This window comes from Pseudomonas koreensis, assembly GCF_012986595.1.
GTDB lineage: Bacteria > Pseudomonadota > Gammaproteobacteria > Pseudomonadales > Pseudomonadaceae > Aquipseudomonas > Aquipseudomonas koreensis.
In genome coordinates this window covers 170,557-390,157 of record NZ_JAAQYM010000008.1, presented here as the reverse complement: position 1 = coordinate 390,157, position 219,601 = coordinate 170,557, and the positions used below count along the sequence as shown (strand labels likewise).

Sequence of the window (219,601 nt, the reverse complement as noted above, 5' to 3'; positions counted from 1 at the left end):
CAGCCGGCCACTGGACAACACCACCCGTTGCGCCAGCCGCGCCGCCACGCGCGGGCTGTGGGTGACCATCAACAGCGTGGTCGGCGTGTCGTCGAGCAGTTCGAGCAACAGGCGCAGCACTTCATCACTGGTGGCTTCGTCGAGGCTGCCGGTCGGCTCGTCAGCCAGCAGCAGTTTCGGCCGCGACGCCAAGGCTCGGGCCAAAGCCACCCGCTGCTGCTGGCCGCCCGACAACTGTTCGGGATAACGCTTGAGCAACTCGCCCAACCCCAAACGCTGCACCAGATGCGCCTGCCAGCGCGGCTCATGGCGCCCGGCCAGACGCGCCTGAAACGCCAGATTGTCCTCGACCCGCAGGCTGCCGATCAGGTTGAACTGCTGGAACACCAGACCGATTTCAGTGCGCCGCCAGTCGGCCAGTTGAGCTTCGTTCATGCTTTCCAGCCGATGCTCGCCGCTGCGGATGCTGCCGCGATCAACCTTGTCGAGGCCGGCGATCAGGTGCAGCAAGGTGCTTTTGCCGCTGCCGGATTCGCCCATCAGCGCCAGACTGCTGCCGGGCTCGAGGGTCAGGTCGATGCCTTGCAGCACCGGTAACGGGCCTTGGGGGGTGAGGTAACTTTTGAACACGCCTTGAACCTGAAGCATGCCGCCATCCGTTGGGTCAGTGTGGGGCAAGGATAGCGGATTGCGGCCTCTTCAGATCAGTGGTGTTTGCACGGGCCTCATCGCTGGCAAGCCAGCGATGAGGCCCGTTGGCCCGACACAAATCTCACTGCCCGGTTGCCACACGGGTCGCCGCCTCACCCGGCGTGACAATGGTGTTCAGGTCAATGTGCTTCCATTCAGGCTTGGCCCCCAAACGCGCATTGAAGCGGTAGTTGAAGGTGAAATCATCCGCCGTCGGCACCGTCAGCGGCTTGCCATACACCGCCTCGATTCCCGCCAGGTCGTAGCCCATGACCTGCAGCAGGGTCGGAAAGATGTTGTAGTGGCTGGAGCGATCCTTGTTCGCCGCCAGTGATTGCGCCCAGTCCGGCCCGTGCAACTGATCGCCCTGGATCACCACCAGCGGCACCAGCCCTTCTTCCTCCACCGGGTCACCGCCGCAGTGCGTATTCAGCCCAGGATTGCCGCGTTCATGCAGGTCCTGACCGTGATCGGAGGTGTAGATCAACAGCGCATTATTCAGCTTGGCCTGGGCAAAGACCCGGGCGAAGAACTCGCCGACGTTCCACAGCACGGTGTTCTTGTAGGCGTTGCGGTACAACACCCAGTCGTCCGGCTGGCCGTTGAAACCGTCACGCTTGCCGGTATCGGCCACTTCGGTGAACTGCCCCCGCGGCAGCGTCGGACGATACGCCATGAACGCATCGGGGTATTTGTCGTGCACCGGGAAATGCGCGCCGACCTTGTTGATCACCACCAGCTCCGGCTGATCGTCGTTGAGCAATTCGATCAGCTTCGCGGCGGCGGCCATGTCGCGGTCACGCACGCTGGTCTGGTCAAACTGGACGAATTGGTCGATGTCCTTTTTCTCGGTGTCGGTCATCAGGTTCTGCAAATTGCCGCCGGTGCGCTGGGCGTCGATGTACACGGTGCGCAACCCGGCCTTCTTCGCGTACTGCCAGATCGACGGCAGGGTGCTGTTGATCCGCGTGTAATCGGCGCGGGTCCCGCCGTAGCGCAGGGTGACGTTGGTGTCGGCGCTGCAGTTGGCGATGGACGCGGCGTAGCCGTAGTTGAAGATGTCGACGCCGGGGTGCGCCTGCTTGAGGTTGCTGTGCACCCCGAACGGCGCATTGATGTCCAGGTAATTGCCGGAGATGCTTTCGTCGATGATCAGCACGATGTCGTGATTGATCGCCGCGGTGTTGCGCGCCAACGTCACCGGCTCACGCGGGCCGACCGTGTTGTGCAGTGCTTCATAGGCGAACAGGTTCAGATAGGCCAGCGGCGTGTACATGATCGGCAAACCGCGCGCGCCCTCGCCCGCCCGCAGGAATAACACCGTACTCAACAGCAACACGCCACATACCGGCGCTGCCACGCGCAACGCGTTGGGCACCACCAGTGCATGACGCGGCTTGAGACCGATGCCGAACAGCAACAGCAGGCCACTGAGCGCGCCGTGAATGATCGCGTCGCGATATTGGTAGGCGGCCTCCTGGATGAAGCCACCGGAGTACACCAGCGACACAAAGCTGCTGTAGCTCAGGTAATCCGCGGTGACCCGGGTATAGACATCAAAAAACACCGCCGAGACAAACAGTGTTATTGCGAACAGGTGGCGAATGAGCGCCTGGCGAATATAAGCCGTTAGATATAACGCTAAAGTAAGCGCCAAAAACATCGCGCCAAAAAGAAGTACAGCAAAACTGACGCCGATAGCATTTAACCGTTCAATGTAATATTCGGAATAAAGGAGTAAATAAACAATTAAAAGTAATTCTTTGGCATATCTGAACATGGCGACACCGGACGTGCAAAATGGCAGAGAGTCAAAGGTTTGTCGGTCAGAACCTGACACTAGCACCCGGCCATCAAAGCGCAAGAATTGACTGTTTCTTTTAGAAAGCGTCAAAAAAACGGTGACTCAAATCTGACACACACGAGACGCTACAAGCCTTTAAATTAGTGACTTACAACCGTCCATCGCTTATTTGAATTCTGAACAAATCTGCAAAAAAACAACAAATCCAATCGCAGCAATGACTTGATGGCCAATCGCCAAAAAGCGCTCAAGTGTTATACAGGTGCAACATGTCATTTTGCTGACACGCTTTCCAAACCCTGCGCTATACCCCTTTTACAGTCTTCTTCCGAACTTATTCTTTTCGCTCTATCGAGGGTGCGCAGATGGACGTGAGCGTATTTGGCACAGGCTATGTCGGATTAATTCAAGCCGCCGCACTTGCAGATGTAGGGCATCGGGTTTTATGTGTTGATATCGACCCCAATAAAATTAAACAACTGCAACAAGCCGTGCCGCCTATTAGTGAGCCTGGACTCTCCACCACCCTTGAAGAAAACATCAAGGCCGGGCGTTTGTTGTTCAGCACCCAGGCCAGTGACGCGGTGGAGCATGCCGAGCTGATTTTCATCGCCGTGGGCACCCCCGCCGATGAGGACGGCTCCGCCGACCTGAGCCACGTGCTCAATGTGGCCCGGCAGATCGCCTCGTACATGGAGGCCGATCGCACCCTGATCATCAAGTCGACAGTGCCGGTCGGCACGGCGGACCAGGTCGCGGCCAAGGCCAACGAAGAACTGCTGCGCCGAGACCGGAGCAGCCTCAAGGTCCGGGTGGTGTCCAACCCTGAGTTCCTCAAGGAAGGCAGCGCCCTCGCCGATTGCATGCGCCCGGACCGGATCATCGTCGGTACCCGTGACGAAGCGGCTCGCGAGCAGATGAGCGAGCTGTACGCGCCGTTCTGCCGCAACCACGAAAAACTGATGTTCATGGACAACCGCAGCGCCGAGCTGACCAAGTACGCGGCCAATGCGATGCTCGCCACACGCATCAGTTTCATGAACGAACTGGCCAACCTCACCGAACTGCTGGGCGCCGACATCGAAGCCGTGCGCAAAGGCATCGGCTCCGATCCGCGCATCGGCTACCACTTTATCTACCCCGGTTGCGGCTTCGGCGGCTCGTGCTTCCCCAAGGATCTGCGTGCCCTGCTGCACACCGCCGAACACAACGGCATGCCGCTGAAACTGCTGCGCAGCGTGACCGACGTCAACGACAGCCAGCGCCACATCCTCTTCATCAAACTCAAGGCGCAGTTTCCGCAAGGCCTGGCCGGCAAGTCGATCGCGATCTGGGGCCTGGCGTTCAAACCCAATACCGATGACATGCGCGAAGCCCCCAGCCGCTACCTGATGGACGCGTTGTGGGCCGAGGGCGCCAGCGTGCAGGCCTACGATCCGGAAGCCATGTCCGAATGCCGGCGCCTGTACGGCTATCGCAACGACCTGCACCTGTGCGCCACCCGCGACGACACCCTGGAAGACGCTGACGCGCTGGTGATTTGCACCGAGTGGAAGAATTTTCGCGTGGTCGATTTCGAGCTGCTGGCAAGCAAGCTGCGCTCGAAGGTGATTGTCGACGGTCGCAACCTCTACAACCCGGAACACGTGGCTGCCGCCGGCTTGCACTACAGCGGCATCGGCCTGCGCCACATCGCTCCAGAAGGACTGCGCCCATGAAAATCCTGGTCACCGGCGCAGCCGGCTTCATTGGCGCCCATTGCGTGTTGCGGCTGATGCGCGACGGGCATGCGGTGGTCGGCCTGGATAACTTCAACGGCTATTACGATCCGCAACTCAAACACGATCGCGTGCAATGGGTACGCGATCAGGTCGGGCATTTCCCGCTGGCGCGGATTGATCTGGCCGATGCCGCCGCGATCGAGGCGCTGTTTGTCCGCGAGCAGCCGCAAGTGGTGATCCACCTCGCGGCGCAGGCCGGGGTGCGCTACTCGCTGGAAAACCCGAAGGCCTATCTGGACAGCAACCTCTGCGGTTTCCTGAATATTCTTGAAGGCTGCCGGCATCATCCGGTCGAGCACCTGATCTACGCCTCGTCGAGTTCGGTATACGGCGCCAACCAGCACACCCCGTATTCGGTGCACGACGGCGTCAATCACCCGCTGTCGCTGTACGCCGCGACCAAAAAAGCCAACGAGCTGATGGCCCACAGCTACAGCCACCTGTTCGGCATTCCCAGCACCGGCCTGCGCTTTTTCACCGTGTACGGTCCCTGGGGTCGGCCCGACATGTCGCCGATCCAGTTCGCCCGGGCGATCACCGAAGGCACGCCGCTGAAACTGTTCAACTACGGCGAACACCAGCGCGACTTCACCTACATCGACGACATCGTCGAAAGCATCGCGCGCCTCACCGACCATCCGCCGCACAACCACCCGGAGTGGGACCGCGAACACCCCGACGCGGGCAGCAGCATGGCGCCGTGGTGCCTGTTCAACATCGGCGGCCACCACCCGGTGGAGCTGAAAACCTATCTGGCGCTGATGGAAAAACACCTCGGCCAGAAAGCCATTGTCGAGCTCTTGCCCCTGCAACCGGGCGATGTGCTCAACACCTGTGCCGAGACCGATGATCTGGCCCAGGCCACCGGGTTCCAGCCCCGGATCGAGCTGGATGAAGGACTGGGGCGTTTCATCGCCTGGTTTCGCGACTACTACCCCACTGCCTATCGCCCACGCGCCGCTCGCGGCTGAACATCAGCGGAGGACCCCATGACTGGACATGAGCAAGGTGTACCGATCCATCAGATGCGCCGCGACAAGCGCATGGATCCCGAGCACCGAATGCGCCTCGATACCGCCATCCACATGCAGGGCCGTGGCTGGTTGACCGGCCGCGACGGTGGCCGGCCGTGGACGCTGTCGCGCACCAACCGCGTGCTGGCCTGCTTCGGTGCGCTGGTGATTCTGGTGGTGTGCTCGCCGCTGCTGCTGGGGCTGGCGCTGGCCATCAAGTTCACCAGCCCGGGACCGGTGATGTTCGTGCAGAAACGCACCGGCTATCGCGGCCGCAAATTCGGCATGTACAAGTTCCGCACCATGGTGTGCAACGCCGAAGAGCTGAAGGAATCGCTGCGCCACCTCAACAAGCACGGGGTCGACGCCATTGATTTCAAGATCGACAAGGACCCACGCATCACCGGGATCGGCGGTTTCCTGCGGCGCACCAGCCTCGACGAACTGCCCAACCTGATCAACGTGGTGACCGGTGACATGCGCCTGGTCGGCCCCCGTCCGACCTCGTTCAACGCTTACCGCTACAAGGACAGCCATCTCGCGCGCCTGAGCATCTACCCCGGCATGACCGGCCTGTGGCAGATCTCCGGGCGCAGCAACATCGACTTCGACCAGCGCGTTGAGTTGGACCTCAGCTATATCGCCGAGCAAAGCCTTTTGCTTGATCTGAAGATCCTGTTGAAAACCCCCTTCAAAGTATTCAGCGGCCACGGAGCAAGCTAATGGACGGTTCAACCAACAAAAGCCTGAGCATTGCCAACCCCAGCGAATCGAACCTGATCTCGACCGTGCTGGACCTGGATCTGCGGATCCTCTTTCTGACCGCCGCCAACCCCGGCGCCGGCACCACCACCAGTGCCCTGGCGCTGGCCAGCCAACTGGCGCAGATGAGCAGCGGCCAGGTGCTGCTGGTGGATGCCAGTCAGTCGGCGGGCAACCTCACCCAGCAACTGAATCTGGGCAAGGAGCGCGGCCTGCGCGACCTGCTGTTCAACCCGGACAACCCGCCGCTGTTGCAGGACTGCGTGGTGCAGGTGTCGAGCCTGCCGTTCCATGTGCTGCCCAACGGCCGGCCGATCCGCACCCTGGAACATTTGACCGCCGAACGCCTGAGCCCGCTGCTCGACCGCTTGGGCGCCCAGTACCGCTTCGTGGTGATCGACGGTGACGCGGTGTATTCGGCCGCCGACACGCTGGTGCTCAGCACTCAGGTCGATGGCGTGGTGTTTGTGGTGCGCGCCGAAGACACCCGCTGGGAAGTCGCCCAGGCCGCCGTACAACGCCTCACCCAGGCCGGGGCAAAAGTGGTCGGCAGCGTGTTCAACCGCCGCAAGTACTACATGCCCAAGTGGCTCTACAAAAACCTGTAAGCAAACGCGAAGGATGACGCCATGAACGCCAAGATACTTGTTCTGCTGATGCTGCCGCTTGCAGGCTGCTCCAGCACTTCCGAAACCCAGAACATGCCGGTGAATATCCTCACCGCCACGCCGGCCAACGCCCAGGCGACCGACATGCCCAAGGTCGAACAGACCCTGCGCCCGCAAGACGTGCTGGATGTGATCTTCCACATCAGCACCAGCGGCTCGGACGCCTACCGCGTGCAGTCGGGTGACCAGATCGGCCTGAACTTCACCGCCGCCAGCCAGCTCAACGGCAACCAACTGGTACTGCCCGACGGCACCATCAACCTGCCGGGGGCCAACACCTCGGTGAAAATCGCCGGGCTGACCAGCGATGAGGCACGCAATGAAATCCAGCGCGCCTATCAGCGCAAGCAGCTGTTCCAGCCCAACCGCAATCAGCTGACGGTACAGATCATCAGCCCGCTGACCAATGAGCAGAACCTGAAAAGCGCCCTCAATCACCCGGCCACCGGCATGAGCCGCGAGATCACCGTGGGCACCGACGGCTATGCAAGCTTCCCGGAAATCGGCGCCGTGCCGCTGCAAGGCATGACCGTCAATCAACTGGAAACCTTCCTCAACCAGAAGTACGCGCAATTGCCGGGACGGATGAGCGTCGATGTGTTGCTCAAATCCACCGCCGGCAACGAGATCTACGTGCTGGGCGAAGTCGGCCAGCCGGGGTCCTATCCGATCCGCCGTCCGGTGTCGGTGCTTGAAGCGCTGACCCTGGCGCGCGGCACCAACGTCAAGGCGCGTCTGGACTCGGTGGTGATCATGCGCCGCAACGGCAATCAGGTGCAGGCGGTGCACTACGACGTGGAAAAAGCCCTGGCGGGCGACGCGTCGCAGATCGCCTACCTGCAACCCGACGACATGCTGTTCGTGCCGAAAACCAAACTGGCGAGTGCCGGCGATCTGGCTCGGCAACTGGCAGACGTAGTGTTGTTCCAGGGCGTGGGCTTCAGCTTCGGCTACCGCGTCGACAACAAAAGCAGCAGCAGTAACTGACTCCCAGGTGAACGATCATGAATCCAAAGGAAAACTACCTGCATGAGTTCTTCAGGATCTTCTTCGCCAACAAGCAACTGGTGAAACGGGTCTTCCTGATCTTTGCAGTCATCGCCCTGCTGCTGCCATTGGTGCTCAAACAGAGCTTCGATATCACCGCCCAGGTGATCGTGCAGTCGAAAAAACTCTCCCAGGGTGACGCCACCACGTCCCTCACGGTCGATAACGCCACCTTCATTCCGCCATCGCTGGCGGACATGGAAACCGAAAGCAATATCCTGCGGTCACCGGCGCTGATCCGCCAGACCATCAGCGAGCTGCGCGACAAGGGCGAGTACAACCCGCCGGTGGGCATGTTCGCCAAACTGGTGAGCGACCCGTTCCGGCGCTACGTCTCCTCGCCGCTGCGTGAGTATGTGATCAACCCGCTGCGCAACATGCTCGGGCTGCAAACCGACCCGGTGCGCGACACCGTGCTCGACGGCCTCACTCAACAGGCCCTCGACAGCCTGAAGATCGAGACCCTGCCCGGCTCCAACGTGATCTCGATCGTCTACAGCTTCCCGGATCCGCATCAGGGCACGACGTTCGTCGCCACCCTGCTGCAAAACTATCTGGGCAGCCGTCAGGCGCTGCAATCGATCGACCTGCCGCAATCCTTCTACGAAACCAAGAAGCACCTGTATCAGGTGCGTCTCGACGGCCTGGAAGGCAATCGCCAGGCGCTGCTGGAAAGTGTCGGCTCGTCCGATCCGAAGGAAGAAATCACCTTCCGCCTGAACGCGATCAACACCGAAGAGCAAGCCCTGAACCTGTACCAGGACCGCCTGTTGCAGAGCCAGCGCTGGCTCGAATACCTGAAAACCGCGCTGGCCGCCGCCAGCACCAACAAGCTCAACGACTACACCTTCCCCTATACCTTCACCACCACCGTCGACAACGTGGCGTTCGAGGATCGCGAAGTCAAACAACTGGGCGAGCAACTGACCACCCAGGTCAGCCGCTACATGAATGACCTTGCGGTGTTCCAGCCCGGCAGCGAGCCGATGCTGCTGACCCGCGAGCAGATCGCCCGCACCCGCCAGCAGTTCCTCAAAGTGGTGAGCAACCGCATTCAGGAACGCACCAACGACCTGGCCGTGGTGCAACAGGTGATCAATCAGAAAACCGCGCGCATCGCCGACTTCAAGAACCGCATCCACACGTTGCAGCAGACCCAGAGCAAGCTGCGGCAGATGGACACTGAAATCGACGCGCTGCACACGGCGTTCTCGACCTACGCGCAGCGCTTTGCCGAAAGCAGCACGGCCGGTGCGCTCAACGACGACCTGTCGAACGCCAAGGTCCTCAGCCCGCCGTTCGAACCGACGGAGCCGGCCTTCCCCAAACCGCTGCTGATCATCCCGTTCGGGCTGTTCACCGGTCTGCTGCTGGCGATTGCCCTGGTCTATGTGCGTGAGTTCTTCGATCACCGTTTCAAACACCCTGCGCAAATCACCCACGAACTGGGCCTGCCGGTGTTGCTGGTGATCAACGACGAGAACGTGCTGCCGAGCAATCCGCACAAAAACTGGACCGTGCCAAGCTTCGTGCACTGGGTGCGCAATTGAACACGCTGTCCACCCCGAACGCCGCGCTGCCGATCATTCATTTGCTCAGCAGCGGCGGCTTCTATGGGGCCGAGCGCATGTTGCTCGATCACTGTCTGGCGACCCCGGGGCAGCACCAGGTGCTGTTTCTCGATGCACCGCCAGCGTTGATCGCGCGCTTTCGCGAGGCCGGGGTGGACTGCCGTGGCTGTGCCGGGCTCGGTGAGTTGTTGCGTCACCTGCGCGCCCGGCGCAGCGAACAGCCGCTGATCAACACCCACAACTTCAAGGGGCTGCTGTTCGGTTGGGTCGGCGCGACGCTGTTGCGGTTGCCGCTGGTCATCACCCAGCACGGCTTCACCCCGCGCAGCCACAAGCAGAAGTTCTACACCTGGCTGAGTCTGCAGCTGTGCCGCACCGCGTCGGTGGACCGTGTGGTGTGCGTGGCCGAGAGCATCGCCGTGCTGCATCGTCAGGCCAGCGTGCAGGCGGAAAAGCTGCAGGTGATCCCCAACGGATTGCCGGCCGCTGCCGCGCTGATCAGCACCGTTGACCGCCAGCGCTGGCTGGCCGGTTACGTCGGGCGCCTGAGCAGCGAGAAAGGCCCGGACCTGTTTCTCGATGCGCTGATTCCGCTGTGTCACCAGCATCCGCAACTGGATGCGGTGATGCTCGGCGACGGCCCGGAACGCGACAGGCTGCAAGCGCGAATCGACGCCGCCGGACTGTCGCAACGGATTCGCCTGCCCGGCTACCAGACCGCCATGCAACCGTGGTGGCAGCGCCTGGATGCCCTGGTGATCAGCTCGCGCACCGAAGGCACGCCAATGATTCTGCTCGAAGCCATGCAGGCCGGCGTGCCGGTGGTGGCATTCGCCGTCGGCGGTATTCCGGATGTGCTGGAACATCGACATAACGGCCTGCTGGCGACACCCGCCGACAGCGCCGCCCTCGCCCGCCAGCTCGACAACCTGCTGATCGAGCCGGATCTGGCCCGGCAGTTGTGCGACAACGCAAAGCGTACGCAACAGGATCGCTACGACCTCAAGGCCCTGGCCGAACGCTGGTCGCAGCTGTACATCCGCACGGCACGGGAGGCACGCGCATGATTTTCCCGCTCTCGATCGTCACTCTGCTCGGCCTGGTGTGCATCGGTCTGCTCGCCAGCCCTTATCCGTTTCTGGCGCCGGGCGCAGTCTTTGCCCTGGTGGGTTTCACCGTGTTGTATCGCAAGCCGACCTGGGGCCTGCTGGGGATTGCCGCGCTGGTGCCGTTCGAAGGCTTCTTCAAGGACAGTGCGCTGTCCGGGAGCAAACTGATCGGCGCGTCACTGGCGGTGATCCTGATGCTGCAACTGGCCATGCACCAGATTCCCTCCGAGCGCCTGCGTAGCAATATCTGGCGGTTTCTGCTGTGGTTTCTGGTCCTGTATTTCCTCAGCCTGCTCAACACCGATGACCTGGGCATGTCGCTGGGGCATCTGCGCGAGCTGAGCGTGGGCCTGATCCTGTTTGTCATCACCCTGCTGATCGGTCGCGAATTGAACCTCGACCTGTTCGCCAGACTGGTGACCCTGAGTGTCAGCGCCACCTGCGCCATGGCCATGTTCTCGACCAAATTCCAGGACCAGGGCCGCGCCGCCGGGTTGCTCGAAGATCCCAACGCCTTCGCCCTGCTGATCGCCTTCGCCATTCCGCTGGCGCTGCTGCTGGTGATTCGCGGGCCGAACCTGCTGCACCGGTTGTTCTGGGGCGCCTGCTGCCTGCTGCTGCTCGGTGGCATGACCAAGACCGAGTCGCGCTCCGGGCTGGTGGTGGTGGCCTTGAGTCTGTTGATCGGCGGCTGGCACTACCGCACCCAACTGACCCGGATCCGCCCACGGCACCTGGGTTTCGCCATGCTCGGCGCGGCCATCGTGATTCCGCTGGCGATCTACGCGATGCCCGCCGGTTACATCGCGCGCATTCAGTCCCTGAGCGTGCTCAGTGCCGGGGCCAAGGGCCACGACGACGAATCCCTCGGCCGCCGCGCCTCGTACATCGTGGTCGGTGGGCAGATGATCCGCGAGAACCCGCTGCTCGGCTCCGGCCCCGGCACCTTCCCGCTGCACTACGCGACCACCGGCTACGCCAAGGCGTTTTCCGCCAACCGCAAGATCGGCGACCTGTACCGCCGTGCGCACAACACCTACCTGGAAATCTTCAGTGAACTGGGGATTCCTGCCGGCCTGCTGTTCGTCGGCATGCTCGGCCTTGGCCTGTACAACCTGATCCGCGCCCGCGCCGCGTGGCTGCAACGACGTGACTGGCAACAGGCGGACCTGATGACCCACCTCGGCGTGAGCTTCCTGTCGCTGACCCTGTTCCTGATGTTCCTCAGCGCACCGAACCAGAAATACGTGTGGATCATGCTCGCGCTGACCAGCGTCCTGCGCCTCAAAGCCGAAAAAGCCCCCCTGAGCGAGGCCCGCGCATGAGCCGGATCAGCATCATCATCCCGATGTACAACGAGGCCCGGCACATCGGTCGCACGCTGCTGGCTGCGCAAAAAGCCGCGCATGCGGCCAATCTCGAGTGCGAGTTGATCGTGATCGACAACGGTTCGGACGACGACGGTCCGCACATCGCCCGCGCATTTGGCGCGCAGGTGCTGGTGCTGCCGGGGCTGCTGATCGGCGCCCTGCGCAATCGCGGCGCACTGCTGGCGAGCGGCGAGTGGATCGCGTTCATCGACGCCGACGTCGAGATGCCCGAGGACTGGCTCCAGTCGTTGTTCGAACTGCAAGCCGAGGGTCAGGCCGACGTCTTCGGTCTCGACCTGCATACTCCCGCCGCCGCGCCGTGGTACGCCGCCGCCTGGCAACGGCGCACGCTACGCCCGTCGAGTCAGGGGTCGCACGCGGTGGATTGGTTGCCCAGTTCCAACCTGCTGATGCGCCGGCGCTGGTTCGACAAGGTCGGCGGGTTCAATGAACACCTGCGCACCGGCGAGGACAAGGAATTCACCCTGCGCCTGCACGAACAAGGCGCGCGGCTGCTGTCGGTGAACAGCAGCGTGGCCCTGCATTGGGGCTACGAGATGAACTGGCGCGAGTGGATGGGCAAGGAAATGTGGCGTCAGGGCAGTCATCTGCAACTGCTGCGCACCCACGGTTTCAGCTTGCGGCTGCTGCGCTTTCCGCTGCTCTCGCTCGGCGCCTGGCTGCTCGACCTGCTGGCGATTTCCGCGCTGCTCAACGGCTTCCCGCATCACGCCGCCGTCATGGTGCTGCTGACCACGATACCGGCACTGGTGCTGAGCATTCGCCAGAGTTCACGCCATCACGACGTGGGCCTGACCCTGCAACTGTGGGGCCTGCACTGGTTGCGCCTGCATCTGGCGGGCGCGGCGTTGCTACTCAGTCTGTGTCATTGGAACGCCAGGAGGCCTGCCCGTGGCTGAATTCATTTTCTGGCTGTGCCTGCTGCTGCCGGTGTACGCCTACCTCGGCTATCCGCTGCTGCTGACCGTGCTGGCGCCGCTGTTCCCGGCCTGGCGCCACACCCCGGTGCCACCGCTGAACATCAGCATCGTGATTGCCGCGCACAACGAGGCGCGGCACATCGAGCACAAGTTGCGCACGTTGCTGGCGCAGGATTACCAACCGGCCACGTTGCAGATCATTCTCGCCAGCGACGGCTCCACCGATGACACCGTGGCCTGCGCGCACAGGGTGGTTGATTCGCGCATCACAGTGCTCGACCTGCCGCGCCAGGGCAAAGCGGCGACGCTGAATGCCGGCGTGGCGCTGGCGACCGGCGACATCCTGGTGTTCACCGATGCCGACAACCAATGGTCGCGGGAAACCCTCGGCTACCTGCTCGCACCACTGAATGACCCCAACGTCGGCGCCTGCGCCGGGCACATGGTGATTCCGGTGACCGGCGGCGGCCTGAGCGTCGGCGACAGCCTGTATCGGCATTACGAAGGCTGGCTGCGCCGGGTCGAGAATCGCACCGGCTGCATGGTCTCGGCCGACGGCGCCCTGCTCGCCCTGCGTCGCGAGCTGTTCCAGAGCGTGCCGGCGGAGGTCAATGACGACTTCTTTCTCAGCACCTGTGCACCGGTGGCGTTCAAGCGCATTGTGTACGTGCCTGAGGCGCAAGTGATCGACCACGGCGTGGACGAAGCGGACAAGCAGTTCCGCCGCCGTCAGCGCGTCACCGTCGGTGGCCTGCAAAGCCTCGCCCAGCGCAGTGAGCTGCTCAACCCACTCAAACATGGCCTGTATTCGCTGGCGCTGATCAGCCACAAGTTGATCCGCCGCCTGGCGCCGATCCTCCTGCTGCCGTTGCTGCTGAGCAACTTCTGGCTGTGGGACGACCACGGTTTCTATCGACTGGCCCTGATCGCCCAACTGCTCGGCTACGCCATTGCGCTGGCCGGGTTGCTGGACTCGCAACATCGCTTGCCCAAACCGTTTCGTCTGGCCGCGTTCCTGCTGGTCACCCTCGCCGGGATGAGTCTCGGCCTGTGGCAGTTCCTGCGTGGCCACCGATATGCCCAGTGGAATCCCGAACAGAACCGTTAGAGGACTCAAGCCATGGCGATCAAACAATTAATAAAACGCACCAGTGGCTGGCTTTACCTCAATTCGCCCGTCGGACGAAACCAATTGCACGGCGCCGGGGTGATCCTGATGTTGCACCGGGTGTTGTCCAACGACCGCGCCGCCGACCTGCCGCACCGCAATGAGCTGTGCGTCGGGCCGAAAGCCTTCGAGCACCTGTTGGTGTGGCTGCGCCGGCATTTCGATTGCGTGCCGCTGATGGACATCCTCGCGCCGAACGCTCTGCGCAGCGAACGCCCACGGGTAGCGCTGACCTTCGACGACGGCTGGCGCGACAACGCGGTCAACGCCTTCCCGCTGCTGCAAAAGCATCAGGTGCCGGCGAGCATCTTTCTCTCCACCGATTTCATCGGCAGCCGCCAGCGCTTCTGGTGGGAAAGCCTCGGTGAAACCCTGTGGGGCAGCCACGGCGAAAAGGCGCGCATGCACCTGATCGAGTGCCTGCACTCCATCGGGCATCCGTTGCCGGTGCTGGTCGATGACATCGACGTCGATCGACGCAGCCTGTCGCTGCTGCATTACCTGCAAAGCCTGAAGACCGTCGAACCGCAGATGCTCGAACGCCTGACCGACGAATGTCCGCCGGAGTCATTGCCGCAAGCACTGGACTGGCATCAAGTGCGCGCGCTGGAGGCCTCGGGGCTGGTGCGTTTCGGCCCGCACGGCGCCAGCCACGCGATCCTCACCGAACTGGACGACGTGCGCCTGAACGAAGAAATCAGCCGCAGCCGTGACGCCTTGAACAACGGCTGCAACCGGCCCCTGCCGGTTTATTGCTACCCCAACGGCAACAACGACGAACGCGTGCGCAAGCAGATTGCCGCGCACGACTACGCGTTTGCCCTGGGCACCGGCACCGGCATCTATCGCGGCGAAGGCGATCCGCTGAACTTGCCACGTTTTGGCGTCAGCCAGCGCACCGCACGCAATCCGGAATTGCTGTCGTGGCGCATCTTTCGCGGCAACCGGCCATGAGTCGCAGCCACTACCTCAAGCATCTGGCGCTGAGCATGGGCACCAAACTGGCGATGATCGCCCTGCGTCTGCTGCGCAACGTGCTGCTGGCGCGGATCCTCGGGCCCAGTGAACGCGGGCTGTTTGCCGTGCTCAGCACCTTGCCGGACTTGATCAGCGCCGCCACCAGTGGCGGGCTGAACTCGGCCGTCGGCTATCAGGCGGCCAAGCAACGGCCGATGGGCCTGCTGCTGAGTCAGGTGCTGGTGTTCGGATGTCTGCTTGCCGCTTTGCTGACCCTGTTGGTGGTGGCGCTGGCGCGTGAGTTTGGCAGTGAACTGGATGTGACGATGCAACTCGGTCTGCTCGCCTGGCTGTTGCTGCTGGCGGTGCCGCTGACTGTTCTGAAAAGCGGCCTGCTGACGTTGCACAACGCATCCGGTGGCGTGGTCGCGTTCAACGCCTTGCGTCTGGTGGAATCGCTGGCGCCGTTGCTGCTGTTTCTCGCACTGTTCTGGATGTGGAAAAGCGCGGCGCTGGAAGCCGCGCTGATCAGTTGGCTGGCCGGGATCAGCCTGGTGGTGCTGGCCGGTTGGGTCTGGCTCAAACGCGCGCAACCGTTGCAGCTGCAATGGGATCGCGCCAGCCAGAACGAACTGCTGCGCTACAGCGCGCGCAGCCATCCGGACTTACTGTTTCAGCAGGTGATTCTGCGTTCGGATTACCTGTTCATCGGCGCCCTGCTCGGCAGCACCTCGCTGGGTCATTACGCGATGGCCAGCGCCGCTGCCGAACTGCTGCTGATCGTTCCGGAAGCAGTGACCACGCCGCTGATGAAGCGCCTGCTGCAACAGGACGAAGGCATGGACAAGGTCACCCCGCTGGCCCTGCGCCTGACCGCCACGGTGATGCTCGGCGCGTGCCTGTGCATGGCGGTGATCGGCAACTGGCTGATCGTCACCCTGTTCGGCATGGCCTACCAACCGGCGTATCCGGCACTGCTGGCGTTGCTGCCGGGGCTGCTCGGGTTGTGCTATGCGAGCATCCTGCGTCTGGACCTGCTGGGTAAAAACCGTCCCGGCACGGTGTCACTGCTGATGGGCCTGGGCGCCCTGCTCAATCTGGCGCTGAACCTGATCATGATCCCGGCCTACGGCATCGTCGGCGCGGCGGCGGCATCGTCGATTGCCTATCTGGCGGTGACCGTGGCGATGCTGGTGTTGTACTGCCGTTTGAGTGGCGTGCCGTTCTGGCAAACCCTGATCATCCTGCCCAGCGACGTCGCGCCGATGTGGCAGATGTTGCACCGGAAGGCCGTATGAAAGCCCTGGCCCTGCTGCTCGGTCTCGGCCTGTCGCTGGACGCCTTTGCCGCGTCGATGCGTTGGGGCGAAATTCGTGACGGCAGCCTGTACCTGCAGACCGATCGCCCCGACACCGTGACCGTGCGCTGGACCCCGGCCTGGCAGGCCGACGCCAACGAAGAGCACCTGTACCTGCTCGACGGCCAGGGTAAATTGCACGGCGAACGCCTGATCAAGGCCAGCGAAACCCGTGGCACCCAGAGCTGGCCGTTGCTGCCGGGCGCCGCCAGTTATCGCCTGGAAATCCCCGGCTACAGCTTCCGTAATTACCGGGTCGAACATGACGAGCACACCGTAGCGCAGTTCGAACCGGCCAAGGTGCACTTCAGCGCGCAGACGCAGAACGGCGACGAGCTGTATTTCAAAGTCGCGCCGGGGGAACACGCGGTGCTCGCCGGCAAGTTCCATGGTGGGGTCAACGCCTTGCAGGCGCAGCGGGTGGGCGATGACCAATCACTGACGCTGGCGCTCAAACCCTATCGCGCCTATTGGCAGTTCGATCAAGTGGCGCTGCCGGTCAGCGCGCGCGAGCAAGTCTGGCGCCTGCGCCTGCAAGGCAGCGGCAAAGCGGCGTTCTGGCTCGACGGCACGGCCAACCGGTTTGCGCAGACGGCGCAGCAACTCCAACCGGTGCGCGAAGAGACCGGCCAGATCCACCTGACCCTGCACGAGAAAGTCCTCGGACGCACGCCGGATCTGGGCATCGCCCTGCCCTACGTGCTGCCGCCCGCCGCCAGCCATGCCGCACTGGATGCACTGAAACCCACCGCCGGCAGTTACTACAGCTTTGTCGATGTCACGGCGAAGAATCCGCATTTCGAAGACGCGTTCCGCCAGGTCTATCAGGATCGCTTCGGCATCCGCCAGGACATCACCCTGCTTGCCGGCAGTCAGCGCCAGGCTGACTTGCGCGCCGACGTGCAAAGCAACAGCGGCCTCGATGCCTGGCTGGCCGGCACCCGCGCGCTAGGCGGTAAAGGCACGCACTACATCGGTTTTGCCGACGAGCCGAACCTCAACTATTCGAGCTTCGAGCAATACCGGGCAATTTTCACCAGCATGGCCCGGCAGGTGCGCAGCGATCCGGCGAACGCCAAGGCCGGGGTGCGCATCGCCATGCCGGCCAGTTCGCGGCTGGTCAACGGGCCGTTCGCCGACAACGCGGCAGACAAGCGCGGCATCGATTGGGCGCGACGTTTGCTGAGCGAATCCGCCGATCAGGTGGATGCGCTGGCATGGCACGAATGGATGATCCGCGACCTGCTCGCCACCCGCATCTACCGCGACAGCGTGCGCCGCGCCGCGGAACTGGTGGGCCTCGACGCCCAGGGCCACCCGCGCAAAGCCTTGCTGCTGGACCAGACGAACCTGTCCAGCGGCTCCAGCCTCAGTCCTTACGATCAAGAAACCCACTACGCCTCGCTGTGGTGGGCGTCGGTGGTGATCAACGCGTCGCAGGACGGCTTGCTGAGCATGCTCAACTGGTTTCAGGCCGCCGACGAGCCGCAGTACCCCAAGGGCATGCTGCGGGTGTTGGGCGATGATCGCTTCGAACTGAAACCGGTCGGCTTCGCCCAGCAGTTCATCGCCCGGCACTGGCTGCATCAAGTGCTGTGGCTGGAGAACGATGGCTTTGAAGTCGATGTGCTGGCGATGGCCGGTGACGACCAGCGCGGGCTGCTCGGCGTGAACAAAGGCACGCGCTTGCAGCGTGTCGACCTGAGCGGCGCCAAGTGCCCGCTGAACAATGGCGCCTTGCGTTACTTCGGCGCGGACAACCGCAGCCGCGACGCGCCCTTTGCCTGCCGCGACGGACGCGTCAGCTTCGAGTTGCCGGGGGAAACCCTGTTCGCCCTGAGCTGGAGCGCGTCATGAAGCCAATTCCGAATATTAGAAAAGGTAAGCGAACAAAGATTTGTGGGTAGGGAGTTTTTGTGGCGAGGGGATTTATCCCCGATCGGCTGCGCAGCAGTCGTCGCTTTTAGCCTGTAAATGCGGGGCCGCTTCGCAGCCCATCGGGGATAAATCCCCTCGCCACAGAGCCCCTCGCCACAGTCGTTCGCCCTGCCGGAACGCCGGAGTACAGAACATGGGTATCGTCAGCAAACTCAGCCAGCACATCAAACAAAAAGGCATGCGCGCCACCCTCGGCAAAGCGTGGAAACATTACGTGTTTTTCCATCAGGAACTGCTGTGGATGGAGCGCGATCTGGTCAGCCCGGTGCCGCCGCACAGCCTCAAACCCTATGCGCCGCTGCGGGTGGTGAAGATCACCGCCGACAACGCCAGCGCCTTCGCCCGCTACTTCGGCGACCGCGTCGGGACCATGGCCGAGCTGGCCAACGAAGGCCACACCGGGCACATGCACCTGGACGATCAGGGCGATGCCGTGGCGTTCATCTGGGGCTGTGCGCGGGATTATTTCGACCGGCATTACTACGGCTGCCTGTTCCCGGTGAAACCCGGCGAGTTCTTCGAATTCGGCGGTGAACTGACCCGTGCCTACTGGGGCACCGAACTCTCGGTAGATCTGCAACTGCAGCTGTGGAAAGCCATGGCGGAACAGGGCTGCGACAAGGTGGTGGACGTCTGCGAGTTCCACAACATCCCGGCGCTCAAACTGCACCTGCGCATGGGCTACACCGAGCAAGGCCGGATCATGAACGTCTACACCCTGTTCGGTCGCTGGCACTTCTACCGCGAAACCCGCTACAGCGGCTCGCGGCTCGATGCGCTTCGCAAACCGTCCCGTCCACCTGTCCAAGCAACGGCGGCCTGAGCCCATGACGGCGCGATTCGAATGGCGCACCTCGCTGTGCGCCGCCGACTTCCCGGCAGCCGCCTATGAAGCGCTGCGTCTGCGGGTGACAGACTCCACACCGTTCAACCACCTCGGCTGGTTGCGTGCCGCGCAGTTGACCCTGGGCGAGGGTCAACGGTTGCACGTTCTGCTGGGTTGGGAAGCCGACGAATTGCGCCTGTGCCTGCCGCTGGTGGCCGGTCGTGAGCGCTTTGCCGGGGTGCCGTTCCGGGTCCTGCATCATCTGGGCTATCCACTGGCCGATCGTCTGGCGTTGCTGTCGCTGCTCGATGACCAAGGCATGCGCCAGGCCTTGCGGCTGATCCGCCAACGGCTGCCCCACGCGCTGCTGCAACTCAACGAATTGTCCGAACCGGCCGGGGAAGAAAGCGCCCTCACCCCATGGATGGCCGCCAGTTCCACTGGCGAGCGACGCCTGAGCTGTCGGGTGCCGGTGCACCTGATCAGCGAGGCCGATCATCAGGAAGTCTCCGGCGACCCGCGCTACAAGCTGCGCCGCGCACGCAAACGGATCGCCGCGTGTGGCGCCGAAGTGCGGCGCATCACCCCCGACGCATTGAGCATGCCGCCGTTGCTGAAGGTGCTCGGCGACGTCGAAGCGGTGAGCTGGAAAGGTGGCGAAGGCGTGGGGATTTTTGCCAGCGAACGCAGCCGGCAATGCATCGAAAATGCCTTCACCGCCCTCGCCGCCCAAGGCCTTGTGCGCGTGGTCACCCTGGAACTCAACGGGCGCTGCATCAGCTATCGCCTCGGCCTGCTCGAACACGGCCGACTGTACGACTACAACCTCGCGTTCCTGCCGCAATACGCCGACCTGGGCAGCGGCCGCGTGCTGCTGGAGGAATGGATTCGCTGGGGGCTGGACGAGCACTGGCGCTGGATCGATGCCTCGCGGGTCAGCCTGGAAAACTCCAGCCACCAATTGCACGAACGCATGACCGGGCAACTGGAGCACTGGCGCTGGAGCTTCTATTCCTGGCGGCCCAGCGGCCTGCTGCTGGGGCTGGGGCTGCGCCTCTGGCATCGCTTGAAACCGACGGTGCAGCAATGGCGAGCCAGACGCGCTGCCAGACCTGCGCCGGTCGTTCAACCTGTCACGATCACCACGGAGGGCGAACATGCCTCGCCAAGTCATAGTCAACGCTGACGACTTCGGTCTCAGCCCGAACGAAAACGCAGTGATCTTCGCGGCGTTTCAGGCCGGTGTCATCAGCTCTGCGACAGCGATGGCCAACATGCCGGCGTTCGAAGCGGCCTGCGCCCTGGCTCGGCACGCTTCGCTGCAAGGTCGCGTCGGTCTGCATTTCAACCTGACGTACGGCCGGCCGCTGAGTGCGGCGATCCTGCGCAGTCGCACCTTCTGCGATGGCCACGGGGTGTTTGATCTGAGCTTGCCGCGTCACAGCTTGTGGCTTGGGCGTGAGGATCGCGACGCGGTGCGCGAAGAGCTGCAGGCGCAGTGGCAGCGCTGCGTCGAGCACGGCGTGCGGCCGAGCCACATCGACTCGCACCAGCACGTGCACAACATCTGGCCGATCGGCGAAATCGTCGCGCGGTTTGCCGCCCATCAAGGGGTGCCGGTTCGCTTGGCGCGCAACCTGGGGCATAACCTCAGCCTGCCCAAACGGATATTCAAAGGTTTGCTCAACTGGCGTTTGCAACGCCTGGCCGGGGCCACGGCGGACTACGTGTGTACGCCAGTCGACCTGCGCAACGCCCCGGCGCCGAGTGACGGCGTGCTGGAAATCGTCGCCCACCCGAATCAGCTCGGGAGCGATTTCGGCGATGCCTACCTCAACCCCGACGAGTCCCTGAGTCGCGTGCTGGAGCAGCGCCTGACGGGGGTGCCACGGGTGTCCTACGCCGATCTGAACAAGGATTTTTTACGGGGTGCCACGGCACTCGATTGATTCATCCCCACAACAGCCACAACCACCACACCGGGCCCAGGCCACGGAGGGCAACATGAACGTCATCGAAAAACTGCGTGATCGTATCCGGCAAAAAGGCTTTCGCCATTTCTTCGCCAGTCTGTGGAAGCGCTACGTGTTCTTCCATTGGGAGTTGCTGTGGATGCAGCGCGATCTGGAGACGCCGGTGCCGCCGCACAAACTGCGTCCGTATGAAGGTTTGCGCAAAGTCGATATCACGCCGCACAACACCGGGGCGTTCGCCAAACATTTCGGTGACCGCGTCGAGACCATGGCCGAACTCGCCGCCGAAGGCCACACCGGGCACATGTACCTCGATGCCGACGGCCACGCGGTGGCGTTCATCTGGGGCAGCATTCGCGACTACCACGACCGCCACTATTACGGTTGCTGGTTCCCGGTCAAACCCGGTGAGTTCTTCGAATTCGGCGGCGAAATGGCCCGGCCGTATTTCGGCACCAGCCTGTCGGTGGACGTGCAAGTCGCCCTCTGGGAAGCCATGGCCGCCCAGGGCTGCCACACCATCGTGGACACTTGCGAAACCCGCAACATCCCAGCGATGAAACTGCACCTGCGCATGGGCTACCACGAACAGGGACGCATCACCCACGTCTACGGCCTGTTCGGCCGCTGGCGCTTCTACCGCGAAAGCCGCTACGAAGGCTCACGCCTGGAACAGCTGCGCAAACCGGAGCGGTCGGTGGTGAGTGCGGTGACGCAGGCTTGAGCCGACCTTGAGATCTGCGGCGGCAGTGAGGCCGCATTCGCGAGCAGGCTCGCTCCCACAGGGATCTTGTGTACGACACCGATCAACTGTAGGAGTGAGCCTGCTCGCGATGGGGCCAGACGGGGCAACGAACTCTCAGGTCTTGCTGGCGACCAAGGTGAAGCACAACGGCATCTGCGCCTCGCGATTCAGGTACTGGTCATACACTTCTTCCCGATTCGAATGCGGGTATTCCTTGAAGTGCGCGATGTTCAGCCCGGCCGCGATGGCACCGCTGAAGATGGCGCCGAGGGTGTGCACGAACCAGTAGGACTTGGCGGCCTGCTGCTCGACCTTGCCGACGTAGACGATCGGCTCTTGCTGCACGAATGGCTCGGCGCGGAAGTAGGAGCTGGCGAGGCGGTACGGGTCTTCGGCGTCGGGGTCGACCATTTCCAGAAACGGATGGGTTTCGTAGATCACCAGTTTGCCGCCCGGCTTCAGGGTCAACGCCACGTGGCGAAAGAACTCGCCGATGTCGGGCATCCAGTTGAGGACGCCGATGGTGATCAGCGCCACATCAAAACGGTTCTGCAAAGACGTCGGCAAATGATGGATATCGCTTTCGATGAACTCGGCGTTGTGCGGTGAACGCTGGTTCAGCTCGCGGGCCTGTTCGAGAAATGCCGCCGATTGATCGACACCGACCACGCTTCTGGCACCGAGCGCAAACAGAGAGAGACTCTCACGGCCGTTGTTGCAGCCCAGTTGAATCACCTCTTTACCGTCAACCTCCAGCAACCCGCTCAGGGTCTCATCAAGACAAGAGAAATCCGCCTGCGCGACTTCGCTGAGCAGCGCCCGCCAGTCAGGCGAATCCTGATGATGGCGGGCGGAATCGTTCCACGCCTGTCGATTGCTCTCGATAGCGGTTTTATTATTGGGCACTTCCATGGCGCACTCCGGACGAGGCTCGTGATTGAGCGGCCCCGAGTCTAGATCAGCCCGGCAATTGCGGTTGTTGCAAACTTGTAAGCCACCCCATATCCATTGTGGCGAGGGAGCTTGCTCCCGCTGGGCTGCGAGCGGCCCCAAACCCAGGAAACGAGTTGTTGATGTCACACCGCGCGAACCAGTCTTACGACGGCTGCGCCGCCGAGCGGGAGCAAGCTCCCTCGCCACAGATTCGGTGGTCCCTATAAGACGCTATAGTTAATAGCCTTGGGGAAAACCGCACTCGCAGGTGCCGCCATGCAAATGCTCGACCGGCTGTTGTTGACCGGCTGTCTGCTCGCTGCCACACAGGCGCAAGCGCTGGACAGCAATTTTGTTTACTACGGGCCCAACCAGCCCTTCGCCCACCCTGCTCCGTATTCACTGCAGGCCACGCCGCCGAGGCCTTACGAGGATACGGCGCCACAGGATTTCGTGGTGATCCCGGGCGGCAAAGAGTTCTCCGACTCGCAATTGCCGACGGTGGCGGATGCGACGGTACGGGTGTTTATCCGCACTTACGATGCCGAGCGCGGGATCTATGTGAATGACGAGGTGCTGGATCCGACTTGCGTGCTGGAGTGCCTGAGCCGGCAGCAGCATTGATTACATCTGCTGTCTGGGTTACCACTGGCGTTTGTCCGGGCGCGCGAGGCCGAGTTTTTCGATGCGGTAGCGCAGCATGTCGCGGCTCAGGCCCAGCAGGCGCGCGGACTTGGTGACATTCCAGTCGGTCTTGTCGAGCATCTTGCGCACCATGTCGCGTTCGACTTCCGGCAGGTTCATAGATTCGGTGTTGCTCGCCGGCCGGGGTTCGTAGTGCATCGGGGTTTCATGAATATGCAGCGGCGGTTCGTCGACCAGGCTCATGCATACGTTGAGTTGATGCGCGGCAATCGTGTCGCTCGGTGCCAGCAGCACGGTTTGCTCGAGCATGTTGCGCAGCTCGCGCACATTGCCCGGCCAGGTGTAACTGAGCAGCAGCTCTTCGGCCTGCTGACTGAAATGCAGGTTCGGTTTGCCATAGCGTTTGCCGTGGCTGGCGAGAAAGTGCCGCGCCAGCAGTAAGATATCGTCGCCACGGGCATACAACCGCGGCACTTTGATCGAGATGATTCGCAGACGGAAAAACAGATCACGACGGAATTTGCCCTGCTGGACCATCTGCTCAAGGTTGCAGTTGGTCGCACTGATCACCCGCAGATTGACCTTGCGCTCCTTCACCGAACCGACCCGGCGAATCGTCCGGTCTTCCAGAAGCTTCAAAAGCTTGGCCTGCAAAAGCAGATCCATTTCGCCGATCTCATCGAGAAACAGCGTGCCGCCGTCCGCCGCTTCCACCAGCCCGACACGACGATCCTTGGCATCGGTAAACGCACCTTTCTCATGCCCGAACAGCTCTGACTCGACCAAGTTCGACGGGATCGACGCGCAGTTGAATTCAATAAACGGGCCTTTGCTCCGTGGCCCGTCGAAATGCAGCGCGCGCGCCACCAGTTCCTTGCCGGTGCCGGTCTCGCCTTCGACTAAAACCGGCGGCAGATCGGTGTTGGCCATGCGTCGCTCGGCGTCGAGCAACTGGCCGATGGTATTTTTCAGGTACTGCATCGGCGCCGAGTCGCCGATCAGCGCCTGCACCCCGGATTTCTGCGCCTCGCGGTCCTGATAGAACGACAGCGTGCGTTCCATACGTTCGGTGGCCAGGGCCTTGTCGAGCAGCAGTTTCAGCTCCGGCAGCGCCACCGGTTTGGTGACGTAATGAAAGGCGCCCTCCTTCATCGCCACTACGGCATCTTCGACGTTGCCGTAGCCGGTCATCATGATCACTTTCAGATCCGGCGCGCTGATGCGCAGCTTCTGGATCAGGTCGTGACCACTCATGCCCGGCAGCGAGTTGTCAGTCAGCACAATGTCGGGCATGAAGGTTTCCAGTTGCCCCAACGCGTCTTCGGCCGAATGGCAGACCGTCACCTCGAAGTCCTTGCGCTCCAGGTAGGTCTGAATATTTTCGGCCAGCAGTTCGTCATCCTCGACCAGCAGAATGCTGTGTTCCATATTCCCCTCCCGATGCCACTTTGAAGTTGAGACTGACGCGGGTTCCTTCCTGCTCGCGGCTGGTCAGCACGACCGAACCTTCGAAACGCTCCATGATGCGTTTGACCAACGCCAGGCCAACCCCGAGGCCGCCCTGTTTGGTGGTGAAAAACGGTTTGAACACCAACAGTTGCTGCTGCGCGCTCATGCCCTTGCCGGTGTCACTCACGGTCAGGCGCACGCTGTCAGGCTGCGGCGATTCGAATTCGACGCTGAGCACACCGCCCTTGGGCATGGCTTCCAGGGCATTGGCAAACAGGCTATTGAGGATTTGTGTGAGCAACACCTTCTGGCTGACCACCAGCGCGCAATTCTGCGGTGTGAAGCGCACTTCGACGTTGCAGCGTTTGATCAATGCTTCGAAGGCGCCAACGGTGTCTTCGACCGCCATCACCAGGTCCACCGCCTCGCCGTCGTCGTTCATCGGCCGCAGCGACACCAGCAACTCGCGGACCCAGCGCGACATGCGATCAACCTGGCTGATGATGTCGCCGATGTTGCGTTGCGCGCCGGGGCTGGCGACTTCCTGGGCCAGTTCGGCGCTGGAACGGATGGTCGCCAGCGGATTGCGCAGGCTGTGCGCCACCGCCGAGGACATTTCGCCGAGGGCGACAAAGGTTTCATTGCTGATCAACTGTTGCTGTTGGCTCTGCAGCAGCTTCGCCGCGCGGCGGACGATCCAGAACAACGCCAGAAAAATCGCCGCACCGCCGAAACACGTGGCGGCCCAGATCGAGGCGAATCCACGGTCGATGCGGTCGACCAGATCCGCCGGCTCTTTGTAGATTTCGACCATGGCAACGACTTTACTTTTGTCGGCGTTGAACATCGGGATGTAGTTCTCGATGAACAAATACTTTGGTTCGCGCAGTAACTGCTGCTCGGGTTTCTCATCGTCAATCTTGTGATAACTGGAGGACACCGCGACTTTCATCTCGAACGATTCGTCGAGTTCGTCGTCATCCTCGAATTTGATCCCGATCAGTTCGGGATTGGTCGACCAGATCACCGTGCGGTCCAGTGCATACACCGTGGCCAGGAGAACGTCGGGCAGATGTTCGACATGGTCAAGAAACTCGGCGCGGGCCGCTGCATGGGCAACGGGATCGACATCTGGAAAGTTGTCGTCCTGACGCGGATCGAGCATTTCGCCCATGGTCCGCGCCGGGGTGATGCCGGCGTGGCGTATTTCCGCCGAGCCGATGGCTTGAACGAATTGTGCGGTCAGCAAGGCGTCGCGCTCGACACTTTCGGTGACGACAAAGCGCGTCGAGATGTACCCCAGCCCCACTGCCACGGCGGCGATGATGAAAAAGCTCGCGAGCGAGAACCAGCGCAGCAGATTGAACTGTTCGCGCCAACTTTTGCCCATTGCTGCCGGCGTGTCCGGCGCAGAGGATTTTTGTGCTTCCAGTCGCTGCATGGGAGTGCCCTGGAGGTTTTGTATCGAGCCAGTTACAGCCATCAGTGTAGGTGGCTCTGACCGCGACACACGGTTCAATGATGCTATTTCGCCGCTACCGCATCTGACTCACCGTCGCGGCTGGATCGCCCGGTTTTACTGGCGTCAATGCACCGTCGGCCATGGCATTGGCGGACGGTTGCTGGCGCTCGGTTTCGTCGCTGAGGAAGTCGATGATTGACTGCGCAGACTGTTCGTCGAGGCGCAGATTAGGCATCGGGATTCGCTCGAATTGTTCATAGAGTTGCAAGGCAATCGGGTCTTTTTCCGCGAGCAGGCGATCCGGTTCGCGGATCCAGCGATTCAGCCACTTGGGATCGCGGTTGCGGGTCACGCCGATCAGGTCCGGGCCGATGCTGCGCATGCCTAGGCCCTGGCCATCCTGCGGACCTAGGCTGTGGCACGAGGCGCAGCGCGTGCGGAACAATTCTTCGCCATTGCTCGGCGGACGAATGTCCGGTGCGTTGGCGTAACTTTCTTCGATGCTCGGCTGTTTCCAGTTCTGCAAAGTGTTGGCCAGTTGGTCGGCGAGGATCCACGGATTCTCGAATGGCGAGGCTTTCATCCAGCGCCCGGTGGTCTGGTTGCCGACGATCAGGCTGAGGTTGTGATCCTTGCTGCGACCGTTGTCGACGCCTTCAATGAACAGCCCGAGTTTCTTGCGCAAATCGGTGACATCGGCGAATTCGCCAGTGAGAAACTTCCAGCCGGGGCCGACCTTGAAGCGCTGCGCATAGGCCTTGAGCACTTCGGGGGTGTCGCTGAGCGGGTCGATGCTGATCGAGTAGAAGAAAATGTCCTGGCCGACCCGATCTCCGAGCAGTTTTTGCACTTGGCGCAGGCGCGCGGTTTCCAAGGGGCAGGAATCGCTGCACGAAGTGAAGATGAAGTTGATCACCACCACCTTGTCTTTAATCAGATCATCGAAGAAATGCACCTGCCGACCGTCCTGATCGGTCAGCACGGTGTTGGGGAAATAGTCGCCACCCCACGGGGTGGCGGATTCGCTGGTCGCTGCTGCTGCGTCGACGCTGGCCTGGTGCGCCAGCAGCACACGGCTGCCGAGCACGCAGACCACCAGCACCAGCACCAGGTGCATACCCAGCGCCCGGGAGCGCGGGGTATGCACGGGTTGGCTGTCACCGTGGCGGCGGTTCATGGCTTGACCACCACTTGCGGGCCGTAACCGTCGCCATTGCGGAAGGTTGGCAGCGCGGCCGAGTTGACATAGCGCACACCGTCCCAGCTCGGCAGAGGCGTCGGCATCAACTGCAGTTGCCCGGGTTTCTCAAGGTCCCAACGCAGCAGCATCGAGTTGTCTTCATGCTGGGTGTTGTGACAGTGCTCCATGTACGTCCCGGCGAACTCGCGGAAGTTGATCGCCATTTCGACGTTGTCCAGGCCATCGGCTTCGGAACCGATCCGGTAGACGTCCTTGCGCGCCCATTTCTCCCATTCCGGTGGTGCCTTGCCGCCGCGACTGAGGATGATCCCTTCTTCGAAGTGCACGTGCACCGGATGGCTCCAGCCCTTGCCGCCGGCCTTGATGTTCCACACCTCCAGCGTGCCGAACCCGGTGACACCGGCATCGGTCGGGCCGCTGGACAGCTGGGTCGAGGCGTTCAGGCGCCGTGGATCCATGTGGTAGCCAAAACCACCATCGGTCTTGACCGTCCACGGTGCTTCATCGGTGCCGTCGGCGCGGCCAAAGGTGAAGGTGCGGTGACGAGCCTTGGCCAGCAGCGCTTTATCGGCAGCGTTGTCGCGGTGAATTTTCAGCGGGATCATCACCAGCCCTTCAGCCTTGCCCGGTTTGGCCGGTTCGTAGGCCGCCGGGTTCATCGCCAGATCCTGGCCGGTGTAGGCCTTGACGTTGAGCTGCAAGACCTTGCCCACCGCCGGATCGCCCTTGTCCCACTGCGGGCCCTTGCTGGTTTGCTTGATCACCGGCAGGTATTTCTCCGAGAGCACGTCCGCCAGCGGGATCACTTCTTTCGGGCCTTTGCCGTCGTCCTGCGCCTGCAGGTTGAGGAAGAACAGCTTGTCGCCAGGCTTGATGCCGTTTTTCGAGAAGTTGACGATGATGTCGAAGCGCTCGGCGATGCCTTGGGTCGGCAGGATCGCGTTGTGGTTCTGTTTATCGCCGTCGGCGTCGAGGTCCATGCTGCCGTCGAACGGTACGCTGTGTTCCATGATGTTGCCGTCGTTGGCGATCATGTGGAACGGCACGCGGCTGTAGGTCACGCCCGAGTTTTTCGGCCCCTGGAACTCTCCGCCACTGCCTTTGATTTCCCGTACCAGCGCCAGTTTGAAGTAGCGCGACACCGAGCCGTTGAGAATGCGGAAGCGATAGCTGCGTGCGCGCACGTCGAGGGTCGGTTTCCACTGCCAGTTGACCAGCACCTGATCGCCAATAAAGCCATCGGTGTTGAACGGGTTGAACCACAACTGACCTTCCTGATCCCACGCTTTGTCGGCGAACACCAGGTTGACGTCGTAGTCACGGTTGCCCCACGGCAAGGCGCTGCCGCTGGGGAAGCGCAGGTTGACGCCGTCGTTGACCGACTCGTTGCCGCGATCCAGCGCGCTGTAGTAGTTCATCATCGCCGCGTTGCCCTTGTAGACATTCTGCGCGGTGAAATCGAGCATGTGGTCGTGGAACCAGTGGGTGCTCATGGTTTCGCGCCAGTCGCCCCGGATCTTGATGGTGCCGTTATTACAGGTCTTCTTCGCCGGGGTCAGATCGTTGACCCACAGGGTCTCGCCCGGTGCGCAGGGGAACGCGGCGCGCGGGTCTTCGGCCTTGGTGTTGATGCTGTCGTAACCGGCGAGCTGGATCGGCCAGCGGTAATCGTAGTACTGGCCAGGAAAGAAGAACGCGTTGGCATAGCCATCGCTTTCTGCCGGCGCGTGACCGTTATGCTCGTGGGTGCTGATGGTGTGCAGGCCGAAACCGCGGTTGGCCGACGGGTCGATCGGCAAGCCGTTGTAGTGGCGCATCATCACCGGTTGGCCGTAGCGCACCATCAACAGTTTCGGCGGCAGCGTGCCGTCGAAGGTCCATACCGCGTTGTGGTTCTGCACGGGCATGTTCGGGTGGAAGCGCGGGTCGACGCCTTTGGCGGTGCCATCGGTCGCCGGTACACCGGCGACGTTGTGGTACAGACCGCCGGGGCCGAACTCGCCCATGGCGTAGCCGTGCATTTGCCGACTGTCACGCAGGCCGCCGTTGAGGCGCGCGCCGGTCTGCACGGTTTTGTAGGCGACTTGTGGGTAGAACTCGTTCCAGCGCTGGTGCGACCAGCCTTTTCCTGGCGGCCGTCCTTCAGCGGAGGAGCCAATGTGGCGGTTGAGGAACACTTCGATCTGCGCCTGCCACGGGTTGCGATCGACCACGTTTGAGAACTGACTGGGAAACGGCGTCAGCCCCGGTTGACGCAAGAACGCGTCGAGCGCCGTGCCGGGTGGCGCACTGCGAGCGATGTTGTTCGGGTCCTGCGCGGGTGCCGGGCCAATCGCAACCGGCGGAAAGGGCAACGGCGCGGCCGGGGTGGTCGGGTCGAGTTTTTCCGGGCCGAATTCCTCGAACAGCAGCAACTGCTGGCTGAACGGCTGTGCGCCATAGAGCGGGCTGGGTTTGCCGTTGGTGGGGTAGTTGAAACTGGTCTGCACGGTGGGCGGCAGAACGTTTTCGGTGCGGGTCGAGTCCCGCGTGCCTTTGACCCCGTCGGGCAAATCGAAGGAATCTTCGTTGGCCTCGGGCATGGTCAGGATGGCGTTGAGTGCGCTCGGTTCATCCGCCGGCTCGTCGTAGTACGCCGACGGGTCGGAGTTTTCCGGCTGTCGCTCGTCATCGATCGGACTGGCATGAACGCCGGCCATGGTGCCGAGGGTCAACATCAGAAACACGCTCAGTGGCGTCAACCGGAAGGTATTGCTTGGGTCACGCGTTGCTCTGTCCATCACCAGCCGCCTCATCAAGGAAGGGGTGATGGTGTTTTGCAACTAGTGCGCCAAGAATTTATTTCCAGTGGTTACAGGGGCTTGGGGACGCTGTGGGTTCCCCCACTCCCCGGTGACCGGGGCTTGACACCCATTGGTGGGGGAAGTTCATAAAATTATCGAGCGTATGAATTCTTGTGGCGAGGGAGCTTGCTCCCGCTCGACTGCGCAGCAGTCGTAAACCCGGCTTACCCTTTTGTACTGACACACTGCGGTGGATGGTTTTGGGGCCGCTTCGCAGCCCAGCGGGAGCAAGCTCCCTCGCCACAGGGGAAGGTGTAAATCAGGGGACGCGTTGAAAGGCCAGGCGCACGGTGGTGCCCTCGCCTTCGCGGCTGTCGAGGGTCACGCCGCCGCCAAAGCGTTCCATGATGCGTTTGACCAGCACCAGACCAACGCCCAAGCCACCTGATTTGGTGGTGAAAAACGGCCGGAACGCCATGGTCCGTTGTTCCTCGTTCATGCCTTTACCGGTGTCGCTGAGCACCACACACACGCCGCGGTCGTCGCTCGGTTCCAGGCTGACGGTCAACGTGCCGCCCTTGTCCATCGCCTCCAGTGCATTGGCCAGCAGGCTGTTGAGGATCTGCGTCAGTTGCACCGGCTGACTGAGCACCATCGGCGTGTGCTGCGGATGAAACACCACTGTCACCCCGGCCCTGGCGATCTGTTGTTCGAAGGCGACGAGGCTTTCGTGCAACGCGGCCACCAGGTTCACCGGTTCCGGGTCATCGTTGAGCGGACGCAACGACTGCAGCAGTTCGCGCACCCATTTCGACATGCGGTCAACCTGACCGATGATGTCCTTGATGTTCTTTTCGGCCGGGCCGGCATCGAACTCCAGCGCCAGTTCGGCACTGGAGCGGATGGTCGCCAACGGGTTGCGCAGGCTATGCGCGACAGCTGAGGACATCTCGCCCAGCGCAACAAAGGTTTCATTGGCGATCAGTTGTTTTTGCTGGGCGGCGAGCAGGATCGCCGCGCGCCGCACGATCCAGTACAGGCCCAGATAAATCAGTCCGCCGCCGAGCGCAGTGGCCAGCCAGATCAAGGCCAAACCGCGCTCCATGCGCGCGATCAGGTCTTTGGGTTCCTTGTAGATCTCGACCATCGCTGTGACGTTCTTGCCCTCGGCGTCGAACAGCGGAATGTAATTTTCGATAAAGATGTAATCCGGCGGGATGACGAACTTCTGCTCTTCCCGGGCCTTGTCGACGTCGTGGTAGCTGGCCGACACGGGAATCTTTTCATTGAAGGCGCGATCGAGGTCTTCGTCGGCGTGAATGCTGGTACCGACCAGCGCCGGATTGGTTGACCAGATCACCTGCCGGTCCGGCGCGTAAATATTGGCGAGGATCACGTCCGGCAGGTGTTCGATGTGGTCGAGAAATTCACCGCGCGCCCCTGCCCTGGCCTGTGGGTCGACATCGGGAAAGTCCTTGTCCTGACGCGGGTCGAGCAGTTCGCCCATCGTGCGGATATTGGGAATCGACACGTGGCGCACTTCGGCGGACGCGATGGCCTGGATGAACTGCGCGGTGAGCAAGGCATCGCGCTGCACGCTCTCATCGATCACGAAACGCGTTGAAACAGAGCCAAGTGCGATGGCCACGGTGCCGATCACCACCATGCTGATCAGCGAAAACCAGCGCAGCAGGTTGAACGGTTGCTTATGCGAGCCCAACCGTAGATTGCCCTCCTCGACCGGTAGCGATTTCGACTGCATGTTCATGGCGGCGACTTCCCGATACGTCCCTATACGGTTATAGCCCACGGGTGGGGGTTTGCCCGGATGCGGGGAAATCGACCCGATAGCACACCTCCCAAACCCACCCCAGATACCTGTAGGAGCTGTCGAGTGAAACGAGGCTGCGATCTTTTGATCCTGCTTTTGTGAATCAAGATCAAAATATCGCAGCCTGCGGCAGCTCCTATAGGGGTTCTGCGTACGACGGGCCATTAAGAGCATCCCCACCGTCCCCGATTCTGGGGAATGACGCCCTTTCCCCGCAGGCCACAACCTTCGCCAAAACGCCCGCCAAACCCTCTAAACCGGCCCTCTCCCGCCCATTCACCACACCTTGGCATGGAAGGTGTACAGGCCCTCTGCAACTGACCCACCCCCAAGGGGCAGGTACTTTGATAGAGGGATTAACTCATGCACCCTTTACTGTCCAAAACCGCGACCGTCCTGGTCGTGAGCGCCCTAGCCCAGGGCATTGCCCAGGCCGCTTTGTTCGCTGTTGATCCGGGGCCTTACGTACCGGCCAATGGCGGTTTCGCCAGTTGGTATCAGGACACCCACGGCCGCACCCTGGACCTTTGCCTGTCCAAAGCGCTCAGTTCGCGAGTGCCCAGCACACCGGGCGCGCCTTCGTATATGTGCTCGCTGTTGCCGGCGCCCGGCATATTCGATGACACCCAACCGCTGGCTTTCCCCAGCAACTTCCCCGACGAGGCATTCTGGTTTACCGCTGACGGCGCGATTGTCGACGCCGCGCGCGGCATCAACCTTTCCTACGGCTCGGCGATCGAAGCCGCGTTCAGTGGCGGTGACCCGGCGGAAGGCGATCAGATCAGCTTCGCGCGGATCCGCATCCGGGTCGATATTCCTACAGCCGGCACCTACGTCATCACCCACCCGTATGGCGTCGAAGTGTTCAACATCGACACTCCCGGCCGCCGCGCAATCAACATGACCCGCGACATCGGCATCGGCACACCGAAAACCTACGACGGTGCGCTCAAGGGTGACGTCGGACCGTTCCTGCGCAGTCTCAACGGGCCCTATACCGAAACCAATCCGGTGACTGGCTCGGCAGAACAATTTGTTGGTGATCCGAACCTGGAAGAAGCCGTGACCGGCAGCCCGTTCAACACCAACTTCATTCGTATCGAAGGTCCCAATGGTCTGGATCTGCGGACCACGACATTCGCCGTCTCCGGCAAGTTGTCGACGGTAGTTCGCCCAACGCCGATGATCACCCAGCGCAGCACTTACTCGCGCAAAGCGGGGACCAGCGCGCCGGTGGCTCAGCAGGACGTATTCGTCCTCGCACCACCAGCCCCCGGCACCGTCGCGGTGACCAGTTTCACCCCGGTGCTGAACATGACCGAAGCCAACTCCACCGGTGCCTGGTACGCGCAATCGTCGGCCAACCCGAGTGTGCCGAGCGTCCTGCAAGTGACCGCCGACAACCACCTGGCCATCGCCAGCAGCACGCCGACCACCCTGCCCATGACCCTGACCGACCTGGTGGTGATCCAGAGCGCCCAATACAGCTTGAGCTCCGGACAACTGACCGTAGTGGCCTCGACCAGTGACGAAACCTCGCCCCCCGTACTCACCGCCACCTCCGGCAGCGGCGCCACCATCGGTGCCCTGAGCGGCGACGGCGCGCTGAAAAGCCTGGCCACCGGGATCTCGCCGATACCACCAGCCAAGGTTCGCGTGACGTCGTCCAACGGCGGCAGCGATACCGAAGAAGTGGTCATCGTGCAATGAACGCTCACATGCCCAGATCCGCATCAGGAGGCATCATGAACAAGTGGCCACGCTTTGCGCTCAACGCGCTCGGGCTCGCTCTCTCGCTGAACGGCAGTGCCTATGCGCAACTCGCCGCCGTCGACCCCGGCCCCTACACCTTCGCCACCGGGAAATTCCCGATGTGGTATCAGGACAGCAATCAACTGTCGATGGAACTCTGCCAGTCGCGCGCCGCCAGCTCGCGGGTAGCGGCCAGCACGCCACCGGCCTACATGTGCACCCTGCTGCCGGAACCGGGCATCTTCGATGACAGCCTGCCCATGGTGTTCCCGGACAACTGGCCGCCAGAAGCCTTCTGGTTTCTCGCCGAAACCACTATTCCCAACAACGGCGCCGGCTATGGCATGGACGCTTATGTGGCCGGGATAGAAGCCGCGTTTGCCTCGGGAAACCCGGCTGACGGCGATCAACAAAGCTTCGCGCGCATTCGTATCCGGGTGAACGTTCCCGTGGCCGGTACCTACACCATCACTCACCCGTATGGTGTGGAAACGGTCAACGTCACCACCCCCGGGCGGCGCGCGATCAACATCACCAAAGACATCGGCATCGGTGCGCCGGGCGATTTCAGCGGCACGCTCAACGGCGCCATCGGGCCGTTCCTGCGCAGCATCAATGGTCCATACACCGAAGTGAACCCCGATACCGGCGGCGTCGAAACTTTCGTCGGCGACCCGAACCTCACCGAAGCGGTGACCGGCAGCCCGTTCGACACCAACTTTGTACGCATCGTCGGGCCGTCCGGCGCCGGTACGATCCAGACCAACCTGTTCACTGTCGCCGGCAAGGTGCTCGACAGCCGTCAGCAAACCCACGTCGACATCGACCGCGCCACCTATCGTCGCACCTCGGCCGGGGTGCGTGCCGAAGTGTTCGCCAAGGCTGACAGCAGCTCGACCCTGTGTTTCCGTGAAACCGTGGCGCTGCTCCCCGGCCCACCGCCAACGCCTTGCCAGACCAGCCTGACCGGTGACAACACCGGCCTGTTCTTCGGCCAGCGCCTGGGCAGCGGTGCCGTGCCGCCCGTCGTGGTGGTGACTGCGACCAACCCGGCCGGCACCACACGTCCGACCTCTGTGTCGGCCAGGCTCACCGACGTGGTGAAAGTGCAGACCGCGCGTTACAGCTGGGCCAATCACAGCCTGCTGATCGAAGCGACATCGACCGATGAAGTGGCAGTTCCGGACATGGTTGCCCAAGGCTACGGACGTCTGTCGAAGACCGGCACGCTGCAGCGCATTACCGTCGCCGACCTGACTCAGCCACCGGCCACCATCACCGTGAAATCCGCCGCCGGCGGCAGCGACACGGAAGCAGTCGTGGTGGTCGGCACTGCGCCAGACACCGGTGAAAACCAGGCGCCGATCGCCAACGCCGACACCGGCAGCACCAGCTTCGGCGTGCCGATCACCCTCAGCCTGTTGACCAACGACAGCGACCCCGACGGTAATAATCCGCTGAGCATTACCGCGTTGACCCAACCTGCTGCGAACCAAGGCACCGTGGCTCTCAGCGGCACCGCCGCCGTGGTCTATACCCCGCCAGCCGTGGTCAACACCCCGCTGACCACGACCTTCACCTACAAGGCGCAAGACGCCAAAGGCCTGGCCTCGGCCAACCCGGCCACCGTGACGATTACCGTCGCGCCAAACCGGGCACCGACTGCCGTCGCCGACAGCGTTGCCACCCTGGGTGTGGCGATCCCGATCAACGTGCTGGCCAACGACACCGATCCGGAAGGCAACGTGCCACTCGGCGTCGCCAGCCTGACCCAACCGGCCGCAGGCCGTGGCACGGTCAGCACTGACGGCAGCGTGATCACCTACACGCCACCGGCCACCGTAACCACGGCGTTCACCACGACCTTCACCTACATCGCCCGGGACAGCTTCGGCGCCCTGTCGACGCCGGCCACGGTCACTGTGCAAGTGTCGCCACGGCCAGCAGCGGAAACGTTCACCGTCACCGCGTCCACGGTGCAGGCACGCTCCGGCGGTCGCTTCAACTGGGACTTCACCGGCACCTCGTCGGTGACTACCGGCAACACCATCACCGTGCAGGTCACCACCCCGACCGGGCTGGTCACTCTCGGCACCACCACCGTACCGGTGACCGGACGCTGGCGGCTGACGCTCAACAACACGACGGTGGTGCCATCGGCCAACCCGACCGCAACGATCCGCTCTTCCCAGGGCACCGTGCGCACGGTCTCGGTGACCACACTGTAAGCCAGATCCCCAGCCACTCTCGGGTGGCTGGGGTCGATTGCGAACCGGTTAACGCCTGACAGGATGTGTGCCATGAACACGCCGACCGCCACCCTGCTTTGCCTGCTTGTGCTATGCAGCAGTGCAGGCGTGCGCGCCGACGACCTGATGGACAACGACGACCTGGCCCCGACCAGCAGCGACCTCGGCGAACTGCCCCCACCGGTGGGTCAGCAAGCCCTGATCGACCAGCTCGGCCAAGCCAACGTCGCCCTGCTGCAACAGAACGGTCAGTCGCTGCTCGGGCAGATCGTGCAGTCGGGCAGCAATCAGGAGGCGTACATCCTGCAACAGGGCAGCGACCTGATGGCGCTGATCAACCAGAACGGTTCCGGCAACGCCGCCTCGATCACCCAGAACGGCAGCCACAACCGCGCGCAGATTTCGCAAAACGGCAACAACAACGACGCCAGCATCGAGCAGGCCGGCACGGGGCTGCAAAGCGCCGTGACCCAGTCGGGCAACGGCATGAGCGTTTCGGTCAAGCAATACCGCTAAGCACTGCAAATCATCGGAGAGTTCAATCATGTTCAAACTGACGCCCCTCACCGCCGCCCTCCTGGTCATGATCAGTGCCCAGGCCATGGCCGACGACAGCTTGTCCAACCAAAGCCAGGCCGGTACCGCCAACATCGCGGATGTGAAACAGACTCAGGCCCCGTTCAGCACCGCCACCCAGACCCAACTGGGCCAAGGCAACGACGCCGCCGCCGTGCAAGACCACGCCACCAGCGTGATCACCCAGGACGCGGTCGGCGACTACAACGCCGGCTACGCCGAACAACTTTACGAAGACAACGCCACCATCACCCAGCAACAGGTCGGCGCCTTCAACACCGCCCACGCCAGCCAGTCACTGGGCTTCGGCTCACCCAACAATGCGCTGCAACAGCAGCAAGGCACTGGCAACTTCTCGTTCGTCTATCAGGACTCGCAAAACGGCAGCGAAGGCAAAACCTTCCAGTACGGCGACAGCAACGAAGCCAATATCGAACAACTCTATGAAGGCAGCGGCAACAGCTCGGTGATCACTCAATTCGGCACCGCCAACTACGGCACCGCCGAACAGGTCACCCATAACGGCGGCCAGATCGGCATCAACCAGGCTGGCGAAAGCAACTACGCCTACGGCGACCAACGCAACGGCACCGGCGGCAACATCACCATCAACCAGTTCGGCAACCTCAACGGCACCGAAATCTGGCAAGACTCGCAACTGGCCAGCCAAGCCACCATCAACCAATACGGCGACAGCAACGAAACCGTGGTCGACCAAAGCTTCGGCGAAAACAACAGCGCCGCCGTCACCCAGGTCGGCAACACCAACGCGATCTACGCCGACCAGTTCGAATCGGTCAATTCAACACTGGCGCTCTATCAAGTCGGCAACGGCAACGTGCACTTCACCTACCAGAACGGCGAGGGCCACGTGCTCAGCGCCACCTCCGTGGGCAACGACAACAAGGTCTACGCCAGCAACTGGAAAGGCCCGCAATCGGGTGGGCAGTTCGGCAGCAACCAACGCGCCACCGTCAATCAGGCCGGCAACGGCAACATCGCCAGCTTCACCCAGGATGGTGTCGGCCACGTCATGACCACCCACCAGACCGGGACCGGTAACAAGACCACGGTCAGTCAGGCTGAGTCGTATAACGAGCTGTATTTTGATCAGAATGGTAGCGACAACATTTTGATCTCGGATCAGCGCGGGACCGGCAACCTGGTGCAGGGTTCTTCGAATGGCACGGGGAACAGCGCCGAATTTGATCAGTCCGGATTCGGGAACCAGGCGTATACCGCGCAGTTGTATGGCAGTGACAACCAGATCACTGTGACGCAGGCTGACACCATGAACGTAGCGTATGTGACCCAGGGCGGGACGGGGAACATTGCCAATGTCGATCAGAGTGGAGTTACGCAGACGGCGAATATTCAGCAGTTCGGGTCGGCTAACCAGGCGACGGTTTTGCAGCAGTAGGGGTTGGGTGTTGATGGGCCGCGATTCTCTGGTGAGGGGGATCGCGGCTTTTTTGTAGGCAGACCTAACCACACGCGAGGCTTGTCAGATCAGTCGAGTCCTACAGAAAAGAGAAAGCTTTTAGTAAATCGGTGGTGTTTTCCTACCACTTCTGGCGGTTGGCCTTCGGAAGCACGGCGTCTAGGATTCTTTGGGACAAATGATCCTCATGGAGCTTGACCAACGTGCTATTCATCCAGCCAGCGACGACAGCAAATGCTTTACCGAATAGACTTCGAGGCATTAAACCCGGAGGTGCCATGATCGACCCGTCTTTAATCGACCCACTGTGCCCAGTTGTTTCAGATCTTGATCCTGAAGAGCAGGCCGCGAGCTATGACCGTTGGTTAATCGCTAAAGTGCAGGCTTCGATGAGTGATACAAGACCGAGCATTCCCAATGATCAGGTTATGGCCGAGATGCGTGCCTTGATGGAAGCAAAGCGTAAAAAATACGATGCAGGTTGAGTGGCAGCCCGAAGCTCGGGCTGAACTCCTGAAAATCCTTGATTACATCAGTGACCGGAACTTAGTAGCGGCTGACAGACTTTCCCAAGCTATCGAAGGCGCGACGGTTACCCTTGCTCAACATCCACACCTCTATCGAATAGGTCGAGCGCCCGGTACTCGCGAGATGGTTGTGCACCCCAATTACCTGATCATTTATCAAGTGGTGGGTCGGATAAATATTCTGAGCGTTTTGCATGCGCGGCAGGAATATCCATAACGCAGACCGAAAAATGCCGGCAGATCAAACGCAATTATTTTGCTAACAAAAACGCGACCTTTTCGAGGGTCGCGTTTTTTCTTGATCGTTCCCACGCTCTGCGTGGGAATGCCTCTCGGGACGCTCCGCGTTCCAAATTGCGAGCTACATTCCTTTGCTGCGCGTGGGAGCGATCTAATTAGCCATCCTTCAACTCGACGTGATCCAGCGCTTGATTGACGGCCAGTTCACCCAGCATGACGACCTGTGCGATGCCCAGTGCTGTCTTACGGTGTGAGGTTTCCAGCAAAGCGGCGAAGTTGTTGAGCATTTCGCTGGCCGAGCCGAGGGTTTCGCTGGCGTTGGCCAGCAGGGATTCGGTGTTGTACCTGGGGTTGGCGAGGTACATGGGTTCCGGCTCGTTGGCGCTGGACATGATGTGGGCGGTGGGCTTGAGGTAGAAATCGAGGGCGCGGTCGGCGGCGTCGTGGAGTTTTTTGCTGTCGACTGAGGCGTAGGGGGATGTGGTGTAGTTGTCTGGTTCTGGGGGGTTGGGTGTTGGTTTTTTCATGATTATTTACCCTGTATGACGGTTATAGCTGGCCCCCCATTCGGTTTCCAAGCGAATAGGTGGCAGCTGTACGCAGGTTGGAAACCCGGGACAGAGGCAACCCGGCAGACACAAGGTCTCCCACGCACAGCCGCCATAACAAAGTGCACACAGTGAAGGTGCGCAAGGATACGTTATGAATGGCGCTAGTGCGCTCTGTAGTTACCGGGTTTCCACGCCCGGTCGCTGAATTGGCAGCGACGAACACAGGCTAGAGACCGGACGTCCGACGGACAACCTGAAAACATTGTGGGAAGGTTCCGCAAAATCGAAACAACCTTTAAACATTCCGAATTGAAATACGCATGTGTAGGAGCTGCCGCAGGCTGCGATCTTTGATCTTGATCTTGATCTTGATATTCATCTTAAAAAATCAGAGTCAAAAGATCGCAGCCTTCGGCAGCTCCTACAGTGAATGTGTGCAACCGGCGGGAATTGCTCGGCTCGTAGATCGCCATCGCTGGCAAGCCAGCTCCCACAAGGATTTGGGTACATCCGCAATGGCAACTGAGTCTGAGAGATAGCTATCGCGAGCAGGCTCACTCCTACAATTGAATAGCGCTCTGTCAGCAAGAGATTGGTCGGCTGTCAGGCCGCCTTCGCGAGCAAGCTCAGCGCCTACGAAGATCAAAAGCCGAGCACGCTGTGCTCCTCACCACTCAACAGGATGAGCGTTAGCTCGGCTGCAGCTCTTGATCTTGATCCACGGGCGACGTCGGAAGGCTGAGCGGAGGGATTGATCCGGGCGTGGGAGCGCAGCGACCGTTTGGCGCAGCCAAACACAGCGAGAGGAGGTGCAGCGAAGCAAACCGTAGGCGCTGCGCCCGGATCGATCCCGGAGTGAAGGAACCCCGAGCCTCAGCGAGCGGGCCGCACGTAGGAGCAAGCCTTTTTGGTTACTTTTTCGGCGTCTGGAAAAAGTGACCCGCCGTAAGGGCGGAACCCTAAGCAGCCATTACCGCAGCAACGGATATGTACCCCGTCAAACAGAACTCACCGCCCAACCAGAACCTGGTCGGCCCGAAGGCCGCCACGTTCACTCGGCATCCGGATCAACCTTGTTCTGACTCAAATACCGATTCAACACATCATCCTGCCCAGGCGTAGAAGCGTCCCCCGCAACCTGCCACAACCGCCGCTCAATCCCCTGCGCCACCATATGCCCCACCGCCGCCTCAATCGCCGACAACACACACAACTGCGCCGGCTCGTTAGTCGTATAACCCACTTCAGCTTCGAGCAACTTCTTGAACTCGATAAACTTGAAAATCCCGGCACTGCGCGCCACCGAATAAATCGTCTTGCTGGTCATCACATTCGCCAACACCTGCCCACTGCGCACATCCACCGCACGCAAGTTGACGGTCACCTGATCCACCCGATACTCACGCTGCAAATCAATCCCCAGATACCGCGCCCCTTCTCCACCGCTACGCACATTCGTGTCATAAGCGATGATCCCGCCCTCGAGCATCATGTTCGCCGCCTGCAACGGTGGCAGCTCACCCTGAATATTCACCGGGGTATTCGGCTTCTTCTGCGACGCGCGAATGATCTTGCGTTCAGTCAACAGGTTCTGCAGCCCTTCCCGCTCCAACACCACAAACCAGCCACTGGCCTGCATCGCGTCCATCAACATCGACGCCGCGCCCTGGGTCACGCTGGTGGAAAACGAACTCGCGGGCGTCGGCTTGTACTGCCCGGTCTGATCACGGAAGCCGTACACCACCGCCATCAGCCGCCCCTTGGGGCGCGGCATCTTCAGCAAGTCGTAATAAGTCGAGGCCCTTGGAGTCAGGGTCGGGGTTTCAGTGTCCTGCTCGGCCGGCATCGGCTCGCGCAGACTGCACCCTTGTAATGTCGCCAACATCAGCCCTAGCGCGATTAATTTTTTCATGTCCATCACTCCCCGGAACCGTCAGCCCGTCATGGGTTGAGGCCGTTCACCTGAATTTCCGAAACCTCACCGGTCGCTCGATCGGTCACTTCAATGCTCAGTGCCCCGGAGTCGTCGATGACGTTGACGATAAAAGAGTCGGTGGACAGGCTCCCCGTGTTGCCAGTGGAGATGTTGTCCAGCAACTGCCCTAGCAGCCGCGATTGCAATTGACTGGTGAAGCGCTCCAGCGCCGAGGTGCCGGCCACGCTCGAACGGCTTTTCAGGTCCGGATCGTCGTGATCGTTTTGTGCCTGGGCGTTGTTGAGCAGCCAGGTGCCGTTGAGCGGGTTGCCGCCAAACGATGGATTGACCGGCGTGTAGACCAGTTCAGTGGCCTGGACAGCCGCGGCGCTGGCGAGCCCGATCAACAACCCCGAGATCCAGAATCCGCTGCGCCGTGAGAACGTTGTGCTGTTCATAGTTCGTCCTTCTCGAGGTCGGTGGTGTCCTGCAACAGAGCCTCCAGCTTGCGCTGGACAACCTGGCGTCGAACCCAGTCGGCGGCCGCATAGGCCTCGTCCTTCAGTTCCACGGTGTTCGGCGGCAGGAAGCGCCGATACACCAGGCGTTGCTGATATTCCACGGTCACCAGGCTGCCCCAGCGCGCGTCGGGGCGCTCGCGCACCACCAGGTTGAAATCCATCGGGCTGGTGTCACGCAGGCGTTCACTGAACGAGTAGTAGAAGTCGTGGCCGATATGCGAGATCGTGTCGTCGACGATGAAGCCCATCATTTCGTCTTCTTCACCGGCGTGGGCGCAGAGCGCCGCCACAGCGAGGACCAGCGCGCAGAGCCATTGGCGAATCATGGCTGCAATGCCTGTGGCAGAACCGATTGCCCTTTGGCCGGGCCATTGGTGCCCTCAAGGAAGGCCTTTTCGGCAACAAACTGCCAATCCGAATAACGCTGCATGCCTTCGAAATCCGACCACTGCGTCGGGAAGTCCGCCTGCTTCAATGGCAGCTCGGTCGACGGGCTGTTGAGGCCGGTGATGCGTCCGTCGAAACCGCGTTGCAGCGCCCATTCGCCCTGACCAATCGGGTCCGGATAGAGCTGACGCAAGTGATGTTTGGCCTCGGGAAAACGCTGATCGTCGAGCAGGTCGACCAGTTCTTTCGGGTACTGCGCCAGCCCCGGCGAACTGCGGTAGTAGCTGCGCAACGCTTGTGCGTATTGAGTACCGACCCAGAGCAACTGGCGCTCCCGGTCACGGCGCGACGCGGTCGACCACAATTCACCAGCACTGGCCAGGCCCATGCCCATCACCACTATCAGGAACAGCACGCCCAAGTAGGTGAAGCCACCCTGCTGCGCGCGGTTACCACTCGGCATACTGACTGCCATCTCGCGCCCTCCCGGTAGCACCGCTTTTGATGTCGGCCACGCCACCGGCGACGCCGTCCGGTGGCGCGATCAGCACCCACTGGTCTTTGCGTTCGGTGATTGGGTCCAGTGGTGCGCTGCGCAAGTAACGTTGTTCGATCAGTTGTTCAATGGAATCGGGGTAGCGGCCGGTGTCGCCGTAAAAGTGATCCAGCGCCTCACGCATCGCCGACAGGCTTTGGCGCAGCGTGGTTTCCTTCGACGCTTCAAGGCTGTTGAAGTAGCGCGGCAGCGCGATGGTCATCAGCGTGGCGATGATCGCCATCACCACCATCAGCTCCAGCAAGGTAAAACCTTTTTCCCGGCGCATGAGGTTCACCACTCGCGGTAAGCGACACCGTTGAGGCCCTTGCCGCGGGCGTGGGAGTAGACGTCGAACACGTCCTCGCCATCGCGCGGATTCTGAGCCGAACTGTTGTAGGCGCGTACGCCCCAACCCCCTTCATCGTCACGTTTGGCCGGCACCAGCGGATCGCGCGGGATGCGGCGTAAAAAGTAGAACTTGGCGCCCTTCGCGCTGCGCACATCGCGCACGCCTTCGACCAGCACTTTCAGGTTCGGCGGGTAGCCGCTGCTGTTCAGCGACTTCTCGATGTAGCCGGCATCGAACGCGCGTTTATAGGCGTCGATGCCATCGCGAATCTGGTACAGCGCGTTGCGCAATTCCTGCTCCTTGCCACGCCGCACCAGGGTTTCGGTCAGGGGCGCGGCCATGCTCGCCAACAGGCCGATCAGGGCCAGCGTCACCACGACTTCGATCAGGGTGAAACCGCGTTGGGAGGCGTTCATGATCAAGGCTTCTCGACAGTGACGCGGGTGGTGGCCACGGCCGCTTCACCGACTGCACGCGGCTGCGCGGCAGGCGATGGCATCACGTAACTCTGCGAGCGATCCGGTGCCTGGATGTGCATGCTGGTTTCGGTGCCGGTGGAGAACTCCATGTCCGACGGGCTCTGGTATGGCAGGTTGCGCACGATCCGTGGAGTGATCGACAGCACCAGTTCCGATTTGCCGATGGTGTCTTTGTTGCTGCCGAACAAGCGGCCGAGTCCGGGAATGTCCCCCAGGCCGGGAATCTTGTTGCCGGTGGCGCCATGATCGTTGCGCACCAGCCCGGCGAGGATCTGCGTTTCACCGTCGTGCAGGCGCAGCGAGGTTTGCGCATTGCGGGTGTCGACCTGTACCGGGATCGTGCCCTGGCGGGTCGGCTCCAGCGGCGTGGCGTTACTCACCTCCAGGGCAATCTTGATCGCCACTTCGTTGTTCAGGTGCACGGTGGGCGTCACTTCGAGCTTCAGACCGACATCCAGATAGGTCACGCTTTCGGTGATCACCGGCCCCTGTGTCGACGGCACCGAGGTCGCGCTGATGATCGGCACGCGCTGACCAATGTGAATGCGCGCCTGCTCACGGTTGCTGACGCGAATCACCGGACTGGCGAGGGTGTTGATGTCGTTGTCCTGCGCGTTGATCTTGGCCTGCGGCGATGGGCCGATGGAGATGCGGTCTGAGTTGATACCCTTGAGTTGCCCGAGCAGCGTGACCGGCGAACCATCGGAGTTGACCACACCGAAGGTGCTCGGCCATTGCAGGCCGAGGTCGAGAATGCGCTGAGTGGCGACCTCCATCACCTCGACTTCGAGCACCACTTCCGGATTGGACTGGTCTTGCGATTGCAAAAGCTTTTCCGCCATGCGGATCGCGTCTTCGGTATCGCGCATGGTCAGGGTGTTGAGGCGTTCGTCGACGAATACATCGCGGGTCTTGAGCATGGTTTTCACCATGTTCAGCGCGGTGTTGGCGTCGATGCTGGTCAGGTAAAAGGTGCGCATCACCAGTTCCTGGTAATCCTTCACTTTCTGCGGCGAATCCGGGTAGATCAGCAAGGTGTTTTCGTTCACCACTTTCTGGTGCAACTGGTTCTGTTGCAGCAGCAGGGTCACGGCGTCTTCGATGCGCACGTCACGCACGAAAATCGTCGCTTTCATGTCCGGGCGCAGGTCTTTGTCGAAGATGAAATTCAGCCCGGCGACTTGCGACAGCACTTCAAAAATGGTCTTCAGGTTGGCGTCACGAAATTCCAGGGTCACCGGACGATCGAGCTTGGTGCGCAGTTGCGGATAAGCGATCACGTTGCGGCTCTGCACCAGGCGGATGTTGCCTTGCAGCTCCAGCGCGCCTGCGTTGGCCGGGTCGAGTTCGAGGATCTGCTTGACCTGACGATCAGCGCCGTAGATGTCGCCGCGACGCAGATCGCCACGGGCCAGCTCGAGTTTTTCGTCCATGGTGCGCAGGTATTCCAGCTGCTTCAGGGCATCCTGGGCGCGGCGGTTGTTCGGTTCGATGGTCAGCACGCGCATGTAGGCGGTGCGCGCCGAAGCAAAGTCGCGGCGCGAACGGTCAGTGTCGCCGGCCGTCAGCAATGCCGTGATCGCTTTGGCGCGGCCGCTGTTGAGCAGCAGGTGCAATTCGGTGTCGCGAGGATTTTCACGCAGACCTTCCTCGATCCGGGCCAGCCCCGCCTCGTACTGTCCCTGATCAATCAGGTCGGCGGCTTCCTTGTTGGCCACCTGCGCGGAACTGCACGCGGCCAGCCCGGCACAGAGGCCCAGGCTCATCAGCAAACGGGAACGGTTCATTGCGTACTCCCCACAGACAAGGTCTGCGACAAATGCAAAGGCAGGTAAACCAGGCTCAATTCCAGATCGGAAATGCCGGTGATCTTCCAGGTGTCGTCGATCACATCCCCGTTGCGCACGACGTAGATCTTTTCGCCGTTCTGCAAAAACACTTGCAGGTCGCTGCGGTCATGCAGCCTGCCGACGAACTGAAACGGCACCGGTGGCAGGCTCGGGGCTTGCACCACTGGGGCCGGGTTGATCGCTTGTTCGGTAACCGTGGCCAGGGTCGGCGCGGCCTTCCAGGATTTCGCGGCGAACAGGTCGCCGGCCGGGCTCAGGTCCTTGATCGGCGCGTCTTTGGCCTTGGCGTTGCTCGCCGGCAGCGCGCCACGGCTGGCGGTTGTGGCCGGGGCGGCCACCGCCACTTCGTTGGCGTCGGCGTCATCACTTGGCGAGAAATACTCCGGCAACCATGCCAGCGCCGCCGCCACGCCGAAGAACGCCAGCCACCCTGTCACGCGCTTGGTATTCATCACGACCTCGACAGGTAAAGGGTCATACGGATCCGGCCATTGAGGTCGGTGTCGCCAATCTTCTTGCGTTGCAACTCCAGGTCTTCTACCACCACCGCCGGCAACTGGCCGAGCAAGGCGTGCAGAAAGCGGCGCAATTGCGGGTAGCTGCCGCGCACTGGCAGGAGAATCTGATAGCGCGCCAGGTGGGTTTTCGGGTCGACGCCGAGGGCATATTCGCCGCGCGCCAAGGTGATGTGCTCCTGGGCTGCGAGAGCGTAGATGCGGTCGATGGCGACGGTGGCTTGCGGTTGCGCCGGCAGTTTGTTGCGGAAGTCATCGAGTTGCCGTTGTGGGACCACCGGCGGCGCGATGCTGCCGTCTTCAACCTTGGCCAGGTACGCGGTGGCTTCCTGAGTCTGCTGGCTCAAGTGCTGCAACGATTGCCAGCCCGGCAGCAAACCACCGAGTGCCCAAGCGGCTGCGACCAGCAGCAATGCCAGCCCGGCGAGGCCAGGAACGCCGAGGCCTTGCAGGTATTCGTGGACGATCAGCCTAGGGATTCGCATCGCCAATCTCCCAAGTCGCCGACAGGTTGAATTGCACCGGTTGCTCCGGCGATTTGACGACGATCTCGTGGCTCAGCAGCGAGACGTCCGACAGCTCGTCGCTGGCTTCCAGACGCTTGTGGAAGTCGAGCATCGCTTGCAGATCACGTGCTTCAGCGCTGATGCGTACCTGGCCTTTGCGCGCATCCGGGGTCAGGGTCAGTAGCGCGACGTCATCGCGCGGCATCGCTTCGAGCATTACGAACAGGCGTTCCCACGGCCGGCGCAACTGCTGCGAGACCTTGCGCATCTCAGCGAGGTTTTGCGCCTGTTCGCGGGTTTCCGCCGGGCTCAGGGTGGACTTGCCACCGCTGTCGCCGGTGAGCTGACGCTGGGTAATTTGCAGGTGACCTTGTTGCTGTTCGGTGTGCGCGTCGAGGTGCTGTTGCACGCTGAAGCACAGCAGCGCCAGCAGCACACCGCCGCCGAGCAGGCTCCAGCCCAACGGGCCGGAACGTGGGCGTGGCTGAAAATCGAGATTGAGCGCGCGCATGTCAGGCCACCGCCCGGGACATGACGTACAAGCCGTCACGCACGGTCATCGCGTCGTCTTCAAGGGTGCGCAGTTGCACCCCCGCCACGTCCGGATGCCCATCCAGGCGCGCCGGTGCATGCAGATAAACGTTGAAGGCGCGTTCGCTGGTCGAAGCTTGCAGCTGCCGTTCGCGACCGATCAATGCGCTGAGTGCCACATCGCTGTCGCTGCCACCCACCGAACGCACGCCGGCCCAGCGCCCTTCCCTTGCCAGCAACAACACACTGCGTTGCGGCTCGGCGACGACGAACAGGAAGTCGCCGGCGTCGAGGCTTTTGTCGAAGCGGTTGAACGCCGCCATCAGATACGGCTGTACTGAGCGCAGAAGCAAACCGCGACCGCTCACCAGCGTGCGCAGGCGTTCGAGCAAGTCTTGCGGCAAGGCGCTGGCGATGCGGTCGTAACCGCCAGGCTCAGCGGACAACACCAGACTCCACGGCTGGGTCGGTGCACCAAACAGGTCTTCAAAACACAGCTGAGCAAAGCCGCGCAGTTCTTCAGGACTGCTGATCTGCGCGCTCCACGGCACCAGGCAGAAGCGGCTGAAATGCCCGGAGATGACCACGCTCAATTCGGCACCGGCACGGGCATGTTCACCGAGCAGGCGATCGAGGGTGTCCAGCGCCACCGCGTAGCTCTGGAAGCCTTCGTCGATGTAACCGACGCTGCCCAGCCACAAGGTGTCGCTGCCGCGCCGCTGACCAAGGCCGACACCGCTGGCGCCGAGCACGGCGACAAAACGCTCACGAGATAAAAGTGACACGATTGATCTCCTCCAACGTGGTGCGACCTTGTTCCACCAGCTCCAGCGCCGATTCGCGCAGCAGGCGCAAACCACGGGCACAGGCCAGGGCTTTGATCTGGGTGATCGGTTGGCGCTCGACGATCATCTGGCGCAACTCGTCATCGAGGTGCAGCAGCTCGGCAATCGCCGTGCGCCCGCGATAACCGCTGCCCCGGCAGTGGCCGCAGCCCTTGCCGTGGACGAAGTGGTAGTGATCGACTTTCTGTGGATCGAGGCCCGAGGCGCGCAGTTCTTCATCGCTCGGATTGACCGGTGCGCTGCAACTGCTGCATACCAAACGAATCAGGCGCTGAGCGAGAATCGCGTTGAGCGCCGAGACCAGGCTGTAGGGGTCGATTTCCATTTGGGTGAAGCGGCCGATCACGTCGAAGACGTTGTTGGCGTGGATGGTGGTGAACACCAAATGGCCGGTGAGCGCCGATTGCACGGCGATCTGCGCGGTGTCCGGGTCACGGATTTCGCCGACCATGATCTTGTCCGGGTCGTGGCGCAGGATCGAGCGCAGGCCGCGGGCGAAGGTCAGGCCTTTTTTCTCATTGACCGGGATTTGCAGGACCCCCGGCAGTTGATATTCAACCGGGTCTTCGATGGTGATGATCTTGTCCACGCCGTGGTTGATCTCGGTGATCATCGCGTACAGCGTGGTGGTTTTGCCGCTGCCTGTCGGGCCGGTCACCAGCACCATGCCGTAGGGTTCGGCGGCAAGGCGGCGCAACTGGCGCAGGGTTTCGTCTTCAAAGCCCAGCGCCTGCAATTGCACGCCGCAGACCTTGTCGGCCAGATCCTGTTTGTCGAGCACACGGAGTACCGCGTCTTCGCCGAAGATGCTCGGCATGATCGATACGCGAAAATCGATCTGACGACCGCTGATGCCAATCTTGAAGCGCCCGTCCTGCGGCACGCGTTTCTCGCCGATATCCAGTTCAGCCATGACCTTGACCCGCGAAATCACCTGCTCGGCGAACTCGTTGCCCTGGACTTTGCTGATGTTGTTGAGTACGCCGTCGATGCGGTACTTGATCACCAGACCGTGGCCGGTGGTGCCGAGGTGGATGTCGCTGGCGTGCATTTTCAGCGCGTCATACAAGGTCGAGTTGACCAGTTTCACCACGCTGCTGGCGTCTTCGCTGATGCTGGTCAGCGACAGGCTTTGCAGGGTGTCGATTTCGTTGTGGGTGTCGCCCTGGGCGTTCAGTGATTCAACGGCGTGGAAGCTTTCTTCGTGGCGGGCCAGATAGGCCTTGAGGTCATCGGCATGGACCAGATGTAGCGGTGCACCGTGCAGGCAATCGTCGATCCAGGCCAGGCGCGCCGGGTCGAAGGGGTCGGCGAATACTCCGATGACCTCGTCATTGTGGCGCAGCAGGATGAATTCACGTTTCAGGCATTGTGCGAGGGTGACCCGGTCGAATACCGGCGTCGCTTGAAACAGGCTGTCGGTGTCGAGCACCGGGTAATGCAGGGTGGCGCCGAGGGTGTGAATGAACGGCATCGGCGCCAGTTCACAGAGCACGCCGAGGGCTTCAAGTACGCGTTCGCCAGAAGTGGCGGCCCGCGCCCGGGCCTGGGCCAGCTGCTCACTGGAAAAGCGCTCGGGGGCACTTGCGGCCGGCAGCGGTTCGACGACAACGGACAGACGTTCCATGGCTTGCTCTCCAACCGGGGCTCAGAGCCCTGTCGGCGCGGCAAACCTTGGCGGCAAGTGCCGGAACGTCTGATCGCGCCATTACTCCCCGGTGAGCATTTGATCGTCGTCCGGTGCCATGGCGTGCGACTGTCGTCGCCGATCCGCCAACACCCAACTGCCATCGTACAACTGCAACGGGAAGCTCTCGGTCCTGCTCTGGCGTCGTTCGACAAACCCTTCGGAAGGGCTCGCACCGGGTTTCGCTTCGCGCTTGATGCCCAGAAGGTCGCAGACCGCCCGCGCCAGTTCCGCCAAGGGAAACGGTTTGAACAGGATGTGGCTGACCCCCAGTTGCCGCGCCCGCTCACAGACTTCGGCGGTCGGGTGACCCGTTATCAGCACAAAATGGCACGTCCTGTTCTGGCGGACCGCGTCGAGCACCTCAAAGCCTTCCATATCAGGCAAGCGGTAATCGAACACCAGCACGTCGGGGGCAAAGGTTTCGGCCAAACCGATAGCCGTCGCTCCGTCATGTGCAATCGTGACGTCCAGCGCCTGCGCCGACAGATAATTCTGAAGGTTTTGCGCGAGCAGCTGTTCGTCTTCGACAACCAGTACTTTGTTAACCAAGGTCGACTCCTTGAAACAGCAGGTCCGATGACCCCGCCCTGAGAGTGCGCCTTACCAGGGGTAACGCACACTTCATGCCAGGCTGAGCGCCGGTAATTTTATGTCTTCATGTCCTTGAATTTAATGACAATGCCCGCTCGTCCCGGCACCCCGTTCCCCAGAAACGGGGAAGCACCTGAATGGGCATCGAAGCCATTCCCCACTATTGGGGGGGAACCTTCAGTCGTCGTCAATTCGTTCGATCCTGTTCTGCACCCGTAATTGCGCGAGTACCTGACGACGAGCCTGGGTCTGTTGCTGTCGGGCGAGCTGCGCCCTGACTGTGTCCAGCCCCTGCAAATCTGGGACATCGGCAGCCTCCAAGTGGTTCGGCAAATAAATCACATGCCAGCCGAACGGTGAACGCACCGGAGCGCTGGCAAACGTCGCCCCGCTGACAATCGCGGCGCGCATTTGCATCAAGCGTAGACGCGCTGCAGCAACTGTGACTGCATCCGCTTGCGCGGGCACGCGCATCAACAGGTGCCGAGGCTGCAAGGTGTTGGCGCGGATCAGTTCGGCGAACATCTGCTGCGCCGCCAGTTCGCGGCGGGTGTACTCGGTGAACGACGCCTCATCGAAACCGGCATCCTGCAATCGACGAAGGAATTTATCCGCGCCGCCGATGGCCATGCGGGTTTGCTCGATCTGCTGACGCAGCGCTTGTTCGTCGATCTGCCGACCGCGCTTCTGCGATTCCTGCCACAGCAATTCTTTGTCGATCAGCATTTGCAGCGCCGCCTGCCGCAGTTCCTTGTAGGCCTTGGGACTGCGAATGCTCGCCACCGCGCGGCCCTGATCTTCCAGGTATTCGGCGAAGAAGCGCTCGAAGCGAAATCCGGAAATCTCCTTGCCATTGACCCGCGCCACGGCCGGTTCGTTATTCGCCCACGCCAGCGGCAGCCAGCAAGTCAGCAGCAAGATCAGCGTTATGCGTTTCATGATCGGGCCCTCCGTTCAGGGGCTGGCAAAAATCGGTTTATAGGGTGCGACCAGATAGAAACGCTGATCGGGCAAATCCACGGTAACCACATGCGCGCCGCTCAAACCCAGGCGTCGGCCGGGGCCGAAACTCAGGCGCGGGGTCAAGCCGGTGTCGAAGTCGTGCAGGCCTTCCAGCGCCGCCACCAGTTTCTCGCGGCTAGCGTCGCGGCCGGCCTGCTTCATGCCTTCGCTGAGCAGCAACATCGAGGCGTAGGCGCCGACTTGCAGCACCGCGTGCTGAGCACCGAGACCTTGACCTTCGCGCAACAAGGTCAGGGCCATGCGCCCGGCCTGGGTCCAGTCGCTGGGCACGAACGGATAGGCGAGGAACACCCTTCGGGTGAAGCCGTCGGGAACTTGCAGCAGATCGCCGGCCACCTGGCTGGAGGCGGCAAACAGGTAAGGCACTTGCCCGGCGCTTTGCAGCCGCGTCGCCAGCCGACTGAAGCCGCCGCCATTGCCCAGATAGAACACCGATCGCGAGCCTAACGGCAACCCATCCGCCGTAGAGTCGTAGGCTTGCAGATGGACTTTTTGCCAGCCGTGATCCTGCAAGTACTGGCCGAGGTTTTGCGCGGCCAGCGTTTGTGCCGGGTCATCGGGATAGGCAATCAGCGTCGGCCCTTGCAGCACGCGCAAACTCGCCGTGGCGTAATCGGCCAGCGCGATCAACTGCTCACGCAAGCCGGGCAATGGCTCGAAGATCTGCGGACTGGCTTGCAGGCTGCCGAGGATCGACATCGGTCCTATCAGCGGCACACCGGCCTTTTCCAGGCGCGACCCGAGTTCGCTGTCGAGAGCTGGTGCCAGCGGTGCGATCAGGGCGAACACCTGCTCCTGCTCGATCAACTGCTGCAAGGCTTGCTCGGCACTGGCGCGGTCCGGGCCGGGATCGATCACCGTCAGGCGCAGTTGCCGGCCATGTATGCCGCCGGCCTGATTGATCCGCGCCACACTGCCGTTGAGTACCGCCGCCACCGTCGCGCCCTCCTCGGCCAGCGGACCTTGGCTGGGCAGCAAGGTGCCGAGGTGCAAAGTCTCGGCGTCAAGGCCGGGGTCGCGCTCATCGGCGAGGCGTTTGAGATAGGCGGTGAGGTTGCGCTGATCTTTCATCGACAGCAGAAAGCGCGGCATGCTCGGGTCGAGGCGATTGTGGCCGGGGTCGCGGCCCTGCTCGATAGCCGTGGCCAGACTGCTCTCGCTGTAGGCCGGATAGCTGCGGCCGTTGACCTGTTGCTGGCCGTAGGTGCTGGTCAGTCGCGCCCAGTTCAATTCAGGGGGACGCACGCCACCTTCAGGTCGGCCGAGACCATCGGCGCCATGGCAATTGGCACACGGCAGACGGGTCGCCGGCAGCAACACATCCGCCGCGCCAACTCGCGCCATGATCGCTTCGCCACTGGCCGACAAGCCTTGGCGGTACAAGCGTTTTCCCGCCGCCTCTTCAGGGGTCAGCGGTGCAGCGCCCGCACCCAGGCTGACGCCGGCGAGCAGGATCAGGGCGAGGACGCGGCTCAGGTTCATGGCGCGGACTCAACGGCCAGCCACGGGCATTGTCAGCAACTGCAGGCGCTGGGCAATAGCGGCGGCCGGGGCGTCGGGACGGATTTTGCTCCAGCGTTTATTGGCGACATCGCCGACGATCAACTGCGTGGAGTGTTGCTCGGGCGTCGGCACGATCTGGCCAATGCGGCTCAATACCAGGTCCATCTGCGCTTTGTCGCCGGTAAGAAAAAGCCAATGAGGGTCATCGGAACCCTGCTTCAAGGTGTAAGCCTTGAGCACCGCTGGCGTGTCGCGCAGCGGGTCACTGGTAAGGGAAATGAAGGTGATGTCCTGCGCCTTGTCGCCCAGCAGTTCGCGGACTTCCTTGAGCTTGCGGGTGATCAGCGGGCAGGCATCGTTGCAACTGGTGAAAATCACGTTGAGCAGCACTATGCGATTTTGCAGTGCGTCGCTGTAGAAGCGCAGGGTTTCACCGTTTTGATCCTGCAACGGCGTGTCGGTGAACCAGGTTTTCGCGTCGTGAGTGCCTTTGGCCGGAGCAGCGGCAACCACGGTGGGCGGCTCAGAGACATGGCCTTCGTGAGCGAACGCGACGTTACCGAGAAGCCAGAAACACACGGTCAGGGAGATCCAGTCGAGCAGTCTCATGGCTGTTGCTCCATGGCGATGGCGGTATGTTTGGCGTGGGTGCGCAGGCCGCTGAGTTTTTCCACTTCCTTGGCCAGCAGTGCCGGATCGGTGAAGCCGTAGTAGCGCATCCAGTGCCGGCTATCGCCGTCGCCGACGAGGATCAGCGGCTGATGATTCTTCAGGTCGCCACTGAAACTGCCGAGGCCCTTGAGGGTTTCATTGATCGACTGCGGCGAGCCGGTCAGCCAGCTCCAGCCCGGGCCGCGCTGGAACGTGCGCGCGTAATCCTGCAGACGTTTCGGGTCGTCGCGCTGCGGGTCGATGCTGATCGACACCAGTTGCACTTCTTCGCCGACCCGCGCGCCGAGCTGCTTCTGCACCTTGCCCATGATCGACGAGACCACCGGGCACACCGTGGTGCAACTGGTGTAGATAAAGCTCATGACGACGATTTTGCCCTGCACCAGGTCTTGTTCAAGGCGCACGGTTTTGCCGTTCTGATCGAGCAGTGGCACGTTGGCGAACTTCACCTGAGCGTGTTCCTGAGTATTGCTGGCCGGGGCTTTGTGCCCGGCGTGTTCGTCCGCCGAATGGGCGTGGGCTTGTTGGAGGCCGAGGCTCAACAGACACAGGGTCAGCAGGCCACTGGATGCAAATCGGTTCATGTCGAAACTCCTCTTCAACGGGCCAGGCCGGGGGTTACCCGAACACTGGCAAAGGTCTTGTCATCGAAACCGGCGCCCAGCGATGCCGCACGCACATGCAGGTACCAGGCGCCGCCGCGGTCGAGGGTGATCGGCGCTTCGTACACGCCGTCGGCGACTTCCAGCGCCGCCACTTCACGCGGATGCGAGGTGGGCGCGAGGTAGTAGCGCAATTGCACGTCTTTGACGCCGCTGCGCTGGGTTTTGTCTTTGCCTTGAACGATGCGGAAACGCACGACGTAGGGGTCGTTGAGCGCCACGGCAGTCTTGTCGAGGAGGAACTCGACTTTCGGCTGGCCGAGGTGTTTTTGCTGTTTGCCGTCAGGCTCAATCTGCGCGGTAAAGCAATGAATGATGTTCGGCTGATTGAGCAGAAACGCCACGTCAAACCGCCCTGCCGTCGGCAGCCTCACCCGCGCGCTGTACAGCCCCGGCGAAACCTCGCGCAGGCTGCGGTCGATGACCATGGCGGCACGGGCGATCTGGCCACGGTTGGGGTAACCGGACATCGGTGCGTTCATGCCTTCGGCGTAGAAGTAGGTGGTGTTGTCGACCGGGTTGACCACGAACACCGCGTTGTCGTCCCGTGACACCGCCAGGCTTGAGGCCAGCGGTAAATCCCCGGCCATACGCGGTGGTTGCGGGCCGGCTTCGAAGCCCTGACTGATTGGCTGGCGGCCTTCGCCGAGGGAGGACAGGTTGATCATGGTGACTTTCGGTGAAGCCAGTCCGCGGATGTAGGCGTAGGCCTGGCTGAACACCACTTGGTAGGGCTCGGCGGAAACGTCCAGATCATGGATCGCGCTGTTGGTCGCGGCATCAATGATGCTGGCGCGGTTTTCCACGGTGTTGAGCACCACACCGAAGCGGCCGTCGGCGCTGAAGCCCATGGGGCCCAGGCCTTGTTGCAACTGGATAACCCGGCGGATGGCGTGGGTGCTGGCGTCGATCACGCTCACGGTGCCGTCCTTGCCGTCGGCCACATACACCGCGCCGGACAGTGGCGAATAGGCGACCGACAACGGATGCGAGCCGGTTTTGATCTGCTGGACGATGTTCAGGCTGGCGATGTCGACCACGCTGACGGTGCCGTCGTCGCGGTTGCTGACAAAGGCGAAGCGGCTGTCCTTGCTGAAGCTGATTTCGTGGTGGCCGCGCCCGGTCTGCAAGTGTTTGAGGGTTTTGAGGCTTTGGCTATCGATCACCGAGACGCCGGAGTCTTCGGTTTTGCTGGCGTTGTTGCCAACCCACAGCAGACGCTCATCCGGTTGCAGCGCCACGCGCACTGGCTGGCTACCAGCGGCGATGACATCGATGACTTTGAATTGCTCGCTGTCGATGACCGCCACTTCGCCGGCCGTCGGCATCGAGACGAATACGCGTTTGTTGTCTTTGGGGGTGACCCAGTCCATCGGCGGTTGCTTGAGTTCGATCCGCGCCAGGGTGCTGGTGATACCGCCCACTGATACCGATGGATCGACCACGGCGATGCTGGCGTCGCGGTTCATCACCAGCAGGAAATAGCTGTTGAGGTCGAGCAACGGTCGCGCGCCGATGTTGGATTTGAGAAACACCCCGACCCGGGCCTTGCAGCTCTGGTCACGGCCCTGGGCTTGATCGGCGGCGAGGGTTTGCGGATCCACCCAGGCACCCGGCGCCACCCCGGACAACGGCTGGCCGGAGGCGCTGTCAGTGACGCGAAACTGCACATCGGCGAATTCGCCTTCGCGCAGCTTGCCGTCGACGGCCAGTGGCTTGAGGTTGAAATCCACCGCCACACCGTCACGGTTCAGCGTCTGACCCGTACCGGTTTGCGCCAGCGCAATCTCACTCAGCGTCAGCAACGCCCCGGCCAGGGCCAGCGTGCAAATACCGATGATGTTGGTGATCCTGTTCATACCATCCTCCCCTCATTTGCAAACCCATTCCCTGTAGGCCTTCGCCTGCTCGCGATGGCGTCATCTGCCTCACCATCCGAAACCGAGTTGCCCCAATCGCGAGCAGGCGAAGGCCTACACGGGATTTGCATTCATCCCACCAACCTCACTGCCAACCACCATCCCCTGTGGGAGCGAGCCTGCTCGCGAAGGCGTCATCTGCCGCACCGTCCAGAATCGAGTCGGGCCCATTCGCGAGCAGGCTCGCTCCCACAAGGTTCTTCGTTGTGCCTACTGCCCCTGCGGCGCCGGTTCCGGTTCGTTGGTCACGCGCAGCAATCCCCACAAACCGGAGGTGTTGCCGTAAGCGGCGTAATCGCGGAACAGGTAATCCCCCGGGATCGCATTGCTGCCGCCGGCGCTAGGGATCATGAAGCTGAAGTGCGCGGCCGGCAGGATGCTTTCGTGGGCACCGATGTACATCGACATCGGGTTGTAGCCGAAGCGCACCGAGCCGACACCCGGCGAGCCCATCGGATAACCCCCGGTGTCGCTCTTCTCGGCCTGGAACGGGTTCACCGACCAGACATGCCCGTCGAGCTGGAACGTGGTGCCGCGACTGCCACCGCTTGGCATCAGAATGTGCGTACGCAATGGCTGCCCGGGTTTGGCATACAGCACCGGCGTCTGCGGATCGCCGCCCACCAACGCGTTGCTGTAGGCCATGTGCGCATTGCTCATGTCGCCGTAACCCGCGCCGTCGGCATGCCCGAACGGTGCGTCCGGAGCGCGGCCAAAGCGATACCACAGCGGCTCGGTCTTGTAGTTGATCGCCATGCTCGAGTTGTCCTGCGGATCAGTCGGCACGCCGAAGCCCTCAGCAGCAATCCCCTCCACCGGCCGGCCATTGGCCCAACGGGTGTTCAACGCCTTGTGCCAGACCATCGCGAAGTCGCGGTAGCTGGTTTGCCCAGGCGCGGTGACCGTGGCGTTGACCTTGCGCGCATCGTCAACCCAGGTCGCGCCGATCGGCAGGATGCTCATCGCTCCGCCAAGACCTTTTTGCGGCTGTTTGATCACGTCCGCCGGGGTGATGTTCAAGCCGCCGAACTCGACCGCCGTGGCGTTGATGTTGTCGACACTGCGGCCCAGTTGCGTCACCGGTTTGCCTTCACGCTCCAGGTGCCCGGCGTAGTACTGATAGGTCCGGGTCGGATACGCGCCGCTGTTGCCAACACGCGGTGGCACGGTCTGGATCGGGTTGGCGCCGACGTTGGCGCCGTCGGATTTGGTGATGTCGTAGGCCAGCAGTTGCGCGTGCAGACCGACATGGCTGGACGGCCGCATCAGGTTGTTACTGAACGTGGTCGAGCCCAGACCGCTGTTGCGATCACGCTTGACCATGCCTTGCATCACGGCAGTCTGGGTCAGGTCAGGCATCACGCTCGGCAGACGGTTTTCCAGGGTGATGTTGATGCAGTCCCCTGCCGCTGCACGCAATACCAGTGGTTCTACCGGGATGCCGGGTTTGAGCTTGCCGCTGAGCGGATCCAGATCGGATTTACGCACGTACAGGATCGCAGTCGGATCATGCAACGGCCCACTCTGCCCGCCGATGGTGATGGTTTCGCCATCTTCCGGGTCGGTCACGGTAACTTGTGGAATGCTCACCGTGCGCGAGTTCAGCACCAGGGTGCCGCCCGCCGGATTGAGCGGCCCGCCGACATGCTGACCGAGCCCTTGCGGATCGCCGATGGTCAGGCCCAGCGCATTGCCGAGGATGTCGTTGGCCAGCGCCGCGACCACTTCATAGTTGCGCTGCACCGTTGGCCGGGTACCGATGCCATTGGGATTGGCACTGATCCGTGGGCAACTGCCCTCGAACGCCACGGTGTTGCGCATGCCCGCCGGGCTTGGGTTGTTGGGGATGGCGAACAGATCACTGCGCTTGGCGGTGTAGTTGCGCATCACGCCCCAGATACCGCTCCAGTAGCCTTCGATCGAAGCGTCCATCGAGTAGAGATAGTCGCCCGTGGTCGCGGCGGCGCTGGAGAGCATCGACACCGGCGCAATAAAGCCCATCTGCTCGGAGATGCCGATCATCTGCGATGCGCGCCAGCCGGAGTTGGAGCTATTGCCGAAACCGGAACCGCTCTGCAGCCATTTCACGCCGTGCAGGGTGACGTTGTGCTCTTCCTCATGGCCGCCGGCATGCACCCGCAGCCGCACGTTGTCGCCGGTATAGGTGCGCAGCATCGGCGTGAACGGATCACCGGGTTCGGCGCCGCCCTTGTTGATGTGCGGCGGAAACAGCGTGGTGCCGCCGGTGGGGCCGGTCGCCGAGGTGAGCAGATTCGGCGCCAGGTTCATCGCCGGAATCGCCCGGTCGGTACGGCTTTGCATGGCGAACGCCAGATCACCGCCGAGGCCGTCGGCCTGCATGCCGCGCTTGCCGTCCGGGCCGACCTTGTTCGGGTCGTACACGCGCAGGGCCAGCGGTTCGTTGCGATAGTTGACGACGAACATGCCCGGATCATCCACCGAAATCGCCTGCGGACATGGCCGGCTCGGGCAGCCCGGGACCTGACCGCCCTGCACTTCCAACACCCCTTCAAGCAGATTGCTGGCGTTGTTGCGCACTGGCGGATTGATCGCGTAGCGGAAGCTGTCGGCGGTGGCCGGGAACGCTTGCGCATTCGGCACGCCGTTAGGGCCGGCCCCCACATAGACGCCGGCTTCATAGGCGTGCTGGAAGTCGCTGTATTCGAGGAAGAACTCGCGGAAGCTGTCGTTCTTGCCATCGCCATCGAGGTCGCCGGTGTTGATCACCGCCTGCCATGACGTCGGCCCACCGTCCTGGCGCGCGCCGCTATAGAGAGGCTCGCCGGTTTCGGCGTGGAACCAGGTGGAACCGGCCGGTTCGGCCAACACGGTGGCGTACAGACCAATCTGCTGGTGCGTCGATGGGCCTAAGTGGTCGTGGGTGAAGATGGTGCCGAGGCCGCGATCGACGCCTTTGGCGTTGACCACCGGATCGACGAACCAACGCTGCATCGCCGTGCGCGCACCCAGCCAGTCGGCCCGGCCGTACTGGCCGAAGAACGGATGGTTCCTGGCTTTCGGGCAGGCCTGAGTGCCGTCACGCGGATCAGTGCTGGCGCATTGGTTGAACTCACGAATCGCGTGAATGCGTTCCTGCACGGCGCCGGGCGAGAGCACGCCGTCCTCGTAATTCCAGCCGTTGGACGAGCCGTCCGCCGAGGTCAGATCCCACTTCGGCAAATGAATGTGCTGGCCGATCACGTCGGTCGGCGTGCGCACCTGATAGTCGTCCATCTCGTAGGTGGCCGGCACCAGGTTGGTTTGCTGGTATTGCACGCAATCGAAGGTATTCATGCGCATCACCAGCGGCTCTGGCGGACGCTGTTTGGTGATCACCGGCCAGGCGTCTTCCCACAGCGCGAGAATGCGCGCCTGCGGAAAGTGATAACCGACTTTGTTGTACACCGCGTCGAACTGGATGTTGGCGGCTTTGTAGATCCGTGGGCGGTCGGCGGTGAAGCTCGAGGCGCCGACAAAGGACATGCCGTCGATGCGCTCACCGCTGGCGAACTCGCCGCTGCCGGCGTTGCTGGTCAGACGTTTTTGCCGATCGTCCATGCACGGCTCGTAGTACGGCGCGCCCGCCATCGGCAAGGCACCGTTGGTGCGGAACGCCTTGGCCACCACTTGATTGCCGGGCAGCAAGGCATAGCTTGGGTGATCCTTTTTCGCGTGGAAGGCCATCGCGGCCTGTTCGACTTCGGTGCCTTCTTCCGGCAGGTAAATCGGTTTGGCGCGGGTGACTTCCTTGGAGAAGTCCAGCGAAGTGGTCACGGTGTGTGCCTCGCCACCGGCCGCGACGCCGTCGAGTGCATGCCGCTGCAAGCCGCCATCCCAACCGCCGGACTGTGCCGGGTCGAGGTTGGCCCACAGCGCTTTGCCGCTGGCCTTGAGCGATTGCGCGGTGGCGGCGTCGAGCATATCCAGTGGCGGCGTTGGCGGACGCTGGCCCACGGAGCTTTCCATGCCGCCGATCCAGAATGGGTAGCCAGGGTTTTTCAGGCTGCCGTCGGCATTGCGGTTGGCTTCACTGCGATCGACCAGCGCCAGCGAGCCGATGGCTTGACCGCCAGCGTTGCCGCCATGGTGTTCACCGTCGTCACCGCCCTCTTCTTCGTCATCGTCGTCAGCAGGACCGGCGACCAGGGTTTCACCGATTTTCGGCACCACCACCACTTTGCCGGGCATCGGCGCCATGGCTTTGCCCGGAAGCGGCACGATGGCCGGAATGGGCGTACCGGCGACGATTTCGCCATCGGGCAAGGCCCGTGCACCCGCCGCCGGTTTGCCGCTGCGCAAGGCAAACGGTTCGCTGTGATAGCCATCGGCGCCCTGCTGCGAAACATCGAGGCGGGTGCCTTCCTCGAACACATCGTGCACCCGCCACATGGCCCACATGCCCTGGGCGAAGTGCGGATAGAAATGACAGTGATAGATCGCGTCACCGGCCACGCGATTGCGGTTGCCCGAACCACCGTTGGCGATTTCATAGGTATAACCGGCACCCGGCCCGATGCCTTGGGCATCGACGTAATCGGAGTTGTCGTCGTTGGGATTGAACAGCCACTGATGGCCGTGCAGGTGGAAGATGTGCTGTTCGTGGCCATTGTGGGTATTGCGGAATTTGACGAAGTCACCGATGTAGCTGTGGTTGACGTTCGACGGCTCCGACGGATACAGGGCCATGGTCGCTTTCACACCGATCTGATCGGCGCGCGCTGTCTGGCCCGGGGCGATGTTCTCAAGCCCGGTGTTGGCCGGCACATCCACCAGCATCGCCACATCACCGACGGTGTGCGAGCTGAGGAAGAATTCTTCGTAGGCACACGACAGGCAGTCGTGCATCGGCCCAACGCCCAAACGGTTGGCGACCACTTCGGCACCCATGCCGCCGGAGCCATAGTTGATCATGAACGAGTCGCGGGTCGGCTCCAGCACATGGGCCATCACCGGATCGGCCCAGTACGCGGGGAATGCTTGGGTGGCGGCGGTTTCGTCCTGGAACTGCGAGGCAAAATCGCGGAACGGTTCCAACCGGTTGGGGATCGCCGGGTTACGTTTGCCCATCGACTCCAGCGGATAGGTGCTGGACGGGAAACTGCCGTCGGCGTTGCTGCCCATGACGATCGCATCGCTTTCGCTGGAAATGATTTCACTGCCATCGACCATGTTGATGATCGGCGTGCCGGCCTTGCCTTCGCGCAGCCACGGTTCGCGCTGCGGGTAGCGCGCCTGGTAATCGACGATGGGTTGGCCGGTGGGTGCGCGGCCGGTGGTGGCCAGACGCATTTCTTCTTCGGTGAGGGTGTTGCGATAGCTGCGACCGCCCTTGGGCACGACGACGACCTGGCCGAACAGTCCGTTGGCAACGTTGCCAGCCGCGCCCTCGCCGCCAAACGTCGCGCCACGGCTGCTGACGGCAAACGCGCCTTCACGCTCGGCGAACAAGGTGTAGGAACGGCTCGCGCCCGGTGGCACCAGACTGTTGGCGTTACGCCCGGTGAACGAGGAAATGTCATCGATGCTGTTCACCGCTTGCAGGCCGTTGACCTGGAAACCGACGTGCCGATCAGCCACCTGCTCGTCGACTTTGAAATCCTCCGCGCCGTTGGCGTTGGCGCCCTCCTCCTCGCCCTCGTTTTCAAAGTGCTTGTTCGGGTTGGCCTGATAGTCGAGCAGGTTCTGCAGATTGATCGTCAGGCAATCGCCGGCGGCCACGCGCAACACCAACGGCCGTGGACGCTTGTCCGGGCGCAGCGAGACTTTGCCCGGCACCGCAGCGCCACCGTAAGCCAGCGACTGCTCATGTTCATCGACCACATCGCGGCGCAGGGCGTACATCATGCCGTTGATGTTCTGCGCACCGAGGCGGTTGAACATCAGCGGTTGATCGAAGGCGACGACGTTGGCCACCAGGTTGCGCTCGCAACGTACGGCTGCGCCGGCCAGCTCGACGCTGAGCATCGAGGCCAGAATCAGCAGCCAGTTGAACAGAGACGGAGCGTGATGAATGCCAACCATGATCAGTAACCTCGTAGTGGGTGCTCTTGCGAACACTTCTCGACAAATGCCCTGGAGCAATCCGCGTGCCACAAAAAATCTCATTAGTGTTCAATCAGTTACCGCGAGCACTTGAGAATCCGGGGGATATTCCCCACCCGTTTCCCCCACTTTTCGGGCCTCTGCGGCTTGCCCCGAATGTGGGGAAAACCGGGTTGAGCTCACAACGGCGCATCCATGGCCAGGCCCTGCAAACGCCGGTACTGACGCAATACGTTCGGCACATACCGCTGGGTTTCAGCGAACGGCGGAATCACCCGGCCACGGCTGAGCACTGCGTCGGGGCCGGCGTTGTAAGCCGCCACGGCGAGGGCGATGTCGTTGTCGAACAGGGTCATCAGGCGCTTGAGGTATTTGGCCCCGCCCTGGATGTTGGCCTTGGGGTCGTAGACGTCGGTCACGCCCATTTCCCGCGCGGTGTCGGGCATCAACTGCATGAGCCCGCCCGCGCCTTTGGCTGAGGTCGCGCCGGGGTTGTAGTGGGATTCTGCGTTGATCACCGCGTGCAACAGCGCTTCAGGTAATTGATTGACCTTGGCCGCCGCCGACACCAGTTCCGCGTAAGGCTGGTTGGCGATCATTTGCGGCTGCTGATCAAGGCTGGCCACTGCGGCGTCAGCCTCGTGAATTACCCGTTCGTAGGTGCGTCCGGGTCGGTGAACGTTGGACAGCACATAGCTGCCCTTGGCGTCCACCGAGATGAATACATCGGCCTGCGCGGCGCCGCTGAGCAGCACACAACCGAGCAATCCGCTGGTAAGGAATTTCATGTCGGGCCTCCCCGGATCGACCCCGATAAATTGGGGGAAATGCCCCAATGGCCGATCACGCTTGAGCCATACGCAAGCACTGTGCCGACTCTCGAAACGCCCGGATTACAAGGGTTGCAGCCTAGTCGGTAGTTTTCAGTGGGGACTGAGCATGGCAATTGCATAAGCCCTCCTGGCGACACGGCTGCCACTCACGGGAGGTCATCATGAAGCTGCAATTTCGTCCGCGTGGCCAACGCGGTTTTACCCTGCTCGAATTGCTCGTGGTGCTGGTGGTACTCGGCCTGTTGGCCGGGATCGTCGCGCCGAAATACTTCGCCCAACTCGGTCGCTCCGAAGTGAAAGTGGCCAAGGCGCAGATCGAAGGGTTGAGCAAGGCGCTGGATATCTATCGACTGGAGGTCGGTCACTACCCGTCCACCGAGCAGGGCTTGCAGGCCTTGGTCACCGCACCGAGTGACGAAGCGAAATGGACCGGCCCGTACTTGCAGAAAAAGCTGCCGCAGGATCCGTGGGGACGTAATTACACCTACCGCTATCCCGGTGAAAACAGCGAGTACGACTTGCTCTCGATGGGCAAGGACGGCCAGCCCGGCGGCGAAGGTGAAAACGCCGAAGTGACCAATTGGCAGTGAACGGAGCGCGGTCCATGCGATTTCATTTGAAGGCAGTCGGCAAAGCGGGCGTGGTGTCCTTGAGCGTGGAAGCACCAGGCGACAGCGAAGCGCGGCGCATTGCCGAGGATCAGGGTTTGCGTGTGCTCAGCTCGCACGCCGACAAGCATTGGCGTTCGCTGAAACTGCGTCAGCGCGAGACCTTCAATCTGGTGTTGTTCAGCCAGGAACTGACCACCTTGCTCAATGCCGGCCTGCCGTTGATCGATGCGCTGGAAAGCCTCGCCGAGAAAGAAACCGCCCCCGCTGCCCGCAAAACCTTGAGCGAGCTGGTGCGCCTGCTGTACGAGGGCAAATCCTTCTCTCAGGCGTTGGGCCAGTTGTCGGCAGTGTTCCCGCCGCTGTACGTGGCACTGGTACAGTCCAGCGAGAAGACCGGCGCGGTCGGCGATGCACTGGGCCGCTATGTCAGTTATCGCCAGCGCATGGACGAGGTGCGGCAGAAGATCATCAGTGCCTCGATCTATCCCATGCTGTTGCTGATCGTCGGCGGTGGCGTGGTGCTGTTCTTGATGGGTTACGTGGTGCCGCGCTTCAGCCTGGTGTTCGAAGGGCTGGGAAATAACCTGCCGTGGCTGTCGCAGGTGCTGATGAGCAGCGGCATGTTTTTGCATGCGCATCAGGCTGAGTTTTTCGGCGGGCTGGCGGCGCTGGTCATTGCCCTCGCCGTGCTGCAGAAGCAACCGGCGTTTCGCCGTGGGCTGGATCGGCTGGTGGAGAAACTGCCAGCCGTGCATCAACGGATTTTCATGTATGAACTGGCGCGGTTTTATCGCTCGCTGGGGATCCTGCTGCAAGGCGGGATTCCGCTGGTGACCGCCATGAGCATGGTACGCGGCTTGCTCACCGTGGCGTCGCGGGTGCGCCTGGATCAGGCTTGCGAGCGGGTGCGTGAGGGGCAGTCATTGTCTACCGCGCTGGAACTCAATCACCTGGTGACGCCGGTGTCCTTGCGCCTGCTGCGCGCGGGCGAGCAGTCCGGCAACCTCGGGCAGATGATGGAGCGCAGCGCCGATTTCTACGACGAGGAAATCAGCCGCTGGCTGGAGTGGTTCGTGAAGTTGTTCGAACCGCTGCTGATGACCTTCATCGGCCTGCTCATCGGGGTCATCGTGATCCTGATGTACATCCCGATTTTCGAACTCGCTTCGAGTATTCACTGACCACGGGAACGGGTCGGCGCCCTGCAACCACGCACTTGTACGTTCCCAAACACAACCACAAAGACGGAGAACGATATGCACATTAAAAAGCTCGTGCTCGCAATGGCCATCGGCGCAGTTCTGTCAGCGTCTACGGTGCTGATTCCGGACAGTTTGTCCGGGGTATCCAGTGCTCATGCCAAGGATGGGGGAAGCGGTGGTGGTAGCGGCGGTGGCGGAAGTGGCGGTGGAGGTGGTGGAGGTGGTGGTGGTCATGGCGGCAACGGCGGCGGGGGTGGCGGTGGTGGCGGTGGCGGTGGTGGAAGCGGCGGCGGTGGTAGCGGCGGTGGCAACGGTGGCGGTGGCAGTCATGGCGGTGGCAACGGTGGCGGTGGCAGTCATGGCGGCGGCAACAGTGGCCACAGCGGCAGCGACCACGGCTCCGGACACTCGGGCGACAGCGCCTCATCCGGCCGCAATGGCACGCACGCCGAAGCGGGGGATGACCATGGCGTCCATCGCGCTGGCGAAGTCGGTGATGACCACGGAGTCCACCGTGCCGGTGAAGTCGGTGATGATCGTGGCGCGCATGCAGCGGCTGAAGCCGGCGATGATCGCGGCGTTCATGTCGGCGGTGAGCCGGGCGATGACAAACGCGCCAACTGATCCATCCTGAAACACCACAATCCTTGTGGGAGCTGGCTTGCCAGCGATGAGGCCCGGTCAGGCAAAGCTGTATTGCCTGACACACCGCCATCGCTGGCAAGCCAGCCACAGGGTTTTGTGGCATACGCAGATTACGCAGACGACCACCATCAATTGTAGGAGTGAGCCTGCTCGCGATAGCGGTTATTCAGACACTGAAACTTTGACAGACGAAACGCTATCGCGAGCAGGCTCACTCCTACAGCTTTGATGTGCGTAAGGCTCAGAGGGCGACGTGGCTCTCGTTCAACCGTTCACGCAAAAACTCGACCAACGCCTGCACCGGACGCGAAGCCTGGCGATGCTGCGGGTAAACCGCCGACAAGGTCAGCGGCTCGGTGCGGTAGTCGTCGAGCACCGGCACCAGTCGCCCATCCTGCAGCGCCGCGCCGACAATGAACGTCGGCAGATAGGTAATCCCCATCCCCTGCACCGCCGCGTCCCTGAGCAACTCGCCGTTGTTCACGCGCATGCGCCCGGTGACATTCACCAACAGCGGCTTGCCCTGCCCGGCATTGAAGCGCCATTGCACCGAACGACCGTGGCCGTACGGCAGGCAGTCGTGGCCGTGCAGGTCTTCGGGGTTGAGCGGCGTACCGCGTTCGGCCAGATACGCCGGGCTGGCGCAGTACACCCGTTCGATGGAGGCAATGCGCCGGGCGATCAGCGTCGAGTCTTCCAGCACGCCGATGCGCAGCGCCAGGTCGTAGCCTTCGCCAAGCAGGTCCACCGGGCGGTCGCTCAAGTCCACTTCCACGGTGACCTCGCGATAGCGCTGCAGGAACAGCGGCAGCAGACAGCCCAGATGCGCCACAGCAAACGACAACGGCGCACTGATGCGAATCGTCCCGCGCGGCTCGGCGGTCTGCCCGGCGATGCCCTGCTCGACCTGTTCGACTTCGCCCAGCAGGCGCAGCGCCGACTCGTAATAACTCTGGCCCAGTGGCGTGACATCGAGGCGCCGGGTCGAACGATTCAACAGCCGCACGCCGAGGCGCTCTTCGAGCTGCATCAAACGACGGCTGACGAACTGCTTGGACAGGCCCAACTGATCGGCCGCGGCGGTGAAGCTGCCGGAGTCCATGACCTGACAAAAAATACGCATGTCTTCGAACGGGTTCATTGTCACTCTCTGGTGGACAGTTAAACGCTTTATAGCCGCTTTTTCACTTTCAGGCAGCTCATTAATCTGTGCTCACGGTTTGAAAACACCACACCCCGTGTAGGAGCTGCCGAAGGCTGCGATCTTTTAAAGATCAAAAGATCGCAGCCTTCGGCAGCTCCTACAGGGCACACAACTCATCAAAAAAAGGAATTAAGCATGAACATCAAAAAGACCCTGACCGCGTCCCTCCTCGCCCTGTCCATCGGCAACGCGTTTGCCGCTGGCAGCCCGGGTGTCGAACACAACACTCAGGCCTTCCTCGAAGCACTCGCTGCCGGCGGTGGCAAACCGCTGGAGCAACTGAGCCCGAAAGACGCGCGTGCGGTGCTGACCGGTGCTCAGGCTTCGGTGAAAGTCGACCTCTCCGGGGTGGAAGTCAGCGACAAGGCGATCACCGTCGATGGCCAGACGATCAACCTGAAAGTGGTGCGCCCGGCCAAGGTCAAGGGTGAGTTGCCGGTGTTCATGTTTTTCCACGGTGGCGGTTGGGTATTGGGCGATTACCCGACCCACCAGCGCCTGATTCGTGATCTGGTGGTCGGCTCTGGCGCCGTGGCGGTGTACGTCGATTACACGCCGTCGCCGGAGGCGCAGTACCCGACCGCAATCAACCAGGCCTACGCCGCGACGAAATGGGTGGCTGAAAACGGCAAGCAGATCGGCGTCGATGGCAAGCGTCTGGCGGTGGCCGGTAATAGTGTCGGCGGCAACATGGCGGCGGTCGTGGCGCTGATGGCCAAGGAACAGAAAACCCCAGCGCTGCGCTTCCAGCTGCTGATGTGGCCGGTGACCAACGCGCAGTTCGACGACGGCTCGTACCAGCAATTTGCCGAGGGCCATTTCCTCACCAAAGGCATGATGCAGTGGTTCTGGGACAACTACACCACCAACCCGGCCGAGCGCAGCCAGATCCACGCTTCGCCGCTGAACGCCAGCAGCGACCAGCTCAAAGGCCTGCCCGCCGCGCTGGTGCAGACCGCCGAGTTCGACGTGCTGCGTGATGAAGGCGAAGGCTACGCACGGCATCTGGATGCAGCGGGCGTGGCGGTGACCTCGGTGCGCTACAACGGGATGATTCATGACTTTGGCCTGCTCAATCCGCTGAGCCAGATTCCGGAAGTGAAAGCGGCCGTGCGGCAAGCGGCGGCTGAGTTGAAGACGCATCTGAACTGAGCCCAATGTCTCGCTACACCTCACGGGGTGGCGAGATTTTTTGTTTAACCCTTCTGTGTGGCCAGGGAGCTTGCTCCCGCTTGAGTGCGCAGCACTCACAAAATCTCTGCCTGGCAGAGTTTCTTGGGGCTGCTGCGCAACCCAGCGGGAGCAAGCTCCCTCGCCACAGCAGCGCTCATCATCGTGGAACCTGTCATGTCCTTCCTCCTCGCCCACCCGCTGTCCTGGAGCGCCGCCCTGCTGCTGCTCGACGCCCTGCTCTGGCACCTCGCTCCGTTCAAACATCGCGCTCCGCGAGTCGGTATTCGGCTGGCGCTGTTTCTCGGCTTCAGTGCGCTGATCATCAACGCCGGCATCAGCCCGTTGCTCGCGCCGGTGTTTGCCGATGACCCAGTGGCGCAACTGGGTGCAACGGCGCTGGGCATTCTCTGGTGGTTGTACGCGGCACGTGTGCTCACCGAGATCATCGGCCTGATCCTGATGCGGCGCATCGGTCACAGCGGTCGGCTGTTGCAGGACGTGATCGGCGCGCTGGTGTTTCTGGCGGCGATCGTCGCGGCCGCCGGTTATGTGCTGGAGTTGCCGGTCAAAGGTTTGCTGGCGACGTCCGGGGTGGTGGCGATCGTGGTCGGTCTGGCGTTGCAGAGCACCTTGAGCGACGTGTTCTCCGGGATCGTGCTCAACACCACCAAGCCGTATCAGGTGGACGACTTCGTGGTAATCGACGGCGTCGAGGGCAAGGTGCTCGACATCGACTGGCGCGCCACGCACCTGCTGACCAGCACCGGCACCCTGGCCGTGGTGCCGAATTCGGTGGCGGCCAAGGCGAAGATCGTCAATCTCAGTCGCCCGACCAACCTGCATGGTGTGTCGATCAGCATCAAGGTGCCGAACCATATCCGCCCACGGCGGGTGCTCGACGCCCTCGACCGCACCCTGCAAGGCAGCAGCAGCCTGCTGTTGAATCCGCCGCCCAAAGCCGTGTTGAAAGAGGCCGGTGAGGAGATGTCGGAGTACGTCGCCAGTGGCTTCATCAGTGAGTTGGGCAACAAGAGCGAGGTGCGCAATCAACTGTTCGACCTCGCCCACCGGCATCTCGAAGCGGCGGGTATTTCCCGGCATCCCGATGGCGTGATCGAGCCTTCGACCCGCGCCCGGGCGCTGCTCGATGAAGTGAAAGTCTTCCGTTCGCTGAGCCATGAGGAACGCGATCGCCTCGCCGAATCGATGGTCGCGCAGCAGTATGCGGCCGGTCAGGTGGTGCTGGGGCTGGATGAAGTGCCCGACAGTCTGTTCGTGATCGCCACTGGCGTGGTCAGTGCGACCGTGCCCGATGGCAACGGCCAGACCGAAGCCGGGCGCATGGGGCCGAGTGAAGTCATGGGCGAACAGAGCATGCTCGCCGATACGCCGTCGCAAGCCACGTTCACCGCGTTGACCTCGAGCATCATCTACCGCCTCGACAAGACCCTGACCCGCCAATGCATGGCGCAGCGCAGCGAAGTCGGTCAGGCACTGAACAAACTGCAGGCCGTGCGGCAGCAGAACAGCCGCCTCGCGCTGATGGCGAAACCGGTGGCGATGCGCAAGGGTGGGTTTTTGGGTTGGCTGCAGAAACGTTAAAAGCAAAAGATCGCAGCCACACGGCAGCTCCTACAGGGGAACGCGTCCCAATGTAGGAGCTGCCGCAGGCTGCGATCTTTTGATCTTCTTACTTGGCAGTGAACTTGGTGTAGCTGTTGATCAGGTTGCGGTAGTTCGGCAGGCGTTCGGACAGCAGGTGCGCCAGGCCTTCCATGTCGTTGCGCCAGTCGCCCTGCAGCTCGCAGGCCACGGCGAACCAGTTCAGCAGGTGTGCACCGGCCGCCGACATCCGCGCCCACGCGGCTTGTTGCACGGTGGTGTTGAAGGTGCCGGACGAGTCGGTCACCACGAACACTTCGTAGCCTTCAGCGATGGCCGACAGGGTCGGGAACGCCACGCAGACGTCCGTCACCACACCGGCGATGATCAGTTGCTTGCGGCCGGTGGCCTTGATCGCCTTGACGAAGTCTTCGTTGTCCCAGGCGTTGATCTGGCCCGGACGCTGAATGAACGGCGCATCCGGAAACTGTTCGCGCAGCTCAGGCACGATCGGGCCGTTGGGGCCGGCGTCGAAGCTGGTGGTGAGGATGGTCGGCAGCTTGAAGAACTTGGCGATGTCGCCCAGCGCCAGCACGTTGTTCTTGAACTCGTTGGGGGTGAAGTCCTGCACCAGCGAGATCAGACCGGTCTGGTGATCGACCAGCAGCACGACCGCATCATCTTTGTTCAGACGCTTGTAGGGAACGCTCATGGGAAACTCCTTGGGATGGATGTTGCAGGAAGCGCCGTGCCGGTTGGCCGGCGCTTTTTTTGTACGTTTCAGAAGGCGAAACAGGAACAGCCGAACGCGCCCCAGAACCCGGCGAAGTCGCTGACCGGTGCGTTCGACAGACGCGCTTTTTCATGGCTGTGCGAGTGCACTGCACAGGCACCGACGCACTGGTGCACTTGCGCCTGCAACGGTGAAGTCGGCCGCCAGTGACCGGGCACCTTGACCACCGGCGACCAGTCCGGCAGCACGGGGATCGAGCGTGGACCGAGGTCTTCGAAATCGCCGGCGGCGTAGACGATCTTGCCGCCGACCACGGTCAGCACCGACTCGATCCACTTGATCGCTTCTTCCTCGACATGGAAGAAGTCCGCGCTCAGCGCTGCCAGGTCCGCCAGTTGCCCGACCTTGATCTGGCCCTTCTTGCCCTGTTCGGAGGAGAACCAGGCGCTGCCGTGGGTGAACAGTTCCAGCGCGGTGGTGCGCGGCAGACCTTCTTCGTACAAGGCCAGACCGCCGACGGTGCGACCGCTGACCATCCAGTACAGCGAGGTCCACGGGTTGTAGCTGGAGACCCGCGTGGCGTCGGTGCCGGCGCCCACCGGTACACCTTCGGCGAGCATGCGTTTGATCGGCGGCGTGGCTTCGGCGGCCTGCTTGCCGTAGCGATCGACGAAGTACTCGCCCTGGAACGCCATGCGGTCCTGAATCGCGATACCACCGCCCAGCGCCCTCACCCGCTCGATGTTCTGCGGGGTGATGGTTTCGGCGTGGTCGAAGAACCACGGCAGACCGTTGAACGGAATATCGCGATTGACCTTCTCGAACACGTCGAGCATGCGGCTGATCGATTCGTTGTACGTGGCGTGCAGACGGAACGGCCAACGTTGCTCGACCAGGTGGCGCACCACCGGTTCCAGCTCCTGTTCCATGGTCTGCGGCAAATCCGGGCGCGGTTCGAGGAAGTCTTCGAAGTCGGCGGCGGAGAACACCAGCATCTCGCCGGCGCCGTTGTGCCGCAGGTAGTCGTCGCCCTGGTGCAAGGTGACGCTGCCGGTCCAGTTCTGGAAGTCGCTGAGCTCTTCCTTGGGCTTCTGGGTAAACAGGTTGTAGGCGATGCGCACGGTCAACTGGTCGTCCTTGGCCAGTTGTTCGATCACCTGATAGTCGTCCGGATAGTTCTGGAAACCACCGCCGGCATCAATCGCGCTGGTCAGGCCGAGGCGATTGAGTTCGCGCATGAACTGGCGGGTCGAGTTGACCTGATACTCCAGCGGCAGCTTCGGCCCCTTGGCCAGCGTCGAGTACAGAATCATCGCGTTCGGCCGTGCCACCAGCATCCCGGTCGGGTTGCCGTTGGCATCCCGAACGATCTCGCCACCCGGCGGGTTCGGCGTGTCGCGGGTGTAGCCGGCCACGCGCAGTGCGGCGCGGTTAAGCAGCGCGCGGTCATACAGGTGCAGCACGAACACCGGGGTGTCCGGCGCGGCCTGGTTGAGTTCTTCGAGGGTCGGCATGCGTTTTTCGGCGAACTGGAATTCGTTCCAGCCACCGACCACGCGCACCCATTGCGGGGTCGGCGTGCGGTCGGCCTGTTCCTTGAGCATGCGCAGGGCATCGGCCAGCGACGGCACACCTTCCCAGCGCAGTTCGAGGTTGTAATTGAGGCCGCCACGGATCAGGTGCAGGTGCGAGTCGTTGAGGCCGGGGATCACGCAGCGCCCGTGCAGGTCGACCACTTGCGTGGCCGGACCGCGCAGGGCCATGGCCTGGGTGTCGTTACCGACGACGACAAAGCGGCCGTCCTTGATCGCCACCGCACTGGCCAACGGTTTGCTGCGGTCGACGGTATGAAATTGGCCATTGAACAGAATCAGATCGGCGTTCATCGCAGTTCCTTTCGAGTAGATGAATGGGGTTCAGCGTGACGGCTGTTTGCCGGGTTCGAGGTGGGCATGGGGCTGCCCCGCCTCCAGCCACGGCGCAAACAATCGGGTCACGCGGGGCATGAACACGTACACCACCGACAGCACGATGGTCAGGGTGATCAGGAACGTGGCGACCACGTAATTGGAAAGCAGCGGATGCCACTTCAGCAGCGGCCCCCATATCAGCGGCACCAGCAGCGTGTGCGGAAAAATCACCAGCAAGGTGATCAGCGCTTGCTTCCAGCGCGGCGGTGGACGAGCGGCATCGGCCAGCGGGGCAAACCAGAATTCATTGATTGGCGCGACTTCGGTCTGGTCGCCATCGGCGAGCATCGGCGCCGCTTCGTCGACCAGCGCCTGACGCTGTGGCGACTCCAGCCACAGCTGCATGGCCTCGGTGGAGCGAAAGCGCAGCACGCAGGTGTAGGTGTCGAGGCCGGCAAGCTTGCCGCGCACCACGTCCACCCCCAAGTGACCTTCGCGCAGCCCGGCGACCCGGACGATGTTGCGCAGCCACGCCTCGTAAGGCTGTTCAAATCCGGCCTTGACCCGGTGCTTGACGATCAGGGTGACGATTTCCTCGGCCCCCGGTGTTTTTTGACTCAGGGCTTCAGGCATAACGCAGTACTCCGGGCAGGCGAACATTGAGCGCCAGCCGTCCCGGCCCGGCGATGAACACAGTGGCGAACAGGATCAACAGCAGCCAGCCGAACTGCCCCTCGGCCACACTCCATTGCGGATGCACGACCAGCAGCGCCACCAGCAGCACAAACAGAATAGGCAAGCAGGCCAATCGCGCCAGCACCCCGCCGACGATCAGTAGTGGACAGAGGACTTCGGCGAAGATCGCCAGACACAAGGTCAGGTGGGCACCGAGGTGGAACGGGTCTTCGATCAGTTGCAATTGCGCGTTGAAGTTCAGCAGCTTGGGCAAGCCGTGAACCCACAGCAGAAACAATCCGCCGCTGCCCCGTAGAAACAGCAGACCGATGTTCTGTGCCCGTTCATCGCGTTGTGATGCGGTCATGACCCCCACCCTTTAATTTTTATCGGGTTGAATCATGCTCGGTGCGGGCGGGGGAAAATTGAATGGATGTGCTCAGTTAGCAACAGACGCGATAGCGTTGTGTAGGCGCTGCCGAAGGCTGCGATCTTTTGATTCTGTTGTTGAAGATCAAAAGATCGCAGCCTTCGGCAGCTCCTACACGGAGAAGGTGTCAGGCAGACGGGATATCCAGCGGCGCCGCCATGAACTGGCTGATCCGCGAACGCAGCCAGCGCTCGGCCGGGTCGTTGTCGTGCACCCCGCTCCAGGCCATCGACAGTTGCGCCGCATCGATCGGGAACGGCGGGTCTTCGGCGCGTAACGTGCAGCCTTCAACCAGCGCACAGGCGGCGTAGTCCGGCACGGTGGCAATCATTTCGGTGCCGGCGAGCAAGGCGCGCAAGCCGCTGAACTGCGGCACACCGAGCACCACCCGGCGCCGGCGGCCGAGCTTGGCCAGGTCGAGGTCGATGTTGCCGCTCAAGTCACCGGAAAACGACACCATCGCGTGCGGGCGCTCGCAGTATTCGTCGAGGGTCAGCGGCCCCGGCCGGTCGTCACCGCGCAACACTTTGCAGGGGATGTCACGCAGCTTTTTGCGCTTGGCGTTGGCCGGCAGATCGGTGGTGTAGCTCACGCCGACGGAGATTTCCCCGGACGCCAGCAGTGCCGGCATCAGCAGGTAGTTGGCGCGCCGCACCACGACGACGATGCCCGGCGCTTCCTGCTGAAGTTGTCGCAGCAGCGGTGGAAACAGGCCGAACTCGGCGTCGTCCGACAGGCCGATGCGGAACACATCGCAACTGCTCGCCGGGTCGAACTCCTTGGCCCGGCTGACCGCGCCGGAAATCACGTCCATCGCCGGTTGCAGCTCCTGCAGGATCGCCAGCGCGCGGGCGGTCGGCTCCATGCTGCGGCCGTTGCGCAGCAGCAACGGATCATCGAACAGGTCGCGCAACCGCCCCAACGCGGCACTGACCGCCGGTTGGCCCATGAACAGTTTTTCGGCGACGCGGGTCAGGTTCTTTTCGAACATCAGCGCTTCGAAAATCACCAGCAGGTTCATGTCGACGCGGCGCAGATCGTTACGGTTCATGGGTGGCACTTCCTTTTAAAGCCAGTCGCAAGTGCTGAGCACTTTAGCCGATCAACGGCAGTTTGCGCCCGGGTCAGGCCTGCGAATTAACAACGATTAACTCGTCAGCCGACGCCTTGCGTCTTAACAATGAAAGCCTCTGCGCAGCGTTGTTTTTGCCCTCACGACACGGACTTTGGCCATGGCTCATTTACAGCAAACCGTCGCCCTCGCCCCTGCCAGCGAACCCCGCAAGCCATCCGTCGGCGGCCTCAGCCCGCAGCGGGAGCGGCAGGTCAAACAACTGATCCTCGAACGCCTCGGAGAAAGCCTGGAAGTGGCCGAGCTGGCACGCGCCTGCTCGTTGTCGCGCAGCCATTTCTCCCGGGCGTTCAAGGCCAGCACCGGCCAGGCGCCGCAGGACTGGATCCGCGAACAGCGGATCGCCCGCGCCAAGCTGCTGATCCGCCACACCGGCCTGAGCCTGACGCAGATCAGCCTGGAATGCGGCTTCTGCGATCAGGCGCATTTCTGTCACATGTTCACTCGCAGCGAAGGCATCAATCCGTTCGCCTGGCGCTGTCAGGTCATGCGTGAAAACCAAGACCCCCGGACCCGGCCCATGACCTTTTGAGCGTGACCCAAGCGCCTGCCGTTGCACTGATGGCCAAACCTGAGGAATATGCTCCGATACCTTGCACCAGACGGTCTGCGTCTTCACGCAGCAGCTCTGTGCCGGGATCGTCGCATCACCGCAGGAGTGTGCTGTTGAGTCTTTCCCCGAATCAGGCCATTGGCTTCGGCCCCTACCGGATCTACACCGGGCAACGGCTGGTCATGGAAGGTGACCAGCCGCTGCGTCTGGGGCGTCGGGCCATGGACATTCTGCTGATGCTGCTGGCGCATGCCGGTGAAGTGGTGAGCAAACAGCAGTTGCTCGCCGGCGTGTGGCCGGACAGCGTGGTCGAAGACATCAATCTGCGGGTGCACATGGCGGCCCTGCGCAAAGCGCTGGGCGACGGTCAGTCGGGCCAGCGCTACATCGTCACCGTGGCCCAGCGCGGCTACAGCTTCGTCGCCCCGCTGACCGTGCAGGCCGCTGATCAACGTCTGCGCGAAGCGGCTCCGGCGCGGCACAATCTGCCGTTGCGCCACACGCGGATGATCGGCCGCCAGCCGCTGGTCGACAGCCTGATGCAGCAACTGCCGCTGCAACGCTGCATCACCCTGGTCGGCCCCGGCGGGATCGGCAAGACCACCGTCGCCTTGCGCGTCGCCGAACAATTGATCGGACGCTATCGCGACGGGATCCGCCTGCTGGATCTGGCGCCGCTCAACGATCCGGCGCTGATCGCCTCGCAACTGGCGACCCTGCTCAATCTGTCGGTGCACGACGGCGAGCCCCTGGCGGCGGTGATCAACGATTTGCGCGCGCGGCAGATGCTGCTGGTGATCGACAATTGCGAGCACCTGATCGATGCCGTCGCGCAGCTCGCCGAAAACCTTCTGCGCGGTGCGCCACAGGTGCACATTCTGGCCACCAGCCGTGAAAGCCTGCGCGCCGAAGGCGAGTTCGTGCAGCGTCTGGACTCGCTCGACTGCCCTTCCACCGACCTTGATCGCGAGCAGGCAATGGCCTTCGCCGCCCTGCAGTTGTTCGTCGAACGAGCCATGGTCGCCCACGAACACTTTGAACTGAGCGACGCCGAGTTGCCGCTGGCGATTGAAATCTGCCGGCGCCTGGACGGTATTCCTTTGGCGCTGGAGCTGGCCGCGGCGCAGGTCGAGAGCCTGGGCCTGAGCGGCTTGCTGCAGCAATGGCAGGATCAGTTGCATCCACTGGCGGCGGGCAACCCCCAACGGCATGCGCGGCATCAGACATTGCATGCCACGCTGGACTGGAGTTTCAACCTGCTGACCCCCTGCGAGCAGACTTGCCTGCGCCGCCTCGGGGTATTTAGAGGCAGCTTCAGCCTGGCATCGGCCGCGGCCGTGGTTGTCGGCCAGCACATCGAGCCCACCGAGGTGCTCGCGGCGGTCACGCAACTGGTGGCCAAATCGCTGCTCAATGTGGATGTCGGCGATGAAGAGGTGTTCTACCGCTTGCTCGACACCACGCGCCATTACGCGCTGGAAAAACTCGAGCTCAGCGGCGAACGCGACACCCTGCACGAGCGCCACGCCGAACGCTGTCTGACCTTGATGGAGCAGGCGCAAACCGAGTGGGAGCACACCCCGACCACGCAATGGATCGAGCGCTACGCCCGAGGGCTGGAAGACCTGCGCGCCGCCCTCGACTGGAGTTTGCACGGCGCCGGTACGCGCCCTCTCGGTATCCGCCTGACGGCCACTTCCGCCGCGCTGTGGCAGGAGCTGTCATTGCTCAAGGAATATGGCGCTCATGTGCGTCAGGCCCTGACCTTGCTCGCCGGCGCCGAGCAGCCCTGCCCTCGGCTGGAAATTGCCCTGCAACTGGCACTCGGCAGCGCCGGCTATCACACCTGGGGCGGCGCGCCGGAAACCATCGAGGCATTCACCCAGGCCAACGCGCTGGCGCAGCAACATGGTGATGTCGCCGGGCAGTTGCGCGCGATATCCGGACACCTCGCGGTCAACCTGAGTTGCGGCCATTACCAGGCAGCATTGCAGCAAAGCGAACAGTTCGATCGTCTGCGCGGTCACGACGATCCGCTGCTGTCGTTGAGCACTCACCGCCTGCGGGTGCTGGCCCTGCACTTTGCCGGCGACCAGCCACAGGCCCGGCTCAGCGCCGAGCAAGTGATCCAGCGCGTGGCCCACAGCGGCCATCGCAACCGCTTCACCCACGGTTTTGGCGTGCAGTACGACCAGAGCGTGGCGTCGCTGACCATTCTCGCCCGGGTACTGTGGCTGCAAGGATTTCCCGAACAGGCGTGGCGCAGCGCCCGGCAGGCGCTGGACATCGCCGTGCAGATCAACCACGGCACCTCGATCTGCTACACCCTGGCCCTGGCCAGTTGCCTGATCGCGCATTACAACGGCGACGCCACCACCGCCCGCGCGCTGTTGCAGCTGTTGCTGGAGCAGGCGCAGAAGCACTCGGTGCTGCTGTTCCACACGTGGGGACGACACTATGCGCAGGTCATCGATGACGGCCTGGCACAGCCGGTTCCACCGGCGGACGGGTTGATCAAGGAGTTGATGGTCACGCTCGATGCGCGCTACATCGATGACGCGCTGCTGCAGCGGGCACACAGTGGCGCGGCGGGCTGGAGCACCGCAGAAGTGTTGCGGGCCGAAGCTGAGCGATTGTTGGCTGAGGAGGCGGGTTGTCCGCAGGGACGCCTGCGCGAGCAGGCTGAAGCCCTGCTGCAAAACGCCCTCGCCATCGCCCGATCCCAGGGTGCCCTGGCCTGGGAGCTGCGCAGCGCAACGTCGCTGGCCCAGCTGTGGCAGCGCCAATCACGCTACCGTGAAGCGCTGGATCTGCTAACGCCGATCTACCAACGCTTCAGTGAAGGCTATGCCACCCCGGACTTGCGCAAGGTGCGCTTACTGCTCGACGCGTTGCGCGGCCAGTTGCACGCCCGCGCCTGATCGGTTGACTCCCTGATACAGGGCATGACGCTGCACGATAGCGCTCAGTTCATCACTGGTTTGCAGCTGTTCACGCACATAGCAGCGAACGGTGTTGAGCATCCGATAGCGCAGCGGATCGCTGCCCCGCTCCACCATCAGCCACGACTTGGCGGCCAGGCGCTCGATGGTTGCGGTCAGATGCGCACCGTCAAGCACCCGCAGCGCGGCCTCTTCGGTGAACGCCATCTTGAACACCGACAGCCGCTGCAAGACCCGTTGCTCGCTGGCCCGCAGATCCTGATAGCTCCAGCCCAGCGCGGCGCTCATGGACTGCAGCCTTGGCACCGCGGTGCGTCGGCCATGACTGAGCAGGCGCAGACCGTTGTCCAGTTGCGTCTGCAGTCCCACCAGCGCCAGCGCATCGACCTGTGCGGCTGCCAATTCAATAGCCAGCGGCAAGCCGTCGAGCCGCCGACAGATGTCGCCCACGATGGGCAGATCCTGCTCACGCAGGCTGAAATCGTGCTGACGGGCGCGGGCGCGGCTGACCAGCAGTTGCACCGCCGAATAGCCCATGATTTCGTCGACAGTGCCTAGGGTCGACGCTTTGGGAACGGTCAATGGTGCAATCGGTTGCACGGTCTCGAGATCGGCCTGCAACGGTTCGCGACTGGTGACCAGCAGCGCCAGACGCGGCGCCGCCAAGAGCAGTCGCTCCACCAGTGCCCGGCAGGCTTCGCGACGCCGCTCGCCGTTATCCAGCACCAGCAAGGCATGGCGCGAGGCTAGCGATTCGAACGAGGTGTCGAGGGTCTGCAGCAGGTGGTCGAGCAGCGACGGGACATCCTCGGTAGCCGACAGATCGAGGTACCAGACACCATCGCGATAATGCTGCAGCAGCAGCTCGGCGACCCGCAGCGCCACCGTGGACTTGCCGACACCGGCGGGACCGGTCAGCGTCATCAGCCGGCACAGCGGCATTTGCCGCACCAGACCGCCGACCAGCGAATCGCGACCGATGACCGGGGTCAGGCGCGCGGGCAAATTATGCTGCGGCGCCTGCAGGGTTGCGAACACACCTTGCGCGACGCTCTGGCCGTGCACCGGGGCAATGAAGCTGTAGCCGCATTGCGGCACATTGACGATGTAGCGCTGACCGTTCTCGCCGTCGCCCAGCGCCCGGCGCAACGCCGCGATGTGCACCCGCAGATTGATCTCCTCGACCACACTGTCCGGCCACACCAAGGCAATCAGTTGTTCCTTGCGCACCACCCGCCCGGCGCGCTCGACCAGCACCTGCAAGATATCAAGGGCCCGCCCGCCCATGCGCAACTGCCGATCACCGTCGAGGACCAGCCGTTGGCGTAGATGAAAAGCGTATGGCCCGAAATGCAGGACCGATGCAGCGGGCAAATCGTTGTGGCTGTTCATGCCGTTTTCCAGCGCCAGCGGCCGCGAGCATGATGCTCTCGGCGTCCGGTGCCTCTCCCTTCCAAGCGTTAGCTTTATCTTGGCAGGCGCAGGTGACGGCACAACCTCCGGACGGGGCGCAGCACGGACATCCGGGTGCCCCGCACGGACAAAACCGCTCTAGCTGAACTGTTCGCGGTACTGCGTCGGGGTCAGGCCGAGCTTTTCAACGAACAGAAAGCGCATGTGGCGCACGCTGCCGAAACCACTTTTATAGGCCACGGTCTTCAGCGGTAGCTCACTGGTTTCCAGAAGATTGCGCGCGCAATCGATACGGGCGTTTTGCAGAAACTCCATCGGCGTCATGTTCACATCGCGGGCGAACACCCGGGCAAAGTGCCGGGTACTCATGTTCGCCAGAGCGGCCATGCGCTCGACCGTGAACGCTTGATCGAGGTGTTCCAGCACATGATTCTGGACCCGGGTGATGACGGTTTCCTGCGGGGCCACCGCCGCCATCAGCGGACTGAACTGCGCCTGCCCGCCCTGACGCTTCATCACCACCAGCAAGACCTTGGCCACGTCCTGGGCGACTTTTTTCCCGTGGTCCCGGGCGACCACGGCCAACGCCAGATCGATGCCGGCGGTCACGCCGCCGGAGGTGATCAGATGGCGGTCTTCGGTGTAGATCTGGTCGGTCTCCACGTGCGCCTTGGGGAACGCCTTGATCAACCGTTCGGTGTAGTTCCAGTGGGTGGTCACGCGATAGCCATCGAGCAGACCGGCATGCCCGAGCACAAAAGCCCCGGTGCAGATCGAACCGTAACAGCCGGACTGGCCCACCGCCCGTTGCAGCCAGGCGAGCAGCGCCGGGTGTCTTTCGTTGTAGGCACCCGGGCCGCCCGGCACCAGCAGCAGGTCGCAGGCCGGGTACGGGTCGTCAATATGGAGGTCCGTCTGCACATGCACGCCATTGGAGGCGCGCAGCATCCCGCGCTCGGTCCCCAGGGTGAGCAACTGGTAGTGATCTTCGGGTTTGAGGTAGCGATTGGCGACGGAAAACACCTCCATGGGACCGGCCATGTCGAGCAGAAGAAAGTCGGGGAACAGCACCATTGCCACGGTTTTCATGGGTGAACATCACTGCCATCTAGGAAGGGAACCAGACCTCGCATTATGGCCAAGTGCGTGGCACGCGGCGAAAAGAATGCGTGATCGACTCCGCAAAACTGTCAACCTGAGCAGGACAGTGTTTCAGATTCCACCTACTTATTGCGCGGATCGGTTAACAGTAACCTTCTCCTCACTCGGACGAATCAACGTCCCGCAAGGAGAATCATCATGCTGACGCTTCGTAAAGCTTCCGATCGCGGCCTCGCCAATCATGGCTGGTTGAAGTCCTTCCACACCTTTTCCTTCGCCAGCTACCGTAACCCGCGTGAGCAGGGTTTTTCCGACCTGCTGGTGATTAACGACGACCGCGTCGCGGCCGGCAAGGGCTTCGGCCAGCACCCGCACCGCGACATGGAAATTTTCTCCTACGTGCTGGAAGGCGCGCTGGAGCACAAGGACACCCTCGGCACCGGTTCGGTGATTCGCCCCGGTGACGTGCAACTGATGAGTGCCGGCAGCGGCGTGGCCCACAGCGAGTTCAACCATTCGGCGACCCGGCCGGTGCACTTTCTGCAGATCTGGATCGTGCCGGAAGTGGCCGGCGCCAAGCCGCGCTACCAGCAGGAGCACTTCAGCGCGCAGAAAAAACGCGGTCGCCTGCAACTGATCATCTCGCCAGATGGTGCTGATGGCTCACTGAAGGTACGTCAGGACGCACGGGTCTTCGCCGGCCTGTTCGACGGCAAGGAAAGCGCGACGCTGCAACTGCAAGCCAATCGCTACGCCTACGTGCATGTGGCGCGGGGCAGCGTTGAACTCAACGGCGTACAGTTGCAGGAAGGCGACGGCGTGCGGGTTCGTGAAGAACAGGCACTGACCTTGAGCAACGGCGTGAATGCCGAGGTACTGGTGTTTGATCTGCGGCCGCAGGAATTGCCGCAAATGCCATGACGCAGGGTGGTAACGCCTACCAAAACGGCCTTCTTTTGAAGGCCGTTTTTTATTGTGGAGGCAGTGGCGTTGGCAGCACCGACGGTTTTGGTGCGTGAGCGTCCTTGCCTGCTTGAACCGCCGCGAAGGTCGTTTGTATGGCGACATACATATTCGCTTGATTGGCGTAATAAGCACCGACGACGATGGCGACTATCCCCAGTAACTGGACAGCCGTTGCTGCCCAGACATTGGCTTTGACGGTCGCCCCTTGCCTTGCTGCGTCCTGCGCGCCGTCAGCAATCCTGCGCATTTCTTGCGTAATCAGGTCGTAGCGTTTGTCTCGTTCGACTTGAGTTTTGTCCCGCTCTCCCTGAACAGATAAAAACCCGTCGATTTTCATTGATACCGCGTCCAGCCGAGCATCCATTCGTGTCTCGATGGTCTCGATCCTGGCATTGAATTCTTCGCGACTGATGGCGCCCATGACTTGCGTTCCCTGGCCTTTACTCGTTGTGTCACTGCTTTGAACGTGACTGAATTCCCTGGCTTCCAATTCGACACCTTTATCGGGCTACCGATACCGTCCGTGGTATGTCACGCCAGTGCAAGCGTGCTGCCTTGCACCAGCCTTTGAAACGATAGCCCTCGGTCCTTCGGCCTACAAGCCAGCGGTTTCTGCTATCGGCGTAGGCCGTTTCGTCAGGCTCTGTGAGTTCGCCGATGCCAGTGTGCGCTACTCATTTTCCGAGGCAAACACCTCGACGATCTGTTCAATCACCGCCCTCACCCGCGCGGTGTGGCGCAGATCCGCATGGGTCACCAACCACACTTCATAGGGCTGCGGCCGGGTACGCTGCGGCCAGAGCCTGACCAGCCCGTCGCGCTCGCCCATGTACACCGGGATTTCTCCTACACCAATGCCCGCCGCAATCGCACGACGTATCAACAGGCTGGAGCCGAGACTGGCCACAATACGCCCGCGACTGATCGACTCCCCCACCAGCGTCAGGTCTTTATTGCTCTGCAGATATGGCTGATAGACCACCAGATCATGCCCCGCGAAGGCACTGCCCGGCTCAGGGCTACCGTGAGCATCGACGTAAGCCTGCGCGGCGAACAGCCCGGTGGGCCAGCGCGCGATTCGCCGGGCAATCAGGTCCGGGTTGTCGGGGCGGGCGTTGCGCACGGCAATGTCCGCTTCGCGCTTGGCCAGGCTGAGGATCTGTGTGGAGGCGTCCAGTTGCACACGTACGTCCGAATGTAGTGCATGCAGGCGGGCGATGGCCGGGATCAGGAAATCGATGGCCAGCGAATCGGTGGTGCTGACCCGCACGGTGCCGGTCAGGCGATCATCCAGGCCCTGGATCTGCCGCTCGAGTTCTAGCGCCGAATGCTCCATTTTCTCGACGGACCTGAGCGCTGCCTCACCGACCGCCGTCAGCGCGTAGCCGTCGGAGGTACGCAGGAACAACGTCGCGCTCAAGGACTTTTCCAGCGCGGTAATCCGTCGTCCGACCGTTGCCTGATCCACGCCCAGCACTCGCGCCGCCCCGCGCAGCGTCGACTCACGACAGACTGCGAGAAACACCCGCGCATCATCCCAATTCATCTCAACTCCTGTTGATGCAGATTTGCATCACTGTGCCGCCAAATCGCTGCGCCAAAGCAGCAACAATAGCCGATATCCTCACCTCAATGCTCAAGGCTGATTGCTTTTACAGGGAATCATTACCGCCCCCATGAACTCCCACCTACAGACTTCCTACGTAACAGGACCGGATATGACACTGCCCAATGAAATGACCCGCATCGAAATCACTCAACCCGGTGGTCCCGAGGTCTTGCAACCCAAGCGTGTGTCGCTGCCCGTGGCCGCGGACGGCGAGGTGCTGATCCGCGTGCGGGCTGCCGGGATCAATCGCCCGGACGCCCTGCAACGTGCAGGCAAATACCCAATGAAACCTGGTATGAACCCGATCCCCGGCCTGGAAGTGGCCGGCGAAGTCGTGGCGCTGGGTGCCGGTGTCAGTCAGTTTGCCGTGGGTGACAAGGTCTGCGCGCTGACCAACGGTGGCGGTTATGCCGAATATTGCACGGTGCCCGCCGGGCAGACCCTGCCGATGCCCGAGGGGCTGGATTGGATTCAGGCCGCCGCCATCCCGGAAACCTTCTTTACCGTGTGGGCCAACCTGTTCGGCCTCGGTGATGCCCAGCATGGTCAGCGAGTGCTGATTCACGGCGGCACCAGCGGCATCGGAACGACCGCGCTGATGCTGTGCCGCGAGTTCGGCATCGAGGCGTTCGCCACCGCCGGCAGCGCGGAAAAATGCGCGGCGATCAGCGAACTGGGTGGGCAGCCGATCAATTATCGCGAGCAGGATTTCGCCACCGTCATCGCAGAGAAAACCGCCGGCAAGGGCGTAAACGCGATCCTCGACATCATGGGCGCCTCGTACCTCAACGGTAATGTCAGTGCCTTGGCGATGGATGGCCGGCTGGTGATGCTGGGCTTTCTCGGTGGCGGCAAGGCCAACGATGTCGACCTGCTGGGGATCATGGCCAAGCGCGCGGTGATCACTGGTTCGCTGCTGCGTGCGCGAACCGCAGCGGAAAAAGCCGAAATCGCCGAAAACCTGCGCCAACACGTGTGGCCGGTGCTGGCGGCCGGGCGCTGCCTGCCGATCATCGACAAGGTCTATTCGCTGCAGGATGCCGCGCAGGCGCACGCGCGCATGGAAGGCGGCGACCACATCGGCAAAATCGTGCTGCGGGTGGATTGAGCCGCAGCATTTTGTAATCGTTAAGGGCGCACGGCGGTCGAAAAAGTCACGCGCAGACCAAGCCTTCTGGTAAAAAGCCTTCTTTGTCTGCGCTGTGGTGAACCGTTTAATGTTCCTGTCCTTCATGACTCGTCTGCGTCGCCGCCGTCTGGCGTTCGCCTGTATGGCTGCGCTGATCATTGGCGTGCCGACGAGTTGTGCCGTCCTCGAACACACCGAGCGCAAGCTGCTGTTTCGCATCGAACCGGGCACCGCCGGCTGGTATCACGGCTTGCCGGGCAGCGTGCAGGAGCTCGACTTGCAGCCCAAGAGCTTCAAGGCCGGGCAAAACATTCATGCCTGGTGGTGGCCGGCGGAGCGGCCGAACGCTCCGGCCATCCTCTATCTGCATGGCGTGCGCTGGAACCTCACCGGGCAGTTGTTCCGCATCGAGCAATTGCGCGCGGCGGGCTACTCGGTGCTGGCCATCGACTATCGCGGTTTCGGTCAGAGCAAGGGTGATCTGCCCTCGGAAAGCAGCGTGTACGAAGACGCCCGGGTGGCGTGGGAACGCTTCAAACTGCTGCAACCCGACCCGAGCAAACGCCTGATCTACGGCCACTCCCTGGGTGGCGCGGTGGCCATTGATCTGGCGGCCGAACTCGGCCAGGACGCGGCCCGGGACCATACGCCGCTGCCGGTCAAAGGCCTGGTGATCGAATCGACCTTCACTTCCCTCGCCGATGTGGCTGCCGCCGTGGCAAACACTTCGCTGCCGGTGCGCTGGCTGCTGTCGCAGAAGTTCGACTCCATCGACAAGATCGCCGAGATCCACATGCCGCTGCTGGTGGTGCACGGCATGGCCGACGCGTTCGTGCCGCCGCGCTTCAGCGAGCAACTGTTCAACGCCGCCCGACAACCCAAGCGACTGCTGCTGGTGCCAGGTGCCACGCACAACAACAGCATGGCGCTCGGCGGGCAGAATTACCGCAAGGCGATCGATGCACTGATGCAGTCCAGACCCGTGCCCCACGTAGCCGGGCCGGCGGTGGCGCGCAGCGCGCAGGACTCCTAGCGATAGCCACGGGCCTGCAAGTCGAACAGGCTGGCGTAGTGTCCGTTGGCGGCGATCAGACTGTCGTGATCGCCCTGCTCCAGTATCCGCCCACCCTCCAGCACCAAAATCTGGTCGGCGTTGCGCACACTGGAAAATCGGTGGGAGATCAACAAGGTCATGCGACCTTCGGTGTGCTGGCTGAAATGCTCGAACACCGCCGCTTCCGCCGCCGGGTCCAGCGCCGAGGTCGGTTCGTCGAGGATCAGGATGTCGGCGTCACGGCGCATGTACGCCCGGGACAAGGCAATCTTCTGCCATTGCCCACCGGACAATTCCTGGCCACCGGCAAACCAGCGGCCCAACTGCGTGGCATAGCCGCGGTCGAGGCCCTCAATGAACGGCGCCGCCATGCCTTCGATAGCCGCGGCCTTCCAGCGTGACTCTTCATCGAACGCCGAAGTATCGCCGACACCGATGTTTTCACCCACGGTGAACTGGTAACGGATGTAGTCCTGAAAAATCACGCCGATACGCCGGCGCAATGTGGTCTCCTCCCAATCCTGCAAGTCGCTGCCATCAAGCAGGATACGGCCTTGATCGGGCCGGTAAAGACGGGTCAGCAGTTTGATCAATGTGGTCTTGCCTGAGCCGTTCTCCCCCACCAGCGCGATGCTTTTGCCCGGCACCAGATGCAGATCGATGCCTTCGAGCGCCGCACGGTTGGCGCCGGGATATCGGAAACCGACATTTTCAAAGCGCAGGCCATCGCCCGGCTGCGCGCCGACAGTGAGGTGACCGGAGTCGGCCAGCACCGGTTCAGCCAGGTATTCGTACAGGTTCGACAGGTACAGACCGTCCTCATACAAGCCGCTGATTGCACTCAAGCTGCTGCTGACTGCGCTCTGCCCCTGCTTGAACAGCACCAGGTACATGGTCATCTGGCCCAGACTGATGTTGCCGTGCACCGCGTCGATCACCACCCAGGCATAGGCCAGATAGAACGCGCCAGTGCCGAGCAAGCCGAGACCGAAACCCCAGCCATCGCGACGCAAAGTCAGGCGTCGGTCTTCGGCATAGAGCTTGGCAAACGTGTCCCGATAGCGTTGCAACAGCAACGGGGCGAAGCCAAACAGCTTGACCTCTTTGATGTAGGCCTCATGGGACAGCAAGGTTTCGATGTAATTTTGCTGCCGACTTTCTGGGGCGCGACGGGTGAACAAGCGGAAAGCGTCGCCGGAAAAATGCGCTTCGGCGAAGAACACCGGTAATGCGCCGACCACCAGCAACACCAGCGCCCACGGCGAAAAATGCACCAGCAGCACACCAAAGCTGATCAGCATGATCAGGTTCTGGATCAGGCCCAGCGACTTCATCACCAACGCCAGGGGCCGGGTCGAAGCTTCGCGGCGCACGCGAACCAGCTTGTCGTAGAACTCGGAGTTCTCGAACTGCACCAGCGACAGGGTCTGCGCCTTTTCCAGAATCAGCGTGTTGACCTTCTGCCCCAATTGCACGCGCAACAGCGACTGCTGGACCGACAACGCCCGTTGCGTGCCGGACAACAGCGCCAACACCCCCGCCTCCATCAGCACGTAACGCAACACCGGCCACAGCGGCGCATCGCCCTGCTGCGCATGCAACTGCATCGCCGCCACCACCGCGTCGACAATGCGCTGGCCAAGCCAAGCGGCCAATGCCGGCAATACACCGGCAACCAACGTCGCCAGCACCAGGCCCAGAAACAACCCGCGTGATGTCGCCCAGACCAGAAGCAAGGCGCGCCGGGCCTGATCGAACAGGGCGTTGAAGCGGGAAATCAAAGGCATGGCAGATCAAGCTCGATAGGTCGTACAGGGTGTCATGGTACTCCGCAGGTTTTATCCGTGCTGAAGCGCGGCGTTTTCAGAAGAAAAACATCTGGAAAAACGCTGACCATTGCGGCGTCCAATGCTTTGCTATGGTTTAACCGCCTTTCGCGGAACCTGGCGAAAATCGCCTCTCTCCGCGCCTACTGCCAGGAACGCCACCATGAGAATCAATCCCTATCTGATCTTCAACGGCAACTGCCGCGAGGCCTTCACCTTTTACGAACAAGCCTTGCAAGGCAAACTCGAAGCGATGATGACCTTCGGCGAAACACCCGCCGCCGAACACGTGCCGAAAGAGCACCACCACCTGGTGATCCACACCTGCCTGAAAGTCGGCGACCAGATGATCATGGCCTCCGACACCACGCCCGACCGGCCAACCGGAGGCATGAGCGGTTGCTCGATCTCGCTCAATGTTGACAGCATTGCCGAAGCCGAGCGGGTGTTTAATGCGCTGGCCAAGGACGGTCGGGTCGACATGCCGCTGGAAACGACATTCTGGGCCGTGCGTTTTGGCATGCTGGTCGATCGTTTTGGCGTGGCGTGGATGGTCAATTGCGAAAGCGACCAGTAACGCTAACGTCTCGTCAGGCATGAAAAAGCCCAACCTCTTCAGGTTGGGCTTTTTTGATTAGCGCTGGGCCAGCTCATGCCGCACGCATTGTTCGTAATAGGTCTGCTTGACCGCCGCAGGTTTGAGCTTCGACGTGCTGTTATACGTCTGCTCGGTAATTCCCATCGCCGTCATGCGCATCCACGGTTGCTGGAACTTGCGCACCTGCAGTTGTTTACGCGCGCCGTACAACGAGATCCCCGACAGCTTCGACTGCTGGGCACCGGCGGCAATGTCCGAACCCCACGTACAGGCAAAACGATGACTCTTGCTCAACTCTTTCGCCTGAACTCCCGAGGCGAACGCAGCCAGGGAAAGCGTTGCAACGGTTATGAAAATCGTCCGCATATAGCCAACCTAACCTTTTGAAAAAAGGCGAGTTTGCCGGGGATGCTCAAGCCTGGGGGCCAGCAAATTGCCGCTTTTCCGAGATTGACCTGGACCTGCGACGTGATCAGCGACCGCCGCGGACCTCAACCCGCAGACGCTCGGCGCCCGCTTCCGAGTATTCGATGTTCACTGGCAAGAAGCGCTCGATCACCGCGATATTGCTGTGCAGATGTTCGGTCATTCTTGGGGTAGTAAATGATCCGCCGCCCGCCAGCGCCATCGGCAGCAGCAACTGGTCGGCGAGGTGTTCCGCCACCGCAGCGTCACTGCGTAACCAGTCTGCCGCCTGATTGATTGCGGTATCAGCGACCTTCTCCGCCCGTAACAACACCTGGCCAAAGGCACTGAAGACTTCGGTGACCTGCTCGAACACGTACTCCAGCAACAACACATTACCGGGGCCACGCGCCGGATCGAGCGTGATCGGATGCAGCATTTCCGGTGACCAGCGCAGGCGTTTCGCCACCTGACTCAGTTCACGCTCGGCGACGCTCGGTGCGAGACCGGCCGTCAGCGCCAAGGCTTCATGCGACAGCAGCGCCCCGCGCTCACATAGGTCCAGCGGCGTCAGTTGCGACGGCTGCACCGTGACATCGATTTCACCACCACCGGCCGGGACAAAGCCGTGACGCAACAGATCCAGCTCAATACCGGCCCCCATGCGCCGCATTAACGGCAACCAACTGCGGGTGAGGAAATCGGCAGGCGGCGCCAATGGGTTATGCGTACCGCCGCTGATCCGTACGCGACTTGTGCCCGGCGCCTGCAACAGCGCAGGGAGCAATGTTTGCAACACCAACGTGCAACTACCGGCCGTGCCAATCGCAAACCGGTAATCACCCGAACGAATCGCTCCCGGCTCGAAATGCAGCTCCTGCGAGCCCAACTCCGCTCCCGCGATCCGCGCACCACAGACTTCGGCGGCGGCCATCACGGCCGTCAAATGCTGACGCAACAATCCCGGTCGACTGCGGCGAGCGCGAATCTGTTTAATGCGAAACGCCTGGCCCGTCACCATCGACAGGCTCAGCGCGCTGCGCAACACCTGACCGCCGCCAATCGCGCCGTCCAGTTCAATCACTTGCTGTTCCATTTCAATCCTTACGCGTACAACCCGACAGTGTCCCTGAGGTAGTCATCCAGTCGTCGCGAGTCTTCCTGTGTTCTGGGTAATGTGGGCACATCGCGTTCGAGTTCGGCAGTGATGAACCTGTGCAGCGCCGGGCGGCGCGGACCGTAGGTGCTCTCGTCGGCATTGCGTTTAAGTGCCAGTAACTCGTCGACTTCAGCGAGCAATGCGCGGTCATCGACCGTGGTCAGCAGGTCGGCGAAGGTCATCGGTGGACGCCCGCGCCCCTGATCGATCCAGCGCACCGCCAGCAATGGCCGCAGCACGTAGAAGTACTTCTTGAACCGCACACTGTCGCCTTGCAGGTACTGGCGAAAGTTGTTTTTCGCCATCGACAGATAGTGATTGCGGGCTGCCGGCGGGCTGTAGAATGCTTCGGCCAGCTCACGCAGTTGTGCAACCTGTGCGCTTTCGCTGCGGTACACCAATGGCGAGTCGAGCCACTCCAGCAACGTCGGGTTGGACTTGCGCAACAACCCGAGGGTCTTGCGCAGTTCCCAGCCGCTGACATCCAGTTCATCGTCCAATGGCCGCTCGATCACATCGCGCGGTGTATCGACCTGAACGAACCACTGCGGTTTTTCCACATACACAAACCTTACGTCGTAGTCGCTGTCGGTCGAGGCAAAGCCCCAGGCCCGACTGCCAGACTCACAGGCGTATAACACCGTGACGTTGCGCTCGCGCTCTATACGCGCCAACTCTTCCAGCACCCGCGCACGCATCGTGTCGCACAGCGGGTGGCGTTCTGCAAATTCCATGACTGCTGACCCTTTTATCCTTTGACGCACACCACTTGCCGCAGGGTGTGCAGCACTTCCACCAACTCGCGCTGGGCGTGCATGACTTTGTCGATGTCCTTGTAGGCCATCGGAATTTCGTCGATCACCGCTTCGTCCTTGCGGCACTCGACATGCGCCGTGGCGCGGATCTGGTCTTCGACGGTGAAGGTGTTCCTGGCCTTGGTGCGGCTCATGGTCCGCCCGGCGCCGTGGCTGCAGGAGCTGAACGACTCTTCGTTGCCCAGACCGCGCACAATGAAACTTTTGGCGCCCATCGAACCCGGAATGATCCCCAGCTCACCTTTCTTCGCCGACACCGCGCCTTTGCGGGTGACCAAGACTTCTTCGCCGAAATGCCGCTCTTTCTGCACATAGTTGTGGTGGCAGTTGACCGCTTCCAGCGCCACCTCGAACGGCTTGCGAATGATCTGGCGCGTGGCCTGAATCACCGCGCGCATCATCAGTTCGCGGTTCTGTCTGGCGAAGTCCTGCGCCCAGCTCACCGCTTCCACGTAATCATCGAAGTGCTGGCTGCCTTCTTCGAAATACGCCAGGTCACGATCCGGCAGGTTGGCAATGTGTTGCCGCATATCCGCCTGAGCCATCTGAATGAACAGGTTGCCAATGGCGTTACCGACGCCGCGAGAACCACTGTGCAACATGAACCAGACCCGGTTGGCTTCATCCAGGCACACTTCGATGAAGTGATTACCGCTGCCGAGCGTGCCCAGATGCCCACGGTTGTTGGTGTTGGCCAGTTTCGGGTACTTGTCGGTGATCAGCTTGAATCGAGGCTGAAGCCCCGCCCAGGCCTGATCGGCTTGCTGCGGAACCTCGTCCCATGCGCCCTTGTCGCGCCGCGAACGGGTCGAACTGCGGCCATGGGGCACCGCTTGCTCGATGGCGCTGCGCAGCCCCTGCAGGTTGTCCGGCAGGTCGGCAGCGGTCAGCGACGTGCGTGCGGCGATCATGCCGCAACCGATGTCCACGCCGACGGCCGCTGGAATGATCGCGCCCACCGTCGGAATCACGCTGCCAATGGTCGAGCCCTTGCCCAGATGCACATCCGGCATCACCGCCAGATGCTTGAAGATGAACGGCATCTTTGCCGTGTTCATCAGTTGCTCACGGGCCTCGGTTTCTACCGGGACACCTTCGGTCCAGAGTTTGATCGGCTTGCCGTTGGCGACTTCGAGCAGTTGGTACGTGTGTTTTTTCATTTCTCTATTCTTTATTCGTTGGCCAATGAGTCGGCGTTGTTCCGTCATGTGCAGCGACAAAAAAACAGACACTGTGGCTCTGCCAGTCGAGCCCCCGTTGCCGGGGAGGGATTCGAACCCGCGTTCCGATGGAGTACCTGTTGCATTCGCTGCCTTCTTTTTCAGTAAGGTGGCACGACAAAGGTTGATGACTGTTGCGCGTTGCCGCGCACCGGGATTAACCGGCCTCAGATGTACAGCCATCAGGCATTCGTGCCGTCACACACGCTGACAAGGGTTTGATGAGACGTCTTGGATGTAGTCCCACCGGCATTCAGCGCCTGTGACAAATCAATTCATTGCATGTTCTCGATCGCTTCGACCCAGTGCTGCGCGCCGTAACGACCGCAGGTGAACTGCTCGACGACATCGAATACTGCATCGCAGAAACCGCCGACATTCAGAATGTCATCGCGGTCCGCTGCCTGCGTTGCGTAACCCGGCTGGATATCGATACACACCAGACGCGCCTGCGGGTTGATCCGCTTGATGCGCTCCCACTGCAGCAGGGTCTCACTGGCACCACGGCGCCGCGTGTCGATCCAGGACTCGTTGTCCGATACCAGAATCAGCGTATCGACCTTGGCCTTGCTGTCCGCCAGTTTCTTCAGCGGCGCCGAGCAGTTGGTGCCGCCGCCAAAGGCCGCGGCCAGTTTCTCCGCATTGCTGATTACGCTGTCCCGTGGGTTGAGCTTGATATCCACCACGTTCACTTCGAACGGCATCACCCGCGCCGCCGGCTGTTTGCGCAACACCGCTGCCGCGACCAGCGCCGCCACATCGATGCAACGCACCGCCGTGGTCGCGCCCTGACGATAGCCGGTGGCCGGGCTGCCCATCGAACCCGAAACATCCGGGCAAACCACCACTGCGCCTTCCAGCTTCGGCACGTTTGCCAGCGATAACTCAAGTGCGTCCTGCAATGCCTCGCGGATCTGCAGCGGTACGTTATCGCCAACCATCCGGTAGGCCGCCAGCAACTGGTACGGATAAACCCGCGCGTTGGCCACTTCTTGCGGATCTGCCAGTCGCGCCGCCACGTACTCGACGCAACCCGGCACCTCGAACGCGCCATGCCGGGCCAGGGTGTTGAGGTTGATGCGCAATCCCTGCCAGCCCATGTTGTAAGCCTGCGCAGCCCATTGCTCTTTGCTCAGGGTTTCGTTGCCGAGCAGTTGGAACGGTACCGCGGGTACTTGGTGACTCGCACCGCTGCGAAATGCCAGCAGATCGCGGGTCAACTCAGGCAATGCCTGCACATCCACCGGTTTACCGATCAACCACGCGAAGAACGCTTCGCGCCAGGCCTCAGCCGGTTTCGGATGAACCATCTTCACCACATCCGCCAGCGATGGCTGGTTGCCAATCGACGCTTGCAGCAGTTGACGTTCGGTCGCGCCGTTCAGCCAGTTCTGCACCAGACGCTTGGGTTGCGAACCAAGGGATTTGCGCCCGGTGGCGCCACTGCGCAGGATCTGCACGTAGTTGCGCAACATCTTGCCGCTGTCGATCACTTGTTCAAACACCTCCGGTACCAACGTCGACCGATTCGCCGTCAGCGCCGCCAGCAGCAACGCCGGCATGTCCTTCATGTGGCCCTTTTGGCGAGCGTAAATAGCAGCCTTCGCCACGAACCGGCTGTCGAGCTCGCCCACCAGCTTCAACACTTGATCCAGCTGACTTTCAGCGCTGGCGTAAAAGGTCTGGTTCAGGCAACCGGTGACAGCCAGTTGAGCCAGTTGATGCTTCGGGGTGTAGGCATATGCCGAGGCGCCGGAGGCATTCAACGTGTCGCAGGCTGGCAGCTGTTTCGATTGCGTGTTGAAGAGTTTGAAGTTGGCCATCGTGGCATCTCGCTCTGTTGTCCTGTTCGTTGCAACAAACATTGCAGTGGCTGTGCCAATTTTTGAAAAGCGCGAAATTTATTTTTTATATTATTGATTTATAACGGTTTTTTTAATTCTATCGGTTTATTCGAGCTGTACAGAAGACAAACCCGGCGTGAAAAATCTATCATTTGATATCGTCATTTATCTTCTGAGATAGCCATGCCAAACAAACGTACTGTCGCCATCGGTTTTATCGGCGCCACGCTGGATCGCGTTGGCAAGGGCGCCAATCGCTGGAGCCACTGGCGACCGAGCGTTGGCTTGTGCCAGCAACCGGACGTACTGATCCATCGCCTGGAACTGATTCACGGTATCGACGCGCGCGACATCAGCCTCGCTGAACGGGTTCGCGCTGATATCCAGCAGGTCTCGCCGGAAACCGAGGTCCAGCTGCACCCCATGGCACTGCGCAATCCGTGGGATTTCGAAGAGGTCTACGGCGCGTTGCATGACTTCACGACGGCCTACAGCTTCGATACCGAGCACGAGGACTATCTGGTTCACATCACCACCGGCACCCACGTCGCGCAGATTTGCTGGTTCCTGCTGACCGAAGCACGCTATCTGCCAGCGCGCCTGATCCAGACCTCCCCCGCCCGACGCAAAAGTGAAGATGAACAAGCCACCGGCACACACGCCCTGATCGACCTCGACCTGTCACGCTATGACCGCATCGCCTCGCGCTTCGCCAACAAACGCCTCGAAGGCCTGGAGTTCTTGAAGTCCGGCATCGCCACCCGCAATGCGGCGTTCAACCGCTCCATCGAACAGATTGAACGCGTGGCTGTGCGCTCCAAGGCGCCCATGCTGCTGATCGGCCCGACCGGCGCCGGCAAATCGTTCCTCGCCCGACGCATCTACGAACTCAAGCGCAGTCGCCATCAAATGCAGGGGCGGTTTGTTGAGGTCAATTGCGCCACCTTACGTGGCGACGGCGCGATGTCGACTCTGTTTGGTCATGTAAAAGGCGCTTTCACCGGCGCACAAAACGCCCGCGACGGCCTGTTGCGCGCAGCTGACGGCGGCATGTTGTTTCTCGATGAAATCGGTGAGCTGGGCGCGGACGAACAAGCGATGCTGCTCAAGGCTATCGAAGAAAAGCGCTTCTTTCCGCTCGGCTCCGACAAGGAAGTCGATAGCGACTTCCTGATCATCGCCGGCACCCACCGTGACCTGCGCAGCCGCGTCGCCGAAGGCCTGTTCCGCGAGGATCTGTACGCGCGCATCAACCTCTGGACATTTGATTTGCCAGGCCTGGCCGGCCGCCGCGAAGACATCGAGCCCAACATCGACTTCGAGCTCGAACGTCACGCTCGCGATCACGGCCAGCTAGTGCGCTTCAACCTTGAAGCGCGGCGGCGCTACCTCGCCTTCGCCAGCTCTCGCGAAGCGGCATGGCTGGGCAACTTTCGCGAACTGTCAGCGTCGATTACCCGGATGGCCACTCTGGCGGACAGCGGGCGAATTGATGAGGCCCAAGTGCAGGAAGAAATTGATCGGCTGCGTTATGCGTGGGGGCTGACGCAAGCGGACAGGATGGCAGATGATCTCCCGGGAGACGCCGATAGCCTGGACCTCTTCGATCGACTGCAATTGAAGGCGGTACTTGAAGTATGCCGGCAAGCGGACAGCATTTCGGATGCAGGGCGCAGATTGTTTGGTGTATCGCGCCAAGCCAAGGCGCAACCCAATGATGCAGATCGGTTGAGAAAATACCTAGGCCGGTTCGGGATTGAGTGGGCCAACTTGCAAGCCGGCAGAGTCACTACCACATGAGCGAGCTTTTTGATTTTTTGGTAGCGCTCTCGGCTTACGATGACTTCAGATCGAGGCGGCGCAGCAATCGTGTGTTTTCGCGCCGTTTTGTCGCGGTCATGTTGGTGGTCGGCTTTGTAGAAATCCTTCTACTTTCACATTGGGCCGGGTATATATGACTCTACCGCTCGTCCAACGGCCAGCACCTTGGTGTGAGTTCCTGCCTCCAATGGTTTACCCCCATCGCGAGGAAGACTCAGATCATGAACAAGTCGCTTACAACCCTGACGCTCGCAAGCCTGCTGTTGACTGGCTCGCTCTTCACGCAGACCAGTTCGGCAGCAACACCGGCGGCCTCATCCGGCACAAAGCAGGCGCAAAGCTCCGAGTCCAACGAGGAAAAAGCCAATAAAAAAGGCGAAGAAGCGTCAGGCTCAAACTCCGGCGCCGAACCGCAAGAAACGCAGAAAGACGCCGCAACCTCCAGCGACTCGGAGGACATTCAGCAAGGCTCGAAACAATAATACTTGCGCGACCGCCACCAGCTCATTTGACTCACCTGCTCGTCTGGCCAATCCACAGCATCGGCCAGACGAGCGGGTGATAAGCCTCACCTAAACACGAATCACAATGGTCGAAGCCAGCATGTCGCCCAGGCGTTTGCGCGAGCCAAAGAAAATGAATATCCAGTCGAGAATATTCAGAAACGGCGTTGTGATATTGCGTATGAACGATTGATACAGATTGCAACTCAAGTAGCTTCGCTCATCAATCACCGACATCCCCAGCAGTTTTTTACCCAGGCTTTGCCCGTTGGGCATTGCATCAGAAAACAGGTAATACGACACACCCGCACCAAAAGCCAGGACAGCCACAACATTTGGTGGCAAACCAATAAACTCCGCCAGCCGGCCTATGAAGAGGATAAAAAAGTAGGTGATCAACGTATCGATGATCTGCCCACCCCAACGACGGCCCAGCCCTGCGAGATTTTTGGGCTTTTGATATTCACTACTGGTATTGCTGATTTCCATGCGCCTTCGCTCGATCGGAATTTAGATAACGGAGTATCGGCACCCGACGACCAATATTTAATGGCGCTTCAGGGGCGAGCGCACTGAAAGTGCGATCAATCAAAACCCGCAAGATTGCTCCGAATGAATAGGCTCACTGAAGGTAAAGAAGTAGAACGATATTTTCTCGCCCTCTACGTCTTTTAATTCATATCTGATCCTGTCGAGCCCACGATCGATTCGGGTAACGACGAGCTCCATGAATTGAGTCAACCCGCCGCCAAAGCCACTTAGATCAAGCGCACTGACATCCTGAAAATTTATAGTGATAGCGCTTTCTGCTGCGTCAGCGAGCGACGACATCGTCAAGGCCAGATTGTACTTGAAGTCTTGAATTTCGATATTCAGCGAAACGACCGCATTGTGCTGAATCAAAAGCGAGTTCAAGCGAGATAACTTATCCATTTTCGTATGAACCAATGACGGAAAAGATGTGGCCTGCACTTCATTCGTGTATCTAAGCGAGCATCTTCAGTCCTGGCAGGCAGAGTATCAACCCGACATCAGATTGGCTGCGCAGAACCATTGCCGAGCTTGCGTGCCAACTCGACATTCATTTCGAACTGTTCGCTAACATCAATCGCCGTACGGCGACTCTTTTCGACTGAGCCTTCCCGAGCCCAGAGAAACGGGAAAAACGAAAAGCACTGACCCGCTTCCAGCGCCTGCAGGTCGCGAATCCAGCCGTTCCAGCGCAAACCGTCGTAGAAGGTCGCGAGCCGATCGCTCAACGCCCAACCCAGAAAGTCGGTGTAAGCAATGTGCAATGGCTCCCACAACAGCGTGTCAGGCGCCCAGTAATACATCGCCCCAACTTCTTCACCCAAACCACCGCCATCGAGAGCAAAGAAACCTCCAGCTGCATCGTCGGCAACCAACAAAAAGGCATCAGCACGGCCGTTATTCCAATCCAGAAGATTTCGCGGTAATTGCTGATGCCCGGAGCCGAGCACACGTAACCAGCCGTGATCAATCAGCAGCCCACCCGTTTCGAAGGCAATCGCACCCAAAGTCGATTTAGTCGTGACCTGAAGACCTGAAAGAACTCTGCCATTTTCGGCGGAGGGAGGAAGTAACTGAAAGTTGAGTACGGCTTCCTCCAGCATTTTTTCAATGATGGGCAGCGCTGGATCCCGCTTGTCTATCAAGTGATCCAAACTTTTCATCCAGCAACCTTTTTTGCGCGGGTTTTGCGCAGGCACAAAAAAGCCGATCCAGCTGATCGGCTTAAGTGTCTGATTTTCTCAGGAATAATGGTCGGGACGGAGTGATTCGAACACTCGCCCCCTAGCACCCCATCTTCTTTTTTACACTTCTTGATAGCTTCGAAAATTCTGCTCTGGATTTTTCCAAGCGAGTATTTACTTGAGCTCCAGCGGTGTTCTGCTCTAAGTGAGTCCAGTAACGTCCATCAAGAGCCGGCGTTTTTGTGGGGGGGGAAAAGTAGGGGGAGTCCGTTTCATCGCCAAAATCACCATAAAGAACTCGAGTCGCTGACCGCCAATGATGCCGGCCGGGATCCTCAGGAAGGATGGCAATCAGAGCCGTTCTTTTTCATACCAGTCGAATGAGCAGCAATACCAAGAGCACGTTCAATACGGCAAGCACACTCAGTCCCGCAAGCACACCGCCAGCGCCCCAGGCCTGCAACAGGTAACCGCCTGCAAGGGGGGTCAAGGCTTGTCCTATGAGCGAAGGCCGAGCCATGCGCCCCATCAGCAAAACATAATGGGTAGGCGACATGAGGGCCAATGGCAGCAGTCCTCGAACGATCGCCCGCAAACCATTACCCGCGCCATAGATCACCAGCCCCATGGCAGTCATTGCCGGTGCGATGGTCACAATCAGCAGACCAATTGCCACGAATATCACGGAGATCAACGTCGTCCAGATCGGGTGTCGCGTACGCGAAAACACCTGTAGAACACGTGATCCTACCTGGCTCGGCCCCAGCAATGCGCTCAGTCCAACGGCGGCTGCAAGCGAGTAACCCTGCCCCTGCAACAATGAAATCAGCTGGACCGACATCGCCGTCATGATCACTGCACCCAAAGCAAAAATCAGCGTAAGCAACAAGTAGATCCGCCGGTCGATTGAGAAACTTTCGCCACCCGCTACCTGACTTTTTATGAGTGGTCCCGTGCCCCTCGCCAGAACCCAGAGATAAAGCGGCGCCACGACAATGACCAATAACACTCCATAAGCCACGCACGTCGTGCGCCAACCAACGTGTTCGATGACCAGCGCAACCGCGGGCCATGACAGTGTTGTAGCAAAACCGGACACAAGCGTGATACCCGTAATCGCACTGCCCGCTCGCTCCCCATAGAGAGAGCCTAAAGCGGCGAATAGCGCTTCATACAACCCCAGCGCCATACCGACACCTATTACAGCCCAAGACAAAAAAAACATCGGCAACGAGGTCGAACTGGCCATCAGAAACAACCCGATGGCGACGCCCAGACCGCTACTGGCCAGAATAGGGCGACCGCCATACTGGGCAATAAGCCGGCTGGTCAACGGCGCCAGCATCGCGGAAACCAGAATGCTCAGAGACAGTGCGCCATACACCCATTGGCTGGCCCAGCCGGTTTCTTTCATGATCGAGTCGGCCATGACGGCCATCAGGAAGAACGAGCCTCCCCAGACCAGAACCTGCAGCATCCCCAAAATGAAAATGCCGAATACGCCAGGCAGTCGTGTTTGTTGATTCAAGACAATGTCATCAGTGGTGAGAAAGGCGGATAGCGTGAGTGCTGAGCAATTACGTTTAAACGAACGATTCACCTGGCCAACGAATCCGTTGGCTCAAAGCATGTGCCCAGCCCAAATCTTACGATTGACCAGGTCGGCAGCAATTTCGATGAAGGCATCCCCGACGAATTTGGCAGCCGGACTGACACGCCTGTCGGCAGGAAAAACCTGAACAAGTTTGCGCATGGGAATAGGGTCAACCAAGGGGGCGGCACTGAGCACACCAGCTTCGATTTGGGCGTAAATCGATGCCAGTGGCAAAGCTGTCAAACCGAAGCCATTACGAACCAGGTCAATCATCGCGCCGAAGGAGTCAGCTTCAACGCTGGTTTTGAGCTTGATGCCGACTTCTCGCGCACAATTATCCAGAATCACGCGAAGACTGTGGCGGGCGCTTGGCAACACCAACTGCTGCTCGGCCAAAGACTCGAATGACACCGGCACATCCAGGCGCAGCTTGGCACTGGCAGGTCCGACCAGCAGCAAGTTTTCCATCATCACCGGCACGATACGCAGCGTATGCAGGGGTTGGGGATCGTAAGAAATCGCCAGTTCCAATTCGCCACGCTGAACCCAATCCAGCAGATAACCGCTGAAGGCCGAGGAAAACCTGACGGCAAGATTCGGATGCGCCTCTTTGATTTTGCGCACTAAAGGAACGGTGACAATTTCCGCTACCGTCGGCGTCGTACCGATGACGACCGTTCCCCGAAAAGAGGTCTTTCCGCCCACCACTGAACTTCGAATGGATTCCATTTCTTCCATGATTCGAGTGGCATGCGCCAGCACCTCGCGACCAGCATCGGTAATCTCCATGCCTCGTCCATGTCGATCAAACAGGTAGGTGCCGAGTTCTTTTTCCAGCATTCGAATTTGTCGGCTGAGTGCCGGTTGTGCGATGTGAAGCCGGTCTGAGGCCTTGCTGAGACTGCCTAGCTCGGCCACATGAATCAAGGTTTTGAGTTGAACGACATCCATTACCAGGCCAGTCAAAGTCGGGCTCGGCGCGAAATGCGTCGAAGTAGTATGAGTGTAAACGCATTAGCGTTTCCTGAAATGCCACAGGGCCCGCGTCGCATGGGACCTAATGGCTTTATAGCCGGCTGTATCCCCCAGCCCGCAGGGGCTGCAAGACAAGCTATAGAATTTCGGTATATCAGTTAGACCTGGCTGACGGCTTATTACCCTCGTCACTCTGCGGTAGCGTGCAATCAACGTCGACGCCAAGAGCGATCGACTGACTACAAGAATAAGATTCGAGGGCTTGCCGCCATGATTTACTACCTTTCCCGTTACCTGACCGACCCGCCTTATACAGTCAGCGAACAGCTGACCTCTCATATACGCCCCCCCGCTTCATGTGCCTTGGTCGTCGAAGGGTCACAGCACTTGCGTTAAGCACATCAACACATCGAGCTAGCAACGTCGGACACGCATCAGCGTGGGCCTCGTATCGTCTCGCCTTGAAACAAGGGTGAACAAAATGTCTGCATCAACCAGCGACTCAACACGCCACACTGAAAAGTCCGATCAGATGAAAAGTCCGAATCGTGTCAGAGCCATCATGGGTGCCTGCTCGGGCAATCTGGTGGAGTGGTACGACTTTTTCATTTACGCCTATACCGCCATCTATTTTGCGAGCTCGTTTTTCCCCAAAGGCGACACCACCAGTCAGTTGCTCGCAACCGCCGGCGTCTTCGCCGTCGGCTTTTTCATGCGGCCGCTCGGCGGTTGGATTTTTGGCTGGATTGCTGATACCCGCGGCCGCAAGGTATCGATGATTATCTCGGTGTTCATGATGTGCGCCGGTTCCTTGTTGATTGCCGTCATGCCGACCTATGAAACCATCGGTGTGGCGGCGCCAGTTTTGCTTGTCGTTGCCAGGCTGATTCAGGGTCTGTCAGTGGGCGCGGAGTACGGCACCGGCGCCACCTACATCAGTGAAATCGCGACACCTGGGCGTCGCTGTTTCTATGGATCATTCCAGTACTTCACCATCATCGCAGGCCAACTCCTCGCCCTTATGACCGTGGTCATACTTCAACAAACCCTTACCGGCGAGGAATTGCGGGAATGGGGCTGGAGAATTCCTTTTTTCATCGGCGCCTTTAGTTCTATCGTAGTCGTGTATTTGCGTCGCGCGATGCATGAAACCGCCACAAAAAAAGAAATGAACCGCAAAGATGCCGGCTCGCTACGTGGCATGTTCAAACACAAACGCGCAGTGGCACTGGTGGTCGCGTTTACCATTGGCGGTTCACTTTACTTCTACACCTTCACCACATACATGCAGAAATTTCTGGTGATCTCTGCGGGGTTTAGTGCGGAAACGGTGAGCTTCATCATGACGGCCGCCCTGGTCGGTTTCATGTTTTGTCAGCCACTCTTTGGTCTGCTCGCCGACCGAATCGGAATCAAGGTCCATATGTTGTTGTTTTCCGGGTTGGCCATGCTACTGGTGATCCCTCTGCTCTATTCGCTGCAATCAGTCAGCAGTCCATTTACAGCGTTCCTGCTGGTATTTGGCGGCCTGGCAATCGCGTCGCTCTACACGCCGATTGCCGGTATCGTCAAAGCTGAACTGTTCCCGCCAGCGGTACGTGCATTGGGTGTGGGCTTTCCTTATGCCGTCGGCAACGCGGCATTCGGTGGCACCGCCGAATACGTCGCCTTGTCGCTTCGGTCGCAGGGTATTGAGGAGTACTTCTTCTTCTACGTCGCGGCCGTAGTAACCATCACGTTCATCGCAGCGACGCTAATGCCCAACCTGTCCCGCTATGGTTACATCAGCGGCTCGGGTGAGATCGAAGAACGCACCGGACTGAGGGGCTTCATCAAATCGCAGGCTGCCAGGATCTGAGGCACTGACGATTACCGTGGTTTTTTGAAAGGGCCCATGATGATCCATGGGCCCTTTTAAAATCACTGGATAGCGGATACCGATGCTACTTGTGATGAATGCGCTTGATGAACCTTGGTTACCTTTCCCGGTTTGGCCATGCCTGCAATCCAGATCAAGATCCTTGAACTGACTTGAGTCAAAGACGGGCCTCTTGATACCGGCCGAGTACTGCACACCGACAAAGATGTCGCGCAGTCGCTGCTCGACGACGCGGATGTGGCAGTGGTGCATGGAAACACTTTTGGCCTTCCCTTACATTCGCATTGCCTACGCTATGGATGACGCTTCATTGCGTAGGGGGCGCGAGGCGATTCCGTACGTCCTGCCCCTCTCTGCGTTAATCATTTCCCTTCCCATAATGCGTGGCTATCGCCGTTGCCCAACAGGCCACGCATTCCCCCCTAGCTATACAAAATGGGCATATCTCAAAGACAAAAACGGTAGTCGTCCTTCTCCTCCATCACTCCCAGAATGGGTGAAAACACAAAAGCAGCACTGCTTGGGAGATTGGCATGTCAACAGAAGCTGAACACACCGTGGGACAGAATTGGCAAGAGGACGTGTTCCGCGTGCTCAAGGCCCACGACGTCAAACACGTGGTCTTCGTACCGGATGCAGGCCACTCGGCGGCGATCCGAATGTCGTATGCGGACCCGGACATCAAGGCCGTTGTCCTCACCACCGAGGAAGAAGGCATCGGCTATCTCGCCGGCGCATGGCTTGGTGGAGAGCGTGGTGCCCTCCTGATGCAATCCAGCGGAGTCGGTAACTGCATCAACACTCTCGCTCTGCAAGTCTGCGCAGGCTTTCCGCTGTTGATGGTGGTCACAATGCGCGGCGACTGGGCCGAATTCAACGCATGGCAGAACCCGATGGGCCAGGCCACAGAAGCCTCCCTGAATCTGATGAAAGTGATGACCTGGCGCGCGGACGTCCCTGAAGACGTCGCCCCGTTGCTGCACGGTGCCGCGACCATGGCCTTCAACGGTGATTCGTCCACTGCCCTGCTGCTCGGCCAGCGCCTGATTGGAGAAAAGAAATGGGTCAAGTAAGCGCAAACCACACTCTGTGCCGCCGCGAAGTGGTCAAGGCCTTACTGGCCGACCGCAAAGACGTGCTGGTCGTGACGGGGCTGGGCTCCGCGTCCTATGACGTGATGGCCGCCGGTGACAACGATCTGAATTATTACCTCTGGGCCGCCATGGGCAGCGCAATCACTGTGGGCCTGGGCCTGGCGAATGCGCAGCCAGACAAGTCGGTGGTGGTGGTCACCGGTGACGGCGAGTTGCTCATGGGATTCGGCGCACTGGCCACGGTGGCACTGCAGAAGCCTGCCAACCTGACCATCGCTGTGCTGGATAACGGTCACTTTGGTGAAACCGGCATGCAAGTCAGCCACGCCGGCTTTGGTATTTCCCTGGACCAGGTGGCGAAAACTTGCGGCTTCAGTTGGACCGATGAGATCCGCGACATGGAAGGCGTACATAACTTGCGCGAGCGCTTTGCGAGCCGCGACGGCGTCAAGCTCGCGACGATAAAGATCAAAGCGGAGAACCCGCCCCGGGTGCTGCCGCCGCGCGATGGTCATTACGTCAAGAATCGCTTTCGTGCTGCCTTGGGTTTCAACCCGATCTGATTGCTCTTTGCCCGGCCCCGGTCACGCAGGGCAGTTGCCGTGCGTGACGCGTTGAGGAGAATAAAAATGACTGACCGTAACTCTGAAGAACTCAATGCCATCCGCGAGGGCGTACGCGCTCTGTGCGCTGAATTCGATGCGGCTTACTGGCGCAAAGTCGACGAAGAAAAAGGCTTTCCGGAAACCTTCGTCAAGGCGCTGACCGACGCAGGTTGGCTGGCAGCGATGATCCCTGTCGAATATGGTGGCTCCGGCCTCGGGTTGGCTGAGGCCTCGGTAATCCTGGAAGAAGTGAACCGCTGCGGCGGTAATTCCGGCACCGTGCACGGCCAGATGTACAACATGTTCACCCTGCTACGACACGGCAGCGAGGCGCAGAAAAGCTACTACCTGCCGAAACTGGCCAGCGGCGAATTGCGCCTGCAATCGATGGGCGTCACCGAACCCACTACCGGTACCGACACTACAAAGATAAAGACCACCGCCGTGCGCAAAGGTGACAAGTATGTGATCAACGGGCAGAAGGTCTGGATCTCGCGCGTCCAGCACTCCGATCTGATGATCTTGCTGGCGCGTACCACGCCTTTGACCGCCGTGAAGAAAAAGTCCGAAGGTATGTCGATCTTTCTCGTCGATCTACGCGAGGCCATTGGCAACGGCATGACCGTGCAGCCGATCGCCAACATGGTCAATCACGAAACCAACGAGCTGTTCTTCGACAACCTGGAAATTCCTGCCGATAGCCTCATCGGCGAGGAAGGCAAAGGTTTCCGCTACATTCTGGACGGACTGAACGCCGAGCGCACACTGATCGCAGCCGAATGCATTGGTGACGGTCGCTGGTTTATCGAAAAAGCCAGCGCCTATGCGCGTGATCGCGTCGTGTTCGGACGCCCTATCGGGCAGAACCAGGGCGTTCAGTTCCCCATCGCTGAAGCACACATTGAAATCGAAGCGGCTGACCTGATGCGCTGGCGTGCTTGCGAGGAATACGACAGCGGTATCAACGCCGGGGCCAGTGCCAATATGGCCAAGTACCTGGCGGCGAAAGCCTCTTGGGAAGCCGCCAATGCGTGCTTGCAGACCCACGGCGGTTTTGGTTTTGCCTGCGAGTACGACGTCGAGCGCAAATTCCGTGAAACCCGTCTGTATCAGGTTGCTCCCATCTCCACCAATCTGATCCTGTCGTACGTTGCCGAACATCTGCTCGAACTGCCGCGCTCCTTTTAAGGAATAAGCGTATAGCCCAGTGCGTCGGCCCAAGCAGACGCGACTGGGGAGCCATGACAAGAGAGATAATAATCATGAGCCAACCCAAAGGCATCCGTCCGCTCGATGGCGTTACCGTCGTCAGCCTTGAGCATGCGATTGCAGCGCCCTTCTGCACCCGACAATTGGCCGATCTTGGCGCGCGTGTGATCAAGGTCGAACGCCCAGGCACCGGTGACTTCGCCAGAGGGTACGACCAACGCGTCAACGGTCTCGCCTCGCACTTCGTCTGGACCAATCGCTCGAAAGAAAGCCTGACCCTCGATCTGAAACAAGATTCGGCCACCGAGGTGCTGGACAGCTTGCTGGCCACTGCCGATGTCCTGGTGCAGAACCTGGCGCCGGGTGCCGCAGCACGAATGGGACTTTCATTTGAGGCTTTGCATCAGCGGTTTCCGCGCCTGATCGTTTGTGACATTTCAGGCTACGGCGCAGGCGGCCCGTATGAAAAGAAAAAAGCCTATGACCTGTTGATCCAGAGCGAAGGCGGTTTCCTGTCGGTCACCGGCGGACCAGGTGAGGAAGAAATGGCCAAGGCAGGTTGCTCGATTGCTGACATCGCGGCCGGCATGTACGCCTACACCGGGATTCTGTCTGCCTTGCTGTTGCGTGGACGCACTGGCGAAGGTAGCCACCTTGATGTGTCCATGCTGGAAAGCCTGGTCGAGTGGATGAACTACCCGATGTACTACGCCTACGACGGCGCTCCCCCTCCCCCTCGCGCCGGCGCCGCGCACGCCACGATTTACCCCTATGGCCCCTTCCCTGTCGGTGACGGCACCACAGTCATGCTGGGGTTGCAGAACGAACGAGAGTGGCAGCTGTTTTGCGACAAGGTACTGCTTACTCCTGAACTGGCGAAAGACGAACGCTTCTCTGCCAACTTCAAGCGCGTCGAAAACCGCCAGGCGCTGCGGGCACTCATCGTTGAATCGTTCTCCACACTCAATTTCGATGCCGTGTTTGACCGGTTGGAGCATGCGCAAATTGCTAATGCTCGGGTCAATGACATGCAAGGTGTTTGGGACCATCCGCAACTTCAGGCGCGTGATCGCTGGCGAGAAGTCGAAACCTCCGCCGGTACCGTCCCGAGCTTGATACCTCCCGGCAGCAACAGCGCGTTCGAGCCACGTATGGATGCCGTACCGGGTCTCGGTCAGCACACCGAACAGGTGCTCAGGGAACTGGGGCTGGATACAGACCGTATTGAACAAATGCGCGCAGCCGGGGCGATTTAGCCTTGAGCTGAAAATAAAAAGCCTGCCTGCAACGATCAAAGTTTTTCGAGAGAACACTGCCCAATGAAAATGCTGGTAGCTGTGAAACGAGTGGTCGACTACAACGTCAAGGTTCGCGTCAAGGCGGACAATTCCGGCGTAGACCTCGCCAACGTCAAGATGTCGATGAACCCGTTCTGCGAAATCGCAGTGGAAGAAGCCGTACGCCTGAAAGAACTCTCTATAAAAGAAGGGCGCGTTGCGACTGAAATCGTCGTCGTCTCCATCGGCCCGTCCACCGCTCAGGAACAGCTGCGTACCGCACTGGCTCTGGGTGCCGACCGCGCCATCCTCGTCGAATCCGCTGAAGACCTGACTTCCCTGGCCGTGGCCAAGCTGCTCAAGGCCGTGGTCGACAAGGAACAGCCTCAGCTGGTGATCCTGGGCAAACAGGCCATCGACAGCGACAACAACCAGACCGGCCAGATGCTCGCTGCATTGAGCGGCTACGGTCAGGGCACTTTCGCTTCGAAAGTCGAAGTTTCCGGCGATAGCGTTGCCGTGACCCGCGAAATCGACGGCGGCGCGCAGACCGTTTCCCTGAAACTGCCGGCCATCGTCACCACCGACCTGCGTTTGAACGAGCCGCGCTACGCGTCCCTGCCAAACATCATGAAAGCCAAGAAGAAGCCTCTCGAAGTGCTGACTCCGGACGCTTTGGGCGTTTCCACCGCCTCCACCAACAAGACCCTGAAAGTCGAAGCGCCGGCTGCACGCAGCGCAGGCATCAAGGTCAAGTCGGTGGCTGAACTGGTCGAGAAACTGAAAAACGAAGCGAAGGTAATCTAAATGACTATCTTGGTTATTGCTGAACACGACAACAAAGTGCTGGCCCCGGCCACGCTGAACACCGTGGCTGCGGCTGCGAAAATCGGCGGCGACATTCACGTGCTGGTTGCAGGTCAGGGCGCTGGCGCCGTGGCTGAGGCCGCGGCGAAAATCGCTGGCGTGAGCAAAGTCCTCAACGCTGACAATGCCGCTTACGCGCATCAGCTGCCGGAAAACGTTGCTCCACTGGTCGCTGAGCTGGGCAAGGGTTACAGCCACATCCTGGCTGCCGCTACGTCCAACGGCAAAAACATCCTGCCGCGCGTTGCTGCCCAGCTGGACGTTGACCAGATCTCCGAGATCATCTCGGTCGAAAGCGCCGACACCTTCAAGCGCCCGATCTACGCCGGTAACGCCATCGCTACCGTGCAGTCGACCGCGCCAATCAAAGTGATCACCGTACGTGCTACCGGTTTCGACCCGGTTGCCGCTGAAGGCGGTTCGGCTGCCGTTGAAGCGGTTGCTGCTGCTCACAACGCCGGCACTTCCAGCTTCGTCAGCGAAGAACTGGCCAAGTCCGATCGTCCTGAGCTGACCGCTGCCAAAATCGTCGTTTCCGGCGGCCGCGGCATGCAGAACGGCGATAACTTCAAACACCTCTACGCGCTCGCCGACAAGCTGGGCGCTGCTGTGGGTGCTTCGCGCGCCGCGGTCGACGCAGGTTTCGTACCGAACGACATGCAGGTCGGTCAGACCGGCAAGATCGTTGCGCCACAGCTGTACATCGCCGTCGGTATCTCCGGCGCGATCCAGCACCTGGCCGGCATGAAAGACTCCAAAGTGATCGTTGCGATCAACAAGGACGAAGAAGCACCGATCTTCCAGGTGGCCGATTACGGCCTGGTGGCGGATCTTTTTGAAGCGATTCCAGAAATGGCCACCCTGGCTTGATCACTGACCGACTGGAGCAAAGAATATGAGCAACAGTTCCGATTTTTCCGCCTGGATTGGACGACGTCAGGAAAGCCAGGACCGGATCAGTTTCACTCTGGTCAGACGCATTGCCGCGACATTGGGCGAGTCGGCACCACAACCCGGTGAGCCGCTGCCGCCCCTGTGGCACTGGGCATTTTTTCAGGAGCCGGTGGGTGCCAGCGAACTGGGGCCGGACGGCCATCCAGCGCTTGGGGGATTTTTGCCGCCGGCCCATAACCGCAATCGCATGTGGGCGGGAAGCCGAATTGAGTTTTTCCAGCCATTAAGAGTGGATGCTGAAGTGACCTGTGTATCGACCATCCTCAACGTCGAGGAGAAGCACGGTCGCACGGGTTCCTTATTGTTCGTCACAGTACGCCATGAGTTTTTCCAGGACGGCAAACGCGCCCTTCAAGACGATCAGGACATTGTTTACCGTGAAGCTTCCCCGCCCAAACTGAACGGTACCGAAACGTTACCTGAAGGCCAATGGCAGGAACGGATAGAAGCCACTCCAACCCTGCTGTTTCGCTATTCCGCAGTGACCTTCAATGGTCATCGTATTCACTATGACTGGCCGTATGTAACAGAGACCGAAGGTTATCCGGGGCTGGTGGTACATGGTCCATTGATCGCCACGTTGAACTTGCGTGCCTTTACCAAAGCGCATCCAACTGCGCGTCTGGAGCGTTTCGCATTCCGCGGAGTACGACCTCTGATTTCGCCTAAGCCTTTCGAGGTGGGCGGACGTCTAATCGAAAACGGCAAGGCACAGGTCTGGGCTGGCAATCAGGACGGCACAGCACAGATTGGAGAGATCGAGTTCAGCAATGGAGCAACGCCATGAGCAAATCACTTGTTCGCTCCGCCCTGTTTGTGCCGGCCACTCGACCAGAGCGCATCTCAAAAGCTATTGCCACCGGGGCGGATCGGGTCATCGTTGACTTGGAAGATGCCGTGCAAGAAAACCTCAAGGAGCAGGCGAGGGATAACCTCGACGCATTTCTGAGCGAAGCCCCGGATGCACGAATTCTGGTCCGAGTGAATGCCCCGGATCACTGGGCGCATGCTGCGGATCTGGATCTTTGCCGACGCCACGCTGGCGTTATCGGAATTCTGCTGCCCAAAGCAGAAAGCGCGAAACAGGTCACCACAGCTGCCGGTACCGAAAAACCGATTTGGCCAATCATCGAGAGCGCGAAGGGCCTGTCAGCACTCAACGAAATTGCCGGCACTCAAGGCGTTGAGCGTTTGTCGTTCGGTAGTCTGGATCTGGGTCTGGACCTGAACCTGACTACTGGCAGCCCTGCCGCCGAAGAAATCCTTAGCCATGCGCGCTACGCAGTTTTGCTCGCCACCCGGGTTGCAGCGCTCGCTCCAGCGTTGGATGGGGTATTTCCGTCAATCCAGGACACCGCTGGGCTACTACGCGCGGTTCATTTTGCACGCGACATGGGCTTTGGTGGCGCGCTGTGTATCCATCCAACCCAAGTCGCAATCATTCATCAGGCGCTAAAACCAAGCCAGGAAGAATTGCATTGGGCGCAACGCATTATCGAAGCCGCTCGTTCAGGTGAAGGCGTTTTCGTGCTGGATGGGCAAATGGTCGATGCGCCGGTCATTGGTCGCGCGCAATCCATTTTGGCTCGCGCGATCTGATTCAAAACCGGCGCTGTTGCTTAGAAGCTATGCATCCATTCCCATCCTGCAGGACGGTGTCATGACTAACGTTTCCAGCCTTAGACCCGTGGCATCGATCACAACTGCGCGGGGCGCCGCACATGCTCTGGAACTGGCCCAGAAGCTGGCCGGCGAACTGGAAACCGGCGGCGTATTCATCAATGGCTATTGCGCAACCGATCCACGCGTCACTTTCGGCGGCGTAAAGAAAAGCGGTTTTGGCCGTGAACTGTCGCATTTCGGTGTGCACGAATTCTGTAATGCACAGACCGTCTGGCTGGACCGTCACTAACAACAAGCGAGTCGCCAAGCCCCGCGAGACCTCTCGCCTCACCCTAATGAGGAGCTTTTGATGCGTACCTTCCCTGCAATCCTGGGCGTTACCCTGACTGTGGCCTTAAGTAGTACTGCCCTCATGGCTGCCGAACCCACCGGCACGCTTAAGAAAATCAAGACCTCGGGGACCATCACCCTGGGTCACCGAGACTCTTCCATTCCCTTCTCTTATATGGCCGACGGATCCGGTCAGCCGATGGGCTACTCCCATGACATTCAATTAAAGATTGTCGAGGCTATCAAGCAAGAACTCGGTATGCCCAAGCTGAACGTACGGTACAACCTGGTGACATCACAGACGCGTATCCCACTGGTGCAAAACGGCACTGTGGACCTGGAGTGCGGCTCCACAACCAATACCGCCGAGAGAGCTCGGCAGGTCGACTTCTCGGTCGGCATTTTTGAAGCCAGCACCCGTCTGTTGGTCAGGAAGGATTCGGTTTACAAGGACTTTCAAGATCTCAATGGCAAGAACGTAGTGACTACTGCTGGCAGCACTGCCGAGCGGATGCTCAAGGTCATGAATGCCGAGAAAAAGATGAACATGAACGTAATCTCTGCCAAAGACATTGGCGAGTCTTACCAAATGCTCGAGTCCGGCCGCGCCATTGCGTTTATGCAGGACGACGCATTGCTAGCGGGCGAAATGGCAAAGGCAAAGAAACCGGAAGATTGGGTAGTGACTGGCACCCCGCAATCCAACGAAATCTATGGTTGCACAATGCGTCGGGGTGATCCGGATCTCAAAAAAGTCGTGGATGACTCGATCAAGTCACTTTTTGTCTCCGGTGAAATCAACGCCATCTACGATAAATGGTTTACTCAGCCCATCCCTCCCAAAGGCTTGAATCTCAAATTCCCCATGAGCGCAGAGCTCAAAACAATCATCGCCCAACCCAACGACCAACCGGCACCGGAAAAGGCTCTTTAACGGCCGTCCCCTTCTGCTCGAGCGACCAGCACACAGCGAAGCACTCTTCTCGCGCCGTGAACTTTGTAGCTGCTGAAGATTCAACCAAGAGCCAGAGTTTTTGTAGGGGTAAAAACGCTTAAAAACAAAAAAGGGTCGCGAGATAAAATCTCGCAACCCTTTGAATTATATGGTCGGGACGGAGTGATTCGAACACTCGACCCCTAGCACCCCATGCTTGCAGGGGAGCAAAAAAGCTATACGGAACAGTCCTTTGGAACGGCGCCCACTGCAATCGATGCCTAACGGTGACTGACCGTATATTACGAATCCCCGCAAAAGTCCCTACAGGCTTTCGACCGGAAAGTCCCTGCGCTACGGCGTTCTGCCGACAGTCACCAATCCAAAATCCTACAGCTCGTCGCTTCACCCTCGCCCACCTGCCGCGCCTCGATTACTGTATATGCAACCAGTAATCAGCAAGGCATGCCCGTGGACCCCCTCTATATAGAAGACACCGACGATTGGCTCGGTAACCCGACTTCGCTCGAAACCTGCCGGCATCAACTCCGGATGTACGAAAATGAATTCGAAGCGCTCACTCTCAAGCTGGAACGAGCAGTGGGAAATATCCAGGGATTGGTGCGTGACAACGACGCTCTCACGGCGGAAAGGAACTCTCTAAGGGATGAGCTGATCGCGGCCAAGGCTAAAGCTGCCGAGGCTGACCGGCGAGCGAACGACATCACGATCAAAACTAACTGGGAGGTGATGGCGAAGGACAGGCACATCTCTCACCTGGCAACAGAGCTTCAAACCCTGAAAGGAGAAACACCCTTCTCGCCAAGCATCCCCTATCGACGGGACGACTCCTGAGCAGGCGTTTCAAGGCTACCGCAAAGTGAACGGTTTTGTGGGGAATGCCCGCAATCAAGGTCCGGAGCTGATCAAGCCAGTCGATTGATCAGCCCTTCGTCAGCGTTTTCAGGCGCTCCATCAGCGCGGCTTCAAAAATAATGTACAGCCTTTCAGCATCGCCGGCGCGCAAAGCACCGCCGGTTTCCAAGCCAAGCACGAAGCCATCTGCCCGTGCTCCCGCCTTCACAGCGATGATCATCGAATCAGCCCGGACAATCTGCGCCAGCAGGCGATCCGCCTCTCGCTGCATCTTCTCGCTCAGCACCACGCCTTCCAAGTCAGCCCCCCATCACATTCACTACGACATCCAATAAATGACAGAAAGAACGACTGAAACCCAGATAATCGTCATCACGATTGAGTAACCAGCCAATTGTTTGTCCATTGCACCAGTCATCCAGTTCGAATCTAAATGATGGTTCACGAATGGTGGTATCGCAAGAATGGCGCAGCGCTACCCCCCCCCCCCCCGATAAAGGCACAGGTAAGGCTGCTTTAAGGGATTAGGATGAGCATGTGCGGAGTCGCTGGCGTTTTTGGTCTGGGGGCTTTAAAGGGCTTCAGGGGGCATTCCACCCCCTAAACCCCCCTAAAAAACGTAGGATTGGTACAAAAAGTGGTACGAGGATTACCGAGCTTTGGTTGTTTTCCAGCCTGCTATCTCTAATAGAACAGCGGCATCACCGCCGTCATTCCAAATAGGACTTTTGAAGTCCCAATAAATGTGATGCCATAGAACTCCACTTTGCACTTGATCATTATCTACTCCAACCCTTGTATGTAGAGAGATACGCTCGCCCTTCTTCACTTGCTTATCGTGAAACCATTTCGTATGACGGTTTTTGTTAGAAAGCATCCCATCATTAGTGAAGGTTGCGTCACACACCATGTAGCTGCTCAAGTTACAGTCTTCCAGAACAGTTAATACAACTCGTTCCTCGCTGGCATCCCCGTGTCCGTAAACAAAATCGATTTTCAGTTTCATATCAGCTTCCATGTCGTAGACGTGTCTGTTGGACAGCTGAATGTATTAGATAAAGTGGCTTTTTGCCACGCAGATCCGTATCGGTCGATACCGGGTTCAATTACGTCATTCGAACCGAGCAGGTGCAAGCGCCTTGACGTAGGCCTGACACGCCTGCAGCGCGATCAGCCCCCGGTCGCCGGTGTCGGTGATGGCGATAATTCGTTGAGCATGCGCCGGGTCAAGTCTGGCGCGTACGGCTGCATGATCCACGCCGCCGGCGCCGGCGGTGGCTGGCACCCCACAGCCTTTGGCAGCGTCGTTTGCGTCGAGGAGGACTGACAGCCGCAGATCAGAAGTGGCAAGGCGATCGCGCAGGCGATCCTGGTTCTTTTGAGCATCGGTCATTTTCTCGAAGTGGGTTTGCTCGCTGGCCGCCAGCCGCTGCTCGAGCGCCAGACGCTTGTCCTGCTCGGCTTGTTGCGCGTTGACGGCGGCTTGGGTCAGTTGATTGAGGGTTTCGGCGTGCTGCTGGGCCTGCTCGGCAAGCTTCTCGCCGTATCGCCAGTCCTGAAACTGCCAGGCGCTGCCGGCGCCGATCAGCACCAGCGCCAGCGCGCCCACCGCTTTCCACGGCACGACCATCACGGCACATCCTTGAAGAAGACGTGCCCGCCCAGTTTCAGCGTCTGCTTGGCCTTAGCAGCCCAGGCCGGCGCCTTGATGCTGGTAGCGTAATAATGCGTGGCCCCGCCGGTAGGATCAGACACCTTCCCGTCGATCACTTGGTCAGCAGCGATCCGGCATTGCGCCAGCTCTCGGGACGGGATCACCTTCACGCCGATCAGGAACTGATAGTTCGGGTCGGTCTTGTTCCAGCAGCTGAACTGGTACGGCTTCTGGCACACGCCGGCGTAGCCCTCGCCCCACCACGAATTGGTCTTGCCATCGAATACTCGGTTGCGGATCGTCCACGCCACCGCGATCTGGCCGGCAGTGCCCTCGCCGCGAGCTTCGCCCCAAAGGGTGCGAGCGAGGATATCTCGATCTTTTTCGGTTACAGGCATCAGTTTTCTCCAGGCAAAAAAATACCCGCTCGATGGCGGAGTTCCAGGTGCTTACCGGTCAGATCTCGTCTGCAGGTCGAGCCATGGGCGAGGCTTCGATTTCAGGAATAGGCGGCTCGGCTGGCCATGCCGGCGCGGTGGGCCAGGCTGGTTGGCTGGTGACCTTGCCCAGCGAAAATTTGTAGGCCTTCCAGGATTTCAGGCTAACCAGCAGCGCGGCCTGCTCGGCTTCATCAGCCTCTGTTGCCTCGCCCGCGTCGATGCCATAACCCAGCGTGTCGACGCGATCCTGAATACGCAGGATCTGCGCGTTGGCCGACGCGTTTTTGCTGGCCAGAACAGCCTTCATCTGCGTGAGCTGCGCCGCGGCGGCGGTGGCCGCCTTCATCTGTGCCGTGACCAGCTGGCTCCAATCGATGGCGCCAACGACCTGCTGAAACTCCGGCATAGCACGCGGTTCAGCCGGTTCCCCTTCCACCGGGAGCGGCGCCGGAAACTGCACTGCGCCATCCGGAACATTCAGCAGCGGTACCGGGAAAGCCTGCTCTGGGCTGTAATTCGCGGGAATTGGCAGCAGCAGCGTGACCACCAGCTGCCCATTCACGCGCTCAACGTCGGCGTCAAACCACGGGGATTTGATCGCTTGGCGCGGCAGTGTGTCGCCCTGGCCCACTTGCGAAAAATCAAAAGCCTGGCCATTCACGGTCAGAACGTCACCGGCAACCACCACAGCCAGGGACTCATCGTTTCGAACGGACGTCAGTTTAATGATCATCAGAACCACCTCCCAATGGCAAAACAGTTCAGGATAATGGTCACCGAGGTACTGGTCGGCGAGATGATGAAAATAGACCCGAACTGGAGGGTTGTCGGGTCGGCAGCTACAGTGCTCCAGCACAAGCCCGAAGAGCTCTGCACCACAACCTCGGTTGTCGGCAGCCCGACAAATGTTGCGGCGAATGCGCCAGGGAGCCTGCGGAACATTCAGGCTCGGCATCCGGCTTCCTCGCATTGATCACTTGAACAGTTACAGCCGTCGGGACAGTGGGTTCGTCTTCGGCGTCGGCCTTCTTCTGCCGGTTCACGTAGACGTCGCCGACTTCCTTCGCGGCCTGCTCCAGGATCTGCATGGCCAAGCCGATGTTCTTCATCGTCTCCGCCTTCTCCACGAACCGGTTCATTGCACGAAGGCGGAATGCTCGGTTAGCGATCGGGATCTCGGCTGTCTCCTCGCGGAAGCGTTTGCGGGTATCTTCAAACACCGCTTTCCACTTCACGCCAAGGTCACGGCCAGCGTGTTTCGTTGGGTCGTACTGCTCGCACTGCTGGCGAGACACCTCGACGCCAAATGTTTCCTTGACCGCCTGCACTACCTGAGTCGGCGTGTCAAAGCAGGCCAACGCCTGCACAATGAAGCGCTTCACCTCATCTTTCAGGGCTGCCATATGGGTTTATTCCGTCAAGGTCCTGTCAAGGATCAGGCCGACTTGAGCAGACAGGTTCCGCAGGCCCTCGATATGTTCAATTTCCCCACCTCAGCAGGATTGTTTGCGGCGTCCACTAGCTCTTGAACTGCTGAGCTTGCACCGTAGCGGCGGACAACACCGACGAACTCTTCAACGTCGTGTCCGCGCATCTCAAGCTTGGGCAAGCCGTCTTGGGTGAACTTGGGTGCGCCGTATTTATCCTTCGCCTGAGCAATGTGATACAGCTCATGCTCGACCAGTGCGCAGAAGTCAGCGTCGGAACAGTCAGCGCAGTAATCGGCAGCCAAGGTGATGATGTAGGCCGGCACTTCGCCGAACCAATCCAGCATCTGCTGTTCCATCCGGGCTTTCTGCCAGCCACCGGCGCGGAACGCTACCTGCTCGGCTTGGCCCACGACAGTGCGCCCCTTCTTCGTGAAGGCAGAAGACGCCCACATCACACGAATGTCCGCATCGATCAGATGAGCATGATCCTCGTTGTGGATGCTGCCGTTGTCGGCAAGGATCTCGGCTTGGAGCCATTCCCATACTTCGGGGGCAGGCATCAAGCGGGTGCCGAAATCCGAAAGATCGGATAGCTCGACCAATGACGCAGGAGGACGCGGCCGATTCATACCAGAAGAACCTTCTCAATTCAGAGTTCGCCCCCAAAAGAGGGACAGATTGCCCGCCTATTCACGAGCCAGCCCGGCCTAATGAGCGCTCATTAACCAACGAGGCTCGAAGGATGAAAAACACAATTTACTTAGTGCTTGCAGTAGCAGTCGTCATTTTCATGATCGCTCCGGAATGTTTGAAGCCCGGGATCGTTGCTTGCCTGCTCAGTAAGCCCTGAAGTTTGCAATCTCGGCTGGGTAGGCATGCGAGATCGCCTCCCAGTCGGGTTGCTAGGTTGTCATAAATTGGCTCAAGTAGTACCAAAGTAGGTATTGAGTTAGTGGCGTAATGCCGCTATTGATATGGATCCAATCCAGAGAGTTCCACAATGAAAAAAGTGCTAGACCATGCCACAGAGCTGCTGAAAGACGATCAGCTTCGATTCTATAACCTACAGTCAGGTAGTCAGGCTGACATCTCGAAAATGATTGAGTTGGTTCGAGACGTAGCTCAGACCCGCTACCGCGCCACGTTACCGTCGACTGAGCAACTAACGTTGACGGAAAATGATGGATTCTCCATCGAAAACCCTGGAGACCTAATTGCACTGTTGTTTGAAACGGTGGTGCGAATTAATCGTAATGTTGACCTCTGGTACACCCCTGGTGCTGGCGGAGCGCGGGGAGAAATCAACACCACATTGAACAACTTTAGCCATGGTCCGAGTTCAATGGGCGGCTCACCTGACGAAGGTGTAAAGGCGGCAAAGTATTCGGAGGCCCTGCAGAAGTTGACTCACATCGTGACAAACCGGCGCCCATTCTAGATTCTTGATGCCGCTGAGCGGCAACGTGGGTGCTTTTGTGTCGCGACACAATTTGCTGATTCGCGAAACGTGTCGCGACTTACTTGGATCGACGCTCGATACCGCCCGGTGCTTTGTCACAGCGCAGGCAGTGCTCACAGTTCAGCGTTCGGCACAGCCAGGCTTTCACCCGCTGCCACCAGATGACCATGAAGATGTGGCGCATACCGGCAAGAGCCAGCGAGACGTGCAGCGTGATGCCGGCAGTGGTCGGGCCCATCATGAAGATGTTCTGCTCCCGGCTCATCACAACGAAACCGCTGATGGCGATCGCCGAGTAGATCAGCTTGCCGATGACGCCATCCCGCACTCGGCCGCTCAGAACACACCAAGTCGCCCACAAGGCAATCAAGCCGCAGCCGATGGAGTTGATCAGTTCGTAGTTCATGGGTTGCCTCCCCCGAACCGCTGGCGAATGAGTGCCCAGAGATCAGCGGCTTTGATGGCTCGGTTGATGGCCGCGAGCAGCGATCCGCCGAAGGTGCCCAGCAAGAACCCGACACCGATGACGATGTTCGGCTCAGTCACGCCAAGGTAAGCGCTCACCATCCCGGTCAGATACACGGAACAGGCCAGGCCTGTAGTGAGAAAAATAAGCCACGCTCGCCAATCGGTCAGATCGTCCTTGTGCCACCAGCTGGCGACAATGACGCCAAACAGGCCGGCAATCAGCAGATCCAATCTGTCGAGCAGGCGGTGTAATGAATCCATGCGCTCGACTCCGTGGGCATGTGAATAGGTCGGCATCCGCTGCACTCCCAGCTCGGAGCAATGGGTGTGGGGAGCCGAAAACGAAAAAGCCCCGATCAATATCGAGGCCCCGAAATAGGTGCGAGATATCTCGCTTTTAAGAAGGTCGCCCATACAGGCGCGACCCTTTTTGCTACTCCCGCCTCATCTGCGCGGGCTGAGCCTGGGTACTACGCCGCAAGTTCATGCGGGTAACGATCAGAACTCCCAACCGATATGGCCGTAGGTTGGGTATGGCGCGGTACCGTTATGTTCAGGACTGGTGGTGTCGGGGTAGTAGATCTTGCGTCGACGCACAGTCGGCGTGTAGCCGAAACGAGCCCATACCGGGCTTTCCTGAATAATCGACAAATTGCCATTTGGCTGTAGACGCAGAGTAGCGCCAGGATGGCCGCCGGTACCTGCCTGCCAGAGCGGTACGTCATTCGCCGCGTACACCACGAAATTACCATCCGCCTGAAAAACGGCCTTAACTGCACCCTTATTTTGGGTGTAGCTAGCCCAGCGAACACTCCAGTTCGGCCCGTAGTTCACAACGTTGCCGTCACCTTGAAAGATCAGTGCACCATCGCCACAGAAGTAAGGCATTCCCATCTGCAGCTCGGCTGGGCCCCCGAACAGAACTGCACCGGAAGTCGGATCAAGCGGAATGGATGGAGTGCCATTCCAAATCGCCTGAGAATCGATCAGCACGATGTTACCGTCGTCCTGCAACGACATATGAGTTCGGTTCCACTGATCCTCGCTGGTGAACGTCGAGTTGTTTGTCAGCCAGGTACGCCCCCGAGTCGGATCATCGAGAAACGCGCCATATTGAACGTAGAGTTGCACCGGCACCTTGTATCGTAATGGTACGGTGGAGGAGTAAGGCGTAGCTTCGTTGGCGACCCAAACCACTACACCATTGTCCTGCAACGCCAGGTTACCGTCTGTTTGAAGCAACAGCTTGAATCGGCCGTTTGGCGAAAGTAGGAACTGCCCTGCGGACATTGTTTGGTAAGCAGGGAGAATCGAAGTACCGCTTCGTTGAAACGGAGTACGTGTACGTCCAGCCATGTTGTTCACCTATTGAGTCGAATGATTTTTGAGCGGAGGATTCCGCTTTCATGTCGCTCAAAGGCGATGGTGAGAGGTTCTTGACCTTCTGGTTGCACTTTGAAGAGTCGAGCGAGCTCAATTACGACTTCGGCAACAGGTCGTAGGTCAAGCTCACGCGAATATTGCCATTCACCGCAATAGCCCACAGCCCAAAACCGGCCGGAAGTTGAACAGGATACGGCAGCTGGATAGTGTCGCTTCCCAAAGTGAGCAGGGCAGGCTTTGTGTAAAAGTCATTGGCATCCGTCGGTTTAGTGGTGCCGGTGATAAGCGCGGCGTTGAAAGGACCGAAGGCTGTACACGTGCGGATCACGACACCTGCAACGTTATCTTCAGGCTTGATGATCACGGTCGGACTCAATGACGAACTGTTATAGAAATTTTTGCCTAGAGTTACTGGTTCCATTTTTTCACCTTTTAAGTCGAATGATTGTTCGCGGAGATTTCCGCTTTCATGTCGCTCAAAGGCGATCGCTCGAGGCTCGTGGCCTTCTCATGATTCAACGTCCCGCATCGGGAACATTTGATCTGGAGCTCGGTAAACTCACCCACCCGGGCGAGAAGTCTGTTGCATTTTCCACATCTGCATTCTTTCAACATCTGCAAGTCCGTTTGATTTTCTGCTAGGCTCCGTCCCGCTCGCGCGAGCAGTGAGGGCCTTGGCTGGCTTGCAGGCACTATCTGCGATCTGGCGTCTCCCTTGGGTGTTACCGCACCCTTTGGAGTCGCCCTCTCTTTTTCTCCGCGCTAATGAAAAAGCCCCGATCATGTCGGGGCTTTTTGCATTCTGTCGGTTACAAAAAAAGCCCCTGCGAATGCAGAGGCCCTGAATAGGTGCGCTCGTCTTTCCGAGCTGTCGGCCAAAGTCCTTCTCAACGTCGACACCCCATTGCATCGATCTCGCTGATCCAGTCCGCGCCACCCCGAAAGCAAGTTTGAGGTCAGGGTGCGCGGGCTGCCGGTGTTGGTTCCGTAGGTCGCACTTTCCGGCTATCGACGTCCAGGCCTTCCCGAGGGCTGTCCTGGCTACAGGTAAATTCGAGGCATAAAAAAGCCCCGCTCGGTGGCGGGGCCAAAAACTAAAGCTGTCTCACCAGTGCCAACGCTCAGGCACGAATCGCGAGCCGATCAGGCCTGCGATTGAACCGATCAGTACTCCCCAGAAATCTGCTTTAAACAACGCAGTCGCAGGAATCATCTGACGCGCCTCCAAGAGCAATGCAAAATCTCGCGGATCAGTTCCGAAAACCACGCGCCAGCCATTAGGCACGACTAACAGGAACAGTGCGAAGCCACCCGCAACCCAGTACGGCCAGTTGCCCTCAAGCCCGAAATGCCGCTTTGCTGCGAACATCCCTCCGACTAGCAGAAAGGCCCAGAATCCGGTGCATACGATCTGCCCAAAAAGGTTAGCACCATCTATTAGTTCAGAAACCATTGAATCCCCGTCAATTTATTGAACACGAACTAAGAACAATAAATTGACGGATATGGTAATGGCAATACGCCACAAACAAAAAACCCGGCTTGTCGGCCGGGTTTCGCTTGACACTCCTGAATACGCGCAGGAATGACAGGATGGGATTAATTTCGCTCATCCGATCACTGATGTCAACAGGTAATCACGCAGCTTGTTCAATCAGCAAACCCTCAGCCTCAAGAATGTCAGCGGCATGAGCCAGCGCCTCATTCACCAGATCGTCAGCTGCGCGGCCGATATCGAGCCGCCAACGGCGGCGAGTCGACTCCGGGGTGCCATCGTTGTCCCAGGTGTTCATGTCGTAGAAGCTGTCCTTCAGCACAATCATGTCGGCCGATCGTGATTCGTCTCTCTTCGCCTTGGCTTGGCCTGCTGCCAGCGCAGCCTTCACCACTGCTTCGCGGCGCCACTCGGGCGCATCGAGCGGGATCTCGACGGATACGGACGTGGCCACCTTCGGCCGCGCGCCCTTCAACTGCGGGATAGCCCAAGCAGTGGTCGCCTTGAACAGGAACAGCTTCGGGGCCGGGGTGTAGATGAGGGTCTGCAACGCAGAGATGGCCTGCACCTTGCGCCCCTTGTGGGTGCTGTACTTCGCCACCAGCGCATCCCAGTGCTTCTGCTCGAGCGCACTGTGCAAACGAGCAGACACCCAGCAGTCCACCTGCGTGCGGTCGATGGTGTCGGCACCACGGGAGCGAACCAGTGTCGCCAGATCACCGCCCTCCTCCTCGTCGGCAGAGTTGTACAGCTTCTGCCATGCCTGTTTGCTGGTGTTGTCGATCGCCTCGGCCGCGAGGGCGGAGACAACTGCGTTCAGAACGCCTGGATAGATCATGCTACAGCCCTCTTCAGTTCGCGGGTCTTGGCCCGATATTCAGCGGTGATCGCCTTGAGTTCTTCTACGGTGTGTTTGCGTGGTTCGTGGTCGGCTTCAAGCGCTTCGACTTCCGCAAGGCCGATGCGGGCGATCAAGCCGGCGCGGAAGCTTTGCGAAACCGTCTGGCCCTTTCGGGCGTACTTGGATGAGCCGGCATTGCAGCTCTTGCACTGCAGCCAGATGTTGTTCGGCACCAGCCGCAGCTCCGGTCGGGCGCCCTTGCCGAGAAAGTGGCCGGCGTCAAACGCGCCGCCAGTCTTCCAGCCCTGCGCCGCCAGAATCGATTCCTGCGATTCGCCGCAGCTGATGCAGCCACTACCGATGCTCAACTCGTAGGTTCGCCGGTAGTCGCGCACAGCCTTCTCGGCATCCTTGAGGTGATCGGCGCGACTTTTCAGGGCCTCTTTGCGGACTTTGATCTCGCGGCGACCGAGCTGGGCGATGGCCTTGCGGGCTTTCTCGCTGTTCGCCGGCGCCATCGCGAGCGCGCACTTCGGACTGCACACCGCCTGCCCCAAGCGCTGCGGTGGGAAGCTGATGCCGCATGCCGGGTTCTTACACTTCTTCGGCTTCGGGGCCTTCATCTCCTTGAGGGCTACGCGCATGGTTCCGCCTCCTTGGGAACAATGGTGGCCGATGCCCAGCGATAGGAGTACGGACCACAAACCGCGATCACCGTGTAGTCCTTGAAGCCGAGTCGGAATGTTTCACCACATTTTGGCGGCGTGTCCTCGGCAGTCTCGATGACGGCCGTACCCTCCAGATACCAGGTGGTGAGGCACTTCGAAAGCGCGTCGGCAATAGTGAAAGACTTGGCTTCTCGCATCAGTACCGCCCTCCCCACTTGTCCTGCTCAGTCCAGCGCACGCCATGCTCGGCGCCGAAGGCATGAATCAGCTCGAACAGATCGCTGAACCACTTCTGCGACTGCTTGCGGGTCGATACGGCCATCACCACAAAGCCACCGTCGAGGCCGGGCTCTGCACGCTGCTTCTCCAGCGAGGCACTGAAAAGGCACTTCCAGTCCTCGCTGGTCAGCTTCTTGCCGTGCCAGATGACCTGCTCGGACACGTCCTTGAGCATTGCCCACATCTTGCGGTTGCAGACGTCAGGGCGTTTCTCGTCGCGGATCACCACCACCTTCGGCTTGCTCAGGTCGATGGCGTGCAGCACACCGGCGAGGCGATTGATGTCTCGCTGATCGCGGATCGTGTATTCGGGATTCATGGTGCCACCTTCACGCCCAGAGCCTCGATTTGCTCTTGGAGCTGGCCAGCAGCGCGCTGCAACGCCTTGACCTGCCCACGCAGCGCCGCGTTTTCCGCATTGACGTGGCTGAATTGAGTGGCAATGTGTTCTTCCAGCGAAACCTGGTCACGCTGCCAGTCGATCTCGTCGTGGTAGTAACCGAAGCGCTCGCAAAGGCTGCGGTGGAAGTTTTTGAAGCCGGCCTCAGCCTGCTTTTTCTGGTCAGTGGTATCGGTCATTGAGCCGCGCTCCCTGCTTTCAATTGTTCGGCCTGCCGAATCAGCAGCGCCCGGCGATCGGCCAGCTTGTTGGCTGCCAAAATTCGCAGTTCTGTTTTTTCCTCGTCCGAGGCTTTGCGCATGGCCAGCATTGAGTCCTTCACCGCGGCGAGCTTCTCGCGCACTTTTGGGGAAGGCCGCGCGACCTCACCGGTGAGCAGCGCAACCACGGCCCGTCCGTCTTCAGTGACCGGCGCGACACTCAAGTCGGCCAGGTACTGCTGAGCGCGCTCCTGTGGGATTCGCTGCATTTGCAAGGCCTTGGTGATTGCCTGCGTGCGGCGATTTGCGTCGAAGCCGACAGACACATGCCAGTTCACCTCCTTGCTGTCCTCCCGAGCCTGCCCCACCAGACGCTCGTAAGCGCTGTTGAACGCCATGCGCGCACCGACCTTGTCGCCGGCATCGAGGACAGGTTTTGCAGCAGCCAGTGCGAGCTGGATTTCGTCGGTCAGCACCACGGTTTCGAACTCGTCGTTCGTGGTCATGGCGATCGCCCATGCTTCGTCCTTGCCCGGGCGGCCGTCAGCGGCCTGCACTCGCTGGAGGATGTCGGCCATCGCAAGCTTGCCCTTCACCTCAAAGCGGCAGGCCTTCAGTGCGGCTTTCACGGAGGGCACCGAGTAAGCACAGAGGTCTTCGGCCATCATCGCCGCGGTGCCTGGATTCATTTCCTGACCCATGGCCTCAGCGGTGGCGCAGATCGCTGCAGCGAGGCTGGCAACCTGCTGATCATCCATCTCAAATGTACTCATTGCGCTCCCCTGCTTTGCGCTTGGCCAAGACCATTTGTGCGGCCTGTTCGGCGGCGGAGACGTTCGCCTCGGTGCGTTCCATTTGGCGTGCGGTAGTCCCGTTGATGCGCTGACCGGTCACCCACTGCGTGTGGTAGCTCTCAGCGTTGGCCAGCAGCTCGTTGAGGCTGTGGCACTTGCGCAGGACGGCGGCATCGCTGGTTTTCAGGTAGTGAGCGGCGACGTGGTGGGCGACATCGGCGCCGAGCCGGTCGACCAGTTGACCAAGCTGGCCACCGACCTTGGCGTTCCACACCGGCCAAGTGCAGTAGCGTTTGCGGTAGGCCATGGCGTAGTTCGCCCAGACCTTGAAGGTTTTGCAGGATTGGTCTTTGGGACCCGGCATATCGGCGGGAATTTCAACACGTGGCGCATCGGTGCGATCAACCACCAGCACCAGGTTGCGGGCCGGCTTGTCCGGACTGCCCTGCAAGTCCTGATGGGTATCCTGATTGGTACCCTGATGATTGGTATCCTGATTTGTCGGAGATTTTTCCGACCCTGGCTCGGATTTATCTCCGACCTTGCTCGGATTTTTTTCCGATGTAGATCGGATTTTTTTCCGACCTTCGTTCTTCGGAGGGGTCGGATATTTTTCCGACCCATCCAGTTTCTGGTTCCACTCAATCGCCTTCTTGGTCAGGCGGAACAGCGTGATGTTCGAGGTGCTGGAAAGCTCAATCAAACCCGCCTCTTCCAGGGCCTTCAGCATGCGGTAAGCAGTGTCTGGCTTGTCAGTGAGCAGCGGCAGCTCCTCGATGATCTTGGCCTTGCTCAACGCGAAGAAGATCCCGTCATCAGTCTTGATTGGCTTGGTCCAGCTCGGGCAGCCGTAGACGAAGGCGAACAGCAGGGCCTGCTGAGAATTCAGCCCCCACTCCAGAGCCTTCACCTGATTGATCGTGACGGTGAATTGCATATCAGGCCTTCCCGACCAGTTTGGCCAGCTCAGGGAAGCGCTCGACATACCAGTGAGGCTGTGTTTCGCGGGGGCATTGAGGACTGGTGAGGTTCTTGCCGTAGGCCAGCCCCTTCTCAGTCACCGACCAGAAGTCGACTGTTTCCTGTTTGGAGTTCTTGCGCTGGAGCTGCTTGAGGAAACCATGGGCTTCAAGTGCAAGGTTGAACGCTCGCGTGGTGCAGGCGAAGCCGTTGTCCTTGATCAAAAAGGTAACGGCCTTGGTCGGCATCGAGCTGCCGCCTGAGGCATCTGGCGCGGCATCAATCGCGTAGGCCGGCAGAAAGCTCGACTCCAGACCGTTGTTGGTGGCGATCTTCGCCAACATCATCACCTGGCTTGATGGCGACGGCTTCAGGAGGCGCGTGTAGCACTCCATAAGCGCCAGTTCCCCGACAACCTTCGAACTGCCCTGGGCGACTGCCTCGAACTTCCCGCTTTTGCGAATGCTCGGCAGCACCTCACCCACTACCCACTCTTCGAAGCGCTCGGCCCCGGTCAGCTTGGAGCGCATCACCAGTCGGTATACATCGCGCTCAGGAATGACCGTCATAAAGCCACCACCCTGTTTCGGGGTAGTGGTTGCGGCCTTGCAGTGACGGGAGATCGCGTTCTCTGGCTTTGCATAACCCAAGGCGTCGGCCACGTCACGGGCAACGAACCACGGATCACCGAGCTCGTCGGTGATGACACGAATGGCGCCACCATCGAAGTCGAAAGGAATTACTGAGGTGGCACGCGACACGTTTTGCAATTTGTTAAAACGTGTCGCGACATTGTTCGGGGTATTGCTGGAATTTGGCTGGCTCTGCATAATTGGTCCTCGCAAAGTGTTATCGAATCAGCCGACCTCGACCGTCGGCTTTTTCATGCCTGTGTTTTCGGGTCTGCTTACTATCTAGTGCTGGCCCGTAGCCCCCTTTTTTTGGGGTGATCGAAAAATGGAGATCGCAAAATGGAGATCGAATAAAACCCGCGCATGCGCGGGAATTAGGCGACTTTCAAATTTGGTTGGTGTTTTGCGATCAGTGCTTCAGCCTTCCGGCCAAGCTCCCCTGCCCGCGCCTCAACTTGGCGGCACTGTTCGGCGAACGCCGGCAGGTGCGGCAAGTCCTCTTCGCACATCACCTGGTCATCAAAGACTTCGCTGCCGGTATCGATCACATCGCCCAAGGCGCGGATCAGCGCACCGAAGCTTTTGTTGGTGCACTGATCGCTTTGCATCTGGCGGGCACCGGTCAGCCCGTGGCGACCGGCAAGTTCGTTGATGCAGTGGTCGCGATACTCGGGCTCCAGAGCATTCACCCAAGACTCTTCCAGCCACGACGGCATTTCCTGTTCGCCGGACAGCCAGCGCTGCACACGCTTCAGCCAGCGGCCTGTAGCCTTCATGAATTCGCCGACGTCGTTCAGGCGCGCCAACTCAGCGAAGTCTGGAACCTTGGTGTCCTTGATCTTCGCCTCCGGCACGCGCACGTAGATCTCCCGGCTCAAGGCTTGGGCAAAGTCATCCTGGCTCAGGCTGGTTCGGGCGATCTGGTTGGCGGCATGCGCCACCAAGACCTGATCTCGGGTTTGTGCGGTGTGTCTTGGACTGGACGTTTCCATGTGGACTGCTCTCTTCTAATCTGGCTTCAACGAATGGCGACGCGTTGATCGTCAGGCGGCTACTTGGGATTTTGATTCGGTGAGAAGCTCATAAAGATCAGGTCGCAAGCCGGACATGGTCAGCTCCCCTTCTGTTGCGGCCTGAAGCTTTTTCGAGAGCTCAAGTGAAGGCTTCCGATGACCACCTGCAATTTGGTAGAGGTAGCCGACGCTGGTGCCTGCCGCTGCCGCAACTCGATCGCGCTCAGGTGCGGTCGCCTTCTTGAGCCACTCTTGCATTTGGGTGGTCATGGGTATTCTCCGTTTGTCTCGCACAGAGTTTAGCCTCTAGCTAAATTGTTTAGCAAGCAAGAGTTTAGCTCGGAGAATATTTATCATTTAGCTAAGAGCTGCAATCATTAGCGCATGGATATTTACGCGATCAGAAAGCGCAACCTGGAAGCCCTTGCAGGCGACAGAAAGCGAAAAGAATGTGCAGAGAAATGGGGAACATCGTCGTCGGTGCTCAGCCAGATTCTGTCGAAGAACCCTGTCAGAAACTTGGGGGATGAGCTCGCGCGCAGGATTGAGGCAGCGGAGGATTTGCCGAAGGGGTATTTGGATAACGTGCGTGACGATGCGATCCAGGCAGAGTCAGTCCATCGTCAGCCTCACTCAGAATTACGCGACATTCACCTTTGGGATGACGCCACGCCCGTAGAGGACGATGAGATTTGCGTTCCGTTTCTGAGGGAGGTTGAGCTGGCAGCGGGCTCAGGTCGATTTACTGTTGAGGAAAGCCCAAATTCATTCTTGCGCTTCGGCAAGCGCAGTCTTCGTCAAAATGGTGTTCAGTTTTCAAATGCCAAGTGCGTGACAGTTCGGGGAAACAGCATGCTCCCGGTTCTACGTGACGGAGCAACGGTTGGCGTAAACACCGGCGTGACCAGCGTCAGCGAAATTACTGATGGTGATCTCTATGCGATCAACCACAATGGCCAGTTGAGGGTGAAACAGCTTTACCGCATACCGACCGGAATACGCTTGCGAAGCTTCAATCGCGACGAACATCCGGATGAGGACTACACCTTCCAAGATATTCAGGAAGAGCAGATCGTCATCATTGGTCACGTTTTTTGGTGGGGCATGTACGCTAGGTAGCGTCGGTTTTGTCATTAATTGACATTGTTCGCCATGCGCACCAAGGCGAACAATTTCAATGAATTGACTATCATCGACAGCATATTTACCACTGATCGATTTTCAGCTTAATTGGGCTAAATTGCCGGATAGCCCCTAACTCTTTCTCCAGACTTAAACCGATTGGTATCGTGGACCCGTTGAGAGAGTGCGCGCTTGAATCACTACTGCTCAACTCTAACCACGAATCCCTTCAGAAGCTGCTGTGTCCGAATCAGCTCAGCTTGACGTTCTGCTTTTGCGCGATCCGCGAAAGGACCAACAAAGACTCGCGTTTTTCCGTCCTTCGTTACCGAGTAGGAGGAGAAACCGTCTCCCGTTATTTTCTTCTGCAGACTTGCGGCTTGTGTCGCATCATTCATCGAGGCAACCTGGACAGCCCATTTAGGGCCCTCTGGCACGGCAGCTGGCGCGGTCTTCGCGGCGCTTGGCTTGGTAGTTTTCTTTGACTCCACGGCTGCCGTTGTCGTGGTTGGCAGCTCTCCGCTTATCTGCTCTATCTTTTTCGGCGCAGGTTTTGGCTCGCACTTCCCTAGCCAGTAAATATCTTGAAAGTACGAAACCCCGTTGCTATTGATCTTGGCATTCACACCCTCTTCAAGCGTGACGTAGCCAACCTCGAAAATTCCCTGCTTTGAGTAGTTGAAATTCGCCACAAATCGACGGAATCCGGTGTATCCGCCGAAAGAATTCCTAGAATTGACCTCCCCACAAAGAAGGCCGTAGTGCGTATCACCAATGGCTTGGTTCTCTACCATGAAAACCCCTTGAAACTTCGCGGAGTCGGGGTCCTTCAGGGCGGAGGCAACCATATCCTTGCCCTTCTCTACGGCCATTTCTTTAGTAACGTCGCATCCGGCCATTGCAGCTACCGCCGTACCAATAGTGAAAACCCTGATCCACACAGAAAAGTCCATTTAAACCGCTCGCAAAGCCCGTAATTGGTGACCCTGAAGGATACCAGCCTGCACCCTGCCCAGCCCGCTAAGAGCGGGCTTTTTTGCGCCTGAAATCTTCCAATCACCACGCACCCAACGGCCTTTCCGCTAAACGAAATATGCACACGCTAACTTTTTTAGCAGAAAGCTATTGACCAAATGTTTAGCTTTGAGCTAAATTTACTCCATCGCAGCGACACACAGCTACTGCGAAGGGCCTCAAGAGATCCGCCGCTCTTTAACAGTCAGGAATCTTCGCGGATCGATCCCCGGAAACGGGCATAGCGCGAAACACAAACTTCGATCCCCATGCAGGCTCTGGAACCTGCCGGACTCCCCATATGGGAGGACGCCAAACCATGCAAGCCAGCCGGCGAAGAACACCGAACACGAAATGTGTGACGCCGGCCAGGTGGGGAAACCGCGGCGCCGAGCATGGGGCGGATAGAAACACGGAATTTTTCACTGATGCACCTGGTGACGGGTGCATTGGGAAAACAACCGGAGGGATTCACGATGTTCAACATGGCAACCATGGCGGCTGATGAATGCCGCGCCGACGCTGAAGAGCGCACCTACTACCGCTGGATCAACAAGGCATCCCAACTGCTCGGCCACCAAGTCGCCTTGGGCTCGCAGGAAGAAAGCGACCTACATGACTTCTACGCCGACGGCTGCACCCCGGACGAGGCTGTGACTGAGCTGTTGGCTCAGCAAGCTTTGGAGGCGGCATGAACAAGGTCCTTCGAATCACTCTTCGCGGCGAGCGGCACGTATTCACCGACAAAGACCTGGGCAAATGCATCCGCGAGGCCAACCGGATCAACGCGGAACGTGGCTACACCAACGGCGTGTGCGTGGTTGAGCTGGAAGACGGGCACCGCATGACTGCGGCTGACTGCAAGGCTGCTGCATGACGATTTCACTGGCTGGCCTTGGCGACAGGGCCAGACGGGAAATCAACCGAGGGTAGGACGATGCAAATCGAATTTAACCTGGCCGAAAAGGCAGTGCCACATCCGGCAATTGCACAGTGGCTAAAGGTAGCGGAGGAAGCTGAGCGCGCCGGCGTTTCCGGAGATGCCTATCGTAGAGCTGCACGCAGCATCGAAATTGAGCAAGAGACAGGCGTCGCAGTTTGCGCCTGCTGCTTCAAACCTTTCGGGCGCGGCACGCTTAAGCACTAAACAACCAGCGCCACGACAGCCTGTCGTTAACTGCCCGATCCTCTCTATGAGAGCGTATCGGGGTGTGATCTGGCGGCAACTGCCGTCGGCGTCCCGACCTGTCAGCGACGGGGAGGCTGTGAGGCCTGTGAAGCGTAGAGCCACAGCAAGGGCAAGCGGGCACCGATGCCGCCAGATCACACCCCGATGCGGACGAAACTGCGGCCTATAACCGCCCACCTGCATCAACGCGGGGTAGCTTGCGCGCAATCAAGCCAGCAACAAGCACCACGGCGGTAAAGCCCGCGCCGGAGACGTAACCGGCAAGCAGATGCGGCGTTGAAAGCTGGGTTGAACGCTTCGGCGGCCCTAGAGAAACGCAGGTTAATAGGCGCCAGATAATGCTGGTTGCTCCTCCGAGCGGTCGTCCCGAAAGGGTCCGCTCTCGCCGGTCTCGCGCCTGGCCATCTGCACCATTTGATGACTGAGAACGGCGAGCGCCCGCCAAGATGCCAACGGCGCGCATTGGAGGATGACCATCATGAAATAGTTGAACTGATCCGCCTCGCGCGGCGCGGCAAGCCTGAAGGCCGGCGCCCATCACACATACAGGCAGCGGATAGTAGGCCGTCGATGTCACCGCGCATCGGCCGAAAGCGGTAGGCCACCTTTATGCACGTCGACAATTTGATGCTACAACCCAGGCTGTCGCCAGTAGCGGGCCTGGGCAACTACTTGGCTACCGGTGCATAGCTTGGGCATATGTTCCTGATCGCCAACTCATCCCCTGTGCCCCGCATCTGAATCTCCCTGATTTCATCTTGAAAGGCTGGGTTATTTTCGACCTCAGCAATTTCTTTCTTCAGATCGGCGTTAGGCGCGAACTCAGGCAGGCTCATCAGGTTCTGCAAAGAGTAATTCATCTCGGGCTTCCATTCGGCGCACATGCGCTCCATCGCAACTGCAGTGATAGCAACATCGCGGGTGGTATAGGCCGCTAAGGCTTGTCCAAAATTACTGAGCGCAAAGCAAGCAACCAGACAGGCGCTTTTCGAAATCAAACGCATAGATGAATCATCCTTAAATAATCTCAGTGCCTTATCGGCAGCCGATACAAAAAGATCAGCTTCCCCCACCTAATCAACACCACTCGGATGCACTCCCCTCCGCGCCCAACGGCAACCAGCGGAGCGGATGAGTGCATCCGAGTTTTGTTGGATCAACACCCCGCCACCCTGGAGACGACCATGTCAGCTCTACGCAAGCCCATCCCGGAAGACGACTTTCTCGAAACAGAGGCAGGTCAGGAATGGCTGGCCGAATCGGTCGACGATCTGCTTTATCGGCGCCACGTCGAGGCACCAAATCCGGTAGGCCGAAGCAAGGTCCTGGTCAGCGCCGACCACTTACCGCAGGCGCTGGCGGATCACATGGCCGCGAACCCGGATCCTGATCGGTACATCGAGAAGATTTTGATCGAGCTGATCAGGCGGAAAGACGGCGGGATTCTGCACACCTGGGCCATCGAAGCCGTCGGCGGTGATCCGCAGATCGTTCGGTCGCTCGCCGGCGACCTGGTCGCGGTGCACGCCAACGAGTACCGAGATGCCAAGCGCGAAAGCGATCGCGTTGAGCGGGAGTGTGGGTTTTGAGCCCTCACATCCTGATTGATCAAGCGCTTGATGGAGTGTCGGCACCCGCCGGCGAAGAAGACATCAGCTTGCTGGTACAGGCGCTGATCACCCGCCTCTTCACTGACGGAGCGATCACCACTGACGAGTTCAACCACTACTGCAAACGCCTGCGTGACACCTGTCAGCGGCGCAAGGAGGATGCATGAGTACGGCACCGGTTAAATCGCTGATCGACGAGCAACTCGAGGACATCGAAAACAAGATCGCCCTGCTCGGCTTCGGCCTTCCCTTCAACGAGGTGATCGGTCGCAAGCGAGAGGACCTGGTCGCCAGCCTGCCACAGCGCTTGGCGCCTTCCATGAAGGGCAAGCGGATCGCGGTGAGGGTTCGGTCGTGACCGGTCGCCAATTGGCGCGCCGCCTGATCATCTGGCGCGGCGCGTTCTCTTCCCTCGGCGTCTTCACCTTCCTGATGCTGCTCAGCGCCCTCGCCGATCACATCACTCAATAAACCCCATCTTTCAAAGCCGCGCACACGCGCGGCGGGAGATCGTCATGCCTGCACCAAACCTCGCACTCTGGGAGGAGGTCGAAAAGACCGACCCTAAGTTCACCAAGGAATACACCGGCCCCGGCGGTTTTACAGGTACCGCGGTGAACGCCCAATACCTGGCTAAGCGTGCCACTGAGCAGTTCGGGCCTTGCGGTACCGGCTGGGGGTATGACGTGATCGAAGAGCGCTTTGATATCGGCGGACCGCTGCTGAGCAAGGACGGAGCAGTTTTGGCCAACGCCCAGGTTCACACACTCAAAGTCGCGCTGTGGTACCTCGGCGGCGACGGTGAGCGCAAGACGATCACGCACTATGGACACACGCCTTTCATCACACAGAACCGGTTTGGTATCAGTACTGACTTCGACGCACCAAAGAAATCTCTCACAGATGCGATCGGCAAATGCCTGAGCCAGCTCGGCTTCTCCGCCGACGTTCGCCTGGGTCTTTACGACGACATTCACTACGTCAACGAACGCCTGGGTGAAGCCGAAATCGAGCGCGCCGAGGACAAGATCGAAGCGAAGGAGCGTCTGGCAGCTGAATACCGCGAATGGCTGGCTGAAACACTCCACTTGATCGGTACCGCGCAATCACTCAACGAGTTGGAGCAGCTCTACAAATCGGCGATGCGCAAGATGGCACTGCGCCAGAGCGACCCAGAACGCGAAGCCCACAAACTTAAATTCACCCGCGCCAAGGACGCCCGCAAAGCGGACCTTGAGGACGCTATGGAGGGTGTAGTATGACTGATCTCTACAAGCTGAATAGGCAGATGGCCGAACTCGCGGCACTGGCTGACACTGACGACGAAGGGCTGCGCCAAGCCATCCAAGACACTATGGACGGCATAAAAGGTGAGCTTGAAGTAAAGGCCGAAAGCGTCGTCATGCTGCGCCGGAACATCGAAGGTGACATTGACGCAATCGACAAGGAAGTCGACCGCCTCAACGAACTCAAACGCATCAAGAAAAACACCGTGGGCCAGCTCAGCGATTACCTGCGTCGAAACATGGAAGCCGCAAACATCAAGTCGATCAAACGGCCGCTGTTCACGATCTCTCTCGCTCTCTCGCCCGAGAAAGTCATTGTCGACAACGAACAAGCTGTGCCCGATGAGTTTGTCTCGGTGAATAGCGTGATCACACCCGACAAAAAAGTCATCGCCGTCCGGCTCAAGGAAATACGCGATCACAACGACGCTGTGCGCAAGCGCATCGACGCCGGCGAAGACGCGGAACACGAGCTGCTACCGGAACCGGTCTGGGCTCACCTTGAGCGCGGCGAAAGCTCGATACGGATCAAGTGAGGCCAGCATGATCAGCAACCACCTCAACGACGTCGAGCGGCGGCGTCAGGACGCAAAAGATCTTTCCGCTCAGATTGCCCAGTACCTGGCCGCCGGCGGAAAGATTCATGAGCCGGAACCGGCGCCGATCAAGTTCACCAGCACCTCCGAGCGGAAGTACCCGCCAAGCTTTCAGCGACCAAAGGTGAAGGACGAAACGACCGCTCGCGTTGCGCGAATCCGAGAAATGGCAAAAACGCTGACCCGGAACGAGATCTGCGAGCGGGAAGGAATAGCTTTGGCCACACTGAAGGCGATCGCCTCCAAGCACGCCATCAAGTTCCAAGTTCGGCAAAAAATCGGAACGGCGCCGAACAAGGTGCCGCCAAATGTGGAAGCGCGATTAGTCGATCAGATCAAGGACTGCATCGCCGGCGGCATGAACCGGAGCCAATGCTGCAAAGCTCTGGCGATCAGTTACAACATGCTTGACCGGATTGTCCGCGACCACAAGATCGACTATCCAAAGCTGAAGTCCGCATTTCGATGAAACGAACCATCAACCGGGCTGCCACGCGCCGCCGACAGACCTGGCTGGACTTGCCGGCCAGCGGAATTGAAGAGGTAGGCCATGGCCGAAGAACAGGAACTGACGGTGGAAGAACCCCAGCCGACAGCGGAAGCCATCAAGCAGCGCAAGAAGCGCGAGAAGTCAGCAGCGAAGGACGCCGCATTGGGCGTCGAGAAGTTTACGGTTGAGGTTGCCGGCGTGTTCAAGCCAGACCTCAAGCGGGTCATGGCCGCCCACGGCTTCAACAACCAGCAGGAGGTGTATCAGAACCTGCTGCGGAACCTGATCACCGCTGACTTCGAAACTCAGGCCCAGATGCTCGAGTGTGTCACGACACCTTTTGTTGTTTCTTAAAAGGTGTCACGACAATTGAGAGACGCCGGATTGCAGCACTTGGCGAAACATCCCGGCGAGGAAGGCGACGAAGTTATTGATCCTTTTCGGGGAGAACGTCCATCTGTAAATGGAACTCCAGAACTTCAGGAGAATTCTTTCCGTCCGGCGTAGTTCGCGGAATGGTGTGTAAAACCCGTCCTGAATGATGGGCGCCGTTCTCAAGCTCGATTGTGTATTCACCATCACCAGTTGCATTGCCTGAGTGGTGGAACTGCCCCTCTCGAAGGGTGATCTTGTACCGGCCCGGGGCCTCATCAAGAGCTTCGAGAAAAACCGGATCGCTTCCAAGTTTGAAGTCGTAACGAAGAAGCGCTGGTGGTGCAGATACGGTAAACGATTCGACTTTCAGCTTTTGCACAGTTTTCTCCTTGATCCGGCTCCATGCCGGCCATCCGCAATACCCTAACCCAAACCAAATTGCCATCGTCGACTTATGGCGGCTAATTCAACAGGAGCTGATTGAATGGGCCATCATCAGCTGAGGATTGGATTTCATATACGTCAGCCACTTGTCCTCAATGCCAGCCTGGACAAAATGATCAACGACCTGAGGTAGTAACCAGCATACCGTTTGGAGCAGAAGATTGTCTGACCCCCGCGGCGCTCTTTCTTCATAAATGTAGCGAAGGCTCTTGAATACGTCTTTCTTTCTTTCCAGCAGGTCGACTTGAGATGCCAGTCCTACCTTTTTCGCGATATCAGTAGGAACCTGATTGTAGAGACCGATCAAATCGTGCCCATCTTTTAATTTGATGTGCCTTGAGCTGTACTGCTCAAGCACAGTTCCTTTTCTCGGATTATCCACCGCTTCGACCAGCAAGCTCTTTATTAGAAGCTCCATCGCCAAGGCAGCGTTGACCTCACTCTCGTAAGAGAGGTGCGCGTTAAGTAATACCGCTGAGGCCTTCGCATACCTGTATGCGGACTCCAAAACCCAAATCGCCATGTCCACCCCTCAAGCGCTACGAACACACTTACAAATAACCCACTTCTACGAATCACGCCAGCCTGTGGGAATCTTCAGTCATCGCGTCCGGTCTGGTCGCGGATGTGTGTAGGCAATCGTGGATCACTCGGATTATATCGGTAGCGCCCTTCACCCTTTTGAAAGTCTTTCAGGTCCTGAAGAACATATTGAAGCTCTGACAGATTGGTCTGGATGCTTTCAATTTGCTTTGCTTGAGCGCCTTCGAGCCTGGACCTCTCTAGCTCGACATCATCGAATCTTTGCGCCATCCGCTCAATCTGCCGTTGGCTCTTGCTCACCATCCAAAACGTCATCGCACTTAAATAGATCACAAGGCAGATAACTGCAGTGCCCAATGACTTTGACGTCAACTCGTTCCAAATATCGTCCACTTTGTCCACTCCTTACTGGTTGCGCAAATTTAGCGCAGAGGGATCCCCTATGTCCGCACAACAGATCGACGAAAAGAAACTCGAGCGCGCGATCCGCAAGATTAAGCACTGTCTGGCACTGGCCCAAAGCGCGAACGAGAACGAAGCCGCCACGGCGTTGCGCCAGGCCCAGGCATTGATGCGTGAGTACCGGCTGACCGAAATGGATGTGAAGTTGAGCGACGTCGGCGAAGTTGAGTCGGATTTGTACCGCGCCAAGCGTCGGCCGGCATGGGATCAGCAATTGAGCATCGCCGTAGCAGATGCATTCAACTGCACGACCCTGCGGCGCAGGAAGTGGAGCTCTGCGAAAGGGCAAGTCATCGAGTGCGCGACATTTGTTGGCGTTTCTCCCGCTCAGAACATCGCCCTGTATGCGTATGAGTCACTGCACACCAAGCTCACCCAGGCGCGCAAAGAGTACTGCTCTGCCGTCAGGTCTGGCATTCGCCGCAGTGACTACTCGCCCGAAACCGCTGGCGACCATTTCGCGCTGGCGTGGGTATGGGAGGTCCAGTCGAAGCTGAAAGCGCTTGTGCCTCAGGCCGATGATGATCCGGCTGGCCAGTCCGCCACCGGCCAAGACCTTGTCGCAATTCAGGCGCAGGACAAGGCATTGATCAGCGAATACCTCGCCACTCAGGACATCAGAGAGTCACGGAAAAGCAAGGGCGTCGAGTTGGATATGAACGCCCAGATCGCTGGGATGCTCGCCGGCCAAAAGGTAGAACTGCATGCCGGCATTGCACGCGCTGGCGAAGACGTTCTGGCCCTATCCGCAACCGCCTGACCTCATCTCAATTCGCTACCCGGCACTTGCCGGTAAGGACTCCGCATGCTCACAGCAATTGACTTGTTTTCTGGTTTCGGTGGTTGGACGCGTGGCGGCAAGGACGCCGGACTCAATGTCCTCTGGGCGGCGAACCACTGGCCCGAGGCGGTCGAGTGGCACACCCGCAATAACCCGGACACGATCCACGCCTGTCAAGATCTGCACCAGGCGAACTGGGCGGACGTGCCGAAGCACGATGTCATGCTCGCCTCGCCGTGCTGCCAAGGGCACACCAAGGCTCGCGGCAAGGCTGCCGGCAACCCTCAGCACGACAACTCGCGATCGACAGCATGGGCGCCAGTCGGCAACGCCGAAGTCAACCGGCCAGAGTTCGCCGTGATCGAGAACGTGCCGGAGTTCATGGACTGGATTCTGTACCCGGCGTGGGCTGATGCGATGCAGCGCTTGGGTTACGCGCTGGCTCCGCACATCGTGGACTGCGCCGACCTCGGTGTCCCACAGCACCGTGTGCGCCTGTTCATGGTCTGTTCGCGCAGCAAGGCGCCATTGCACTTGCAGCTCCCCCGCTACCAGCACGTGCCCGCCCGCGACATTATCGACTTCGACTCCGGCAAGTGGTCGCCGATCAATAAGCCTGGCCGCGCCGCGTCGACACTGATCCGCGTGAAGAATGGGCGCGAGCGTTTCGGGGATCGTTTCGTGATGCCCTATTACGGATCAGGGTCCGGGCTGACCGGTCGCAGCCTTGACCGTCCGATCGGCACCATCACCACACTGGATCGCTGGGCAGTCGTCGACGGCGACATGATGCGCATGATCACCGCCGACGAAGCGATGGCCGCTCAGTCCTTCCCGAAGGACACGCTGCGCCCGGACAACCACCGGCTGACCATGCACATGACCGGAAACGCGGTACCGCCACTTGCAGGTAAGCGAATCATCGAAGCATTGAAAGCTGCTGCATGATGCGCATACTTAAATCACTTCCACAAAGACTCATTCTCGTTTCGGACCATGTGGAAAGATCCAAATGCAGGCCGAACCCTGAAGCAGGAGACAGTGCCGGACAGTGCGCCTAGTTTCTCTGAAAGCTCCGCACGAGTTATTTCACTATGAAAACCCACTTGAACTTCTTTCAAAACAATATCGCTATCAAATTCTTTAAAGTAGTACTCGCCTGTTTTAGTTTCAAGATTGAAGAAGCACCTCGACTCATCCTCATATGCCCATTGCGAGTATTTTGTAGAAAGAATTTGGCGCATCCACTCCTCGGCATGGTCTGGGTGCTTAGGAAAACTGGCCTCGTTAACTCTCTCATCGATGTACTTTATATCTATGAGCGAATCAGAACGGACATCGAAACCAAGGCATACACCTCTATTCCTATCAGCGTAGTGCGCCCACTGTACGGGGCTTTGACTCGAATTACTGAAACAGATGATACCAAATCTTTTGTCAAAAATACTTTTTGCGATATTGAATAGAGAACGGACTTTCTTGTTTCGGATATTGTTACTAAGAAGTTCAAACGGGTCGTTAAGACCGAGAAGAGTTGAGATTTTCAATCGCCGCATCTGTACATTCTGCAATCCGTATTCACTGTTAACGAAGTGGTAGACGCGCCGCATTTTTGTTTCAGACATCTCAGCCTCCGAGCCAATTGAAGTTCAGCTTGGAAGATAGCATCCAAGCTGGCAAGTGATCACCATTCTCCACCGCCCGGGCATGCCCCGGCATAGGACGCCCCATGCCCACAGAAAACAAACCGGTCGAGCCGCTGAAAGTTGAGCGCTAGACAGTCACCAAGCTGGTGATCCCCGGCGCGCCGCGGCTCGATGCCTCTAGTCGCGACTTCAGGCTGCGGTGCACTATGCGGTGACAATTCGCACAAAGGCATCGCAGTTGATCGAGAGTCGTCTTGTGGTTCTCACCCATATCGGCGACATGGATGGCATCATGGTGGACTTCAATACAGGCCTCACCAAAATCACCATAGGTTTTGATAGGATCTGTACCGCACTCCTCGCAGAACAGTCGGCCATATTTTTTGATGAATGAAGCCTTCTTAGCTTTAGATAGACCTGGTGAGCGTTCCCGTTTCAGGTGGTACACTAATTTGACCTGGCCCTCCGCCCAGTCTTTCTCCTCAGTGTCAGTGGGTATTTCGACCGGCTCAATTTGCTCATCTTTTAGAACAATCTTGTAGCCTGCTGCCTCCAACAGTTCAAAGCAGACAGTACCCACACCACCAGTGAAGTGGACTGGCTTAATGTCCAATCCCAGCGCAGCTGAGGCGGCAAGACCAAACACTTGCTTCGGCGCCAACCTCATACCGTTGTCGGCCAACAAGTCGTAATCAACCGAAGGTTTGTACCCATCTGCAGGCATACCTTCAATTAGAGCCTGTACCGCCTCCCAGATATACTCGGGGGTAACCTTTCGCAGCTGCTCCGCCGGTAAACGGCTCTGGAATTCGTCCAAAACCATCCCACTTGGAGTAGCAACAACATTTTTTGCATTCAACGCTTCGAAATCACGGTCAGCCACCGGGTGTGCGAACCCGTGGACCAAGGTCAAACGCTGCCCTTTATATGAGACTACGCTTAAGGCGCTGTTGCTTTTTGAATGTTGACCATCAGCCGGGAGCATTCTAATTCTACCTCTAACGTCAAAAGCCCCTGACTCAATCAGTTTTATTAATTCTTCCGCGGTAGCTGATTGAAAATCTTTGTTGTCTTCAGTTTTAAGTGTGTAGCTGAATTTACCTTTTTTAGGGCCTACTAGACCTTTGTATGGGTGGCATTTAACTCCGCTTTTATTGAGCCCAACGACATCTTCCAAAAACTCAAGCCTACTCATTCAGCGTGCCCTCACAGATCCCTATTGTTCGAATGATGAAGCACGCACCTCGAAATTGAAATCCGTCTTTTACCGCTAAGCGTTAACCCTCCTCCCCCTTCAAAGTCAGCCGCTATAGCGGCAAGGACGAAGTCATGCCTGAACAAAAGCCAATCATCATGTTCGACGCTCCGGAAGCGGCCAGCCTCAAAACGGTAACCGGTTGGGTTTCCGCCGATGGTCGATTTTTCGGCGCGGACGAAAACCTTGCCCGCTACTGCGGTGCCACCCATCGCCGCTGCGAAGCGAACCCTGATCACGATATCTACGAAGTGAACAGCTACTGTAAAGCGTGCCACCACGCCCGCCGCCAAGCGAAATTCGCGGCGATGCCAGTCAAGGAATGGGCCGGCGAACCTCTGGTCATTTTTGATGGTGATCGTTACTTCTTTGATGAAGACGATCTGCGCGACTACCTGGTCGAGAGCGAAATCGATCTGGCCGACCTGCAACTCTGTATCTGCGAACCGAACTACCCCAGCCAAATCGACCCGGCAGGTCACTTCATCGATGACCTGCCAGAGGACGGCGAGATCCGCGACGATCAGTTGCTTGCGGCATTCGAATTGCTGAACGAGATGATCCGCAAGTCCGAGCCGCTTTCTTGGTCAGAAGGCGAATTCGCCGCGCAACTCCCGCAGGCGCTCATTGATGAGGTCACCATCGCGAGGGCCGCAGCATGATCCTCAAATGCATGGCCGGCTGCACCCTCTTCTTCTGGCTTCCACTGACCCTGACCATTAAGGCGGTGATCGGATGAGCAAAGAACTGCGTGAGGACATCATCGCGTACATGCGAAAGCAGAACATGTCCGTTCGGGGTTGGTTCTGCACCTGGTGGTTTCGATTCCATATCCAACACGGCGCGCTGGGGACGCGCGTCATCAGGAAGGAGCTCGAGCGGATGGAAAAGGAAGGACTTGTTCGATCCGATCGCTCGCAAACCAACAACACCAAGTGGCAACTTACTGAGGTGACGCCATGATCATCATTCCAATTGCCGCCCCGCTCTACATGGCCTACCTCATCTACAAGGGGCCGTGGCGATGAATATGATCGAAGTGAAAACGCAGGATCTGGCAGGCCTGGCGCTGAACTGGTCTGTGGCAACCGCAGTCGGCTGCGGAGATATCGTCGTGAAGAACGATGCCATTTCCTGTATCTACGAAATGTCAGACGGCAGCGGCTGCTGGACTAATCTGTACGAGCCGTCCACTGACTGGAGCCAGTGCGGCCCCCTGATCGAGAAAAACAAAATCGGCTTTGGTCCCGTCCGTCGCGTGGGATGGGTGGCACACCCACATCGCCCAAATGCGCCAACCGAATGGCTCGAAGCTGAAGAGCCGCTGGTTGCAATCTGTCGCGCCATCGTCGCGGACAGGCTCGGCATGGTGTTGAGCATTCCCGCCGAACTTGTCCCATGAGGCGCTTGGTCAGCGTCCGCACCGAAGAACTGACCGGCCCGGCGCTGGACTGGGCAATCGACGCGATCGAGGATAATCAGCAGCCCGTGGCCGGCCAGCTGGATCTCTTCGCCATGCCCGACGCCGAGCAACTGATCACAAAGTACGGCGTCTGGGTCGATGTCGGCCACCGGCACCAGTGGCTGGCCGACGCGACGTACGATCCATTCAACCGCCAGTCCGGCGAAACCCGAGCAATCGCCGTATTCCGCGCCGTGGTCTTCGCCAAGCGCGGTGCCACGGTCAAGGTCCCCGCCGAACTCATCCAGCAGTAACCCCTCCCCCAACTCAACAGCCTGCCGGTGTACGGCGGGCGAGGAATTCGTATGCCTGATCAAAAACACCAACTGCGCGAAGTGGCTATCGAATCGATCTCGGATATCGCCCAACACCTGCCGCTCGATTGCCAGATGTTTGTGATCGTCTGCCGGCCGGGCAAAGCTGACTTTGACCTGGTGCTGCCTTCGCCCGAGGCGAACTTGAATAACGCGCTCGACGCGCTGCGCCGCCAAGGCCTGAGCATCGACGGCGACAACGCCTATAAGCGTGACCTGCTGGACGCAGTGGTCGGCGCACTGGCACTCGGCGCGCAGAACAGTAATCCGCCACCGGCTGGACACTGGGGCCAGCGCTTCTGGGATATCGGACGCGAAGAGCGCGGACTGCACGAAGAGCTGGTCACAGCCCTGAGCCTTGCCGTCGAGCGCTGGACGCTCCTGGCAAATGAGTTCAAGTACACCACTCCGGAACATCAGCAAGAGCTCGCCGAGATCTCGAAGGCCCGAGCCGCTATCGCCAAAGCCACCCTATAACCACCTTCTGCCGCCACGCGCGGCATGGAGCAATACCTCATGGCAAATCGAAGCGCGGCCCAGGTCGCGCCAATCCTCCCGCGCTTCATTCGCGCCGGCGAGGCATACGGCTACCTCGGCATGTGCCGGGACGAATTCAACAAAACAGTCCGGCCGAACGTTCGTGAATTCCCGATCGGGAAACAGGGCGTCGGCTTCGACCGAATCGAGCTTGACCAGTGGGCTGACGCCTACATCGAGTCCATGGCAATTGAAAAAGCGGCCAATCAGGACAACAATCAGCCCCGCAGTGGGCGCCAAGGAGCAAGTAAATGGCGCGAAAAACAATCTCCGGCCTCTACGAGAGGAACGGAATTTGGCACATCGACAAAGTCGTCAGAGGTCAGCGACTTCAGGAAAGCACTGGATCAAGCGAAAGGCAGGAAGCGGAGCAGTACCTGATCCACCGCTTGGAAAAACTCCGGCAGGAAAAGGTTTACGGTGTACGCGAGGTGCGAACCTGGCGCGAGGCTGCCACCAGATTCCTGGTGGAATTCAAGGATCAAGCCTCTATTGCCCTGTCCGCTTCTCACATCGAACAGCTCGATCCGTACATTGGCGACCTACCAATCACGCATATTGATGACGGCACTCTGGCCGCCTTCAAGCGAGATAGGCAGAAGCCAACCAAAACAGCGAATGGGAAAGTAAAGCCAGGCGTGTCGAACAGGACGGTGAACATTGCCCTGCAGCGAGTCGTCAGGATCCTGAACCTGTGCCACAGGAAGTGGCGAGACGCTGAGAAGCGGCCGTGGCTGGACAGCGTGCCGATGATATCGATGCTTGAGGAAAAGAGATCGAGCCGAAAGCCCTACCCGCTTTCATGGGAAGAACAGTCGATGTTGTTCGCCGAGATACCGGATCACCTGTTGAGGATGGCCCTCTACAAAGTGAATTCAGGATCTCGGGAACAGGAAGTCTGCAAACTTGAGTGGGATTGGGAGATACGGGTGCCGGAACTTGGAACGAGCGTGTTCCTGATCCCACCGGAGTTTGGTGGACGGCACGAAAAGGCGGGGGTGAAAAACAGGGATGAAAGGTTGGTCGTACTGAATCGGGTAGCGATGTCGATTATCGACGGCCAGCGCGGACTTCACAAAAAGTATGTTTTCCCATACGGGCAGCCGGACGAGTACGGCCCAACCGCGATGCACAGGATGAACGACACGGCATGGAAGAAGGCAAGAATCAGGGCGGCGGCTAGATGGGAAAAGGAACACAAGTCGCCAGCACACCCTGGGTTCCGCTCGATCAGGGTTCACGATCTGAAGCACACCTTTGGCAGAAGGCTCCGTGCGGCGAACGTGACAGAGGAAGATCGAAAGGCACTACTTGGGCACAAGAACGGCAGCATTACGAGCCACTATTCTACCGCAGAGCTTGAGCATTTGATTGAGGCGGCGAACAAAGTGTCGGCAACCGATTCGCGAGGACCGGCGCTGACCATCTTGAGGAGAAAAACGGGATGAACCCCCGCAAAAGTCCCTACGCATGAAAAAGCCCAACTCGCTAAAGTTGGGCTAAGTCATTGAAATATATGGTCGGGACGGAGTGATTCGAACACTCGACCCCTAGCACCCCATGCTGGGAGCAGAAGCTACCTAACCTACTGTTTTATAAAGAAAAGACCGTCTTTTTTGACCGACAAAACATAAGCATTTTTGTGTTTATGCAAACGGAAAGACGCGGTCTCCAAAGGAGGTTTTGCGCAAGTTTGATCCTGTTGGGAGGTGACGAGAGCAGAAGCATGTACCATCCTCAATTGCCGATGCAAAAAAACACAAACAATGGAATGTCAGCATGAAAAAGCTAGCCCTGTCTCTGATCGTTATCTCTCTTGCCGGCTGCTCTACGCCACCAAGACCAGCGCCTGCAAAGCCTCTGATTCTTTACCGATATCCGATGAACGAAAACACAGTTCTGCTTGCTCACACGATGGCGAGTTACGACCTGAAGGATCCGGATAGTGCAAAGTTTCGTGATACGTTTTTCGTAACCTCAGACGGCCGAGGGGAAGCACGAGACAAATCGAAAGACTCCTGGTGTATCGAGATCAACGGAAAAAATAGCTACGGTGCCTATACTGGGTTCAGTTGGGCTCTTCTTCCGGCAGGTGGAAGGTCGGTCATCATGGGCAACTCACCGGCCGGTGCAGTAGCGAGTCAGCTCTGCGCATCTGCGATTTATCCGCCAGCGGGATAAGTTTACGACCCACCATGTCAAGGTGACCTCGAAACCAATGCAAGCTATTGATCCAAAAGGAAAAATTAGTGGTTTTTACGAGGTGCAAAATCAACATTTCACCCTATAAGAATCAATAACTTAGCGTTGTATATTCTTACAGTAGTGCCACCCCTTCTCCGGCGTTCTGCCGACCTGAAATCCAAGCCAATTGTTCGCCCCTGCTACGCTGAAAACTCCACGAAGGATTCGCGATGCCAAATTCTGACCTACTCCCTTCCCTGCTATTCAAGCTCAACGAAAACCAGCTCGCGTTGGAAGCCGCCATCTTGGAGCTTTCAAACTGGGTCGAGCAACGCGGGTCAGCCGACGTCGCCGACAATGTGCGCGGTGCCCTGGAGGCCATCGACAGGAATGAGGAATTTATCAAGATGGCGCTAGCGGTGCTGATGACGACGGAGTGATTAGCTAGCTGGACCCGGAGCGCGCCGAGCGTATGGTGGTTGATCAGGGCGATCCTGATTGAGTTGTTTGAATGGTTCCGTGTCAGCTCTGACGTTGGTAATGTGAGGTGCCAAGAGACACACTTGATAAACCCGTTAGATAATGCTGAAAGCAAAAAACTGCCACACTCAGGATCATATAAAGAGGGTACCAACCTTGAAGAAAATATTGTCATTCGACCCTAACACCAGCTTCTTCGAACTCACGATTGTAAGGCTAGCGGCTTCTATCATTATAATTCTCGCAATATCTTCCGCCCTAGTCATATTTTATGACCCCGCATTAAAACTCACACTCAACCTCAGCCACGAAGGCTTCAACAACGCGTTAACAATTTTCAGATTCCCGATTGGGCTAACGGCAATTCTAATTCCTGTCATAGCCGTTCTTGTTGCCAACCACAGGTCCGAGCAAACAAAAGCACAAATGATGTTAACTCAGAACCAAATTGCGCTTTCAGAGAGCCAGCTCAAAGCTGCGCACAGCAACAACAATTTCACAAACTATTTCAAACACGTTGACGAGTTCGAGAAAAGCATAACAAAACATCAAGAGCAAGATGTCGGATTCGAAAACAATACTGGCATGATAGAATTCCGAAATCCGCGAAGACTGCACAAAATGGCCTTCCCAAACGTCAAGTCCGGAAACCTCAAGGTAGACCAAGCCTTTGCCGACGCCATAGAGCAGGACATAAACAAACTACTTGAAACCGCAAGTAAACTAAAAAACCAGAATGACATACCCGCAACGATCTACAAGCTATACCACAACTACAACGAAATCGCGCAAAAGTATCAAATCAAACCATTCTTTGAAATCGTTACTGAAGGTGGCGACCCCGTACCCCCAAACCCACTAAAAGAACTAGTTTATCCAATTGGATATTTATCTAGAGCATTTGTAAATATTCTAACGTTCGACGAAAACTACAAGCCAACAAAACTACTTGATGCCACCGAAAATTTTGACTACAAAGGCATATCTGGAGCACGCCCACAGCAGGCAGATCAAACCATGCCATTTGATATTGAACAATTGATCAAAGGAAGGATTGAAACTCCAGCGACTTAAATCAAAATAGTTATTGAATGACCATCATCTAATAAACAGCACGTTCTTTACATATGATTGGCACGCGCGTAGAGCAATTAGTCCTTGATCTCCATGATCGGTAATGCTGACAATTCGTTGAGCATGCGCTGGGTCAAGTCGGGCGCGCGCTCCTCCATGAACCACGCCGCCGGCGCCGGTACCGGCTGGCACTGAACAGCCACTGGCTGAATCCGTGGCGTCGAGAAGGACTGACAGCCGCAAATCAGAAGTGGCAAGGCGATCGCGCAGGCGCGCCTGGTTCGTTTGAGCATCGCTCAGTTCCTTGTAGTAGGTTTGTTCACTGGCCGACAGGCGTTGCTCGAGCGCCAGGCGTTTATCCTGGTCAGTCTTCTGCGCGGCGGCGCCGACTATAGCCAGCTGATTGAGGGTTTCGGTGTGCAGCCGTCCCTGTTCTGCCAACTGCGCCCCATACCGCCAGTCCTGAAGCTGCCAGGCGCTGCCGGCGCCGAGCAGAACCAGAGCCAGCGCGCCGACCGCCTTCCACACCGCCGGGCTCACAGCACATCCTTGAAGAAGACATGGCCGCCGAGCTTGAGGGTCTGCTTCGCTTTCGCGTCCCAGGCCGGCGCCTTGATGCTGGTGGCGTAGTAATGCGTGGCGCCGCCGGTAGGATCGGGCACCTTGCCGTCGATCACCTGGTCAGCAGCGATTCGGCATTGCGCAAGCTCACGGAACGGGATTTCCTTCACGCCGATCAGGAACTGATAGTTCGGATCAGTCTTGTTCCAGCAGCTGAACTGGTACGGCTTCTGGCAGACGCCGGCGTAGCCCTCCCCCCACCACGAATTGGTCTTGCCATCGAACACGCGGTTTTTGATCGCCCAGGCCACCGCAACCTGGCCGGCAGCCCCTTCGCCGCGCGCCTCACCCCACAACGTGCGGGCAAGGATGTCGCGGTCTTTCTCAGTTACAGGCATCATTTTTCTCCAGGCAAAAAAATACCCGCACGTCGGCGGGTGGACGGGTTGTGCAAAAACTCAGGCGGCGTCAGGCGTTCGCGCCATCGGAGACGCTTCGATTTCAGGAATAGGCGGTTCGGCTGGCCATGCCGGCGCGGTGGGCCAGGCTGGTTGGCTGGTGACCTTGCCCAGCGAAAATTTGTAGGCCTTCCAGGATTTCAGGCTAACCAGCAGCGCGGCCTGCTCGGCTTCATCAGCCTCTGTTGCCTCGCCCGCGTCGATGCCATAACCCAGCGTGTCGACGCGATCCTGAATACGCAGGATCTGCGCGTTGGCCGACGCGTTTTTGCTGGCCAGAACAGCCTTCATCTGCATGAGCTGCGCCGCGGCGGCGGTGGCCGCCTTCATCTGTGCCGTGACCAGCTGGCTCCAATCGATGGCGCCAACGACCTGCTGAAACTCCGGCATAGCACGCGGTTCAGCCGGTTCCCCTTCCACCGGGAGCGGCGCCGGAAACTGCACTGCGCCATCCGGAACATTCAGCAGCGGTACCGGGAAAGCCTGCTCTGGGCTGTAATTCGCGGGAATTGGCAGCAGCAGCGTGACCACCAGCTGCCCATTCACGCGCTTAACGTCTGCGTCAAACCATGGGGAGTTGATCGCCAGGCGCGGCAGTGTGTCGCCCTGGCCCACTTGCGAAAAATCAAAAGCCTGGCCATTCACGGTCAGAACGTCACCGGCAACCACCACAGCCAGGGACTCATCGTTTCGAACGGACATCAGTTTAATGATCATCAGAACCACCTCCCGATGGCAAAACAGTTCAGGATAATGGTCACCGAGGTACTGGTCGGCGAGATGATGAAAATAGACCCGAACTGGAGGGTTGTCGGGTCGGCAGCTACAGTGCTCCAGCACAAGCCCGAAGAGCTCTGCACCACAACCTCGGTTGTCGGCAGCCCGACAAATGTTGCGGCGAATGCGCCAGGGTTCACAACGGTGCTGTAGAAAACGGAACCGGCCGGACTGCCGATTGCCACCCCACCGAGCGAAACGCGCTTGTGGCAAATTTGCGTGCCATCGGCGTAGCGGATGTAGGAGCCTGCAGCGTTGGTGCCGGACTCCATGACCGCGCCTGTGGCAACGCCCCCGGACTGCGAAACGGCGCCAACCATTCCAGCGCCGAAAAGCTTCTGAGCAGTGCCGGTGGAGTTCCCTGTGCCGCCTAGGGCGACTGGCAGTGCAGCCGGCAGGGCCTGCGGTGAACCAGTGGCGCCGAACGCTGCATAGAGTTCGTCGATGTTCGACTGAGTTTTGGTGAAGGCGCTGCGAGGCGTATCGCCGCCCGCCCCCGTAGGCACAGTGCCGAGGTTAATCGTCTGTTTTGACATGGTTTTTCCCGTGATGAAGCGGTGCGCCTGAGCTGAAATCGCTAGGCAATGGGTTTGGCGAAGACGGCAGGCAATGAAAAGTTGAACGGATTGTTCAGCGCGGTAGTGGTGAACCAGAGCTGAGAAGCGGCAAAGTCGTAGGTGATCCCCGTTCCTCTTCCCACGTTGTCACCGGACAACATCCGCATCCCTGCGTTGTTGATCATCAAATACTCATCAGCCGAAGTGCTGAATGGTGATGAATACCAGTTCGTGTAGAAGCCTTGCGCGTCTTGGGTCGACTTCACATACGTCCAGTTCTGATAAAACCGAGTGAACACAGCGGCCTGCTTTCCGCTGTCGAACAGGAGCTTCGAGGCGCCATCCCACAATCGAAGCCCGAACGAAGCGGTTGGAGTTGGTGCAAACCCGCCGATAAAGTATTTGCCGTTCGGGGCATAGTTGGTTGGGCCAGTGATATTGATCCCTGTCCAATTTCCCGCAGAACCGAGGGTGCCGCACCCAATTGTGACCAGGCCGCCGTTGTTATTCGGCCGGAGAAAGATCAGCGGCGGTTCCTGCGTGGTAATTACAGGATTGAAGCTGATCGTCGCGTTGCCGGCGCCGCCTGAGTAGGTCCCTATCTGGAGAACGCACAACCTGGAGTACTCCGAGTCGATGCTGATGACCCCGGCATCATTTACGACTGAAAGACCAAATCCCGGCATCAATACCACCTCATTACAATCAATCGCATGGTGCTGTGGGAGAACATCGCTCCCGCGTAACCGTTGATGTAGTTCCTGACATTGACCACGCCGTCCGATAATTCCGTCTCAAGTTGACGATCATCAGCCGCTGCCGCGCCTACTGGGATAACCATTGCGACAGCGTTATTTGCGTTGCATCCGGGCACAGAGAATTGCTGAGTACTCTTTCCTGCTGCGCCCGCGAATGACACCAGAGAGGACAGGACGATTCGCCAGGTCGCTGTGTCCGTGTTGAATTGGAGAGTCCCATCGCCCCCCCAGATCCTCAGTCCATGGCTCATGCGTCGAGATCTCCCAATTGCACACGTTTCACCCCGTTCGAGTCGTACACCTTGATCGCCCGGTTGGTCATTGTCAGTCGCCCGCCACCCGGCGCTGGCCCATTGAACTCAAGGTTGCCAGCCTTATCGAGCCTCCAGCCTTGGACGTTCGCGACGTAGTTGTCCGATTGCAGGTACTGACCAATCTTCAGCATGGTGATGCTGCCATCCTGGATGAAGGCGGAATTCATGAACACCTGCCCGCCCGTCACCGCGAACGGAACCGACACAGCTCCACCGGCTATCGAGTTCACTATGGCGAAGCGGTCAGCCGAGACCAGGAACTGGCTCTGCAAGCCGGCGCCGGTGTTCTCGATGCCCAGGCCAATGCCGGCGGTGACGTACTGTCCGCTTGCCGTAACCTGCATCTTCACCGACCACATCGTTGAGGCCTTGCCATCCAGCGTGGCCACTGCTTGGCTGGTCGTTTGCACGACCGCGTTGGTCTGGTTTACCTGAGCCTCGACCGTGTCGAATTTCTTGGCCGTCGCGACGCCTTCTTCAAACCGCGCCGACTGCTCGGACCACACGCCGGCGTAGACCTGATCTGAACCCGCGTACCCGCCTGTGTCGCCCGCCAGCGCGGGATTCACCTGCACGTATACGCCGTCGAGCTTGATAGCCTGTGCGGTCAGTTGGTCGCCCTGATGCTCAATATCCAGCGTGTTTTTCGAGACCTGCGCGGCCAGCGCGTTTGCCTCCTGGATCGCCTGACCGATGTCCTCCCAGTAGGTGAGATTTGGTGGTGGCGTGTTTGTTGGCACAGCCTGCAAAGCCAAGTACAGGCGCCGCCCAACGCGCACTGTCTCCCCTTTCAGATAGGTCGACGACGGTTTGTACTCCTGCGCATCGGCGATGTTGTCGATCTGCTCCTGGAGCCCCGGGATCTTTTCGATCTCGGTCAACAGGTCCTCACCGAGCTCAGTCTCAGTGATCTGCCCCTTGATCAGTTGAAGGATCGGGCCAGCGTCGGAACTGGCTTGGCCCAATACGCCAATCCCCTCTGGGTACCATGGTCCGACGTTACCCGTACGATCCACCAACCGAGCCCAAAAGAAGAAGGTGGCTCCCGCCAGCAGGCTTTGCATGCTGTAGTCGTTCTGCGGATAAGCCAAATCAGCCAGCTTAATGGCGTCTTCTCGGGACGGTGACGAGCCATACCAAATCTCGGTGCGCTGAGTGTCCTCTGCTCCAGCCGGAAAACCCCACTTGAGTTCAATCCCGAAGAGCAAGGATGTCGCGGCGAGATGCGTGACCGCCGGCGGCAAGCCGGTTTTGCCAAGCAAGTCAGTCAATACCGAGTTGGTTGGCACCGATGAGACATTCATGGCGCTGACCGCGCGCACACGCGCCAAGTACTGACCCGAATATATCCCGCGAACGTCGACCATCAGCTCGCCGGTGCGCGGAACCTTGATCCACTCCCGAGCCCCCCAGCGCCATTCGACGTCGTACCCGACTACGCCAGGCGCAGCGTCCCAGGCGATCGACATACTGGTGACTGCAATACCCTGCTCAATCACAACGTTCTGACTGATCAGCACTCTAGCCGGCGCAGCCTGGGTTCCGATGGGTATCCCCGTAATCGGGCGCGTATCAACCACGGCGCCGAAGTCGATCGCGTCAAACTTACTGGGTTCGTGCTGAATCATTTCCAGTTGAAACTGGTGCCACTCGGGGCGCGTAACGTTGCGCACGTAGAACTGCATCAGCTTCAGGTCGTCGTAATCGAGCGCCCACCCGCATTCGGCTACCGGCGCTTCGCTGTAGTCCGCCATGACAGTGATCGCCCGGCCGACAGCAGACCGGACTACGCGGGCCTCCGATTTGCCACTTGGCAGGTTTACGAGGAGTCGAGCGCCTGCTGGAACCGGAGTGTCCCGGTCAAGCGTGATGACCCGGCCGGCGACCGCCGAGATACGTCCGCCATTCGCCCGCCCGGCCAGTGATGGATCGGCTATCGCGATAACTTGGCCAGGCTTCGGAATTTGTCCATCCAAACCCACTCGCATGGTGGCGCCGCGGGTCTGCAACTGCTCGGTCAGCAGCGCCCACTGGCCGGCGCGCTGAGCCTGCCCCAGCGATGTGCAGCCGATGGCATCTACTGAGAGCTCGCGCACCATGCCTAGCTCGGTCATGGCCTCATCATCAAATACCGGCTCCTTGTCGGTCTCAAAACCCTGGTCCGGATTGTCCCAGGACACCATGGCCAGCGTATGCCGATCTCGCGCGCGAGTGCCCTCGTATTTGATTTCACCGTTGTTCAGGATCTGGGCGGGACTGTAGGTGTACACCGGATCACCAGGCATATCGGCATTGACGACGATCTGGCTCCCATCCCAATAGGCCATGCCGTGGAAGATCGAGGCCAGATCCTGCAGCACTGCGTACGCCTCGGCTTGCTTCTGGAAATACAGGTTGCAGGTGAACCGCGGAACCTGGCCACCCTTGCCGTCCGGCACCATCTGGTCGCAGTACTGGGCAATTCGGTACAACGACCAGCGATCAACCATTGTGGCGTCGATGCGCTCGCCTAGCCCGTAATACGGATGCAGCACCAGGTCGTAAAAGATCCACGCCGGGTTGTTGGTGTAAGCCTCCTTGAAGGTGCCGTCCCAAACACCGTTACTAGTACCGGGCCCACCTGTGGAATAGGTGCGCGTCTCGGCGTTGTAGTTGGCCGGTACCCGAATAATGCGGCCGCGCATCAGGGCGGCGACCTTGGCGATATCGCCGCCGAATTGCTGGGCGTCATACTCGAGGCAACCCACGGCGGTCAGCGGATATTCCTGATCGCTATCGACAACCTCGGCAATAGCCTCGACCAGCATCCCGTCTTGCACCAGTGAGCTGTTCGCCTCTGGCGTCAGGCGCCGGGCGCGGATCGTCCAGCGACTGCCGGCAGGCAAGTCGATCCGATGCGATCGCTCGTACTTGGTGACGTTTTTCCGGTCAACAAACGAACTCAGGACTTGCAAATATGGGCCGCTGTCCGTCGAGACCTCAACGACATATTCGATCCGAACACCGTTGATGTTGCCGCTGGCATCCTGGCTCTGCAGCTGTGGCCAACCGAAGCGAATCCGCACAGCATCGATCTGCGCATTGGTGATGCTGTGGAGCCAAGGGCTGGTGCTGCGCAGCTCTTGGTTGACCTGAATTTCATTGCTGGCTTCCGAGATGCCCTCAAGCCGCGGCTGGTTCAGCTCACCAGTGCGAAACTGCCATTTCACGCCAGGATAGTTGAACGTGCCGTCTTCGGCCTGCACCGGGGTACCATCGAGCTTGATTGAGCGTAGCCCGTTCACCGGACCAACAATTGGCCCCCAGCTCCAGAGGTAAACAATGCGCGCGGTAGCGATCGATGGCACGCTATTGGTGGCGATGCTCGGCTGCTTCTGCTTGGCCTGCCCGCCCTTGCTGCCAGTGACTGCTCGGCGTTTCCTCGGCGCCGCGCGCGAAGCCTTCTTTGCTGCTGCGCTCATGCGCCCTCCTGAATGCAAAAACCCGCCGAGGCGGGTTGGGGAAATAGCAATTTAGATTGGTAAAAAATCGGTGCAGGACTGTGAACATTTCCGTCAGCTTGCTATAAGCATCGGTCTTAATACAGGGAGTTCAATCATGACTGTTTTTACATTATTTCCAACGAATGCTAATGGGGAACCGCTTGAAGATGCGCCGAATGGAGTCTGGTACGTACTGGAAGGGGACTACGTTCATTTCAAATGCACTGACCCAAAACAAGCATTAGCGATACTCGAATACATAAAAAACACAACAATTCCCGCAAAAAGTCGATGCACCGAGCTGGCACATGAGTTTTATGAGCTGGGAGGAGCCAGAGCCGAAGCCACGTCTCTATTTGCAAAGGTGACTCTGCGCGAGATGGAATGGTTAAAGTCTGAAACGCTCAGAACCCCCCTTCCAGATCGAGCCCAGCAAGCTCCAGAAAAACAGCAAAATGCGAGTTCCAATGACTCGCGAAACAACAATCCGACCTCGCCCAACAGCAGCAAAAACAAGATCTAATATCAGGCATCCACAATGCGAGTTAAATGTTGTCTTGGGTGTAGATGCCGCCGGACTCGATAGCCCCGCCTATTTCTCGCTCGCCATAGAGCAGCGGATATGGGTTGCCTTGAGCGATGGTGGTCACCGCGCCGCCGAATCCGTAGCTGGGGTTGTTGCCGTCTTCGTTGCGGTCGCTGGTGTTAGCCTTGGTGGTTGGCGAAAGCATCTGCACCACGCCGCCCAATCCGACAGCTGCGCCGGTGGCGAGCAATCCCATGCCCAGCGCCGAGGTGGTGCCGCCGGTGAACATGCCCGCGACGATCAGCGCCACGCCAAGCAGGGTCTGAAACATGCCAGCCTGCTTGCTGCCCTGAATGATCGGCATGATGCGGATAGCGCCGGCGCCGGAGTCTTTCATGCCCAGTTCTTCCTGGGCGATATTGCGTTCGTCGACGAACACAGCGAAGACCAGGCCCCGCTCCTCTGCGGTGCGCATGAACCGCTCGAATCCCGGTTTCAGGTTGCACAGGGCGCTCATGGCATCCAGCACGCCGTTGACATCGAGGACGTACTCGCGCCCGAAGCGCTTGCCCAGCACACCGCCGAGCTTGATGGTGCGTTTCATGGTCGATAGTCCTTGTGCCGCAGAATCAGCTTTACCCGGTTGGCCATCGACCAGCCGTAAATCTCACGACCGGCAAGGCGCCCGGCCATGTGGTGGTAAATGAACGGTCCAGCGCCCCCCAGGGTGGCCGCAGGCTCACTGACCAGTGCCGGCTCGTCGCCCAGATAGATCGCGGCGTGGTTCGGGTGGAAACAGTTGCGGCCCGGCGTCGGGATCTGCAACACCAGCATGTCGCCGCGGCGCGCCTCGCTCACCTGGTAAAAGCCCGCGGCCTTGAAGTTGTCCTCATAGAGGCTCGGGCCGGCTTCGTCTTCCCACCACAGATCGTGTCGCTCGAAGTTCGGCAACAGCAGCCCTGCCTCGCGTGCGTACCAGTCGCGGCACGCCGCCCAGCAATCGAGCAGGCCATGGGAGAAGTCGCGGCCCAACAGCGGGGCCTGAAAACCCGACGGCTTGAACCATTCGAACTCGCCACCGGGCCATCCAACGATACCCCAGGGCAATTCGTGCAACTCGCAGCTGACCCGGTCGGCCATGCTCGGTATCGGCGCTTTGTCAGGATGGCTGTGGATGATGGCCAGCACCTCGCCGCGATCCTCTGCCGCGGCCTGGTCGCGCTCGCAGATTTGGAAGTTTTCGCGATCGGTCTTTGCCCGGTTGACACATGGCACGTACTCACGACCGCAGGCGGTGCTGATCAGCAGGCCGCAGGCTTCTGCCGGATACGCCTGCGCCGCGTGGGCGCGAATCGCGTCCTGCAGCTGTTTATTGATGCGCATGGATTACCTCGAACTGGTGATCAGGCTCGCGCCCATTGAGCCGCCGAACCGGCGAGTGTTGCCGCGTAGCTTGCAGCTGCTCCACCAGCCGCCACAGCGATCAAGCGCAGGGTTGTCGGTGGGTTCGTTCTTTTTGGTGAACATCGCGCCGCCCATGTAGGCGCAGGCCTCGCCGCGGTAACCACCCCGGCAGGCCCACCGGCAGAGCTTGGTGATCTGCTGGGATGGCAGTTGCTGCCCCTCCATGTCCGTGGGGCTCGACAACGAGAACACCACCGCGGCGCGCGTTTCTTCCGTCTTCTGCTCGATGTACCAGAGGTTGACTTTGCTCTGGTCGCTGGCGTCCGGGTTGCCCTCGGGGAAGTTGGCCGCGTCGAGGAAATGCCTGAACGTCTCGATGACTCGAACCTTGGCGCCAGCAAGGTCGCGGAACTGCAAACACAGCGCCGTGATGGCTCCAGGGACACCGTCCAGCTCGTTGACTACTTGGAGTGTCGGCGTTGCCGGCCGGCCATCACCACGAATATCGAAGCCCTTCGCGGTGATCTGGATCGGGGAGTAAACCTGCCCCTGCCAAATGATGTCTCCCTCTTGGGCGTGGCCATGGAAGCGCCAGATATTTGCGCCCAGGCGCGTGGCATCGAGCTCGAACAGTCGGATTTGGTTGCCCGGCTCGAGCTTCTGAATATCAGTGTTGTAATTCATAGGGCTCCAGAAACAACAAACCCCGCACTTGGCGGGGTCGGTGATCGCATTCGATCAGGGGGTGTAGACCTGCTTGAACGAGAACGTCAGCGTGAAAAGGCCGGGGCCGACGGATTTCGGTTTGTAGCCGTTGCACCGGTATCTTCCTCGGGCGCCGTCCGGGGGAGTCCAAAGAAAAGATTTATAGCCCTCGTGCCGATCGAGGAACGCCCAGATCAGCGGCAGCTCCTCTCCTGGCTCCATCGAGCCGGTGTGCGTGAGGTTCCAAACCTGACTTTTCGTGTTGATCCCGATTCCGCCAGCCTGAACGTAACCGTCGCCGAATTCGTTCTCCCAGGTTCGCTGGGACACATCGCCATCGGCGCCAACCTCGACGTCGTAGATAAATTCCTCGGCCATCAGACCCTCCTCCAGAGTCGCCCGCCTTGGCCCATCTCCCGATCGAGGAACCGACCGAACTGCGCTTCCAAACCGGCACTGATGGATTCACCCTGCATCTGCGCCTGCTGATCAGTCATGCCGGGCTGGGCCTGCACGCTAACGGGGGCGTTGAACACGATCTGCGTTGATCCACCTTGAGCCGGCTGGGCGCCAGCGCCAACCATTGCCACTCGACCATTGCCGACCGCCTCCAGGCTTCCTACGCCGATCTGCGCTTGCGGCTCAGAGCCGCCCAGCTTGTTGTCGATCCGTGACAGCATGGCATCGAGTTTTGCACTGGTCTGAGCGGTCGTGACTCGCTCGCCTTTTTGCAGAAACCAGCTGCCGTCCTCTGGCACCGAGTCGATACCGTCGTGCGCCATACCCGCCAACGCGGTCATGCCAACAGCCGAGGCCAGAGGCCCGGTAACGGCCATCGCGGTCGCCATTGCCGCCGGCGCCGCTGCTGGGCCGATGATCGGAATAGCCGCAGTAGAGGCAAAGGCGTTGAGGCCCGCCGTTAACGACATGGCTTGAGCGTTCGCCCCCATCGCGCCCGCGGCGCTCGCTTGAGTGGTCTTGCCCACCAACAGCTGCACACCCTGGTAAATCAGCCACTGTGCCGCCATATCGCCCAAAGCCTTCAACATCGATTTGGCGAAGTTTCCGACCATATCCCCCAGCGCGTCACTGGCATCCTCCGCGCCGCTGGCCACATCCGAGAAGAACGTGCCCAGCCCACCGGTGGCCTCGCTCAACGCGGTGTTGGTGACGTCAGCAGCTTGGGCCGAGTAGTCCCGCGCGGCATCCGCGTAGCTGGCCCATGCCTCGTTGACGCCATTCATCCAGTTGGCTTGCTGCTCATCGGTCGCCGCGTAGAAGCTCTCCTGCGCCAGCAGCCGCTTGTTCAGTTCGTCCTGTAATACCTGGGTCTCTTTGGCGTAGAGCTCCGGTGTGATCTGGTCGGTGTTGCGCTGCTCGTTGAGGGCGGCGACGTCAGCGGCGTATTTCTGACGCATCGCCAGATCAGCGCGCATTCGGTCGCGGGTTTTGTCGCCCATACCAACGCCGGCAAGCTCTTGGTCGAAGCCATCCTTTGTGGTTTGGGTGCTCAGTGCCTGGGCGTTCTTGAACGCCGTCAGCTTCAGGTCATCCTCGTTCGCCTTCTTCAGCTTGTTCAGTGCATCCAGCTCAGCGGCCATACCCATCAGCCGTTTTTTCTGCGCCTCGCTGAGCTTCCCAAGCTTCCCTTCTTGAAGCTCGAACGACAGTTTCTGAACCTCGGTGGCGTCCTTCTGCTTGTCACCGGTGGTGTTGATCAGCTCGATCTGGCGCTTGTAGCTCTCCTCGGTGGATTCGAAGTCTTTGAGCTGCTTCTTCGCGGCTGACTCTGTTTCGCTGGAGTTTTTCTTCAATGCCTTGGCAGCAGCATCGTCTGAGGCTTTCTGCGCGTCCTTGGCGGCAGCTGCCGAGCGAATGGCAACGATCATCCCTTCAGTGAGATCTGTATTCTCGGCAATGAACCGGTTGGCAGCCTCGAGGGCTGTTTTGTCTTGTGCGGCACCTAGCTGCTTTTGCAACTGCTCAAGGTATTTTTTGCCAACCTGATCGGCTGCAGCGATAGCGGCATTGTTCTTGCCGCGAGCTGCGGTGTTGGCATCGGTCTCTCCGGTAAGCTCAGCCAACGTTTTCCGCTGTTTATCGAGAATTTCCGTCAGATCGGAAACCTTGATCTGCCCGGTCTCGATGGACTGAGCCATTTCTTCAGTAACGCCAGGAATCTGCCTAACCTGATCCGCCACTACTTTCCAATCTACGGCCTGCCCTTTAGACGAATCGGAGACAGCCTTGTTGACGATATCCATCGCCGACTGAAACTCGGCAGGCAGCGGAGCAATGCCACCCATAAAGCCAGATGCGCCAGCTAGGCCGGCATTAGTCAGACTGGCTTGGAATTCAAACGCTATGGAGCCGGCGGCTGCTGAAAGGTCTTTCTCCGTATCCGCAATCGATGAGCGGAGTTCGCGCAAGGTAACGGATTGAGTCGCCCGATTAAGCTTGTTGAACCGCTCTGTCAGTTTGTCGAGCGGGTCATTTAGATTACCAAGTTTCTCCTCAAGGACGCTTGTGTTGTCACGAAGAGTCAGAAAAGCGATCGCGGCGCCGACCGCAAGCGATGCAATACCAAGCGGCCCACCCAGAACTCCCATGATCACACCGCCGGCCTTACTGACTCCAAGCTGTGCTGCCGTCACCGCGTTCGTTGCCCGCGCCTCGACCATCCTGGCCTCCGCCAGCTGGATCGACATTTGGGCCTGCACCGCAGTACCGCGCGCAGCTAAGGCTTCCTTCTCGGCGAGAAAAACAGAGGTCTGTGCCTTCTGCTGTTCGGCTTGGGCAGCGAGCAGAACGGAGGCAGCCTGGGCCTTGCGTGCAGCAGCATCCTTGACCGCTGAATACACAGCCACCGCTGCGGAGTCAGCAGCGGTAACGCCGTATCGGGTTAGGGCGGCAATCGCGGCGACAAGGGCCACATCGGCCAAGGTCTGGAAGTTATCGCCCAGAACGCTGATTCCACTAGCCAAGACGCCCGTAAAATCAGTCGTTTCATTCAGCCGACCCACGTAAACCGTGAAGGCGTTCGACAAATTCTGCACTGCGTCGCGCACCGCTACGCTCATGCTGTCGGCCAGAATACCGTTGGCTTCGGAGGATTTCTGTAGGCCTTCGGTCAGCACGTCCAAGCTGAGCTTGCCTTCTGCGCCGAGACTACGGATCTCTTCGGCCGTCTTGCCAGTAGACTTCGCGATCGTGTCGACTACTGTCGGCATCGCGGCGAGGATCGACTGCCAACCATCTGCCTCGACCTTTCCGGTCTGCAGCGCCTTCGAATAGGCATCGATAGCAGCGCTGGCCTTATCGGCTGATGCGGAGTTTGTCACCAACAGGAAGCTGAAACTGTCCATCACGTCCAGCGCCTGGCTGGTGTTGTAACCCATTGACTTCAAGCTGTCCGCTGTGCGGATGTAAAGCTCCTGAGCCTCACTCAGGGGGCGGTAGGTGCGCTTCGCAGTCTCCAGCAGGCGCCCCTGCACTAGGTCGTACTCACCAACACTTGCCGTAGCCATGCCGATACGGTCAGACATCTGGCCATACGAGTCGGCAGCCTCAATGATTTTACCGACCGAGGCAGCGCCAACTGCTGCCGCAAGCGCGCTTTTGATCAGTCCGGAAGCATGCGCTGCCTGCTCGCCAGCACGGTCAAAAGCCTCATCAATCCGCCCAAGGCTTTTATCAATCTTCCCAGACGCTTGGGCCACAGTGGAATCTGCGCGCGCCATTTCCTGACGGAGCTGCGCAGTGGTCGCCTCGATGCGGACCAGCATCCCCTGAACGTCTGTGTCAGCCATACTTTTCTCCGGGCAATAAAAAACCCGCCGGAGCGGGTCTTACAAGTTCAAAGTCCGTATTTCCTACAGACTTGCTCTACTGAATCATCAACTCCTAAAACGACATAGGAGATCTTCCCATCGGTTCCTTTCAGCTTCATCCCCATAAATGGAGTGAATCCAGAATAAGCGCCATAAGAATTTTTAGCGTTCACGCTACCGCAGAATTGCCAGCCTGACTTTTCATCGCCAGTTAGGCGCACATCCTTTATTTTGGCACTGTCGGAATCTTTCAGGCGATCCTCCATTGCCTCTTTAATACCTGCAATGTCAGACGCCGTGGCAGGCTTTCCGCCCGCAAAACAAACAGCAGAACTAAAGATCAACGGGATAGTTAGAAAGACACTCCGTTTCATGCGCGACGCTCCATTCATTCTTTAGAAAAACGGAGCATATCAAAAATCACTGAACAACCTGCCGCCCCGTCAGCGCCTGCCGGAGCTTGTCAGCAACAGTGGAAGGTGATGGCCTGCCCTCCTTGGGTTTCGCCTTGCCACAGCCGAAGGGGTTGGTCATCTTTGCCCACTCGATCTTGGCGTCCATCGCCAGAAAGAGCTCAGGCATCGGTGTATGCCAGGCCGCGTCGGGAGGCCAACCAAGCCAGCCCGTGGCCACCGCGTAAAGCCGGTCGACGTAGCTGCCGTCTTCGACAGCACTCACGCCGCCGCCGGCTTTTCCTTTCCCGCGTCGGGGCCTTTCGGGTTGTACAGCGCCACCAGGTAGGCGTTCAGCTGCACCGACACTTCCAGCACGCCGGTCTGCCAAACTTGCTCAGCGACAGCCTCTGCAGCTTTGCCTTTCAGGCCTGCGCCGCCGGCGATGATCACCGCGCAACCGTCGATGCTCAGCGCGTTGAGCGCTTGGGACGCGCCGCGCAGCCCGCCGAAGTGAGCTTCAATCGCACGCACGGCACCGAGCGTTGGGGTCAGGGTGTAAGTCTCGTCGCCAAGCTTGATCTCGACGGTACCGTAAAGGGTTTTGCTCATATCGCGAATCCTTGGGTTTCGGGGCCGAAGCCCCGCAGGTTAGGCGGCGGCAGCCGGGAGAATTTCCAGGATGTCGGAGTTGATGCCGATCGTGACGTTGCGGCGAACCACGTTGTCAGCGGCGCCGGCGGCGACTGTGTTGTTCATCACCTTGCCGCGCAGGTAGAACGTGGTCGGCAGGAGCGCCGGGATAGCATCCGGATCGCCATCGTTCAGGGTGATCTTGATGTTGTAGTCGCCCTTGCTGCGGTCCTTGTGCGCGACCTTCAGCTTCGCCTGGCCCAGATCGCCGTTGTCCAGACCTACGGTCAGGGTCAGGTCGCCGGCGTCAGCGGTGCCCTTGTACTTGCGCACGCGGCCATCGCGCAGAGAGGTGAAGGTCACGGAGCTGAACGTATCGCCGAACTCGCCCAGGTCTTCCACCTCGCCGATATCGACGTAGGTGTCTGCCTTGTAGAGCGCTTCGGTATCAGCACCGTTCTTGCTACCGATGCCGATCCGGCAGCCGGCGGCGGTGTTGAGGTTGTCTTCGGCCATGGGGGTTCCTCCAAAGGCACATTGGATAAAGCCGCGGTGCGGCCGGGGTTGGGGTTTAGTGGGTGGTGATAACGCGGACCGTGATCGATCCCTGGTACGTGACGCCATCGGCATCACGCTGGGCGTCAGCTTGTTCGACCCGGACCGATACAGCGCGGCCGACGGTCAACGGCAAGCGGCGCTCATCAAGGGCTGCTACAACCTCGCCGAGGATGCGCTTCACCTCGGCCTGGCCGTGAGCATCCGACCAGACCGAAAGGTAGATCAGGCGCTGCTCGCGCTTCCTGCCGGCAATCGGCGTGATGTTGGTGGAGATCTCCCGGTCAATCGAGACATAAGGCATATCCGTATCCATGGGCGCGCCGTCGTAGATCGGACACGTGACCTCGGCCTCAAGCCGGGCGAACAGCGCTTCCTGCAACGCAACAGAAGGATCACTCATCGCTTGCTCCCATGCTGGCCTTGCGCAGCGTCCCGGCCACCGCTTCGCGGATATTGGCCAGAACGAATTCGCGGTTCACGTCCTTGGCCGGCCGCAACCATGGATGAGCCGGCCGGGCCGGGATATCCGGGTACTTGCCGTAGAATGTGGTTCCATCTGACTTGTTCTTCGTGTCACGGGCGCGCAGCGCGTTGCGTCGTCCAGACAGCTTGGACTTGTCACGGTTGACGGTGTGCTCACCGCCCACGGCGTTTCGGTCTGCTCGCCGATACAGGGTGCCGCTGTACCCCTTCGTCCCGTACTCCAAAAAACGCAAATAGAAGAATCGCTGGGTGTCTCGCTTCCCCCGGATGCCGATCTCTGCGTTGAGGCCGCTCTTTGACACGAACACCTTCAATGCGGCCGAGGCGGCGCCCGTGTCCTTCGGTATCAGCTGCCTCATCGTTGCCAGTATCTGGTCAGCGCTTTCCTTCATCACGCCGACCAGTTCGTTATCCATCGTTGCGTGGATGTTGCGCAGCGTCCGGCGTAACTTGAAGTCGCCCGACATGCGGGATCGGCGAGCGGCCATGGCCTACTCCTTGGCCTTGGGAGCCTTTTCAGTGTTCGGGGCGGGCTCGGTGACCGGCTCTACCAGGCCGCGCGAGATCAGGTCAGCGCCCAGCTTGGCGTCGACCGTAAATTCCTCGCCCTTTTCCCGATCGCCAGTTGCGCCAGACAAGGCGCCCAGTGCAATAACTCTCATAAATTCACCCTCAAGGGTTGGAAACGGTTGAGCAAAGCAGCCGGAGCATGCTGTGCTCGTTGTCGATCAGCGGGGCGCCGATCAGGTAGGTGGTGGTGATTCCTTTTTCCGTGTTCACAAGACGGTTGCCGGCGACAGCATCGGCCCTTGGCCGGATACGAATCTCGGCAGTCACCACCACTCTCAGTTGCTCGGCAACGGGAGATACGCGCCCAGTCGGCAGCGTGATCTCACACCAAAGCTGGCCGACTTCCGTCCAGCTGGTATCGAAGCCGCCAGATTTGTTCTTAGTCAGCACCGGCTTGAACATGGTGCACCGGTGACGCATTGGACCGGCTCTCATACATTCACCCATCGGTGAGGCTTCCAGAGCGCATTGGTTGCCATGGGCAACTCAGCAGTGATCGTTCCGATCACCACCGTCTCGCGATTGCTGTACCAGTGGCCGATCAGTAAAAGCGCCCCTTGTTGGATTGCCTTCGTCATCAACAGCGCATTGCCGACCGGATCTGGCAACGCCACCTCCGGATCGACAAGTGTGCGATTGGTCCAGGTCTCGAAAGCGCTGAGGGCCGCATCCCTGTAGCCCTCAATCAGCGCATCCTCATCGTCATGGTCGACCCGTAAGTGAACCTTGACGATGGAAAGATCAATCACCCTTTGGCACCAATGCCTGAAGCGCCTCTTTGTTGGCGGAGGGATCGAACTCAATCCCCTTACCGATGAGCCACGCCTTCAGCTCAGATACCTTCATCTTGAGCGGGTCAGTTTCTTTCTGCGCCTCGATCGCCGCGTCGATTTCTTCCTGCGAGCTGCGCGACGCATAACCCTCTGGCGGGTAATTCACCGCTAGGTAGCCGGCGGCGACAAACTCAGCAATGGTCGGACCATCCAACTTCAGACCATTTGCGTCCAGTTGATTAGCGTAGGACGCCACACCCAGGTGCTCGACCGCCACCAGAGCACATCGCTCCGAGACATCCTGCTCACCGACCGCAACCTCAACTACATGATTGCCATCTGCAGAGAATGGGAACGGTTTTTTCACAATAATGATCGGCATAAATCCTCCAGAAGGCTGGGCGCCCGTAGGCACCCGCCCAGTCAGGCAGCGGCGCTCAGGGTGAGAATCTTCACAGCCTGGGAGTCGACCAGCATGCCGCCGACGCGCTTGGTGGTGTAGAAGCCAACGAACGGCTTGTTGGTGTACGGGTCACGCAGCACGCGGGTACCGATGCGATCCACCACGGTGTAAGCGCGCTTGAAGTCGCCGAATGCGATGGCATTGGCGTCAGCCGCAACATCTGGCATGTCTTCGTTTTCAGTGATGCCGTAACCCAGCAGGACCGAGGGTGCGCCCGCTTCCAGGCCAGGGCGCCACAGATAGTTGCCCTCGCTGTCCTTCAGCTTGCGGACGTAGGCAACGGTCAGGTTGCCCATCATCCAGGTGCCATTGGCGCGGTAGCCCGCTTTGAGGGCGTGAATCAGATTGATCAGGCTGTCACCAGTGATCGCACCGGCGGTGCCGCTCAACAGCTTTTGCAAAACACCGAAGGCGCGAGCGTCGTCGTCCTTCACATCCAGGCCGTACGCCAGCAGACCTTTCGGCTTGTTGACGCCATCACCTTTCAGGAAAGCATTGCCTTCCTTCTCGGCGAAGTCGCGGGCGACCTCACCATTCAACCAACCCTCAGCATCGAAGAAGATGTCGTCAAGGCTGGTCTGAGTGGCTTGTGGGTTGGCGTACAGCTCACCCATAAACGCAGAGATGTTGCCGAGCTTTGGAGTGTTGGTTGCAGGACGCGGATCGGTTTCACCCACCCAGCCTGCGCCGTTGCCGCCAAGGTTCACCAAACGCTTGTAGTCGGGGCTGCCAACAGTGATTTGGTTGCACACCTGGCGCATCGGCGAGGTATCGCGCAACAGCTCAATGATGCTGCGGTCCAGCTCTTCCGGAACCGCGAAGCCGCCATCGGCATCAACGCCGACCTGCAGTGCCTTCGCCTGCAGTTCGCCCAGGCCGGTCTCGATACCCTTGCGCACGAACTGCATAAAGGCGGTTTTATGCTCGCTGGCCGCCTTGGTGCCGGTGCCGTCTGGACGTTTGAGGGCCAGCAGTTCTTTTTCAAGATCACTCTTCAGCGCATCCAATTCGCTCAACTTTTCGTTGAGCGTATCGACCTGGCCAGACAGCTTGCCCTTTTCTTCTTCCAAGCCATCGATGCGCTTGTCATTGGTCTTTTTGAACTCGTCGAACTTCTTGCCCAGGGCTTCGGCGACGTCTTCGATATCTTTCTTTTCAACAGCCATGAGAGGCTCCTTAGATGCGGGTCAATAGTGATTTGAGTGATTGCATTGCTTCGTCGGCATCCGCCTCTCGCGGTGAAACTGCGCCGTAGCCCTTGGCCATAAAGGCCTTGGCCTGGGAGCCAGAAAACCCAACCTCTCGAAGGGCTCGCTCCACTTTGCTGGGCGGCGGTGTTTCGCCGCGAGCCAGCAGAGATTTCACATCAGTGATCCGGGCTTCGTCGTTGGCTGGAAAGGTGACCGGGGAGACTTCCCATAGGTCGATCGCCTTCAGCAGCCAGATGCCCTTTTCCTTGTCGTATTCGTAATCGTCGAGCATGTAGCCGATGGACAAGCCAGTCAGGCTTCCAGCCTTCATGTGCCCGTGAGCACGCTTGGCCAGCGGATCGTCATCAATCAGCAGGCGGCCTTTGACGAGTAACCCGGTGTCGTCTTCGCGCATCTCTGTGTAGATGCCGATCGGCTCGCTCATCTGGTGCTGCCAGAGCATGGCCGGCAGGCGACCCTTCTCTTTCCACTTGGCCAGGCTGGCCGCGAATGCACCGCGAATCACTACGTCGCCGTAGCTGTCCTCGACGCCAAACACGGAGCCATAACCTTCGAACTCTCCGTTGTCACCGACCGACTTAAGGGTCAGCGGCACGTCAAGACGCTGTTTTGTCTGCATCGTCGGCAGCCTCTGGTTTGGTAGTCATGTTCATTGGGGTGAGGTAGATGTCGCCGCCCTCTCGGGGGTTTTTGTCCTCCAGCTCGCGGCAGTCGTTGGGGCTCAAGATCCCCCACTGAATACCCTTGCCGTAGGATTCGTATCGGCCCTTCAGATCGCCGCGCATCAGCGCTCCGGCGTTGAACTTGGCGTAATGCGTCAAGCGGTCCTTTTCGTTCAGCAGGCCGACCTGAATGCGGTGCTCGATGCGGGTCATGATCGGAACCAGCGAGTAGTTCACGAAGCTCATGCCCATGTGCTCGATGTTGTTGAGCGTCATCTTTTCCATGCTGGCCACCAGGTGTGGCGGCACACGGAACAGGCCGCAGATCTGCGACTCGGTCAATTTTTTTGACTCGATGAACTGGGTGTCTTGGGCGTTGAGGCTGATTGGTTTCCAGTCCAGCCCCATCTCCAGAATCATGGGTTTATAGGCGTTGGCCACCCCCATGTGCTCGCCTTGGAACTCCGTCTTGAGACGACCGAAAGCTTCATCGGTGAGCGCCTGTTCTGTGCGCAGAACACCGCTCGTGACCGCTCCGTTGGTGAAGAGCTTGGCAGCATGAGCATCCATCGCCTGGCCAAGACCCAGCGCTTGGCGAGCGTAAGCGATGGGATTCAGTCCGTTGAGACCGTCCAGCGTAAACAATCGCACATGCCAGATCTCATCTTGAGTCAGCGTCTTCGTGCCCGACTTGAAATTGACGGTGTACTCAACTGTCCAGTCGTCCTTGAGCTTTGGGGTGACGATGTCCGGGTTAAGCGGCAGAAGCTCAACCACACTCCCCAGCGCCTTCACTTTGTAGGCGTAGAAATTGCCACGAAGACACAGGCACGCCACCAGCATTTCCCAGAATTCCTGGGCAGTCATGTAGCTGTTGGGGGCCATGGTGATCAGCGGATAGAGGCGATGCGCCGTTGCCGGCAGTCGAACCCGGCCGGTCTGTTTCAAAAGCCTGCAAGGCAACATTCCCATCGATTCGGCCAGAACTCGCACGCAGTTGAATACGACCAGCTGCTGCATAGCGCTGGTTGTAGTCACCCGCTGACCAGCATTGCTTTCGTAGCCGGCCCCCAGCGCCTGGGCAAGTTTCTCTGGTGTATCGATTACCTGTGGCCCGGACTTTCTTCCAAGCAGTGCGCGGAGCATCAGCGACCACCCCGCAGTATTGAGACAACCGACAAGACGATCAGCAAGAAACCGCAGACGGTCAAAGCCAGCGGTTCACCCATCCACGCCCAAAGACCGCGCGTCAGCAAAGCCAAACCAAGGACGCCGACGAGATCGGGGGCAGCCTCTTTCAGCATCTCCAGCTTTGGCGGCTTGATTTCATCGGTCATAGGGTTCTAATTCCGTGTTTTGTAATGTGGTCAGAAAGGCTTTCAGCAACCTTCTCTGTCGCGCTTGCTGCTCCCACGGCCATAGCCATAGCGACAGCCCCGTCAATCCGACCGGTCTTTTTGCGCTTGGAAAAGATTCTGTTTTCCTGGGCGTCGGCCTCCATCACAGCGGAAGCGACGTTCCAGGTAAGGCATGGGTTTGGCAGCACTTGGATTTGCCCGGTGAGGATCAAGTCCTCGACCAGATCAATGGAGTGAGTCATCCACAGATTCGACTCGCGCGCCGGGCGAAAGCCCTGGCCGTGCGGCACCAGATTCAACTCGATGCCCTGAGCCTCAAGCTCTACCTCCAGATAGGTCATGTGGTACGGGTCAAACGCCAACGCCTTTATTTCGAACTTTGCGGCGAGTTCGCCCAGCCGCTTGGCGACAAAGGCGTAGTTGATTGCCTTACCTGGCGGCGCGTGGATGTGTCCATCCTCAAGCCAGATGTCATAAGGCACGCCGTCAATCGCGGCGCGATCAAGCAGCGTGTCCTTTGGGGTCCAGAACTCCGCGATAGACTTGCCCTGCTCTGGGAAATACAGGTTCAGCGCCGTAAGGTCGCGCTTACCTGAAAGGTCGAGACCTGCATAGCAAACCTGACCAGCCAGCTTCTCGGGATCGAACTTCGTGCAACACGACAGCCAGGTGTCGATGTCGACCCATGGATTTGCAGCATCCACCCACTGGCAGAAGTTCAGGCGCCGGACAGTGCTCGCCTTGGCTGGCATCCCCTTCGCATCGGTCACCTGCTCGCGCAGATACTTCGGTTGGAAGGTATGGCCCAGCGATGGGTTTGCCTTGCCCCAGCACTTCTCATCCTTGAACGGATCGTCGCCCTTATCCAACGAACAGATGAAGGCAAAGAAACCGTCGTTGAAATGACGGTGCCTCTTTGTCACACCTTTGGCGCCAGCCGCGCAGACGTTCACACCGAGCTGGTGGTAGCTGTAGCAAACAGAGTTTCGGTCATGCCCGCTGTTGGTGATCATCAGGATCAGCGCTTGGCGCCGGCCCTTGGTGCCCGCCCGCATGAACTCGACGGTCTTGTTATTCTTGTGTTCGTGAACTTCGTCGATCAGTGCGCAGTGAGGCCGCGGCCCAGACTGCCCATCGTCGGAACTGATAGGGCGAAAGAACGAGCCGGTCGCCAGGTAGGCCAAGTTCCAGACCTTTTCATCGCGACCTGACTTCTTGATTTTCTTCTTCAGCGACGGCGATTGATCGACCATCGCCACCGCATCGCGGAACAGGATCATTGCCTGATCACGCTTCGTCGCGGCAGCGTACACCTCGGCGCGAGGTTCGCCGTCGGAGGTCATGCAGTAGAGGCCGATCCCGGCCGCTAGCGGCGACTTGCCTGAACCTTTGCCCGATTCAATGTAAACAGTGCGGAAGCGGCGGAAGCCATCCGGCGCCATCCAGCCGAAGATAGATCCAACGATGAACGCCTGCCAAGGCAGCAAAACGAATGGCAAACCTTCGTGCTCACCGCCGTTGAGCTTCAGCACTGTCTTGAAATAGCGGATAGCCCGGTTGGCTTTTTCGAGATCCCAGGTCAGCCCGCGTTTCGGCCCGTCTTCAAGGTCCCGCAAGTGTCGACCACAGGCGTTTCGAATATCTGGACCGGCCAACACCTTGCCGGAGTAAACCTCCTGAGCCCAGGCCGTTACTGGGTCGACCGCATAGGAAACCTTCTTGACCTCAATTGAAGAACTCGTCTTCAGGGTCTTTTTCTTGAAGTTCGCCAATGGCCTGGACCTTGGATCGGGCGGCGGGTGTCATGCCGAAATGGGTAAGGTAAGAGAGCAGCCGGCGGTCGGCGTCAGCCGCCATCGCCACCGCCGGGTGCGCTTTAATCAGCCCGGCTTCGGTCGAGTAGGTGTGGCCCTCTTCGGAAATAACTTTGGTTAAGCGTCGAACCTCGGCGGCAACTTCACACAGGCGCTCGAGAGTTTGAAGATCGGCTTCGGTGAGCACGCCCATGGACGTAGCGAGAGGGCAGAATATTTTCCACACTGCCTGACCATCGGCCGTCATCGTTGACGGCGGCGACTGGTACGATGCCACTGCGAGCTGAGGCTCCCGCTTGTTTTCCCGACTGGCACGCAATGTGCCGGTGACCTTTTTCTGGGTCGTCGGTGCGGGGGTTCTTCCCTTCAAAAAAAACTCTCCAATTCTGGCTTTTTGCGTAAAGAGGGTCGAGGGCGGTCCTATATGCGGAAATCCCGAACTTTTGACCCTCCCCCTATGGGCTGTGACGTGCCACAACGAAGGCGCATGAAATCGGCGAGACCCATTCTCATTTTACGGTCTTCGACCGATTCCAGTGGTGATTCGGGTCGATAGGTAGGCCATTGACGTCACACCCGACCACAACGCCGGACTTCTCCTCTCGCTGCTTCGCGCTGTCATGGCAGACCTTGCAAAGGCTCTGCAGGTTGGTCGCGTCGAAGAACAGCGTTACGTCACCTCGGTGCGGCTTGACGTGGTCGGCAATGTTGGCGGCGACCACGCGCCCTTGCGAGGAGCATCGACGGCACAGCGGCTCTGTCTGGAGCTGGCTCCACCGAAGGCGAAACCATTCCTTCGTCTTGTAGAGGTGATGCCAAGGCGATGTGTTCGCCATCAGCCTTCAACCTTCCGAGCTGCCGCCCGATCGTAATAACCGCGCACCTTCTCGACGCCGAGGAAACCAACGGCGCCACCGGCGAACGTGGCCATGCTCTGCGGTAACCCCATCCATTCAAGGAGTGGCACCAGCGAGAGCGTGACCAGGCCGCACAGCGCCCCCTCCAGATACATCTGACGGCGAGTGCCACCGCCGTACATCACCCGCAGCACAGCGATGCCGACCGAAAGGCCAGCGGCATAGAGCTGCGGCTGATGCAGCAGCAGCCAGGCGAGCACAGCGGCCCACAGTCCGGGATCCTTCTCAGGCATGTTTGGCATCTCGATTCCTCCCTTTGGGGGAGTGCATTAGATCCGGCTCCAGCAGCACTCCCAGCTCAGAGCGATGGGTGTGGTGGAGCCGAAAACGAAAAAGCCCCGGCGAATGCCGAGGCTCATGGAATTCCATAAACGAAAAAAGCCCCGCAATTAACGAGGCTTTCAGTGGTGCGACTTGTTACGGATGCGTGATCGACACAGTGATGGTTCCGCTCGCGATTACATCAACCAGAACCAAAGACTTTGGATACTTCCGGTAAAGGCGATCTCGCAACCCTTTGACGATTAACTGGCGGCGCGCCGGATGCTCATCGTCGGTGCCAACTGATGAGTGAGTAACTTGTCGCGCATCCGCTGCGATGCAAATCTGCTCAAAAATTTCACCGATCTGGGCTTCAGTTTCTCGATCCATTTAATCCTCTCCATTCAAAGAGAACCACAATGATCGAACGCTACCCAAAAAGCAAAAAGCCCATCTCAGAGACGGGCTTTGCACGCGGAAAAACCGCAAAGTAACTGAAATCTATAGTCAGTCCCCGGGCCTGTCAAGCGGCCTGACGTCGAACATCGAGCGCGCCATCAATCCAGGCCACGCCGGCCTTCCAGAGCTGCCGGGTCTTTTCTTCGCCGAACTTCATCTTCTTGCCGACTTCCATCAGCGATGTGTCCCGGCTGGTGTAGTAGCGCATCAGCACCTGGCCGCATTCCGGGTAACGCTTCAGCAGGCGGCCCATCAGACCATCAATCATCAGCGCGTCGTCATCGGTGATCATCGGCGACAGGATCGTGTTCTCGCGGGAAGCGCAGCAGGACACGCCAGAGCCCAGCACGACCCAGCGGCCCCAGTGCTCCAGCAGATCCTCGGCGGTACGTTCTTTAAATGTCGGTGTGAAAGCCATGGCTCAATCCCCAGTGAAGTTGGTGGCACCAGGGCCACGGCGGTTGTTCTCGTTGTATTGCGCTTCAGCCCCGGCTGGCTTGAAGCACTTGAACTGCGCAATCTCGTGCTCGGCAGCCTGGAGACGAATGCTCAGCTGCGTCACCAGCACCTCTAGCGTTAGGGCTTCGCCAGTTTCGGCGGTGACCCAGCCCGAGGCGGCGCACTGCACGCAGCCCAGCTCATGGAAAACGCCCTTGATCACCGCGCGACCACGGCACGCCGGGCACTTGGCCAGGTCGAGCATCGCGGCGCGGAAGGCTGGTCCGTGAGACTTATTCATTGAGCCTCCAGCAGCTGCTCGTGCAGGCGGTAGACGTTTGGGCCATCACCATGAGGCCAATGCTCCACCGAAAGCTCCTTGCCGGTTTGCATGGTCAGCACCAGGTGCTTGCCGCCATTCCAGTTCTCGTACCGCATCGAGCTGACTTCGGCTGGATTCACGGCGAGGCCGGATGCCTCATCGAGCAAAATCATCATTTTTAAACCTCGCCTTTTATGGTTTCGTGATTTGGCTAGAAGCCGCGCCATTCAAAGCCTCGGCGGCATTCTGCGAATTTCCGTTTCTAGTCATGGTCGAGCGGTGAATCAGGCTGAAGCCTTTCGCGTCTAACCATTCGTGCCACTTGCTCAGGGCTTCGCGCTTGAGCAGTTCGGCGGATGTGTGGATGTAGGTCTGCACGTTGCGGGTCATCGTGTGGTTCACCAGCATCTCGCCGATGAGGAAGTCCACGCCGAGATCAGTCCAGCCGGTGCGGGCCACCTTGCGCAGGTCGTGGCTTGTCCACTCGCCCTTCCCCAACCGGGTGAACACGGCACAGGCCTGGCTGTCGCTGAGGCATCCACCGCCACGAGCCGGGAAGACGAACGCGCCCTTGTAGCCCTTAGCTGCCTGCCAGTCCCGGTACCGCTCCAGCAGCGCGCAGACCTGATGCGTCAGTGGCAACCGATGCTCGCAGCGGGTTTTGGTGTTCTCGGCCGGGATGAACCACTCGCCCTGCTCGCCCAGGGTCAGGTGCGCCCACCGAGCCATGCGGGTTTCGCCGACGCGCGTACCGTGGCAGAGCATCATCAGCGCCAGCATGCAGTCCTGCGGGTACCGGTCGAAACTGGCGGCCAGGTCCCCGATCACATCCTCGAGCTGGACGGCGCGCAACCGGGAAGGCTTGGGCTGGATCTTGGCCTTAGTGAAGTCGGTGAACTTGAAGCCCGCGATCGGGTTGGAGCTGATCATGCGCAGCTTCTCGGCCTGCCGAAACGCCACCACCAGCACGCCCCACATCAGGCGCACGTAGGACAGCGAGAACTCGGCCTGCATCGGCCACATCAGTTGCTTGTCCAGGGTGAAGCGGTCCACCTCCTCCACCAGCAGCTCACCGAGCCGCGGCTTCAGGTGGCAGGCGATGATCGAGGTGTTGGTGGATCGGCGCTTGGCCGACAGGCTGCGGTCAACGGCTTGGCGCGCCGTGAACCAGTCGAGCAACTGGCCGACCGTCTGCAAGGTGCCGGCTGCAGCCGAGGCCTTCGGGTCAGCGGCAAGGCGCTCGCGGATCTTCGGCAGCGCATTGATCAGCCCTTTCACCGGCAGCTCCGGGAAACCGGCAATCTTCTCCCACTTCTTGCCAACCACCAGGTGCCAGGTACCGCGCTCGCGATTCTTGTGGAAGCGAAAGTAAACGCCGGGATACCGCGCGTCCCGCATGTCACGGATATCGGTGTTGGCCGATTGCCGGCGGATCTCGGCATCAGAAAACGTGGTCAGCAGGCTCTGGCTCATGGGGTGTTCGGCTCCGGGTCGATTGGATATTCCCGGATGTGCACGCGCACCGCGCCACCCGGCACCGGCTTGCCGATATTGATCGTGGTGACGAAGTTCTTATCGTCGATACCCAGGCCATCGGCGATGCCATCCCGGCCGGCCTTGAAGCGCGCCAGCAGGTTGTCATCGTCGTAGGAGCGACGATTCGGCGGGCAGAACGTGACCCAAAAGTACTTCTTGCTGCTGAGACGCGGTGCATCCAGCGCCAGCGCGATCAGACCGCAGGTGCGACGGTACGCTTTCGCGTGTTTGTGTTTTTGCCGCCAGTGCACGCGCGCATTCGGACTCAACTCCTTTGGCGGCCACGGCAGCGTCATGTCGATCATGCAGCCCCCTTTACGGTGAGAATTCCGGCCCGGATCAGGCCTTCGTGGGTTTCGGCAATGGCGCGCGGCATGTCCTGCCAATCGACGTCGCCAGCGGCGCGGCCGTCGATGACGTCGTGGCAGGCACTGCAGGCGTACACCGCGACGGTGTCGAAGCCCTTCATGCCCATGCCCTTCTGCCCGCATGGCAGATGCGCAAGGACGGTGGTTTGTGGGTTGTAATTGCAGATGCCCGGCATCCGGACGGTGCACTCTTGGCCATTGGCCGAGGCGCGGAGCTTTCTCGAACTCACGCGCATGCTGGCTTCCCCGTGACGACGTCGACGACTTCGTAGGTGCCCGGCCACATCCACGCCCCATAACGCTTGGCCATGGACTCATCGGCGAACAGCGCCAGTGCGTGATCAGGTGGTGAACTCAAATCAACCTTGAATGAGCAGCAGAACACAGCCCATCGGTAGGTCTCGATCTCAGGAACAGCCAGGCGGCGGTCAGGCATGGCGGGCAGCCCTCGATCGCATGGCACGCAGCTCAGCGAGCGCTTTGTTGCCGATCTCAGGCGTACGGCGGCCATCAACTCGGGCGGGCAATGCCAGCGGCATCTTTTGGAGCGGCAACCCATCGATCAAACGGCGCAGCGTGATCACGTAGTTGCGTTCGAACAGCTTGCGCGCCAGTGAGGTATCAAGGCGGTTCAGACTCTCGAAACCCGACTCCTTGGCCGTGTGCCAAATCGCATCGTGCGACCAGTTCGCCTGGCCGGCCATCGACGGATGGACATTGCGGCACGCTTCGCGAAATGCCGTTTCAAGCGGTGGCAGCCCAAGCATTTCTGGCGTGGGCTGGCACAAGTTGATGAACTTGCCGACGCTTGGTGCAAAGTCTGAGCCGAGCTTCCGGCACTGCTCGATACCGAAACGAATCTGCTCGACCTTCGTGATTTTCTCGGCCATGAACGCCTTGGTCCATGTGGCTTTCGCGGCGTTGACGGCATGGTTATCAGGCCACGCCTGCTTCCACGCCGGGAAGATAGCCATCAGCTCGCGGAACAGCGAGTTGATGACCTGTACGGTACCGGCATCCGCCTTCACTGGCGCGACTTCAGCCGAGGCCACGTTGGGCAACATTTGCAGCACACTCGAAACAGACTTCATCACAGACCTCCCAGGTCATCACCCCAACTGGTGTCATTGAAATCAGGCTCCTGCCCTCGGCCCGCTGCCTGCACTCGCTCACGCTTCACCCACTGGACCAGGCGGTAGCACCAGCCGGGGCTGGAATCGAGAGTGTTTGGCTTGGCGCAGTGGAAGCCCTTGAACTTGCGAACCGCTTCGTCAGGGACGCAGTCAACCGGAAGCCCTGCGATTGCGATCTGATCCGACAACGCTTTCTCGTTGGGCACCCAAGTGGCGAACATGGCGAAGCGCTGGCGATCATCCTGCGGCTCGATCGCGGCGCTGTTCTGTTCGGCAAGAGCGGCATCAATCTCGCGCTGCTGCAGCTGCTCTTCGGTTAATTGATGGTTAAGTGACGGATTGGGTGCAGCCGCTGCACCCCGTTCTGTCGTAGGTTGCACCCCGCTCTGTTGTGGATTGCACCCCGTGCCGTCATCTGCACCCCGTTCTGTACGGGGTGCAGCATTTGCACCCCGCAATAGTTGAAGGTCGTAAACGACTGGGCGGCGGTCATGGCGATCAATGTGAACAGCGGCGATCGCCTGGTTGCCCTTCTGGATCAGTCCGGACTTCTCCAAGTCGTCCAGCTTGTAGCGCACGGTGCGCTCGGAGAGTCCGGTGTCCTGAGCCAGGGTGGTAGCCGACGGGAACGCGCCAGCGCCATTCGATCCGGCATAGTTGGCCAGGCACAGCAGCACGTGCCGGGCACTGGCATCCTTGAGAACTTGCGTGGGCAAAGACAGCGCCCATGACATTGCTTGAACGCTCACAGCGAGGCTCCGATATTCAATTCGGCCAAACGGGCAAGGCCCTTTGGGGTAACGAGAGGATCGAAAGCGGCACGGTCAGCACCGGTTTCTGAGTCAGGCTTGAGAGCAGTGACTTTGTGGACCAAGAGCCCGGAGGTGATGCGTGGTTGGTAGGCAGTCCAGCGCCCGGAGCCTTGGCGACGGAAGATCCACCGGTTCTGCTGCATCCAGGCGAAGAGCTTCGAAGGCTTCAGCTGCAGATGCTTCGCAGCGTCGGTGATGCAGATAGCACCTTCCGCAGCAGCAAGCCTTTTGATGGCCGCAACCTTCGGTGCCTGATCGAGGATTACTAGGCGCAGGGTTTGGTTGTCCTTCGCCTGATCAGCGGCAGCCTGCAGCGCCTCGGCGTAGGTGGCCGGGATCTGGAACTGACCCGCTTGGGCCTCTAGCTCCTGCCAGCGATCAATGATCTTGGCACGCAGCTCGACGCTGTAACCGGACACGACGACGAGGGTGTCGCGCTGCGACAGCAGGAACTCGCGGTACACCTGCCCGTTCTGCGGGTGCACGTAGGGGGTGTCGTTTGAAGAAACGACACCCTTCGCAACCAGTGCACGGATGGTTTTCAGCACATTGTCGTGAGAGCTGCCGATCAGTTCGGCGATCACGCGAGACGACATGTGTCGCGACACGTTTTGAGATTGAGCAAAACGTGTCGCAGGATTCGGGGTATTGCCGGGGGTGACGTTCGTGTTCATACTGGCCCCTCAAGTTTGTTGTTTGAAGAAGCCGGTCTAGCCACCGGCTTTTTTTTTGTCTGCTTTTTATCTACTGTATGAATTCACAGCTATTCCAAGTCACTGTTACCCCACTCGATCAGCCTGGATAATTGGCCCAGCGAAATGGGGAATTCAGGCAATCGACAGTTCCGGCCAGATCTGCTTCCAGTCATCGGGCCGGAGAGCTTGACGAGTTACCTTTCCTTCGGTTGCGGACTCTGTTCTCGCAGCAATTTCTGCTGACGCGGTCTTGTGTCCGTAAGCGATGAGTCGCAGGTATGCACGGCTGGTGCCCGTCTTTTTGACGGAAGCGTCAGTAGCCGTTTTTAACCACTCAAGAAGTTGAGGATTTTTTGTCCGCATGGCGGGCCTCCCTTTAGATGCCTCGGATTATTACCCGCAGGTAATCTCAAAGCAATACCCGAAGGGAATTTACCTATTGGTAACAGTGAAGGATGATTTGCGGATGGATATTTCAGACATTCGCCGCGAAAATTTGCGGACACTCATGAAGCAACGCTTCGATGGAAAGCAGGCAAGAATTGCCGATGCTTTGGGCAAGAGCGCGAATTACATATCACGCTGCCTATCGACAGCACCGTCATCTGCTGGTAGTAAAAACATCGGAGAGGACTTCGCTCGAGACATCGAGATGAAGCTCGGACTTGATCGCTATTCACTGGATCGACCGGGAATGCAGCCGGTTAAAGTCGATAGCAATGCTCAGTTCTTGGGCCAGTTTTCGGTGTGGGACGATGACACACCGTTGGATGATGACGAGGTGTACGTGCCGTTCCTCAAGGAAGTAGAACTGTCAGCCGGGAGCGGAAGAACAGTCGTAGAGCCATCGCAACACCAGAAATTGCGGTTTGGCAAGCAAACGCTCAGGCGTCAGAACGTACAGCCAAGCGAGGCTGTTTGCGTAACAGTGAGTGGAAACAGCATGGAGCCCGTGCTACCTCATGGAAGCACTGTCGGAGTTGATCAAGGCAACACCGCTATCACTGACGGTAAGATGTACGCGGTGAATCATGGTGGTCAGCTCAGGGTTAAGACCCTATATAGAGTTCCAGGAGGCGGCATTAGGATGCGAAGCTACAACCAGCTTGAGCATCCTGACGAAGAATACAGCGCAGATGAGATGCTTAAAAAAGACATCATCGTGATCGGCAAGGTGTTCTGGTATTCGGTTCTGTTGTAACCCTCATCACAATTTCACTTTCGAAAAGCCCGCCTCGCACGCGGGTTTTTTTTTGCCAAAATTAAAATAATTACCTACAGGTATTGACCATCAATGTTACCCAGAGGTAATGTTTACCCATCGCCGGATAACAACCGGCCAGATGGAAGGCAGCGATGAACCGGCCTGAACGGTTCAGATGGGTGGCCACTACCCAAGGCGCGCAGCGTAAAGCGATCAAAAAAAGTGTTCTGGTGGGCCGAGCCGCGACCAGGTGAACAATTTGAAAGAGCCCGTACCGCGCCAGCAGCGTCGAAGGGACACGGAAAGTTTCACTGATGCGCCTGGTTGGCCGGGCGCATTGGGAAAACAACCGGGAGTTACAACAAATGGAATCGGAAATCGTTAGCGGTGCATGGAAGGGCTATCTCGGTCGCGGACTTGCACCGCGCGAGCTTCAGTTCGTGCTTTCTGCTGCTCAGGGCATGACAGCGAAAGAGATTGCCCGGGTGTTCAATGTTGAGCCGGGAACTGTGGTTAAGCGACTTTCGAACGCGATGTTCAAGCTTGGCGTTCACCGCCAGACCGCAATGGTCGCCGAAGCAATGCGCCGCCAGATAATTTCGCCGATGTGCATCGCTCTCGCGGCGCTTATCGCGATGCACTCAATGATTGGGGAGGACGCAATGCGCCGAGATCGACGCGTGCCGGAACGCAGAACAGCGCAAGTTCGAATGGTGCGCCGCGCCGAACAGCCTGAGCTGTACGCCTAACCCAAGCAACCGAGGCCAACAGCAAAGGCCCCGGTGTTGTAGCGGTTTTACTTGTCGGACTCGAGTTTCTCGATTCGACCCAAAAGGACAGAGACCACGTTGCACAGCGAGAAGATCGCCGCCGCCGCGTCCTTTGCATCCTTTGACTCGCCATGAAGTGCAAGTTTGTTCGCCACAGCCCGAGCTGTATCGATCGACTCAACTGTTCCGCTTCTTTCCTGACTCATAAACGTCCTCTGTTGTGCATCTTGGTAGAGCATTAAGCGTAACACCCGGTGCAATGCCTGTGCAGCAGATGCCCGACAACCACACTCAACCGGAGATCCACATGCTCCTGATCATCCTGATCGGCGTAGCGCTTTCGCATTTGCGGCCAGAACCGCCCTGCTCTATCGCGCTGCCAACCGATCCGCAACGTGCACACCGGGAGCGCTGGCGATGTACCGCCGGGGTCGCCGCGTTCTAGCGCTGAACGATCCCGCCAAAAATCTCGCCACCCGAGATCACTGCATCTGAGCAACACAAAAGGCCCTCCCGTCCAGTTGGGCCTTTTTTTTCGCCTCGCCTTTATCCGTCAGCACTCTCCCCTGCGCCCAACGGCAACCAGCAGGCGGCGCCGAGTGCTGACGAATAAACGCAACCCCACCACCGAGGTATCAGCCATGCACCCACTGATGCAGCAGCGCTCCGCAGGACTTGAAGCCTTGCGCCTCCGCGCAATCGTCGCCACCGCCGAGTTCTACTCACTGATCGGCAAGGAACCTCCCGTGCAGAAGATTCGCTACCAGGTCGTGCCCAAAGGTGAAAAGGCGTACCACATCGTGGAGCTCGCCACCGACAAGGTCCGGGGCTTCCGCTTCAGCTACAAGGAGGCGGTGAACTACGCGCAGGAACTGGAATCGCGCGCCAGCGGCGTGAAGCGCATGCCAGCGGGTGATCAGCGATGATCGGCGTTCCACTTCCAAACCCTCGGGACCAGCTGATCGACAACCTAAACCAGCAGCTCGACGCCTTCTTCGGCGCCGGCAACAAGATCGAACAGGTCGCGCCGGGCGTCTCCGGTGAGCGCGAGGCGATGTTTGGCACCTCGCACAGCAACAAGCTGCGCGCCGAACGCGACAAGCTGGCTCCGCGCCTGAAGGAACTGGCCGACAACGGCCTCACCGTCATCGAGGCAGCCAAAGAGATGGGCATGGAAACAAAGCGCGCCCGCCTCATCGCACGCGAGAACAGCATCAAGTTCCCGGGGCCTCAGTGAAGCGAACGATCAACCGAGCGGCCACGCGCCGCCGACAGCCCTGGCTGGACTTGCCGGCCAGCGGAATTGAAGAGGTAGGCCATGGCCAAGACGCCAACAGCGCGAGCGGGACAAGCTAACCCAGGCGGAAAAAGAAGCCGCGCTACTGTCGCGGCAGATTGTCACGAAGCTCTATCATAACGATGACGCCGCACTGAAGCGGGTAATGGCCCGAGCCGGCATCGACGAAGAGCAAGATCTGATTTCCCGATTCATTCGCGGCGCCGACCGAATGAGCGACGATCAGCTAGCTGATTACATTCGCATTGCGTGACAGGTAGGCGTGACCTACCTGTTACGCCGGCAGAACCGACCACCTAAAACTAGCTGGACACCATTCCGAGAATCGAAGCGCTGATGGAGGCAACTGTTTCCACATGAGGTAGGGCCGCAAGCAAGCTCCTGATAACCGTCCTTTTCGGAGCTTTAGAGCTAAGCTGCGTCTCAATTTCATCAACAACTTCGCCAACTTCCGCACGCGCCTGGGGGGCCAACTCGAGCTTGGAGAGCTCAGAGCGAAGGGCTGTAATCAAACTCGACACTTCCGGGTTGATCGTCACATTGTTGATCGAATTATCAACGCTGTGATTGTTAACCCGCGCGTTGGCACCGCTTATGTTGTAGGTGATGCTCCGAACAGCTTTTTCCGCCTCTGGGATGCCCATTTTTCTGACTCTCATCTGATAATGGGCCTCAAAATCCATGATCGCTTCAACGAAGCCTGGATCTATTACCTCAAATGTTTCAACCCCTCCGTTGGACATATTCCTCTGGATCAAATCACGAGGCTCAACAAGGATCGAAGCGTTCTCGAAAAAAATCTTGTCTCTCTGAACGCTCGCTTTCAGTCCATCGTAACGCTGTCCGTTGCTCTTGATGATTGAAATGTTGTCCGTAGCGAAGTCGTCAAACATCCCCATATCCTTCTCTTTTGTCTGGTTTTTGGTGGCTGAACCATGTTCCTTGCCGGTCACCCGTAATACCCCAACCAAAACCAAATTGCCACCACCGGTCACGGAGGGCGGCGCCTGACTGGAAACAACTCATGACCATCACCGCACCGGTCATCCGCTACCACGGTGCCAAGTTCCGGCTTGCGCCGTGGGTGCTGCAACACTTTCCGCCGCACACCTGCTACGTCGAGTCATTCGGGGGCGCCGCCGGCGTCCTGATGCAGAAGCCACGATCGTATGCCGAGGTCTACAACGACCTGGACGGCGACATCGTCAATCTGTTCCGCGTCCTGCAGGATCCGGTCACGCGATCGGGACTTACCGAGCGCTTGGTATTCACGCCCTACTCTCGCGAGGAATTCCAACTGTCGTGGGAGCCGAGCGCCGAACCAGTCGAACGAGCGCGGCGAACGATCATTCGCGCCCAGATGGGCTTCGGCTCCGCCGGCGCCACTAAGGGCGTCACCGGATTTCGCATCGATACGAAGCGCCAATACGGCACGGCCCAGTCACTGTGGGCGACCTATCCTGAGCAACTTGCCGAGGTTGGCCAGCGCCTGATCGGCGTGCTGATCGAGAACAGGCCGGCGATCGAGGTGATCAGGGCGCACGACGGGCCTCAGACGCTGCACTACGTCGACCCGCCCTACGTGCATGGCACCAGGTATAAAGGCGCGTCAAGCGGCCGCTACTACAAGCACGAAATGGACGACACGGCCCACCGCGAATTGCTCAGCGTTTTGCTCGAGCTGGAAGGAATGGTCGTGCTCTCGGGCTACCCGAGCGACCTGTATGCAGAGATGCTGCCGGGCTGGGCCTGCTACAGCACTTCGGCGCGGATCAGCGCAAGCAGAGGCACAGCAAGCCGAACCGAATGCGTTTGGCTGAGCCCGGCATGTGTCGATCGGGTCAGCCAGATAGGGCTGGACCTCGGCGAGCGCGCATAACCCTTAAACCCCCCTTTTCTCACGATCACGCCAGCCGGCGAGGATCCCATAGAGCCGAGCGAGAACAAAACTAATGAACTCCAAAAAACAAGCGCTTCCTGAAATACTCTTCTATCAACTCATCACTCCCTGCAACTAATGATGAGCATTCAATTTCATCTAGGATTCTGAAAGTTATATCCCTTAGTAAAACCAGCATCGCCTCGCTAAGATCAGGAGTTATTTTTGCAAACGCCTTACTTACATGGGAGCCGTGAGTTACTTGCGATCTAACAGCATAACACTTTTTCATCAACTGGTAATTCTCCTCCATTTGAACCGGAGAACCTCCAAGAAAAAAGGCAACTCGCTCCGAAAGACGATGAGTGAGTTCGGTAGTAGTTGTGGAAAACAAGCTTTCTAGCGCGCTGCACATTTGTGAAATCTTCATTGCGGGATGACTAGCACACCTCGAAATTTGAACAAATGACAAAAACCTAGCAAACCTTGTAATCTCTTTAGATATCACAGGGGTGTAAATAGAGAATCCTGTTTCGTGCAGCTGAGTGCGAAGCTGTAATCCCTTAGATGCCCAAAGATCGAATTCAGCATCATTGAAGGTAACCAGAGCTTGTCTGTCACCGTTAGCGGTGGAAGACTGAGCGTAAAGGTTCGCATTCGACCAAGCGATAGTACCTGAATGACTTAAACGACAGTACGCCATCTCACAAATGAAACAGTTATCCTTAACAAGCCACGAATCTTGAAGCGCCCACTCAACAAAAAGCATCCAAATATGAAGAATTTGGTCAGCAGTAAGATCTTCATCCCAATTATCTAAATCCTCTTGCTCGCAAACCACAAGATGATTTGCAGACATCAAATGCTTGTATTCTATTAAACCTGCGAACCTCTCAAGGTCTCGAGGAATAAACTTCCTAATTTGCTCCCGCCCAACAACTATGCTAAGCGTGGGCATTATCTTGTAGATTCCAGGGCGAACATCCATGTTCAGCCATCGAAATGTTGTTATTAGTTCGATCTGCCTCAAACTGTCCACCTCTTAACTTTTCAAAATGTACTATTCCAGCACAATGCAACTGTAACGGCTTTTAGGCAGTCAACAATTTCCTATCCTCGCATTATAACTCTCCACCGCCCGGGCATGCCCCGGCATAGGACGCTCCATGCCCACAGAAAACAATCCGGCAGTACCGCTGCAGGTTGAGCGCTCGACAGTCACGAAGCTGGTGATCACCGGAGCGCCGAGCCTCGACCAGATCACCGTGTTTCTCGAAGACCTGGCGCCAAAACGAGGCAAGATCACGGTCAGCTGCTGGGGCAAGAGCTGGACGGCTTACTGGGGTGGCATGTGGGACGGCCACACCATTGCGCAGTTTTTCTGCGAGCTGAGCACCTGCTACATCATCGGTTACTTCGACCAAGCTTTGAGATCACGGCAATTCAGCGGTGATGCTCTCGCGAACGAAGCGCAGCGCCTGGTGCTGAAAGAACGACGTCGATTCTGCTACACGCCGGACGAAGCGCGCGAAATGTTCGACGAGGCGGAGGATCTGCGCGAATCGCCATCGATTGAGCATTTGCACGCCGTCCACAGCGAGCTGATGACCAGGCTGTTCGGCGACGAGTGGTGGCACGTGACGAACGATGCCACTGAGCCAAATCCCGACTACGCCTACCTCGAACGAATCATTCTCGCGGTGCAACAGGCGCTGTGCCAAGAACAGCCGCAGAAGCAGGCCTGCTTGATGTAATCCTCGGCTAACAAAAACCCGGATCGCCCGACTGACTACCGGGAAATTCCTGCTGTAATTTTTCGGGTTCCTATGCACCGTGGGTAGGACGTACACCCCAAAAATTTAGTGCCGCGCCGCCTACCAACTTTCGTGACTCGAAGAGCCATGGGGCTGCCACAAAGCAAGCACAACCCTAGCCTCTCCCAGTCAGCTTTAGGCGGTTTTAAGCGTTCGATTTCTTCAAGCCGGGCTGCCTCTGCAGCTTGGTTACGAGCATCTAACCGGGCCTTCTTCCAAGAGCTCAGTTGAACGAAGACGAAAAATACTCCGCATATGCCAAGGAACCACAAAAATCCATTGCCACTCCCGCTTCTCCCACCACGCCCTCCCCAGCGGGATCCACGACCGCCTCTTCCACCGCGAGCCTGGGCTTGTCCGCAAAACAGAAGGAGGGGGACGAGTAGCAATGTACGCCTAGATAGTTTGGTTTCCATTTGCTCAGTCCGTGAACGTCGGTACCCAGCACATTAGCAATTCCTCACACGGGACTCCACACAAGCTCCCTTACACACCTCTCCCTTCAAGTCAGCCGCTATAGCGGCAAGGACGAAGTCATGTCTGAAGAAATCAAATTGATCCAACCAGCTCCGGTCGTTCGCGATGAGGACGGCATGTTTCAGCATCCCGACCTGCCCGACTTCGATGATGGTGACGGAGACAAGTGCAAGGCCTGGGTCATCGAGCAGGGCCTGCAGGTGAAAATGGTCGAGCTCGAACACCACAGCGACCAAACAGTCTCTGACCGCTACTTCGACGCGGGCGATTCGGATTGCAGCTACTGGGATCCGGACAAGCCGGACGGCGAAGGCTGGTTCTGTCTTTCGATCCACGACACTGACAATGGCCCGGTCTGCTGGTGGGCGCGTCGCGAGGTGAAGCCATGATCTTCGCCCCGCTCTACATGGCCTACCTCATCTACAAGGGGCCGTGGCGATGAACGAACAAACCTGGAAAGAATTTTATTCTGTCGATCAAGCCGCTCAGCATGCCGCCGACTGGTGCAAGCGCAATCCAGCATGGCGCCGGATCTGTGATATCCCGGATATCTCCGTATTCGAAAAAACCTACGATGAGATTCCAAAACGCGAGCGCGCCTACTGGGACAAGAACGGCGGCGAAGAATGCTGGCGAGAATTCGGCACCGGAGGAACCAAAGTGCCAACTGGTTTCATCTCCGGCAAGGGTGAGTTTTTCGACCATGTGCTCAAGGTGCCGCTCCATCACAACCTGATGACGGTTTATCGCGTTGGCAGGCGCTGGAAGCCGTGAGCAGCATGGTCAGCGTTCGCACCGAAGAACTGACCGGCCCGGCGCTGGACTGGGCAATCGACGCGATCGAGGGTGACCAGCAGCCCGCCGCCGGCCAATTGGGTCTCTTCGCCCTGCCCGACGCCGAGCAGCTGATCACGAAGTACGGCGTCTGGGTCGATGTTGGCCACCGGCACCCGTGGCTGGCCGACATGGCGAACGACCCGTTCAACCGCCAGTCCGGCGAAACCCAAACCATTGCGGTGTTCCGCGCCGTGGTCTTCGCCAAGCGCGGCGCCACGGTGAGCGTCCCCGCCGAACTCATCCAGTTGTAAACCCTAAATTGACCACTCAACAGCCTGCCGGTGTACGGCGGGCGAGGAATTTGTATGTCCGCTCTGAACCGTTTTCATGAAACTGCAAGCGATGCGCTGGAGAAGATCAGCGCCTGTCTGCCAGACGGCGCCAAGCTCTGCCTGACCATCTACACCCCCGAAAAACCAGAACTCGACATCGTGCTGCAGGACAAAGGAATCGACCTGAACGAGGTGGTTTCCACCCTGCGCCGGCACGGCCTGAGCATCGACGGCGACAACGGCTACAAGCGCGACCTGCTGAACTCTGTTGTCGGTTCACTGGCGTTCGGCGCGCAGAACAAAAACCCGCCACCGGCCGGGCACTGGGGCCAGCGATTCTGGGATATCGGTCGCGAGGAGCGCGGACTGCACGAAGAGCTGGTCGCCGCGCTGAAGCTCAACCGCGAGAACCTGCGCGCCTGCCAAGCAACCATCCATCTCGCTGGCGGATTCGACCCCGCCTACGTGGACGACGCTCAAGCTGCAATGGCGGTCGCCGACGCAGTCCTGGCCAAGGCCGGCGCATAACCCTTCACCACCTTCTGCCGCCACGCGCGGCATGGAGCATCACAATGAAAAAAGAGCTGATCAAGATCAGTGAATTCCAGCGCCGGCGCTGGGGTGAAAACGGCACACCACCCTGCCCCCAAGCGATACGCAACTACATCCGCAACGGCCAGGTGCCCGGCGAGCAGATCGGGAAACTCTGGTACGTTGATTGGACAGCGTTCAGCCGGTCAGACGGCAATGATCTGGTCGCGATGGTATTGAAAGGAGCTGCATGATGGTCCCACGGCCGCGCAACAAGGCGAACAAGAGCCTCCCGCAGAACCTGTACTTCGATTCGCGGCGCTCGACCTATCGCTACCGGCGGCCTACCGACGGTAAGTGGTTCCAGTTCGGCACCGACCGAGTCAAAGCGATCGATGCCGCGAAGCAGTTGAATCTGGAGTTCATGCGCGGCGCTGACCTGGTCGGCGCTGTGATGGGCAGCACGTCGGAATCGTTCGCCGGCTTCCTGGACACATACGAGCGTGACGTACTACCGCCGCGCGAACTGGCCAAGGGCACGCTCGGGCTGTACGCCGTGCACTTTCGCCGCTTCCGGAAACAGTTCGAAGGCAAGGCCGTCGACCAGATCACGATCCGCATGATCGCCGAGATGCTGGACGCTCTCACGCCGCGCACTGCCAACCAGTGCCGCGCCCTGCTGATCGACATCTTCAACCATGCAGCTGCCAAAGGCCTGTGCCCGGACAATCCGGCGGCCAGCACCATCAACCGGATCGAGAAGAAGCAACGCAAGCGGCACACCGTCGATGGCCTGAAAGCCATTCGGGAGAAGTCGCCGTTCTGGCTGCAGAACGCGATCGATTTGGCGTTGATCACCGCGCAGCGGCGAACCGACATTCTCAACATGCGATTCGACGGGGTTCGGGAAGGGTTCCTGTATGTGGTGCAACAGAAGACGGCCAAAGCCAGCGATGCAGCGTGGATCCGGTTCAAAGTGACCGAAGAACTCCAAGCGGTAATCAGCCGGTGCCGGGATGACATCGTCTCGCCTTACCTGATTCACCGCCGGCCAGACCGCAAAAAGCAGAAGCAGGCGCAGACGAAGGATCACTGGACGCAGGTCGAAGAACGATATTTGACGCGAGCCTTCAAGGAGGCCCGGGAAGCGGCGGGTTGTTACAAGGGATGGAAGGAAGAGGAAATGCCAGGCTTCCATGAAGTGCGGGCACTGTCGCTGCACCTGTACCAGAAGGCCGGAAAAGATGGGCAGAAGATCGCCGGCCACGCCAGCGAAACTATGACCAAAAACTACCAGAAGGACCACGCCGAAATCGTCTGGTCGGAGGCAATTCCAGACCTCAATATCAGCGAAATCACCGGGTAGTTTTGCGCAAGTTTTGCGCGGGTTTTGCGCGGGTTTTGCGCAGGCACAAAAAAGCCGATCTAGATGATCGGCTTAAGTGTCTGATTTTACTCAGGAATAATGGTCGGGACGGAGTGATTCGAACACTCGACCCCTAGCACCCCATGCTAGTGCGCTACCGGACTGCGCTACGCCCCGACTGGTCTGAAACCTGCTCTTCACCTCGAAGAACGCTCAAGAATATATCGCAAGCGTTTGAAAACTGGAAGTATTCAAACGCAGCTTTTTATTTCTTGAGCACCACCAGTACATCTTCAAGCTCGGCAATCATCTGGCGGATCATTTGCTTGTATTGGGTGGTGTCGTCTTTGGCTTCATCGCCGGACAAACGCAGGCGTGCGCCGCCGATGGTAAACCCCTGATCGTAAAGGAGCGCGCGGATCTGCCGGATCATCAGCACATCCTGGCGCTGATAATACCGGCGGTTTCCGCGGCGTTTGACGGGGTTGAGTTGAGGAAACTCCTGCTCCCAGTAGCGCAGCACGTGTGGTTTTACCGCACACAGCTCGCTGACTTCACCAATGGTGAAGTAGCGTTTGCCCGGGATGACGGGTAGTTCGTCGTTATGACTTGGTTCCAGCATAAGCCTCAACTCGGGCCTTCAACTTCTGCCCTGGACGAAAGGTGACCACACGGCGAGCCGTGATCGGGATTTCTTCCCCCGTTTTCGGGTTGCGGCCAGGCCGCTGGCGTTTGTCCCGAAGGTCGAAATTGCCGAAACCGGACAATTTGACCTGCTCGTTGTCTTCAAGAGCGTGCCTGATTTCCTCGAAAAACAGTTCAACCAATTCCTTGGCTTCCCGCTTGTTCAGGCCCAGCTCTTCATACAGACGTTCCGCCATCTCAGCTTTCGTCAAAGCCCCCATACGTCACTTCCTTAACGTGGCGTTCAACCTTTGTTCGAGCGAGGTGAGGATATTTTGCGTCGTCGAATTCACCTCATCGTCATTAAGAGTGCGCGATGGATGCTGCCAGGTCAAGCCAACTGCAAGGCTTTTTCTATCAGGATCAATACCTTTACCCTGATACACGTCAAACAGCCTGAGCTCCGTGAGCCATTCACCTGCATTTTCACGGATTACGTCCAGCACGGCCGAGGCCGCGACGTCTTTGTGCGCGATCAATGCAAGGTCACGACGCACTTCAGGAAAGCGCGACAACTCATGGAATTGCGGCATTTTTCCGGACGCCACTTCCGCCAGAACCAGCTCAAAGACGAAGACCGGACGATCCAGGCCGAGTGCTTTGGACAATTCAGGGTGGATTGCACCGATGAAGCCGACTTCACGCCCGTCACGTTCGATGCGCGCGGTTTGACCCGGGTGCAGCGCCGGGTGTTTGCCCGGGGCGAAAGTGAAGGAATCCAGTGCACCGGCGAAGCCCAACACCGCTTCAACGTCAGCCTTGACGTCAAAGAAATCGACCGTGTCGCGACCTTGCGCCCAGCCTTCCGGCAGGCGGCTGCCACAGACAACACCGGACAGCATCGGCTCTTGCTTCAGGCCTTCCAGTTGACCGACGAAGCGCAGACCGCTTTCGAACAGACGCACGCGATCCTGTTGACGGTTCAGGTTGTGCTGCAACGCCTTGACCAGACCCGGCCACAGCGACGAGCGCATGGCAGCCATGTCATTGGAAATCGGATTGGCCAGCAACAGCGGCTCGACGCCCGGATTGAACAGTTCGAACTGCTTCGGATCGATAAAGCTGTAGGTGATTGCCTCCTGATAACCACGGGCGACCAGCAGGCGACGCAGTTCAGGCAATTCGCTGCGCGCTTCAGCCTTGGCTTGTGGCGCCAGACGCGCTTGCGGGTAACGGACCGGCAGACGGTTGTAGCCGTACAGACGCGCCAGCTCTTCGATCAGATCAACTTCCAGGCTGATATCGAAGCGATGGCTTGGCACTTCTACGCGCCACTGCCCTGCACCGTCAGCGGAAATGTTCAGACCCAGGCCGCCGAGCAGACGCTCGACCTGCGCCGAATCCATTTCCATCCCCAGCATCTGGGTGATGCGCTGCGCACGCAGGGTGATCGGCGCGATCGACGGCAGGTGCTGCTCGCTGACAGTTTCGATGATCGGGCCGGCTTCGCCGCCAGTGATCTCCAGCAGCAGGCCAGTGGCGCGCTCCATGGCTTCACGGGCCAGTTGCCAGTCCACGCCACGCTCGTAACGGTGAGAAGCGTCGGTGTGCAGGCCGTAGGAACGCGCCTTGCCAGCCACAGCGATCTGGTCGAAGAACGCACTTTCCAGAAATACGTCGCGCGTGGTCGCGGACACGCCGCTGTGCTCGCCACCCATCACGCCGGCAATTGCCAGAGCGCGAGTGTGGTCGGCAATCACCAGCGTATCGCTACGCAGGCTGACTTCCTGACCGTCGAGCAAAACCAGCTTCTCGCCCTCTTCCGCCATGCGCACACGGATGCCGCCATTGATTTCGGCGAGATCGAAGGCGTGCAGCGGCTGACCCAGCTCGAGCATCACGTAGTTGGTGATGTCGACGGCAGCGTCGATGCTGCGCACTTCGGCGCGGCGCAGACGCTCAACCATCCACAGCGGGGTCGGTTTGGACAGGTCTACGTTGCGGATAACGCGGCCCAGGTAACGCGGGCAGGCGGCAGGCGCCAGCACTTCCACCGAACGCACTTCATCGTGTACGGCAGGAATGGCCATGATCACCGGACGGATGACCGGAGCGTCATACAGCGCACCGACTTCACGGGCCAGACCGGCCAGCGACAGGCAGTCGCCGCGGTTTGGGGTCAGGTCGACCTCGATGCTGGCGTCTTCCAGGTCCAGATACACGCGGAAGTCTTCGCCCACCGGCGCATCGGCCGGCAGTTCCATCAGACCATCGTTGCCTTCGCCGATCTGCAACTCGGCTTGCGAGCAGAGCATGCCGTTGGACTCGACGCCACGCAGCTTGGCCTTCTTGATCTTGAAGTCGCCCGGCAGCTCGGCGCCGATCATGGCGAACGGAATCTTCAGGCCCGGACGCACGTTTGGCGCACCGCACACGACCTGGAAGGTTTCCGCGCCATTGCTGACCTGGCACACACGCAGTTTGTCGGCGTCAGGGTGCTGCTCGGTGCTCAGCACCTCGCCCACTACCACGCCGCTGAATACACCGGCGGCCGGGGTCACGCTATCGACCTCCAGGCCCGCCATCGACAGACGAGCAACCAGCTCGTCGCGACTCACCTGCGGGCTAACCCAGCCACGCAGCCATTGTTCACTGAATTTCATCCTGCTCTCCTAAGAATTCGTTACGACTAGCGAAATTGCGCGAGGAACCGCAAGTCGTTGTCGAAGAACAGACGCAAGTCGTTCACGCCGTAACGGAGCATCGCCAGACGCTCGACGCCCATGCCGAAGGCAAAGCCGGAGAACTCTTCCGGGTCGATGCCGGACATGCGCAGCACGTTGGGGTGCACCATGCCGCAGCCCATGACTTCCAGCCAGCCGGTCTGCTTGCAGACGCGGCAGCCTTTACCGCTGCACATCACGCATTCCATGTCGACTTCAGCGGATGGCTCGGTGAACGGGAAGTACGAAGGACGGAAACGTACGGCCAGCTCTTTTTCGAAGAACACCCGCAGGAATTCTTCGATGGTGCCTTTGAGATCGGCGAAATTGATGTCGCGATCAACCAGCAGGCCTTCGACCTGGTGGAACATCGGCGAGTGGGTGATATCGGAGTCGCTGCGATACACACGGCCTGGGCAGACGATGCGGATCGGTGGCTGCTTGGACTCCATGGTGCGGACCTGTACCGGCGAGGTATGGGTGCGCAGCAGCATGTTCGCATTGAAATAGAAGGTGTCATGCATCGACCGGGCCGGGTGATGGCCTGGGATGTTGAGTGCTTCGAAGTTGTGATAATCGTCTTCGACCTCAGGGCCTTCGGCGATGCCGTAGCCAATGCGGGTGAAGAACTGTTCGACACGTTCCAGAGTCCGGGTTACCGGATGCAGACCACCGGAGGTCTGGCCACGGCCCGGCAACGTCACGTCAATGGATTCGGCAGACAGTTTGGCAGCCAGTTCGGCTTCTTCAAACAGAGCCATGCGCGCATTGAGAACGCCTGTGACACGTTCCTTGGCAACGTTGATCAGCGCGCCGACTTGCGGACGCTCTTCTGCCGGCAAATTCCCCAGGGTCTTCATCACCTGAGTCAATTCACCCTTCTTGCCAAGGTATTGAACCCGGACTTGCTCCAGGGCATTGATATCTTCAGCGCTTTGCACAGCCTCTAGTGCTTGAGAGACCAGCGCATCCAGGTTTTCCATGTACAGACTCCAGATACAAAATAGGGGAAGAGCTTGAAGGCTCTTCCCCTATTTAAGACGTTTACCACCTGACCCCACGGAAGTGAGGCCGGGTGATTGTCGGGGGTACTTAAGCCAAGGTGGCTTTAGCTTTCTCGACAATCGCAGCAAACACCGCTTTTTCGTTCACTGCCAGATCAGCCAGAACCTTACGGTCGATCTCGATGGACGCTTTTTTCAGGCCAGCGATGAAACGGCTGTAGGACAGACCGTTAACACGAGCACCAGCGTTGATACGAGCGATCCACAGAGCGCGGAACTGACGTTTTTTCTGACGACGGTCACGGTAGGCGTATTGGCCTGCCTTGATTACCGCTTGCTTGGCAACACGGAATACGCGGGAGCGTGCGCCGTAGTAGCCTTTAGCAAGTTTCAGAATTTTTTTGTGACGCTTACGGGCAATGACGCCACGCTTTACACGAGCCATGAGTTACTTCCTCTATTCTTGACTAAAATTAACGAAGGCGCAGCATGCGCTCGACTTTTGCCACGTCAGACGGATGCAGCAAGCTGCTACCGCGCAGTTGACGCTTACGCTTGGTCGACATTTTGGTCAGGATGTGGCTCTTGAAAGCGTGCTTGTGCTTGATACCGTTAGCAGTTTTCAGAAACCGCTTAGCAGCACCACTTTTGGTTTTCATTTTTGGCATGTTCGGATACTCCGCATTCAGTTGATAAACATAATCAGAAGGCCTGCCGTGCCCTGTTGATTACTTCTTCTTTTTCGGGGCGATGACCATGATCAGCTGGCGTCCTTCCATCTTAGGATGCTGTTCGACCGAACCGTACTCGAGCAGGTCACCTTCAACCCGCTTGAGGAGTTCCATCCCCAGCTCCTGGTGGGCCATCTCACGGCCGCGGAATCGCAAGGATACCTTGGCCCTGTCCCCGTCACTCAGGAAACGTACCAGGTTGCGCAGTTTTACCTGGTAATCCCCTTCCTCCGTCCCTGGACGAAACTTGATTTCTTTTACCTGAATCTGCTTCTGGTTTTTCTTCGCTGCTGCAATCTGCTTCTTCTTTTCGAAGATCGATTTGCCGTAGTCCATCACCCGGCAAACCGGTGGGACTGCGTCAGCAGAGATTTCTACCAGATCAAGCTTTGCTTCTTCAGCAATACGAAGCGCTTCATCAATCGAGACGATGCCAATCTGCTCGCCATCAGCGCCAATTAACCGAACCTCGCGTGCCGAGATATTCTCGTTGATCGGGGCTTTCGGTGCAGCTCGTTTATCTTGTCTCATTTCACGCTTAATAATAATTACTCCGAATCTGGGCGACCACGCCGGGAAACCGCTTGCGCGAGAAACTCAGCGAACTGGGCGACGGGCATCGAGCCCAGGTCAGCACCTTCACGAGTACGCACAGCGACAGTCTGCATCTCGACTTCCTTATCTCCGATAACCAAAAGATAGGGAACCTTGAGCAAAGTATGCTCGCGGATTTTAAAGCCGATCTTTTCATTTCTCAAGTCGGACTTGGCACGAAATCCGCTTTCGTTGAGAGTTTTTTCAACCTGAGCGACGAAATCTGCCTGTTTATCAGTGATATTCATGATCACAGCCTGGGTTGGCGCCAGCCACGCAGGGAACGCACCTTCGTAGTGCTCGATCAGAATCCCGACGAAACGCTCGAACGAACCGAGGATCGCACGGTGCAACATCACAGGGTGTTTGCGGCTGTTGTCTTCGGAGACGTATTCGGCGCCGAGACGGACAGGCAGGTTGAAATCGAGCTGCAAGGTACCACACTGCCACACACGACCGAGGCAATCTTTCAGCGAAAACTCGATCTTCGGGCCGTAGAACGCACCCTCACCCGGCTGCAGATCGTACGGCAGACCAGCGGAATCAAGGGCTGCAGCCAGTGCCGCTTCGGCGCGATCCCACAATTCGTCGGAACCCACGCGTTTTTCCGGACGAGTGGACAGTTTCATCTCGACATCGGTGAAGCCGAAGTCGCGGTAAACATCCATGGTCAGCTTGATGAACGCTGCGGATTCGGCCTGCATCTGCTCTTCAGTGCAGAAGATGTGGGCGTCATCCTGGGTGAACGCACGCACACGCATGATGCCGTGCAGCGCGCCCGATGGCTCATTACGGTGGCAGGCACCGAATTCGGCCAGACGCATCGGCAGCTCGCGGTAGCTCTTCAGGCCTTGGTTGAACACCTGCACGTGGCACGGGCAGTTCATCGGCTTGATGGCGTAGTCGCGGCTTTCCGACTCGGTGGTGAACATGTTGTCGGCGTAGTTGGCCCAGTGCCCGGATTTCTCCCACAGGCTGCGATCGACCACCTGCGGGGTCTTGATCTCAAGGTAGCCGTTGTCACGCTGCACCTTGCGCATGTACTGCTCGAGCACCTGGTACAGGGTCCAGCCATTCGGGTGCCAGAACACCATGCCCGGCGCTTCTTCCTGGGTGTGGAACAGGCCCAGGCGCTTGCCGATCTTGCGGTGATCGCGCTTTTCCGCTTCTTCGATGCGCTGAATGTAAGCCGCCAGCTGCTTCTTGTCAGCCCAGGCGGTGCCGTAGACGCGCTGCAGTTGCTCGTTCTTGGCATCACCGCGCCAGTAGGCACCGGACAACTTGGTCAGCTTGAAGGATTTCAGGAAACGGGTGTTCGGCACGTGCGGACCGCGGCACATGTCGACGTATTCTTCGTGGTAGTACAGACCCATGGCCTGTTCGTTCGGCATGTCCTCGACCAGGCGCAGCTTGTAGTCTTCGCCGCGAGCCTTGAACACTTCGATCACTTCGGCGCGCGGAGTGACTTTCTTGATGACGTCGTAATCTTTATCGATCAGCTGATGCATGCGCTGTTCGATGGCGGCCATGTCGTCCGGAGTAAAAGGACGCTCGAAGGCGATGTCGTAATAGAAGCCTTCATCGATGACCGGACCGATGACCATTTTGGCCGTCGGGTACAACTGCTTGACCGCATGGCCAACCAGGTGCGCGCAAGAGTGGCGAATGATCTCCAGCCCCTCTTCATCCTTTGGCGTGATGATTTGCAGCGTCGCGTCGCTGTCGATGATGTCACAGGCGTCGACCAGCTTGCCGTTGACCTTGCCGGCCACGGTGGCCTTGGCCAGACCTGCACCAATGGATGCGGCGACCTCGGCTACGGAAACCGGGTGATCGAATGAACGTTGACTGCCGTCGGGAAGAGTAATAGTTGGCATGGCGCCTCCTCTCCTAGTGGTGACCCCTACCAAAGGTCACGTGGGTTGGGATGAGCCAGTACAAGATCCGATCCAGGCCATTCAATGACGAACGCCTGCCTTACAGCGGCAGGAGCCTTGCGGCCAACCGGAAAACCGAACCAGAGTGACTGGGATTCAAATCAGGGTTTTTCGCACGCTGACCGCTGCCGGGGCTGAAGGCCGTCCGGAGCCTGAGAGCGCTTGAGCCGGGCATGCTAGCACAGATGAGCGGCCATCGACGTCATCGAATTGATGTGCCGGTGATTCGCGCATTTTTGCGGTGCAAAGTGAACTTGGGATATACGCTTTGCCTCAAATAAGCTGAGAATCGTCGCCGATATCAAATCAGGAGTTTCAGACATGCGCCTTATCCGACTTTTTGCTTTCGCGGCCCCGCTGGCCCTGCTGCTGCCGCTGAGCGCCAACGCTGCGTGGCCTGCGGGCGTCAAAGACAAATACATGAGCGACTGCACCAAAGCGGCTTCCCAAAGTGTGAATCCAACCGTAGCCAAACAGCATTGCACTTGCGGTGCCGACGTTCTGGAGAAAAAATTCACCACGCAAGAGATCGCGCAACTGATGGACAAGAACACCCCGCCAAGTGGTGAACTGGGTCAGCGCGCACTGAAAGAAATCTCGGTTTGCCGAGTGCAGAAATAAGCGCTGACGAATGTTTTTTCGGGCGTCCAGCAGGCCAAAAACAGCCAAAAAGGCCCCGAAATCGATAATTTACGCAGGTTTTATAGCTTTTTTTACACCCTCTTCTTTCGGCTGAAAGCCACTGAAACCGGGGCTTGCAGACATTTCAGAGGTTGAAATCGTTGCAATATGAAAGCAAACAGCACGTCCGGGGGGCTACCAAAGCGAACATTTCGACTATGATACCCGGGTGTGCCCAGTTGGCCTGAGCAGCACAGTACTACTGAAAATATATGTTTCTTGGAGATACACCATGTCTAATCGCCAAACCGGCACCGTTAAATGGTTCAACGATGAAAAAGGCTTCGGCTTCATCACTCCTCAAGGTGGCGGTGACGACCTGTTCGTACACTTCAAAGCTATCGAATCCGACGGTTTCAAAAGCCTGAAAGAAGGCCAGACCGTCTCTTTCGTGGCTGAGAAAGGCCAAAAGGGTATGCAAGCTGCACAAGTTCGCCCAGAGTAATTTCCCGGCGCACTAAAAAAACCCCGTCCATGTGACGGGGTTTTTTATGCCTGCAGCAAAAGCTTTCTGCGATCAGCCGCAGTTGACGCGGGTGACCACCAGATTGGCGTCTGTATTCAGGTTCAAGCGATCGGAACGATACTCCAGAGTGATCATGTCGGTCGGCTTGAGGAAGCGGGCGTTTTGCGCGCCAGCCTTGACGCGAGCCTGATCGAGCAGTTCCGGCGAAGCTTTTTTACCGATGGCAAATTCCGCTGCCTTTGCTTCACAGCGGCTATGACCGGCATCGGTCGCCACAGGATCCTTTGCCGACTCGCTGGAGGTTGTGCTGCAACCGGCCAACATGGCAACGGCCATAAGTGCACCCAGAGACGCGAACTTCAAAGGCATGAAGCCTCCTTCTTTCAAATGGTTAAGCTGAGATCGTGCGACCGCCAATCCGGCGTTTGGTTTCACAGCGCATGCCATCACCCTGCCCCACGATCCGGAAAAACGCTGAGTCTGCCTGAAGCGCGGGCAGCGCATCCTCAGACAATCGTCACCGAATATTAACGAAGCTCAGTAGACGTCGATGTAATCGAGCGGCGGATTCGGCCAGTTATCCTTCAGCGCATTGAAAATCTGCATGACCCAGACTTCATCACTGGCCGCGACGTTACCGACATAACCCGAGCCCTTGGCCCATGTCTCCAGCCGAAACAGCAAGCCATCAATGTCCTGACCGCCCGTCACACCAGAAGAAATATAAGCAATCCCACCCTTGGTCACACGCAACTGCGTGTGCACATCATCGCTGGCCGAGGCCAGTAACTGGCGCACAGCCTCAAGTGTCAGGCCGTCGGGGGTGTTCAAATCGATTTGCACAGCACATTCCTTGGTTCAGCCGGAAAAGACCAAGTGTCGCATAGCGTCGCGCTCATGCCTAAGTCGCAGTGCCAAACGCCCGACAAAGTGGTTAACTCGCTCTCAGACATTCCCGACTTTTCGAGCGCACTCATGAGCACCGTAAGCATTACCGCCGACATCAAAGTTCTATGGCCGAAGGGGCACAGCTCGTATAGCCCGGGCAGTCCAGAAGAGCTGGCGCTGATCAGCATCGAGCTGCTGGTCAAGACGATGGGAACCCAAGGCGCACAGACGTTTATCGCCCAGGTGCTGGAGCGCTATCAGCATGAGCACAAGGCCACGCAGGCCACCGAGAAAGGGTAAAAACCCGCAGGCTGGCACCTGCGGGTCGCAACCTTACTTCAAACGCTTGAGCCGTTCGGTCAGCAGATCGAAGAAGCCCTGGGCGTCGCCGTTCTCTACCCAGAATGCATTTTTCGGTTGCTTCAGGCCGTCGTACCAGTCGACCACGGTTTGGCCGAAAGTGATGCCCTCACGGCTGTCGATGGCCACGTTCACCGAGCGACCGGTGAACAGCTCAGGCTTGAGCAGGTAAGCGATCACGGTAGCGTCATGCACCGGGCCACCCGGGATGCCGTAGTGCTCCATGTCGCCTTTGATGTACTCGTTGAGGATGTCGCCAACAATCTTGCTCGCATTGTTGTTGAGCGCGGCAATCTGCTTCAGGCGGGCGTCGCTGGTGAGAATCTTGTGGGTCACGTCCAGCGGCAGGTAGGTCAGTTTCACGCCGCTCTTGAGCACCACTTCCGCCGCTTGCGGGTCCGCAAACAAGTTGAATTCAGCTACCGGGGTGATGTTGCCGCCATTGAAGTGCGCGCCGCCCATGATCACCACTTCCTTGATGCCATTGACGATCTCCGGCTCCTGGATCAGCGCCAGCGCGAGGTTGGTCTGTGGGCCGAGCATGGCGATGGTGATGCTGTGCGGCTTGGCGTTTTTCAGGGTGTCGATCAGGTAGTTGACCGCATTGCCTTCGGCCAGGCCTTTTTTCGGCTCATGCACAGTGACACCCGACAGGCCTTCCTTGCCATGGATGTTCTCGGCATAGATCGGCGTGCGCATCAGCGGCTTCGGCGCACCGGCATAGACCGGCACGTCCTCGCGCCCTGCCCACTCGCGGGCCAGACGCGCGTTGCGCGAAGTCTTGTCGAGGCGCACGTTGCCGGCCACGGTGGTCAATGCACGGATGTTCAGTTCGTCCGGCGAGGCCAGGGCGAACAGCAAGGCGACCACGTCGTCAGCACCGGGGTCGGTGTCGATGATCAGATCGATCTTTTCAGCGGCCTGAACGCCGGTGGCGGAGATAAAAGACAAAAGCAGCAGACTCCGAAGCAATTGGTGCAGTTTTTGAGCATAGCGGTGCATGGCGCATTCCTTGTGCTGATGAAAATGTAAGGGTCGAAAACCCGGTTAGAACGTAACGCCAGCCACCAGCACGATGTTGCAGTACGGCTGACATTCGCCGGTACGAACAATCGCCCGTGCCTGTCGGCTGAGGACCTTGAATTGCTCATGCGTCAGCAGATCGCGCCGACCGAGGGCACCCTCTTCTTGCAACTCATCCAGCGTGCTCAACGCCGTTGGCTGCTTGTCGAGGATCTCATTGGCCAGCACATGGCTTTCCACCTGCATCTCGCTGAGCACGACTCTCAGGGTGCTGACGAAATCCGGAACACCGTGGGTCAGCGCCAGATCGATCAATTCAACACCCGGCGGCACCGGCAGCCCGGCGTCACCGATGACCACCATGTCGCCATGCCCCAGGGAGGCGATCAGCCGCGACAAGGCGACATTGAGTAGAGGTGTCTTTTTCATGCGGGTTTGAACGCCTGTACGTCGGACATGGTTGGAATGGAAGGTTGCGCGCCGGCCCGGGTCACAGACAGCGCGGCAGCAATCTGCCCGTAACGGATGGCTTCGGCTTCGGATTTGCCACTGGCCAGCGCTGCCGCAAACCCGCCAACGAAGGTATCCCCCGCCGCCGTGGTATCGACCGCTTTGACTTTCGGTGCCGGGAAATGCTCGAAGCCCTGGCCATTGGCGAACAACGAACCTTGCGCACCGAGGGTGATGATGACTTTGCCTGCACCCATGGCGATCAGGTGGCTGGCCGCGCTTTGCGCGGTGTCCAGCGAGTCCACGGGCAACCCGCTCAACGCAGCGGCTTCGCTTTCGTTGGGAATCAGGTAGTCGATGGCGGCGAACCAGTCTGGCGGCAGCGGACGACTGGCCGGCGCCGGGTTGAGGATCACGGTCTTGCCCAGCGCACGCGCACGCTTGAGCGCATGCCCCACCGTTGCATCGGGGATCTCAAGCTGGCAAATCACGACGTCGGCGGCCTGCAGCACGGCGTCAAAGCGATCGATCACCGCCGGTGTCATTGCACCGTTGGCACCGGCGACGATCACAATGGCGTTCTGGCTGTTGTCGTCCACGACGATCAGCGCCACGCCACTGGAATCCTCCACGGTGCTCACTGCCTGACAATCGATCTGCTCGGCCAGCAACGCATCGCGCAATTGCACGCCGTAGTCATCGTTGCCCACACAGCCGACCATCGCGACCTGCGCACCCAGGCGCGCAGCAGCCACTGCCTGATTGGCGCCCTTGCCGCCGGATACAGTGGCAAAAGAATGACCGATCAGCGTTTCACCGCCCTTGGGCAGCCGCGGCGCCCGGGTCACCAGATCCATATTCAGGCTGCCTATTACCACTACATTTGCTGGCATACATCGCTACTCGTCAATTCGGTTTCAGCGGTACTCGGTAAACACGCCGGACAGCGGCGCAGTCGATTCGCGCAAGACAATACTCGGGGTCACGATCCGTTGATCGGTGACCAGGCCCGGGGTGGCAATTCTGCGCAGCAACACTTCGGCAGCCATCTCGCCCAACTGCAGGATCGACTGGCCGACCGTGGTAAGCGCCGGGTACACATAACGGCTCATCTGGATATCGTCGAAGCCGATCACGGACAACTCGCTGGGCACCCGCACATTGCGCTCGGCCGCCGCACGGAGCACACCGATACCGATCATGTCGTTACCGGCGAAAATCGCACTCGGCGGCTGGCTTTCGAGCAGGATCGCTGCGGCGTTGTAGCCACCGGTGCTGGTGAAGTCGCTTTCCAGCATGCGCTCCGGACGCACCTTGATGCCCGCCTCCTTCAACGCCCGGCAAAAACCGGCCTGACGCATTTGCGCCACGCTGGTGCCCGACGGGCCACCGATGGTGGCGATATCGCGATGCCCCAGCTCGAGCAGGTGCCGGGTCGCCAGGTAGGCGCCATATTCATGGTCGATGCGCACCAGATCCGCATCCACGCCTTCCAGCCCCCGGTCGACAATGACCATTGGCGTTTTTACACCAGCCAGCCCTTGGGCGAGTCCGGTGTCACCACCGGCGGAAGCAACGATAAGCCCGTCGATGCGTTTTTCCAGCAGCACACGTAAATAGCTGCGCTGTTTTTCCGGGTTGTCGTCAGAGTTGCAGAGGATCACGCAGTAGCCGTTACGCTCGCAGTAATCCTCGATGCCCCGGGCCAACTCGGCAAAATACGGGTTAAGGCTGTTGGGCACCAATAAGCCAATGGTCGCAGTGGTCTTGGCTTTCAGCGAGCGCGCTACGGCACTGGGCACGTAGTCGAGGCTTTTGATGGCCGCCTCGACCTTCAGCCGCACTTCCTGGCTGACCGGGCGGGTCTTGTTCACCACATGAGAGACGGTCGTGTAGGAAATCCCCGCGAGCGCCGCCACATCCTTGATTGTTGCCATGACTTAGCCCCGTCGACTGGCGCGCTGACTGCGATAAGTATCGAGCACGACAGCGATGACAATCACCGCGCCGGTGATGATGCGTTTGGTCGGTTCCGTCGCACCGATCTGCGCCAGGCCGGCAGCCAGCACCGAGATGATCAACACTCCGAAGAAGGTGCTGATCACCGAACCGCGCCCGCCCATCAGGCTGGTACCGCCGATGACCACGGCCGCGATCACTTGCAGCTCGAGACCGGAGCCGGCATTCGGATCTGCCGCTTCCAGGCGCGAAATCTGGAACAGCGCGGCGATCCCGGCCAGCAGGCCCATCAGGCTGAACACCAGAATCTTGTACGGCTTGGGGTTGATCCCGGCGAGCCGCACAGCCTCCTCGTTGGTACCGATACCGATCAGGTAACGACCGAACACCGTACGCGTCAGCACCGCCTGCGCAATGATGATCACCAGCAAGGCAATGATGAACGACGGCGAGATGCCGAAGGCGATCGGGTTCGACAGCCAGGCAAACGAATCACCGATGTAGGCGGTACGCGAACCGGTCATCTGGTACGCCAGACCGCGTGCCATTTCCAGCACACCCAGCGACACGATGAACGATGGAATTCGCCAGGCCACGGTGATCGACCCGGTGACCGTGCCGGCCAGCGCCGCCACTGCCATGCCGAGCAATGCGGACGGCAGTACGCTCCAGCCCCAGCCGAGAATCGCCACGCTGACCGTCGAAGCGGCCAGCGCCAGCACCGAACCGACCGACAGGTCGATGCCGCCGATGATCAGCACGAAGGTCATGCCTACCGCCAGCACCATCAGATCGGGGATCTGGTTGGCCAGGGTACTGAAGGTGTTATAGGACAGAAAGTGGCTGCTCATGACCGAGAACAGCGCCACCATCGCCAACAAGGCACCGGCCAGGCCCAGATAGGTGCCCAGACCGTAGAAATTGCCACTACGTTTGCCGGCAGAAGATGCAGTTTTCATGGGAGTTCCCTAGGCGCCGCTTCATTGAGCAACGCATCACGTTTTTGGTAGCCGGCGAACGCGGCGGCAAGCAAATCATCCTGGGTCCAGCTGTCGCGCTCGAAGGTATCGATCAAACGCCCCGCTGAAAGCACACCGATCCGGTCGCAGATCAGCATCAGCTCACGCAGGTCACTGGACACCACCACCAGCGCCTTGCCCTGACGCGTCAACTCGCCCAGCAAGGCATAGATATCGAACTTGGCACCGACGTCGATGCCGCGAGTCGGCTCATCGAACAACAGCACCGAGCAATCGCGCTCCAGCCAACGACCGATCACCACTTTCTGCTGATTGCCGCCGGACAGTTCCGACACCAATTGTGTCGGGCTCGAACTGCGAATACGCATGGCGTCGATCTGACGCTGCGCCAGGGAGATTTCGTCGCTGTTGTTGACGAACCCGGCCCTGGAAATTTCCGGCATGTTGCCCAAGGCAATGTTGGCGCTGATCGACTGACTGAGCAGCAGGCCTTCGCCCTTGCGGTCTTCGGTAATCAGGGCAATGCCATGATTGACCGCATCAACCGGAGAACGCACGTTGACGACCTGCGCCGGCGAACCCAGGGCGATCGTGCCGCTGTCAGCGAGGTCGGCGCCGAAAATCAGCCGCAACAACTCAGTGCGCCCGGCTCCGATCAGCCCGGAAATCCCGAAAATCTCGCCGGCACGCACTTCGAAGGAAACATCCCGCACCTTGTCGGAACGGGTCAGGCCCTTGACCGTCAACGCTGGCGCGCCGATCTTGCGGGGGCCCATGTCGATGTGTTCGCCCAGTTCGCGACCGACCATCAAGGTGACCAGCTGCTCACTGTTGTAGTTGGCCATCGGTTCGACGCAGACCAGATTGCCGTCACGCAGCACGGCAATGCGTTGCGCGACTCGCGCCAGCTCTTCGAGGCGGTGGGAGATATAGATGATCGACACGCCACGAGCCTGCAAGCGAGTGATCTGCTCGAAGAGCATTTCCACTTCACGGGCAGTGAGCATCGCCGTCGGCTCATCGAGGATCAGCACGTGGCAATCGCCGATCAGGTTGCGCGCGATCTCGACCATCTGCTGATGCCCGATACCCAACTCGCCGACCAGGGTGTCCGGGTCGATGGCATCGAGGCCGACCTGCGCCATGGCTTCGATGGCGGCTTTGCGCAATTGCTTGCGGCTGATCCAGCCACCGTTGCTCGGCAGGTTGTCGAGAAACAGGTTTTCCGCCACCGACAGGGTCGGCAACAGATTGAGCTCTTGCATGACCATGCGCACGCCGAGTTCTTCGGCCTGGGTGCGGCTGCCCGGGCGATAGTCCTTGCCCTGGAACTGCATCTGGCCTGTGGTTGGCGTGACCAGACCACCGATGATCTTGGACAGCGTGCTTTTACCGGCACCATTCTCGCCGGTCAGCGCCAGCACTTCACCGCGCATCAGCGTCAAGTCGATGCCTGTGAGCACCGGTTGCGCATAGGTCTTGCCGATACCGCTGACCGAGAGGACAGCGTTCGGGGCGGAAACTGACATAAAAAACTCTCCATGCGCTCGCCCGGACGGACGAGCGCCGTTGTGTCGCCAGAAGACTTACTTGGTGACCAGCTCGACCGGCGTTTCGATCACGCCATTGGCACCACTGTCGACTTTCTCGCCCTTGATGATCTTCAGCGCGGTCTCGATGCCGAACACCGCTTGTTTGGCGGCATATTGGTCGGCAGTCGCCAGGACGCGGCCGTCCTTCAACATCGGCTTGATGGCGTTGATGTTGTCGTAGCCAACCACTTGGACCTGCCCCGCCTTGCCGGCAGCACGCACGGCAGAAACGGCGCCGACGGCCATACTGTCGTTACCGGCCAGCAATGCTTTTACATCCGGGTATTCGCTGAGAATCGACGCGGCAACCTTGTTGCCCTTGTCGATTTCCCAATCACCGGATTGCAGCGAGACGACCTTGATCTGCGCCGCGTCCATCGCATCCTTGAAGCCGGCGGTGCGCTGCTGGGCGTTGGTGGTGGTGGACACGCCTTCGATGATGCCGACTTCGTCACCGGCCTTCAGTTGCTTGGCCAGATATTCGCCGACCAGGCGTGCGCCCTTGCGGTTGTCCGGGCCAACGAATGGCACGCTGATACCTTTGCTTTTGACGACTGCCGGATCGAGCTGGTTGTCGATGTTGATCACGGTGATACCGGCGTCGACGGCTTTCTTGATCACCGGCACCATGGCCTTGGAGTCGGAAGGCGCGATGACCAGCGCATTGACCTTCGCCAAAATCATCTGCTCGACGATGCGGGTCTGGCCTGCGGTATCGGTCTCGTCCTTGATGCCGTTGGAGATCAGGTCGAAATCGGCGGAGTGTTCTTTCTGGTAGGCCTTGGCGCCGTCTTCCATGGTCAGGAAGAATTCGTTGGCCAGAGACTTCATGACCAGCGCGACTTTAGGTTTTTCAGGGGACTCGGCGAACGCCGAAGAGACAGGTAGTGCGGCGGCTGTGGCAGCCAGCATAGCGACAGCAAGAAGACGTCCAGCAAATGGCAGCTTCATGGGTTCACTCCGATCTTATGATTATTGTGAGCAACGCTTGCGCTGGCGTAAGCTTGATCGCTTTCTTCCGGGCATTAATGCCTCGGGAAAGCCGCGCAAACGTTTGCGTAGACCGAACTATGCGAATCCCGCCGACATTTGTCAACAATCAGAAATCGTTACTTACTGCAGGGCGAATCATCTGATTCGCCCCCCACTGCTTATGCCGTGGTGCTGACCAGGTTGCCGCTGGTGGAGTTCTTGGACATTTCCTTGACCAACGCTGCCGCGACTTCCATCAATGCGCCGCTGGTTTGCGCGATCTGCCCCTGAACGGACATGACCGCCTGCGACTTGGCCTCGGGCGTCGGATAACTCGCAGCTTGAGCCGCAGCCAGTTGCTGTTGCTGCTCCTGCAGTTGCTTCTGCAACTCCTGCATGCGCTTGAGCAACATCTTCACGGTGATGCTCAGACTATCGCCGCTGTCGGCACTATCAGCCTTGTTGGCTTCTTGCGCAGGACCACCGGTTCTGACCTGGTTGCTTTGCTCTTTTTCGACGCCCAGTGCCTCGTCGGAGGCATCCGCTTCCGCCTTGTTCATTGCATTGATCGTCGCTGCGGTTTTGCCGCCGATGGTGACGGTGCCGGGATTGGCAATGCCGATCGTCAGTGACATGTGAACTCCCTAGATTTTTCAGTTTCCTTGAACACCCATCGGCCTGCAGATTGGTTTCTTTAGCAGATAACCTGTAATCGACAACCCCATTTGCTCGACAAAGCGCGTAGTCCTTTTCGGAGAGCCGAACACGAAAGCTTCCTTTGTTCGGAAACCCGGATAAACGACTCACACCCGGATTTCGCGATTCACAAAATATTGATTTAAATCATAAGGTTAAACATTTCTCTCTCGCAAAGTACGGCTGGTACAGATCCTGCTCCCTAGCTTGCACCCCGAGCATTCAGATCGGCTCGGGGCGCATCTAGATGAACCTGCATCAGCACCGTCTCACTACTAGAGAGAAAAATAATGAAATCTGCTTTCAACACCTTGGTTCCGGGCGCTTTGGCCCTCCTCCTGCTCCTGCCAACCGCCCTTCAGGCAAAAGAAGTCGAAACCCAGACCAAACTCGCCAACGTCGTAGTACTCGCCACGGGCGGTACCATTGCCGGTGCCGGCGCCAGCGCAGCCAACAGCGCCACCTATCAAGCGGCCAAGGTCGGCATTGAACAACTGATCGCCGGTATCCCCGAGCTGAACAAGCTGGCGAACGTGCGTGGCGAACAGGTCATGCAGATCGCCTCGGAAAGCATCACCAACGACAACCTGCTGCAACTGGGCCGTCGCGTATCCGAACTGGCCGACAGCAAAGACGTCGATGGCATCGTCATCACCCACGGCACCGACACCCTGGAAGAAACCGCCTACTTCCTGAACCTGGTCGAGAAGACCGACAAGCCGATCATCGTCGTCGGCTCCATGCGCCCCGGCACCGCCATGTCAGCTGACGGCATGCTCAACCTGTACAACGCCGTTGCCGTCGCTAGCAGCAAGGACGCGCGCGGCAAAGGCGTACTGGTGACCATGAACGATGAAATCCAGTCCGGCCGCGACGTCAGCAAGATGATCAACATCAAGACCGAGGCGTTCAAAAGCCCTTGGGGTCCGCTGGGCATGGTGGTTGAAGGCAAATCCTACTGGTTCCGCCTGCCCGCCAAGCGTCACACCATGGATTCGGAATTCGACATCAAGAACATCAAGAGCCTGCCTGACGTAGAAATCGCCTACTCCTACGGCAACGTCGACGACACCGCCTACAAGGCACTGGCCCAAGCCGGCGCCAAAGCCATCATCCACGCCGGTACCGGCAATGGCTCGGTGTCTTCGCGCGTTGTGCCATCCCTGCAGGCCCTGCGTAAAGATGGCGTGCAGATCATCCGCTCGTCCCACGTCAACGCCGGCGGTTTCGTCCTGCGTAACGCTGAACAGCCTGACGACAAGTACGACTGGGTTGTCGCTCACGACCTGAACCCGCAAAAAGCCCGCATCCTGGCCATGGTAGCCCTGACCAAAACCAACGACAGTAAAGAGCTGCAACGGATGTTCTGGGAATACTGATTGCCCCTCGCCTGACCCTTTCCGGGTCGGGCAACTTGCTCACCACTCGCCGCACGGCGAGTGGTGTCAGCACCTACGTTCTACGCGGCAATTTCGCACAAAATAATCGACCCGACTTACACCAAAACCGGAAAAGCGCTGTCAGAGGATTTTCTTGAATTTTAAGCAGTTGCGAAAATGCCTACAGTTAAATACTGTATGCACGTACAGCTTAATAAGGATAACCTCGTGGCCACCTCTCCTGATGCTCCTGACGCTTACGAACGCATGGGTATGCGCGTTCAGAAAATCATCAATTCTCCCACCGCACAAAAAGCCAAAGCCGCATTGATCTTCCGTTTGCCGGACGAGCCGATGGATGCCTGGGAGCAACTGCTCGAGGAAATCGACGAGAACGACAACGTCACACTCGCCTATCGCGACGATGGTGGCGTGCAGATTTTTTGGGTTGTGCCGAAGGAAGATTGATTCAATGAGTGTCCGCTGTTTTGCTTTGCTGTTGCTGTTCATTGCTTTTGGTGCCCAGGCCGGCGCGCCCCGCACGTTTTCCGAAGCCAAGAAGGTCGCCTGGAAACTGTACGCGCCACAGTCCACCGAGTTTTACTGTGGGTGCAAATACACCGGCAACAAGGTGGACCTGAAGGCCTGCGGTTATGTGCCGCGTAAAAACGCCAAGCGTGCTTCGCGCATCGAGTGGGAGCACATCGTGCCGGCGTGGGAGTTCGGCCATCAGCGTCAATGCTGGCAGTCGGGCGGGCGCAAGAACTGCACTCGCTATGACCCGAGCTATCAGAAAGCCGAAGCCGACCTGCACAACCTCGTGCCGAGCATTGGCGAGGTCAATGGTGATCGCAGCAACTTCAGTTACGGTTGGCTGCCGGTGCAATCCGGCCAGTACGGATCCTGCCTGACCCAGGTCGATTTCAAGGCCAAGAAGGTCATGCCCCGCCCGTCGATTCGCGGCATGATCGCGCGCACCTATTTCTACATGAGCAAGCAATACGGCTTGCGCCTGTCGAAACAGGATCGCCAGCTGTATGAAGCGTGGGACAAGACGTACCCGGTGCAAGACTGGGAGCGCCAGCGCAACCAGAGCGTGGCGTGCGTGATGGGACGCGGCAATGAATTTGTCGGCCCGGTGAACCTGAAAGCCTGCGGCTAATCCTCCAGCAAAAAAGGCCTCGAACGTAAAGTTCGAGGCCTTTTTTTGTGCCTAGCTGCCCGCCTTGTTGTAGCGCCAGTACCCCATCAGGTTGAGCGACTCGCGCGGGATACCGCACGCCTTGATCAGGTGCTTGCGCAGTCGCATGACCGCGGCGCTTTCTCCGGCAATCCAGCCATAGAATCCTTCTGGGGCGGTATTGGCGATCTCCCAAAGAATGTCTTTGTCGATATCGACCTCAGCCAGTTCCGTAGCCTGAGCGACTGATGGCTCATCGGCCGGCAAGAAGGCCTGCTGCACCGCCTGCACCATCAGCGTTCCAGCCACTGTTGCAGGCACCTGATCGCGAACCAGCCACTGCACCGACAACCCGGGCCAGTCCGGCACCGAGAGCATGTCTGCCGCGCTGTCGACTTCAAAGTACGCCTGAGTCTGGGGTGGTTCGGCCATGGCGGCCAACGCTTCGAGAATGCCCATGGCCGCCGGCAAAGCCGTGGCATCGGCCACCAGCAACACCTGCTTGAGCACCTGCGGCGGTTTCCATTCGAAGCCGCCGGCGTCCTGCGCGGAAAAACCGCGGTCGGGAGCAAGTATCTGCATCGAGGCACCCGGCTGCGCATGCAGCGCCCAGCGCGAGGCGGGACCGGTCTCGCCATGCAGGACAAAATCGATATCGACCTCGCCTTGCTCGGCACGCAGATGACGAATGGTGTAAGTACGCATAGCCGGTCGACGACTTGCAAGCATCGAGCGAAAACGCGCGTACCACCCCTCTTCCTGCGCGAGCCTTGCGGGAGATCCATCTTCGGCAGGGAAAAACAGTTTGACGCGCTGGTCCGGCGCCCAGGTTGCCATGTCACTGATCGAAGGGTCGGCGAGCGTGATCCGCATCATGTGCGGGCTTACCAGGGTCTTGCGGTGCAGAACCACATTGAAGAGTTTGTAGGGAGCAGTGGAAGCCATGCGGAGCGCCTGCAGAAATCGTGATTGACTCGTATAAGACGAGTTATCTGCGATGTCCTTTAAGCCGCTCCGCCGAATACGTTGTTTATGGCGCGAGCGGATGCTCCACGAGCACCGATTCGACATTCTGTTTCTTGGCCTTCACCAGCGCCGCATCCACTTGCACCTTGCGCGCTTCAGCCTCGGCCTGGGAGTTGAACGGACCAATCAGAATCCGGGTCTTGCCGCTGCTGTCCTTGATCACGGTCGGCACGAAAGCATGCTCGATCAACCAGCCACTCAGGTCGCTCACAGCCTGGGGCGTTTCGCCGCGCACTTCGAGGTCCCATTGCGGGGCGGAAGCTGCCGCAGGTGCCGCCGCGACTGCCGTTTTCGGCTTCGGTACGTCTACACTCTTGCCTTCACCACATCCTGCCAATGCCAGTGCCGCGACCATCCAGACCAATTTGCGCACAACGCTTTCCTCGAAAATCTCAAAGCGGCGATCTTATCATTCATAAATACTTCGCGAGGCCCGCAAAATGGGCACAAAACAACGAGATTGATGATTGCAGCCTCTGTATAGTTACGCCCTGGGAATTAATGCCGCATCTGCGCGTCAGAAAGAGGCACCCAAACCGTGAGACTTCGCACTAATCTATACGTACCACCGACCTCTGCACTGTCTGAATCAGGTGCCCTACAAAGCAATCAAGGAGAAGACCATGCTGATACTCACCCGCAAAGTCGGTGAAAGCATAAATATTGGTGATGACATTACGATCACCATCCTCGGCGTAAGCGGTCAGCAAGTTCGCATCGGCATCAACGCCCCGAAAAACGTTGCCGTACACCGTGAAGAAATCTATCAGCGCATCCAGGCTGGCCTGACCGCCCCGGACAAGCCACAAACACCCTGAGCCACCTCGCACTCAGTAGCCAGTTCGTTTGCCCTGCGTAATGACTGGCTAAAGATTCACGCGCCGTACTGCCATCCGCTCCCCAGTCCACTGGGCACGGCGCCTGACACATTCTCCCTCCGCTTCACTCTCTCCCTCCCCCTCTCTTGCAACGCGATACTACCTGCGACTGCCAAGCCTGGCTGTCAGACATTTCCGAGAGGACACAGGGAATTGCTCCCTGTTAACCGAACTTCACGCCTCGGGCCATGCCGCTGGCCGCAATCACCATCAGCATCAACAGCAGCGCCTCGAGATGGCTGATCCGCGCAAACAGCTTTGCTCGTCCAGTATCGAGCGCCTTACCCCGTGCAGACGCGATCCGCCATTTGACCAGGGTAATCATCGGCGCCAGCTCCAAAAGCAGAATCAGCACGAACAACGTCATCTTCAAATGGAACAGCGGTTGGTGCAGATAGTAGTCAGTGCCCTTTTCAAACCCGCCGAAGGCGCGCATGCCGCCCGTCACCAGCAGAATCAGCGCTGCAATCCCCCACAGATTATCGGCAAGCAAAACCCGTCTGACATCACCGGATCCAGTAGCCAGACGACCGAACGCCGTGCCACGGGTCAGCACGGCCCAGAACCCCAAGGCAAAAGCCAATAGATGGATAGCGGCAAGAAACCAGTGAACCAGCATCGACGAACTCCTTTGACAAAGCCCTGAAAAACGCCAGTCAGTAGTAGTCGAAAAAACCCGATTGCGCCCGCACACCATCGTGGGGCTGGAAAGCTTCGCGCAGGAAGAAAAGAGAGAGAAAGCGGGTTTCGCCAAATCGCAGGCAAAAAAAATCCCAAGCAGCTGATGGAAGCTTGGGATTTAAAAATGCATAAACCGTGGTGGTGAACGCAGGGCGGATGTTACTGAAGTTCACGACCAGCAACAAGATTTTTTTGATAACCGGTCGGTTCAAAATACCGGTAACCCCTTAAATATCCACACTTTTTCAACGGATCCAAAAATAAACAGAACGTCATATGAACGGATCGTGTTATTTCGAAACACGCTAAGCGCAAGGTAACGAAAGGGGCGCGCGCTGAGTCGCTACATTCGAAATGCTCTGACGAGCTGGGAAAGCGCTTTCGGGTCCGGGGGTTCTCCCTATTCGTCCATCAGCCCTTGCCTTTATAGACTGAGTATAATTCTCCGCGCTCACCCCTCCGTGGATCCTCCTATGATCAACCACTCTGTTCCCGTCCAGCGTCCACACCTGCCGTCCGCCTCTCCCGTGCTCATCAGTGGCGCAAGCTTTGCGGGCCTTGCTACTGCCTTCTGGCTCAACCGTCTGGGCTACCAGGTCACGATCGTTGAGCTCGCAAGCGGACTTCGCAGGGGTGGGACGCCGGTCGACATCGAAGGCGAAACCATCGGCATTCTTGAGCGCATGGGCTTGTTCGGTGCAGTCCGGGCGAAAGCACTTCCCCCTCGCGCATTCAAATTCAAGGATGCCGACGATCGTACGCTCGGCGGCATCGATGTCGTGACGGGCGCGGAAGAACCCTCGCGCACTCGATTTGAGATACATCGCGATGACCTGCTGGATATCCTCTTCTCCGGAATCAATGGATCGGTCGAGGTGCTGTTCGGCCAGTCGATCAAACAACTCGAGGACGGGCCAGACGGAGTCACGGTCACTCTAAACGACGGCATGCGGCGCACTTTTGCTTTGGTATTTGGATGCGACGGCAATCGCTCCAACACCAGGAAGTTGGTGTTCGGCGACGAGGAGAGCTTCACCTACTTCATGGGAGGCTATGTCTATCTGAAGGTCGCACCGGTGACGGGAATATTACCGTCCAACGTATCCGAGGTTTTCAGCGCGCCAGGCCGGACGGCGATGCTAAACGGCTATGACGACCGGACAGACATCTGCCTCGCTTTTCGCACCGGAGGTGAAATCGAATATGACTATCGCGACCGCGCGCGCCAGCGTGCGATGATCCATGACCATTTCGATGGGCTGGGCTGGAAGGTGCCGACTGCTCTGAAACATGTGGATGCCGACGATGATTTTTACTTCGACAGGATCAACCAGATCCAGATGCCGTCCTGGTCGAAGGGGCGAGTCGTTCTCGTGGGGGACGCGGGCTACTGCGTATCGCCGGTCGCCGGCATGGGCGGCTCGATGGCGATCATCGGCGCGGGGAGGATTGCTGAAGCCTTGGAACGGCACGGCGCTGACTACGCTGCAGCCTTCCAGGACTATCACGATAAACTGCATGCTTTTGTCGAAGAGGTTCAGAAAAGGGCCGCCAATGAAGGCATGGCAACAATATTCCCAGCCGACGACGCCGAAATGGCGGAGCGTGATCGAAAACTTCGCGACGGTGAGTTCGATCTCTAGCTGCCGATCGCGCGTGCTCAAGGCAGGGAGAATGTCTTGCCTTTTCGAGATTGTGCTCGAGCTTCCAAGCCATGTAGATGGTGAATTACGTTTGGCGCTTGCGTACCTCGGGCCTACCCTGCTCTAACATTTCGACTGGGCTTCCTCGATGAGGATACAAATACAGCCTTCGATGCGCATTGCACCTTCAGTCTGATGGTCGGCTAGGCGGCGTAGAAATGGGAATTCAACACTCACGACCGACGGCCCGTGGTGCTACCGCCCGAACTCACCCGGGAATGGTTGGTGCCGGCCACGCCAAAGGAACGCGCCGAGCAGATGGTACTGCACCAAGGCTAACCAGCCGATGCCTTCGAATGGTTCAAGGTCGACGCAGCGGTGGGCAACGTGAGGATAAAGGAGTGGGGATGGCTCTATCTTGGGGTTAACAGTTCGCTGACATACGCTTGGCAAGCTCGCAGAACAATCAATCCTTGGTTGCCGTCGTCGGTGATGGCGATAATTCGTTGAGCATGCGCTGGGTCAAGTCGGGCGCGCGCCTCCATGAACCACGCCGACGGCTTCGGTACCGGTTGACGCTGTGCAGCCACTGGCTGGATCCGCTGCGTAGAGGAGGACTGACAGCCGCAGATCAGAAGTGGCAAGGCGATCACGCAGGCGAGCCTGCTCGGTGCGCACCTGGGTGGCGGCCGCGTCACTGACGAAAGCTCGCAAGCGATCGCAACTCGATGCCAAGCTGCACTGGAACGCCGTGACACCCGACTACCTGACCAAGTCATTCACCCAGGCGCGGGATGATTCCGAGGCCTACAAGGACATCCCGGCCGGCGAGCGCCCCACCTTTCATGAGATTCGGGCGCTGGGTACGTGGCTGTACGAGCACCAGTTTTTTGCACAGGAATACATACAGGGATTGTTGGGTCACGCAGATGTGAGGATGACCGAGCACTATCAGGCAGGGCACGGCGATGAAGCGGTGGTTTATATGAAGGTCAAAGCCGATCTGCCGGTATAGCGCCGCGATCACTTACAGGGGTATTCAGAACGGAGCGCTAACATAGTTATGGTCACATCCTTTTGCACCAATTTATCAGGATGCTCACCAAGGTATTTAACGACAGCTCGAACCCCTGCCTGCTCCATGTAATCTTCAGGAAGACACACTCGTAAATGGCCATCTTTCAGTTCACTGCCAAGGATTTGCAGAGCACCACGCACGCCATGTATCACCCCAACGCAGTAGCCCATAGCACCTGCGTCGTAGTTTGCCTCTGACGGCTTCCCGTCCCAAAAATTTAGAAGCCCCTTGCAGGAGCTTAAAAACTTTGCCCCACCACCATCAGCTAAAACCGCAACGTTTGCCGTTAAGCCCAAAAATACTGTCGATGCTGCTATCCATGCCTTCATGATTGCGTCCTTAATTGAGTAAACGGGAAATATTTCTAGGCAGCATGATGAACAGCTGACGGGTATACACATTACTTACGCCGCTGTGGTCGCTTGCCCAAAGTATTCCCAAAGTTTGCCCAAATGACAGACAACAAAAAAGGGCCCACCTTTCGGTGAGCCCTTCTAGACCGCCCAGCAGAGCGGATTTTGTTTGGTAGGCGCGATTGGACTCGAACCAACGACCCCCACCATGTCAAGGTGGTGCTCTAACCAACTGAGCTACGTGCCTGCTGTGAGGCGGCATTCTACGGAATTCCGGAGGGGTGTCAACACCTTTTTTTCACCTAACCCTATGAATATGCAAAATATTTAATTTCGGGCCGGTGAAGAAGATTTTTCCGGTGGCTGGCGGAGGTTTTTCAACTCGGGTAGGATCGGCTCACTCGTAAAATATATTAAACAGAGGCTGCAGGATGGCGAACACCCCTTACCCAGAGTCTTATTACGCTGCGTCGGCCAATGCCGTACCGCCACGTCCGGCCTTGCAGGATGACGTGGAGACGGATGTCTGTGTGATCGGCGCCGGGTACACCGGGCTGTCCTCGGCGCTGTTTCTGCTGGAGAACGGCTTTCGCGTGACCGTGCTGGAAGCGGCCAAGGTCGGTTTCGGCGCGTCGGGGCGCAATGGCGGGCAGATCGTCAACAGCTATAGCCGTGACATTGACGTCATCGAGCGCAGCGTTGGCCCCAAACAGGCGCAACTGCTCGGGCAGATGGCCTTCGAGGGGGGCCGGATCATTCGTGAGCGCGTTGCCAAGTACAACATCCAGTGCGACCTGAAGGACGGCGGCGTGTTCGCCGCGCTGACCGCCAAGCAGATGGGCCACCTGGAATCGCAGAAGCGTCTGTGGGAACGCTTCGGCCATACGCAACTGGAGCTGCTCGACGAGCGCCGCATCCGCGAGGTGGTTGCCTGCGATCAGTACGTCGGCGGCATGCTCGACATGAGCGGCGGGCACATCCATCCGCTGAACCTGGCGCTGGGTGAGGCCGCCGCCGTCGAATCCCTCGGCGGTACGATCTATGAGCAATCCCCCGCCGTACTCATCGAGCGCGGTGCCAACCCGGTGGTGCACACGCCGCAAGGCAAGGTCAGGGCCAAATTCATCATCGTTGCCGGCAACGCTTACCTCGGTAATCTGGTGCCGGAACTGGCGGCCAAATCCATGCCCTGCGGCACCCAGGTGATCACCACCGAACCGCTGGGCGATGAACTGGCGAAATCCCTGCTGCCACAGGATTACTGCGTCGAAGACTGCAACTACCTGCTCGACTACTACCGCCTCACGGGCGACAAGCGCCTGATCTTCGGCGGCGGCGTGGTGTATGGCGCACGGGATCCGGCGAACATCGAAGCAATCATCCGCCCGAAAATGCTCAAGGCCTTCCCGCAACTGAAAAACGTGAAGATCGACTACGCCTGGACCGGCAACTTCCTGCTGACCCTGTCGCGCCTGCCGCAGGTCGGGCGTCTGGGCGACAACATTTATTATTCGCAGGGCTGCAGCGGCCACGGCGTGACCTACACGCATTTGGCCGGCAAGGTGCTGGCGGAGGCGTTGCGCGGCCAGGCTGAGCGCTTTGATGCGTTTGCCGACCTGCCGCACTATCCGTTTCCCGGCGGGCAGTTGCTGCGTACGCCATTTGCTGCGTTGGGCGCCTGGTATTACGGCTTGCGCGACAAATTCGGGATGTAAAAAAGGGCCGCTGAACAGCGGCCCTTTTTATTCAACACTGAACGGTTTCAGAGCTGATCCCGAGCAATCCCGCTACGGATGCGCAGGATATCCGCCAGCACCGCCAGCGCGATTTCCGCTGGCGTCTTGCTGCCGAGGTTAAGACCGATCGGCGCATGAATCCGCGCCAGCTCAGCCTCATCCAGCCCACCAATGCGACGCAAGCGCTCGAAGCGTTTCTGCGAGGTCTGCTGCGAGCCCATCACGCCAATGTAGAACGCCTCGGTGCGCACCGCCTCCATCATCGCCAGGTCATCGATACGTGGATCGTGGGTCAACGCCACCACCGCGGTATCGCGGTGACAGCCGCCATCGGCGATGAACACCGACGGCAGTTGCCGACGAATCTCCACGCCATTGAGCACCACACCTTCGAGCACTTCATCGCGCGGATCGCAGAGAATCACTTCGAAGCCGAGACCCACAGCGAACTCGGCACACGCCTGCGCCACGCTGGAATACCCCGCCAATAGCAAACGCTGAGCGGCACCTACGCGAATCCGCACCCGATCAATCTCGCGCTCGATGCGCGCGCCCTGCTCGCGATCCGCGAACAGACTGCGCGCACCATTGGCCAGATCGACTTCGCGAATCAAGCGGCGCTGACCAAGCAGCGCCGACTCAAGCTCACGCAGATGCGCCTGCACCTCGCAGTCGGCGTCAAATTTCTCTACCAGTACATCGAGAATGCCGCCACAGGGCAGGCTGACCCGCGAGCGCGGATCATCACCTTCACCGTAACGCACCACGTTGACCGCATCGAGAAACGCACCTTCCGCCACGCGCTCGAGGAAGTCTTCCTCAACGCAGCCACCGGACAGAGACCCGATCCACTGTCCGCCAGCGTTCACTGCCAGCAGTGAACCCGGCGCACGCGGCGCCGAGCCGTAGGTGGTCAGCACCGTGCAGAGCCAGATGCGCTGCCCCGCCACCGACCATTCCAGAGCCCGCCGCACCACTTGCAGATCGAGATGCTGCATGTCAGTGCGCCTTGTGCTCGACAGCCGGAACTTCCGCTTGCAGCTTCTGCACGTCGCTGACCGCCAGCTCTGCCGACTGGCCGCCCCAGCCTTGACGCAGGTAGTTCAGCAGATCAGTCAGTTGCTCGGTACTGAGCTTGTCGGCGAAACCCGGCATCGGTTGCATGTGCTCGAACCCGGCGAATTTCTGCTCGCCGATACCGTCCTCGATCACCCGCACCAGGTTGCGCGGATCTTCCAGGCGCAGCGTGGTATTGCCACGCATGGCCACGGCGATGTGCGGCTTGCCTTCACCACCGGCAGCATGGCAGCCGGCGCAGACGTTCAAATACTCCTGACGGCCGCGTTGCGCGCTCGGGCTGAGCTTGTCCACGGGCACTTCAACGAGCGCTTTGGCTGCAGGCGGCTTGTCGCCGAGCAGGAACGTCGCCATCGCTGCCAGATCCTGATCGTTCAGGCCCTGGGTGCTGTTGTGGAACACCGGGAACATCTCGTTGAACATCGTGCCCTGGGCACTCATGCCGTGCTTGAGGAACGTGCTCAGATCCTGCTGATTCCAGCCGCGCGCCGCGAGATCGGTGGCGAGCAGGCTCGGCGCCAGATAACCGTTGAGGACGCCGCCAGTCAGGCGCTTGTCCAACTGCATCGCGCCCGGCAGGCCGCGTGGCGTATGGCATTCGCCGCAGTGACCGAGCACCTCGACCATGTACTGGCCGCGCTTCCAGGCCTCGCTCTGACCTTCGTCAGGCTCGAGCTTCAAGGCCTTGCCGTACAGCATGTTCCAGCCCATCAAACCCAGACGCACGTTGAACGGAAAGCTCAGGCTGGTGACCGGCGCGGCGCGCTCGATCGGCTCGATGGTTTTCAGGTACGCGTGGATCGCGTCGGAATCTACCCGCGGCACCAGGTGATACGAGGTGTACGGCATCGCCGGGTATAGATTCGCCCCGTCGCGACGCTTGCCTTCGGTCAGCGCCGCGAAGAATTCGTCATCGCTGTACAAACCGATACCGTGCTCTTTGCTCGGTGTGATGTTGGTGCCGTAGATCGTGCCGAACGGCGAGACGATCGGCAGCCCGCCGGCAAACGGTGCACCGCCCGGCGCGGTGTGGCACGCCATGCAGTCGGCCGCGCGGGCGAGGTATTCGCCGCGCTTGACCTGATCGTCCGCGTGGGCAAACAACACCGCCGCAGCCAGCCCGACCGCCAGGGTCAGGCGGGTCAGTAGATGCTTCATGCTCACCCCTCCTTGACCAGGCCGAGATCGGTCAGCACGTTGCGGGTGGCGTTGTAGTAACGCACGTACCCGGTGCAACGGCAGACGTGATGGCCGAGGCTGTCCTCGATGACCTGTTCCAGCTTGCTCTTGGTGATCGGCTGGCGCTGCAGCTTCTCCACCAGCACCGTCGCGGCGTTGACGAAGCCCGGTGCGCAGTAGCTGCACTGGAAGGCGAATTCGTCGACGAAGCGTTGCTGGATCGGGTTCAGCTCAGTGACCTGACCTTGCTCGTCGCGCTTGGCGTGAGCTTCGATGGTGCGCACTGTCTTGCCTTCGAAGTAATGGGCGCCGGTGATGCAGGTGCGCACTTCTTCGCTGGTACCGTCCGGGTTGTCGACGATCACCACGCAGGCGTGGCAAATGCCCTGGCCGCAGCCCAGGCGCGAACCGGTGAGGTTCTTGTATTCGTGCAGGTAGTCGATCATCGGCAGGTCATCAGGGATGTCCACCGGGCCGACGGATTGACCATTGAGGGTCAGTTGAAGCGGACGGTTAGCCATTGAGGGCCTCCTTGATGCGCGCAGCAGTGATTGGCAGATCGCGAACACGTTTACCGATGGCGTGCGCCACGGCGTTACCGATGGCACCGACCACCGGGATCATCACCACCTCGGCGATGCCTTTGGACGGATCGCTAGGTGACAGCGGCGGCAGAATCTCCGCAGTCTGCTTCCACACCGCCACGTGGCGGGCCATCGGCAGGCGATAACGGTTGAAGTTCCAGTCCCCCTCCCCCGGCCCACCTTCGTACAGCGGCATCTCTTCCATCAAGGCGTGGCCGATGCCCATGGCGATACCGCCTTCGAGCTGGCCCTTGACCAGTTCTTCGACCAGCACCCGACCGCACTCGACCCACGAATGGTGGTTGAGCACTTCGACTTCGGCCGAGCCTTTGTTGACCTTCAGCTCCACCAGCGTCGCCACCGGGCTGTAGTAAGTCACCGCCGCGTTGTTCAACTGAACCACCGGGTAATTGATGTTCTGGCGATCCAGCAGATGGAAACCTGCCGTGCTCATCAGCGCTTTTTTCGCCTTCGGCGCGCCATCGCCGTACTTCACCGCCAGACCGTCGAGCGGCAGGCGCTCGCGCACGCCATCGATGCTGTATTCAGCCTCGGCCCAGCTCCAGCGGTTGAACGCGTGAACGGTGGCGCCGGTCACCAGACCGCGCTCGTGAGCGTGCTTGGCCAGCTCTTCGAAGCTCAACGGCTGCATGCCGTTGGCGGTGAGTTTGCCGTCGACCCAATGCGCATCTTCGCGACGCACCACGTAAGGGTTGGCTTGACCGCCATAAGGGCCCTGACGCCAGATTTCCATGGCCGCCGGCCACAAACCGTTGTTGAACAGCACGCGTGCGGCTTCACGGGTGGCGTGACTGAAGTAGTAAGCGGAGTTGGTCGCCGACGATGCCGAGGCCAGCTTGCCGACCCAGCGCGGGTTACGCAGCAGGTTGTCCTGCTCGGCCTGGCTCATGATGTACGGGTTGCCGCTGGTGATCAGCTGCATTTCCTTCCACTCGGTTTCGCCGGTCTTGACGTCATGCGCCGGGCTGCCGAGGAAATCGGCCACGACCAGCGCTTGCGAAGTGGACATGCCGGTGCCGATTTCGATACCGATGTGGCGCAGGGAAATGCGACCTTCAGCAGTGAATTCGATGCTGGCCATCGGCGCTTCGGAACCGGTGCCGAAGTCTTTCTGGCAGATGGCAAAACCGACGCCGTACCAGTTGTCCGGGTCGGCGACTTCGCGCTGCTGCTTGATCGCGTCGCGGTTTTTCCAGACTTCGTGCACCGAGGCCTTGTCGAGAATTTCGTGCAGGCGCAAGGCACCGGCCGGAATCGCACCCTGGGTGTTTTTCATACCGGAGCGCAGGGCGTTCTTGCGACGCAGGTCAATCGCGTCGACACCCAGGCGATTGGCGATTTCGTCGACCATCATTTCGGTCGAGGCCATGCTTTGCAGGGTGCCGTAGCCGCGCATCGAGCCCGCTTCAACAGCGCGCGAGTGATAAGCGGTGACCTGCAGATCGTTCTGCGGCATGTAATAGATCGACTGTGCCGCCGTGGCGCCCACCGCCGCCACCGACGGGCTGTAGTTGATCCGACCACCGCCGTCGACGCTCATTTCTGCACGGAAAATCTTGAAGCTGTAGTCGTTCTTGTCCACCGCCAACTGGTAGCGGATGTCGAACGGGTGGCGCTTGATACCGCTCTGGAACTGCTCGTAGCGGTCGTTGGCCAGACGGATCGGCACACCCGCGCCATACAGCGCCGCGAGGGCAGCGTAGTAGACGAAGATGTTGTGGTCTTTGGAACCGTAACCCACGGTGTAACCCGGGTGCATGTTCAGGTTGGCCAAGCCGAAACGCGACGGCGCGATCATTTTCGCGGTCTCGGTCGCCGCTTCCAGCGGGCACTGGGTGGCAACCACGAAGTGCAGGGTCTTGGTGCTCGGGTCGTACCAGCCATTGCCGTTGTCCGGCTCCATCGCGGCCGGCTCGATCGACGGGGTCTTGTAACGCTCGTCGAACACCAGCCAGTTGTCCGGCGGCGTGTCGATCTGCTGCTTCATGCGGTCGGCGTAGAACAGGCCGCGCTCGGTCAGGTTACCGTGCAGGTTCGGCTGGGAATTCCACACCGGGCGACGGTTCTTCAGCATCGGGAACAGAATCGAATCCTTGAGGCTGGCGAATTCGTCTTCGTCGGCCGAGGTCGGGCCGCCCACGCGCACATAGCGGAAGCTGCCATACGGGTCGCCTTCGTAGTACGGCACTTGCGCACCGTAACGAATCGCCTTGTCATTGAATTTGAGTTTGTTCTTGGCCTGGCGGAAACGCTCGAAATCGTTCCAGATCAGGATCGCTACCGGGTGACCGATGAACATCGGCACTTTGCCTTCGGGCAGCAATGGATCGGGCGCGTGCTCTTCAGGGAACACGATACCGTCCTTGTCCAGGTCGGCCGCCGTGACAATGCGGTCAGGCTGCAAGTCAGCGCCGAGCCACGACAGGTCATAGCCGTCGTAGATACGGTCGGCCTTGATGGTTTTGAGCAGCATCGCGTGGCCCTGTTGCTCAGGCCAGCCCGGCATGTCCTTGGAGCGAATGTCGCGGGCAAAGACCTTGCTGCCGCAGACTTTGGACAATGCGTCGTTACGTTGACGCGCCTTGCCGTTGTTGCCGAGCCACTTCTCGGACGGCACGGTCACGCTGTTTTCCATCAAGGCAGCCAGCGCCTGACTGCTGAGCGGCGCGAGCGTCACGCTCACACCCGCCACCAGCCCGCCCTGGAGGAACGAGCGCCGGGATATATCACGGTTGGACATGGATCATCCTCTGGGCGGTTATGTGTCCGCCCTTCTGGTTATCTACTGGGAATCTCGAGTCTTGCAGAAGCCCTTCTTGGCTAAACAAAGGGCGTGTTGACAGTGCAAAGCTGACCGAAAGGTTAACTTTAAAGGTTTCTGGGCTCGCAGCAAACAACCAGTTACAAAAATTTGACTAAAGAATCAAAAAATCAATGCGGCGTGGCACCGCAGCAGATCGCTGAACATATCGACCCCCCTTGTGGGAGCGAGCCTGCTCGCGAAAGCGTTCTTCCAGCCAATACTGATTTTGAAAGTGCCGACGCCTTCGCGAGCAGGCTCGCTCCCACAGGGATTTGCGCTGGATTGAGGAGGGAGGAAAAGAGGAAAAGCCAAATTTCAGACACAAAAAACCCCGGTCTTTCGACCAGGGTCTTTGCTATCGATTCCGAAACAACCAGCGGTTGCTTTCGGTGCTTCAAGGCGTTCAGTGGTCCTTGAAACAGATATGGCGCAGCGGACGGGACTCGAACCCGCGACCCCCGGCGTGACAGGCCGGTATTCTAACCGACTGAACTACCGCTGCGTATCGCTTTGAGCTTGCGCTCAAGTAACTCGTTTTGACTGCAAGCTTCGGTGCTTGGCAATCGCGAGCCAGACATTGCCTGACTCGTAAAATATGGCGCAGCGGACGGGACTCGAACCCGCGACCCCCGGCGTGACAGGCCGGTATTCTAACCGACTGAACTACCGCTGCGCGTCGGTGGAGGCACTTTCAGCCTACCTCTTGCTTTCGCAAGTTTCTCGGGGAGTGGTGGGTGATGACGGGATCGAACCGCCGACATTCTGCTTGTAAGGCAGACGCTCTCCCAGCTGAGCTAATCACCCGTTTGCATCTCCGAGGCCGCGAAATTTACGCAGGTAGCGAACCTAAGTCAATAGCAGGATTGAAGTTTTTCTGAAAAAGACAAAATTGAGTCAATCCCGAACACCCCATCAACCCTCAGACCGCTATCGCGAGCTGGCTCCCCTCCCACGGAGATCGCGGCTTCGCTCCTTACTCGGTGTAAATCATCTTCTTGGTCATACCACCATCCACGACGAACTCCTGCCCGGTGACAAACCCGGCATTGCGCGACAACAGCCACGCCACCATCGCCGCCACATCCTCGACCGTCCCTACCCTGCCCGCCGGATGCTGGGCATGATCGGCATCGGCCAGTGGTTCGGCACGTCGTGCCGACGGATCCCGCGCATCAATCCAGCCCGGACTGACCGCATTGACGCGGATCTCCGGCCCAAGGCTGATTGCCAGTGCATGCGTGAGCGCCAACAAGCCGCCCTTGCTCGCCGCATACGCCTCGGTATCCGGCTCGGACTGCGCCGCGCGTGTCGACGCCAGATTGACGATCGAGCCATTGTGCGCCCGAAGATACGGCGCGCAATGCTTGGCCAGCAGCATCGGCCCGCTGAGATTCACCGCCAGCACCCGATTCCAGTAAGCCAGATCGAGGCTTTCCAGGGTGATGTTGTGCGGATCGGCCACTGCCGCGTTGCACACCAGCGCATCCAGGCGACCAAACTGCCCGAGCACTTCGGCGACGCCGAGCGCGACCTGGTTCTCATCCGCCACGTCCATGGCGATGAACCAGGCATTTTCGCCCAGCACCTTCGCCACTTTTGAACCGCGCACACGATCCAGGTCGGTCAGCACCACTTGCCAGCCCTCGCTGATCAGCCAGGCAGCAATGCCCAGACCGATGCCGCGTGCGGCACCGGTGACCAGCGCAACGCGGCCATGGGTGCCTGCCGTCGGAGTAGACAACTCGATCACAACGCCGCCAGACCGCGCGACAGGTCGGCCTGCAGGTCCGCCACGTCTTCCAGACCGACCGCAATGCGGATCAGGCTGTCACGAATCCCCGCCGCTTCACGCTCCTGCGGGGCCAGACGGCCGTGGGAGGTGGTGCTCGGATGAGTGATGGTGGTTTTGCTGTCACCGAGGTTGGCGGTGATCGAAATCAACCGGGTTGCATCGATAAAGCGCCAGGCGCCCTCTTTGCCGCCCTTGACCTCAAAACTCACCACCGCACCGAAGCCCTTCTGCTGACGCTGGGCCAGCTCATGCTGCGGATGACTCTTGAGACCGGCGTAATGAACCTTTTCGATGCCGTCCTGCTGCTCCAGCCATTCGGCCAGCTGCTGGGCGTTGGCGCAGTGCGCTTTCATCCGCAGGTTCAAGGTTTCCAGCCCCTTGAGGAAGATCCACGCGTTGAACGGACTCAGGGTCGGCCCGGCGGTGCGCAGGAAACCGACAACTTCCTTCATCTGCTCGCTGCGACCGGCCACCACCCCGCCCATGCAACGGCCCTGGCCATCGATGAACTTGGTTGCCGAGTGCACGACAATGTCCGCACCCATTTTCAGCGGCTGCTGCAATGCAGGCGTGCAGAAGCAGTTGTCGACCACCAGCATCGCGCCTTTGGCGTGCGCGATTTCCGCCAGCGCGGTGATATCCACCAATTCGGCCAGCGGATTGGATGGCGACTCGACGAACAGCAGCTTGGTGTTCGGCTTGATCGCCGCATCCCACGCCGACAGGTCGGCCAGCGGTACGTAGTCGACTTCCACACCGAAGCGCTTGAAGTATTTCTCGAACAGGCTGATGGTCGAACCGAACACGCTGCGCGACACCAGCACGTGATCGCCGGCACTGCACAGGCTCATCACCACCGCCATGATCGCGGCCATGCCGGTGGCGGTGGCAACCG

The 219,601-nt window shown here is 59.4% G+C and carries 245 protein-coding genes, 5 tRNA genes and 7 pseudogenes (2 of these 257 running past the window's edge); 98 read left to right on the top strand and 159 right to left on the bottom strand.

Annotated features, from left to right (window positions below; all coding sequences use genetic code 11):
- Together HBN98_RS25360 and HBN98_RS25355 are read right to left on the bottom strand one after the other, a co-directional pair.
- A protein-coding gene (locus HBN98_RS25360; RefSeq protein ID WP_083368660.1) for an ABC transporter ATP-binding protein crosses the window boundary here: on the bottom strand, positions 1-648 show its 5' portion. It extends 6 nt beyond the left edge of the window; the window shows 648 of its 654 coding nt (coding positions 1-648); the start codon lies at positions 646-648; the stop codon falls past the left edge of the window.
- Between the two features lie 124 nt (positions 649-772).
- Complete coding sequence (locus tag HBN98_RS25355; RefSeq protein ID WP_064588122.1) at positions 773-2,470, bottom strand: sulfatase-like hydrolase/transferase; 1,698 nt, start codon at positions 2,468-2,470, stop codon at positions 773-775.
- Between the two features lie 389 nt (positions 2,471-2,859).
- Between HBN98_RS25355 and HBN98_RS25350 the strand changes: the two genes are divergently transcribed.
- From HBN98_RS25350 to HBN98_RS25270, 17 genes are all read left to right on the top strand, one after another.
- The gene (locus tag HBN98_RS25350) at positions 2,860-4,212 is read left to right on the top strand and encodes a UDP-glucose dehydrogenase family protein (protein ID WP_083368659.1); all 1,353 of its coding nucleotides are present in this window, start codon (positions 2,860-2,862) and stop codon (positions 4,210-4,212) included.
- Positions 4,209-5,246 carry an NAD-dependent epimerase gene (locus tag HBN98_RS25345; RefSeq protein WP_083368658.1) on the top strand — a complete coding sequence of 346 codons (1,038 nt, stop codon included), beginning with the start codon at positions 4,209-4,211 and terminating at the stop codon, positions 5,244-5,246. The genes HBN98_RS25350 and HBN98_RS25345 overlap by 4 nt, the downstream gene beginning before the upstream one ends.
- A gap of 18 nt (positions 5,247-5,264) precedes the next feature.
- Positions 5,265-6,011 carry a sugar transferase gene (locus HBN98_RS25340; RefSeq protein ID WP_064588125.1) on the top strand — a complete coding sequence of 249 codons (747 nt, stop codon included), beginning with the start codon at positions 5,265-5,267 and terminating at the stop codon, positions 6,009-6,011.
- Positions 6,011-6,658 carry a CpsD/CapB family tyrosine-protein kinase gene (locus HBN98_RS25335; RefSeq protein WP_083368657.1) on the top strand — a complete coding sequence of 216 codons (648 nt, stop codon included), beginning with the start codon at positions 6,011-6,013 and terminating at the stop codon, positions 6,656-6,658. The genes HBN98_RS25340 and HBN98_RS25335 overlap by 1 nt, the downstream gene beginning before the upstream one ends.
- Before the next feature lie 21 nt (positions 6,659-6,679).
- Positions 6,680-7,705 carry a polysaccharide biosynthesis/export family protein gene (locus HBN98_RS25330; protein ID WP_064588127.1) on the top strand — a complete coding sequence of 342 codons (1,026 nt, stop codon included), beginning with the start codon at positions 6,680-6,682 and terminating at the stop codon, positions 7,703-7,705.
- A gap of 17 nt (positions 7,706-7,722) precedes the next feature.
- Positions 7,723-9,315 carry a GumC family protein gene (locus HBN98_RS25325; RefSeq protein WP_083368656.1) on the top strand — a complete coding sequence of 531 codons (1,593 nt, stop codon included), beginning with the start codon at positions 7,723-7,725 and terminating at the stop codon, positions 9,313-9,315.
- Positions 9,312-10,403, top strand: a complete 1,092-nt coding sequence (locus HBN98_RS25320) for a glycosyltransferase family 4 protein (RefSeq protein ID WP_083368655.1) — start codon at positions 9,312-9,314, stop codon at positions 10,401-10,403. The genes HBN98_RS25325 and HBN98_RS25320 overlap by 4 nt, the downstream gene beginning before the upstream one ends.
- Positions 10,400-11,770: an O-antigen ligase family protein gene (locus HBN98_RS25315; RefSeq protein ID WP_083368654.1), complete on the top strand. Its 1,371-nt coding sequence runs from the start codon at positions 10,400-10,402 to the stop codon at positions 11,768-11,770. The genes HBN98_RS25320 and HBN98_RS25315 overlap by 4 nt, the downstream gene beginning before the upstream one ends.
- A complete protein-coding gene (locus HBN98_RS25310) occupies positions 11,767-12,735 on the top strand; it encodes a glycosyltransferase family 2 protein (RefSeq protein ID WP_083368653.1) in 969 nt (322 codons plus the stop codon). The genes HBN98_RS25315 and HBN98_RS25310 overlap by 4 nt, the downstream gene beginning before the upstream one ends.
- The gene (locus HBN98_RS25305; protein ID WP_064588132.1) at positions 12,728-13,864 is read left to right on the top strand and encodes a glycosyltransferase family 2 protein; all 1,137 of its coding nucleotides are present in this window, start codon (positions 12,728-12,730) and stop codon (positions 13,862-13,864) included. The genes HBN98_RS25310 and HBN98_RS25305 overlap by 8 nt, the downstream gene beginning before the upstream one ends.
- 12 nt (positions 13,865-13,876) lie before the next feature.
- Entirely contained in the window at positions 13,877-14,878 is a 1,002-nt protein-coding gene (locus tag HBN98_RS25300) for a polysaccharide deacetylase family protein (RefSeq protein WP_083368652.1), read from the top strand.
- Positions 14,875-16,179 (top strand): lipopolysaccharide biosynthesis protein, encoded by a 1,305-nt coding sequence (locus tag HBN98_RS25295; RefSeq protein ID WP_083369425.1) that lies wholly within the window; start codon positions 14,875-14,877, stop codon positions 16,177-16,179. Before HBN98_RS25300 ends, HBN98_RS25295 begins: the two co-directional genes overlap by 4 nt.
- Positions 16,176-18,095, top strand: coding sequence for a hypothetical protein (locus HBN98_RS25290; RefSeq protein WP_083368651.1), 1,920 nt, complete (start codon positions 16,176-16,178; stop codon positions 18,093-18,095). The genes HBN98_RS25295 and HBN98_RS25290 overlap by 4 nt, the downstream gene beginning before the upstream one ends.
- A gap of 214 nt (positions 18,096-18,309) precedes the next feature.
- Positions 18,310-18,999: a GNAT family N-acetyltransferase gene (locus tag HBN98_RS25285; protein WP_083368650.1), complete on the top strand. Its 690-nt coding sequence runs from the start codon at positions 18,310-18,312 to the stop codon at positions 18,997-18,999.
- 4 nt (positions 19,000-19,003) lie between these two features.
- On the top strand, positions 19,004-20,188 hold the full coding sequence (locus tag HBN98_RS25280; RefSeq protein ID WP_083368649.1) for a GNAT family N-acetyltransferase: 1,185 nt from the start codon (positions 19,004-19,006) through the stop codon (positions 20,186-20,188).
- Entirely contained in the window at positions 20,160-20,951 is a 792-nt protein-coding gene (locus HBN98_RS25275) for a carbohydrate deacetylase (protein ID WP_083368648.1), read from the top strand. Before HBN98_RS25280 ends, HBN98_RS25275 begins: the two co-directional genes overlap by 29 nt.
- A 55-nt stretch (positions 20,952-21,006) precedes the next feature.
- On the top strand, positions 21,007-21,699 hold the full coding sequence (locus HBN98_RS25270) for a GNAT family N-acetyltransferase (protein WP_083368647.1): 693 nt from the start codon (positions 21,007-21,009) through the stop codon (positions 21,697-21,699).
- 135 nt (positions 21,700-21,834) lie between these two features.
- On the opposite strand, the gene HBN98_RS25265 is transcribed toward HBN98_RS25270, so the two are convergent.
- Complete coding sequence (locus HBN98_RS25265) at positions 21,835-22,632, bottom strand: class I SAM-dependent methyltransferase (protein WP_083368646.1); 798 nt, start codon at positions 22,630-22,632, stop codon at positions 21,835-21,837.
- A 297-nt stretch (positions 22,633-22,929) separates the two neighbouring features.
- Here HBN98_RS25265 and HBN98_RS25260 point away from each other — a divergent pair, with 297 nt between their 5' ends.
- A complete protein-coding gene (locus HBN98_RS25260) occupies positions 22,930-23,277 on the top strand; it encodes a hypothetical protein (protein WP_064588140.1) in 348 nt (115 codons plus the stop codon).
- 18 nt (positions 23,278-23,295) lie between these two features.
- On the opposite strand, the gene HBN98_RS25255 is transcribed toward HBN98_RS25260, so the two are convergent.
- The 5 genes from HBN98_RS25255 to HBN98_RS25235 form a co-directional block, all read right to left on the bottom strand.
- Positions 23,296-24,726 carry a sigma-54-dependent transcriptional regulator gene (locus HBN98_RS25255; protein WP_064588141.1) on the bottom strand — a complete coding sequence of 477 codons (1,431 nt, stop codon included), beginning with the start codon at positions 24,724-24,726 and terminating at the stop codon, positions 23,296-23,298.
- A complete protein-coding gene (locus HBN98_RS25250; RefSeq protein ID WP_083368645.1) occupies positions 24,695-26,188 on the bottom strand; it encodes a sensor histidine kinase in 1,494 nt (497 codons plus the stop codon). Before HBN98_RS25250 ends, HBN98_RS25255 begins: the two co-directional genes overlap by 32 nt.
- A 94-nt stretch (positions 26,189-26,282) precedes the next feature.
- Positions 26,283-27,386, bottom strand: coding sequence for an SCO family protein (locus HBN98_RS25245; protein ID WP_083368644.1), 1,104 nt, complete (start codon positions 27,384-27,386; stop codon positions 26,283-26,285).
- Positions 27,383-30,190 carry a multicopper oxidase domain-containing protein gene (locus HBN98_RS25240; protein ID WP_083368643.1) on the bottom strand — a complete coding sequence of 936 codons (2,808 nt, stop codon included), beginning with the start codon at positions 30,188-30,190 and terminating at the stop codon, positions 27,383-27,385. Before HBN98_RS25240 ends, HBN98_RS25245 begins: the two co-directional genes overlap by 4 nt.
- A gap of 322 nt (positions 30,191-30,512) precedes the next feature.
- The gene (locus HBN98_RS25235) at positions 30,513-31,961 is read right to left on the bottom strand and encodes a sensor histidine kinase (RefSeq protein WP_083368642.1); all 1,449 of its coding nucleotides are present in this window, start codon (positions 31,959-31,961) and stop codon (positions 30,513-30,515) included.
- Between the two features lie 426 nt (positions 31,962-32,387).
- Between HBN98_RS25235 and HBN98_RS25230 the strand changes: the two genes are divergently transcribed.
- The 6 genes from HBN98_RS25230 (at position 32,388) to HBN98_RS25205 (ending at position 38,786) form a co-directional block, all read left to right on the top strand.
- Positions 32,388-33,734, top strand: a complete 1,347-nt coding sequence (locus tag HBN98_RS25230; protein ID WP_083368641.1) for a hypothetical protein — start codon at positions 32,388-32,390, stop codon at positions 33,732-33,734.
- 35 nt (positions 33,735-33,769) lie between these two features.
- Complete coding sequence (locus tag HBN98_RS25225; protein ID WP_083368640.1) at positions 33,770-36,004, top strand: Ig-like domain-containing protein; 2,235 nt, start codon at positions 33,770-33,772, stop codon at positions 36,002-36,004.
- Positions 36,005-36,076: 72 nt separating this feature from the next.
- Positions 36,077-36,541, top strand: a complete 465-nt coding sequence (locus HBN98_RS25220) for a curlin (RefSeq protein WP_083368639.1) — start codon at positions 36,077-36,079, stop codon at positions 36,539-36,541.
- Between the two features lie 28 nt (positions 36,542-36,569).
- Positions 36,570-38,021, top strand: a complete 1,452-nt coding sequence (locus HBN98_RS25215; protein ID WP_083368638.1) for a curlin — start codon at positions 36,570-36,572, stop codon at positions 38,019-38,021.
- A 299-nt stretch (positions 38,022-38,320) separates the two neighbouring features.
- Positions 38,321-38,527, top strand: a complete 207-nt coding sequence (relB, locus tag HBN98_RS25210) for a type II toxin-antitoxin system RelB family antitoxin (RefSeq protein WP_083368637.1) — start codon at positions 38,321-38,323, stop codon at positions 38,525-38,527.
- Entirely contained in the window at positions 38,517-38,786 is a 270-nt protein-coding gene (locus HBN98_RS25205) for a type II toxin-antitoxin system RelE/ParE family toxin (RefSeq protein ID WP_083368636.1), read from the top strand. The genes relB and HBN98_RS25205 overlap by 11 nt, the downstream gene beginning before the upstream one ends.
- 178 nt (positions 38,787-38,964) lie before the next feature.
- On the opposite strand, the gene HBN98_RS25200 is transcribed toward HBN98_RS25205, so the two are convergent.
- From HBN98_RS25200 to HBN98_RS25100, 21 genes are all read right to left on the bottom strand, one after another.
- Positions 38,965-39,336 (bottom strand): DUF6124 family protein, encoded by a 372-nt coding sequence (locus HBN98_RS25200; RefSeq protein WP_083368635.1) that lies wholly within the window; start codon positions 39,334-39,336, stop codon positions 38,965-38,967.
- Positions 39,337-40,411: 1,075 nt separating this feature from the next.
- On the bottom strand, positions 40,412-41,272 hold the full coding sequence (locus tag HBN98_RS25195; protein ID WP_083368634.1) for a CsgG/HfaB family protein: 861 nt from the start codon (positions 41,270-41,272) through the stop codon (positions 40,412-40,414).
- Between the two features lie 29 nt (positions 41,273-41,301).
- Positions 41,302-41,733 (bottom strand): curli assembly protein CsgF, encoded by a 432-nt coding sequence (locus HBN98_RS25190; protein WP_016987875.1) that lies wholly within the window; start codon positions 41,731-41,733, stop codon positions 41,302-41,304.
- Entirely contained in the window at positions 41,730-42,122 is a 393-nt protein-coding gene (csgE, locus tag HBN98_RS25185; RefSeq protein WP_083368633.1) for a curli production assembly/transport protein CsgE, read from the bottom strand. Before csgE ends, HBN98_RS25190 begins: the two co-directional genes overlap by 4 nt.
- Positions 42,119-42,658: a type II secretion system protein gene (locus tag HBN98_RS25180; protein ID WP_083368632.1), complete on the bottom strand. Its 540-nt coding sequence runs from the start codon at positions 42,656-42,658 to the stop codon at positions 42,119-42,121. Before HBN98_RS25180 ends, csgE begins: the two co-directional genes overlap by 4 nt.
- A complete protein-coding gene (locus HBN98_RS25175) occupies positions 42,633-43,007 on the bottom strand; it encodes a type II secretion system protein (protein WP_064588154.1) in 375 nt (124 codons plus the stop codon). Before HBN98_RS25175 ends, HBN98_RS25180 begins: the two co-directional genes overlap by 26 nt.
- A gap of 5 nt (positions 43,008-43,012) precedes the next feature.
- On the bottom strand, positions 43,013-43,486 hold the full coding sequence (locus tag HBN98_RS25170; protein WP_083368631.1) for a type II secretion system protein: 474 nt from the start codon (positions 43,484-43,486) through the stop codon (positions 43,013-43,015).
- 2 nt (positions 43,487-43,488) lie between these two features.
- Positions 43,489-45,336 carry a secretin N-terminal domain-containing protein gene (locus tag HBN98_RS25165; protein WP_064588156.1) on the bottom strand — a complete coding sequence of 616 codons (1,848 nt, stop codon included), beginning with the start codon at positions 45,334-45,336 and terminating at the stop codon, positions 43,489-43,491.
- Positions 45,333-45,851 carry a hypothetical protein gene (locus tag HBN98_RS25160; RefSeq protein ID WP_064588157.1) on the bottom strand — a complete coding sequence of 173 codons (519 nt, stop codon included), beginning with the start codon at positions 45,849-45,851 and terminating at the stop codon, positions 45,333-45,335. The genes HBN98_RS25165 and HBN98_RS25160 overlap by 4 nt, the downstream gene beginning before the upstream one ends.
- Positions 45,851-46,399, bottom strand: a complete 549-nt coding sequence (locus HBN98_RS25155) for a GspMb/PilO family protein (protein ID WP_064588158.1) — start codon at positions 46,397-46,399, stop codon at positions 45,851-45,853. Before HBN98_RS25155 ends, HBN98_RS25160 begins: the two co-directional genes overlap by 1 nt.
- Entirely contained in the window at positions 46,386-46,931 is a 546-nt protein-coding gene (locus tag HBN98_RS25150; protein ID WP_083368630.1) for a PilN domain-containing protein, read from the bottom strand. Before HBN98_RS25150 ends, HBN98_RS25155 begins: the two co-directional genes overlap by 14 nt.
- 1 nt (position 46,932) lies before the next feature.
- On the bottom strand, positions 46,933-47,736 hold the full coding sequence (locus tag HBN98_RS25145; RefSeq protein WP_064588160.1) for a hypothetical protein: 804 nt from the start codon (positions 47,734-47,736) through the stop codon (positions 46,933-46,935).
- Positions 47,717-49,423, bottom strand: coding sequence for a GspE/PulE family protein (locus HBN98_RS25140; protein WP_083368629.1), 1,707 nt, complete (start codon positions 49,421-49,423; stop codon positions 47,717-47,719). The genes HBN98_RS25145 and HBN98_RS25140 overlap by 20 nt, the downstream gene beginning before the upstream one ends.
- Positions 49,424-49,504: 81 nt before the next feature.
- Positions 49,505-50,035, bottom strand: coding sequence for a response regulator (locus HBN98_RS25135; protein ID WP_064588162.1), 531 nt, complete (start codon positions 50,033-50,035; stop codon positions 49,505-49,507).
- A gap of 219 nt (positions 50,036-50,254) precedes the next feature.
- A complete protein-coding gene (locus tag HBN98_RS25130; protein WP_064588163.1) occupies positions 50,255-51,016 on the bottom strand; it encodes a peptidylprolyl isomerase in 762 nt (253 codons plus the stop codon).
- A gap of 15 nt (positions 51,017-51,031) precedes the next feature.
- Positions 51,032-52,582 (bottom strand): ABC transporter substrate-binding protein, encoded by a 1,551-nt coding sequence (locus HBN98_RS25125; RefSeq protein ID WP_083368628.1) that lies wholly within the window; start codon positions 52,580-52,582, stop codon positions 51,032-51,034.
- A 9-nt stretch (positions 52,583-52,591) separates the two neighbouring features.
- Entirely contained in the window at positions 52,592-53,212 is a 621-nt protein-coding gene (locus HBN98_RS25120) for an SCO family protein (protein WP_064588165.1), read from the bottom strand.
- Positions 53,209-53,859: an SCO family protein gene (locus HBN98_RS25115; protein WP_064588166.1), complete on the bottom strand. Its 651-nt coding sequence runs from the start codon at positions 53,857-53,859 to the stop codon at positions 53,209-53,211. The genes HBN98_RS25120 and HBN98_RS25115 overlap by 4 nt, the downstream gene beginning before the upstream one ends.
- A 14-nt stretch (positions 53,860-53,873) precedes the next feature.
- A complete protein-coding gene (locus HBN98_RS25110; RefSeq protein ID WP_083368627.1) occupies positions 53,874-55,796 on the bottom strand; it encodes a YncE family protein in 1,923 nt (640 codons plus the stop codon).
- Between the two features lie 270 nt (positions 55,797-56,066).
- Positions 56,067-61,898 carry a manganese-oxidizing multicopper oxidase MnxG gene (mnxG, locus tag HBN98_RS25105; protein WP_083368626.1) on the bottom strand — a complete coding sequence of 1,944 codons (5,832 nt, stop codon included), beginning with the start codon at positions 61,896-61,898 and terminating at the stop codon, positions 56,067-56,069.
- A gap of 200 nt (positions 61,899-62,098) precedes the next feature.
- A complete protein-coding gene (locus tag HBN98_RS25100; RefSeq protein WP_083368625.1) occupies positions 62,099-62,707 on the bottom strand; it encodes a lytic transglycosylase domain-containing protein in 609 nt (202 codons plus the stop codon).
- Positions 62,708-62,913: 206 nt separating this feature from the next.
- Here HBN98_RS25100 and gspG point away from each other — a divergent pair, with 206 nt between their 5' ends.
- The 3 genes from gspG (at position 62,914) to HBN98_RS25085 (ending at position 65,189) form a co-directional block, all read left to right on the top strand.
- Entirely contained in the window at positions 62,914-63,342 is a 429-nt protein-coding gene (gspG, locus tag HBN98_RS25095; RefSeq protein WP_064120121.1) for a type II secretion system major pseudopilin GspG, read from the top strand.
- Positions 63,343-63,356: 14 nt separating this feature from the next.
- Positions 63,357-64,544 (top strand): type II secretion system F family protein, encoded by a 1,188-nt coding sequence (locus HBN98_RS25090; RefSeq protein ID WP_083368624.1) that lies wholly within the window; start codon positions 63,357-63,359, stop codon positions 64,542-64,544.
- Between the two features lie 75 nt (positions 64,545-64,619).
- The gene (locus HBN98_RS25085; protein ID WP_262381652.1) at positions 64,620-65,189 is read left to right on the top strand and encodes a hypothetical protein; all 570 of its coding nucleotides are present in this window, start codon (positions 64,620-64,622) and stop codon (positions 65,187-65,189) included.
- 262 nt (positions 65,190-65,451) lie between these two features.
- On the opposite strand, the gene HBN98_RS25080 is transcribed toward HBN98_RS25085, so the two are convergent.
- Positions 65,452-66,351, bottom strand: a complete 900-nt coding sequence (locus HBN98_RS25080) for a LysR family transcriptional regulator (RefSeq protein ID WP_083368622.1) — start codon at positions 66,349-66,351, stop codon at positions 65,452-65,454.
- A gap of 198 nt (positions 66,352-66,549) precedes the next feature.
- Here HBN98_RS25080 and HBN98_RS25075 point away from each other — a divergent pair, with 198 nt between their 5' ends.
- Positions 66,550-67,566 (top strand): alpha/beta hydrolase, encoded by a 1,017-nt coding sequence (locus HBN98_RS25075; RefSeq protein WP_083368621.1) that lies wholly within the window; start codon positions 66,550-66,552, stop codon positions 67,564-67,566.
- Positions 67,567-67,761: 195 nt separating this feature from the next.
- Positions 67,762-69,189 carry a mechanosensitive ion channel family protein gene (locus HBN98_RS25070; protein WP_083368620.1) on the top strand — a complete coding sequence of 476 codons (1,428 nt, stop codon included), beginning with the start codon at positions 67,762-67,764 and terminating at the stop codon, positions 69,187-69,189.
- Positions 69,190-69,277: 88 nt separating this feature from the next.
- On the opposite strand, the gene ycaC is transcribed toward HBN98_RS25070, so the two are convergent.
- The 5 genes from ycaC to HBN98_RS25045 form a co-directional block, all read right to left on the bottom strand.
- Positions 69,278-69,901 carry an isochorismate family cysteine hydrolase YcaC gene (gene ycaC, locus HBN98_RS25065; RefSeq protein WP_064588175.1) on the bottom strand — a complete coding sequence of 208 codons (624 nt, stop codon included), beginning with the start codon at positions 69,899-69,901 and terminating at the stop codon, positions 69,278-69,280.
- 68 nt (positions 69,902-69,969) lie between these two features.
- The gene (locus HBN98_RS25060; protein WP_064588176.1) at positions 69,970-71,808 is read right to left on the bottom strand and encodes an amidohydrolase; all 1,839 of its coding nucleotides are present in this window, start codon (positions 71,806-71,808) and stop codon (positions 69,970-69,972) included.
- A 30-nt stretch (positions 71,809-71,838) separates the two neighbouring features.
- Entirely contained in the window at positions 71,839-72,465 is a 627-nt protein-coding gene (locus HBN98_RS25055) for an antibiotic biosynthesis monooxygenase (RefSeq protein ID WP_064588177.1), read from the bottom strand.
- The gene (locus HBN98_RS25050; RefSeq protein WP_083368619.1) at positions 72,458-72,874 is read right to left on the bottom strand and encodes a DoxX family protein; all 417 of its coding nucleotides are present in this window, start codon (positions 72,872-72,874) and stop codon (positions 72,458-72,460) included. Before HBN98_RS25050 ends, HBN98_RS25055 begins: the two co-directional genes overlap by 8 nt.
- Positions 72,875-73,064: 190 nt before the next feature.
- Positions 73,065-73,988, bottom strand: coding sequence for a LysR family transcriptional regulator (locus tag HBN98_RS25045; RefSeq protein WP_083368618.1), 924 nt, complete (start codon positions 73,986-73,988; stop codon positions 73,065-73,067).
- 181 nt (positions 73,989-74,169) lie between these two features.
- Between HBN98_RS25045 and HBN98_RS25040 the strand changes: the two genes are divergently transcribed.
- Together HBN98_RS25040 and HBN98_RS25035 are read left to right on the top strand one after the other, a co-directional pair.
- The gene (locus HBN98_RS25040) at positions 74,170-74,601 is read left to right on the top strand and encodes a helix-turn-helix domain-containing protein (RefSeq protein WP_083368617.1); all 432 of its coding nucleotides are present in this window, start codon (positions 74,170-74,172) and stop codon (positions 74,599-74,601) included.
- A 134-nt stretch (positions 74,602-74,735) separates the two neighbouring features.
- Positions 74,736-77,543: an ATP-binding protein gene (locus tag HBN98_RS25035; RefSeq protein ID WP_083368616.1), complete on the top strand. Its 2,808-nt coding sequence runs from the start codon at positions 74,736-74,738 to the stop codon at positions 77,541-77,543.
- Here HBN98_RS25035 and HBN98_RS25030 read toward each other — a convergent pair.
- Positions 77,499-78,956: an ATP-binding protein gene (locus tag HBN98_RS25030; RefSeq protein WP_083368615.1), complete on the bottom strand. Its 1,458-nt coding sequence runs from the start codon at positions 78,954-78,956 to the stop codon at positions 77,499-77,501. The genes HBN98_RS25035 and HBN98_RS25030 overlap by 45 nt on opposite strands.
- 159 nt (positions 78,957-79,115) lie before the next feature.
- Positions 79,116-80,066 carry a GlxA family transcriptional regulator gene (locus tag HBN98_RS25025; RefSeq protein ID WP_083368614.1) on the bottom strand — a complete coding sequence of 317 codons (951 nt, stop codon included), beginning with the start codon at positions 80,064-80,066 and terminating at the stop codon, positions 79,116-79,118.
- Between the two features lie 210 nt (positions 80,067-80,276).
- Here HBN98_RS25025 and HBN98_RS25020 point away from each other — a divergent pair, with 210 nt between their 5' ends.
- Complete coding sequence (locus HBN98_RS25020; protein WP_083368613.1) at positions 80,277-80,999, top strand: pirin family protein; 723 nt, start codon at positions 80,277-80,279, stop codon at positions 80,997-80,999.
- 49 nt (positions 81,000-81,048) lie between these two features.
- On the opposite strand, the gene HBN98_RS25015 is transcribed toward HBN98_RS25020, so the two are convergent.
- Entirely contained in the window at positions 81,049-81,465 is a 417-nt protein-coding gene (locus HBN98_RS25015) for a hypothetical protein (protein WP_083368612.1), read from the bottom strand.
- A 249-nt stretch (positions 81,466-81,714) separates the two neighbouring features.
- Entirely contained in the window at positions 81,715-82,590 is an 876-nt protein-coding gene (locus tag HBN98_RS25010; protein ID WP_083368611.1) for a LysR family transcriptional regulator, read from the bottom strand.
- A 172-nt stretch (positions 82,591-82,762) separates the two neighbouring features.
- On the opposite strand from HBN98_RS25010, the gene HBN98_RS25005 reads away from it, so the two are divergent.
- On the top strand, positions 82,763-83,761 hold the full coding sequence (locus HBN98_RS25005; protein ID WP_083368610.1) for an NAD(P)H-quinone oxidoreductase: 999 nt from the start codon (positions 82,763-82,765) through the stop codon (positions 83,759-83,761).
- A gap of 109 nt (positions 83,762-83,870) precedes the next feature.
- Complete coding sequence (locus HBN98_RS25000; RefSeq protein WP_064588188.1) at positions 83,871-84,815, top strand: alpha/beta hydrolase; 945 nt, start codon at positions 83,871-83,873, stop codon at positions 84,813-84,815.
- On the opposite strand, the gene HBN98_RS24995 is transcribed toward HBN98_RS25000, so the two are convergent.
- Complete coding sequence (locus HBN98_RS24995) at positions 84,812-86,623, bottom strand: ABC transporter ATP-binding protein (RefSeq protein ID WP_083368609.1); 1,812 nt, start codon at positions 86,621-86,623, stop codon at positions 84,812-84,814. The genes HBN98_RS25000 and HBN98_RS24995 overlap by 4 nt on opposite strands.
- Positions 86,624-86,825: 202 nt before the next feature.
- On the opposite strand from HBN98_RS24995, the gene HBN98_RS24990 reads away from it, so the two are divergent.
- The gene (locus HBN98_RS24990) at positions 86,826-87,239 is read left to right on the top strand and encodes a VOC family protein (RefSeq protein ID WP_083368608.1); all 414 of its coding nucleotides are present in this window, start codon (positions 86,826-86,828) and stop codon (positions 87,237-87,239) included.
- A 57-nt stretch (positions 87,240-87,296) separates the two neighbouring features.
- Here the strand turns inward: HBN98_RS24990 and HBN98_RS24985 are convergent, their stop codons facing one another.
- The 5 genes from HBN98_RS24985 to HBN98_RS24965 form a co-directional block, all read right to left on the bottom strand.
- Positions 87,297-87,626 carry a hypothetical protein gene (locus HBN98_RS24985; RefSeq protein WP_083368607.1) on the bottom strand — a complete coding sequence of 110 codons (330 nt, stop codon included), beginning with the start codon at positions 87,624-87,626 and terminating at the stop codon, positions 87,297-87,299.
- Between the two features lie 106 nt (positions 87,627-87,732).
- Positions 87,733-88,761, bottom strand: coding sequence for an RNA 3'-terminal phosphate cyclase (rtcA, locus tag HBN98_RS24980; protein ID WP_083368606.1), 1,029 nt, complete (start codon positions 88,759-88,761; stop codon positions 87,733-87,735).
- Between the two features lie 8 nt (positions 88,762-88,769).
- A complete protein-coding gene (locus HBN98_RS24975; protein ID WP_083368605.1) occupies positions 88,770-89,558 on the bottom strand; it encodes a nucleotidyltransferase domain-containing protein in 789 nt (262 codons plus the stop codon).
- Between the two features lie 14 nt (positions 89,559-89,572).
- On the bottom strand, positions 89,573-90,799 hold the full coding sequence (locus tag HBN98_RS24970) for an RtcB family protein (RefSeq protein ID WP_083368604.1): 1,227 nt from the start codon (positions 90,797-90,799) through the stop codon (positions 89,573-89,575).
- A gap of 335 nt (positions 90,800-91,134) precedes the next feature.
- Positions 91,135-92,682 carry a vWA domain-containing protein gene (locus tag HBN98_RS24965; protein ID WP_083368603.1) on the bottom strand — a complete coding sequence of 516 codons (1,548 nt, stop codon included), beginning with the start codon at positions 92,680-92,682 and terminating at the stop codon, positions 91,135-91,137.
- A gap of 204 nt (positions 92,683-92,886) precedes the next feature.
- On the opposite strand from HBN98_RS24965, the gene rtcR reads away from it, so the two are divergent.
- Positions 92,887-94,503, top strand: a complete 1,617-nt coding sequence (gene rtcR / locus HBN98_RS24960; RefSeq protein WP_083368602.1) for an RNA repair transcriptional activator RtcR — start codon at positions 92,887-92,889, stop codon at positions 94,501-94,503.
- A gap of 242 nt (positions 94,504-94,745) precedes the next feature.
- The gene (locus HBN98_RS24955; protein ID WP_064588197.1) at positions 94,746-95,006 is read left to right on the top strand and encodes a hypothetical protein; all 261 of its coding nucleotides are present in this window, start codon (positions 94,746-94,748) and stop codon (positions 95,004-95,006) included.
- Between the two features lie 90 nt (positions 95,007-95,096).
- Here HBN98_RS24955 and HBN98_RS24950 read toward each other — a convergent pair whose 3' ends face one another.
- The 5 genes from HBN98_RS24950 to HBN98_RS24930 all read right to left on the bottom strand — a co-directional run bounded on the left by HBN98_RS24950 (position 95,097) and on the right by HBN98_RS24930 (position 99,287).
- A complete protein-coding gene (locus HBN98_RS24950; RefSeq protein ID WP_064588198.1) occupies positions 95,097-95,516 on the bottom strand; it encodes an RDD family protein in 420 nt (139 codons plus the stop codon).
- Positions 95,517-95,615: 99 nt separating this feature from the next.
- Positions 95,616-95,960, bottom strand: a complete 345-nt coding sequence (locus HBN98_RS24945; RefSeq protein ID WP_083368601.1) for a hypothetical protein — start codon at positions 95,958-95,960, stop codon at positions 95,616-95,618.
- Positions 95,961-96,058: 98 nt separating this feature from the next.
- On the bottom strand, positions 96,059-96,721 hold the full coding sequence (locus HBN98_RS24940) for a DUF2625 family protein (RefSeq protein WP_064588199.1): 663 nt from the start codon (positions 96,719-96,721) through the stop codon (positions 96,059-96,061).
- A 388-nt stretch (positions 96,722-97,109) separates the two neighbouring features.
- The gene (locus HBN98_RS24935; protein ID WP_083368600.1) at positions 97,110-98,219 is read right to left on the bottom strand and encodes an MFS transporter; all 1,110 of its coding nucleotides are present in this window, start codon (positions 98,217-98,219) and stop codon (positions 97,110-97,112) included.
- A gap of 144 nt (positions 98,220-98,363) precedes the next feature.
- Entirely contained in the window at positions 98,364-99,287 is a 924-nt protein-coding gene (locus HBN98_RS24930; protein WP_011267481.1) for a LysR family transcriptional regulator, read from the bottom strand.
- Between the two features lie 505 nt (positions 99,288-99,792).
- On the opposite strand from HBN98_RS24930, the gene HBN98_RS24925 reads away from it, so the two are divergent.
- The 13 genes and pseudogenes from HBN98_RS24925 (at position 99,793) to HBN98_RS24870 (ending at position 110,938) form a co-directional block, all read left to right on the top strand.
- Complete coding sequence (locus tag HBN98_RS24925; protein ID WP_083369424.1) at positions 99,793-101,169, top strand: MFS family transporter; 1,377 nt, start codon at positions 99,793-99,795, stop codon at positions 101,167-101,169.
- 201 nt (positions 101,170-101,370) lie between these two features.
- A pseudogene (locus tag HBN98_RS27995) lies at positions 101,371-101,552 on the top strand (aminotransferase class I/II-fold pyridoxal phosphate-dependent enzyme); the annotation flags it as partial.
- A gap of 171 nt (positions 101,553-101,723) precedes the next feature.
- Positions 101,724-102,263 carry a thiamine pyrophosphate-binding protein gene (locus HBN98_RS24920; RefSeq protein ID WP_011267479.1) on the top strand — a complete coding sequence of 180 codons (540 nt, stop codon included), beginning with the start codon at positions 101,724-101,726 and terminating at the stop codon, positions 102,261-102,263.
- Entirely contained in the window at positions 102,251-102,847 is a 597-nt protein-coding gene (locus HBN98_RS24915) for a thiamine pyrophosphate-dependent enzyme (RefSeq protein ID WP_011267478.1), read from the top strand. Before HBN98_RS24920 ends, HBN98_RS24915 begins: the two co-directional genes overlap by 13 nt.
- A 66-nt stretch (positions 102,848-102,913) precedes the next feature.
- On the top strand, positions 102,914-104,077 hold the full coding sequence (locus HBN98_RS24910; RefSeq protein WP_083368599.1) for an acyl-CoA dehydrogenase family protein: 1,164 nt from the start codon (positions 102,914-102,916) through the stop codon (positions 104,075-104,077).
- Between the two features lie 74 nt (positions 104,078-104,151).
- Positions 104,152-105,354 carry a CaiB/BaiF CoA transferase family protein gene (locus HBN98_RS24905; protein WP_083368598.1) on the top strand — a complete coding sequence of 401 codons (1,203 nt, stop codon included), beginning with the start codon at positions 104,152-104,154 and terminating at the stop codon, positions 105,352-105,354.
- 63 nt (positions 105,355-105,417) lie between these two features.
- Positions 105,418-106,182 carry an electron transfer flavoprotein subunit beta/FixA family protein gene (locus tag HBN98_RS24900; protein ID WP_064588201.1) on the top strand — a complete coding sequence of 255 codons (765 nt, stop codon included), beginning with the start codon at positions 105,418-105,420 and terminating at the stop codon, positions 106,180-106,182.
- Positions 106,183-107,112, top strand: a complete 930-nt coding sequence (locus HBN98_RS24895) for an electron transfer flavoprotein subunit alpha/FixB family protein (protein WP_083368597.1) — start codon at positions 106,183-106,185, stop codon at positions 107,110-107,112. It abuts the gene before it with no gap.
- A gap of 25 nt (positions 107,113-107,137) precedes the next feature.
- Positions 107,138-107,983, top strand: a complete 846-nt coding sequence (locus tag HBN98_RS24890; protein WP_083368596.1) for an HTD2 family dehydratase — start codon at positions 107,138-107,140, stop codon at positions 107,981-107,983.
- Positions 107,980-108,795: an HpcH/HpaI aldolase/citrate lyase family protein gene (locus HBN98_RS24885; protein WP_083368595.1), complete on the top strand. Its 816-nt coding sequence runs from the start codon at positions 107,980-107,982 to the stop codon at positions 108,793-108,795. The genes HBN98_RS24890 and HBN98_RS24885 overlap by 4 nt, the downstream gene beginning before the upstream one ends.
- An 85-nt stretch (positions 108,796-108,880) precedes the next feature.
- Positions 108,881-109,108 (top strand): annotated as a pseudogene (locus HBN98_RS24880) (aldehyde dehydrogenase family protein); the annotation flags it as partial.
- 60 nt (positions 109,109-109,168) lie between these two features.
- The gene (locus HBN98_RS24875) at positions 109,169-110,083 is read left to right on the top strand and encodes a transporter substrate-binding domain-containing protein (protein ID WP_083368594.1); all 915 of its coding nucleotides are present in this window, start codon (positions 109,169-109,171) and stop codon (positions 110,081-110,083) included.
- Between the two features lie 465 nt (positions 110,084-110,548).
- Positions 110,549-110,938, top strand: a complete 390-nt coding sequence (locus tag HBN98_RS24870; protein ID WP_083368593.1) for a hypothetical protein — start codon at positions 110,549-110,551, stop codon at positions 110,936-110,938.
- An 88-nt stretch (positions 110,939-111,026) separates the two neighbouring features.
- Here HBN98_RS24870 and HBN98_RS24865 read toward each other — a convergent pair whose 3' ends face one another.
- From HBN98_RS24865 to HBN98_RS24835, 7 genes and pseudogenes are all read right to left on the bottom strand, one after another.
- A complete protein-coding gene (locus HBN98_RS24865; RefSeq protein WP_083368592.1) occupies positions 111,027-111,257 on the bottom strand; it encodes a hypothetical protein in 231 nt (76 codons plus the stop codon).
- A 351-nt stretch (positions 111,258-111,608) separates the two neighbouring features.
- Positions 111,609-111,965: a hypothetical protein gene (locus HBN98_RS24860; RefSeq protein WP_083368591.1), complete on the bottom strand. Its 357-nt coding sequence runs from the start codon at positions 111,963-111,965 to the stop codon at positions 111,609-111,611.
- Positions 111,966-112,070: 105 nt separating this feature from the next.
- Positions 112,071-112,589: a lysis system i-spanin subunit Rz gene (locus HBN98_RS24855; RefSeq protein WP_083368590.1), complete on the bottom strand. Its 519-nt coding sequence runs from the start codon at positions 112,587-112,589 to the stop codon at positions 112,071-112,073.
- Positions 112,589-113,011, bottom strand: a complete 423-nt coding sequence (locus HBN98_RS24850; RefSeq protein ID WP_083368589.1) for a cell wall hydrolase — start codon at positions 113,009-113,011, stop codon at positions 112,589-112,591. The genes HBN98_RS24855 and HBN98_RS24850 overlap by 1 nt, the downstream gene beginning before the upstream one ends.
- Before the next feature lie 58 nt (positions 113,012-113,069).
- Positions 113,070-113,459 (bottom strand): phage tail protein, encoded by a 390-nt coding sequence (locus HBN98_RS27990; protein ID WP_083369423.1) that lies wholly within the window; start codon positions 113,457-113,459, stop codon positions 113,070-113,072.
- Positions 113,460-113,997: 538 nt separating this feature from the next.
- A pseudogene (locus tag HBN98_RS24840) lies at positions 113,998-114,456 on the bottom strand (DUF2280 domain-containing protein); the annotation flags it as partial.
- Positions 114,457-114,488: 32 nt separating this feature from the next.
- Positions 114,489-115,112 (bottom strand): putative metallopeptidase, encoded by a 624-nt coding sequence (locus HBN98_RS24835; RefSeq protein ID WP_083368587.1) that lies wholly within the window; start codon positions 115,110-115,112, stop codon positions 114,489-114,491.
- Between the two features lie 371 nt (positions 115,113-115,483).
- Here HBN98_RS24835 and HBN98_RS24830 point away from each other — a divergent pair, with 371 nt between their 5' ends.
- Entirely contained in the window at positions 115,484-115,921 is a 438-nt protein-coding gene (locus tag HBN98_RS24830) for a hypothetical protein (protein ID WP_083368586.1), read from the top strand.
- A 79-nt stretch (positions 115,922-116,000) separates the two neighbouring features.
- Here HBN98_RS24830 and HBN98_RS24825 read toward each other — a convergent pair whose 3' ends face one another.
- From HBN98_RS24825 to HBN98_RS24750, 16 genes are all read right to left on the bottom strand, one after another.
- Positions 116,001-116,348 carry a hypothetical protein gene (locus tag HBN98_RS24825; protein WP_083368585.1) on the bottom strand — a complete coding sequence of 116 codons (348 nt, stop codon included), beginning with the start codon at positions 116,346-116,348 and terminating at the stop codon, positions 116,001-116,003.
- Positions 116,345-116,671, bottom strand: a complete 327-nt coding sequence (locus HBN98_RS24820; protein ID WP_064590033.1) for a hypothetical protein — start codon at positions 116,669-116,671, stop codon at positions 116,345-116,347. Before HBN98_RS24820 ends, HBN98_RS24825 begins: the two co-directional genes overlap by 4 nt.
- 237 nt (positions 116,672-116,908) lie before the next feature.
- A complete protein-coding gene (locus HBN98_RS24815) occupies positions 116,909-117,766 on the bottom strand; it encodes a putidacin L1 family lectin-like bacteriocin (protein WP_083368584.1) in 858 nt (285 codons plus the stop codon).
- Positions 117,767-117,887: 121 nt separating this feature from the next.
- Positions 117,888-118,214 (bottom strand): hypothetical protein, encoded by a 327-nt coding sequence (locus HBN98_RS24810; protein WP_151101654.1) that lies wholly within the window; start codon positions 118,212-118,214, stop codon positions 117,888-117,890.
- 11 nt (positions 118,215-118,225) lie between these two features.
- Positions 118,226-118,408 carry a Com family DNA-binding transcriptional regulator gene (locus HBN98_RS24805; protein ID WP_083368582.1) on the bottom strand — a complete coding sequence of 61 codons (183 nt, stop codon included), beginning with the start codon at positions 118,406-118,408 and terminating at the stop codon, positions 118,226-118,228.
- Between the two features lie 490 nt (positions 118,409-118,898).
- Positions 118,899-119,246 carry a hypothetical protein gene (locus tag HBN98_RS24800; RefSeq protein WP_083368581.1) on the bottom strand — a complete coding sequence of 116 codons (348 nt, stop codon included), beginning with the start codon at positions 119,244-119,246 and terminating at the stop codon, positions 118,899-118,901.
- A gap of 184 nt (positions 119,247-119,430) precedes the next feature.
- Positions 119,431-120,126: a hypothetical protein gene (locus HBN98_RS24795; RefSeq protein WP_083368580.1), complete on the bottom strand. Its 696-nt coding sequence runs from the start codon at positions 120,124-120,126 to the stop codon at positions 119,431-119,433.
- The gene (locus tag HBN98_RS24790) at positions 120,123-120,773 is read right to left on the bottom strand and encodes a recombination protein NinG (protein WP_083368579.1); all 651 of its coding nucleotides are present in this window, start codon (positions 120,771-120,773) and stop codon (positions 120,123-120,125) included. Before HBN98_RS24790 ends, HBN98_RS24795 begins: the two co-directional genes overlap by 4 nt.
- Positions 120,764-120,994 carry a hypothetical protein gene (locus HBN98_RS24785; RefSeq protein WP_083368578.1) on the bottom strand — a complete coding sequence of 77 codons (231 nt, stop codon included), beginning with the start codon at positions 120,992-120,994 and terminating at the stop codon, positions 120,764-120,766. The genes HBN98_RS24790 and HBN98_RS24785 overlap by 10 nt, the downstream gene beginning before the upstream one ends.
- A complete protein-coding gene (locus HBN98_RS24780) occupies positions 120,994-121,395 on the bottom strand; it encodes a recombination protein NinB (protein WP_083368577.1) in 402 nt (133 codons plus the stop codon). Before HBN98_RS24780 ends, HBN98_RS24785 begins: the two co-directional genes overlap by 1 nt.
- Entirely contained in the window at positions 121,392-121,655 is a 264-nt protein-coding gene (locus HBN98_RS24775) for a hypothetical protein (RefSeq protein WP_083368576.1), read from the bottom strand. The genes HBN98_RS24780 and HBN98_RS24775 overlap by 4 nt, the downstream gene beginning before the upstream one ends.
- Entirely contained in the window at positions 121,652-122,449 is a 798-nt protein-coding gene (locus tag HBN98_RS24770; protein WP_083368575.1) for a hypothetical protein, read from the bottom strand. Before HBN98_RS24770 ends, HBN98_RS24775 begins: the two co-directional genes overlap by 4 nt.
- Complete coding sequence (locus HBN98_RS24765; RefSeq protein ID WP_083368574.1) at positions 122,436-123,407, bottom strand: phage replication protein; 972 nt, start codon at positions 123,405-123,407, stop codon at positions 122,436-122,438. The genes HBN98_RS24770 and HBN98_RS24765 overlap by 14 nt, the downstream gene beginning before the upstream one ends.
- Position 123,408: 1 nt before the next feature.
- Positions 123,409-124,260 carry a BRO-N domain-containing protein gene (locus tag HBN98_RS24760; protein WP_083368573.1) on the bottom strand — a complete coding sequence of 284 codons (852 nt, stop codon included), beginning with the start codon at positions 124,258-124,260 and terminating at the stop codon, positions 123,409-123,411.
- A 176-nt stretch (positions 124,261-124,436) separates the two neighbouring features.
- A complete protein-coding gene (locus HBN98_RS24755) occupies positions 124,437-125,054 on the bottom strand; it encodes a hypothetical protein (RefSeq protein ID WP_083368572.1) in 618 nt (205 codons plus the stop codon).
- 51 nt (positions 125,055-125,105) lie between these two features.
- Positions 125,106-125,345, bottom strand: coding sequence for a helix-turn-helix domain-containing protein (locus tag HBN98_RS24750; protein WP_083368571.1), 240 nt, complete (start codon positions 125,343-125,345; stop codon positions 125,106-125,108).
- Positions 125,346-125,696: 351 nt separating this feature from the next.
- Between HBN98_RS24750 and HBN98_RS24745 the strand changes: the two are divergent.
- A pseudogene (locus tag HBN98_RS24745) lies at positions 125,697-126,194 on the top strand (S24 family peptidase); the annotation flags it as partial.
- A 203-nt stretch (positions 126,195-126,397) separates the two neighbouring features.
- Here HBN98_RS24745 and HBN98_RS24740 read toward each other — a convergent pair.
- Positions 126,398-127,150 (bottom strand): SPOR domain-containing protein, encoded by a 753-nt coding sequence (locus tag HBN98_RS24740; RefSeq protein WP_083368569.1) that lies wholly within the window; start codon positions 127,148-127,150, stop codon positions 126,398-126,400.
- A gap of 537 nt (positions 127,151-127,687) precedes the next feature.
- On the opposite strand from HBN98_RS24740, the gene HBN98_RS24735 reads away from it, so the two are divergent.
- Genes HBN98_RS24735 through HBN98_RS24725 form a run of 3 tightly spaced genes read left to right on the top strand, consistent with a single transcriptional unit; the run spans position 127,688 to position 128,358 of the window.
- Positions 127,688-127,906, top strand: a complete 219-nt coding sequence (locus HBN98_RS24735) for a hypothetical protein (protein WP_083368568.1) — start codon at positions 127,688-127,690, stop codon at positions 127,904-127,906.
- On the top strand, positions 127,903-128,088 hold the full coding sequence (locus HBN98_RS24730) for a hypothetical protein (protein ID WP_083368567.1): 186 nt from the start codon (positions 127,903-127,905) through the stop codon (positions 128,086-128,088). The genes HBN98_RS24735 and HBN98_RS24730 overlap by 4 nt, the downstream gene beginning before the upstream one ends.
- Before the next feature lie 60 nt (positions 128,089-128,148).
- Positions 128,149-128,358, top strand: coding sequence for a hypothetical protein (locus HBN98_RS24725; protein WP_151101656.1), 210 nt, complete (start codon positions 128,149-128,151; stop codon positions 128,356-128,358).
- Between the two features lie 710 nt (positions 128,359-129,068).
- Here HBN98_RS24725 and HBN98_RS24720 read toward each other — a convergent pair.
- On the bottom strand, positions 129,069-129,404 hold the full coding sequence (locus HBN98_RS24720; RefSeq protein WP_083368566.1) for a hypothetical protein: 336 nt from the start codon (positions 129,402-129,404) through the stop codon (positions 129,069-129,071).
- 180 nt (positions 129,405-129,584) lie between these two features.
- On the opposite strand from HBN98_RS24720, the gene HBN98_RS24715 reads away from it, so the two are divergent.
- The 7 genes and pseudogenes from HBN98_RS24715 (at position 129,585) to HBN98_RS24685 (ending at position 132,889) form a co-directional block, all read left to right on the top strand.
- Positions 129,585-129,989, top strand: a complete 405-nt coding sequence (locus HBN98_RS24715) for a hypothetical protein (RefSeq protein ID WP_083368565.1) — start codon at positions 129,585-129,587, stop codon at positions 129,987-129,989.
- Positions 129,986-130,177, top strand: coding sequence for a hypothetical protein (locus tag HBN98_RS24710; protein WP_007965048.1), 192 nt, complete (start codon positions 129,986-129,988; stop codon positions 130,175-130,177). The genes HBN98_RS24715 and HBN98_RS24710 overlap by 4 nt, the downstream gene beginning before the upstream one ends.
- Positions 130,174-130,368 (top strand): hypothetical protein, encoded by a 195-nt coding sequence (locus tag HBN98_RS24705; RefSeq protein ID WP_083368564.1) that lies wholly within the window; start codon positions 130,174-130,176, stop codon positions 130,366-130,368. Before HBN98_RS24710 ends, HBN98_RS24705 begins: the two co-directional genes overlap by 4 nt.
- A 157-nt stretch (positions 130,369-130,525) precedes the next feature.
- Entirely contained in the window at positions 130,526-131,272 is a 747-nt protein-coding gene (locus tag HBN98_RS24700; RefSeq protein WP_083368563.1) for a hypothetical protein, read from the top strand.
- Positions 131,269-131,832 (top strand): siphovirus Gp157 family protein, encoded by a 564-nt coding sequence (locus tag HBN98_RS24695; RefSeq protein WP_083368562.1) that lies wholly within the window; start codon positions 131,269-131,271, stop codon positions 131,830-131,832. Before HBN98_RS24700 ends, HBN98_RS24695 begins: the two co-directional genes overlap by 4 nt.
- 7 nt (positions 131,833-131,839) lie before the next feature.
- Entirely contained in the window at positions 131,840-132,361 is a 522-nt protein-coding gene (locus HBN98_RS24690) for a hypothetical protein (protein ID WP_083368561.1), read from the top strand.
- 81 nt (positions 132,362-132,442) lie between these two features.
- A pseudogene (locus HBN98_RS24685) lies at positions 132,443-132,889 on the top strand (hypothetical protein).
- Here the strand turns inward: HBN98_RS24685 and HBN98_RS24680 are convergent.
- From HBN98_RS24680 to HBN98_RS24670, 3 genes are all read right to left on the bottom strand, one after another.
- Positions 132,810-133,136 carry a hypothetical protein gene (locus HBN98_RS24680; RefSeq protein ID WP_151101660.1) on the bottom strand — a complete coding sequence of 109 codons (327 nt, stop codon included), beginning with the start codon at positions 133,134-133,136 and terminating at the stop codon, positions 132,810-132,812. The pseudogene HBN98_RS24685 and the gene HBN98_RS24680 overlap by 80 nt on opposite strands.
- Before the next feature lie 87 nt (positions 133,137-133,223).
- On the bottom strand, positions 133,224-133,724 hold the full coding sequence (locus HBN98_RS24675) for a hypothetical protein (protein ID WP_083368560.1): 501 nt from the start codon (positions 133,722-133,724) through the stop codon (positions 133,224-133,226).
- Positions 133,725-133,798: 74 nt separating this feature from the next.
- Positions 133,799-134,137 (bottom strand): hypothetical protein, encoded by a 339-nt coding sequence (locus HBN98_RS24670; protein ID WP_083368559.1) that lies wholly within the window; start codon positions 134,135-134,137, stop codon positions 133,799-133,801.
- A 49-nt stretch (positions 134,138-134,186) separates the two neighbouring features.
- Here HBN98_RS24670 and HBN98_RS24665 point away from each other — a divergent pair, with 49 nt between their 5' ends.
- Positions 134,187-134,966 (top strand): DUF2786 domain-containing protein, encoded by a 780-nt coding sequence (locus HBN98_RS24665; protein ID WP_083368558.1) that lies wholly within the window; start codon positions 134,187-134,189, stop codon positions 134,964-134,966.
- Positions 134,967-135,011: 45 nt separating this feature from the next.
- Entirely contained in the window at positions 135,012-135,935 is a 924-nt protein-coding gene (locus HBN98_RS24660) for a DNA cytosine methyltransferase (RefSeq protein ID WP_083368557.1), read from the top strand.
- 14 nt (positions 135,936-135,949) lie between these two features.
- Here the strand turns inward: HBN98_RS24660 and HBN98_RS24655 are convergent, their stop codons facing one another.
- Together HBN98_RS24655 and HBN98_RS27815 are read right to left on the bottom strand one after the other, a co-directional pair.
- Complete coding sequence (locus HBN98_RS24655) at positions 135,950-136,612, bottom strand: DUF2971 domain-containing protein (protein ID WP_083368556.1); 663 nt, start codon at positions 136,610-136,612, stop codon at positions 135,950-135,952.
- A gap of 148 nt (positions 136,613-136,760) precedes the next feature.
- Positions 136,761-137,828, bottom strand: a complete 1,068-nt coding sequence (locus HBN98_RS27815; protein ID WP_175581926.1) for an HNH endonuclease — start codon at positions 137,826-137,828, stop codon at positions 136,761-136,763.
- A 134-nt stretch (positions 137,829-137,962) separates the two neighbouring features.
- Between HBN98_RS27815 and HBN98_RS24645 the strand changes: the two genes are divergently transcribed.
- The 10 genes from HBN98_RS24645 (at position 137,963) to HBN98_RS24605 (ending at position 143,939) form a co-directional block, all read left to right on the top strand.
- The gene (locus HBN98_RS24645) at positions 137,963-138,550 is read left to right on the top strand and encodes a hypothetical protein (RefSeq protein WP_083368555.1); all 588 of its coding nucleotides are present in this window, start codon (positions 137,963-137,965) and stop codon (positions 138,548-138,550) included.
- Positions 138,551-138,623: 73 nt separating this feature from the next.
- Positions 138,624-138,851, top strand: coding sequence for a hypothetical protein (locus HBN98_RS24640; protein ID WP_083368554.1), 228 nt, complete (start codon positions 138,624-138,626; stop codon positions 138,849-138,851).
- Between the two features lie 61 nt (positions 138,852-138,912).
- Positions 138,913-139,290, top strand: a complete 378-nt coding sequence (locus HBN98_RS24635; RefSeq protein ID WP_083368553.1) for a phage protein NinX family protein — start codon at positions 138,913-138,915, stop codon at positions 139,288-139,290.
- The gene (locus HBN98_RS24630) at positions 139,287-139,604 is read left to right on the top strand and encodes a hypothetical protein (RefSeq protein WP_083368552.1); all 318 of its coding nucleotides are present in this window, start codon (positions 139,287-139,289) and stop codon (positions 139,602-139,604) included. The genes HBN98_RS24635 and HBN98_RS24630 overlap by 4 nt, the downstream gene beginning before the upstream one ends.
- A 51-nt stretch (positions 139,605-139,655) precedes the next feature.
- Positions 139,656-140,141, top strand: coding sequence for a hypothetical protein (locus tag HBN98_RS24625; protein WP_083368551.1), 486 nt, complete (start codon positions 139,656-139,658; stop codon positions 140,139-140,141).
- A 39-nt stretch (positions 140,142-140,180) separates the two neighbouring features.
- Positions 140,181-140,582, top strand: a complete 402-nt coding sequence (locus HBN98_RS28345; RefSeq protein WP_229755043.1) for a hypothetical protein — start codon at positions 140,181-140,183, stop codon at positions 140,580-140,582.
- A complete protein-coding gene (locus HBN98_RS24620) occupies positions 140,468-141,649 on the top strand; it encodes a tyrosine-type recombinase/integrase (protein WP_229755044.1) in 1,182 nt (393 codons plus the stop codon). Before HBN98_RS28345 ends, HBN98_RS24620 begins: the two co-directional genes overlap by 115 nt.
- Before the next feature lie 331 nt (positions 141,650-141,980).
- Positions 141,981-142,382 (top strand): hypothetical protein, encoded by a 402-nt coding sequence (locus tag HBN98_RS24615; RefSeq protein WP_151101662.1) that lies wholly within the window; start codon positions 141,981-141,983, stop codon positions 142,380-142,382.
- Between the two features lie 233 nt (positions 142,383-142,615).
- Positions 142,616-142,825 (top strand): hypothetical protein, encoded by a 210-nt coding sequence (locus tag HBN98_RS24610; RefSeq protein WP_083368549.1) that lies wholly within the window; start codon positions 142,616-142,618, stop codon positions 142,823-142,825.
- 196 nt (positions 142,826-143,021) lie between these two features.
- The gene (locus tag HBN98_RS24605) at positions 143,022-143,939 is read left to right on the top strand and encodes a hypothetical protein (protein WP_151101664.1); all 918 of its coding nucleotides are present in this window, start codon (positions 143,022-143,024) and stop codon (positions 143,937-143,939) included.
- A gap of 24 nt (positions 143,940-143,963) precedes the next feature.
- On the opposite strand, the gene HBN98_RS24600 is transcribed toward HBN98_RS24605, so the two are convergent.
- The 6 genes from HBN98_RS24600 to HBN98_RS24575 all read right to left on the bottom strand — a co-directional run bounded on the left by HBN98_RS24600 (position 143,964) and on the right by HBN98_RS24575 (position 150,825).
- Positions 143,964-144,479, bottom strand: coding sequence for a lysis system i-spanin subunit Rz (locus HBN98_RS24600; protein ID WP_083368547.1), 516 nt, complete (start codon positions 144,477-144,479; stop codon positions 143,964-143,966).
- Complete coding sequence (locus HBN98_RS24595; protein ID WP_083368546.1) at positions 144,476-144,898, bottom strand: cell wall hydrolase; 423 nt, start codon at positions 144,896-144,898, stop codon at positions 144,476-144,478. The genes HBN98_RS24600 and HBN98_RS24595 overlap by 4 nt, the downstream gene beginning before the upstream one ends.
- Positions 144,899-144,958: 60 nt before the next feature.
- Positions 144,959-145,348 (bottom strand): phage tail protein, encoded by a 390-nt coding sequence (locus HBN98_RS27985; RefSeq protein WP_083369422.1) that lies wholly within the window; start codon positions 145,346-145,348, stop codon positions 144,959-144,961.
- 326 nt (positions 145,349-145,674) lie between these two features.
- The gene (locus HBN98_RS24585) at positions 145,675-146,271 is read right to left on the bottom strand and encodes a hypothetical protein (RefSeq protein ID WP_083368545.1); all 597 of its coding nucleotides are present in this window, start codon (positions 146,269-146,271) and stop codon (positions 145,675-145,677) included.
- 41 nt (positions 146,272-146,312) lie between these two features.
- Positions 146,313-146,978: a hypothetical protein gene (locus tag HBN98_RS24580; protein WP_083368544.1), complete on the bottom strand. Its 666-nt coding sequence runs from the start codon at positions 146,976-146,978 to the stop codon at positions 146,313-146,315.
- Positions 146,979-147,297: 319 nt separating this feature from the next.
- Positions 147,298-150,825 carry a TipJ family phage tail tip protein gene (locus tag HBN98_RS24575; protein ID WP_083368542.1) on the bottom strand — a complete coding sequence of 1,176 codons (3,528 nt, stop codon included), beginning with the start codon at positions 150,823-150,825 and terminating at the stop codon, positions 147,298-147,300.
- 136 nt (positions 150,826-150,961) lie between these two features.
- Between HBN98_RS24575 and HBN98_RS24570 the strand changes: the two genes are divergently transcribed.
- Positions 150,962-151,369: a hypothetical protein gene (locus HBN98_RS24570; RefSeq protein WP_151101668.1), complete on the top strand. Its 408-nt coding sequence runs from the start codon at positions 150,962-150,964 to the stop codon at positions 151,367-151,369.
- Between the two features lie 22 nt (positions 151,370-151,391).
- On the opposite strand, the gene HBN98_RS24565 is transcribed toward HBN98_RS24570, so the two are convergent.
- The 35 genes from HBN98_RS24565 to HBN98_RS24395 form a co-directional block, all read right to left on the bottom strand.
- Complete coding sequence (locus HBN98_RS24565; protein ID WP_083368541.1) at positions 151,392-151,976, bottom strand: tail assembly protein; 585 nt, start codon at positions 151,974-151,976, stop codon at positions 151,392-151,394.
- The gene (locus tag HBN98_RS24560; RefSeq protein ID WP_083368540.1) at positions 151,973-152,755 is read right to left on the bottom strand and encodes a C40 family peptidase; all 783 of its coding nucleotides are present in this window, start codon (positions 152,753-152,755) and stop codon (positions 151,973-151,975) included. Before HBN98_RS24560 ends, HBN98_RS24565 begins: the two co-directional genes overlap by 4 nt.
- A gap of 3 nt (positions 152,756-152,758) precedes the next feature.
- Entirely contained in the window at positions 152,759-153,460 is a 702-nt protein-coding gene (locus HBN98_RS24555) for a phage minor tail protein L (protein ID WP_083368539.1), read from the bottom strand.
- Between the two features lie 54 nt (positions 153,461-153,514).
- Positions 153,515-153,859, bottom strand: a complete 345-nt coding sequence (locus tag HBN98_RS24550) for a phage tail protein (protein WP_083368538.1) — start codon at positions 153,857-153,859, stop codon at positions 153,515-153,517.
- A complete protein-coding gene (locus tag HBN98_RS24545; protein ID WP_083368537.1) occupies positions 153,859-157,290 on the bottom strand; it encodes a tape measure protein in 3,432 nt (1,143 codons plus the stop codon). The genes HBN98_RS24550 and HBN98_RS24545 overlap by 1 nt, the downstream gene beginning before the upstream one ends.
- 47 nt (positions 157,291-157,337) lie before the next feature.
- Positions 157,338-157,685, bottom strand: a complete 348-nt coding sequence (locus HBN98_RS24540; protein ID WP_083368536.1) for a hypothetical protein — start codon at positions 157,683-157,685, stop codon at positions 157,338-157,340.
- A 46-nt stretch (positions 157,686-157,731) separates the two neighbouring features.
- Positions 157,732-157,944, bottom strand: a complete 213-nt coding sequence (locus HBN98_RS24535; RefSeq protein ID WP_083369421.1) for a hypothetical protein — start codon at positions 157,942-157,944, stop codon at positions 157,732-157,734.
- Positions 157,945-157,985: 41 nt separating this feature from the next.
- Positions 157,986-158,315: a hypothetical protein gene (locus HBN98_RS24530; RefSeq protein WP_083368535.1), complete on the bottom strand. Its 330-nt coding sequence runs from the start codon at positions 158,313-158,315 to the stop codon at positions 157,986-157,988.
- 39 nt (positions 158,316-158,354) lie between these two features.
- On the bottom strand, positions 158,355-158,852 hold the full coding sequence (locus tag HBN98_RS24525; protein ID WP_083368534.1) for a hypothetical protein: 498 nt from the start codon (positions 158,850-158,852) through the stop codon (positions 158,355-158,357).
- A gap of 55 nt (positions 158,853-158,907) precedes the next feature.
- The gene (locus HBN98_RS24520; RefSeq protein ID WP_083368533.1) at positions 158,908-159,294 is read right to left on the bottom strand and encodes a DUF3168 domain-containing protein; all 387 of its coding nucleotides are present in this window, start codon (positions 159,292-159,294) and stop codon (positions 158,908-158,910) included.
- Complete coding sequence (locus HBN98_RS24515) at positions 159,287-159,865, bottom strand: HK97-gp10 family putative phage morphogenesis protein (RefSeq protein WP_083368532.1); 579 nt, start codon at positions 159,863-159,865, stop codon at positions 159,287-159,289. The genes HBN98_RS24520 and HBN98_RS24515 overlap by 8 nt, the downstream gene beginning before the upstream one ends.
- Positions 159,866-159,868: 3 nt before the next feature.
- Positions 159,869-160,039: a hypothetical protein gene (locus HBN98_RS24510; RefSeq protein ID WP_169844078.1), complete on the bottom strand. Its 171-nt coding sequence runs from the start codon at positions 160,037-160,039 to the stop codon at positions 159,869-159,871.
- A 10-nt stretch (positions 160,040-160,049) separates the two neighbouring features.
- Positions 160,050-160,382, bottom strand: coding sequence for a head-tail adaptor protein (locus tag HBN98_RS24505; RefSeq protein WP_083368531.1), 333 nt, complete (start codon positions 160,380-160,382; stop codon positions 160,050-160,052).
- Positions 160,379-160,696: a head-tail connector protein gene (locus HBN98_RS24500; RefSeq protein WP_083368530.1), complete on the bottom strand. Its 318-nt coding sequence runs from the start codon at positions 160,694-160,696 to the stop codon at positions 160,379-160,381. Before HBN98_RS24500 ends, HBN98_RS24505 begins: the two co-directional genes overlap by 4 nt.
- Positions 160,689-161,102: a hypothetical protein gene (locus HBN98_RS24495; protein ID WP_083368529.1), complete on the bottom strand. Its 414-nt coding sequence runs from the start codon at positions 161,100-161,102 to the stop codon at positions 160,689-160,691. The genes HBN98_RS24500 and HBN98_RS24495 overlap by 8 nt, the downstream gene beginning before the upstream one ends.
- A 41-nt stretch (positions 161,103-161,143) precedes the next feature.
- Complete coding sequence (locus HBN98_RS24490) at positions 161,144-162,349, bottom strand: phage major capsid protein (RefSeq protein WP_083368528.1); 1,206 nt, start codon at positions 162,347-162,349, stop codon at positions 161,144-161,146.
- A 10-nt stretch (positions 162,350-162,359) separates the two neighbouring features.
- Complete coding sequence (locus HBN98_RS24485) at positions 162,360-163,013, bottom strand: HK97 family phage prohead protease (protein WP_083368527.1); 654 nt, start codon at positions 163,011-163,013, stop codon at positions 162,360-162,362.
- Positions 162,991-164,202, bottom strand: coding sequence for a phage portal protein (locus tag HBN98_RS24480; RefSeq protein ID WP_083368526.1), 1,212 nt, complete (start codon positions 164,200-164,202; stop codon positions 162,991-162,993). Before HBN98_RS24480 ends, HBN98_RS24485 begins: the two co-directional genes overlap by 23 nt.
- Positions 164,202-164,393 (bottom strand): hypothetical protein, encoded by a 192-nt coding sequence (locus tag HBN98_RS24475; RefSeq protein ID WP_083368525.1) that lies wholly within the window; start codon positions 164,391-164,393, stop codon positions 164,202-164,204. Before HBN98_RS24475 ends, HBN98_RS24480 begins: the two co-directional genes overlap by 1 nt.
- Positions 164,390-166,186 carry a terminase large subunit gene (locus HBN98_RS24470; protein ID WP_083368524.1) on the bottom strand — a complete coding sequence of 599 codons (1,797 nt, stop codon included), beginning with the start codon at positions 166,184-166,186 and terminating at the stop codon, positions 164,390-164,392. The genes HBN98_RS24475 and HBN98_RS24470 overlap by 4 nt, the downstream gene beginning before the upstream one ends.
- On the bottom strand, positions 166,140-166,598 hold the full coding sequence (locus HBN98_RS24465) for a phage terminase small subunit P27 family (protein ID WP_083368523.1): 459 nt from the start codon (positions 166,596-166,598) through the stop codon (positions 166,140-166,142). The genes HBN98_RS24470 and HBN98_RS24465 overlap by 47 nt, the downstream gene beginning before the upstream one ends.
- Positions 166,599-166,737: 139 nt before the next feature.
- On the bottom strand, positions 166,738-167,064 hold the full coding sequence (locus tag HBN98_RS24460) for an HNH endonuclease (protein WP_083368522.1): 327 nt from the start codon (positions 167,062-167,064) through the stop codon (positions 166,738-166,740).
- Positions 167,064-167,387: a phage holin, lambda family gene (locus tag HBN98_RS24455; RefSeq protein ID WP_083368521.1), complete on the bottom strand. Its 324-nt coding sequence runs from the start codon at positions 167,385-167,387 to the stop codon at positions 167,064-167,066. The genes HBN98_RS24460 and HBN98_RS24455 overlap by 1 nt, the downstream gene beginning before the upstream one ends.
- 175 nt (positions 167,388-167,562) lie before the next feature.
- A complete protein-coding gene (locus HBN98_RS24450; RefSeq protein ID WP_083368520.1) occupies positions 167,563-167,796 on the bottom strand; it encodes a hypothetical protein in 234 nt (77 codons plus the stop codon).
- 133 nt (positions 167,797-167,929) lie between these two features.
- Positions 167,930-168,283: an antiterminator Q family protein gene (locus HBN98_RS24445; RefSeq protein ID WP_083368519.1), complete on the bottom strand. Its 354-nt coding sequence runs from the start codon at positions 168,281-168,283 to the stop codon at positions 167,930-167,932.
- A 3-nt stretch (positions 168,284-168,286) separates the two neighbouring features.
- Positions 168,287-168,604 (bottom strand): hypothetical protein, encoded by a 318-nt coding sequence (locus HBN98_RS24440; RefSeq protein ID WP_083368518.1) that lies wholly within the window; start codon positions 168,602-168,604, stop codon positions 168,287-168,289.
- Entirely contained in the window at positions 168,601-168,801 is a 201-nt protein-coding gene (locus HBN98_RS24435) for a hypothetical protein (protein ID WP_083368517.1), read from the bottom strand. Before HBN98_RS24435 ends, HBN98_RS24440 begins: the two co-directional genes overlap by 4 nt.
- 16 nt (positions 168,802-168,817) lie before the next feature.
- Positions 168,818-170,098 (bottom strand): tyrosine-type recombinase/integrase, encoded by a 1,281-nt coding sequence (locus HBN98_RS24430; protein WP_083368516.1) that lies wholly within the window; start codon positions 170,096-170,098, stop codon positions 168,818-168,820.
- Positions 170,095-170,466, bottom strand: coding sequence for a RusA family crossover junction endodeoxyribonuclease (locus HBN98_RS24425; protein WP_083368515.1), 372 nt, complete (start codon positions 170,464-170,466; stop codon positions 170,095-170,097). Before HBN98_RS24425 ends, HBN98_RS24430 begins: the two co-directional genes overlap by 4 nt.
- A complete protein-coding gene (locus tag HBN98_RS24420; RefSeq protein WP_083368514.1) occupies positions 170,463-170,765 on the bottom strand; it encodes a nuclease domain-containing protein in 303 nt (100 codons plus the stop codon). Before HBN98_RS24420 ends, HBN98_RS24425 begins: the two co-directional genes overlap by 4 nt.
- Positions 170,756-170,965, bottom strand: coding sequence for a hypothetical protein (locus HBN98_RS24415; RefSeq protein ID WP_083368513.1), 210 nt, complete (start codon positions 170,963-170,965; stop codon positions 170,756-170,758). Before HBN98_RS24415 ends, HBN98_RS24420 begins: the two co-directional genes overlap by 10 nt.
- Positions 170,958-171,620, bottom strand: coding sequence for a replication protein P (locus HBN98_RS24410; protein ID WP_083368512.1), 663 nt, complete (start codon positions 171,618-171,620; stop codon positions 170,958-170,960). The genes HBN98_RS24415 and HBN98_RS24410 overlap by 8 nt, the downstream gene beginning before the upstream one ends.
- Positions 171,620-172,396 (bottom strand): helix-turn-helix domain-containing protein, encoded by a 777-nt coding sequence (locus HBN98_RS24405; protein WP_083368511.1) that lies wholly within the window; start codon positions 172,394-172,396, stop codon positions 171,620-171,622. The genes HBN98_RS24410 and HBN98_RS24405 overlap by 1 nt, the downstream gene beginning before the upstream one ends.
- A gap of 11 nt (positions 172,397-172,407) precedes the next feature.
- The gene (locus HBN98_RS24400) at positions 172,408-173,070 is read right to left on the bottom strand and encodes a phage antirepressor KilAC domain-containing protein (RefSeq protein WP_169844080.1); all 663 of its coding nucleotides are present in this window, start codon (positions 173,068-173,070) and stop codon (positions 172,408-172,410) included.
- Positions 173,071-173,301: 231 nt separating this feature from the next.
- Complete coding sequence (locus tag HBN98_RS24395) at positions 173,302-173,532, bottom strand: transcriptional regulator (protein WP_083368509.1); 231 nt, start codon at positions 173,530-173,532, stop codon at positions 173,302-173,304.
- Between HBN98_RS24395 and HBN98_RS24390 the strand changes: the two genes are divergently transcribed.
- Positions 173,531-174,370 carry a S24 family peptidase gene (locus HBN98_RS24390; protein ID WP_229755028.1) on the top strand — a complete coding sequence of 280 codons (840 nt, stop codon included), beginning with the start codon at positions 173,531-173,533 and terminating at the stop codon, positions 174,368-174,370. The two genes, HBN98_RS24395 and HBN98_RS24390, sit on opposite strands and share 2 nt — an antisense overlap.
- Positions 174,371-174,738: 368 nt before the next feature.
- Positions 174,739-175,122 (top strand): response regulator transcription factor, encoded by a 384-nt coding sequence (locus HBN98_RS24385; protein ID WP_083369419.1) that lies wholly within the window; start codon positions 174,739-174,741, stop codon positions 175,120-175,122.
- 47 nt (positions 175,123-175,169) lie between these two features.
- Here HBN98_RS24385 and HBN98_RS24380 read toward each other — a convergent pair whose 3' ends face one another.
- The gene (locus HBN98_RS24380; protein WP_151101670.1) at positions 175,170-175,349 is read right to left on the bottom strand and encodes a hypothetical protein; all 180 of its coding nucleotides are present in this window, start codon (positions 175,347-175,349) and stop codon (positions 175,170-175,172) included.
- 393 nt (positions 175,350-175,742) lie between these two features.
- Here HBN98_RS24380 and HBN98_RS24375 point away from each other — a divergent pair, with 393 nt between their 5' ends.
- Positions 175,743-176,069: a hypothetical protein gene (locus tag HBN98_RS24375; RefSeq protein WP_229755027.1), complete on the top strand. Its 327-nt coding sequence runs from the start codon at positions 175,743-175,745 to the stop codon at positions 176,067-176,069.
- Entirely contained in the window at positions 176,066-176,380 is a 315-nt protein-coding gene (locus HBN98_RS24370) for a hypothetical protein (RefSeq protein ID WP_083368506.1), read from the top strand. Before HBN98_RS24375 ends, HBN98_RS24370 begins: the two co-directional genes overlap by 4 nt.
- A gap of 362 nt (positions 176,381-176,742) precedes the next feature.
- Here HBN98_RS24370 and HBN98_RS24365 read toward each other — a convergent pair whose 3' ends face one another.
- Positions 176,743-177,435 carry a hypothetical protein gene (locus HBN98_RS24365; protein ID WP_197678419.1) on the bottom strand — a complete coding sequence of 231 codons (693 nt, stop codon included), beginning with the start codon at positions 177,433-177,435 and terminating at the stop codon, positions 176,743-176,745.
- A gap of 29 nt (positions 177,436-177,464) precedes the next feature.
- Here HBN98_RS24365 and HBN98_RS24360 point away from each other — a divergent pair, with 29 nt between their 5' ends.
- On the top strand, positions 177,465-178,319 hold the full coding sequence (locus HBN98_RS24360) for a DNA adenine methylase (RefSeq protein ID WP_083368505.1): 855 nt from the start codon (positions 177,465-177,467) through the stop codon (positions 178,317-178,319).
- Between the two features lie 70 nt (positions 178,320-178,389).
- Here the strand turns inward: HBN98_RS24360 and HBN98_RS24355 are convergent, their stop codons facing one another.
- Positions 178,390-179,307 (bottom strand): HEPN domain-containing protein, encoded by a 918-nt coding sequence (locus HBN98_RS24355; protein ID WP_151101672.1) that lies wholly within the window; start codon positions 179,305-179,307, stop codon positions 178,390-178,392.
- 178 nt (positions 179,308-179,485) lie between these two features.
- Here HBN98_RS24355 and HBN98_RS24350 point away from each other — a divergent pair, with 178 nt between their 5' ends.
- From HBN98_RS24350 to HBN98_RS24315, 7 genes are all read left to right on the top strand, one after another.
- Complete coding sequence (locus HBN98_RS24350) at positions 179,486-180,073, top strand: phiTE_072 family protein (protein WP_083368503.1); 588 nt, start codon at positions 179,486-179,488, stop codon at positions 180,071-180,073.
- 596 nt (positions 180,074-180,669) lie between these two features.
- Positions 180,670-180,999 carry a hypothetical protein gene (locus HBN98_RS24340; RefSeq protein ID WP_083368501.1) on the top strand — a complete coding sequence of 110 codons (330 nt, stop codon included), beginning with the start codon at positions 180,670-180,672 and terminating at the stop codon, positions 180,997-180,999.
- Positions 181,000-181,048: 49 nt separating this feature from the next.
- Positions 181,049-181,384: a hypothetical protein gene (locus tag HBN98_RS24335; protein ID WP_083368500.1), complete on the top strand. Its 336-nt coding sequence runs from the start codon at positions 181,049-181,051 to the stop codon at positions 181,382-181,384.
- A gap of 5 nt (positions 181,385-181,389) precedes the next feature.
- Entirely contained in the window at positions 181,390-181,698 is a 309-nt protein-coding gene (locus HBN98_RS24330) for a hypothetical protein (RefSeq protein ID WP_186352913.1), read from the top strand.
- Positions 181,699-181,752: 54 nt separating this feature from the next.
- Entirely contained in the window at positions 181,753-182,247 is a 495-nt protein-coding gene (locus HBN98_RS24325; RefSeq protein WP_083368498.1) for a hypothetical protein, read from the top strand.
- A 44-nt stretch (positions 182,248-182,291) separates the two neighbouring features.
- On the top strand, positions 182,292-182,504 hold the full coding sequence (locus tag HBN98_RS24320; RefSeq protein ID WP_083368497.1) for a hypothetical protein: 213 nt from the start codon (positions 182,292-182,294) through the stop codon (positions 182,502-182,504).
- Positions 182,504-183,616 carry a tyrosine-type recombinase/integrase gene (locus HBN98_RS24315; protein WP_083368496.1) on the top strand — a complete coding sequence of 371 codons (1,113 nt, stop codon included), beginning with the start codon at positions 182,504-182,506 and terminating at the stop codon, positions 183,614-183,616. The genes HBN98_RS24320 and HBN98_RS24315 overlap by 1 nt, the downstream gene beginning before the upstream one ends.
- A 100-nt stretch (positions 183,617-183,716) precedes the next feature.
- Here the strand turns inward: HBN98_RS24315 and HBN98_RS24310 are convergent.
- The 9 genes from HBN98_RS24310 to thrS form a co-directional block, all read right to left on the bottom strand.
- Positions 183,717-183,793 (bottom strand) — tRNA-Pro (locus tag HBN98_RS24310).
- A gap of 88 nt (positions 183,794-183,881) precedes the next feature.
- Complete coding sequence (locus HBN98_RS24305; RefSeq protein ID WP_003179985.1) at positions 183,882-184,238, bottom strand: MerR family transcriptional regulator; 357 nt, start codon at positions 184,236-184,238, stop codon at positions 183,882-183,884.
- Positions 184,219-184,521: an integration host factor subunit alpha gene (ihfA, locus tag HBN98_RS24300; RefSeq protein ID WP_002553164.1), complete on the bottom strand. Its 303-nt coding sequence runs from the start codon at positions 184,519-184,521 to the stop codon at positions 184,219-184,221. Before ihfA ends, HBN98_RS24305 begins: the two co-directional genes overlap by 20 nt.
- A 3-nt stretch (positions 184,522-184,524) precedes the next feature.
- Positions 184,525-186,903: a phenylalanine--tRNA ligase subunit beta gene (gene pheT, locus HBN98_RS24295; RefSeq protein WP_083368495.1), complete on the bottom strand. Its 2,379-nt coding sequence runs from the start codon at positions 186,901-186,903 to the stop codon at positions 184,525-184,527.
- A 26-nt stretch (positions 186,904-186,929) separates the two neighbouring features.
- On the bottom strand, positions 186,930-187,946 hold the full coding sequence (pheS, locus tag HBN98_RS24290) for a phenylalanine--tRNA ligase subunit alpha (protein WP_083368494.1): 1,017 nt from the start codon (positions 187,944-187,946) through the stop codon (positions 186,930-186,932).
- A gap of 109 nt (positions 187,947-188,055) precedes the next feature.
- On the bottom strand, positions 188,056-188,412 hold the full coding sequence (gene rplT, locus HBN98_RS24285) for a 50S ribosomal protein L20 (RefSeq protein WP_007913489.1): 357 nt from the start codon (positions 188,410-188,412) through the stop codon (positions 188,056-188,058).
- A 28-nt stretch (positions 188,413-188,440) separates the two neighbouring features.
- Positions 188,441-188,635 carry a 50S ribosomal protein L35 gene (rpmI, locus tag HBN98_RS24280; protein WP_002553160.1) on the bottom strand — a complete coding sequence of 65 codons (195 nt, stop codon included), beginning with the start codon at positions 188,633-188,635 and terminating at the stop codon, positions 188,441-188,443.
- A gap of 60 nt (positions 188,636-188,695) precedes the next feature.
- Entirely contained in the window at positions 188,696-189,247 is a 552-nt protein-coding gene (gene infC, locus HBN98_RS24275) for a translation initiation factor IF-3 (protein WP_169843736.1), read from the bottom strand.
- The gene (gene thrS / locus HBN98_RS24270) at positions 189,247-191,169 is read right to left on the bottom strand and encodes a threonine--tRNA ligase (protein ID WP_007961251.1); all 1,923 of its coding nucleotides are present in this window, start codon (positions 191,167-191,169) and stop codon (positions 189,247-189,249) included. The genes infC and thrS overlap by 1 nt, the downstream gene beginning before the upstream one ends.
- Before the next feature lie 381 nt (positions 191,170-191,550).
- On the opposite strand from thrS, the gene HBN98_RS24265 reads away from it, so the two are divergent.
- Both HBN98_RS24265 and HBN98_RS24260 read left to right on the top strand, forming a co-directional pair.
- The gene (locus HBN98_RS24265; RefSeq protein WP_083368493.1) at positions 191,551-191,850 is read left to right on the top strand and encodes a hypothetical protein; all 300 of its coding nucleotides are present in this window, start codon (positions 191,551-191,553) and stop codon (positions 191,848-191,850) included.
- A 292-nt stretch (positions 191,851-192,142) separates the two neighbouring features.
- Positions 192,143-192,355: a cold-shock protein gene (locus tag HBN98_RS24260; protein WP_003179963.1), complete on the top strand. Its 213-nt coding sequence runs from the start codon at positions 192,143-192,145 to the stop codon at positions 192,353-192,355.
- Between the two features lie 72 nt (positions 192,356-192,427).
- Here HBN98_RS24260 and HBN98_RS24255 read toward each other — a convergent pair whose 3' ends face one another.
- Entirely contained in the window at positions 192,428-192,745 is a 318-nt protein-coding gene (locus HBN98_RS24255) for an I78 family peptidase inhibitor (RefSeq protein WP_064588296.1), read from the bottom strand.
- Positions 192,746-192,913: 168 nt separating this feature from the next.
- The gene (locus HBN98_RS24250) at positions 192,914-193,219 is read right to left on the bottom strand and encodes a hypothetical protein (protein ID WP_083368492.1); all 306 of its coding nucleotides are present in this window, start codon (positions 193,217-193,219) and stop codon (positions 192,914-192,916) included.
- Positions 193,220-193,351: 132 nt separating this feature from the next.
- Between HBN98_RS24250 and HBN98_RS24245 the strand changes: the two genes are divergently transcribed.
- The gene (locus HBN98_RS24245; RefSeq protein WP_083369417.1) at positions 193,352-193,564 is read left to right on the top strand and encodes a hypothetical protein; all 213 of its coding nucleotides are present in this window, start codon (positions 193,352-193,354) and stop codon (positions 193,562-193,564) included.
- A gap of 33 nt (positions 193,565-193,597) precedes the next feature.
- Here HBN98_RS24245 and HBN98_RS24240 read toward each other — a convergent pair whose 3' ends face one another.
- The 8 genes from HBN98_RS24240 to HBN98_RS24205 form a co-directional block, all read right to left on the bottom strand.
- Complete coding sequence (locus tag HBN98_RS24240) at positions 193,598-194,626, bottom strand: nucleoside hydrolase (protein ID WP_083368491.1); 1,029 nt, start codon at positions 194,624-194,626, stop codon at positions 193,598-193,600.
- A gap of 45 nt (positions 194,627-194,671) precedes the next feature.
- Positions 194,672-195,076 carry a D-ribose pyranase gene (gene rbsD, locus HBN98_RS24235; protein WP_083368490.1) on the bottom strand — a complete coding sequence of 135 codons (405 nt, stop codon included), beginning with the start codon at positions 195,074-195,076 and terminating at the stop codon, positions 194,672-194,674.
- On the bottom strand, positions 195,073-195,990 hold the full coding sequence (gene rbsK, locus HBN98_RS24230; RefSeq protein ID WP_083368489.1) for a ribokinase: 918 nt from the start codon (positions 195,988-195,990) through the stop codon (positions 195,073-195,075). Before rbsK ends, rbsD begins: the two co-directional genes overlap by 4 nt.
- Positions 195,991-196,014: 24 nt before the next feature.
- Positions 196,015-197,034 (bottom strand): LacI family DNA-binding transcriptional regulator, encoded by a 1,020-nt coding sequence (locus HBN98_RS24225; protein ID WP_064588307.1) that lies wholly within the window; start codon positions 197,032-197,034, stop codon positions 196,015-196,017.
- 3 nt (positions 197,035-197,037) lie between these two features.
- The gene (locus tag HBN98_RS24220; protein ID WP_064588308.1) at positions 197,038-198,015 is read right to left on the bottom strand and encodes an ABC transporter permease; all 978 of its coding nucleotides are present in this window, start codon (positions 198,013-198,015) and stop codon (positions 197,038-197,040) included.
- Positions 198,012-199,565 (bottom strand): sugar ABC transporter ATP-binding protein, encoded by a 1,554-nt coding sequence (locus HBN98_RS24215; RefSeq protein WP_064588310.1) that lies wholly within the window; start codon positions 199,563-199,565, stop codon positions 198,012-198,014. The genes HBN98_RS24220 and HBN98_RS24215 overlap by 4 nt, the downstream gene beginning before the upstream one ends.
- Before the next feature lie 57 nt (positions 199,566-199,622).
- Positions 199,623-200,579 (bottom strand): sugar ABC transporter substrate-binding protein, encoded by a 957-nt coding sequence (locus HBN98_RS24210; protein ID WP_064588313.1) that lies wholly within the window; start codon positions 200,577-200,579, stop codon positions 199,623-199,625.
- Between the two features lie 200 nt (positions 200,580-200,779).
- A complete protein-coding gene (locus HBN98_RS24205) occupies positions 200,780-201,235 on the bottom strand; it encodes a hypothetical protein (protein WP_064588315.1) in 456 nt (151 codons plus the stop codon).
- A gap of 351 nt (positions 201,236-201,586) precedes the next feature.
- On the opposite strand from HBN98_RS24205, the gene HBN98_RS24200 reads away from it, so the two are divergent.
- The 3 genes from HBN98_RS24200 (at position 201,587) to HBN98_RS24190 (ending at position 203,837) form a co-directional block, all read left to right on the top strand.
- Entirely contained in the window at positions 201,587-202,675 is a 1,089-nt protein-coding gene (locus HBN98_RS24200; protein ID WP_003226392.1) for an asparaginase, read from the top strand.
- Between the two features lie 198 nt (positions 202,676-202,873).
- Positions 202,874-203,143 carry a DUF1654 domain-containing protein gene (locus HBN98_RS24195; protein ID WP_371262577.1) on the top strand — a complete coding sequence of 90 codons (270 nt, stop codon included), beginning with the start codon at positions 202,874-202,876 and terminating at the stop codon, positions 203,141-203,143.
- 4 nt (positions 203,144-203,147) lie between these two features.
- Entirely contained in the window at positions 203,148-203,837 is a 690-nt protein-coding gene (locus HBN98_RS24190) for an endonuclease (RefSeq protein ID WP_083368487.1), read from the top strand.
- Between the two features lie 51 nt (positions 203,838-203,888).
- Here HBN98_RS24190 and HBN98_RS24185 read toward each other — a convergent pair whose 3' ends face one another.
- Both HBN98_RS24185 and HBN98_RS24180 read right to left on the bottom strand, forming a co-directional pair.
- Positions 203,889-204,800 carry a siderophore-interacting protein gene (locus tag HBN98_RS24185; RefSeq protein WP_083368486.1) on the bottom strand — a complete coding sequence of 304 codons (912 nt, stop codon included), beginning with the start codon at positions 204,798-204,800 and terminating at the stop codon, positions 203,889-203,891.
- An 85-nt stretch (positions 204,801-204,885) separates the two neighbouring features.
- Entirely contained in the window at positions 204,886-205,254 is a 369-nt protein-coding gene (locus HBN98_RS24180) for a penicillin-binding protein activator LpoB (protein WP_083368485.1), read from the bottom strand.
- Between the two features lie 250 nt (positions 205,255-205,504).
- On the opposite strand from HBN98_RS24180, the gene csrA reads away from it, so the two are divergent.
- On the top strand, positions 205,505-205,699 hold the full coding sequence (csrA, locus tag HBN98_RS24175) for a carbon storage regulator CsrA (protein WP_003179932.1): 195 nt from the start codon (positions 205,505-205,507) through the stop codon (positions 205,697-205,699).
- A gap of 223 nt (positions 205,700-205,922) precedes the next feature.
- Here csrA and HBN98_RS24170 read toward each other — a convergent pair whose 3' ends face one another.
- Together HBN98_RS24170 and HBN98_RS24165 are read right to left on the bottom strand one after the other, a co-directional pair.
- On the bottom strand, positions 205,923-206,378 hold the full coding sequence (locus tag HBN98_RS24170) for a DUF2214 family protein (protein WP_083368484.1): 456 nt from the start codon (positions 206,376-206,378) through the stop codon (positions 205,923-205,925).
- Positions 206,379-206,415: 37 nt separating this feature from the next.
- The gene (locus HBN98_RS24165; RefSeq protein WP_151101674.1) at positions 206,416-206,652 is read right to left on the bottom strand and encodes a hypothetical protein; all 237 of its coding nucleotides are present in this window, start codon (positions 206,650-206,652) and stop codon (positions 206,416-206,418) included.
- A gap of 261 nt (positions 206,653-206,913) precedes the next feature.
- On the opposite strand from HBN98_RS24165, the gene HBN98_RS24160 reads away from it, so the two are divergent.
- Together HBN98_RS24160 and HBN98_RS28100 are read left to right on the top strand one after the other, a co-directional pair.
- Entirely contained in the window at positions 206,914-208,083 is a 1,170-nt protein-coding gene (locus tag HBN98_RS24160) for an FAD-dependent monooxygenase (RefSeq protein ID WP_083368483.1), read from the top strand.
- Between the two features lie 234 nt (positions 208,084-208,317).
- A pseudogene (locus HBN98_RS28100) lies at positions 208,318-208,593 on the top strand (SOS response-associated peptidase family protein); the annotation flags it as partial.
- Here HBN98_RS28100 and HBN98_RS27975 read toward each other — a convergent pair.
- A pseudogene (locus tag HBN98_RS27975) lies at positions 208,497-208,752 on the bottom strand (lysis protein); the annotation flags it as partial. The pseudogenes HBN98_RS28100 and HBN98_RS27975 overlap by 97 nt on opposite strands.
- 1 nt (position 208,753) lies before the next feature.
- On the opposite strand from HBN98_RS27975, the gene HBN98_RS24155 reads away from it, so the two are divergent.
- Entirely contained in the window at positions 208,754-209,098 is a 345-nt protein-coding gene (locus HBN98_RS24155; protein ID WP_229755026.1) for a tyrosine-type recombinase/integrase, read from the top strand.
- An 8-nt stretch (positions 209,099-209,106) separates the two neighbouring features.
- On the opposite strand, the gene HBN98_RS24150 is transcribed toward HBN98_RS24155, so the two are convergent.
- Both HBN98_RS24150 and HBN98_RS24145 read right to left on the bottom strand, forming a co-directional pair.
- Entirely contained in the window at positions 209,107-209,490 is a 384-nt protein-coding gene (locus tag HBN98_RS24150; protein ID WP_151101676.1) for a Rap1a/Tai family immunity protein, read from the bottom strand.
- A gap of 194 nt (positions 209,491-209,684) precedes the next feature.
- Positions 209,685-209,761: transfer RNA gene (locus tag HBN98_RS24145), tRNA-Val, on the bottom strand.
- A gap of 184 nt (positions 209,762-209,945) precedes the next feature.
- Here HBN98_RS24145 and HBN98_RS24140 point away from each other — a divergent pair.
- On the top strand, positions 209,946-211,229 hold the full coding sequence (locus HBN98_RS24140; protein WP_083368482.1) for an NAD(P)/FAD-dependent oxidoreductase: 1,284 nt from the start codon (positions 209,946-209,948) through the stop codon (positions 211,227-211,229).
- Between the two features lie 47 nt (positions 211,230-211,276).
- Here the strand turns inward: HBN98_RS24140 and HBN98_RS24135 are convergent, their stop codons facing one another.
- The 9 genes from HBN98_RS24135 to HBN98_RS24095 all read right to left on the bottom strand — a co-directional run.
- A complete protein-coding gene (locus tag HBN98_RS24135) occupies positions 211,277-212,248 on the bottom strand; it encodes an XdhC family protein (protein ID WP_083368481.1) in 972 nt (323 codons plus the stop codon).
- Position 212,249: 1 nt separating this feature from the next.
- The gene (locus tag HBN98_RS24130; protein WP_083368480.1) at positions 212,250-213,485 is read right to left on the bottom strand and encodes a c-type cytochrome; all 1,236 of its coding nucleotides are present in this window, start codon (positions 213,483-213,485) and stop codon (positions 212,250-212,252) included.
- Between the two features lie 2 nt (positions 213,486-213,487).
- On the bottom strand, positions 213,488-214,027 hold the full coding sequence (locus tag HBN98_RS24125; RefSeq protein ID WP_083368479.1) for a (2Fe-2S)-binding protein: 540 nt from the start codon (positions 214,025-214,027) through the stop codon (positions 213,488-213,490).
- Entirely contained in the window at positions 214,020-216,851 is a 2,832-nt protein-coding gene (locus tag HBN98_RS24120; protein ID WP_083368478.1) for a xanthine dehydrogenase family protein molybdopterin-binding subunit, read from the bottom strand. The genes HBN98_RS24125 and HBN98_RS24120 overlap by 8 nt, the downstream gene beginning before the upstream one ends.
- A 488-nt stretch (positions 216,852-217,339) precedes the next feature.
- Positions 217,340-217,416, bottom strand: a tRNA-Asp gene (locus HBN98_RS24115).
- 94 nt (positions 217,417-217,510) lie between these two features.
- Positions 217,511-217,587, bottom strand: a tRNA-Asp gene (locus tag HBN98_RS24110).
- A 55-nt stretch (positions 217,588-217,642) separates the two neighbouring features.
- A tRNA-Val gene (locus HBN98_RS24105) sits at positions 217,643-217,718 on the bottom strand.
- 169 nt (positions 217,719-217,887) lie between these two features.
- The gene (locus HBN98_RS24100; RefSeq protein ID WP_083368477.1) at positions 217,888-218,664 is read right to left on the bottom strand and encodes an SDR family oxidoreductase; all 777 of its coding nucleotides are present in this window, start codon (positions 218,662-218,664) and stop codon (positions 217,888-217,890) included.
- Positions 218,661-219,601 carry the 3' portion of an O-succinylhomoserine sulfhydrylase gene (locus HBN98_RS24095; RefSeq protein WP_083368476.1) on the bottom strand. The gene runs 271 nt beyond the window's last position, so 941 of the gene's 1,212 nt are visible here — the last part of the coding sequence; its start codon lies beyond the right edge, outside the window; it ends in the stop codon at positions 218,661-218,663. Before HBN98_RS24095 ends, HBN98_RS24100 begins: the two co-directional genes overlap by 4 nt.

Bases quoted from the DNA above. Each gene is read 5' to 3' on its own strand.
- HBN98_RS25355 (WP_064588122.1), bottom strand. From the start codon at position 2,470: ATGTTCAGATATGCCAAAGAATTACTTTTAATTGTTTATTTACTCCTT.
- HBN98_RS25350 (WP_083368659.1), top strand. From the start codon at position 2,860: ATGGACGTGAGCGTATTTGGCACAGGCTATGTCGGATTAATTCAAGCC.
- HBN98_RS25345 (WP_083368658.1), top strand. From the start codon at position 4,209: ATGAAAATCCTGGTCACCGGCGCAGCCGGCTTCATTGGCGCCCATTGC.
- HBN98_RS25340 (WP_064588125.1), top strand. From the start codon at position 5,265: ATGACTGGACATGAGCAAGGTGTACCGATCCATCAGATGCGCCGCGAC.
- HBN98_RS25335 (WP_083368657.1), top strand. From the start codon at position 6,011: ATGGACGGTTCAACCAACAAAAGCCTGAGCATTGCCAACCCCAGCGAA.
- HBN98_RS25330 (WP_064588127.1), top strand. From the start codon at position 6,680: ATGAACGCCAAGATACTTGTTCTGCTGATGCTGCCGCTTGCAGGCTGC.
- HBN98_RS25325 (WP_083368656.1), top strand. From the start codon at position 7,723: ATGAATCCAAAGGAAAACTACCTGCATGAGTTCTTCAGGATCTTCTTC.
- HBN98_RS25315 (WP_083368654.1), top strand. From the start codon at position 10,400: ATGATTTTCCCGCTCTCGATCGTCACTCTGCTCGGCCTGGTGTGCATC.
- HBN98_RS25310 (WP_083368653.1), top strand. From the start codon at position 11,767: ATGAGCCGGATCAGCATCATCATCCCGATGTACAACGAGGCCCGGCAC.
- HBN98_RS25300 (WP_083368652.1), top strand. From the start codon at position 13,877: ATGGCGATCAAACAATTAATAAAACGCACCAGTGGCTGGCTTTACCTC.
- HBN98_RS25295 (WP_083369425.1), top strand. From the start codon at position 14,875: ATGAGTCGCAGCCACTACCTCAAGCATCTGGCGCTGAGCATGGGCACC.
- HBN98_RS25290 (WP_083368651.1), top strand. From the start codon at position 16,176: ATGAAAGCCCTGGCCCTGCTGCTCGGTCTCGGCCTGTCGCTGGACGCC.
- HBN98_RS25285 (WP_083368650.1), top strand. From the start codon at position 18,310: ATGGGTATCGTCAGCAAACTCAGCCAGCACATCAAACAAAAAGGCATG.
- HBN98_RS25280 (WP_083368649.1), top strand. From the start codon at position 19,004: ATGACGGCGCGATTCGAATGGCGCACCTCGCTGTGCGCCGCCGACTTC.
- HBN98_RS25275 (WP_083368648.1), top strand. From the start codon at position 20,160: ATGCCTCGCCAAGTCATAGTCAACGCTGACGACTTCGGTCTCAGCCCG.
- HBN98_RS25270 (WP_083368647.1), top strand. From the start codon at position 21,007: ATGAACGTCATCGAAAAACTGCGTGATCGTATCCGGCAAAAAGGCTTT.
- HBN98_RS25265 (WP_083368646.1), bottom strand. From the start codon at position 22,632: ATGGAAGTGCCCAATAATAAAACCGCTATCGAGAGCAATCGACAGGCG.
- HBN98_RS25260 (WP_064588140.1), top strand. From the start codon at position 22,930: ATGCAAATGCTCGACCGGCTGTTGTTGACCGGCTGTCTGCTCGCTGCC.
- HBN98_RS25255 (WP_064588141.1), bottom strand. From the start codon at position 24,726: ATGGAACACAGCATTCTGCTGGTCGAGGATGACGAACTGCTGGCCGAA.
- HBN98_RS25250 (WP_083368645.1), bottom strand. From the start codon at position 26,188: ATGCAGCGACTGGAAGCACAAAAATCCTCTGCGCCGGACACGCCGGCA.
- HBN98_RS25245 (WP_083368644.1), bottom strand. From the start codon at position 27,386: ATGAACCGCCGCCACGGTGACAGCCAACCCGTGCATACCCCGCGCTCC.
- HBN98_RS25240 (WP_083368643.1), bottom strand. From the start codon at position 30,190: ATGGACAGAGCAACGCGTGACCCAAGCAATACCTTCCGGTTGACGCCA.
- HBN98_RS25235 (WP_083368642.1), bottom strand. From the start codon at position 31,961: ATGAACATGCAGTCGAAATCGCTACCGGTCGAGGAGGGCAATCTACGG.
- HBN98_RS25230 (WP_083368641.1), top strand. From the start codon at position 32,388: ATGCACCCTTTACTGTCCAAAACCGCGACCGTCCTGGTCGTGAGCGCC.
- HBN98_RS25225 (WP_083368640.1), top strand. From the start codon at position 33,770: ATGAACAAGTGGCCACGCTTTGCGCTCAACGCGCTCGGGCTCGCTCTC.
- HBN98_RS25220 (WP_083368639.1), top strand. From the start codon at position 36,077: ATGAACACGCCGACCGCCACCCTGCTTTGCCTGCTTGTGCTATGCAGC.
- HBN98_RS25215 (WP_083368638.1), top strand. From the start codon at position 36,570: ATGTTCAAACTGACGCCCCTCACCGCCGCCCTCCTGGTCATGATCAGT.
- relB (WP_083368637.1), top strand. From the start codon at position 38,321: ATGATCGACCCGTCTTTAATCGACCCACTGTGCCCAGTTGTTTCAGAT.
- HBN98_RS25205 (WP_083368636.1), top strand. From the start codon at position 38,517: ATGCAGGTTGAGTGGCAGCCCGAAGCTCGGGCTGAACTCCTGAAAATC.
- HBN98_RS25200 (WP_083368635.1), bottom strand. From the start codon at position 39,336: ATGAAAAAACCAACACCCAACCCCCCAGAACCAGACAACTACACCACA.
- HBN98_RS25195 (WP_083368634.1), bottom strand. From the start codon at position 41,272: ATGAAAAAATTAATCGCGCTAGGGCTGATGTTGGCGACATTACAAGGG.
- HBN98_RS25190 (WP_016987875.1), bottom strand. From the start codon at position 41,733: ATGAACAGCACAACGTTCTCACGGCGCAGCGGATTCTGGATCTCGGGG.
- csgE (WP_083368633.1), bottom strand. From the start codon at position 42,122: ATGATTCGCCAATGGCTCTGCGCGCTGGTCCTCGCTGTGGCGGCGCTC.
- HBN98_RS25180 (WP_083368632.1), bottom strand. From the start codon at position 42,658: ATGGCAGTCAGTATGCCGAGTGGTAACCGCGCGCAGCAGGGTGGCTTC.
- HBN98_RS25175 (WP_064588154.1), bottom strand. From the start codon at position 43,007: ATGCGCCGGGAAAAAGGTTTTACCTTGCTGGAGCTGATGGTGGTGATG.
- HBN98_RS25170 (WP_083368631.1), bottom strand. From the start codon at position 43,486: ATGAACGCCTCCCAACGCGGTTTCACCCTGATCGAAGTCGTGGTGACG.
- HBN98_RS25165 (WP_064588156.1), bottom strand. From the start codon at position 45,336: ATGAACCGTTCCCGTTTGCTGATGAGCCTGGGCCTCTGTGCCGGGCTG.
- HBN98_RS25160 (WP_064588157.1), bottom strand. From the start codon at position 45,851: ATGAATACCAAGCGCGTGACAGGGTGGCTGGCGTTCTTCGGCGTGGCG.
- HBN98_RS25155 (WP_064588158.1), bottom strand. From the start codon at position 46,399: ATGCGAATCCCTAGGCTGATCGTCCACGAATACCTGCAAGGCCTCGGC.
- HBN98_RS25150 (WP_083368630.1), bottom strand. From the start codon at position 46,931: ATGCGCGCGCTCAATCTCGATTTTCAGCCACGCCCACGTTCCGGCCCG.
- HBN98_RS25140 (WP_083368629.1), bottom strand. From the start codon at position 49,423: ATGGAACGTCTGTCCGTTGTCGTCGAACCGCTGCCGGCCGCAAGTGCC.
- HBN98_RS25130 (WP_064588163.1), bottom strand. From the start codon at position 51,016: ATGAAACGCATAACGCTGATCTTGCTGCTGACTTGCTGGCTGCCGCTG.
- HBN98_RS25125 (WP_083368628.1), bottom strand. From the start codon at position 52,582: ATGAACCTGAGCCGCGTCCTCGCCCTGATCCTGCTCGCCGGCGTCAGC.
- HBN98_RS25120 (WP_064588165.1), bottom strand. From the start codon at position 53,212: ATGAGACTGCTCGACTGGATCTCCCTGACCGTGTGTTTCTGGCTTCTC.
- HBN98_RS25115 (WP_064588166.1), bottom strand. From the start codon at position 53,859: ATGAACCGATTTGCATCCAGTGGCCTGCTGACCCTGTGTCTGTTGAGC.
- HBN98_RS25110 (WP_083368627.1), bottom strand. From the start codon at position 55,796: ATGAACAGGATCACCAACATCATCGGTATTTGCACGCTGGCCCTGGCC.
- mnxG (WP_083368626.1), bottom strand. From the start codon at position 61,898: ATGGTTGGCATTCATCACGCTCCGTCTCTGTTCAACTGGCTGCTGATT.
- HBN98_RS25100 (WP_083368625.1), bottom strand. From the start codon at position 62,707: ATGAAATTCCTTACCAGCGGATTGCTCGGTTGTGTGCTGCTCAGCGGC.
- gspG (WP_064120121.1), top strand. From the start codon at position 62,914: ATGAAGCTGCAATTTCGTCCGCGTGGCCAACGCGGTTTTACCCTGCTC.
- HBN98_RS25090 (WP_083368624.1), top strand. From the start codon at position 63,357: ATGCGATTTCATTTGAAGGCAGTCGGCAAAGCGGGCGTGGTGTCCTTG.
- HBN98_RS25085 (WP_262381652.1), top strand. From the start codon at position 64,620: ATGCACATTAAAAAGCTCGTGCTCGCAATGGCCATCGGCGCAGTTCTG.
- HBN98_RS25080 (WP_083368622.1), bottom strand. From the start codon at position 66,351: ATGAACCCGTTCGAAGACATGCGTATTTTTTGTCAGGTCATGGACTCC.
- HBN98_RS25075 (WP_083368621.1), top strand. From the start codon at position 66,550: ATGAACATCAAAAAGACCCTGACCGCGTCCCTCCTCGCCCTGTCCATC.
- HBN98_RS25070 (WP_083368620.1), top strand. From the start codon at position 67,762: ATGTCCTTCCTCCTCGCCCACCCGCTGTCCTGGAGCGCCGCCCTGCTG.
- ycaC (WP_064588175.1), bottom strand. From the start codon at position 69,901: ATGAGCGTTCCCTACAAGCGTCTGAACAAAGATGATGCGGTCGTGCTG.
- HBN98_RS25060 (WP_064588176.1), bottom strand. From the start codon at position 71,808: ATGAACGCCGATCTGATTCTGTTCAATGGCCAATTTCATACCGTCGAC.
- HBN98_RS25055 (WP_064588177.1), bottom strand. From the start codon at position 72,465: ATGCCTGAAGCCCTGAGTCAAAAAACACCGGGGGCCGAGGAAATCGTC.
- HBN98_RS25050 (WP_083368619.1), bottom strand. From the start codon at position 72,874: ATGACCGCATCACAACGCGATGAACGGGCACAGAACATCGGTCTGCTG.
- HBN98_RS25045 (WP_083368618.1), bottom strand. From the start codon at position 73,988: ATGAACCGTAACGATCTGCGCCGCGTCGACATGAACCTGCTGGTGATT.
- HBN98_RS25040 (WP_083368617.1), top strand. From the start codon at position 74,170: ATGGCTCATTTACAGCAAACCGTCGCCCTCGCCCCTGCCAGCGAACCC.
- HBN98_RS25030 (WP_083368615.1), bottom strand. From the start codon at position 78,956: ATGAACAGCCACAACGATTTGCCCGCTGCATCGGTCCTGCATTTCGGG.
- HBN98_RS25025 (WP_083368614.1), bottom strand. From the start codon at position 80,066: ATGAAAACCGTGGCAATGGTGCTGTTCCCCGACTTTCTTCTGCTCGAC.
- HBN98_RS25020 (WP_083368613.1), top strand. From the start codon at position 80,277: ATGCTGACGCTTCGTAAAGCTTCCGATCGCGGCCTCGCCAATCATGGC.
- HBN98_RS25015 (WP_083368612.1), bottom strand. From the start codon at position 81,465: ATGGGCGCCATCAGTCGCGAAGAATTCAATGCCAGGATCGAGACCATC.
- HBN98_RS25010 (WP_083368611.1), bottom strand. From the start codon at position 82,590: ATGAATTGGGATGATGCGCGGGTGTTTCTCGCAGTCTGTCGTGAGTCG.
- HBN98_RS25005 (WP_083368610.1), top strand. From the start codon at position 82,763: ATGACACTGCCCAATGAAATGACCCGCATCGAAATCACTCAACCCGGT.
- HBN98_RS25000 (WP_064588188.1), top strand. From the start codon at position 83,871: ATGTTCCTGTCCTTCATGACTCGTCTGCGTCGCCGCCGTCTGGCGTTC.
- HBN98_RS24995 (WP_083368609.1), bottom strand. From the start codon at position 86,623: ATGCCTTTGATTTCCCGCTTCAACGCCCTGTTCGATCAGGCCCGGCGC.
- HBN98_RS24990 (WP_083368608.1), top strand. From the start codon at position 86,826: ATGAGAATCAATCCCTATCTGATCTTCAACGGCAACTGCCGCGAGGCC.
- HBN98_RS24985 (WP_083368607.1), bottom strand. From the start codon at position 87,626: ATGCGGACGATTTTCATAACCGTTGCAACGCTTTCCCTGGCTGCGTTC.
- rtcA (WP_083368606.1), bottom strand. From the start codon at position 88,761: ATGGAACAGCAAGTGATTGAACTGGACGGCGCGATTGGCGGCGGTCAG.
- HBN98_RS24975 (WP_083368605.1), bottom strand. From the start codon at position 89,558: ATGGAATTTGCAGAACGCCACCCGCTGTGCGACACGATGCGTGCGCGG.
- HBN98_RS24970 (WP_083368604.1), bottom strand. From the start codon at position 90,799: ATGAAAAAACACACGTACCAACTGCTCGAAGTCGCCAACGGCAAGCCG.
- HBN98_RS24965 (WP_083368603.1), bottom strand. From the start codon at position 92,682: ATGGCCAACTTCAAACTCTTCAACACGCAATCGAAACAGCTGCCAGCC.
- rtcR (WP_083368602.1), top strand. From the start codon at position 92,887: ATGCCAAACAAACGTACTGTCGCCATCGGTTTTATCGGCGCCACGCTG.
- HBN98_RS24955 (WP_064588197.1), top strand. From the start codon at position 94,746: ATGAACAAGTCGCTTACAACCCTGACGCTCGCAAGCCTGCTGTTGACT.
- HBN98_RS24950 (WP_064588198.1), bottom strand. From the start codon at position 95,516: ATGGAAATCAGCAATACCAGTAGTGAATATCAAAAGCCCAAAAATCTC.
- HBN98_RS24945 (WP_083368601.1), bottom strand. From the start codon at position 95,960: ATGGATAAGTTATCTCGCTTGAACTCGCTTTTGATTCAGCACAATGCG.
- HBN98_RS24940 (WP_064588199.1), bottom strand. From the start codon at position 96,721: ATGAAAAGTTTGGATCACTTGATAGACAAGCGGGATCCAGCGCTGCCC.
- HBN98_RS24935 (WP_083368600.1), bottom strand. From the start codon at position 98,219: ATGCTGCAGGTTCTGGTCTGGGGAGGCTCGTTCTTCCTGATGGCCGTC.
- HBN98_RS24930 (WP_011267481.1), bottom strand. From the start codon at position 99,287: ATGGATGTCGTTCAACTCAAAACCTTGATTCATGTGGCCGAGCTAGGC.
- HBN98_RS24925 (WP_083369424.1), top strand. From the start codon at position 99,793: ATGTCTGCATCAACCAGCGACTCAACACGCCACACTGAAAAGTCCGAT.
- HBN98_RS24920 (WP_011267479.1), top strand. From the start codon at position 101,724: ATGTCAACAGAAGCTGAACACACCGTGGGACAGAATTGGCAAGAGGAC.
- HBN98_RS24915 (WP_011267478.1), top strand. From the start codon at position 102,251: ATGGGTCAAGTAAGCGCAAACCACACTCTGTGCCGCCGCGAAGTGGTC.
- HBN98_RS24910 (WP_083368599.1), top strand. From the start codon at position 102,914: ATGACTGACCGTAACTCTGAAGAACTCAATGCCATCCGCGAGGGCGTA.
- HBN98_RS24905 (WP_083368598.1), top strand. From the start codon at position 104,152: ATGAGCCAACCCAAAGGCATCCGTCCGCTCGATGGCGTTACCGTCGTC.
- HBN98_RS24900 (WP_064588201.1), top strand. From the start codon at position 105,418: ATGAAAATGCTGGTAGCTGTGAAACGAGTGGTCGACTACAACGTCAAG.
- HBN98_RS24895 (WP_083368597.1), top strand. From the start codon at position 106,183: ATGACTATCTTGGTTATTGCTGAACACGACAACAAAGTGCTGGCCCCG.
- HBN98_RS24890 (WP_083368596.1), top strand. From the start codon at position 107,138: ATGAGCAACAGTTCCGATTTTTCCGCCTGGATTGGACGACGTCAGGAA.
- HBN98_RS24885 (WP_083368595.1), top strand. From the start codon at position 107,980: ATGAGCAAATCACTTGTTCGCTCCGCCCTGTTTGTGCCGGCCACTCGA.
- HBN98_RS24875 (WP_083368594.1), top strand. From the start codon at position 109,169: ATGCGTACCTTCCCTGCAATCCTGGGCGTTACCCTGACTGTGGCCTTA.
- HBN98_RS24870 (WP_083368593.1), top strand. From the start codon at position 110,549: ATGCCCGTGGACCCCCTCTATATAGAAGACACCGACGATTGGCTCGGT.
- HBN98_RS24860 (WP_083368591.1), bottom strand. From the start codon at position 111,965: ATGAAACTGAAAATCGATTTTGTTTACGGACACGGGGATGCCAGCGAG.
- HBN98_RS24855 (WP_083368590.1), bottom strand. From the start codon at position 112,589: ATGGTCGTGCCGTGGAAAGCGGTGGGCGCGCTGGCGCTGGTGCTGATC.
- HBN98_RS24850 (WP_083368589.1), bottom strand. From the start codon at position 113,011: ATGCCTGTAACCGAAAAAGATCGAGATATCCTCGCTCGCACCCTTTGG.
- HBN98_RS27990 (WP_083369423.1), bottom strand. From the start codon at position 113,459: ATGCCGGAGTTTCAGCAGGTCGTTGGCGCCATCGATTGGAGCCAGCTG.
- HBN98_RS24835 (WP_083368587.1), bottom strand. From the start codon at position 115,112: ATGAATCGGCCGCGTCCTCCTGCGTCATTGGTCGAGCTATCCGATCTT.
- HBN98_RS24830 (WP_083368586.1), top strand. From the start codon at position 115,484: ATGAAAAAAGTGCTAGACCATGCCACAGAGCTGCTGAAAGACGATCAG.
- HBN98_RS24825 (WP_083368585.1), bottom strand. From the start codon at position 116,348: ATGAACTACGAACTGATCAACTCCATCGGCTGCGGCTTGATTGCCTTG.
- HBN98_RS24820 (WP_064590033.1), bottom strand. From the start codon at position 116,671: ATGGATTCATTACACCGCCTGCTCGACAGATTGGATCTGCTGATTGCC.
- HBN98_RS24815 (WP_083368584.1), bottom strand. From the start codon at position 117,766: ATGGCTGGACGTACACGTACTCCGTTTCAACGAAGCGGTACTTCGATT.
- HBN98_RS24810 (WP_151101654.1), bottom strand. From the start codon at position 118,214: ATGGAACCAGTAACTCTAGGCAAAAATTTCTATAACAGTTCGTCATTG.
- HBN98_RS24805 (WP_083368582.1), bottom strand. From the start codon at position 118,408: ATGTTGAAAGAATGCAGATGTGGAAAATGCAACAGACTTCTCGCCCGG.
- HBN98_RS24800 (WP_083368581.1), bottom strand. From the start codon at position 119,246: ATGGTTTCTGAACTAATAGATGGTGCTAACCTTTTTGGGCAGATCGTA.
- HBN98_RS24795 (WP_083368580.1), bottom strand. From the start codon at position 120,126: ATGATCTATCCAGGCGTTCTGAACGCAGTTGTCTCCGCCCTCGCGGCC.
- HBN98_RS24790 (WP_083368579.1), bottom strand. From the start codon at position 120,773: ATGCGCGTAGCCCTCAAGGAGATGAAGGCCCCGAAGCCGAAGAAGTGT.
- HBN98_RS24785 (WP_083368578.1), bottom strand. From the start codon at position 120,994: ATGCGAGAAGCCAAGTCTTTCACTATTGCCGACGCGCTTTCGAAGTGC.
- HBN98_RS24780 (WP_083368577.1), bottom strand. From the start codon at position 121,395: ATGAATCCCGAATACACGATCCGCGATCAGCGAGACATCAATCGCCTC.
- HBN98_RS24775 (WP_083368576.1), bottom strand. From the start codon at position 121,655: ATGACCGATACCACTGACCAGAAAAAGCAGGCTGAGGCCGGCTTCAAA.
- HBN98_RS24770 (WP_083368575.1), bottom strand. From the start codon at position 122,449: ATGAGTACATTTGAGATGGATGATCAGCAGGTTGCCAGCCTCGCTGCA.
- HBN98_RS24765 (WP_083368574.1), bottom strand. From the start codon at position 123,407: ATGCAATTCACCGTCACGATCAATCAGGTGAAGGCTCTGGAGTGGGGG.
- HBN98_RS24760 (WP_083368573.1), bottom strand. From the start codon at position 124,260: ATGCAGAGCCAGCCAAATTCCAGCAATACCCCGAACAATGTCGCGACA.
- HBN98_RS24755 (WP_083368572.1), bottom strand. From the start codon at position 125,054: ATGGAAACGTCCAGTCCAAGACACACCGCACAAACCCGAGATCAGGTC.
- HBN98_RS24750 (WP_083368571.1), bottom strand. From the start codon at position 125,345: ATGACCACCCAAATGCAAGAGTGGCTCAAGAAGGCGACCGCACCTGAG.
- HBN98_RS24740 (WP_083368569.1), bottom strand. From the start codon at position 127,150: ATGGACTTTTCTGTGTGGATCAGGGTTTTCACTATTGGTACGGCGGTA.
- HBN98_RS24735 (WP_083368568.1), top strand. From the start codon at position 127,688: ATGTTCAACATGGCAACCATGGCGGCTGATGAATGCCGCGCCGACGCT.
- HBN98_RS24730 (WP_083368567.1), top strand. From the start codon at position 127,903: ATGAACAAGGTCCTTCGAATCACTCTTCGCGGCGAGCGGCACGTATTC.
- HBN98_RS24725 (WP_151101656.1), top strand. From the start codon at position 128,149: ATGCAAATCGAATTTAACCTGGCCGAAAAGGCAGTGCCACATCCGGCA.
- HBN98_RS24720 (WP_083368566.1), bottom strand. From the start codon at position 129,404: ATGCGTTTGATTTCGAAAAGCGCCTGTCTGGTTGCTTGCTTTGCGCTC.
- HBN98_RS24715 (WP_083368565.1), top strand. From the start codon at position 129,585: ATGTCAGCTCTACGCAAGCCCATCCCGGAAGACGACTTTCTCGAAACA.
- HBN98_RS24705 (WP_083368564.1), top strand. From the start codon at position 130,174: ATGAGTACGGCACCGGTTAAATCGCTGATCGACGAGCAACTCGAGGAC.
- HBN98_RS24700 (WP_083368563.1), top strand. From the start codon at position 130,526: ATGCCTGCACCAAACCTCGCACTCTGGGAGGAGGTCGAAAAGACCGAC.
- HBN98_RS24695 (WP_083368562.1), top strand. From the start codon at position 131,269: ATGACTGATCTCTACAAGCTGAATAGGCAGATGGCCGAACTCGCGGCA.
- HBN98_RS24690 (WP_083368561.1), top strand. From the start codon at position 131,840: ATGATCAGCAACCACCTCAACGACGTCGAGCGGCGGCGTCAGGACGCA.
- HBN98_RS24675 (WP_083368560.1), bottom strand. From the start codon at position 133,724: ATGGCGATTTGGGTTTTGGAGTCCGCATACAGGTATGCGAAGGCCTCA.
- HBN98_RS24665 (WP_083368558.1), top strand. From the start codon at position 134,187: ATGTCCGCACAACAGATCGACGAAAAGAAACTCGAGCGCGCGATCCGC.
- HBN98_RS24660 (WP_083368557.1), top strand. From the start codon at position 135,012: ATGCTCACAGCAATTGACTTGTTTTCTGGTTTCGGTGGTTGGACGCGT.
- HBN98_RS24655 (WP_083368556.1), bottom strand. From the start codon at position 136,612: ATGTCTGAAACAAAAATGCGGCGCGTCTACCACTTCGTTAACAGTGAA.
- HBN98_RS27815 (WP_175581926.1), bottom strand. From the start codon at position 137,828: ATGAGTAGGCTTGAGTTTTTGGAAGATGTCGTTGGGCTCAATAAAAGC.
- HBN98_RS24645 (WP_083368555.1), top strand. From the start codon at position 137,963: ATGCCTGAACAAAAGCCAATCATCATGTTCGACGCTCCGGAAGCGGCC.
- HBN98_RS24640 (WP_083368554.1), top strand. From the start codon at position 138,624: ATGAGCAAAGAACTGCGTGAGGACATCATCGCGTACATGCGAAAGCAG.
- HBN98_RS24635 (WP_083368553.1), top strand. From the start codon at position 138,913: ATGAATATGATCGAAGTGAAAACGCAGGATCTGGCAGGCCTGGCGCTG.
- HBN98_RS24630 (WP_083368552.1), top strand. From the start codon at position 139,287: ATGAGGCGCTTGGTCAGCGTCCGCACCGAAGAACTGACCGGCCCGGCG.
- HBN98_RS24625 (WP_083368551.1), top strand. From the start codon at position 139,656: ATGCCTGATCAAAAACACCAACTGCGCGAAGTGGCTATCGAATCGATC.
- HBN98_RS28345 (WP_229755043.1), top strand. From the start codon at position 140,181: ATGGCAAATCGAAGCGCGGCCCAGGTCGCGCCAATCCTCCCGCGCTTC.
- HBN98_RS24615 (WP_151101662.1), top strand. From the start codon at position 141,981: ATGAAAAAGCTAGCCCTGTCTCTGATCGTTATCTCTCTTGCCGGCTGC.
- HBN98_RS24610 (WP_083368549.1), top strand. From the start codon at position 142,616: ATGCCAAATTCTGACCTACTCCCTTCCCTGCTATTCAAGCTCAACGAA.
- HBN98_RS24595 (WP_083368546.1), bottom strand. From the start codon at position 144,898: ATGCCTGTAACTGAGAAAGACCGCGACATCCTTGCCCGCACGTTGTGG.
- HBN98_RS27985 (WP_083369422.1), bottom strand. From the start codon at position 145,348: ATGCCGGAGTTTCAGCAGGTCGTTGGCGCCATCGATTGGAGCCAGCTG.
- HBN98_RS24585 (WP_083368545.1), bottom strand. From the start codon at position 146,271: ATGTCAAAACAGACGATTAACCTCGGCACTGTGCCTACGGGGGCGGGC.
- HBN98_RS24580 (WP_083368544.1), bottom strand. From the start codon at position 146,978: ATGCCGGGATTTGGTCTTTCAGTCGTAAATGATGCCGGGGTCATCAGC.
- HBN98_RS24575 (WP_083368542.1), bottom strand. From the start codon at position 150,825: ATGAGCGCAGCAGCAAAGAAGGCTTCGCGCGCGGCGCCGAGGAAACGC.
- HBN98_RS24570 (WP_151101668.1), top strand. From the start codon at position 150,962: ATGACTGTTTTTACATTATTTCCAACGAATGCTAATGGGGAACCGCTT.
- HBN98_RS24565 (WP_083368541.1), bottom strand. From the start codon at position 151,976: ATGAAACGCACCATCAAGCTCGGCGGTGTGCTGGGCAAGCGCTTCGGG.
- HBN98_RS24560 (WP_083368540.1), bottom strand. From the start codon at position 152,755: ATGCGCATCAATAAACAGCTGCAGGACGCGATTCGCGCCCACGCGGCG.
- HBN98_RS24555 (WP_083368539.1), bottom strand. From the start codon at position 153,460: ATGAATTACAACACTGATATTCAGAAGCTCGAGCCGGGCAACCAAATC.
- HBN98_RS24550 (WP_083368538.1), bottom strand. From the start codon at position 153,859: ATGGCCGAGGAATTTATCTACGACGTCGAGGTTGGCGCCGATGGCGAT.
- HBN98_RS24545 (WP_083368537.1), bottom strand. From the start codon at position 157,290: ATGGCTGACACAGACGTTCAGGGGATGCTGGTCCGCATCGAGGCGACC.
- HBN98_RS24540 (WP_083368536.1), bottom strand. From the start codon at position 157,685: ATGAAACGGAGTGTCTTTCTAACTATCCCGTTGATCTTTAGTTCTGCT.
- HBN98_RS24530 (WP_083368535.1), bottom strand. From the start codon at position 158,315: ATGAGCAAAACCCTTTACGGTACCGTCGAGATCAAGCTTGGCGACGAG.
- HBN98_RS24525 (WP_083368534.1), bottom strand. From the start codon at position 158,852: ATGGCCGAAGACAACCTCAACACCGCCGCCGGCTGCCGGATCGGCATC.
- HBN98_RS24520 (WP_083368533.1), bottom strand. From the start codon at position 159,294: ATGAGTGATCCTTCTGTTGCGTTGCAGGAAGCGCTGTTCGCCCGGCTT.
- HBN98_RS24515 (WP_083368532.1), bottom strand. From the start codon at position 159,865: ATGGCCGCTCGCCGATCCCGCATGTCGGGCGACTTCAAGTTACGCCGG.
- HBN98_RS24510 (WP_169844078.1), bottom strand. From the start codon at position 160,039: ATGAGAGTTATTGCACTGGGCGCCTTGTCTGGCGCAACTGGCGATCGG.
- HBN98_RS24505 (WP_083368531.1), bottom strand. From the start codon at position 160,382: ATGAGAGCCGGTCCAATGCGTCACCGGTGCACCATGTTCAAGCCGGTG.
- HBN98_RS24495 (WP_083368529.1), bottom strand. From the start codon at position 161,102: ATGCCGATCATTATTGTGAAAAAACCGTTCCCATTCTCTGCAGATGGC.
- HBN98_RS24490 (WP_083368528.1), bottom strand. From the start codon at position 162,349: ATGGCTGTTGAAAAGAAAGATATCGAAGACGTCGCCGAAGCCCTGGGC.
- HBN98_RS24485 (WP_083368527.1), bottom strand. From the start codon at position 163,013: ATGCAGACAAAACAGCGTCTTGACGTGCCGCTGACCCTTAAGTCGGTC.
- HBN98_RS24480 (WP_083368526.1), bottom strand. From the start codon at position 164,202: ATGCTCCGCGCACTGCTTGGAAGAAAGTCCGGGCCACAGGTAATCGAT.
- HBN98_RS24475 (WP_083368525.1), bottom strand. From the start codon at position 164,393: ATGACCGATGAAATCAAGCCGCCAAAGCTGGAGATGCTGAAAGAGGCT.
- HBN98_RS24460 (WP_083368522.1), bottom strand. From the start codon at position 167,064: ATGGCGAACACATCGCCTTGGCATCACCTCTACAAGACGAAGGAATGG.
- HBN98_RS24455 (WP_083368521.1), bottom strand. From the start codon at position 167,387: ATGCCAAACATGCCTGAGAAGGATCCCGGACTGTGGGCCGCTGTGCTC.
- HBN98_RS24450 (WP_083368520.1), bottom strand. From the start codon at position 167,796: ATGGATCGAGAAACTGAAGCCCAGATCGGTGAAATTTTTGAGCAGATT.
- HBN98_RS24445 (WP_083368519.1), bottom strand. From the start codon at position 168,283: ATGGCTTTCACACCGACATTTAAAGAACGTACCGCCGAGGATCTGCTG.
- HBN98_RS24440 (WP_083368518.1), bottom strand. From the start codon at position 168,604: ATGAATAAGTCTCACGGACCAGCCTTCCGCGCCGCGATGCTCGACCTG.
- HBN98_RS24435 (WP_083368517.1), bottom strand. From the start codon at position 168,801: ATGATGATTTTGCTCGATGAGGCATCCGGCCTCGCCGTGAATCCAGCC.
- HBN98_RS24430 (WP_083368516.1), bottom strand. From the start codon at position 170,098: ATGAGCCAGAGCCTGCTGACCACGTTTTCTGATGCCGAGATCCGCCGG.
- HBN98_RS24425 (WP_083368515.1), bottom strand. From the start codon at position 170,466: ATGATCGACATGACGCTGCCGTGGCCGCCAAAGGAGTTGAGTCCGAAT.
- HBN98_RS24420 (WP_083368514.1), bottom strand. From the start codon at position 170,765: ATGCGCGTGAGTTCGAGAAAGCTCCGCGCCTCGGCCAATGGCCAAGAG.
- HBN98_RS24415 (WP_083368513.1), bottom strand. From the start codon at position 170,965: ATGCCTGACCGCCGCCTGGCTGTTCCTGAGATCGAGACCTACCGATGG.
- HBN98_RS24410 (WP_083368512.1), bottom strand. From the start codon at position 171,620: ATGAAGTCTGTTTCGAGTGTGCTGCAAATGTTGCCCAACGTGGCCTCG.
- HBN98_RS24405 (WP_083368511.1), bottom strand. From the start codon at position 172,396: ATGTCATGGGCGCTGTCTTTGCCCACGCAAGTTCTCAAGGATGCCAGT.
- HBN98_RS24400 (WP_169844080.1), bottom strand. From the start codon at position 173,070: ATGTCGTCTCGCGTGATCGCCGAACTGATCGGCAGCTCTCACGACAAT.
- HBN98_RS24390 (WP_229755028.1), top strand. From the start codon at position 173,531: ATGGCGGGCCTCCCTTTAGATGCCTCGGATTATTACCCGCAGGTAATC.
- HBN98_RS24395 (WP_083368509.1), bottom strand. From the start codon at position 173,532: ATGCGGACAAAAAATCCTCAACTTCTTGAGTGGTTAAAAACGGCTACT.
- HBN98_RS24385 (WP_083369419.1), top strand. From the start codon at position 174,739: ATGGAATCGGAAATCGTTAGCGGTGCATGGAAGGGCTATCTCGGTCGC.
- HBN98_RS24380 (WP_151101670.1), bottom strand. From the start codon at position 175,349: ATGAGTCAGGAAAGAAGCGGAACAGTTGAGTCGATCGATACAGCTCGG.
- HBN98_RS24370 (WP_083368506.1), top strand. From the start codon at position 176,066: ATGATCGGCGTTCCACTTCCAAACCCTCGGGACCAGCTGATCGACAAC.
- HBN98_RS24360 (WP_083368505.1), top strand. From the start codon at position 177,465: ATGACCATCACCGCACCGGTCATCCGCTACCACGGTGCCAAGTTCCGG.
- HBN98_RS24355 (WP_151101672.1), bottom strand. From the start codon at position 179,307: ATGGATGTTCGCCCTGGAATCTACAAGATAATGCCCACGCTTAGCATA.
- HBN98_RS24350 (WP_083368503.1), top strand. From the start codon at position 179,486: ATGCCCACAGAAAACAATCCGGCAGTACCGCTGCAGGTTGAGCGCTCG.
- HBN98_RS24340 (WP_083368501.1), top strand. From the start codon at position 180,670: ATGTCTGAAGAAATCAAATTGATCCAACCAGCTCCGGTCGTTCGCGAT.
- HBN98_RS24335 (WP_083368500.1), top strand. From the start codon at position 181,049: ATGAACGAACAAACCTGGAAAGAATTTTATTCTGTCGATCAAGCCGCT.
- HBN98_RS24330 (WP_186352913.1), top strand. From the start codon at position 181,390: ATGGTCAGCGTTCGCACCGAAGAACTGACCGGCCCGGCGCTGGACTGG.
- HBN98_RS24325 (WP_083368498.1), top strand. From the start codon at position 181,753: ATGTCCGCTCTGAACCGTTTTCATGAAACTGCAAGCGATGCGCTGGAG.
- HBN98_RS24320 (WP_083368497.1), top strand. From the start codon at position 182,292: ATGAAAAAAGAGCTGATCAAGATCAGTGAATTCCAGCGCCGGCGCTGG.
- HBN98_RS24315 (WP_083368496.1), top strand. From the start codon at position 182,504: ATGGTCCCACGGCCGCGCAACAAGGCGAACAAGAGCCTCCCGCAGAAC.
- HBN98_RS24305 (WP_003179985.1), bottom strand. From the start codon at position 184,238: ATGCTGGAACCAAGTCATAACGACGAACTACCCGTCATCCCGGGCAAA.
- ihfA (WP_002553164.1), bottom strand. From the start codon at position 184,521: ATGGGGGCTTTGACGAAAGCTGAGATGGCGGAACGTCTGTATGAAGAG.
- pheT (WP_083368495.1), bottom strand. From the start codon at position 186,903: ATGAAATTCAGTGAACAATGGCTGCGTGGCTGGGTTAGCCCGCAGGTG.
- pheS (WP_083368494.1), bottom strand. From the start codon at position 187,946: ATGGAAAACCTGGATGCGCTGGTCTCTCAAGCACTAGAGGCTGTGCAA.
- rplT (WP_007913489.1), bottom strand. From the start codon at position 188,412: ATGGCTCGTGTAAAGCGTGGCGTCATTGCCCGTAAGCGTCACAAAAAA.
- rpmI (WP_002553160.1), bottom strand. From the start codon at position 188,635: ATGCCAAAAATGAAAACCAAAAGTGGTGCTGCTAAGCGGTTTCTGAAA.
- thrS (WP_007961251.1), bottom strand. From the start codon at position 191,169: ATGCCAACTATTACTCTTCCCGACGGCAGTCAACGTTCATTCGATCAC.
- HBN98_RS24265 (WP_083368493.1), top strand. From the start codon at position 191,551: ATGCGCCTTATCCGACTTTTTGCTTTCGCGGCCCCGCTGGCCCTGCTG.
- HBN98_RS24260 (WP_003179963.1), top strand. From the start codon at position 192,143: ATGTCTAATCGCCAAACCGGCACCGTTAAATGGTTCAACGATGAAAAA.
- HBN98_RS24255 (WP_064588296.1), bottom strand. From the start codon at position 192,745: ATGCCTTTGAAGTTCGCGTCTCTGGGTGCACTTATGGCCGTTGCCATG.
- HBN98_RS24245 (WP_083369417.1), top strand. From the start codon at position 193,352: ATGAGCACCGTAAGCATTACCGCCGACATCAAAGTTCTATGGCCGAAG.
- HBN98_RS24240 (WP_083368491.1), bottom strand. From the start codon at position 194,626: ATGCACCGCTATGCTCAAAAACTGCACCAATTGCTTCGGAGTCTGCTG.
- rbsD (WP_083368490.1), bottom strand. From the start codon at position 195,076: ATGAAAAAGACACCTCTACTCAATGTCGCCTTGTCGCGGCTGATCGCC.
- rbsK (WP_083368489.1), bottom strand. From the start codon at position 195,990: ATGCCAGCAAATGTAGTGGTAATAGGCAGCCTGAATATGGATCTGGTG.
- HBN98_RS24225 (WP_064588307.1), bottom strand. From the start codon at position 197,034: ATGGCAACAATCAAGGATGTGGCGGCGCTCGCGGGGATTTCCTACACG.
- HBN98_RS24220 (WP_064588308.1), bottom strand. From the start codon at position 198,015: ATGAAAACTGCATCTTCTGCCGGCAAACGTAGTGGCAATTTCTACGGT.
- HBN98_RS24215 (WP_064588310.1), bottom strand. From the start codon at position 199,565: ATGTCAGTTTCCGCCCCGAACGCTGTCCTCTCGGTCAGCGGTATCGGC.
- HBN98_RS24210 (WP_064588313.1), bottom strand. From the start codon at position 200,579: ATGAAGCTGCCATTTGCTGGACGTCTTCTTGCTGTCGCTATGCTGGCT.
- HBN98_RS24205 (WP_064588315.1), bottom strand. From the start codon at position 201,235: ATGTCACTGACGATCGGCATTGCCAATCCCGGCACCGTCACCATCGGC.
- HBN98_RS24200 (WP_003226392.1), top strand. From the start codon at position 201,587: ATGAAATCTGCTTTCAACACCTTGGTTCCGGGCGCTTTGGCCCTCCTC.
- HBN98_RS24195 (WP_371262577.1), top strand. From the start codon at position 202,874: ATGCACGTACAGCTTAATAAGGATAACCTCGTGGCCACCTCTCCTGAT.
- HBN98_RS24190 (WP_083368487.1), top strand. From the start codon at position 203,148: ATGAGTGTCCGCTGTTTTGCTTTGCTGTTGCTGTTCATTGCTTTTGGT.
- HBN98_RS24185 (WP_083368486.1), bottom strand. From the start codon at position 204,800: ATGGCTTCCACTGCTCCCTACAAACTCTTCAATGTGGTTCTGCACCGC.
- csrA (WP_003179932.1), top strand. From the start codon at position 205,505: ATGCTGATACTCACCCGCAAAGTCGGTGAAAGCATAAATATTGGTGAT.
- HBN98_RS24170 (WP_083368484.1), bottom strand. From the start codon at position 206,378: ATGCTGGTTCACTGGTTTCTTGCCGCTATCCATCTATTGGCTTTTGCC.
- HBN98_RS24160 (WP_083368483.1), top strand. From the start codon at position 206,914: ATGATCAACCACTCTGTTCCCGTCCAGCGTCCACACCTGCCGTCCGCC.
- HBN98_RS24150 (WP_151101676.1), bottom strand. From the start codon at position 209,490: ATGAAGGCATGGATAGCAGCATCGACAGTATTTTTGGGCTTAACGGCA.
- HBN98_RS24140 (WP_083368482.1), top strand. From the start codon at position 209,946: ATGGCGAACACCCCTTACCCAGAGTCTTATTACGCTGCGTCGGCCAAT.
- HBN98_RS24135 (WP_083368481.1), bottom strand. From the start codon at position 212,248: ATGCAGCATCTCGATCTGCAAGTGGTGCGGCGGGCTCTGGAATGGTCG.
- HBN98_RS24130 (WP_083368480.1), bottom strand. From the start codon at position 213,485: ATGAAGCATCTACTGACCCGCCTGACCCTGGCGGTCGGGCTGGCTGCG.
- HBN98_RS24125 (WP_083368479.1), bottom strand. From the start codon at position 214,027: ATGGCTAACCGTCCGCTTCAACTGACCCTCAATGGTCAATCCGTCGGC.
- HBN98_RS24120 (WP_083368478.1), bottom strand. From the start codon at position 216,851: ATGTCCAACCGTGATATATCCCGGCGCTCGTTCCTCCAGGGCGGGCTG.